Origin of the sequence: Terrisporobacter hibernicus (assembly GCF_020809405.1) — a bacterium.
Lineage (GTDB): Bacteria > Bacillota > Clostridia > Peptostreptococcales > Peptostreptococcaceae > Terrisporobacter > Terrisporobacter petrolearius.
Genome location: NZ_CP081135.1, coordinates 2,249,188 through 2,479,873, shown reverse-complemented (window position 1 = coordinate 2,479,873; position 230,686 = coordinate 2,249,188). Strand labels below are relative to the sequence as shown.

At 28.7% G+C, this 230,686-nt stretch carries 215 protein-coding genes, 3 rRNA genes, 1 pseudogene and 3 riboswitches (2 of these 222 running past the window's edge); of the genes and pseudogenes, 36 read left to right on the top strand and 183 right to left on the bottom strand.

The genetic code is table 11. The features are described from left to right. Both JW646_RS12190 and JW646_RS12185 read left to right on the top strand, forming a co-directional pair. Nucleotides 1-632 carry the 3' portion of an ABC transporter ATP-binding protein gene (locus tag JW646_RS12190; RefSeq protein ID WP_228415305.1) on the top strand. Its footprint begins 88 nt before the window's first position, so 632 of the gene's 720 nt are visible here — the last part of the coding sequence; its start codon lies off the left edge, out of view; its stop codon occupies nt 630-632. Further along, complete coding sequence (locus JW646_RS12185; protein WP_228415304.1) at nt 633-1,376, top strand: TatD family hydrolase; 744 nt, start codon at nt 633-635, stop codon at nt 1,374-1,376. A gap of 42 nt (nt 1,377-1,418) precedes the next feature. Here JW646_RS12185 and JW646_RS12180 read toward each other — a convergent pair whose 3' ends face one another. From JW646_RS12180 to JW646_RS12100, 17 genes are all read right to left on the bottom strand, one after another. After that, nucleotides 1,419-2,372 (bottom strand): ABC transporter ATP-binding protein, encoded by a 954-nt coding sequence (locus JW646_RS12180; RefSeq protein ID WP_228415303.1) that lies wholly within the window; start codon nt 2,370-2,372, stop codon nt 1,419-1,421. A gap of 1 nt (nt 2,373) precedes the next feature. Beyond that, the gene (locus JW646_RS12175) at nt 2,374-3,345 is read right to left on the bottom strand and encodes an ABC transporter ATP-binding protein (RefSeq protein WP_148555974.1); all 972 of its coding nucleotides are present in this window, start codon (nt 3,343-3,345) and stop codon (nt 2,374-2,376) included. A gap of 9 nt (nt 3,346-3,354) precedes the next feature. Beyond that, the gene (locus JW646_RS12170) at nt 3,355-4,188 is read right to left on the bottom strand and encodes an ABC transporter permease (RefSeq protein WP_228415302.1); all 834 of its coding nucleotides are present in this window, start codon (nt 4,186-4,188) and stop codon (nt 3,355-3,357) included. Nucleotides 4,189-4,203: 15 nt separating this feature from the next. After that, the gene (locus JW646_RS12165) at nt 4,204-5,148 is read right to left on the bottom strand and encodes an ABC transporter permease (RefSeq protein WP_228415301.1); all 945 of its coding nucleotides are present in this window, start codon (nt 5,146-5,148) and stop codon (nt 4,204-4,206) included. Between the two features lie 62 nt (nt 5,149-5,210). Next, complete coding sequence (locus JW646_RS12160; protein WP_148555971.1) at nt 5,211-6,776, bottom strand: ABC transporter substrate-binding protein; 1,566 nt, start codon at nt 6,774-6,776, stop codon at nt 5,211-5,213. A 210-nt stretch (nt 6,777-6,986) separates the two neighbouring features. After that, a complete protein-coding gene (locus JW646_RS12155; RefSeq protein WP_228415300.1) occupies nt 6,987-9,071 on the bottom strand; it encodes an FtsX-like permease family protein in 2,085 nt (694 codons plus the stop codon). Then, complete coding sequence (locus tag JW646_RS12150) at nt 9,061-9,828, bottom strand: ABC transporter ATP-binding protein (protein ID WP_187359162.1); 768 nt, start codon at nt 9,826-9,828, stop codon at nt 9,061-9,063. The genes JW646_RS12155 and JW646_RS12150 overlap by 11 nt, the downstream gene beginning before the upstream one ends. Nucleotides 9,829-9,940: 112 nt before the next feature. Beyond that, complete coding sequence (locus JW646_RS12145; protein WP_148555968.1) at nt 9,941-10,969, bottom strand: sensor histidine kinase; 1,029 nt, start codon at nt 10,967-10,969, stop codon at nt 9,941-9,943. Beyond that, entirely contained in the window at nt 10,966-11,634 is a 669-nt protein-coding gene (locus JW646_RS12140) for a response regulator transcription factor (protein WP_148555967.1), read from the bottom strand. Before JW646_RS12140 ends, JW646_RS12145 begins: the two co-directional genes overlap by 4 nt. Nucleotides 11,635-11,770: 136 nt before the next feature. Beyond that, the gene (locus JW646_RS12135; RefSeq protein WP_074914392.1) at nt 11,771-12,535 is read right to left on the bottom strand and encodes an SH3 domain-containing protein; all 765 of its coding nucleotides are present in this window, start codon (nt 12,533-12,535) and stop codon (nt 11,771-11,773) included. Between the two features lie 359 nt (nt 12,536-12,894). Beyond that, nucleotides 12,895-14,139 (bottom strand): NAD(P)-dependent oxidoreductase, encoded by a 1,245-nt coding sequence (locus JW646_RS12130; RefSeq protein ID WP_148555966.1) that lies wholly within the window; start codon nt 14,137-14,139, stop codon nt 12,895-12,897. A gap of 99 nt (nt 14,140-14,238) precedes the next feature. Then, nucleotides 14,239-15,588 carry an ABC transporter permease gene (locus JW646_RS12125; RefSeq protein WP_228415299.1) on the bottom strand — a complete coding sequence of 450 codons (1,350 nt, stop codon included), beginning with the start codon at nt 15,586-15,588 and terminating at the stop codon, nt 14,239-14,241. Beyond that, entirely contained in the window at nt 15,578-16,258 is a 681-nt protein-coding gene (locus tag JW646_RS12120; RefSeq protein WP_074914384.1) for an ABC transporter ATP-binding protein, read from the bottom strand. The genes JW646_RS12125 and JW646_RS12120 overlap by 11 nt, the downstream gene beginning before the upstream one ends. A 183-nt stretch (nt 16,259-16,441) precedes the next feature. Beyond that, nucleotides 16,442-17,641: a methionine gamma-lyase gene (gene megL / locus JW646_RS12115; RefSeq protein ID WP_228415298.1), complete on the bottom strand. Its 1,200-nt coding sequence runs from the start codon at nt 17,639-17,641 to the stop codon at nt 16,442-16,444. A gap of 218 nt (nt 17,642-17,859) precedes the next feature. Continuing rightward, a complete protein-coding gene (locus JW646_RS12110; protein WP_148555962.1) occupies nt 17,860-18,054 on the bottom strand; it encodes a hypothetical protein in 195 nt (64 codons plus the stop codon). 42 nt (nt 18,055-18,096) lie between these two features. Continuing rightward, complete coding sequence (locus JW646_RS12105) at nt 18,097-18,273, bottom strand: hypothetical protein (RefSeq protein ID WP_139216720.1); 177 nt, start codon at nt 18,271-18,273, stop codon at nt 18,097-18,099. 225 nt (nt 18,274-18,498) lie between these two features. Then, entirely contained in the window at nt 18,499-18,729 is a 231-nt protein-coding gene (locus tag JW646_RS12100; RefSeq protein WP_228415297.1) for a hypothetical protein, read from the bottom strand. 235 nt (nt 18,730-18,964) lie between these two features. Here JW646_RS12100 and JW646_RS12095 point away from each other — a divergent pair, with 235 nt between their 5' ends. Next, nucleotides 18,965-19,360, top strand: coding sequence for a rhodanese-like domain-containing protein (locus JW646_RS12095; protein ID WP_074914374.1), 396 nt, complete (start codon nt 18,965-18,967; stop codon nt 19,358-19,360). A gap of 48 nt (nt 19,361-19,408) precedes the next feature. On the opposite strand, the gene JW646_RS12090 is transcribed toward JW646_RS12095, so the two are convergent. The 3 genes from JW646_RS12090 to JW646_RS12080 all read right to left on the bottom strand — a co-directional run bounded on the left by JW646_RS12090 (nt 19,409) and on the right by JW646_RS12080 (nt 21,607). Further along, nucleotides 19,409-19,621, bottom strand: coding sequence for a hypothetical protein (locus JW646_RS12090; protein ID WP_148555961.1), 213 nt, complete (start codon nt 19,619-19,621; stop codon nt 19,409-19,411). A 183-nt stretch (nt 19,622-19,804) separates the two neighbouring features. Next, a complete protein-coding gene (locus tag JW646_RS12085; protein WP_228415296.1) occupies nt 19,805-21,061 on the bottom strand; it encodes a nucleotide sugar dehydrogenase in 1,257 nt (418 codons plus the stop codon). Nucleotides 21,062-21,073: 12 nt separating this feature from the next. Continuing rightward, complete coding sequence (locus JW646_RS12080) at nt 21,074-21,607, bottom strand: hypothetical protein (protein WP_148555959.1); 534 nt, start codon at nt 21,605-21,607, stop codon at nt 21,074-21,076. Between the two features lie 123 nt (nt 21,608-21,730). Here JW646_RS12080 and JW646_RS12075 point away from each other — a divergent pair, with 123 nt between their 5' ends. Further along, nucleotides 21,731-23,731, top strand: coding sequence for a CgeB family protein (locus JW646_RS12075; RefSeq protein WP_228415295.1), 2,001 nt, complete (start codon nt 21,731-21,733; stop codon nt 23,729-23,731). Nucleotides 23,732-23,773: 42 nt separating this feature from the next. On the opposite strand, the gene JW646_RS12070 is transcribed toward JW646_RS12075, so the two are convergent. The 3 genes from JW646_RS12070 to JW646_RS12060 all read right to left on the bottom strand — a co-directional run bounded on the left by JW646_RS12070 (nt 23,774) and on the right by JW646_RS12060 (nt 27,749). Continuing rightward, nucleotides 23,774-24,454: a hypothetical protein gene (locus tag JW646_RS12070; protein ID WP_148555957.1), complete on the bottom strand. Its 681-nt coding sequence runs from the start codon at nt 24,452-24,454 to the stop codon at nt 23,774-23,776. 22 nt (nt 24,455-24,476) lie between these two features. Next, nucleotides 24,477-25,025 carry a hypothetical protein gene (locus tag JW646_RS12065; RefSeq protein WP_148555956.1) on the bottom strand — a complete coding sequence of 183 codons (549 nt, stop codon included), beginning with the start codon at nt 25,023-25,025 and terminating at the stop codon, nt 24,477-24,479. A 129-nt stretch (nt 25,026-25,154) separates the two neighbouring features. Then, nucleotides 25,155-27,749: a glycosyltransferase gene (locus JW646_RS12060; protein WP_228415294.1), complete on the bottom strand. Its 2,595-nt coding sequence runs from the start codon at nt 27,747-27,749 to the stop codon at nt 25,155-25,157. A 174-nt stretch (nt 27,750-27,923) separates the two neighbouring features. On the opposite strand from JW646_RS12060, the gene JW646_RS12055 reads away from it, so the two are divergent. Next, nucleotides 27,924-28,643: a glycosyltransferase family A protein gene (locus tag JW646_RS12055; RefSeq protein WP_148555954.1), complete on the top strand. Its 720-nt coding sequence runs from the start codon at nt 27,924-27,926 to the stop codon at nt 28,641-28,643. A gap of 98 nt (nt 28,644-28,741) precedes the next feature. On the opposite strand, the gene pseI is transcribed toward JW646_RS12055, so the two are convergent. The 19 genes from pseI to JW646_RS11960 all read right to left on the bottom strand — a co-directional run bounded on the left by pseI (nt 28,742) and on the right by JW646_RS11960 (nt 45,531). Continuing rightward, nucleotides 28,742-29,788, bottom strand: coding sequence for a pseudaminic acid synthase (pseI, locus tag JW646_RS12050; protein ID WP_187359160.1), 1,047 nt, complete (start codon nt 29,786-29,788; stop codon nt 28,742-28,744). Between the two features lie 16 nt (nt 29,789-29,804). Continuing rightward, nucleotides 29,805-30,818 carry a UDP-2,4-diacetamido-2,4,6-trideoxy-beta-L-altropyranose hydrolase gene (gene pseG, locus JW646_RS12045; RefSeq protein ID WP_228415293.1) on the bottom strand — a complete coding sequence of 338 codons (1,014 nt, stop codon included), beginning with the start codon at nt 30,816-30,818 and terminating at the stop codon, nt 29,805-29,807. An 8-nt stretch (nt 30,819-30,826) separates the two neighbouring features. Next, complete coding sequence (locus JW646_RS12040) at nt 30,827-31,267, bottom strand: GNAT family N-acetyltransferase (RefSeq protein WP_148555951.1); 441 nt, start codon at nt 31,265-31,267, stop codon at nt 30,827-30,829. A 4-nt stretch (nt 31,268-31,271) separates the two neighbouring features. Beyond that, entirely contained in the window at nt 31,272-32,015 is a 744-nt protein-coding gene (locus JW646_RS12035) for a cytidylyltransferase domain-containing protein (protein WP_148555950.1), read from the bottom strand. 19 nt (nt 32,016-32,034) lie between these two features. Continuing rightward, complete coding sequence (locus JW646_RS12030) at nt 32,035-32,718, bottom strand: PIG-L deacetylase family protein (RefSeq protein ID WP_148555949.1); 684 nt, start codon at nt 32,716-32,718, stop codon at nt 32,035-32,037. Further along, nucleotides 32,719-33,402, bottom strand: a complete 684-nt coding sequence (locus tag JW646_RS12025; RefSeq protein WP_148555948.1) for a methionyl-tRNA formyltransferase — start codon at nt 33,400-33,402, stop codon at nt 32,719-32,721. Between the two features lie 14 nt (nt 33,403-33,416). Next, the gene (gene pseC / locus JW646_RS12020; protein WP_148555947.1) at nt 33,417-34,613 is read right to left on the bottom strand and encodes a UDP-4-amino-4,6-dideoxy-N-acetyl-beta-L-altrosamine transaminase; all 1,197 of its coding nucleotides are present in this window, start codon (nt 34,611-34,613) and stop codon (nt 33,417-33,419) included. Nucleotides 34,614-34,636: 23 nt separating this feature from the next. Further along, on the bottom strand, nt 34,637-35,146 hold the full coding sequence (locus JW646_RS12015; protein ID WP_148555946.1) for an acyltransferase: 510 nt from the start codon (nt 35,144-35,146) through the stop codon (nt 34,637-34,639). A gap of 33 nt (nt 35,147-35,179) precedes the next feature. Then, the gene (gene pseB, locus JW646_RS12010) at nt 35,180-36,193 is read right to left on the bottom strand and encodes a UDP-N-acetylglucosamine 4,6-dehydratase (inverting) (RefSeq protein WP_148555945.1); all 1,014 of its coding nucleotides are present in this window, start codon (nt 36,191-36,193) and stop codon (nt 35,180-35,182) included. A 141-nt stretch (nt 36,194-36,334) separates the two neighbouring features. After that, the gene (locus JW646_RS12005) at nt 36,335-37,441 is read right to left on the bottom strand and encodes a surface carbohydrate biosynthesis protein (protein WP_148555944.1); all 1,107 of its coding nucleotides are present in this window, start codon (nt 37,439-37,441) and stop codon (nt 36,335-36,337) included. Between the two features lie 23 nt (nt 37,442-37,464). Beyond that, nucleotides 37,465-38,559 carry a surface carbohydrate biosynthesis protein gene (locus tag JW646_RS12000; protein ID WP_187359159.1) on the bottom strand — a complete coding sequence of 365 codons (1,095 nt, stop codon included), beginning with the start codon at nt 38,557-38,559 and terminating at the stop codon, nt 37,465-37,467. A 42-nt stretch (nt 38,560-38,601) separates the two neighbouring features. Beyond that, nucleotides 38,602-39,714, bottom strand: coding sequence for a surface carbohydrate biosynthesis protein (locus JW646_RS11995; protein WP_148555942.1), 1,113 nt, complete (start codon nt 39,712-39,714; stop codon nt 38,602-38,604). A 2-nt stretch (nt 39,715-39,716) separates the two neighbouring features. Then, nucleotides 39,717-40,241, bottom strand: coding sequence for a hypothetical protein (locus tag JW646_RS11990; protein ID WP_228415292.1), 525 nt, complete (start codon nt 40,239-40,241; stop codon nt 39,717-39,719). 143 nt (nt 40,242-40,384) lie between these two features. After that, on the bottom strand, nt 40,385-41,548 hold the full coding sequence (locus JW646_RS11985) for a DHHW family protein (RefSeq protein ID WP_074914320.1): 1,164 nt from the start codon (nt 41,546-41,548) through the stop codon (nt 40,385-40,387). Between the two features lie 18 nt (nt 41,549-41,566). Continuing rightward, complete coding sequence (locus tag JW646_RS11980) at nt 41,567-42,823, bottom strand: MBOAT family O-acyltransferase (RefSeq protein WP_331478016.1); 1,257 nt, start codon at nt 42,821-42,823, stop codon at nt 41,567-41,569. A gap of 172 nt (nt 42,824-42,995) precedes the next feature. Further along, entirely contained in the window at nt 42,996-43,469 is a 474-nt protein-coding gene (locus JW646_RS11975; RefSeq protein ID WP_074914315.1) for a DUF4358 domain-containing protein, read from the bottom strand. 14 nt (nt 43,470-43,483) lie between these two features. Next, nucleotides 43,484-44,230, bottom strand: a complete 747-nt coding sequence (locus tag JW646_RS11970; RefSeq protein ID WP_228415291.1) for a GDSL-type esterase/lipase family protein — start codon at nt 44,228-44,230, stop codon at nt 43,484-43,486. A 616-nt stretch (nt 44,231-44,846) separates the two neighbouring features. Beyond that, nucleotides 44,847-45,053 carry a hypothetical protein gene (locus JW646_RS11965; RefSeq protein ID WP_074914310.1) on the bottom strand — a complete coding sequence of 69 codons (207 nt, stop codon included), beginning with the start codon at nt 45,051-45,053 and terminating at the stop codon, nt 44,847-44,849. 34 nt (nt 45,054-45,087) lie between these two features. Then, nucleotides 45,088-45,531, bottom strand: coding sequence for a hypothetical protein (locus JW646_RS11960; RefSeq protein ID WP_228415290.1), 444 nt, complete (start codon nt 45,529-45,531; stop codon nt 45,088-45,090). 142 nt (nt 45,532-45,673) lie between these two features. Between JW646_RS11960 and acpP the strand changes: the two genes are divergently transcribed. Beyond that, a complete protein-coding gene (gene acpP, locus JW646_RS11955) occupies nt 45,674-45,898 on the top strand; it encodes an acyl carrier protein (RefSeq protein ID WP_272491850.1) in 225 nt (74 codons plus the stop codon). Nucleotides 45,899-45,940: 42 nt separating this feature from the next. On the opposite strand, the gene JW646_RS11950 is transcribed toward acpP, so the two are convergent. The 9 genes from JW646_RS11950 to JW646_RS11910 all read right to left on the bottom strand — a co-directional run bounded on the left by JW646_RS11950 (nt 45,941) and on the right by JW646_RS11910 (nt 54,638). Beyond that, nucleotides 45,941-46,696: an ABC transporter ATP-binding protein gene (locus JW646_RS11950; protein WP_228415289.1), complete on the bottom strand. Its 756-nt coding sequence runs from the start codon at nt 46,694-46,696 to the stop codon at nt 45,941-45,943. A gap of 6 nt (nt 46,697-46,702) precedes the next feature. Further along, entirely contained in the window at nt 46,703-47,725 is a 1,023-nt protein-coding gene (locus JW646_RS11945) for a FecCD family ABC transporter permease (RefSeq protein WP_228415288.1), read from the bottom strand. Then, complete coding sequence (locus JW646_RS11940) at nt 47,715-48,623, bottom strand: ABC transporter substrate-binding protein (protein ID WP_148555933.1); 909 nt, start codon at nt 48,621-48,623, stop codon at nt 47,715-47,717. The genes JW646_RS11945 and JW646_RS11940 overlap by 11 nt, the downstream gene beginning before the upstream one ends. Nucleotides 48,624-48,769: 146 nt before the next feature. Continuing rightward, a riboswitch (cobalamin riboswitch) is annotated at nt 48,770-48,950 on the bottom strand. Between the two features lie 77 nt (nt 48,951-49,027). Then, complete coding sequence (locus JW646_RS11935) at nt 49,028-49,783, bottom strand: ABC transporter ATP-binding protein (protein WP_148555932.1); 756 nt, start codon at nt 49,781-49,783, stop codon at nt 49,028-49,030. A gap of 6 nt (nt 49,784-49,789) precedes the next feature. After that, nucleotides 49,790-50,812 (bottom strand): FecCD family ABC transporter permease, encoded by a 1,023-nt coding sequence (locus tag JW646_RS11930; RefSeq protein ID WP_228415287.1) that lies wholly within the window; start codon nt 50,810-50,812, stop codon nt 49,790-49,792. After that, nucleotides 50,796-51,704 (bottom strand): ABC transporter substrate-binding protein, encoded by a 909-nt coding sequence (locus JW646_RS11925; protein WP_148555930.1) that lies wholly within the window; start codon nt 51,702-51,704, stop codon nt 50,796-50,798. Before JW646_RS11925 ends, JW646_RS11930 begins: the two co-directional genes overlap by 17 nt. Before the next feature lie 118 nt (nt 51,705-51,822). Next, a riboswitch (cobalamin riboswitch) is annotated at nt 51,823-52,015 on the bottom strand. 68 nt (nt 52,016-52,083) lie between these two features. Beyond that, entirely contained in the window at nt 52,084-53,097 is a 1,014-nt protein-coding gene (locus JW646_RS11920; RefSeq protein WP_074914288.1) for a nucleoid-associated protein, read from the bottom strand. 22 nt (nt 53,098-53,119) lie between these two features. Beyond that, entirely contained in the window at nt 53,120-54,025 is a 906-nt protein-coding gene (locus tag JW646_RS11915) for an RluA family pseudouridine synthase (RefSeq protein ID WP_148555929.1), read from the bottom strand. Nucleotides 54,026-54,140: 115 nt separating this feature from the next. Continuing rightward, nucleotides 54,141-54,638: a YbaK/EbsC family protein gene (locus JW646_RS11910; RefSeq protein WP_148555928.1), complete on the bottom strand. Its 498-nt coding sequence runs from the start codon at nt 54,636-54,638 to the stop codon at nt 54,141-54,143. Between the two features lie 229 nt (nt 54,639-54,867). Here JW646_RS11910 and JW646_RS11905 point away from each other — a divergent pair, with 229 nt between their 5' ends. Both JW646_RS11905 and yfcE read left to right on the top strand, forming a co-directional pair. Then, the gene (locus JW646_RS11905; protein ID WP_148555927.1) at nt 54,868-55,668 is read left to right on the top strand and encodes an NAD(+)/NADH kinase; all 801 of its coding nucleotides are present in this window, start codon (nt 54,868-54,870) and stop codon (nt 55,666-55,668) included. 18 nt (nt 55,669-55,686) lie between these two features. Then, nucleotides 55,687-56,289, top strand: coding sequence for a phosphodiesterase (gene yfcE, locus JW646_RS11900; RefSeq protein ID WP_148555926.1), 603 nt, complete (start codon nt 55,687-55,689; stop codon nt 56,287-56,289). Between the two features lie 53 nt (nt 56,290-56,342). Here yfcE and ytvI read toward each other — a convergent pair whose 3' ends face one another. The 17 genes from ytvI to JW646_RS11815 all read right to left on the bottom strand — a co-directional run bounded on the left by ytvI (nt 56,343) and on the right by JW646_RS11815 (nt 84,761). Further along, complete coding sequence (gene ytvI, locus JW646_RS11895) at nt 56,343-57,404, bottom strand: sporulation integral membrane protein YtvI (protein WP_228415286.1); 1,062 nt, start codon at nt 57,402-57,404, stop codon at nt 56,343-56,345. A 113-nt stretch (nt 57,405-57,517) separates the two neighbouring features. Next, nucleotides 57,518-58,771: an HlyC/CorC family transporter gene (locus JW646_RS11890; protein ID WP_148555925.1), complete on the bottom strand. Its 1,254-nt coding sequence runs from the start codon at nt 58,769-58,771 to the stop codon at nt 57,518-57,520. A gap of 569 nt (nt 58,772-59,340) precedes the next feature. Next, nucleotides 59,341-62,871, bottom strand: a complete 3,531-nt coding sequence (locus tag JW646_RS11885) for an AAA family ATPase (RefSeq protein ID WP_148555924.1) — start codon at nt 62,869-62,871, stop codon at nt 59,341-59,343. Next, a complete protein-coding gene (locus JW646_RS11880; protein WP_228415285.1) occupies nt 62,858-64,069 on the bottom strand; it encodes an exonuclease SbcCD subunit D in 1,212 nt (403 codons plus the stop codon). Before JW646_RS11880 ends, JW646_RS11885 begins: the two co-directional genes overlap by 14 nt. Before the next feature lie 18 nt (nt 64,070-64,087). Next, nucleotides 64,088-67,873, bottom strand: coding sequence for a helicase-exonuclease AddAB subunit AddA (addA, locus tag JW646_RS11875; protein ID WP_228415284.1), 3,786 nt, complete (start codon nt 67,871-67,873; stop codon nt 64,088-64,090). Further along, nucleotides 67,873-71,334 carry a helicase-exonuclease AddAB subunit AddB gene (gene addB, locus JW646_RS11870; protein ID WP_228415283.1) on the bottom strand — a complete coding sequence of 1,154 codons (3,462 nt, stop codon included), beginning with the start codon at nt 71,332-71,334 and terminating at the stop codon, nt 67,873-67,875. Before addB ends, addA begins: the two co-directional genes overlap by 1 nt. Beyond that, a complete protein-coding gene (locus JW646_RS11865) occupies nt 71,324-72,082 on the bottom strand; it encodes a PD-(D/E)XK nuclease family protein (protein ID WP_148555920.1) in 759 nt (252 codons plus the stop codon). Before JW646_RS11865 ends, addB begins: the two co-directional genes overlap by 11 nt. A 4-nt stretch (nt 72,083-72,086) precedes the next feature. Continuing rightward, the gene (locus JW646_RS11860) at nt 72,087-74,282 is read right to left on the bottom strand and encodes an ATP-dependent helicase (RefSeq protein WP_228415282.1); all 2,196 of its coding nucleotides are present in this window, start codon (nt 74,280-74,282) and stop codon (nt 72,087-72,089) included. Beyond that, complete coding sequence (locus JW646_RS11855) at nt 74,275-76,170, bottom strand: hypothetical protein (protein ID WP_228415281.1); 1,896 nt, start codon at nt 76,168-76,170, stop codon at nt 74,275-74,277. The genes JW646_RS11860 and JW646_RS11855 overlap by 8 nt, the downstream gene beginning before the upstream one ends. Nucleotides 76,171-76,330: 160 nt before the next feature. Next, on the bottom strand, nt 76,331-76,612 hold the full coding sequence (locus JW646_RS11850; protein ID WP_148555917.1) for a hypothetical protein: 282 nt from the start codon (nt 76,610-76,612) through the stop codon (nt 76,331-76,333). Between the two features lie 107 nt (nt 76,613-76,719). Continuing rightward, complete coding sequence (locus tag JW646_RS11845) at nt 76,720-77,868, bottom strand: double-cubane-cluster-containing anaerobic reductase (protein WP_148555916.1); 1,149 nt, start codon at nt 77,866-77,868, stop codon at nt 76,720-76,722. A 12-nt stretch (nt 77,869-77,880) separates the two neighbouring features. Beyond that, the gene (locus JW646_RS11840) at nt 77,881-78,948 is read right to left on the bottom strand and encodes an ABC transporter permease subunit (RefSeq protein WP_148555915.1); all 1,068 of its coding nucleotides are present in this window, start codon (nt 78,946-78,948) and stop codon (nt 77,881-77,883) included. Further along, on the bottom strand, nt 78,948-79,964 hold the full coding sequence (locus JW646_RS11835; RefSeq protein ID WP_074914249.1) for an ABC transporter permease subunit: 1,017 nt from the start codon (nt 79,962-79,964) through the stop codon (nt 78,948-78,950). Before JW646_RS11835 ends, JW646_RS11840 begins: the two co-directional genes overlap by 1 nt. Next, a complete protein-coding gene (locus JW646_RS11830; RefSeq protein WP_148555914.1) occupies nt 79,933-81,534 on the bottom strand; it encodes a sugar ABC transporter ATP-binding protein in 1,602 nt (533 codons plus the stop codon). Before JW646_RS11830 ends, JW646_RS11835 begins: the two co-directional genes overlap by 32 nt. Nucleotides 81,535-81,687: 153 nt before the next feature. Beyond that, nucleotides 81,688-82,818 (bottom strand): DUF3798 domain-containing protein, encoded by a 1,131-nt coding sequence (locus tag JW646_RS11825; protein ID WP_148555913.1) that lies wholly within the window; start codon nt 82,816-82,818, stop codon nt 81,688-81,690. A 165-nt stretch (nt 82,819-82,983) separates the two neighbouring features. After that, nucleotides 82,984-83,955 (bottom strand): dipeptidase, encoded by a 972-nt coding sequence (locus JW646_RS11820; protein ID WP_228415280.1) that lies wholly within the window; start codon nt 83,953-83,955, stop codon nt 82,984-82,986. Nucleotides 83,956-83,984: 29 nt separating this feature from the next. Beyond that, nucleotides 83,985-84,761: a serine hydrolase gene (locus JW646_RS11815; RefSeq protein ID WP_148555911.1), complete on the bottom strand. Its 777-nt coding sequence runs from the start codon at nt 84,759-84,761 to the stop codon at nt 83,985-83,987. 129 nt (nt 84,762-84,890) lie between these two features. Between JW646_RS11815 and JW646_RS11810 the strand changes: the two genes are divergently transcribed. Continuing rightward, a complete protein-coding gene (locus JW646_RS11810; RefSeq protein WP_148555910.1) occupies nt 84,891-85,364 on the top strand; it encodes a pyridoxamine 5'-phosphate oxidase family protein in 474 nt (157 codons plus the stop codon). 71 nt (nt 85,365-85,435) lie between these two features. On the opposite strand, the gene yedF is transcribed toward JW646_RS11810, so the two are convergent. The 7 genes from yedF to JW646_RS11775 all read right to left on the bottom strand — a co-directional run bounded on the left by yedF (nt 85,436) and on the right by JW646_RS11775 (nt 95,099). Beyond that, nucleotides 85,436-86,047 carry a sulfurtransferase-like selenium metabolism protein YedF gene (gene yedF, locus JW646_RS11805; RefSeq protein ID WP_187359158.1) on the bottom strand — a complete coding sequence of 204 codons (612 nt, stop codon included), beginning with the start codon at nt 86,045-86,047 and terminating at the stop codon, nt 85,436-85,438. Between the two features lie 35 nt (nt 86,048-86,082). Then, nucleotides 86,083-86,871, bottom strand: a complete 789-nt coding sequence (locus JW646_RS11800; RefSeq protein ID WP_331478014.1) for an acyl-CoA dehydratase activase — start codon at nt 86,869-86,871, stop codon at nt 86,083-86,085. Between the two features lie 57 nt (nt 86,872-86,928). Next, the gene (locus JW646_RS11795; protein ID WP_148555909.1) at nt 86,929-88,104 is read right to left on the bottom strand and encodes a double-cubane-cluster-containing anaerobic reductase; all 1,176 of its coding nucleotides are present in this window, start codon (nt 88,102-88,104) and stop codon (nt 86,929-86,931) included. 229 nt (nt 88,105-88,333) lie between these two features. Further along, nucleotides 88,334-88,450: ribosomal RNA gene (gene rrf / locus JW646_RS11790) — 5S ribosomal RNA — on the bottom strand. Between the two features lie 136 nt (nt 88,451-88,586). Then, nucleotides 88,587-91,486: ribosomal RNA gene (locus tag JW646_RS11785) — 23S ribosomal RNA — on the bottom strand. A 327-nt stretch (nt 91,487-91,813) separates the two neighbouring features. Further along, nucleotides 91,814-93,317 (bottom strand): 16S ribosomal RNA (locus tag JW646_RS11780). The 16S, 23S and 5S rRNA genes sit together here, the layout of an rRNA operon. Nucleotides 93,318-93,722: 405 nt before the next feature. Beyond that, nucleotides 93,723-95,099, bottom strand: a complete 1,377-nt coding sequence (locus JW646_RS11775; RefSeq protein ID WP_074919775.1) for a hypothetical protein — start codon at nt 95,097-95,099, stop codon at nt 93,723-93,725. A gap of 301 nt (nt 95,100-95,400) precedes the next feature. Here JW646_RS11775 and JW646_RS11770 point away from each other — a divergent pair, with 301 nt between their 5' ends. Beyond that, the gene (locus JW646_RS11770) at nt 95,401-96,183 is read left to right on the top strand and encodes a threonine/serine exporter family protein (protein ID WP_074919776.1); all 783 of its coding nucleotides are present in this window, start codon (nt 95,401-95,403) and stop codon (nt 96,181-96,183) included. Nucleotides 96,184-96,187: 4 nt separating this feature from the next. Continuing rightward, nucleotides 96,188-96,670 (top strand): threonine/serine exporter family protein, encoded by a 483-nt coding sequence (locus tag JW646_RS11765; RefSeq protein WP_074919777.1) that lies wholly within the window; start codon nt 96,188-96,190, stop codon nt 96,668-96,670. A 98-nt stretch (nt 96,671-96,768) separates the two neighbouring features. Here JW646_RS11765 and JW646_RS11760 read toward each other — a convergent pair whose 3' ends face one another. The 6 genes from JW646_RS11760 to JW646_RS11735 form a co-directional block, all read right to left on the bottom strand. Then, nucleotides 96,769-97,206, bottom strand: a complete 438-nt coding sequence (locus tag JW646_RS11760) for a SoxR reducing system RseC family protein (protein ID WP_228415279.1) — start codon at nt 97,204-97,206, stop codon at nt 96,769-96,771. A 141-nt stretch (nt 97,207-97,347) separates the two neighbouring features. Continuing rightward, a riboswitch (cobalamin riboswitch) is annotated at nt 97,348-97,537 on the bottom strand. A gap of 57 nt (nt 97,538-97,594) precedes the next feature. Next, nucleotides 97,595-98,500 carry a cation diffusion facilitator family transporter gene (locus tag JW646_RS11755; protein ID WP_074919779.1) on the bottom strand — a complete coding sequence of 302 codons (906 nt, stop codon included), beginning with the start codon at nt 98,498-98,500 and terminating at the stop codon, nt 97,595-97,597. A 101-nt stretch (nt 98,501-98,601) separates the two neighbouring features. Beyond that, on the bottom strand, nt 98,602-99,699 hold the full coding sequence (dinB, locus tag JW646_RS11750) for a DNA polymerase IV (RefSeq protein ID WP_228415278.1): 1,098 nt from the start codon (nt 99,697-99,699) through the stop codon (nt 98,602-98,604). A gap of 85 nt (nt 99,700-99,784) precedes the next feature. Then, nucleotides 99,785-101,290, bottom strand: coding sequence for a DUF1846 domain-containing protein (locus JW646_RS11745; RefSeq protein ID WP_206925608.1), 1,506 nt, complete (start codon nt 101,288-101,290; stop codon nt 99,785-99,787). A 350-nt stretch (nt 101,291-101,640) separates the two neighbouring features. Next, nucleotides 101,641-101,847, bottom strand: a complete 207-nt coding sequence (locus JW646_RS11740; RefSeq protein WP_074919782.1) for a hypothetical protein — start codon at nt 101,845-101,847, stop codon at nt 101,641-101,643. Nucleotides 101,848-102,092: 245 nt separating this feature from the next. Continuing rightward, nucleotides 102,093-103,757 (bottom strand): ribonuclease J, encoded by a 1,665-nt coding sequence (locus tag JW646_RS11735; protein WP_074919783.1) that lies wholly within the window; start codon nt 103,755-103,757, stop codon nt 102,093-102,095. Nucleotides 103,758-103,896: 139 nt separating this feature from the next. On the opposite strand from JW646_RS11735, the gene JW646_RS11730 reads away from it, so the two are divergent. Next, nucleotides 103,897-104,412 carry a spore coat protein gene (locus JW646_RS11730; protein ID WP_148558286.1) on the top strand — a complete coding sequence of 172 codons (516 nt, stop codon included), beginning with the start codon at nt 103,897-103,899 and terminating at the stop codon, nt 104,410-104,412. A 56-nt stretch (nt 104,413-104,468) separates the two neighbouring features. Here JW646_RS11730 and JW646_RS11725 read toward each other — a convergent pair whose 3' ends face one another. Further along, nucleotides 104,469-105,653 carry a M20 metallopeptidase family protein gene (locus JW646_RS11725; protein WP_228415277.1) on the bottom strand — a complete coding sequence of 395 codons (1,185 nt, stop codon included), beginning with the start codon at nt 105,651-105,653 and terminating at the stop codon, nt 104,469-104,471. Nucleotides 105,654-105,766: 113 nt separating this feature from the next. On the opposite strand from JW646_RS11725, the gene JW646_RS11720 reads away from it, so the two are divergent. Then, a complete protein-coding gene (locus JW646_RS11720; RefSeq protein ID WP_228415276.1) occupies nt 105,767-106,408 on the top strand; it encodes a cyclase family protein in 642 nt (213 codons plus the stop codon). A 127-nt stretch (nt 106,409-106,535) separates the two neighbouring features. On the opposite strand, the gene JW646_RS11715 is transcribed toward JW646_RS11720, so the two are convergent. The 3 genes from JW646_RS11715 to JW646_RS11705 form a co-directional block, all read right to left on the bottom strand. Further along, on the bottom strand, nt 106,536-107,897 hold the full coding sequence (locus JW646_RS11715; protein WP_228415275.1) for an MATE family efflux transporter: 1,362 nt from the start codon (nt 107,895-107,897) through the stop codon (nt 106,536-106,538). Nucleotides 107,898-107,977: 80 nt separating this feature from the next. Next, a complete protein-coding gene (locus JW646_RS11710) occupies nt 107,978-108,631 on the bottom strand; it encodes a DMP19 family protein (protein ID WP_228415274.1) in 654 nt (217 codons plus the stop codon). A 21-nt stretch (nt 108,632-108,652) separates the two neighbouring features. Beyond that, entirely contained in the window at nt 108,653-108,871 is a 219-nt protein-coding gene (locus JW646_RS11705; protein ID WP_228415273.1) for a hypothetical protein, read from the bottom strand. Between the two features lie 174 nt (nt 108,872-109,045). Between JW646_RS11705 and dpaL the strand changes: the two genes are divergently transcribed. Further along, nucleotides 109,046-110,284 (top strand): diaminopropionate ammonia-lyase, encoded by a 1,239-nt coding sequence (gene dpaL, locus JW646_RS11700; protein ID WP_228415272.1) that lies wholly within the window; start codon nt 109,046-109,048, stop codon nt 110,282-110,284. A 5-nt stretch (nt 110,285-110,289) separates the two neighbouring features. Then, nucleotides 110,290-111,225, top strand: a complete 936-nt coding sequence (locus JW646_RS11695; RefSeq protein ID WP_228415271.1) for a D-aminoacyl-tRNA deacylase — start codon at nt 110,290-110,292, stop codon at nt 111,223-111,225. Nucleotides 111,226-111,271: 46 nt separating this feature from the next. Here the strand turns inward: JW646_RS11695 and JW646_RS11690 are convergent, their stop codons facing one another. From JW646_RS11690 to JW646_RS11665, 6 genes are all read right to left on the bottom strand, one after another. Continuing rightward, a complete protein-coding gene (locus tag JW646_RS11690; protein ID WP_255701299.1) occupies nt 111,272-111,424 on the bottom strand; it encodes a YitT family protein in 153 nt (50 codons plus the stop codon). After that, the gene (locus tag JW646_RS20295) at nt 111,393-111,566 is read right to left on the bottom strand and encodes a YitT family protein (RefSeq protein ID WP_228415270.1); all 174 of its coding nucleotides are present in this window, start codon (nt 111,564-111,566) and stop codon (nt 111,393-111,395) included. The genes JW646_RS11690 and JW646_RS20295 overlap by 32 nt, the downstream gene beginning before the upstream one ends. Before the next feature lie 21 nt (nt 111,567-111,587). After that, on the bottom strand, nt 111,588-112,829 hold the full coding sequence (pepT, locus tag JW646_RS11680) for a peptidase T (protein ID WP_074919793.1): 1,242 nt from the start codon (nt 112,827-112,829) through the stop codon (nt 111,588-111,590). Nucleotides 112,830-112,972: 143 nt separating this feature from the next. After that, nucleotides 112,973-113,413: a hypothetical protein gene (locus JW646_RS11675; protein WP_228415269.1), complete on the bottom strand. Its 441-nt coding sequence runs from the start codon at nt 113,411-113,413 to the stop codon at nt 112,973-112,975. A 22-nt stretch (nt 113,414-113,435) separates the two neighbouring features. After that, nucleotides 113,436-113,585: a hypothetical protein gene (locus tag JW646_RS11670; protein WP_175487706.1), complete on the bottom strand. Its 150-nt coding sequence runs from the start codon at nt 113,583-113,585 to the stop codon at nt 113,436-113,438. 336 nt (nt 113,586-113,921) lie between these two features. Continuing rightward, the gene (locus tag JW646_RS11665) at nt 113,922-114,707 is read right to left on the bottom strand and encodes a PIG-L family deacetylase (RefSeq protein WP_083399430.1); all 786 of its coding nucleotides are present in this window, start codon (nt 114,705-114,707) and stop codon (nt 113,922-113,924) included. A 256-nt stretch (nt 114,708-114,963) separates the two neighbouring features. On the opposite strand from JW646_RS11665, the gene JW646_RS11660 reads away from it, so the two are divergent. Both JW646_RS11660 and JW646_RS11655 read left to right on the top strand, forming a co-directional pair. Further along, nucleotides 114,964-115,686 carry a response regulator transcription factor gene (locus JW646_RS11660; protein WP_148558277.1) on the top strand — a complete coding sequence of 241 codons (723 nt, stop codon included), beginning with the start codon at nt 114,964-114,966 and terminating at the stop codon, nt 115,684-115,686. Next, the gene (locus JW646_RS11655; protein WP_228415268.1) at nt 115,658-117,271 is read left to right on the top strand and encodes a HAMP domain-containing sensor histidine kinase; all 1,614 of its coding nucleotides are present in this window, start codon (nt 115,658-115,660) and stop codon (nt 117,269-117,271) included. The genes JW646_RS11660 and JW646_RS11655 overlap by 29 nt, the downstream gene beginning before the upstream one ends. 131 nt (nt 117,272-117,402) lie before the next feature. Here JW646_RS11655 and JW646_RS11650 read toward each other — a convergent pair whose 3' ends face one another. After that, nucleotides 117,403-118,185, bottom strand: a complete 783-nt coding sequence (locus tag JW646_RS11650; protein WP_148558275.1) for a PIG-L family deacetylase — start codon at nt 118,183-118,185, stop codon at nt 117,403-117,405. A gap of 204 nt (nt 118,186-118,389) precedes the next feature. Here JW646_RS11650 and JW646_RS11645 point away from each other — a divergent pair, with 204 nt between their 5' ends. Both JW646_RS11645 and JW646_RS11640 read left to right on the top strand, forming a co-directional pair. After that, on the top strand, nt 118,390-119,112 hold the full coding sequence (locus JW646_RS11645) for a response regulator transcription factor (RefSeq protein WP_148558274.1): 723 nt from the start codon (nt 118,390-118,392) through the stop codon (nt 119,110-119,112). Next, nucleotides 119,084-120,703, top strand: coding sequence for a HAMP domain-containing sensor histidine kinase (locus JW646_RS11640; protein ID WP_228415267.1), 1,620 nt, complete (start codon nt 119,084-119,086; stop codon nt 120,701-120,703). Before JW646_RS11645 ends, JW646_RS11640 begins: the two co-directional genes overlap by 29 nt. 146 nt (nt 120,704-120,849) lie before the next feature. Here JW646_RS11640 and murI read toward each other — a convergent pair whose 3' ends face one another. The 9 genes from murI to JW646_RS11595 form a co-directional block, all read right to left on the bottom strand. Next, nucleotides 120,850-121,626 (bottom strand): glutamate racemase, encoded by a 777-nt coding sequence (gene murI, locus JW646_RS11635; protein ID WP_228415266.1) that lies wholly within the window; start codon nt 121,624-121,626, stop codon nt 120,850-120,852. Nucleotides 121,627-122,052: 426 nt separating this feature from the next. After that, on the bottom strand, nt 122,053-123,267 hold the full coding sequence (locus JW646_RS11630) for an MFS transporter (protein WP_228415265.1): 1,215 nt from the start codon (nt 123,265-123,267) through the stop codon (nt 122,053-122,055). Nucleotides 123,268-123,342: 75 nt separating this feature from the next. Continuing rightward, nucleotides 123,343-124,254: a bifunctional enoyl-CoA hydratase/phosphate acetyltransferase gene (locus JW646_RS11625; protein WP_228415264.1), complete on the bottom strand. Its 912-nt coding sequence runs from the start codon at nt 124,252-124,254 to the stop codon at nt 123,343-123,345. A 16-nt stretch (nt 124,255-124,270) separates the two neighbouring features. Further along, complete coding sequence (locus tag JW646_RS11620; RefSeq protein WP_228415263.1) at nt 124,271-125,092, bottom strand: MerR family transcriptional regulator; 822 nt, start codon at nt 125,090-125,092, stop codon at nt 124,271-124,273. 96 nt (nt 125,093-125,188) lie between these two features. Beyond that, a complete protein-coding gene (gene buk / locus JW646_RS11615) occupies nt 125,189-126,274 on the bottom strand; it encodes a butyrate kinase (protein ID WP_074919803.1) in 1,086 nt (361 codons plus the stop codon). Between the two features lie 113 nt (nt 126,275-126,387). After that, complete coding sequence (locus tag JW646_RS11610; protein WP_228415262.1) at nt 126,388-126,984, bottom strand: indolepyruvate oxidoreductase subunit beta; 597 nt, start codon at nt 126,982-126,984, stop codon at nt 126,388-126,390. Nucleotide 126,985: 1 nt separating this feature from the next. Continuing rightward, on the bottom strand, nt 126,986-128,770 hold the full coding sequence (gene iorA, locus JW646_RS11605) for an indolepyruvate ferredoxin oxidoreductase subunit alpha (RefSeq protein WP_228415261.1): 1,785 nt from the start codon (nt 128,768-128,770) through the stop codon (nt 126,986-126,988). Nucleotides 128,771-128,799: 29 nt separating this feature from the next. After that, entirely contained in the window at nt 128,800-130,065 is a 1,266-nt protein-coding gene (locus JW646_RS11600; protein WP_228415260.1) for an aminotransferase class I/II-fold pyridoxal phosphate-dependent enzyme, read from the bottom strand. 184 nt (nt 130,066-130,249) lie between these two features. Further along, nucleotides 130,250-131,107, bottom strand: coding sequence for an Mrp/NBP35 family ATP-binding protein (locus JW646_RS11595; protein ID WP_074919807.1), 858 nt, complete (start codon nt 131,105-131,107; stop codon nt 130,250-130,252). A 125-nt stretch (nt 131,108-131,232) separates the two neighbouring features. On the opposite strand from JW646_RS11595, the gene JW646_RS11590 reads away from it, so the two are divergent. Then, a complete protein-coding gene (locus JW646_RS11590) occupies nt 131,233-131,685 on the top strand; it encodes a GtrA family protein (RefSeq protein ID WP_228415259.1) in 453 nt (150 codons plus the stop codon). A gap of 37 nt (nt 131,686-131,722) precedes the next feature. Here the strand turns inward: JW646_RS11590 and JW646_RS11585 are convergent, their stop codons facing one another. Next, on the bottom strand, nt 131,723-133,600 hold the full coding sequence (locus tag JW646_RS11585; protein WP_074919808.1) for a sensor histidine kinase: 1,878 nt from the start codon (nt 133,598-133,600) through the stop codon (nt 131,723-131,725). Between the two features lie 193 nt (nt 133,601-133,793). On the opposite strand from JW646_RS11585, the gene JW646_RS11580 reads away from it, so the two are divergent. Continuing rightward, on the top strand, nt 133,794-134,207 hold the full coding sequence (locus JW646_RS11580) for a single-stranded DNA-binding protein (RefSeq protein WP_148558264.1): 414 nt from the start codon (nt 133,794-133,796) through the stop codon (nt 134,205-134,207). An 81-nt stretch (nt 134,208-134,288) separates the two neighbouring features. Here JW646_RS11580 and JW646_RS11575 read toward each other — a convergent pair whose 3' ends face one another. The 13 genes and pseudogenes from JW646_RS11575 to JW646_RS11515 form a co-directional block, all read right to left on the bottom strand. Beyond that, the gene (locus tag JW646_RS11575) at nt 134,289-136,181 is read right to left on the bottom strand and encodes a glycoside hydrolase family 13 protein (protein ID WP_228415258.1); all 1,893 of its coding nucleotides are present in this window, start codon (nt 136,179-136,181) and stop codon (nt 134,289-134,291) included. Continuing rightward, on the bottom strand, nt 136,159-138,615 hold the full coding sequence (locus JW646_RS11570) for a glycogen/starch/alpha-glucan phosphorylase (protein ID WP_228415257.1): 2,457 nt from the start codon (nt 138,613-138,615) through the stop codon (nt 136,159-136,161). Before JW646_RS11570 ends, JW646_RS11575 begins: the two co-directional genes overlap by 23 nt. A 12-nt stretch (nt 138,616-138,627) precedes the next feature. Continuing rightward, nucleotides 138,628-140,067, bottom strand: a complete 1,440-nt coding sequence (glgA, locus tag JW646_RS11565; RefSeq protein WP_206925581.1) for a glycogen synthase GlgA — start codon at nt 140,065-140,067, stop codon at nt 138,628-138,630. Nucleotides 140,068-140,087: 20 nt separating this feature from the next. Beyond that, the gene (gene glgD / locus JW646_RS11560; protein WP_074919813.1) at nt 140,088-141,218 is read right to left on the bottom strand and encodes a glucose-1-phosphate adenylyltransferase subunit GlgD; all 1,131 of its coding nucleotides are present in this window, start codon (nt 141,216-141,218) and stop codon (nt 140,088-140,090) included. 15 nt (nt 141,219-141,233) lie between these two features. Continuing rightward, nucleotides 141,234-142,382: a glucose-1-phosphate adenylyltransferase gene (locus JW646_RS11555; protein WP_074919814.1), complete on the bottom strand. Its 1,149-nt coding sequence runs from the start codon at nt 142,380-142,382 to the stop codon at nt 141,234-141,236. Nucleotides 142,383-142,415: 33 nt separating this feature from the next. Next, nucleotides 142,416-144,290 (bottom strand): 1,4-alpha-glucan branching protein GlgB, encoded by a 1,875-nt coding sequence (gene glgB / locus JW646_RS11550; protein ID WP_278280875.1) that lies wholly within the window; start codon nt 144,288-144,290, stop codon nt 142,416-142,418. 433 nt (nt 144,291-144,723) lie between these two features. After that, the gene (locus JW646_RS11545) at nt 144,724-145,689 is read right to left on the bottom strand and encodes an SPFH domain-containing protein (RefSeq protein WP_228415256.1); all 966 of its coding nucleotides are present in this window, start codon (nt 145,687-145,689) and stop codon (nt 144,724-144,726) included. 91 nt (nt 145,690-145,780) lie between these two features. Then, nucleotides 145,781-146,017: pseudogene (locus JW646_RS11540) on the bottom strand (SPFH domain-containing protein); the annotation flags it as partial. 42 nt (nt 146,018-146,059) lie between these two features. Continuing rightward, a complete protein-coding gene (locus tag JW646_RS11535) occupies nt 146,060-146,500 on the bottom strand; it encodes an NfeD family protein (protein WP_228415254.1) in 441 nt (146 codons plus the stop codon). Nucleotides 146,501-146,567: 67 nt separating this feature from the next. Then, complete coding sequence (locus JW646_RS11530) at nt 146,568-148,091, bottom strand: NAD(P)H-hydrate dehydratase (protein ID WP_228415253.1); 1,524 nt, start codon at nt 148,089-148,091, stop codon at nt 146,568-146,570. 121 nt (nt 148,092-148,212) lie between these two features. After that, complete coding sequence (locus JW646_RS11525; protein WP_228415252.1) at nt 148,213-150,360, bottom strand: YhgE/Pip domain-containing protein; 2,148 nt, start codon at nt 150,358-150,360, stop codon at nt 148,213-148,215. A 321-nt stretch (nt 150,361-150,681) separates the two neighbouring features. Beyond that, entirely contained in the window at nt 150,682-150,903 is a 222-nt protein-coding gene (locus JW646_RS11520; RefSeq protein ID WP_018592197.1) for a NifU family protein, read from the bottom strand. Nucleotides 150,904-151,023: 120 nt separating this feature from the next. Beyond that, nucleotides 151,024-152,376: a purple acid phosphatase family protein gene (locus JW646_RS11515; protein WP_228415251.1), complete on the bottom strand. Its 1,353-nt coding sequence runs from the start codon at nt 152,374-152,376 to the stop codon at nt 151,024-151,026. Between the two features lie 170 nt (nt 152,377-152,546). Here JW646_RS11515 and JW646_RS11510 point away from each other — a divergent pair, with 170 nt between their 5' ends. Next, nucleotides 152,547-153,200: an HAD family hydrolase gene (locus tag JW646_RS11510; protein ID WP_228415250.1), complete on the top strand. Its 654-nt coding sequence runs from the start codon at nt 152,547-152,549 to the stop codon at nt 153,198-153,200. Nucleotides 153,201-153,237: 37 nt separating this feature from the next. Here JW646_RS11510 and aroF read toward each other — a convergent pair whose 3' ends face one another. From aroF to JW646_RS11490, 4 genes are all read right to left on the bottom strand, one after another. Continuing rightward, nucleotides 153,238-154,242, bottom strand: coding sequence for a 3-deoxy-7-phosphoheptulonate synthase (aroF, locus tag JW646_RS11505; RefSeq protein WP_228415249.1), 1,005 nt, complete (start codon nt 154,240-154,242; stop codon nt 153,238-153,240). Nucleotides 154,243-154,259: 17 nt separating this feature from the next. Then, nucleotides 154,260-154,532 carry a chorismate mutase gene (locus tag JW646_RS11500; RefSeq protein WP_018592193.1) on the bottom strand — a complete coding sequence of 91 codons (273 nt, stop codon included), beginning with the start codon at nt 154,530-154,532 and terminating at the stop codon, nt 154,260-154,262. 203 nt (nt 154,533-154,735) lie between these two features. Further along, entirely contained in the window at nt 154,736-155,431 is a 696-nt protein-coding gene (locus tag JW646_RS11495; protein WP_148558255.1) for a CPBP family intramembrane glutamic endopeptidase, read from the bottom strand. Nucleotides 155,432-155,525: 94 nt separating this feature from the next. Further along, complete coding sequence (locus JW646_RS11490; RefSeq protein WP_074919823.1) at nt 155,526-155,837, bottom strand: helix-turn-helix domain-containing protein; 312 nt, start codon at nt 155,835-155,837, stop codon at nt 155,526-155,528. Nucleotides 155,838-156,231: 394 nt separating this feature from the next. On the opposite strand from JW646_RS11490, the gene JW646_RS11485 reads away from it, so the two are divergent. Further along, the gene (locus tag JW646_RS11485; RefSeq protein ID WP_228415248.1) at nt 156,232-157,338 is read left to right on the top strand and encodes a DEAD/DEAH box helicase; all 1,107 of its coding nucleotides are present in this window, start codon (nt 156,232-156,234) and stop codon (nt 157,336-157,338) included. 40 nt (nt 157,339-157,378) lie between these two features. Here JW646_RS11485 and JW646_RS11480 read toward each other — a convergent pair whose 3' ends face one another. The 8 genes from JW646_RS11480 to JW646_RS11445 form a co-directional block, all read right to left on the bottom strand. After that, nucleotides 157,379-157,645 (bottom strand): hypothetical protein, encoded by a 267-nt coding sequence (locus JW646_RS11480; protein WP_074919825.1) that lies wholly within the window; start codon nt 157,643-157,645, stop codon nt 157,379-157,381. Nucleotides 157,646-157,757: 112 nt separating this feature from the next. Further along, a complete protein-coding gene (locus JW646_RS11475; protein ID WP_074919826.1) occupies nt 157,758-158,204 on the bottom strand; it encodes a YaiI/YqxD family protein in 447 nt (148 codons plus the stop codon). Between the two features lie 15 nt (nt 158,205-158,219). Beyond that, on the bottom strand, nt 158,220-159,080 hold the full coding sequence (locus tag JW646_RS11470; protein WP_228415247.1) for an anti-sigma-I factor RsgI family protein: 861 nt from the start codon (nt 159,078-159,080) through the stop codon (nt 158,220-158,222). A gap of 8 nt (nt 159,081-159,088) precedes the next feature. Further along, a complete protein-coding gene (locus JW646_RS11465; protein WP_228415246.1) occupies nt 159,089-159,739 on the bottom strand; it encodes an RNA polymerase subunit sigma in 651 nt (216 codons plus the stop codon). Nucleotides 159,740-159,930: 191 nt separating this feature from the next. Continuing rightward, nucleotides 159,931-160,761, bottom strand: coding sequence for an aldo/keto reductase (locus tag JW646_RS11460; protein ID WP_228415245.1), 831 nt, complete (start codon nt 160,759-160,761; stop codon nt 159,931-159,933). Between the two features lie 149 nt (nt 160,762-160,910). Continuing rightward, nucleotides 160,911-162,767 (bottom strand): ABC transporter ATP-binding protein, encoded by a 1,857-nt coding sequence (locus JW646_RS11455; RefSeq protein ID WP_074919830.1) that lies wholly within the window; start codon nt 162,765-162,767, stop codon nt 160,911-160,913. Continuing rightward, the gene (locus JW646_RS11450; RefSeq protein WP_074919831.1) at nt 162,760-165,063 is read right to left on the bottom strand and encodes an ABC transporter ATP-binding protein; all 2,304 of its coding nucleotides are present in this window, start codon (nt 165,061-165,063) and stop codon (nt 162,760-162,762) included. The genes JW646_RS11455 and JW646_RS11450 overlap by 8 nt, the downstream gene beginning before the upstream one ends. A gap of 28 nt (nt 165,064-165,091) precedes the next feature. Then, entirely contained in the window at nt 165,092-165,559 is a 468-nt protein-coding gene (locus tag JW646_RS11445; RefSeq protein WP_074919832.1) for a MarR family transcriptional regulator, read from the bottom strand. Nucleotides 165,560-165,897: 338 nt separating this feature from the next. Here JW646_RS11445 and JW646_RS11440 point away from each other — a divergent pair, with 338 nt between their 5' ends. From JW646_RS11440 to JW646_RS11430, 3 genes are all read left to right on the top strand, one after another. After that, nucleotides 165,898-166,623, top strand: a complete 726-nt coding sequence (locus tag JW646_RS11440) for a hypothetical protein (protein WP_074919833.1) — start codon at nt 165,898-165,900, stop codon at nt 166,621-166,623. Between the two features lie 394 nt (nt 166,624-167,017). Next, the gene (locus JW646_RS11435) at nt 167,018-168,349 is read left to right on the top strand and encodes a CoA-disulfide reductase (RefSeq protein WP_148558247.1); all 1,332 of its coding nucleotides are present in this window, start codon (nt 167,018-167,020) and stop codon (nt 168,347-168,349) included. Nucleotides 168,350-168,364: 15 nt separating this feature from the next. Further along, nucleotides 168,365-168,868, top strand: coding sequence for a thioredoxin family protein (locus JW646_RS11430; RefSeq protein ID WP_228415244.1), 504 nt, complete (start codon nt 168,365-168,367; stop codon nt 168,866-168,868). A 64-nt stretch (nt 168,869-168,932) separates the two neighbouring features. On the opposite strand, the gene ilvA is transcribed toward JW646_RS11430, so the two are convergent. Both ilvA and JW646_RS11420 read right to left on the bottom strand, forming a co-directional pair. After that, nucleotides 168,933-170,150, bottom strand: coding sequence for a threonine ammonia-lyase (gene ilvA / locus JW646_RS11425; protein WP_074919836.1), 1,218 nt, complete (start codon nt 170,148-170,150; stop codon nt 168,933-168,935). Between the two features lie 427 nt (nt 170,151-170,577). Next, on the bottom strand, nt 170,578-170,748 hold the full coding sequence (locus JW646_RS11420; RefSeq protein ID WP_074919837.1) for a (2Fe-2S)-binding protein: 171 nt from the start codon (nt 170,746-170,748) through the stop codon (nt 170,578-170,580). A gap of 152 nt (nt 170,749-170,900) precedes the next feature. Between JW646_RS11420 and JW646_RS11415 the strand changes: the two genes are divergently transcribed. After that, nucleotides 170,901-171,326, top strand: a complete 426-nt coding sequence (locus JW646_RS11415) for a putative ABC transporter permease (RefSeq protein WP_074919838.1) — start codon at nt 170,901-170,903, stop codon at nt 171,324-171,326. Nucleotides 171,327-171,653: 327 nt separating this feature from the next. On the opposite strand, the gene JW646_RS11410 is transcribed toward JW646_RS11415, so the two are convergent. From JW646_RS11410 to JW646_RS11355, 12 genes are all read right to left on the bottom strand, one after another. Further along, nucleotides 171,654-172,622 carry a replication-relaxation family protein gene (locus tag JW646_RS11410; protein ID WP_206925559.1) on the bottom strand — a complete coding sequence of 323 codons (969 nt, stop codon included), beginning with the start codon at nt 172,620-172,622 and terminating at the stop codon, nt 171,654-171,656. Nucleotides 172,623-172,869: 247 nt separating this feature from the next. Then, nucleotides 172,870-173,835, bottom strand: coding sequence for an SPFH domain-containing protein (locus JW646_RS11405; protein WP_228415243.1), 966 nt, complete (start codon nt 173,833-173,835; stop codon nt 172,870-172,872). A gap of 27 nt (nt 173,836-173,862) precedes the next feature. Then, nucleotides 173,863-174,954, bottom strand: a complete 1,092-nt coding sequence (locus tag JW646_RS11400; protein ID WP_228415242.1) for a hypothetical protein — start codon at nt 174,952-174,954, stop codon at nt 173,863-173,865. Between the two features lie 75 nt (nt 174,955-175,029). Next, nucleotides 175,030-175,719: a PspA/IM30 family protein gene (locus JW646_RS11395; RefSeq protein ID WP_228415241.1), complete on the bottom strand. Its 690-nt coding sequence runs from the start codon at nt 175,717-175,719 to the stop codon at nt 175,030-175,032. A gap of 217 nt (nt 175,720-175,936) precedes the next feature. Further along, nucleotides 175,937-177,613 (bottom strand): formate--tetrahydrofolate ligase, encoded by a 1,677-nt coding sequence (locus JW646_RS11390; RefSeq protein ID WP_228415240.1) that lies wholly within the window; start codon nt 177,611-177,613, stop codon nt 175,937-175,939. 291 nt (nt 177,614-177,904) lie between these two features. Continuing rightward, nucleotides 177,905-180,022, bottom strand: a complete 2,118-nt coding sequence (locus tag JW646_RS11385; protein WP_228415239.1) for a PTS transporter subunit IIABC — start codon at nt 180,020-180,022, stop codon at nt 177,905-177,907. A gap of 258 nt (nt 180,023-180,280) precedes the next feature. After that, nucleotides 180,281-181,036, bottom strand: a complete 756-nt coding sequence (locus tag JW646_RS11380; protein WP_228415238.1) for a hypothetical protein — start codon at nt 181,034-181,036, stop codon at nt 180,281-180,283. Nucleotides 181,037-181,156: 120 nt separating this feature from the next. Further along, nucleotides 181,157-182,896 carry a bifunctional diguanylate cyclase/phosphohydrolase gene (locus tag JW646_RS11375; protein ID WP_228415237.1) on the bottom strand — a complete coding sequence of 580 codons (1,740 nt, stop codon included), beginning with the start codon at nt 182,894-182,896 and terminating at the stop codon, nt 181,157-181,159. An 83-nt stretch (nt 182,897-182,979) separates the two neighbouring features. Then, nucleotides 182,980-183,087: a cyclic lactone autoinducer peptide gene (locus JW646_RS11370; RefSeq protein ID WP_228415236.1), complete on the bottom strand. Its 108-nt coding sequence runs from the start codon at nt 183,085-183,087 to the stop codon at nt 182,980-182,982. Nucleotides 183,088-183,145: 58 nt separating this feature from the next. Beyond that, a complete protein-coding gene (locus JW646_RS11365) occupies nt 183,146-183,805 on the bottom strand; it encodes an accessory gene regulator ArgB-like protein (protein WP_228415235.1) in 660 nt (219 codons plus the stop codon). Further along, nucleotides 183,789-184,271 (bottom strand): hypothetical protein, encoded by a 483-nt coding sequence (locus tag JW646_RS11360; protein ID WP_228415234.1) that lies wholly within the window; start codon nt 184,269-184,271, stop codon nt 183,789-183,791. The genes JW646_RS11365 and JW646_RS11360 overlap by 17 nt, the downstream gene beginning before the upstream one ends. A 221-nt stretch (nt 184,272-184,492) precedes the next feature. Beyond that, on the bottom strand, nt 184,493-184,708 hold the full coding sequence (locus JW646_RS11355; protein WP_228415233.1) for a small, acid-soluble spore protein, alpha/beta type: 216 nt from the start codon (nt 184,706-184,708) through the stop codon (nt 184,493-184,495). A 154-nt stretch (nt 184,709-184,862) separates the two neighbouring features. On the opposite strand from JW646_RS11355, the gene JW646_RS11350 reads away from it, so the two are divergent. Further along, nucleotides 184,863-185,234 carry a hypothetical protein gene (locus JW646_RS11350; protein WP_206925549.1) on the top strand — a complete coding sequence of 124 codons (372 nt, stop codon included), beginning with the start codon at nt 184,863-184,865 and terminating at the stop codon, nt 185,232-185,234. Between the two features lie 81 nt (nt 185,235-185,315). Here the strand turns inward: JW646_RS11350 and cls are convergent, their stop codons facing one another. Both cls and JW646_RS11340 read right to left on the bottom strand, forming a co-directional pair. Next, on the bottom strand, nt 185,316-186,845 hold the full coding sequence (cls, locus tag JW646_RS11345; protein WP_228415232.1) for a cardiolipin synthase: 1,530 nt from the start codon (nt 186,843-186,845) through the stop codon (nt 185,316-185,318). Between the two features lie 128 nt (nt 186,846-186,973). Further along, nucleotides 186,974-188,137, bottom strand: a complete 1,164-nt coding sequence (locus JW646_RS11340) for a class I SAM-dependent methyltransferase (protein ID WP_228415231.1) — start codon at nt 188,135-188,137, stop codon at nt 186,974-186,976. Nucleotides 188,138-188,319: 182 nt separating this feature from the next. Between JW646_RS11340 and JW646_RS11335 the strand changes: the two genes are divergently transcribed. Further along, nucleotides 188,320-189,294: a tocopherol cyclase family protein gene (locus tag JW646_RS11335; RefSeq protein ID WP_228415230.1), complete on the top strand. Its 975-nt coding sequence runs from the start codon at nt 188,320-188,322 to the stop codon at nt 189,292-189,294. A gap of 41 nt (nt 189,295-189,335) precedes the next feature. Here the strand turns inward: JW646_RS11335 and JW646_RS11330 are convergent, their stop codons facing one another. From JW646_RS11330 to JW646_RS11305, 6 genes are all read right to left on the bottom strand, one after another. Next, the gene (locus JW646_RS11330) at nt 189,336-190,541 is read right to left on the bottom strand and encodes a patatin-like phospholipase family protein (RefSeq protein WP_074919855.1); all 1,206 of its coding nucleotides are present in this window, start codon (nt 190,539-190,541) and stop codon (nt 189,336-189,338) included. A 116-nt stretch (nt 190,542-190,657) separates the two neighbouring features. Then, complete coding sequence (gene nrdG / locus JW646_RS11325) at nt 190,658-191,167, bottom strand: anaerobic ribonucleoside-triphosphate reductase activating protein (RefSeq protein WP_074919856.1); 510 nt, start codon at nt 191,165-191,167, stop codon at nt 190,658-190,660. A gap of 50 nt (nt 191,168-191,217) precedes the next feature. Beyond that, entirely contained in the window at nt 191,218-192,081 is an 864-nt protein-coding gene (gene thyX, locus JW646_RS11320) for an FAD-dependent thymidylate synthase (protein ID WP_074919857.1), read from the bottom strand. Next, on the bottom strand, nt 192,081-192,932 hold the full coding sequence (locus tag JW646_RS11315; protein ID WP_228415229.1) for a bifunctional 5,10-methylenetetrahydrofolate dehydrogenase/5,10-methenyltetrahydrofolate cyclohydrolase: 852 nt from the start codon (nt 192,930-192,932) through the stop codon (nt 192,081-192,083). The genes thyX and JW646_RS11315 overlap by 1 nt, the downstream gene beginning before the upstream one ends. A gap of 62 nt (nt 192,933-192,994) precedes the next feature. Then, nucleotides 192,995-195,124: an anaerobic ribonucleoside-triphosphate reductase gene (nrdD, locus tag JW646_RS11310; protein WP_206925544.1), complete on the bottom strand. Its 2,130-nt coding sequence runs from the start codon at nt 195,122-195,124 to the stop codon at nt 192,995-192,997. A 411-nt stretch (nt 195,125-195,535) separates the two neighbouring features. Further along, nucleotides 195,536-196,018 (bottom strand): deoxycytidylate deaminase, encoded by a 483-nt coding sequence (locus tag JW646_RS11305; RefSeq protein ID WP_074919860.1) that lies wholly within the window; start codon nt 196,016-196,018, stop codon nt 195,536-195,538. A gap of 263 nt (nt 196,019-196,281) precedes the next feature. On the opposite strand from JW646_RS11305, the gene JW646_RS11300 reads away from it, so the two are divergent. Beyond that, nucleotides 196,282-196,671, top strand: a complete 390-nt coding sequence (locus JW646_RS11300) for a 4Fe-4S binding protein (protein WP_074919861.1) — start codon at nt 196,282-196,284, stop codon at nt 196,669-196,671. A gap of 69 nt (nt 196,672-196,740) precedes the next feature. Here JW646_RS11300 and JW646_RS11295 read toward each other — a convergent pair whose 3' ends face one another. Next, a complete protein-coding gene (locus tag JW646_RS11295; protein ID WP_074919862.1) occupies nt 196,741-197,214 on the bottom strand; it encodes a ferritin-like domain-containing protein in 474 nt (157 codons plus the stop codon). A 200-nt stretch (nt 197,215-197,414) separates the two neighbouring features. Here JW646_RS11295 and JW646_RS11290 point away from each other — a divergent pair, with 200 nt between their 5' ends. Beyond that, a complete protein-coding gene (locus tag JW646_RS11290) occupies nt 197,415-197,672 on the top strand; it encodes a hypothetical protein (RefSeq protein ID WP_074919863.1) in 258 nt (85 codons plus the stop codon). 139 nt (nt 197,673-197,811) lie between these two features. Beyond that, nucleotides 197,812-198,519: a DNA alkylation repair protein gene (locus tag JW646_RS11285; RefSeq protein ID WP_228415228.1), complete on the top strand. Its 708-nt coding sequence runs from the start codon at nt 197,812-197,814 to the stop codon at nt 198,517-198,519. 44 nt (nt 198,520-198,563) lie between these two features. Here JW646_RS11285 and JW646_RS11280 read toward each other — a convergent pair whose 3' ends face one another. The 22 genes from JW646_RS11280 to JW646_RS11175 form a co-directional block, all read right to left on the bottom strand. Continuing rightward, nucleotides 198,564-199,397: a deoxyribonuclease IV gene (locus tag JW646_RS11280; RefSeq protein ID WP_148558229.1), complete on the bottom strand. Its 834-nt coding sequence runs from the start codon at nt 199,395-199,397 to the stop codon at nt 198,564-198,566. A gap of 11 nt (nt 199,398-199,408) precedes the next feature. Further along, the gene (locus tag JW646_RS11275; RefSeq protein ID WP_074919866.1) at nt 199,409-199,873 is read right to left on the bottom strand and encodes a methylated-DNA--[protein]-cysteine S-methyltransferase; all 465 of its coding nucleotides are present in this window, start codon (nt 199,871-199,873) and stop codon (nt 199,409-199,411) included. A gap of 260 nt (nt 199,874-200,133) precedes the next feature. Beyond that, complete coding sequence (gene aspS / locus JW646_RS11270) at nt 200,134-201,918, bottom strand: aspartate--tRNA ligase (protein WP_074919867.1); 1,785 nt, start codon at nt 201,916-201,918, stop codon at nt 200,134-200,136. A 79-nt stretch (nt 201,919-201,997) separates the two neighbouring features. Then, nucleotides 201,998-203,260, bottom strand: coding sequence for a histidine--tRNA ligase (gene hisS / locus JW646_RS11265; protein ID WP_228415227.1), 1,263 nt, complete (start codon nt 203,258-203,260; stop codon nt 201,998-202,000). Further along, on the bottom strand, nt 203,250-204,722 hold the full coding sequence (gene hemZ, locus JW646_RS11260) for a coproporphyrinogen dehydrogenase HemZ (protein WP_228415226.1): 1,473 nt from the start codon (nt 204,720-204,722) through the stop codon (nt 203,250-203,252). Before hemZ ends, hisS begins: the two co-directional genes overlap by 11 nt. A gap of 35 nt (nt 204,723-204,757) precedes the next feature. Further along, nucleotides 204,758-205,375 (bottom strand): MBL fold metallo-hydrolase, encoded by a 618-nt coding sequence (locus tag JW646_RS11255; protein ID WP_206925536.1) that lies wholly within the window; start codon nt 205,373-205,375, stop codon nt 204,758-204,760. 14 nt (nt 205,376-205,389) lie between these two features. Further along, nucleotides 205,390-205,839 (bottom strand): D-aminoacyl-tRNA deacylase, encoded by a 450-nt coding sequence (gene dtd, locus JW646_RS11250; RefSeq protein ID WP_074919871.1) that lies wholly within the window; start codon nt 205,837-205,839, stop codon nt 205,390-205,392. Nucleotides 205,840-205,848: 9 nt separating this feature from the next. Continuing rightward, nucleotides 205,849-208,056, bottom strand: a complete 2,208-nt coding sequence (locus JW646_RS11245; protein ID WP_074919872.1) for a RelA/SpoT family protein — start codon at nt 208,054-208,056, stop codon at nt 205,849-205,851. Nucleotides 208,057-208,132: 76 nt separating this feature from the next. Further along, entirely contained in the window at nt 208,133-208,645 is a 513-nt protein-coding gene (locus JW646_RS11240) for an adenine phosphoribosyltransferase (RefSeq protein WP_074919873.1), read from the bottom strand. A gap of 12 nt (nt 208,646-208,657) precedes the next feature. Further along, a complete protein-coding gene (gene recJ / locus JW646_RS11235) occupies nt 208,658-211,117 on the bottom strand; it encodes a single-stranded-DNA-specific exonuclease RecJ (RefSeq protein WP_228415225.1) in 2,460 nt (819 codons plus the stop codon). A gap of 162 nt (nt 211,118-211,279) precedes the next feature. After that, entirely contained in the window at nt 211,280-211,777 is a 498-nt protein-coding gene (locus JW646_RS11230; RefSeq protein ID WP_074919875.1) for a gamma carbonic anhydrase family protein, read from the bottom strand. Nucleotides 211,778-211,779: 2 nt separating this feature from the next. Further along, nucleotides 211,780-213,153, bottom strand: a complete 1,374-nt coding sequence (gene scfB, locus JW646_RS11225) for a thioether cross-link-forming SCIFF peptide maturase (RefSeq protein ID WP_228415224.1) — start codon at nt 213,151-213,153, stop codon at nt 211,780-211,782. Nucleotides 213,154-213,293: 140 nt separating this feature from the next. Continuing rightward, on the bottom strand, nt 213,294-213,437 hold the full coding sequence (gene scfA, locus JW646_RS11220) for a six-cysteine ranthipeptide SCIFF (protein WP_018592136.1): 144 nt from the start codon (nt 213,435-213,437) through the stop codon (nt 213,294-213,296). 65 nt (nt 213,438-213,502) lie between these two features. After that, nucleotides 213,503-213,865, bottom strand: a complete 363-nt coding sequence (locus JW646_RS11215) for a TIGR04086 family membrane protein (protein WP_074919877.1) — start codon at nt 213,863-213,865, stop codon at nt 213,503-213,505. Between the two features lie 56 nt (nt 213,866-213,921). Next, nucleotides 213,922-214,203 carry a preprotein translocase subunit YajC gene (gene yajC, locus JW646_RS11210; protein ID WP_074919878.1) on the bottom strand — a complete coding sequence of 94 codons (282 nt, stop codon included), beginning with the start codon at nt 214,201-214,203 and terminating at the stop codon, nt 213,922-213,924. A gap of 72 nt (nt 214,204-214,275) precedes the next feature. Then, entirely contained in the window at nt 214,276-215,397 is a 1,122-nt protein-coding gene (gene tgt, locus JW646_RS11205) for a tRNA guanosine(34) transglycosylase Tgt (protein ID WP_074919879.1), read from the bottom strand. Between the two features lie 44 nt (nt 215,398-215,441). After that, the gene (locus JW646_RS11200) at nt 215,442-215,927 is read right to left on the bottom strand and encodes a phosphate-starvation-inducible PsiE family protein (protein ID WP_148558221.1); all 486 of its coding nucleotides are present in this window, start codon (nt 215,925-215,927) and stop codon (nt 215,442-215,444) included. A gap of 29 nt (nt 215,928-215,956) precedes the next feature. Beyond that, nucleotides 215,957-216,982: a tRNA preQ1(34) S-adenosylmethionine ribosyltransferase-isomerase QueA gene (queA, locus tag JW646_RS11195; protein ID WP_228415223.1), complete on the bottom strand. Its 1,026-nt coding sequence runs from the start codon at nt 216,980-216,982 to the stop codon at nt 215,957-215,959. A gap of 117 nt (nt 216,983-217,099) precedes the next feature. Then, nucleotides 217,100-218,116 (bottom strand): Holliday junction branch migration DNA helicase RuvB, encoded by a 1,017-nt coding sequence (ruvB, locus tag JW646_RS11190; RefSeq protein ID WP_139216806.1) that lies wholly within the window; start codon nt 218,114-218,116, stop codon nt 217,100-217,102. 21 nt (nt 218,117-218,137) lie between these two features. Continuing rightward, the gene (ruvA, locus tag JW646_RS11185; RefSeq protein ID WP_228415222.1) at nt 218,138-218,740 is read right to left on the bottom strand and encodes a Holliday junction branch migration protein RuvA; all 603 of its coding nucleotides are present in this window, start codon (nt 218,738-218,740) and stop codon (nt 218,138-218,140) included. A gap of 10 nt (nt 218,741-218,750) precedes the next feature. Continuing rightward, a complete protein-coding gene (ruvC, locus tag JW646_RS11180; protein WP_148558217.1) occupies nt 218,751-219,254 on the bottom strand; it encodes a crossover junction endodeoxyribonuclease RuvC in 504 nt (167 codons plus the stop codon). A 216-nt stretch (nt 219,255-219,470) separates the two neighbouring features. Beyond that, nucleotides 219,471-220,052 (bottom strand): hypothetical protein, encoded by a 582-nt coding sequence (locus tag JW646_RS11175; RefSeq protein WP_074919884.1) that lies wholly within the window; start codon nt 220,050-220,052, stop codon nt 219,471-219,473. Nucleotides 220,053-220,208: 156 nt separating this feature from the next. Here JW646_RS11175 and JW646_RS11170 point away from each other — a divergent pair, with 156 nt between their 5' ends. Both JW646_RS11170 and JW646_RS11165 read left to right on the top strand, forming a co-directional pair. Continuing rightward, entirely contained in the window at nt 220,209-220,520 is a 312-nt protein-coding gene (locus JW646_RS11170; RefSeq protein ID WP_074919885.1) for a hypothetical protein, read from the top strand. A gap of 171 nt (nt 220,521-220,691) precedes the next feature. Then, nucleotides 220,692-221,015 carry a DUF1540 domain-containing protein gene (locus JW646_RS11165; protein ID WP_074919886.1) on the top strand — a complete coding sequence of 108 codons (324 nt, stop codon included), beginning with the start codon at nt 220,692-220,694 and terminating at the stop codon, nt 221,013-221,015. A gap of 49 nt (nt 221,016-221,064) precedes the next feature. Here the strand turns inward: JW646_RS11165 and JW646_RS11160 are convergent, their stop codons facing one another. From JW646_RS11160 to nadE, 6 genes are all read right to left on the bottom strand, one after another. After that, complete coding sequence (locus JW646_RS11160) at nt 221,065-221,535, bottom strand: hypothetical protein (protein WP_148558215.1); 471 nt, start codon at nt 221,533-221,535, stop codon at nt 221,065-221,067. An 84-nt stretch (nt 221,536-221,619) separates the two neighbouring features. Continuing rightward, entirely contained in the window at nt 221,620-222,030 is a 411-nt protein-coding gene (locus JW646_RS11155) for a hypothetical protein (RefSeq protein ID WP_228415221.1), read from the bottom strand. A gap of 315 nt (nt 222,031-222,345) precedes the next feature. Further along, nucleotides 222,346-222,534 (bottom strand): RING finger protein, encoded by a 189-nt coding sequence (locus JW646_RS11150; protein WP_074919889.1) that lies wholly within the window; start codon nt 222,532-222,534, stop codon nt 222,346-222,348. A gap of 149 nt (nt 222,535-222,683) precedes the next feature. Next, nucleotides 222,684-223,958 carry a MerR family transcriptional regulator gene (locus JW646_RS11145; RefSeq protein ID WP_228415220.1) on the bottom strand — a complete coding sequence of 425 codons (1,275 nt, stop codon included), beginning with the start codon at nt 223,956-223,958 and terminating at the stop codon, nt 222,684-222,686. 187 nt (nt 223,959-224,145) lie between these two features. Then, nucleotides 224,146-224,862, bottom strand: coding sequence for a YebC/PmpR family DNA-binding transcriptional regulator (locus JW646_RS11140; protein WP_228415219.1), 717 nt, complete (start codon nt 224,860-224,862; stop codon nt 224,146-224,148). Nucleotides 224,863-224,988: 126 nt separating this feature from the next. After that, nucleotides 224,989-225,747 (bottom strand): NAD(+) synthase, encoded by a 759-nt coding sequence (gene nadE / locus JW646_RS11135; RefSeq protein ID WP_408647792.1) that lies wholly within the window; start codon nt 225,745-225,747, stop codon nt 224,989-224,991. A gap of 156 nt (nt 225,748-225,903) precedes the next feature. On the opposite strand from nadE, the gene JW646_RS11130 reads away from it, so the two are divergent. Beyond that, nucleotides 225,904-226,272, top strand: coding sequence for a sulfite exporter TauE/SafE family protein (locus tag JW646_RS11130; protein ID WP_074919902.1), 369 nt, complete (start codon nt 225,904-225,906; stop codon nt 226,270-226,272). Then, on the top strand, nt 226,272-226,637 hold the full coding sequence (locus JW646_RS11125) for a sulfite exporter TauE/SafE family protein (protein WP_074919903.1): 366 nt from the start codon (nt 226,272-226,274) through the stop codon (nt 226,635-226,637). Before JW646_RS11130 ends, JW646_RS11125 begins: the two co-directional genes overlap by 1 nt. Nucleotides 226,638-226,678: 41 nt before the next feature. On the opposite strand, the gene JW646_RS11120 is transcribed toward JW646_RS11125, so the two are convergent. The 5 genes from JW646_RS11120 to hflX all read right to left on the bottom strand — a co-directional run. After that, nucleotides 226,679-228,172, bottom strand: coding sequence for a tetratricopeptide repeat protein (locus tag JW646_RS11120; RefSeq protein WP_074919904.1), 1,494 nt, complete (start codon nt 228,170-228,172; stop codon nt 226,679-226,681). Between the two features lie 63 nt (nt 228,173-228,235). Next, the gene (locus JW646_RS11115; RefSeq protein ID WP_074919905.1) at nt 228,236-228,880 is read right to left on the bottom strand and encodes a YigZ family protein; all 645 of its coding nucleotides are present in this window, start codon (nt 228,878-228,880) and stop codon (nt 228,236-228,238) included. Nucleotides 228,881-228,953: 73 nt separating this feature from the next. Then, nucleotides 228,954-229,385, bottom strand: a complete 432-nt coding sequence (locus JW646_RS11110) for an NUDIX domain-containing protein (protein WP_074919906.1) — start codon at nt 229,383-229,385, stop codon at nt 228,954-228,956. A gap of 110 nt (nt 229,386-229,495) precedes the next feature. Beyond that, nucleotides 229,496-230,167 (bottom strand): HEAT repeat domain-containing protein, encoded by a 672-nt coding sequence (locus JW646_RS11105; RefSeq protein WP_074919907.1) that lies wholly within the window; start codon nt 230,165-230,167, stop codon nt 229,496-229,498. Between the two features lie 14 nt (nt 230,168-230,181). Further along, nucleotides 230,182-230,686, bottom strand: partial view of a GTPase HflX gene (gene hflX, locus JW646_RS11100; RefSeq protein ID WP_074919908.1) — the final stretch only. The gene runs 773 nt beyond the window's last position; the window shows 505 of its 1,278 coding nt (coding positions 774-1,278); the start codon falls outside the window, past its right edge; it ends in the stop codon at nt 230,182-230,184.

Here is a 230,686-nt window from a genome sequence, read left to right as displayed (position 1 = left end):
TACACGTTTATGACGAAGAGATTGTATCCATCATAGGTCCTAGTGGTTGTGGTAAAAGTACCATATTCAACATTCTTTCCAACTTAACCACTAGTGATTCTGGTGAAGTAGATATTAATGGTCGTTTCAGCTATATGTACCAAAAAGACCTTCTACTTCCTTACAAAAACATAATGGACAATGTTTCTCTTCCCTTAATCTTAAAAGGTGAAAAAAAGAAAAAAAGTTATGAAACAGTTAAACCTTACTTCTCCACTTTTGGTTTGGAAGGTTACGAAAACAAATTTCCTCATGAACTTTCTGGTGGAATGAGACAAAGGGTCAACTTTATGAGAACCTTCGTTAACTCCAGCGATATTATGCTTTTAGATGAGCCTTTTGGAGCATTAGACTCCATTACAAGAGCTTCCATGCAAAATTGGCTACTGGACATAAAGAAGGAAATTAAGTCTACCATATTGCTTATTACCCACGATATTGACGAGGCAATAATTTTATCAGACAGAATTTATATTTTATCAAATAAACCTGCTGTAATTAATAAAGAAGTTATTGTAGACAAACGCATATACAATAAAGATAACTTGGAAAACATAGCTAAACTGAAGAAAGAAATCTTAGGTTATTTATAAATGTATGTAGATTTTCACAGTCATATAGATTTCTACAAAGATGATGAGTTACAAAAGGTTTATAATGATATAAATAAAAACAATATAAAAGTAATCTCCTGTGCTATGGATGAAGAAAGTTACAAGAAAAATCTTGGTTTTTCTAAAGTACGTTCTAACATTATACCTACTTTTGGTATACACCCTTGGAAAGTTACTAATGTAGTTACCAACCTAGACATCTATGATAACTACATAAAAGATAGCAAAATCATAGGTGAAGTTGGTCTAGATTTTCACTGGGTGGAAGATAAGTCAACTTATAAGCCTCAAGTTGAAGTTTTTAAACATTTTGTAAAAAAAGCTAAAGCTTATGATAAGTTCTTAAACATCCATACTAAAGGTGCAGAGGAGTTAGTTTATAATATTTTACATGAAGAAAATATGTTGGAAAAATCCATAATACACTGGTATAGCGGAGATTTATCTACCTTAAATAAATTTATAGATGCTAAATCTTATTTCACTTTAAGTGTAGATATAAATACCTCACAGAAAACCCAAGATATTGCCAGGCTACTTCCCCTAAATCGTATTTTAGCAGAAACTGATGGACCAACTGCTTTGGAGTGGGTTACTGGAGTTTATGGTATGCCTAGTGAGATTATCCATGTATATGAAGGTATCTGCAATACAAAAGATATTTCTATGGATGAATTAAAACATAATATAAATAAAACTTATAACAGCATATCTAATAAGTAAAGTCATGGGTAGATTTTTATTCTACCCATGCCTTTATAAATTTTAGACCATATGGCAATAGACTATCTGATTTTCTCCAAATACTTTTGCCTTTGGTTCTTCTTTTTCACATATTTCTTTGCAGAATTTGCATCTAGTTCTAAATCTACATCCTGAAGGTGGATTTAATGGATTTGGCATATCACCTTCTAGTATCTCTTCTTCTTTATTGTCATAAATAGAAGGGATACTACTAAGTAATGCTTTTGTATATGGATGTTTAGGATTTTCATAGATATCCTCAGTGTTGCCAATTTCCACAACTTTTCCCGAATACATAACACATACTCTATCTGATATATGTCTAACCATAGATAAGTCATGAGCTATAAATAAATAGGTAACACCAAACTCCTTTTGTAAATCTTCTAGTAAATTTATAACTTGTGCTTGTATAGAAACGTCTAGTGCTGATATTGGTTCATCACAAAAAACAAAATCAGGTTTAACTGATAAAGCCCTTGCTATACCAATTCTTTGCCTTTGTCCTCCACTAAACTCATGAGGATATTTTGTAGCACAATCTCTTGATAATCCTACTTTTTCAAGCATTTCATAAACTACTTCTTCTTTTTCTTTGTTTGATAAATCTGTGTGTATATCAAGTGGTTCTTTAATAATATCTTTTACCATCATATTTGGATTTAGTGAGGCATAGGGATCTTGGAAAATTGTTTGAATCCTTTTTCTAAAAGATTTTAATTCCTTTTCACTTTTACTTCCTATATCTTCTCCATCAAATAAAATTTTTCCCTCTGTCACATTATAAAGTCTTATTAAAGTTCTACCTAAAGTAGATTTTCCACAACCACTTTCTCCAACTAGACCTAAGGTTTCACCCTTTTTTATATAAAAACTCACATCATCTACAGCCTTAACTTCTTTAATATTCTTTTTAATTATTCCATTATTTTGTGTGAAATATTTTTTTAGATTCTTAACTTCAATTAAGTTCATTTTACTTATCCTCACCCACCTTTACACATTTCACCTTATGTGTTTTGCTTAATACCCTTGTGGCTACAGCTTTTTTGCAAGCCTCTTTTTTCTCATCACATCTGTCATAAAAAGGACATCCACTTGGCATATTAAATAAATTAGGTGGCGTACCTTGTATTGGTACCAATCTTTCTTTCTCAGAAGTTTTTCCCTTTGGTATGGACTTTAAAAGGCCTTTTGTATATGGATGTTTTGCATTTTTAAATATTTCATTTACTGTGCCTGTTTCCATGATTTGTCCACCATACATTACAATTACTTTATCACAAGTGTTATAAACTACTCCCAGATCATGAGTTATTAGTATTGTTGAATTTTCATTTTCTTTATTTAAATTTTTAATTAGTCTTAAAATTTGTGCTTGTATAGTAACATCTAAGGCTGTAGTTGGCTCATCTGCAATTAATAATCTTGGTGATGAACTCATTGCCATAGCTATACAAACCCTTTGTCTCATACCTCCACTAAATTCATGTGGATAATTATCAATCCTTACCTCTGGTGATGGTATTCCTACCATTGCAAGTAAGTCTATGGCTTTTTCTCTAGCTTCTTTTTTCCTAAGTTTTTCATGTCTCATCAAAACTTCACTTATTTGTTTTCCTACTTTTATAAGAGGATTCAAAGCTGTCATTGGATCTTGAAAAATCATTGATATTTCATTTCCTCTTATCTTTCTCATTTCCTTTTCATCCACCTTGGCTAAATCTTTTCCATCAAATAATATTTCTCCACCTACTACTTTTCCTGGATGACTTATTAAACCCATTATGGATTTAGAAGTTATACTTTTACCACTTCCACTTTCTCCAACTAACCCAACTATTTCTTTTGTACCTATATTAAAACTAACATCTCTTAAAGCTTCTACTTCTCCTTTTGGAGTAAAGAAGGATGTTTTTAAATTTTTCACTTCCAATATATTATCCACTTCTGTCACCTACCTATCATTTGCTTTAGCTTCAAATGTTGATCTTAGTGTATCTCCAATCAAATTAAAACTTAATACTGTTAATAATATAAACATCCCTGGGAAAATTGCCATATAAGGAGCTTGTCCTAAGTAAGCTTGCGCATCCTTTAACATACTCCCCCAAGATGCATTTGGTTGTTGAACACCAAGACCTAAGAAACTAAGAGATGATTCCATAAGTATGGCACTGGCTATATTAATACTAGATGTAACAATTATAGTAGGCAGTATACTCGGTATTATATGCTTGAAAATTATATTAAAATGACTTTGTCCAACAGACTTAGCATATAATATATACTCTCTCTCTTTTACTGATAAGGTCTCTGCTCTAACTATCCTGGCTATGCTCATCCAGCCTAAAAGTCCAATTACCAAAATTATATTTTGAATTCCCGACCCTAAATATGAATTTATTACTATAATTAAGAAAAATGTTGGTATACACATTAATATATCTATAAATCTAGTTATAAAACTATCTATTTTTCCACCAAAATATCCACTTATAGTTCCTACAATTGTTCCAAAAGCTGTGGAAATTAACATAGATAAAAATCCAACAGTCAATGAAATTCTGCCTCCATATAAAGTTCTTGTAAAATAGTCTCTTCCCATATTGTCTGTTCCAAATAAATTACTATTTCCTGGTGATTTAAGTCCACCTACTGGGTTTATCTTATTTGGATCAAAAGGACTTAAAAAAGCAAAAATGCATGCTACACATAATACACCTATTACAGTAAGTGCAAATAAAGCTAATTTATTATCTTTAAAATTATTTTTTAATCTTTGTACCATTTGCTTCTCCTCCCATTATCCTTTAATTCTTGGATCTATTAATTCGTATAATAGATCTGCCATTAGATTCCCTATTATTAATATAAAAGAGGAGAACATAGTAATCCCCATAACTACAGGATAATCATAACCAAAGATTGAGTTTATGCCCAGCTGCCCCATTCCAGGCCAACCAAAAATTGTCTCTGTTATAAAGGCTCCTGTTACAAGTTGTGGAAGAGACATAGCAAATATTGTTATGACAGGTAATAAGGTGTTTTTTAGTACATGTTTAAATAATATATCTTTAGTAGTTGCACCATAGGCCCTTTGTGTAAGCACATAGTCCTCCCTAAGTTGACTTATAGTACTTGACCTTATATATCTGGTAAACACACATATATTATAATAACTAAGAATAATTACAGGCATTACCATATGTTTTAGTAAGTCCACAGTATTTTCTACTCCTGCTGTTGTCATTCCAATACTAGGAAGTAAACCTAATTTTAAAGATAATGTATATATAAGTATCATTGCAAACCAAAAGCTTGGTATTGATATTCCTATATATGAAACAATGTTTAATAATTTATCTATTGTAGAATCTTTTTTATATCCTGTCACAAGTCCAACAGGTATTGCCACCAATATTGATAATACTAAGGCTGTAACTGTAATTAAAAGTGTATTTGGAAGTCTTTCCATAATCACTTGTATAACTGGTCTATGACTAATTAAGGAATATCCTAAGTTTCCTTGCAATGCATTTATTAGCCACCTAAAATACTGAATAAATATGGGTTTATCTAGCCCCATGCTAACTCTTATTCTTTCTATATCATCTGGGTTCATTTGAGGTGTTATATAGACTTGCAATGGATCCCCTGGAGCCATTTGCATTAACAGAAATGACACCAATGATATAAAGAATAGCATGGGGATTAATCCATATAATCTTTTTATAACTTTAATTTTCATATTGCTCTCCTATTTTTATTGTAAAAAATAGCCCAAAATATAGGGCTATTTTTCATATCATATTAGTTTTTAACTTTTATACCATTTAAATCTCTAAACATAAATACAGGTGCTAAGTTTGCTTTTGTTGTATCATATTTCTTATCCACTGCTATTATTGATTTAGGGTAGCTTATTGGGTAAAGCGCTGCATCTTTCGCTAAAATTTGTTGTATTTCTTTGTATAAAGCATCTCTTTTATCATTATCTGTTTCTTTTAAAGCTTCTTTGAATTTCTTATCTATTTCTTTATTAGCATATCCAGACATATTATCACTTCCATCGCTTATGAATAGTGAAGCATATTCTGCTGGCTCACTTCCCATTACATAACCATTTAAAGCTAAATCAAAACTTGCATTTTTACCATCATGTAATTCACCATAGAAAGCACTTTTCTCCATTGGTTTTAATTCTACTTCCACTCCAACATCTTTCAAGTTACTTTGTATAACTAAAGCTGTTTTCTCTTGTTGAGTTTTATGAGTAGAATAAGCTAATTTTAATTTTAGATTACTTACTCCAGCTTCTTTTAATAACTTTTTAGATTTATCTTTGTCCTGCTCATATTTTTCAACATGGTCAGTGTAAGACATTGCGTTTGATGCAAATAATGAATAAGCTTTATTTGCATATTCTTCTGATTTATATGCTGCTGTAATTATTTCGTCTTTATTTATAGCATAAGATAAAGCCTGTCTTACCTTACTATCTTTTAAAGTGTCATTTACATTTTGCATAAATATAATGTTATCAACCATACCTTCATCAAATTCTATTAATTCAATATTATCTTTTCCTTCAATGTCTGATATTTCATCTGGTTGAACATATTTAGCATTGATTTCTCCATTTTGAAGAGCCATATTAGCAGAGTTTGAATCAGCTATAACTCTATATGTAATAGTTTGTAAATTTCCTTTTTCACCATAATAATCATCAAATCTTTCTAAAGTTATTAATTCTCCAGTTTTGTATTCCTTAAATTTGTATGCACCATTACCTACTGGAGAATTATTCTTATCGCTTTTAGCTAAATCTTTTTCGTCTTCATATATATGCTTTGGTATTATTCTTATATTTCCTAGCATAGTTTCAAATGAAGTAGATACTACGGGTAATTTAAATTCTACTGTAGTGTCATCTATTTTTTTCACTTGTACTGGTGTATCTTCTATAACAAATTTCCCTCTATTTATTGATGCTTGCTTTTTATCTAATATACTTTCCATAGTAAATATTAAATCGTCTGCTGTTAAAGCTTCTTTGTCATGCCATTTCAAACCGGACTTCAATTTAACTGTATATGTTAAAAAATCATCTGATACTTTAACATCCTCTGCTAGATAGAATGTTTTCTCACCCTTCTTATCTACAACATATAATGGATTGTATAAAGCATTCATAACTGTTAGTGAAACTCTATCATTTGCATAAAGTGGATTTAGATTAACTGCGTCTCCACCTGCTGCTATATTCATTGTTGTTATGCTAGAACTACTAGACGATTCCTGTGATGCAGAACATCCAACACCAAAAACCATAGTCCCCACTAGTCCTAGTGCTAATAATTTTCTTTTTAATTTCATCTTCTTCCTCCCACCATTTTTTATTATCATTTTGATAATTGAATTGTAACATTTTATATTTTTAATTTCAATAGTTTTATTATCATTTTGATAATTAAATTGATATAACTTAATTCGAGAACTTATCAACAGCCTAAATAGAACTATATTCTCATAACATGTAAAAAAGCCAGGTAGATTAATTTTATCTACCTGACTTTTTTATATATTTTAATATTCTTTAGATTTTATATTTCTTTTGAATGTGTAATAAGTGCCTGCATAATAGCACACATATATAAATATCATTAAAATCATGGCTATTACAATGTTAATTACAAAGGCTTTATCACCTATATAAGAATTAATTATTTCAGAATTTAAAATATAATAATTAGATATAAATATTACAAAGCCAATTAAAGCTATAAATATGGGAATTACAAAATATATGGATATTTGTTTTAAAATTATTTTATTAATATCATCCTCTTTCACTCCCAACTTTTTAAGTACATTGAACCTACTGCTGTGTTCTATGGAATCAGAAAGTTGCTGAAGGGCAAGAACTGTTAAACTAATCATAAGTAAAACTGTTCCTAAATATATTCCTAAAATCCTCATGGCTAAAGTTGCATTTAATATATTATTAGTTTCAAAAGATTTCACTCTAGTGTCAATTAAATATTCACTTATATCTTTATTTTTATATTTTTTTGTTAAATTCTCATTATTATTTTTAAACCAATCATATATATATTTACCTTTAAATTCTATGATTTTCTCAAAATCTACTTCCTTATTTGTATTAACTAATAAATTAGTACTTGCAAGGGATAGATTTTCACATAGCTTGTCTGGCAATACTATAATATGATCTGATTGAATATTGTAAATTCCCTCTCCAAAGGACTCTGTGTAATAGCCGGTATTACTAATGTTTAATTTTTCCCCATCTACATTTATAACTGAATTTTTCTTTACTGATTTTTTTATATCATCTTCCTTTATGATTTTTTGCCACTGAGTAGTAAATTCATTATCTTTTAGGGAAATCTCCTTATAACCTAACATACTTCTTAGCTTATTGAAATCACTTAGTTTCACTGCAACTATAGGTACATTGTCCACATCTCTTATATAAAAATCATCTTTATCCAAAAAGTATTTTTCTACCTGACAATACTCTTCAACACCATAATTATTATCATTTAAGTATTTTATAACTTCATCATAATTTATTTTAGGTATGTCCTTAATATCCTCTAAACTTGTATTTTCATCAAGTCTATAACTATATTCATTTCTCACATCTATATCAAAAGGTACTCTATAGTCAAGATATCCTATGCTCCATTGACTCATTACAAGAGTTAGCATAAAACTAATAGCTGCACCTAAAAATGTTATACAAATAGTACCCATTAGGATTGGGGCTGTTTTTATTTTTGATACTATACCTCCTATTAAAAAAAGATTTGTATTTTCGTATTTAAAATTAATACATCTCTCTTTTATAAAAATCATTATATATGCTATAGAATAAAAAAGTAGGTATGTAGCTACTATAAAACTTACTAGGGATATTACTTGGAATATCAATCCGTTTTTATAATCCAACGCTGAGTATCCCTTATTGTTAATAAGTTTATAAGTACAGTATCCTCCCACACTATATAAAATCACTGACAATCCAAACACTATTGCATAAAACTTACCACTTCTTTTAAATTGAAACTCTGTTTTCTTCTCCATGTTCATCATATTAATCAGCTTTAATTTTCTCAAAACTCTAATATTGTAAACTCCAATTATACAAAACATGGATATGAAAAATATAAAAGTTATAGCAACAGTATCCATATACAGCCTAAAGTTAAATACTACTTCTTGTTTGGCTGTAACTAAAACTATTGCCGTTACTACTTGCGAAAACAAAGTTCCTATGCATATTCCACATATTATAGCCATTATCCCAACTATTAACGTTTCAATAAAAAACATTAAAGCCACACTTTTTTGTTCACTTCCAAGTAATATATATGTAGCAAATTCTCTTTGTCTTCTTTTCATCATATATTTATTTACATAACCGACTAGAATTATCAAAACTCCTGTTATTACATAAGTTGAATATTTTAATATTGCTTTTAACACCTCAAATTTATAGGATTTTTCTGTTATAAGTTCATAACTTGAACTTGATAAAGACATAAAAGCATAAAATAAACTTACACATAAAGTTATAGTTATAAAATATATTAAGTAGTCTTTAATTGATTTTTTTGCATTTCCCAGTGCTAGTTTAACGTACATCCCTAACGTCACCACCTAACAATGCAACCACATCTAATATTTGATTGAAGAATTGCTTACGAGTATTTTTACCTTTTATTAGTTCAGTAAAAATCTTTCCATCTTTAATAAATAAAATCCTATCACAATAGCTTGCTGTAAATGAATCATGAGTTACCATTAATATTGTAGCTCCTAAGTCTTTATTCATGTTTGAAATCATCTCTATAAGCATTTGTGCTGACCTAGAATCTAGAGCCCCTGTTGGCTCATCAGCTAAAATAATTTTTGGATTTGTTATTAACGCTCTTGCACAAGCAGTTCTTTGTTTTTGCCCACCAGATACTTCGTAAGGATATTTTGAAAGTAAATCTTCAATACCCAACTCTTTTGCCACATTTAAAACTTTTTCATCTATTTCTGTTTTTTTAGTCCTATTAATTGTAAGGGCCAGCGCAATATTTTCATGTATAGTTAAAGTATCTAATAAATTAAAATCTTGAAAAATAAATCCTAAATTTTCTCTTCTAAACTTTGCTATCTTCTTTGGAGTTATTTCTGTTAAATCTTGCTTATCTAAATAAATATGACCAGAACTAACTTCATCTATAGTGGAAATGGTATTTAACAATGTTGTTTTTCCTGATCCTGATGGACCCATAACCCCTATAAATTCTCCCTTTTCCACGTTAAAACTTATATCATCTATTGCCTTAACTATATTTCCTTTGTTACCATAATATTTTTCTATGTTTTCTATTTTTAGTATTTCACTCATCAATATCACCTCCCCTTTATCTTACCTTATTTTCTTATTAGCTGATTCGATGTAATGTTACTTTAAAGTTACGATGTTGTCACCTAGTGGTCTATTACATAAAAAAAGGAACTTAAGTAAGATCCTTTTTTTCAAATTTACAAAAGCTTCCCTTTGGAAAAGTAATAATAACTTTTGTATATTTATTTTCTTTAGAACTTATGCATATTAATAGCCCCAGTTTATCACATAACTTCTTGCACAAATACAGTCCTATTCCTGTTGATTTAGTGTTTGTGCGTCCTTTATTTCCTGTAAATCCTTTTTCAAATACACGATTTATTTCATTTTCTGGTATTCCTATACCATTATCTTCTATAATTAGTTGAGTTCCATTTTTAATATCCTTAGCGTATATTTTTATAGTTGGTGATTCATTTTTTCTGTATTTTGCAGAGTTAACCAAGATTTGATTTATTATAAACTCTAACCACTTGCTATCACAATAAATGCTTTTATTTATATTTTCAGTTTCGATATCTATACTATTTAATATTAATAGTTGCTTGTTTTTTATAATAACCCTATTTACACATTCTTCTAAAGATATTTCTTTAATAAGATAATCTTTTTCCACATCTTCACTTCTTGCATAAAATAAAGCTTGCTCAACATAAGCATCTATATTTTCTAACTGTTGTAGTACTGCTCTAGAAGTAGTTGTTTTATTGTTTTCTTCTATTAATTTAATAGATGATATGGGTGTTTTTACCTCGTGTATCCACTGTTCTATATATTCTTTATAATCTTTACGTTGTTTTTGTATTTTATTAATTTCTTCTCTCATGGACTTGCTAGATTTTTTTAATAAGTAATAATATGGAACTGCCTCCACATAGGGAGGTTCATCTATAATTTCACTAATTAAATATTTCTTATCTAGGTTATCTGTACATTTTGAGATTTCGTTAAAATAATCATTTCTTTTTTTATATTCAAAAGTAAAAAACAATGTAAGTACTATAATCCAAGAAATCACAATAACCTTTACACTTTCAAAAGTATTTCCAATGCTAAACAAGAAAACTACAAGTGTTATTAATGAGATAATATTTATGAATATTACACTAATTTTACTTTTTAAGTATTCTTTTAAACTCATATTATGTATCCCTGGCCTCTTTTAGTTTTTATAAAATCACTTAGGCCAATTTCTTCTATCTTATTTCTTATTCTTGTTATATTAACAGTCAAAGTATTATCATTTACAAATAAAGAACTATCCCATAAATATTCCATAATATCCACTCTAGACACGATCTTTCCTTTGTTATTAAGTAAATAGTGCAAAATCTTCAACTCATTTTTAGTAAGCTCAACAATCTTTCCATCATGCTCTAAAGTACTTGATAATATGTTAAGCTTTAACCCCTTGTATTTTATAATATCCATGGATTTATCATTGGGATAAGCTCTTTTTAGCAAGGAAGATATCCTCGCTAAAAGTATTTGGGTGTTATATGGCTTTGTTATAAAGTCATCTCCACCTAAAGTAATTCCCATAAGTTCGTCCACATTTGTATCTCTACTTGTAATAAATATAATTGGCACCTTTGAAAAACTTCTTATCTCTGTACAAATTTTAAATCCATCTTCATTTGGCAAGTTTATATCTAACAATATTAGATCTGGATTATTATTTTCCACTTGGGAAGATATATTATTAAATTCTTTTATTTTTGTTACTAAATAACCATTATTAAATAACATGTTCCCCAGTTCATTTTGTAGTTGTTCATTGTCGTCTATTATCATTATGTTAAACATATTTAATATCCCCTCTTTAAATTTTTATACTAATATATTACTTCTTCTTTTGTTAAAAATAAAGTCCTACTCTTAAGGTCTATCTTTTTTTCTAACACGTAAAAAAGAGTAAGGCATATGCCTTACTCCTGTGATTTTATTTTAATATTTGTAGTGTTATTGTTTTAACTCCCCAGTTTCTGCAAGCAGACTGCGAATTCATATATATATCTACTTTATTTCCTTTTATTCCACCACCACAATCTTCAGCAGTGAAAACTTTATCTAATTCTTTTATATAAACTTTAGTTCCATAAGGAATTACCTTTGGATCTACAGCTAATGTTCCATATTTTGCTTTTGTTCCTGTTGCTGTGTATCCTCCACCTGTATATGCATAAGCTTTAACAGTAAGTTTTCTTGCAACATTCATTGATGATCCCGAATTTGATGAACTTGATGAACTTGTTTTATTTATATAGTCCTCGTGAGACCATCCAACTTCATTACCATCAAATTGTACTTTGTGCCAATCACCTGAAGAAGATAATACTTTTACCTTTTCTCCCTTACTAAGTTTATCTACAACCTTGTACTTTTTTGATGCTCCACTTCTAACGTTTACAGTAGATTTTACTGAAGCATTTGTAGTAGTTAAGTATTTTTTACTAGACCATCCAGTTTTATTGCTAGATAGTTGTACTTTGTACCATCCACTTTTTGAAGATAATACTTTTACTGCTTTACCTTTTTTAAGTTTATCTATTGATTTATATTTAGTTGATGCTCCACTTCTAACATTTACATTTCCTGTTGCCATTACATAAGTAGTCGCTGCATCAACATTTATAGGCTTAGCTATACCTACCATTATCGCCAATGACGATAAAAGTGCTGTCGCTTTTAAAGTTTTTTTGAACATACGTCTTCCCCCTATATTAATTTTCAGGACTCTATTTTACATAAAAAATTATTTCTGTCTCTGTTTTCATTTAACTTTATATATGTATTATATTACATTTCTGTAACTTTTTAAAGGGGTTAACAGTAAAAAATTTACAAATAAGTAACATAATTGAATAAATGCTCTTATTTCCCAAAGCTACACACCAGTATTTTCAACACATTCACTTGGTAACAGTTTTTTTCAAAAAAATTTCTCTTTTTACCACTTTGTAACCTTTTAATCAGTATATATTTTGCATTTTTTGTATCAAAATTATAAATAGCTAGACCGAAATATTTCACATTTCAATCTAGCTATTTTATCTATATATTTAATTATTTTTGTCTACAATATTCATCAATAGAATCAGCAACTTTTTTACCATGAGCCACAGCTTCTACTACTGTTCTTGCTCCTGTAACCACATCACCAGATGCAAAAACACCTTGTTTTGTTGTGTGTCCAATATCATCTATAATAATTAAACCATGTCTATTTGTTTCTATATTTTCTGTATTTGAAACAATGTTGTTTTTTGGACTTTGACTAACAGCAATTATTACAGAGTCAGCTTCCATTAGCTTTTGTGAATTTTCCACATTGACCATTTTCGTTTTTCCATCTTCTTCAACAAACTTTGTATCAATAAATACAACACCTTCGTCTACTATTTCCACAGGAGACTTAAATAATTCAAATTTAACCCCTTCTTCTTTTGCATCTTCTATTTCTGCATTAGTAGCTGTCATATGTTCAAAATCTTTTCTATAGACAACAGTAACTTCTTTTGCACCGTAGTACTTTGCAGTTCTTGCTGCATCCATTGCCACATTTCCAGCTCCTATAATTATAACTTTGTCACCTAATCTAAATGACTTTGGTGATTTTAGGTAGTTAATAGCATAGTGAACATCACCTAAACTTTCACCTTTTATTCTAAGAGGTTTTGGATTCCATACTCCAGTACCTATAAATATTGCCTTGTATCCATCTTCTAACAATTTATCTATTGTTAAAACTGGTCCAATTAATGCATTATATCTAATTTTCACATTTAAATCTAAAAGTCTTTTTTCTATATTATCTAATACTTCTCTTGATAATCTAAAATCAGGTATTCCATATCTAAGTACTCCACCTATGGCTTCGTTTTTTTCAAATATAGTGATTTTATATCCTCTTTTAGCTAAGTTAAATGCTAAAGTAATTCCTGCAGGTCCTGAACCTACAATTGCTATTCTATCTTCTAGTTTTTTGTGTTGTGTAAATTTTGCATTTTTTAAATATTCACTAGATATATGAGTTTCTAGCTCATGAAACTTCACTGGTTTATCCTTTATTCCTTTAATACAATTTCCTAAACATTGATCTTCATGAGGGCATATAACTCCACACACTGCTGATAAGGGATTATTCTCAAATAAGATTCGTCCAGCTTCCTCTATATTCCCAGCTTTATAAAGGTCTATTATTTCTGGAATCGGCGTTTCCACAGGACAATTTGCCTTACATCTTGGCTTTTTACAACTAAGACATCTATTTGCCTCTTCGATTAATTCATCTATATTTATTTGTTTCATGACTAACCTCCTGATGAGTTTTTAATATATATATCTTTTTATTTATTTTACAACAAAAACTACCTATATACTATACCTAGGTAGTTTTTGTTGTAAATATTATTCGTATTTTAAAGATTGTATTGGATCTAATTTTGCAGCTTTAGAAGATGGATATAATCCTGCTAAAATAGTTATTATAACTGCAGATAAAATAGTTACTAAACTTATTGTAAGTGGAGATATAAATATTGTATCTAACATGGACAAATCTTCAACTCCTTTAGATGACATAAATGCTGATGCAATAAGTTTTATAATTTGTAAATTAATAACTGAGAAAATTGCTCCCATTAATCCACCTATAAATCCTATTACTCCTGACTCTACTAAAAATATATTCTTTATATCTTTCTTTGATGCTCCAACAGCTTTCATAACACCAATTGATCTAGTTCTTTCATGTATAGACATTACCATAGTATTTATAACACCTAGGGATGCAACAAATAATACTATAATTCCACCCATTGCAAGTACAGATTTAATTACTATAAATACTGATTTTACTGATTGTGATATATCTTCCATTGACATAGTCATGTATCCCATTTTTTTGTTAATATATGTATTTACTGTTTTTACATTATCTGCACTATTCACATTTACGCTGACATTAGAAGCTCCTACTTTTTCATATGTATAATTATTATCCCTATAGAAGAAAGTATTTATTTTATTAGCTACAGCTACAGTAGTTTTGGCAGTATCCCCCGAATCTATATCTTTATTTACAACACCAACTATTTTAGCCTTTAGTGTTAACGGTTCTTCTTTCAATGTACTTATTGATCTATCTGATATTATTTCCAAATCTTTTCCTATTATGTCTTTTGCTTTTTTATAGCCAAGTTTTTTCATTAATGATTCTGTTACAACTATTTCATTACTTTTATTATCTTTTGGAAATCTTCCATCTAATAATACTTTTATATCTTTTTTATTCAACTTTGCCTTCGCTGAATCTTCAGTTAACTTGGAATAGAATTTATAATTTGTATCTATTGCACTTATGTCAAACATACTTACTTTTTTATCATTTAGTTTAATTGAAGTTGCATTTGTCTCAAAACTTACAACAATATCTTCTATATCTTTTCTTTTAGTTAACGCCTCTAATGTTGATTTTGTTATTTTCTTAGCATTAGGTTCAACACTTAAATCCTCTTCATCGTTTATTTTAACTTCAGCAGATAAATCTTCATATTTATTTGGTAATAAAGATATTGTATTTATACTATTGAATTCACTAGTTAGATCTATTATTAAATTTTCTACACCCTTTCCTAAACTTACCATAGTTATAATTAGCATTACTCCTATTGCTACTGCAAAGGATGTTAAAAAAGTTCTAAATTTTCTCTTATTTAAATTAGAAAAGCCCATCTTTATGTATTCATTAATCTTCATTTTTTACTATCCCCTCTACCTTCCCGTCTTTTATTTTTATAACAGTTTTTGCAAGTTTTGCTTGTTCATTATTATGAGTTACCATTATTATTGTATAGCCTTTATTATTCAATTCTTGCAAAAGATTCATTATTTGGTTTCCTGATTTAGAATCTAAATTTCCAGTTGGCTCATCTGCAAATATTATTTCTGGATTGTTTACAAGTGCTCTTGCTATTGCAACTCTTTGTCTTTGACCACCAGAAAGTTGAGTTGGTGTATTTAATACTTTATCTTTAAGACCTACCATTTCTAATGATTTCATTGCTTTTTCTTTTCTTTGTTTTTTGGCAACTCCTGAGAATATAAGAGGCATCATTACATTTTCTAAAGCTGTTTGTTTGTTTTCTAAGTTAAAGCTTTGAAATATAAAACCTGTTTTTGAACTTCTATATTTAGACATTTGTTTATCGTTAAACTCACTTATATTTTCATTTTCTACTAAAACTTGTCCTAATGAAGGCTTGTCTATACCCCCTATTATATGCATTAAAGTTGATTTACCTGAACCTGACTGACCTACAATTGCTACAAAATCACCTTTTTCAATATCTAAAGTCACATCATCTAATGCTTTGAATTTTTCATTTCCCATTCTATACGTTTTTGTTATATTTTTTATTTGAATCATGATTTACCTCCATTGATAATCCTTTGTACTTAAAACTATATAATTAATTAAAGTATATATTAATTATTAGGATATTAACTTTAAGTTTTTGTAAGGTTATATACTATAATAAACTAACAAAATCTAAAGGGGTGGTGATATTGTACATACAATATCACCACCCCTTTACTATTTTATAGCAAGTTATATCAATTGATCTAGACCTTGTTTTAAATCACCTATAATGTCTTTTACATCTTCCAAACCAACAGAAATTCTAACTAAACCGTCACTTATTCCTGCTGCTTCTCTTTCTTCCTTAGAATATGGCGAATGTGTCATAGAGGCTGCATGTTCTACTAGAGTTTCTGCATCTCCCAAACTTACTGCCAATATGCAAAGATGAAGACTATTCATTAATTTCTTACCAGCTTCTACTCCACCTTTTACTTCAAATGCCATTATTCCTCCAAACTGACTCATTTGCTTTTTAGCTAATTCATGACCTTCAAAACTTTCAAGTCCTGGGTAGTAAACTTTCTCTACTGCAGGGTGTGATTCTAAGAATTTTGCAACTTCCATAGCATTGGAACAATGTCTATCCATTCTTATTTGAAGTGTTTTCATTCCTCTTATCATTAAAAAGGCATCATTAGGACTTAATACACTTCCTGTCATATCTTTTATACCAAACATTTTCACTTGAGTTATATAGTCTTCACTTCCTACAACTATACCTGCTATAACATCGCCATGTCCATTTATATATTTTGTTGCAGAGTGAACCACTATGTCCGCTCCAAGCTCAAGTGGTCTTTGTAAATAAGGTGAGCAGAAAGTGTTGTCCACCATAACCTGGCATCCCTCTACTTCATGAGCAATCTTACTTACTGCTTGTATATCTGTAATTAACATAGTTGGATTTGCTGGAGTTTCAAGATAAACTACCTTTGTATTTTTCTTCATTGCTTTTCTAATATTTTCCATATCTGCAACATCAACAAAATCAACTTCCACACCATATCTCGTTAATCCATGATTAAGTAGTGCAAAAGTGCATCCATATAAAGTGTTTGATGCTACCACATGATCTCCTGCTTTCAAAAGCGTCCATAAAGCTGAAGATATGGCTCCCATTCCTGAAGACATGGCAGCAGCTGCCTGCCCACCTTCTAGCATAGCTATTTTGTCTTCTAAAACCTTTGTTGTTGGATTTCCAAGTCGTGAATAAATATATCCCCCTTCTTCTCCTGCAAATCTTTTACCACCTTGCTCGGCAGAGTCAAAATAAAATGTTGATGTTTGATAGATTGGAGTTGCTAATGTTCCTGGTGTGTTTTCTGTAGTTCCTGCATGAATTGCCTTAGTTGCAAAGCCCATTTCTTTTAACGAATCATTGTTCATAATGAAGTACCCCCTAATTTTTTCAATAAAAGTTTTATGTTAAAATTAATTATTATGTACTTATCTTAATTATATTTCTTTATACATTTTCATACAACTGAATCTTAACAATTTTGCTATTTTATTCACAAAAAATTAGCGCCAACTTATAAAATATAAGTTAACGCTAATCCTTATTTATCTATTTATTTTTTCTATTAACTGTAAATTTGATTGAATTAGCAATCGTCTTCTAAAAATCCACCACAACTTACTGTTATTAATAATAATATTAAGAATGGTATCCAAGCACAAATATCTATTTCTGCCCAGCAATCTTGGAATGCTAAGAATAAGAAGAATAGCACTATTATCCACCATCCTCCAAATATTCCATCATCACATCCACAGCCACCAAATAGTCTATCTAACATTATTTTATCCCCCTACTTATTATGATTTATTTCTCGATTAGTCTAGAAGCAGTCACCACAGCTACAAAGTATTAATAGTATGATTAAGAATGGTATCCAAGCCATTATGTCTATATCGCACCAGCTTTCACCAAATGCTAAGAATAAGAAAAATAATACTATTATCCACCAAGCTCCTCCGCCAAAACATCCTTCATCTCCGAATAATCTGTCTAACATTGTTGTATACCTCCTGTTGATATATATTTTTATTATATTTCTCGAGCTCTCGCTCTTAACATATAATATGCAAATTTAATTATTTGTGATAATCTTTTTTATCTTTCACTTAATAAATATTTTTATATTTTTATTAACGTTTTTAATTTACGATGAACTACTGCAAAAGATCTTTATATATATGCAGTAGTTCACCTTAAACTAGGTATTACTTTTACTCTTTAGTTAGCAATTGCAATTATAGTCCACATTGTTTTCCATACAGCCACAACCACAATCATTATCACCAACACCACAAGAGCAAACAATTAGTAGTAAAATCAAAAACGGGATCCAGTCTGTTATACAGATCTCAGCCCAGCATTCTTGAAAAGCTAAAAATAAAAAGAATAGGACTATTATCCACCAGCCTGTTCCTCCCAAACCTTCAAACATTCTAGTCAAACTACTATTCATTGTAATTACCTCCCTTTACCATAAAAGAGATTGCCTGGATTATGTAAGCACACTAGATGACAATTGGCAAAACTCTTCTATTATATAATATGTTTAAAAAATAAAAGTGTTACCTATAATCTTAAAAAGTTAAAATTCTCTTTAAATTTACATAGGAAATAGGTTCTATATATGATAAAATACTTAAAACAAACTTTAGCTTGGAGGGATTAAGATACTAACATTAGATAAATTCATGAGAATATTTTTAAAAAAATATTTAATTAAATACAATGATATTACTGATGAAATTACAATAGATGCAAGAACTGAAGACCAATATAATTTTGATAAAAAATTGCAATACAACGTTCCCATTATTAATAGAATTCAATATGATTTTCTTCACAAATATTTAATTATTGCGGAGATAGTAATAATCTATGGTTTGTTAAAAAATATGAAAAAGATAAAACTAGAATTATTAAAAATATCTAATAACAAAAAATCAAAAATTGTTATTGCATGTTCAAAAGGAAGACTTAGAAGTCCTACTCTATGGGCATACGCAAAGTATCTTGGTATAGATGCAAAAGTTTTAGATGGTGGAATAGCCTCTATTAAATCAAATGAATGTTTTTGTAAAAAATAAAGCTATGAATTGGAAATATAAATTTCCCCTTCATAGCTTTTTGCTTAATTAGCAACAGCAGTCATCTTCTTGTAGGAAGAATAGTAACATTACGATTATTATAATCCATATTATTGCTGAGTCTTCACAGCATATAAATTCTAATAAATCGTCTCCCACCATACAGATTAAAAATATAACTACTATTGGTAGTAACCATCCTCCAAAACATCCACAGTCAAAACCGCCAAATAATCTAGAAAGACTTGTATTTTCTGACATAATATCTTCTCCTTTTTTGATATTTAATAAGCTTCTTGCTTATTTACTTTAAAATATGATTATATTGGCTATTTTGTTACAGTTTTTCGCCAAAATATTAATTTTGAAAAATTAATACATTTTAGTTTTTCATAATTTATAAGACAAAAAAAGGCTACTCCATTAAGAAGTAGTCCTATTATTTTATTTACATCCTAAAAGCTTATATACAAAGCCTTTACCCTCTATTTCTTTTTTATTTAAATAATGTCTAGTATCAAGTATTATATTTCCTCTCATTACTTTTTTTATTTCATGGAAAGGAATGTCCTTAAAACAATCATGGTTTACTCCTAAAACTAATAAATCACTATCTTGGCAAGCTGAAATAATATTGTTTTTGTTTAAGTAAAAATCTTTAACAAAAGGATCAAATACTTTTACTGTGTAGTTATTTTCAAGCAATAAATCTATTAATTTTATAATAGGACTTTCCCTTACATCATCTATATTGGCCTTGTATGTTATTCCTAAAATAGTCACATTTTTATATTTTTTGTTATTTAAAAGTTTTTCAACTGACTCATATACATAGGTAGGCATAAAATCATTAATTTGCCTTGAAGATTTTATTATTTTAGAAACACTGGGTTCTTTCTCCACAATAAACCAGGGATCCACAGCTAAACAATGTCCTCCCACCCCAGGTCCTGGCATGTGTAAATTTACCCTAGGATGTTTATTGCTATATTCTATTACTTCCCAGGCATTTATACCTAATTTATCACAAATTAACATTAATTCATTTGCTAAAGCTATATTTACATCTCTATAGGTATTTTCCATTAACTTGCAAATTTCAGCAGTTTTACAGTCAGTTAAATATATATTACCGTCCACAATAGTTTTATAAACTTTTTCTATTTCTTTTGCAGACTCTTCATTTATTCCACCTATAACTCTGTCGTTGTTTTTTAATTCGTAAACTATATTTCCTGGTATTACACGCTCTGGCGAATATCCAAGAAATATTTCCCTTCCTACCTTAAATCCACTTTCTTCTATTATAGGCTTCATAATTTCCTCTGTAGTACCCACAGGAGATGTTGATTCTAACACAACTATATTGCCTTTTCTCAAATATTTTAAAATTGATCTAGTTGCACAAATAACATACTCCATATCTGCACTTTTATCTTCTTTTATTGGTGTAGGAACTGCTATTACAAATACATCTGCTTCTTTAGGTGTGTTGCTTCCAATAAATTTTCCTTGGTTTACTGCATAGTTTACCAATTTTTCTAAATTAGATTCTTGTATTATTATTTTGCCATCATTAAGTTTATCTATTACATCTTTGTTTGTATCTACACCTACCACATTATGACCATATAAAGAAAACATGGTTGCTGTAGGAAGTCCAATATATCCCAACCCTATAACACATATATTTTTAACCATATTTACTTACCTTTATGGTATTAAGGCAAAAGAAAACTCTCCTGTTAATTCCAGTACTTTTTCATTTCCTATTGTATGTTCAATTACATCATAGTTCTCAAGAACTACTGAAATATCCTCTCTTGTTGGTATTGGTTGTGGATTTTGTGGATTTACATAGCCAAGTACTATATAGTCCTTTAGCACACCTCCATCTACTACTTTGATTTGTACAAAACCATCTCCTGAAGACCACCCATCATCATTTACTGTACTTTGACTTCCTAACATAAAATTATAACTACTTACTAGTGCATTTAAAGCCATTCTAAAAGCTAAGCTTCCTGACATTCTTATCTCTTCAAGATACACTGTTACATCAGGAATAGACGCTCCTGTACATGGATTTTTTATATCACTTGTAATAAAAGTTTCTTCTGCTACATATATATTTAAATCATCAGTTGATACTGCTACAGAAAGTTGATTTTCATCATTATAGTAAAATCCTTCTGGAACATTTATAGTTACGTTAAATGGTAATGTTACACTATCTATACAATTCATTATTAATCCTCCTTATTATATAAATTAGAGAGTATACCAATCTCTATTAGTATAATATGAATTTTTTTGTATTTAGTTACTGTGTTTTGTCAGTTTTTAGTAGTATTGTGAAAGAGGTGTATTATGAAATTCAAATCTGCAAATAAACTATTTTTTTCTTATAAATATAACAAAAAAAATTTAGTTACTCATCATCTTATAAAAGATGTAAAATTATTTAATCAGTACCAAATTATATTTGACAGCAATACAAATGATAACCTTTCAACAATTAATATAAAACTTCATACCAATAATAATGAAATAAAAAATATATTACTATATTTAAATGAATCATATAAATTTGATAATAAAGATGTAATAAAAATTGAAATAGATATTAACCTAAAAGAAGATATTAACTTTAATTTAAAAATACTAGAGTTGCCTATTGTATTTGAGGAGAACGCCTACGAAAATTCCCCTGTTATAAAAGATTTTGTAACTATAATTGATAATATGCCTGATATAAAAACTTCTTCTTCTACAATATTTCATATAAAAATGGCATGTATTTTAGATGAATTTACTTATGATTGTTTTTATCCTGAATGTAACTTACTTCAACTTAAGTCTATGATATGGAAGAAACAAATAGAAGAGTTTAAGCCAGATCTTTTATTTGTAGAATCTGCTTGGTATGGAGTTTGTAAAACTTGGATTGGAAAAATTGCCTGTGAAGAAAAGTTAGATAATACTCTTTTAGATTTAATTACTTATTGTAAGAATAAAAAAATTCCAACAGTTTTTTTTAATAAAGAAGGCCTTGTAAATCTTTCTTATTTTGAAAAGTCCAGTTCTATTTTTGATTATGTTTTTGTATCTGACGAAAATATAATCAAAAGACAAGTAGAGCTGTGTAATCACCATAATGTATATCCTCTTTCTTTTGCAGCACAACCTAAAATTCATAATTCAATTAATAAAAATAAATATAAACTAGGTAACGTTGCTTTTGCTGGAGGTTGGTATAGTGATAAACACGACAATAGATTAAAGGACTTTGAGTATATTTTAAAACCTGCTCTAGACTATAATGTTCATATTTATGATAGAAATTTTCATCAAAGATCTATGTTTGAGTTTTTGGATAAATACTGGCCGAAAGAGTATTTATCCAATATTGTCGGAAAATTAGATTACAAATATATGGTTGAGGCTTATAAAAACTACACTGTTTTTTTAAATGTGAATTCCATTCATGATAGTTCTTATATGGTCTCTAGGCGTGTTTATGAAATCCTAGCTTGTAAAACTTTGCTTTTATCATCTTATTCAAAGGGCATATTTGATAATTTTAAAGATTATGTTTTTATATCAAATAATAAAGAAGATACAAAAGGTTTATTGGAAGATATATTAAAAAATAGATTTCTTTATGAAAAAAGAGCAAAAGAGAGCCAAAGATATGTTTTAGAAAATCACACTTATACTAATAGATTGATGGAGGTATTTAATACTATAAATTTAGATTATAATAAAACATCATCTATTAGTGTGGCAGTAATTTGTATTCTTGAAGATAGTTCTCATATACAGGAAATATATAATTGCTTGATAAATCAATATTTTACTCCTTCATATACTTACTTAATAATTAATAAAGATATTAGTTTTGAAGATTGTAAAGTTTTCTTAAATATAAAAAATCTTTATTGTAATTTTTATAAAAATGAAAAAGATATTAATCATATTTTTGAATATATTTATAATTTAAAGCACAACATTACAAATTATGCTTTATTCTACTCTAATAACTATTACGGTGCCAATTATATTCGTGATTATGTAAATATACTTTCTTATTCTAATATTCATATAATTGGTAAAAGCCAAATATATGAAGTTAATAAAGATGAACTAGAGTTAAAAGTTTGTGATAATAAAGACTCTTATGTAAATAAAGTTTACAAAGACACTCTTTTCTTCCCAAAAACTTTTCTTTCATTTTTAGCTTATAATAATGATTTATCTAGTGACTATGTATATAGAAACAACTTTGTTTTTTACTGTGATGATGAATATAACTTCCTAAGAAATGCAAATCCTAATATACAAAATCATATTAAATTTGTAACCATATAACAAAAGAGCTATGGCTCTTTTTGGCCATAGCTCCTTAACTATTTATGGTATTTGTACTACGTCAACTGTTCCCTCAACTTTATATAAATAATAATCTACACCTGCTATGTCTGGTAATCTAGTTAAAGTTGTATCAAATACTAATTCAAAATCATCTTCATTTACTATTACTTCTTCATCAAATGGTACTATTTTATATAAACTAAATGCAGTTAATGATTCTACTTCACCATCGTATATCTTCATGCTTGTTATAGTATCAAATAATAAAACTGAGTAATGAACGTCTAATACTAATACGATTTCTTTTAGTAAAGTTTCACCTGTTATTGTTCCTGGTCCACCACATGGGTCATTTACTTCCACTTGGTAGTTAAAAGCTTCTTCCATTACTTTAAATAGGTCATGGTGTGCTAAATTTATAAATTCTGCTACTTGATCTGGATCTGTAACAAGGTCTTTTCTTATTTTTAGTATGGTTTGTGGTATTACATTTTCATGTTCACATGGGAATGGTAATGATTGTGCCATAATTCCAGCATCCTCCTTTAAAATATATTTAGATTTTTTTAAATCTTTTATTTCAAAATCTTGTTCAAAAGAGTCTTCTCCTTGGGAGATTACCTCTTTATTTTCTAGATTATTTTCTTCTTGTTTATTTTCAAAATTCACTTCTTCTAGGCTCTTATTTTTTCTAAAGTATTTTTTTAAAAATTCAAACATCAGCTAGTCCTTTCTTACTTAACTAAATTAGGTCGTAGCCTAATTCAAACTGTCCTTCTAAAGTAATAACTCTATTATTTGAACGTTCTTCAATATATGTTGAGCCTAGTACAAGGGATTTTAGAGTTACTGTTAATAAACTTGGATCTATATCTTCCTCTGGTAAAACAAATGCAACTGTCATATAGTTATTTCCTCCATCTACCACATCTACAAATCCATCAGCACTTGACCATATATTATCGTCAACATTTACTTTATCTTGCAATTCAACTGGTATTATTAATGGATCTGTTTGAATTCCATTTGCTGCTACTCTATAAACAATTGAACCAGAAACTTTTACTTGCCCTAATTTAAGAACTACATTATCAATAGTTCCTCCACATGGACCTATTACTGGTTCTGTTGGTGGAACAGGGTAGTCTACTATATCTTTATATACTATAAGTGAGTCTGTTGATACTGCTATAGAAAACTGTGATGCTTCAACTAATCCAAAAGAAGCTGGTACTACATAAGTTGCCGAAAAATCCAACGTCAAGTTATCAGTACATTTTATTTGTGCCATTTTCTTTCCTCCAATACTCTTATAATGAGACAAATCTTTTTATAAGATTCCTATCTCTTGTATATATTATGAAGTAATTCCATTATTTGACACATTTTTTTAACAAATAACTAATTCTTTATTATTTATCTAAAAATATATTTTCTTTATTTCATCGTATTTCTTACTCTTAGCACATTCTATGAAATCTTTTATTTCATTATCTTGAATATGAGTATGATTATATACATTGAAAACTTCTAACATTATTTTTGTGATTTCCATTACCATACTTTTGTCTGCATTTTTCAATTTTGACATATACCAATTTTTATAAAAGAATTCTAGTTTTCCATATATATACTCTTCTTTTACACCATATCTCTCCAACTTAATAGCCATTTCTTTTTCCAATAAAAGAGACTTTTCAAAAAAACTTATACTATTATTATTTGTTATTGATGTTTTTACAGCAGCATAATAAATATGAATTATATCTTCTATAATTTTTATCTTCTTTGCATTTAACATTAGTTCTATAAAAAATAAAGTGTCTTGACCTATTGCACCATTTACCATTTTTAAATTTTTTTCCAAAATCAAATTTTTTTTAATCATAATTGCTTGAATACTATTAACAGGAAAATTATTATTAACTTCATATTGTCTCGAGTTGTCTATTACTTTACTTCTTCTATTTTTCATTACACTTTCTTTATTTCCAGCTTTCAGCATATTACCTAAAACCATATCGTAGTCTGAATTCACAATTTCCTTATATAGTTTTGCATATCCATCATTTACAGCCTCATTATCTGGGTCCAAAAATGTAATATAATCTGTAGTAGAAATCTCTATTCCTTTATTTCTAGGTCTTGAAGCACTTCCGCTTGATATATCATTAAATCTATAAAGTTTAATATTTTCATTTTCTCTATTCAAACTCTTCATTATCCCTATTGTATCCTTGTCACTTGAAGCATCATCTACTAAAATTATTTCCATATCATTAAACATGCTACTTCTTTTTAAACTATTAAAACATTTGTTTAGTAAATATCTTCCATTGTTATATATGGGAACTATTACAGAGAATTTATATTCTTTTTTATTTTCTTTCAACAGTTTATTATCTTCTTCATTATTACTTGTACTTTTATCATTAACCAAAAATTCATTTCTTAGTTTGTCATATATTTTTTGTAAAAGAGAGCTATTTTCATTATTACTTATAATATTTTTTACATTTAATCCAAAGGGGTCTATGGAGTAACCATTGTTTAAGAATATGGAATTATTTAATGAAAGTAAAAAGTCCAAATTAAAGGTTTTTATATCAAATAGGGTTTTGTATTTATCCTTCATTTTATTTACATAATTGTGCTCTATACCAGATATAAGCTGATTATTGTAATAATAACTATCCTTAGTTATATAATCACTATCTGTATATTTAAATCCATTTATCATATCTTGTAGATAATACTCTTTATAAAAATAATCTTCTTTGAAAAAAGCTATAAAGTCATATTCATTGTATATTTTCTTTGCTTTATCCTCTTCAACTAAATACTTATATTGGTAGATCTGTCTGTTAAAACTCTCTTTTATAGTTGGAGTAATCTTTTTAGTTACTACTAACACTTTTTTATTTAAATTTATATAAAAATCAGGATAAACTTTCTTCATCATATCTTCAATTCTATTAAATACACACTTGTCACTCATTACATTTCTTATTCCATAAACTTGATGTTTATAAATTTCCTCATTATTAAAGCTATTTAAAATAGAATTTACTTCTTTACTGTCATGAACTATAAATATGTTTGGATTATTATTGTTTACAGCTATACTATAATTTGATATTATTGCATTTCCCAGGGCTTGAGCCTCATAACATCTCATGGCACACATTGTTGGGCTGTATTTTATGCTATTTACATTTATTATCCAATCATAAAGTTTGTGTATCTTTTGCAAATCTTCGTGGTTAATAGAGGGACTGGTATATGGAATATATTCTTTTGGATAGAAATAAGCATTTTCATTAAAATTTCTGTCTATTATATTTAACTCTCTATTAGAAGATAAAACACCGTCAAATATTTTTTTCATATCCTTACATCTATGAGGATATTTTCTCATCCAACTTCCTGCAAAAAGTACTTCTTTTAATTTTTTATTATTTTTTATACCAATTGGATTATGAAATAAAGGATTTACTCCAAACATTGATAAATAAACATTCTCATTATTACAATGGTTTTTATAATCTTCTATTTTATTTTCATCTGTAGTAAAAATATAGTCAAAGCCTTTAGCTATATTAATAAAAACATTATAGTTACTGGGATCTTCTATACTTTGAAATAAGGTGGGAATATTTTTAGACCTACATAACCGAATAATTTTTGATAAGATGTTTTCTTGTTTTCTTTTACCTCTCCAATCATTATCTTCCATCCCTCTCCAACAAGTTACAAACAAAAACATATCTATCTTATTATTTTCTATAATTTCTTTATATTTGAGAGAACTTATATATATAAGATTGACGCAATCCTTGTAGTAGTTATACATAAATTCATCTGTTACAATACCAATATTTTTATCTATTTTTTCAAAATATCTACTTCCGTTACTATCAGGTATATTTGAGGCTAGTTTTAGCAATTTATTATTTAAAGATTTATTATAATTTTCATTTCTATAATTTATTAATTCCAAACTATTATTTTCCACTATAAGTCTCCTTTCTTTTAATTTTCCTATTATTTGATACTAAATAATATGTTCCTAAGAATTAAGATGTTACATAAATCTACTTCTATCAAGTAATTCACATAAAAAATCCCCCATCATAATATATAAGGTAAATGTATATTAAGTTATTTTTAATAAAGCAGGTGTAAATTTATGAGTAAAAAAATTATAATTAATATACCTTTTAATTCCTTTGATTTTGATGATTTTTTTAAGAAAAAAGATATGATACCACCCAGGTTAACGAAAGAATGGATTGATTATAGAATGGATATTTTTATGAATTACACTTATAAAAGTTTAATTTCTCAAACTAATCAAGATTTCACAGCATTAATTTCTTATGATCCTTTAAGTTATGATTTAGTTATGAAAGCTTTGTCCAAATATAATAAATTGCCAGAAAATATTATATTTCTTCCTAAAAATAATGATTTATTGTATAAACTTATACAAGGATATGATTATTTATATTTAGTTAGATTAGATAGTGATGATATGTATCTTCCATCTTTTATTGATCAGCTTCATAAATTAAATATTGATAATTCCATAGAATGTATATTAAATCAAGATGGTTATGTCTACCATATTCATGAAGATGAGTTAGGTTTATGGAAATATCCTTCTCCACCTTTTTATGCTTTAATCTACAAGGTGTCAGACTTTTTAAATGGTTTTAGATATGTTATGCCTAGGGGGCATAGCTCAGCAATAAATCTAAAATGTAAGATTTTACATGAAAAAAATTATATGGTTATAGTTCATAATAAAAATACCTCAACTGAGTTTCATACTAAATTTAATGTGGGAATGATAAAATCTAATACTGAAAAAAATAAAATATTAAAGGAATTTAAAATTAAAAACTAAAGAATAAGTAAATATAAAGACACTCTAAATAGCCTCTACATAGAAATGTAAAATTATCCTTCTATGCAGGGGCTCTTTAGTAAAATTAATTTTTTTATTTACTCTATTAATTCAAAAGTTAATGGAGTACCTCTTTTTATATCTTTTTTTATTCTCTTACCAATAACATCTTTGTAATACTTAGGATGCATTCCAAATCCTGGTCTAATAGACTTTACATTTTCTTGCGTTATAATTTCTCCTGCTTTCATATCTTTTACTATAAATAAAGATCTAGAGAATTCTCTGTTTTTCTTTTTCTTTTCAGTCAGATCATAATCTACTGTACCCAGAGCTTTTTCAACTTTTCTAATAGAATCCACCATTTTTTTAAACTCTTCTGGCTCCATGGAAAATCCTGCATCTGGACCACCCATATTTCTATCTAGTATAAAATGTTTTTCTATTACTTTTCCTCCCAATGCTACTGCTGTTATTGGTACTTCCATTTCCATACTATGATCAGACAGCCCTGAAATAACATTAAATCGCTCTTTTAAATCTAATATTGTTAATAAATTAGAATCTTCCAATTTTGCAGGATATGATGAGGTACATTTTAATAAAATTATTTCTTCATTTCCTGCTTTTTTACATGTTTCAACAGCCAATTCTATATCTTCCAATGTAGCTATTCCTGTAGATATTATCATTGGTTTTTTCTTTGATGCTATATATTCAATAAGAGGTATATCTGTTATTTCAAAAGAGGCCACTTTATACACATCAACATCTAGTTCTTCTAAAAAATCTGTAGCACTTTTATCAAAAGGTGTAGAAAAAAATATTAACCCTAAACTTTGGGCATAATCCTTCAATTCTTTGTGCCATTGCCAAGGTGTATATGCCTTTTCATATAATTTATATAAAGTTGTTCCATCCCACACAGTTCCTTGTTTTATTTGAAAAAACTCATTATCACAATCTATAGTCATTGTATCTGGGGTATAAGTTTGCAGTTTTATTGCATCTGCTCCACTTTCTTTAGCTGCTTTTATAGTTTGTTTTGCAATATCTATATTTTGATTATGATTTGCTGATAATTCGGCTATTATAAAACATGGTGAATTTTCATTTATTATTCTTGTTCCAATTTTAATATCCATATTTTCCTCCATATATTCATAGCTTATAATTTAAAATTTCATCTACTATGTTAATTACACCCTTTCTTCCCACGTTTTGAATACATTTTTTACTCATATCTTCTCTTTTTGATTTGTTATTAATTAAATACAATAAGTTATCATATATTTGTTGCTCTTCCACTTGATTATAATTCCCTAGACTAATCATCATTTCAAGTTCTTTTGTTTTTCTTCCTATATTTTCTTGATTATCCGCCTGACATATTAGTATGGTAGGTATACCAAGTACACCCAACTCATAAGTAGTGGTGCCTGCTGCAGAAATTGCCACATCATTTTTTTTCATAATTTCTTTTACACTCTTTGGATTATTTATTAGATTTATATTGGGATTGATTAAGGATAAATTTTTTATAGTCTGCATATTTTTAAATTGTGGTCCTACTATAACATTTATTTGTGTATCTACTTTTGATATGCTTTTTAATACTGTTGGAGTGTAGTTGTTTATATCACAACCACCCATTGTTACTAGAACATTTTCAACCCTATCTTTAATTATAATTGGTGGTTCTTTTATAAATTCTTCTCTTAATATGGCATAGTCACAGCCTAACAACAATTTGGTCTTTGGATTTATTAATTTGTATTTTAAATCTTTTGCATATATGTTTGCATTTAAAATAATATGGCTAGGGTAATGGTATAAATTATTATCATCTATGGATACTAATAAATTTGTATTATAATAAATTTCTTCTAGGTATTCATTACTTATCCAGTATGAATCTATTAATAAACAATCTAGTTTTAAACTTTTTATAAAATGGCATACTTCTTTAGATTCATATTTTAGATTTTGACTTTTTATTATTTCATACTTTACTTTGTTTTTATTTAATATTTCAATTAACTTTTCATCATATTTTACTAAATATATAACTTCTATATCTCTTCTCATAAATTCTTTGGCTATAACCAAACATCTCATAATATGCCCCATGCCTGTTTGACTGTTTCCATCAGCTCTTATTCCTATTCTTTTCATAACTAACCTCAATTAAAATTTGATTTATATATATATTCTATAAAATCACCATATTCAATTTTTTCATATCCGGCTTTTTCAAAGGCCTTCATAGATGCTATATTTTCTTTTTTCACATATCCTATTAAATTCACCTTGGTAATTTCCAATTTAATCAGTTTTAGTATCTGCGTACCTATACCTTGACCTCTATAATTTTTATCTATACTGTAATCAATAAATCCTTTATTATCACTTATATCTACCCTTATTTGACCAACTTCAACGTTATCTTTTAGTACTATAAATATGCGAGTGTTTTCATCATTCATTTTATTTTCATACCATTTAATATGACTTTCCAAATCTATGTTGTTGGGAGAAAATGCGTTTTTTCTAACCTGACTGTCATTTGCCCACTTAAATAACAAAGTGCAATCTTCATAATTTGCAGATCTTAGACTTATCATTTTCTTACTCCTTTATATGTTTTTGCTTTATGCTATTATTTATAAAGTACAAATCAGGATTGTTTTCCATAACTTCAATCACTTCTTTTAGGTAAAAATTATTTTCTCCAAAGTATAAATTTTTGTATATTTCTTTTATTAATTTTAAATCTTCTTTTGTATCTAATGTAAATCTATACTTTGAATAGTCTATATTGTTTTTATAATAAAATATTTTACTAGTATTTTCGTAAATATAAGGAGTTACATGTTCTAGTTGGTATGACTCTTTTGCATTTTCTTTTGCTTCTTTTAAAACTTTATAGGAGAATATTTCTGTGTCTAATCCCCTTGGATAAGTTCTTTTGCTACTATCAGCACATGCATTTGTAACCATTTCATAGTTATTATTAATATAAAAATCTATCATTTCGTCAACAACTTTAGGGTCTATTAGTGGACAGTCGGAAGTTATTCTAATTATAATATCTGATTTATTAAGTGTTGCCGCTTCATAATATCTATCTAGCACATTGTCTTCACTACCCCTAAAATATTTACATTCCATTTTTTCCACTTCTTTTACTATTAAATCATCTTTTTCTAAGGTTGTTGTAGCTATTATTATATCGTCAATATTTTTACATTGTCTAACTCTATCTATAACATGATGTAAAACAGTTTTACCATTAATATTCATTAATACTTTTCCTGGTAAACGAGTGGAACCCATTCTAGCTTGTATTATAACGGTTATTTTTTTGTTCATATTTTATACACCCCAAATATTATTTCTTTATCATTCTTACAACTTCAAAAACTTCTGCATATTCACAGTTTATAATGCTACCCCATTTTTTAGCTGTATATAATAAATTGTCTAAGGATCTTGGGTGAGGGCTTTCTCTTAATTCACCTGTATATTGTTTCATTGCTTCTAATTTGTATTCCATAAATCCAGTTACATCTACAAAATAATTAGGATTAAATTTATACTTATCTATAAAACTCCACTCTGTAGATGACACTGTTTCAAAACAATAAATTTCTCTTACAATTTCATCTGATATAGGTCTTGTTCCTGTTATAACTGCTTCAAATGTTACTTTATGATCCACATTTAAGTCTCCATGATGATGAGTATATATAATATCAGGCTTTATTTTATCAACATATTTTTCAATTATTTTTACAATATGAAGTAAATCATAACTGTCAAATCTATTATCTCTTAAATTTGCTGTATATACATTTTTATAACCTATTATTTTTCCTGCTTTAATTGTATCTTCTTGTAATTGATTCAATTTGTCTACATCATAATTTTCCCTATTATCATATCTGGAAGTTACCCCTTCTCCTAGTATTAATGCTTCACACTCATCTCCATTTTCCACATGTTTTCTTATTGTAGCTGCCACACCTAGTATTTCATCATCTGGATGTGCTGCTATCACAAGTACTTTACTCAATTATTCTTCCTCCTTTTCAATTTCCACTGTTGCCACAATTTTATTATGCTTTAAGCTAGCTCTAGAAAATTTTATTTTATAATCTCCAAATTTTATAAAAGCATTTGGATATCCTTCTCCATCTACCATTCTTATATAATTGTATATTTTATTTAGGTCAAACTCTGGCTTTAACTCATTATCTTTTTGTGAAAGTCTTTGGAATGTTTCTATTGTCCCTTCTTGAGGTATAGGAGTTGGTCTATTATTTACTATATGTGGAATCATTTTATCAAATATAGTACGAGATGCTCTTACAAATATTTCTTCTGCACTTCCATATAAATCTAAAGGTTCTTTTAAATAAATATTTCCTGTATCTATGCCACCATCTACTCTAAGGGCTGAAATTTTTGTATGTTTAATATTCCTAGAAATAAGATTTTGAAGTGGACTTCCTCCTCTTCCATAAGGTAGGTCTGTCATATGAAATACAATACATTCATAAGCTTCATAAATATCCTTTGGTATTAACCATGACCAGTGAGGGAAAAAAATTATATCTGGATTAAAATTTTTAATATTTTCTAAAGTAAAATCATTATTTTTTGTTATAATTTCTATATTGTATTGTGGATTTTGTGATTTATATATAATTGCATTTGATTTATTCCATTCTTTAGTCGTTACAATTAATATATTCATAGAAATTACCACCTTTATTTTTTATAGTAGTTTAGAACCTTATTAACTGCTAATACTACGTCTTGTAGATCTTTATCACTCATATTTGCATGTAGTGGTAAAGTAATCATTTTATTATATAAATCTTCTGCATTAGGACATAAGCCTTCTTCATATCCCAGTTTTTTGTAATAAGGTTGTAAATATATTGGCAAGTAATGAACATTAACTCCTATATTTTCACCTTGCAAGGCTTCAAATATTTCTTTTCTTCCTGCCTTAAATTTTTCTAAATCTATTTTTATAATATATAAATGTCTAGCAGTATCAGAAAAATCTTCTTCTTTTTGAATAGTAATTCCATCTATTTTTGATAATTCTTTATTATACATTTTTACTAATTCTTTTCTTCTTTCTATAAATTTATCTAACTTCTTTAACTGGCTTATACCAAGGGCACATTGTATATCTGTTATTCTATAGTTATAGCCTAAATCAATTTGTTCATAGTACCAAGGACCCTCTTCTTTATTAATCAAAAACTCTTTTTCTCTAGTAATTCCATGGGTTCTAAATAATACTAACTTATCATAAAGTTCTTTTGAGTTAGTTGTAATCACTCCACCTTCTCCAGTAGTTATGGTTTTTACTGGATGAAAACTAAATTCTGTCATATCTGAAATGTTTCCAACTTTTTCACCCTTATATTTTGTTCCTATTGCATGAGCTGCATCTTCAATTATTATTAAATTATGCTTATCTGCTATTTTTTTAATTTCATCTAAATCCACTGCTTGACCTGTAAAATCTACAGGTATTATTGCCTTAGTTTTGCTAGTTATTTTCTTTTCTATTTCTTTGGGATCTATATTATAAGTAAATGGATTAATATCAGCAAATACAGGCTTACCACCACAATATAAAACACAATTAGCTGAAGCTGCAAATGTCATAGGAGTTGTTATAACCTCGTCTCCTTCTTTAATTCCTGCTGCAAAGCAAGCTGCATGCAATGCAGCTGTACCATTTGATACAGCTACAGCATATTTGCAACCTACATAACTAGCCACCATTTCTTCAAATTCTTTTACATTTGGACCTGTAGTTAAATAATTGCCCTTCAAAACATTAACTACTAAATTAATATCCTCATCATCTATAACCTGACGCCCATAAGACAAGTATTCCTTTCTTACTGGAGTTCCACCATTTATAGCTAGTTCATCTTTCATCTTGTATTCTCCTTTCTTTATTTTTAGTCCATTTTTTTAATAATTTTTGCAGGTACTCCTCCAACAATACAGTAGTCTGGAACATCTTTAGTAACTACTGCCCCAGCACCTACTATACTGTTTTTTCCAATGGTTACACCCTTTAATATTGTAGCCCCTCTTCCAATCCAAGAGCCTTCTTTTATTACTACATCTTCCTCAGAGTCCCCTTGCTGGAGAATTGGCTTATTTATATCTTTATAATTATGATTATTAACTGTTATAAATACATCTGGTGCAATTAATACATTATTTTCTATAATAATTTTAGACTTTTTACCTGCATGTAACTGCGTTCCTGATCTTAATACAAGATTATTTCCCAAATGAATGTTATTTCCATTTACAATTGTTACATAAGGTCTTACCTGTACGTTTTCTCCCAACTGTCCAATATTTCTCTTTACTAGCATCTTGTTTAAAGGTTTTATGCGAAGCATCCAGTGTTTTAGTAATATATCTGGACCAAATCTATATTTATTTAATATACTCATATCTATTACATCCTTCTTATATATAAAATATAGTTATATTTTATATATTCCTAATCTATTCATTTCAGATCTTAACTGTTCTACACTTAACCACTGAGTGTTTGATCCTGAACTATACTCAAATCCAACAGGTATAAGTTTTCCTCCTTCAGCAAAATAATTTTCCTTATTCCACCAATCAAGTTGAGGGTATATTATATAATGGTTTTCATATTCATAAGTGGTTCTAGAATCATCTTTTGTTATCATTACTTCATGCAATTTTTCCCCTTCTCTAATACCTATATTTTTAAGTTCACATCCTGGTAACATAGCCTCTGCTAAATCTACTATTTTAAATGATGGTATTTTAGATATATATGTTTCTCCACCCTTTGATTCTTCTAATGCTTTTAAAACTAAATTAATTCCATCTTCTAAGCTAATCCAAAATCTAGTCATATTAAAATCTGTTATGGGCAATTCTTTTATGTTTTGTTCTATAAGATTCTTAAAGAAAGGAATAACAGAACCTCTACTTCCACATACATTTCCGTATCTTACTATAGAAAATACTGTTCCATTTTCCCCTGAATAACCATTGGCTGAAATAAATAATTTATCTGATACTAATTTTGTCCCTCCGTAGAGATTTATAGGGTTAACAGCTTTATCCGTTGATAAGGCTATTACTTTTTTTACTTTTTTATCAAGAGCTGCTTCTATTATATTTTCAGCTCCATTTATATTTGTTTTTATTGCTTCAAAAGGATTATATTCACAGGCTGGTACTTGTTTCATAGCTGCTGCATGTATCACATAGTCTACATTGTCAAATGCTCTATATAGTCTATCTTTGTCTCTTACATCTCCTATAAAAAATTTAACTAGATGTAATTTTTCTGGCATTGATAGAGCTAATTCTTTTCTAAATAAATCTTGCTTATATTCATCTCTAGAGAATATTATGATTTTCTTAGGGTTATATTTATTTAAAATCAATTTAGTAAAGTTTTTCCCAAATGATCCTGTACCGCCTGTAATTAATATTACTTTACTATTCAACATTATATTTGCTCCTTTAACACTATACTTATAAAAATGTTCTACTTCTTAAATTACTGTATCTATAAAACATTTCTCTTTATAATATGCATTCAATGTAAATAAAGGTACTATTTTGTCAACCTTATTTTAAAAGAACTATATTTATTTATATAAGTTCATAACTATATTCTTTTTTACAATTTTTTCTAATAGATCACATATTTTTTCATAAGCATATTTGTTTTCATCTAAAAAGTAATACTTTTTCATAATATTTTCATTTGATGAAAGACATGCTGTATCATTTAATTTATTGTAATTGTAAAAATCTTCGTAATTAGATATTTTATTAAAACTTTGCATAATTTCTAAGTCTAAGTATGGTGGAATATTAATAGGTCTTAAAATAGAACAATTCTTATTCATAAAATAGGCATCGCTAACAGATGTGCTTATCCATGTATTTATCTTGTCACATACATTTATCCATGTTCTTACAGAGTCTTCACTAATTAAATGAAAGTTATCATATTTTTTTTCAAGTATATCTAAAATATTAAAATTATTATATCTTCGTTTTTCATAGGGATGAGGTCTATATATAAACTCACAATCATTGTTTTTTATATATTCTTCTATCCATTTTAGTATTATTTTTTTAGATTTAGTACTTACTTCACAAAACTGTAAGGTATTTTTTTCACCTAATAGTGAGAAGAAAACTTTCTTTCTTTTGTGCTTAAGCTCTGACATACTAAAGCTTGATATAAATAGTATCCATTGTTTATTATTTTGTAGATTATACTCATGGCTTATTTCTTCTCTCGATTTATATATAGATTTAAATTTTATCCTATCCATATCAACACTAAGTGATCCAACAACAATAGCATTTTTTTTATTAATTCCTTTTGATATTAATCTGTTTTTCATATGCTCTCCCCAACACAAATGTATAGCATTTTTTTCTAATTCTTTTGGTATATGATAGTCTTCCCATACTTCTGATAGTACTTGCTCATATTGGAGATTAACTACTCTTGTTATTTTATTACTAAATAATTCTGTCATATAGTTTGCACTTCTTGGATCGTGAAAGGAGTGAGTTATAATAATATCTGGTACAAATGCTAATACTTGCTTTGTTTGTTTTATATAATCATAATGATATATATACACTTCATGTCCTCTTCTAACTAATTCAGCTTTTAAAAGATATGCATTTTGTAATTCTCTTTGTATTTCGTGATAAAAAATTATTATTTTCATAAAAAAACCTTCATTCTCACTTTTTATTTTTTACTTAATCCTATATTTTTGAAATCTAATGTTTCCAACACATAACATATTCTTTCATAAGCAAATTTATTTTTATTAATATGGTAAAATTTTAGTATTTGTTTTTCATCTACAGGAAATTTTTTTTCAAGATTAAGATTTGTATTATAAATACGAAATTCTTCATAAGTCTTTGATTTTATAGAATTGAGATAAATATCACTTTCAAATCCATCTAAGTTATCTAATGGTCTTAGTATTATGCAATCCTTATTCATAAAATATATATCAGATATACATGTGCTATTCCATATATTAATTTTGTCACTTACATTTATCCAACTTCTTACACAGTCTTCCTTTATTATATGGAAATTTTCATACTTATTTTTTAAGTCTATCAACTTTTTATCTGGTATTTCTGATGGATGTGGTCTATATATAAACTCACAATCATTTTCATTTATAAATTTTTCAACCCATTCTAAAATTATTTTTTTTGTTTTTTTACATGTGTTAATATATTTTGATGCACTTTCTTCTCCAAATCTAATTTTAAAAAGCCTCTCTCGCTTCTTATTATTAAAAGTAAAATTAGAAATAAATAATATCCAGTTTTTATTAATATCTAAATTGTATTTACAGCTTATTTCCTCTTTGCTTTTGTAAATATTTCTAAATTTATTGTGGTCCATATCTAAGTTAATACTTCCAACAATTATTGCATTTTCTTTGTTTACTCCATTATCAACTATTCTACGTTGACTTTCTTCTCCCCAGCACAAATGTATGGCATTTCGAGCTAATCCTCTAGGATTGTGAAATCCAATTCTTTTCCACTCCTTAGACAAAATTTGCTCATATTGCAAATTTACAATATGAGCAATTTTATGAGAAAAAACTGATGTGAAATACTCGTAATTAACATTGTAATATAAAGATGGTACTATTATTACGTCTGGTATCCAATTTAAAACTTGTTTTGTTTTATGAAGATAATCTATATTAAATATATAAACTTCATGTCCCCTTCTAACTAATTCTGATTTCAATAAATATGCATTTTGTAATTCTCTTTCAGCATGTTCAAAAAAAATTATATATTTCATAACTATCCACCTTTTTATAACCCTTAATTCATCCATATCTACTTACTGATATAATTTCATAATTAAATTATCTTTATAAATTTTTTCTAATAAATCACAAATTCTTTCATAGGCATATTTATTTTTATCTACAGAGTAGTAACCATCTATAATTTTTTTATCTAAAGTAAATTCCATATTGCAATCAAATTTATTATAATTGTAAAACTCATCATATTTAGTTATTTTATTAGAATTCATCATTAATTCATGATCTAAGTATTCAGGAATATTAACTGGTCTAAGAATTGCACAATTTTTATTCATAAAATAAGCATCAATTATAGATGTGCTTATCCACGTATTAATTTTGTCACATACATTTATCCAGCTTCTTACTGAGTCTTCTTTTATTACATGAAATCTCTCGCTCTTTGTTTCTAACTGGTCTAGTGCATCAAAATTATTAAGCTTTCTTTTTTCATAAGGGTGGGGTCTATATATAAATTCACAGTCATTGTTGCCTATATACTCTTCGATCCACTCCAATATTATTCTCCTAGATTCTGTACTTATCTCACAAAATTCTGTGGCTTTTGCTTCCCCAACTCTTATACCCATACCTTTTTGTTGAGACTTCTTTACTTGTGCCAAGGTAAAACTTGATAAAAATAATATCCATTCTTTAGATTTATCTAAATTATAATCACTTGCCATTTGTTCCTTATTTTTATAAATACGTCTAAATTTTTCACTACACATATCCACATTTAAGCATCCTACTACTTTTACGTTTTCTTCACTAATACCATTTGAGATAAATCTGTTCTTGCCCATTTCTCCCCAACACAAATGTATGGCGTTTTTTTCTATCCCTTGTGGAATTTGATATGTTGCTTTATCCCACATATTTGACATAACTTGTTCATATTGAAGATTAACTATTCTAGTAATTTTACTATTAAATGTTCTTGTAACATACTCTACGGCCTTGGGATCGTGTAAACAATGTGTAATAACTATATCTGGTGTAAAATACAAAACTCGCTTTGACTTTATTATATAGTCATAGTGATATACATACACTTCATGTCCTCTTCTTTGTAACTCTGCTTTTAGTAAATATGCATTTTGCAATTCTCTTTGTATTTCATGATAAAAAATTATTACTTTCATATTTACATCCTCTCCTTTGCAATCTCTCTTACTATTTCATCAAGCTTTTCTTCTATATAGTTATAATTTAAAATATGTTCATTATTTTCAAGTTCAATGTCATATATAAGTTTATCTATTTCTTTTTGTAGGCAATCCATATTTTCTTCTATATTGTCTAAGTCACTCATTATATATCTTATGTTTTTATAGCTTTCAAATTTTTCATAATATGCTTTTGCATTAATAAATCTATTTAAGTAATTTAAAATTTCTTTAATGTTTTCTTCTTGCTGAGATAATCGCTCATCTTCTTTGTCTAGATTTCTATAGCTTTCAACTTTTTTATAATTCACTTTATTTTCAATAAATTCCTTAAAACAATGAAATACATTATTTACTTTTTTTTTACTTTTTTCATTTTCTTCAATTAAAGCCTTTTTTACTTCTCTTAAAAAAAAAGCATTGTTATACTGATTTTGAATTTGATCTTCATCCTCTTTATCATATGACTTATACAAATTAACAAATTCAACTAAATTTCTCATGTTTGCATAAACACCCTTTCGCAAAATACAATTTGTTATAAATAATTTCTTATTATTACAATATGTTTTAATATAATAAAATGTTCAACATATTTATCACATGTAAAAAATCCCTTGAGAGTTATTATCTCAAGGGATTTTTATTATTCGTTATTTAACACAGGTGATAGTGATGTGTCATTGAAAAATGTATTAGCATTGTACAAATAGAGTACTTCATTTACATTTTCTTGTTGCATCAAGCTGTCTATATCTTCGTAGTAATATCTTGGATCAACTACTATTATTTTGCTAAAGTCTTTAACTAAAAACGGTATAAAACTATTAGCATAAGAGTCTTTAAATAATAGTAAGGTTTTATTATTATTAGCGTCTGTTTTTATTTTTACTAAAGGATGATTTCCTTTAAGGAAAACTTCGTAGTTATCTTTTTGCTTTAGTGCTTGGCTGCTATAAAGTGTAGCCGTTCTTTCTTGTTCCTCTACATAATTTACTACCACATTCTGAGAATCACCTTTTGCAGGTAAATAAACATTCACCTTATCTCCTTCTTTAACATCGTATCCACTTTTTGATGATAATGCTCCCAAGAAGTCATTGGAAACCATTTGTTGCGTGTAATAATCCTCTGGACTTTCTTCAAGTCCCATAGACTTTTCTAACTCTTTGTATGAATAAAATGCTCCTAAAGATGTCCAGTGATGATCTGTTTTATAGTAAATATATTCATTTCTATGATCATACATAGTTTTATAGTTATCTACAAAGGATACACTTTGTGGTAATTTATCTTTATAAGATTGTAAATAAGCTTCTTGGTCCATAACTGGTGCATCTATAGGAAGCTTATCCTTTAAAATACTCACTGCTGTTGGTGAAATTAACATATATTGTTTTATGTTTTTGTATCTGGCAGAAAAATTATTTATAGCTTGTATATTTTCTTTAACAGCTTTCTCATTAGGCTTATTAAAGTTTTCTACTAAGTATCCATCTTCTCCTAAGAAAACTCCATTGGACTCTTTTTTTCCTAATAACTTATCCATGTTTATCTTCACATTTGTAAAGAAGTCTCTTCCTATAAATTGGTCCACCACATAATCTTCAAACTTAGAAGTAAACCTTCCTTCTAATAATTTATCAACTGAAAACTTTGGCTTTCCTGCCAACATTCTATTTTCTCTTTCCGAAAAAGTCTTATCCTTAGTTATTATATTAGCTCCAACAAATAATACTAAAAAAAGTATAAATAATAGTGCTGAAGTTTTATAATGTTGTCTTTGTTTAATTTTATTTTTTCTGTTCATATTAAATCACGTCCTTTCCTAGAATCTAAAATATAGGAAGGGATTATAAGTTTCATTTACTAAATAAGCCGTAGCTAAAAATAGAATCACCATATATGTTATTAGAGACCCATTAACATATCCTAACTTTGATTTTACAACTATTCTATCTAAAATGTTTTTTACAATAGGTGTAGAACATACTCCTAAAATCACAAACATAATTGCATTTGTGTATAAATAGTAAATTCCTGCACTATCCATAAGCACATGATTTCCAAATCCAAACATTGATTTTAAGTATTCCATAGCAAAAGATAAGTTTGGACTGGCAAAGAATACCCAGCCTATCATAATTAGTAACATGGTATAAATATGCTTTATAAATGTTGGTACTCTTTCTAATATATTAGCAAATACCATTTTTTCTAATAAAAGGATTACACCATAATATAATCCCCAAACTATAAAGTTCCAACTTGCTCCATGCCAAAGCCCTGTTAAAAACCATACAGCAAATATATTCCTTATTTGTTTTCCTAGACTAACTCTGTTTCCCCCTAAAGGTATATAAATATACTCTCTAAACCAAGAACCTAAAGATATATGCCATCTTCTCCAAAATTCAGTTATACTTGTTGAAATATAAGGAAAATTAAAGTTTTCTATAAAGTCAAATCCGAACATCTTTCCTAAACCCATGGCCATATCTGAGTAACCACTAAAGTCAAAATATATTTGGAAAGTATAGGCTATTATTCCTATCCAAGCTGTTAATACTGACATGCTACCAAGATCCATGGCACTTATTGTTGTCCATATGATTCCTATACTATTGGCAAGTAGTACTTTTTTGCCTAAACCCTGGATAAAACGTTCCACACCCTGTCCAAACTTTTCAAGAGATTCTTCTCTATAATTTAATTGTTCTTCTATAGTTTCATATTGAACTATAGGTCCTGCCACTAATTGGGGAAACATGGTAACATAAGCCCCAAAAGAAATAAAGCTTCTTTGCACTTTAACTTTGCCTAAGTACACATCTACAATATAAGATAGTACTTGGAATGTATAAAATGATATCCCTACGGGTAAAGCCAGTTCATTAAAAGGAATGTTAATTGAAAATATACCATTAATATTTCCTATTATAAATCCTACATATTTAAAGAACACTAAAATTCCCACATTTACTAAAAGTGTAAATATAAAAAATTGCTTTGCTTTCTTTCTATCCCTTTTATACTTATTTATTTTCAGTGCCATAATATAATCAAATATAATTGTTCCTATCATGAGGAATATATACACTGGTTCCCCCCATGCATAAAACACTAAACTTGTTAGTAATAATATGGCGTTTCTAAATTTTTTTGGTGAAATATAATAAATTAAAAGTGAAATTGGTAAAAACGTAAATAAAAAAACTATACTACTGAATACTATTTTAATCGCCTCCTCTGAAATGCTATTTCTTAATACTATCTAAAAATGCTTCTTTTATTTGCTGTGCATTTTCAGAGATAGCAAAAAACACAAAGTTTCCCTTTGATTTTAATTCATAATTATCAACTAAATCACATTGCTTTGGACCATATCCCGAAAAACTTTCTAGTTGATAGTTAACTCTTGAATCAATGCTATCTTCTAAGGATTGAATTTGAGATTCATCTTTTACCTTCACTATTAATACTTCATTTACATCCATTGTTGACTGCGGTGTATATAAAATTACTCCATCGTAATCATTTGCATTTAATTTATAAAAACGTTTAAGAGATTTACTATCTCCTTTTTTCATTTTGTCAAACTTTACTTCCTGTTTCATCTCAGTTTCTATTTTGTCCACACTTTGATCATTATTAACACCACAGCCAACTGTAATTACAGTTGTTATTAGAAATGTAGCCATTAGTAACTTCTTTTTTAAGTTTATCTTCATATCTGTCTCCTTCCTTACAAGTTAGCCTTTTGAACTAACATCTCAACCCATCTTTTATTAAATCCAGGTTTAAAATGTATTCCATCATCTTCATATGAACTTTCATCAACTATTGATGAGCCATCTATATAGGTAACGCCTAGTTTATTGCACATATTTATGATAGCTGTATTAAACTGAGGTACATTTTTTAAGGATGGAGATTCACTTATCGCTTTGTCTTTAACTTTAAAAATTGAGTTTACGTAAATTTTTGTATTTGGTAATTTACTTTGAATATCTTTTATTACCTTTTCATATTCTTTTATAAAATCTGAAGGATCACCATATAACTCCACATCATTTAATCCATAAGTTAAGAAAAGATTTGCCGGAGCCAAACTAATAGCTTTATTTATATCTCCTTCTTTTTGTGCACTTATAAGGTTCCTTCCTTTATAAGCTACTACTGGTGAACTATCTAAAATCTCATAGGATACTATTGACTCAGCTCTCGAATCTCCCAATATAACAGAACTTGAAAACTTATCTATAAGATTAATTTTTTCATTATTATTTTCTTGATTGTTATTTTCTTGATCGTTACTTTCTTGATTTATGTTAACTCCTTGCAAATTAGATTGCACAAGGTTAATTTTTTCTTCTGATTGTGATACATCTTTTTTCTCTAACTCTTTTACTATTTCAATTCCTTTGGCAACTTGTGCCTCTTCTATCTTTTTTTGGTTATCAAGAGCGTTAATACTGTCACTAAAATTCATGAATCTTGTTACAGCTACTAGTGATATTGTTGTAATCGCCCATACTCTCTTTTTTATGATAATTCCCCCTTGCTGTTAACTTAGTTTTCTTACAAATATTATTATAACATCATAACAATACATAAAAAACAATTATCGACAGGTAAATTTTACAAAACAAGACATTTTTCTACAATAATGAATGTTCAGTTAAAATCAAACTATTTTTATTAAAATCTAGTTATAATTCATTAATAGAGAAATTATAAACTAATTTTATCATTAGATTTATTTCTAAAAATATACTACCTATTCAACGTACTTTTTATTACGTATTCGATATTTTTATTACAGTTTTGAAACCCAAAATTTTTACATTCTTACTTCAAAACAACTAAACTCATATTCTACAATAAATATACAAAAGTTTTATTATTTCACATAATTTACGCTCCCCTTCTGATTTACTAATTTATTATTAAAAGATTATCACATAAATCTTAACTTAGAATTTATGTAAAGTTAAGAAATCTTCATAATCAAAGTTTCAACCACAATTATCTATTGACATAAAAAATAACCCACTTCAGATATTAAATAAGTTCATATCTAAAATGGGTTATTAACTTTCTTTTAACTAGCAACAGCAATTATCATCAAAATTGAATAATAGTAATATAATTAAAATCACCCAAATCCATATACTGTCATCGTCAAATATATCATCAAATATGTTCGTAGCTAAAAGTAAAAATACAATAGCTATTACTATTAACAGTCCTCCATTAAATCCACAATCATCTCCACCGAAAAATCTTGATAAAGTATCCTCTAACTTCGCCATGTCACTCCCCCCTCAAAGTCAAACGGTTATCTTACTATATACTAATATATGTCTTCAAGCACAAATAAGTTACTTCAATAAAGTTTTTATTCATAAGCGTATTTAGCTCATCTTGGCTTTGATTATTTGCTTTAAATACTAGTTTTAAGCATTCTTCTTTATCTTCTTCATTATCCTCACTTATCACATCTATTAGTAATTCTATAGCTGAAGTTTTGATTACTTTATATTTGTCAAATAAAAAAGAAGTATGTGAATTTTCCATTCCCTTTTTTATCTTCATTAATCTAGATATATATTCTCCTTTTTTATCATCAACTTTACCTTGATTTTCCATAACCTCTTGTAAGATAACATTGCTCTCAGTAACATAATCTTTTATTCTATTCATATCTATAAGCAATGAGTTATAAAATAGACAACCAAGAATTATAAAAAAAGCTGTAATTGACGATAATAATAATCCTATGTTTTTCATTACTCTTCCTCCTAAAGTTATTATCTATATTAAATTTATATTCATTATTTTAAAACTTTAGGACTTTTTTTGATTATATATTGAAAAATTGACCATATTATATTAAACTACAATTAAATTTTAAATTATGTTGGAGGTTATAATGTTTGAAAAAATTAGAGATATAATAGTTGAACAACTGGGTTTAGATGGTAAAGATGGATTATCTATGGAAACATCTCTTAAAGAAGACCTAGATGCTGATTCTTTAGACGCTGTTGAAGTTATAATGGGTCTAGAAGAAGAGTTTGATATAGAAATACCAGACGAAGATGCTGAAAACTTCAAAACTATAGGCGATATAGTAGAATATATAGAAAATCGCTAATAAATAAAAGGGATGTTCATTGAACATCCCTTTTTCATATATCTAAGCCCATTTTTGTAGAATATTTTTCATAAAATCTTTTATATCTATTCCATAAACCTTATTTAATGTAGATCCACTAAGTACCTCTTCAGGAAGTCCATATTCAACTTCTTTTCCATCTTTAAGTATAAGAACATTATCGGCAAAATACTGAACTAAATTCAGATCATGTAATACACCAACAACTATTTTATTATTATTTTTTGACCAATCATTTAAATTTTCCAATAATTCTATTTGATGCTTAAAATCTAAGTGATTAGTTGGCTCATCAAGTAAAATTACATCTGGATTTTGAGCAAATACTCTTGCTAAAAAAACTCTTTGAAGTTGTCCTCCTGATAATTCAGTGATCATCTTATCTTTTAATTCATATATGCCAACTTTTTTCATACTATCAATTATTATTTCAGTATCCTTAGAAGATAATCTGGCAAATGCTCCTTTAGAATATGCATATCTTCCTAATGATACAGTATCATAAACAGTATAAGGAAAATATAGTTGAGTTATTTGACTCATTAAACCTATTTTTTTAGCCAGTTCCAATCTGCTAATCTTACTTACTTCCTTCCCATCTATCTTTACATTGCCTTTGTATTCAAGAATATTGGCAATGGATTTTAAAAGTGTACTTTTACCACATCCATTTGGCCCTACAATACAAAGATTTTCACCTCTTTTTACCTTAAAATTAATATTTTTAATTATTTCTTTTTTATCATATCCTGTATATAAATTTTCTACTTCTAACATTTAATATCACCTAGCTTTTTTAAAATATATATGAGCAAAGAATGGTGCTCCTATTAAAGCTGTTACTGCCCCAACAGGTAGTTCCATTGGTGAAAATACAGTTCTAGCTATTAAATCCGTTACAACCATTAAACATCCACCAAATAAAAATGACATAGGGACCACATATTTATGATTTGAGCCAAATATTTTTCTTACAATATGAGGTGCAATTAAATCTACAAATCCTATAATTCCGCTTAAGGCTACTGAGCCTCCTGTCAAAACAGCACAATACACAAATAACTTTGTTTTCACTTTTTGTGTATCAACTCCAACTAATTTAGCTTGTTCTTCCCCAAAAGTAAGTATATCCATTTCCTTTGTAAATCTAAAAACTCCTAACATTCCTATAATAAAGAAGGGTGTAATAAGAATTACATATGACCATCCCTTCATGGCAAAACTGCCCATCTGCCATAGCGTAATACTTTCTAAATCCTCAGTAAAAAATGCTATTAATGTGGTTAACAAAGCATTTACAAATAAAGAAAATACCATTCCTACTAAAATAATTGTATTGTTTGACATTGTTTTATCTATTTTAGATGCGAAAGTTATAACTGTAAATACAGTGGCTAAGCCTGAAATAAACCCTATTAAAGGTAGGGTAAGTCCCTGTAAAAATGGTATTGATACACCTGAAACTATTACTAATCCTGCACCAAGAGATGCTCCAGAAGATACTCCTAGTGTATATGGTGATGCCAGCTCATTTTTTAATACAGATTGAATTACAGCACCACTTACAGCTAGACATCCACCAACTATAAATGCTAATAATACCCTTGGTAATCTTATTTTCCAAACTATAGATATTTGTGGAGATGTTATGGTTTCATTAAGTGGTAAGTTGAAAATTTTATTTAATATAATTGATATAGTATCTAAAATGCTAATATGGGAACTTCCATTGGAAGCTCCCATACTTATAATAAAAAATGCAATTAACACACTTAATAATATTTTCTTTCTATTTTTATTTTCCATATACATCTGGATATATAGACTTAGCCATTTCATCTAAAGCTTTTATTATATTTTGGTTTCCACGTGCAGATGAGTTTGAATCTATATAGTAAACATCCCCATTTTTAATTGCTTTTATATTTTCCCATCCATTACGCGATGATATTTCTTTTGTTGGATTTTTTACATAATTAACGTTTGTAAATATTGCATCTGGGTTAGCATCTAATATTGCTTCTTCTGTTGGAGCAAACCAGCTTTTCTCATTTTTAAATACATTTTCTGCTCCTATTACTTCAATCATCTCATTTAAAAATGTACTGTGACCAAAAGTAAATAAATTCGGTGCTGGACCTATTTCAAAGTATACTTTCTTTTTATCTTTAATAGTTTTACCTAACTCTTCATACTTAGATATTTTTGCTTTCATATTAGTGATTATTTCTTCACCTTTTTTTTCTTCATTTACTAAAGAAGCTATAAACTCTATATCTTTGTATATTCCTTTTATACTATCACTACTTGGTATATAAACTACTGGTATGCCAGCTTCTACTATTGCTTTGTATGGATCTTCTGCAGAACCTATTTTATTGTGTCCTGATGCTATTATTATATCTGGCTCTAATGCTATTATTGCTTCTGCATCTGGGTTATTCATATCCATTTTAGGAATATCTTTGTTTAATCCTTCTATTCCTTCTGAATACTTATCTACTCCAACTAATTTGTCTGCTACACCAAGTTCTACTAAAACTTCTGTATTAGATGGTACTGCAGAAATTATCCTTTCTAATTTAGTTGGTACTTTTACTTCATTTCCTTCTCTGTCAGTAACAGTTGTCTCTTTGTTGCTGCTGCATCCTACAGCAAACATTAGTACAAAACATGTTATAATTGCTAATAATCTTTTCTTCATGTCTTTTCCTCCTATAAATTGTCATAAAAAAAGCCTAACCAAAAGGTTAGGCAAATATATACATAGATTTTAAACATAAATGCTTTGTTATTTCAAAGGTCAAAACATAATGTTTCATAATGTAATATTTTCTTCACCCCGAAGAAACTACTTTATGATTTTAGGCAGGTCTCCTGACTTAGCTTCATTCTACTCCTCACCTTCCCATGGTAATACCACAGTGGCTTAATGAGTTTCGTCCACATTACAGTAACGGGGGCTGTAGAGGAATCACACCTCTTTCCCTTTTAATCTATTGTACATAGAACCTTAAAATCTCATGTATTCAATTTTTATTTTTTTATTATAACATATTTTGTAACTTATTCAATTTTTTTATTTTGTATATTTTTACTTTTTTAATATTAAGCCCATTTTTGTAAAATATTCACCATAAAATTTTTTATATCTATTCCATAAATATCATTTAGCAATTTGTCTTTTAATACATTTTCTGGTGTTCCATAAGAAACTTCTTCTCCATCCTTAATCATAAGGACCTTATCTGCAAAATATTGCACTAGGTTTAAATCATGCAGTACACCTATTACAATTTTATTGTTATTTTTTACCCATTCATTAAGATTTTCCAAAAGATCTATTTGATTTTTAAAATCAAGGTGATTTGTTGGCTCATCTAGTAAAATTATATCTGGATCTTGTGCAAATATTCTAGCTAAAAATACTCTTTGTAATTGGCCTCCTGATAATTCTGTAATCATCTTATCTTTAAGGTCATATACACCTACTTTATTCATACTATCTACAATTACTTGTTTATCTTTATAAGAAAGCTTTGAAAAAGGTCCCTTTGAATAAGCATACCTTCCTAGAGATACAGTATCATAAACAGTGTATGGGAAATATAACTGAGATATTTGGCTCATAAGCCCAACCTTTTTTGCTAATTCTACTCTACTAAGCATAAATGATTCTTTATTATCTATTTTTATACTTCCTTTATAATCAATAATATTAACTATAGATTTTAATAATGTACTTTTACCACAGCCATTAGGGCCAACTATACATAGGTTTTCTCCATTTTTTACATTAAAACTAATATTCTTAATTATATCTTTTCCATCATAACCACAATAAAGATTTTTAACTTCTAACATTTAATATCAACTTCCTTTTTTAAAATATACATAGGCAAAAAATGGTGCGCCTATTAACGCTGTAACTGCTCCCACTGGCAGTTCTATTGGTGCAAACACTGTTCTAGAGATTAAGTCTGATATTACCATTAGTCCTCCTCCAAATAAAAAAGACATAGGTATAACATATTTATGATTTGAACCAAAAGCCTTTCTTACTACATGAGGGGCTATTAAATCTACAAATCCAATAGTCCCGCTAAGAGCTACAGATCCTCCTGTTAATATTGCACAGTAAACAAATAATTTTTTCTTCACTTTGTATGTGTCCACACCTACAGCCTTGGCTTGTTCTTCTCCAAATGTAAGAATATCCATCTCTTTTGTATACCTAAATACACCTAACATTCCAACTAAGAAAAATGGTAATATTAATCCTACGTAAGTCCATCCTCTCATGGCAAAACTACCCATTTGCCAAAGGGTTATACTTTTCAGATCATTGCTAAAAAATGCTGTTAAAGTAGTTAGTAATGCATTTACAAATAAAGATAGAACCATACCTACAAGAACCACTGTATTATTTGACATAGTCTTATCTATTTTTGTTGAAAAAACAATTACTGAAAACATGGTAATTAATCCAAATATAAACCCTATAAATGGTAACGTAAATCCACCTATTAATGGTATTGATATTCCTGTAACTATTATAAGCCCTGCTCCCAAAGAAGCTCCCGAAGATACCCCTAAGGTAAAGGGTGATGCCAATTCGTTTTTTAGTATGGATTGAACTACTGCTCCACTAGTTGCTAAACATCCCCCAACTAAAAATGCTAATAATACTCTTGGTAACCTAAGCTTCCATATTATAGAAATATGTTTTTGTGTAACATTTTCTGGTAAATGTAAATTTAAGGTTTTATTACCTATTATGGACAATGTATCAAATATACTTATATCCGAGCTTCCTATAGATGTTCCTAACCAAATAATTGCAAATAATACAATTATACTTATAACTATCTTTTTTCTATTTGTTATAATCATCTGGATATACGGCTTTAGCCATTTCCTTTAAAGCTTTTATTATATTTTGAGTTGGGCGAGAAGATGAATTTGCATCTATATAATAAACTTCATTATTTTTTACAGCCTTAATATTGTCCCATCCGTCACGAGATTTTATTTCTTTTTCTGGATTTTTCACATAGTTAACTGTAGTTAGTATTACATCTGGATTGGCATCTATTACAGATTCTTCACTAGGTGATATCCATGATTTTTGATCTTTAAATATATTTTCTCCTCCTATAAGTTCAACCATTTCATTTAAAAATGTTGAGTTACCAATACTATATAAAGTAGGTGCTGGCCCTATTTCAACATATATTTTCTTTTTATCTTTTATAGTTTTTCCAACTTTAGCTACTTTTTCTATTTCACTTTTCATATTAGAAACTATTTCTTCGCCTTTATCTTTCTTATTAACTATAGAAGCAATAAACTCTATATCTTTATAAATTCCATCTATACTATCACTGCTAGGTATGTATACTACAGGTATTCCTACATCACTAAGGGATTTAAATGGATCTTCAGATGAACCTACTTTATTGTGCCCTGAAGCTATTACTATATCCGGCTCCAATTCAATTATTGCCTCTGCATCTGGTGAAGTAAAATCCATTTTCTTTACATCTTTATTTACCCCTTCTATACCTTCTGAAAATGTATCCATACACACAATTTTATCTCCCACACCTAAACCTGCTAATATTTCTGTATTAGATGGTGCTGTAGATACTATTTTTTCAATATTTGTTGGTATATTGACTTCATTTCCTTCTCTATCTGTTATAGTTTGCTCTTTTTTGTTACTACAAGCTGCTGTAAAAAGCATAATTAAGCATAATAACAATGGTAATAATTTTTTCTTCATAAGTTTTCCCCCCATACATTTAAGTTTAGAATAAAAAAAACCTAACCATAAGGCTAGGCTTCTATATCTGTATTTTGACATTATATGTCTTTTAAGATACTTCCTTCACCCCGAAGAAATTCACTTTTTAATTTAGGCAGGTCTCCTGACTTAGTATCAACCTACTCCTCTCCTTCCCATAAAAAACTCGCTTCGCTCATTTTTACAGTGGTATATTGAGTTTCGTCCACATTACAGTAACGGGGGCTGTAGAGGAATTTCACCTCTTTCCCTATTAATCTTTAATAAGAACCTAAATCTATATAAAATTGTTTCTTAATATATTGTAGCATATTCAAAGTTAGTTTTTATAAATTTAAAACTAATATTAGTATTTTTATTATTTTTCTTCATAGAAACTTACATTTTTTATTATTATATCAACTGTGCCATCTTCATTTTGTCTAACACTATATTTCATAGGGTCTTCAAAATCCACAAGATTTCCTTTTATATCAAATCCGTTATCTGTTTTTATACTTCTTTTCTTAAGTTTTTTCTCAACCCATTTTTTGTCTATATTAAAATTAGTTTCAATTCCTCTATCTACCATTAGTTCTTTGAAACTTTCCTTTAAGTTATCATCATCTATTGATTTTTCCACAAATTGTTCTATGTCTACTTCTTCTTTTTCTTTTAGAGTATAATTTAATAAACTTCTAACATCTTCTGCTTTTTTAATATTGTTACCCATAGCATTTGTTATCCAGTTATCTGCCGTAGTTTTGAAAGTTTTTGTATTAAACTTGTCATCTGTAACTTTTTCAGCATTTAAAAACTCAGTTATAAATCTTGATTTCTTTTCTGGATCTTCTTCTTTTTCTGAATCTTTATCTAATAATCTCAAATGGAATTCGTCATTTATTCCATTAATTCCAACTAATGCACACTGCTTTTGTCTTCCTGTATCTGGGATTCCTATTTCATTACTTATTATTTGTATGTTGAATTTTTCATCTAATAATTCTATAGAATGAGTGTATAGCTTCTTATAATCTAATTTTACTATTCCCACATATTTTTCATCTTTAACACTATATAAACACATAGCCAAGTCACATGAATCTATATCTTCATATTTTTTCATTATATCAAATAAATATGAAGCTATTTCTTTTGAATTATGAACGAAAGTATCATCATCGTAGATTATTTGCTCACAACAATTTTTTATTATATTATCATTATAATCTTTAAATACTGCCTTTCTTAAATCGTCGTCTTTTATTGCTCTATTAATTATCTTTTGGAAAAACTTATCTACCTCTATATTGTTTTTTCCTTCAAAATCGTTTAGTATTGGACCTTCACTATTTCTATCAAGAACATGAATAATATACTTATGTATAACCATATCTAATAACCTCCCTAAATTTTTATTTTAATTTTTCTATTAATTCTTCCATATCTTTTGGAAGTGGCGCCTTAAACTCTAAATCCTCTCTAGTTCTTGGTTGTTTAAACTTTAAACTGAAAGCATGTAAAGCTTGTCTATTAATTAACTTTTCATCCACATACCCATATAACTCGTCACCTATTATTCCATGACCTATATGATTTAGATGAACTCGTATTTGATGTGTTCTTCCCGTTTCTAGTTTTAGTTTTAAAACTGTAGCATCTTTTAATCTTTCTACTACTTCAAAATGTGTTACTGATGGTTGTCCTTCTTCATGAACTATTCTTTTTATACTATCATCAGTAGGTCTGTATATTGGCTCATTTATAGTTCCAAAATCTTCTTTAACTACACCTTTTACTACAGCTATGTACATTTTCTCTACTTTATCTTCTTTCATATCTGATGATAATACAAATTGAGCATAAGGATTTTTCGCCACAATAACTAAGCCTGATGTGTTCATATCAAGTCTATTTACAAATCTTATTTTTACATTTTCACTTTTTTTCACAACATAATGTGTAACACCATTGGCAATAGTGTTTTCAAAATGGCTCTTTGTTGGATGAACTACCATAAATGGTGGTTTATTTACCATTATTATATCAAAATCATCATATAAAATAGGTAACTTTAAATCTTGAGGCTTAAAATCTGCCATCTCTTCCTCAATTTTAACTTCAATTAAATCACCTTTATTTATTTTATCTCCTGGTCTAATATATTTATTATTTACTTTTACAGTTTTGTATCTTTTCATTTTTGATAAAGATCTTACTGAAAAATTTAGCTTATCTAATAATACTTCTTTTAACGTTAAATTTTCATCTTCATTTATATATGAAATAATATTATACTTTTGATCTTCTTTTCTAAACATGTGCTCACCTACTTTTACTTAATATTATTTATCTTACCATAATTTCATATATTTATATAAGTAAAAGAAAAAAAATCACACCATAATTTGTGTGATTTTGAATATTTAATAAAATTTATTTAACTTCTTCCATTTCTTCATATCCTTTGCAAACATCTATCCACTTTTGTGAATGAGAAAATCTTTCTAGCTCATCACAAGTTAGTTCTATAGATGAATTGCTACTTCCTGCTGCTGGGAAAATTGTATCAAATCTCTTCATGGAAACATCTAAATATACTTTTACTTGATCATTTTTAATGGCAAAGGGACATACTCCTCCTATACCATGACCTATATATTCTAATACTTCCTCTGGTGTCAACATTTTAGCTTTATGTCCAAATTCGCTTTTAAATTTCTTATTATCAATTTTAGCATCACCAGCTGTAACAATTAATATGGCATTGTCACCTTCTTTGTTTTTGAAGGAAAGTGTCTTTGCAATTCTAGCTGGAATAACTCCCACTGCCTGGGCTGCTAATTCAACTGTTGCTGAAGATAACTCATGTTCCATAATATCATTATCTTTATTGTACTCTTTAAAAAATTCTTTAACCTTTTCTACCGACATAATCTTACACCTCCATTTACAACATTTTCCTATAATTATTCCCAAAATAAGTATATCATATAAAATTATTTAAAGAATATAATTCCAATTTTTTTAAATTATTAAAATAAATAGAGGTTTTTATCTCTTTTTGTATAAATATTTACATTATAACATGTTTTTATAATGAAGAATATTTCCTTAATTTACATATATTTGATATAATACAACTAATAAATGAGGTGAAAAAATGGGGAGAATTATAACAATAAATTCTAATAAAGTACAAAAATCTCTTGAGACTAGAGATATTTTACATAAAAAATTAATTGAAGTTGGATTTGATGTTGACTATGAATATAACCCTAAAGCAGAATTAATAATATCTATAGGTGGAGATGGTTGCTTTTTGCAAACTATTCGAGATTATAATATTCCAAGTATACCTTTAGCAGGAATTAATACTGGCCATTTAGGTTTTTTTCCAGATATAACTCCAAAGGATATAGATGCTTTTATTCAATCTTATTTGGAAGAGGATTACGTAACTCAGGAGTTACCTCTTCTTGAAACTAAAGTTGCCACTAACCATGGCTGTTTTAACATTTTTGGAATAAATGAAGCTGTTGTTAAGGGTGATAAATCCAGAACCATCCATCTAAAATTAGATATAAACAACAAACGTGTACAAAACTTTAGCGGGGATGGTTTAATAATATCAACATCTGCCGGTTCTACTGCTTATAATTATGCCGTAGGTGGTAGTATTGTTGACACAAGTTTAAACGTTATTCAAGTTGCCCCCATATCACCAATAAACACAAATGCTTATAGATGTTTCACATCAAGCATTATATGTTCACATGACTCTGTTGTTAATGTATCTCCAGAGTGTGAATTTGAAAATTCTACCCTAGTCGTGGTAGATGGTTTAGAGTATAATTTTAATGAAATAGATAATATAAGTCTTTCCATATCAGATAGAAAAATCAAACTCCTTAGAACATCAAATTATGAGTTTTGGAGCAGGGTGTGTGAGAAATTCTTATAAATTATAGGAGGAAAGAATATGAAAATCGGAGTTCTTAGTGACACTCATGGAAGTTTACCTTATTTAGAAAAAGCATTGGATACTTTGTCAGACTGTGATATATTACTTCATCTTGGTGATGTATTATACCATGGACCTAGAAATGATCTTCCTGAAGGATATAACCCAAAAGCTGTAATAGAAATAGTAAATAAACTAGATAATATTACAATAGCTAGAGGTAACTGTGATGCTGATGTAGATCAAATGGTTATAAATCATCCAATTGAATCTCCTTTTGTACATAAAAAAATAGATAACATTAGTGTACTTATGGATCACGGGTATCAATCATCAAGAGAAGATATAATAAATAAAGCCAGAGAATTAGGTGTAGATATACTTATTCAAGGTCATACTCATGTAAAAGAATTATCTGTAGATAGAGATATTATAATTCTAAATCCTGGCAGTACTGCTATCCCAAAAGATGGTACTCATTCTGTAGCAACAATAGAAATATTAAATGATGACAATACGGAAGATGAATTTGAATTAGAGATTAATCTAATAGATATAAATACAAAAGAAATAATTGAAATTGATAATTGTGATTGCCAAGACGGATGTGACTGTAAATAAAAACTATATTTTCCTAACATGTAAAAAAGGCTAACTTTAAAGTTAGCCTTTTTTTATAATATATCTACTTTTTCTAATATGTCATGCATAACTAATAATCCTAAAAAGAATATTATGCCTAGTATTCCTCCTACCTGTATACCTACAAATATAGCTACTATTGTAAGCAATGGACTTATTCCCACATTTGCTGATACTAACTTTGGCTCTAATATTTGTCTAAGTATTGATAATCCTATAAATACTATTGCTATTCCTATGGATACAACGTAATTTTCTATAACAAAGTAATAAATTATAACTGGAACAAATATTACAATTATACCTAAGAAAGGTATTAAGTCTAGTAAAGCTCCTATTATAGCTAAAGGTAATCCATAAGGAACCTTAAATACTGAGAAACTTATCCATATAACTAAAAATGTAATACTCATTAGAATTGTATATGCTTTTATGTAACCTTTTATTGAATACATTATTTCATTTTTCACTCTACGAACTTTTATTTTTGTGTCATCTGTAAAAATACTTAAAAAAGCATTCTCTATTTTATCAAAATCCTTAGCTATGAAATATGTAGACATAAATAATGTTATTATTATAAGCACTACTGTTGGCAAAGATGTTGCCAAATCTATTATTTTTGCTAACATTGTCTTAGCTATATCAGCAAGATTCTTTCCGTAGTTTGCTACTAAGCTTTGGATATCTATACTATTGTTAGATATTCCCTGAAAATAGTTAACATATTTATCTAGGTTACTTACCCAATCGTTTATCATTATTCCCAAATATGAATAACTATTACTGTCTATGTTATTTAAAAAAGAAACTAAATGTTGACTTCCTTTTACTAGTAAAGATGACGCTAAAAATATAACTAAACCAACACCTAATAAACTTAAAAATAAGGTTGATATTCCTTTATTCACTTTAAACTTTCTTTTTAGTTTTTCAGATATAGGGTTTATAATAACAGCTAACAAACCTGCTATAAAGAATGGAGCTATATACCCAAAAGTTTTTACAACTAATAAAAACAGTATTAAATATATAACAAAAAATATTACATTGTTTTTTAACTTATGTAAAAAGGATTTATTCAATACAGACACACACATCATTCCTTTCTATATCTTTGATTATATACTCAATATAATCTTTATATACAAAATCCACCTTATTTAAAAATACAAATAAAACACTGTTTAAAACAGTGCTTTATTTGCTATAACATTATTCTGATTTTCTTTATTCTGTTTTTGTCTACTGACTCTATATTAAATTTAACCCTATCTACTTCTATAACTTCATTTTCCTCTGGTATGTGTTTGATATATCCTATAATATATCCTCCTATAGAGTCAAATTCTTCAGATTCTAAATTAATATTTAAAACTTCATTTACGTCGCTAATTTTAGTACTTCCTTCAACAAGGAACTCATTAGAACTAATTACTTCTATTTCATCTTCATCCTCATCAAATTCATCTTCTATGTCACCGACTATAACTTCTACTAAATCTTCTATTGTTATTAAACCTGCTGTACCACCATATTCATCTACTACAATAGCCATTTGGCTTTTGTCTTTTTTCATTTCTTCAAGAAGTTGAGTAATTTTCTTAAACTCATAAGTAAAGAAAGGATCTCTAATATATTGTTTTATATCAAAATTATCTATTTCTTCATCATTTAAGAATATTACATCTTTTATATTTAATATGCCTATAATATCGTCAATTGTCTCTTCATATACAGGCATTCTACTTAACTTTTCTGTTTTAAATAATTCAATTATTTCTTCATAACTATCTTCTGCATCAATAGCTACAATATCTAGTCTTTGAACCATAGCTTCTTTTGCTTGCATATCACCAAATTCAAAAACATTATTGATTATTTCTCTTTCTTCCATTTCTAATAAACCTTCTTCATGACTTACATTTACCATGGTTTTTAACTCTTCTTCTGTAATAAATGGTCTTACACCATGATCATCTACACCAAGAAGTTTAAATATTATTTTAGTAATAACATTAAATATTGCCACTACTGGCTTTAATATTATCATAAAAAATTTAATTGGTTTAGCCACCGTTAATGCTACTTTTTCAGGAGTACTAGCTGATATAGTTTTTGGTGTTATTTCTCCAAAAACTAATACTAATACAGTCATCAAAGCTGTGGCTGCTGCTACACCTTGTGATCCCCATATAGTTATAAATAATGAAGTAGATATAGATGTTGCTGCTATATTAACTATGTTATTTCCTATTAATATGGACGTAAGCAATCTATTAGAATTCTCAATTAAAGAACCTACTAATTTTGCCCCTCTAACTCCATCTTCTTCCATATGTCTTATTTTTATTCTGCTAAGTGACATTAATGCTGTCTCAGATGCAGAGAAAAATCCTGACGCTATTAATAAAATTACTAATAAAACTATTTGAACCAAACTACCGGTCGAACTATCCAACCTTTACCACTCTCCTACGTATATATATTTTATATTATTAAGTATTATAGCATAAGTTAACCTCATTTTAAATTAATTAATTTTATTAAAGGGCCATTGTAAATATTATATCCATTATGTCCCTTATTAATTTAAACTTATCATAAATAAATAAATCAATAACAAAAACACTTAAAAAATTATCTTGAAAAAAAAAGTTTTTTTTATCATTTTGTGTCATTTTATGAATATTTACATATATTAAAATTAAGAAAGGCTAATACAGAGTCTTTCTTACAACAATAATATTTTGTTGTTACTCCTTTGTTGATATTTATTTCTGAGCTTCGTAAAAAAATGTATAAAATTCTAAATAACGGAAAGAATTATATATGAGAGCGGAAATTATATATCTCTCCCCCTAATAAGTATATATTTTTAAGGCATCTACTATTCCCCCAGTAGGTGCCTCCTTTTTTATTCCTTATTTAATCTATTGACAACCCTTTAGTTTAGGCGTTTTCACAGTTTTAAAATCAATCATAATTTCCTAGCATGTAAAAAACCGACCTTTTAGGGCCGGTTTTAATCTAACTATATTCTATTTTCACTCTAGACCCTTTGCCTACATCACATGGACTAACCAAAAGTTTTACTGGTACTCTATTTTTTAGTTCCTCCACATGTGAAATTATACCTATGCTTAGTTGATCATTATGAAGATTTTCTAAAGACTCCATAACTACATCTAGCAACTCTACATCTAAGGATCCAAAACCTTCATCTAAGAAGAAGAATTCTAAAGGACTACTTCCTTTTAATTGTATTTGAGATGATAATGCAAGTGCCAAAGACAATGATGTTAAGAATGTCTCTCCTCCTGATAATGAATCAACGCTTCTTCTTTGTCCACCATTCATATTATCTCTCATTATGAAGTTTAGATTTTCGTCTATTTCTAGTGCATACCTACCTCTAGTTATAGAACCTAATCTTTTTGATGCTTCTAATGCAATATATTTAAGTTGATTGGTTGCCACATATTCTACAAACTTATTTCCCATTATCAATTTATTTATTTCATCTAATAATGATGATTCATGTTCAACTTTTTTAACTTCTTTTGTTATTTCTTTTATTGATAATAAAGATTTTTCAATATTTTTAAGCTCATTTTCCTTTGAACCAATATTTTTTCTTAAATTTGCTATCTCATTTTTTAATGAATCAATTGATATATAAAGATTTTCAAAGTCTTCAGGTTTTATACTTCTTCCATTTAATTTTTTATTTAAATCAGATATTTTTACTATTAAGTATTTAGTCTCTTCATCAAAATATTCTATTTCGCCTTTGTATTTCTCTTTTTCTTCTTTTGGTAAAATAGATTTTTCCACAGAATTAACGCAGTCAAATTTATTTTCTACTAATAAATTTGTTAACGTTTGATTTTTACTTTCTAATTGTTTTTTTGCTTGAGATAAAACACCATCCTTACTACTTTTTAATTTTGTGTTTTCATCAAAATCATGCTTCTTATTAGTTAGCTCTTCGTGTAGTTCCTTTTCATTATTTGTTACTTTATCAATATTTTCTATAGTAGATTGTAGTAGTTTTGCCGGTGAAACACCCTTAGCTATTTTGTTTAATTCTTCTTCCTTGTTTTTTAATTCTTTATATTTAGTATCTCTAAGTTGAATCAAGTTAGAAAGTTTCTTGTCAATTTCATTAAATAAGATATCTTTTTCTTTAAGTTCCTTATCTAAAGTTTCTTTTTCTTTATTTAAAATTGACATTTCCTTGTTTAACAGTTCAATTTTCTTTTCATTTTCTCCAATTTCTTTTACCTTAGAACCTAAGTCATTACATTTAACTTTAGATTTTAATCCTAAGTATTCTAAGTTAAGATTATCGTACTTTTTATTTAAATTATTTATTTTTTCTTTTAATTCAATACTTAATTTTCTGTCTAAATTTAAATTTTCCTTTATTTTAACTTCTTCTTTTTCCACATCATATTTTAAATCTTTTAATTTGTATGTTTCTTCAATTGTCTTGTTTTTATCTTCTTCCCAAGATAATACTTTTTCTTCTAGTATTTTTAGTTCCTTTTGTTTTATGTCTATTTCTTTTTCCAATGAAGAAGAATTGTAATCTCCTAATTTCCCTGATAACTCGCTTAAAGTTTTTCTTTTTATACTTTCAAATGAATTAATTTCAGTATTCTTCAAAGATAGTTCATCATAATTTCGTTTTTCTTTATTATACTCATCTTCTAATTTTTTAATTTTCTCTTCAATTAGTTTAGCTTCTTCTAAATTAGCACTAACATAAATTTTTTCATGATGAGTAGATCCACAAACAGGACAAGGTTCGTTTTCTTTTAATTCTTCCCTTAAATAAGCCGCCATATTTTTATATATTAGACTTTCTTGTTCCTCTTTTAAGTCTTCTATAGTTTTATTTATTCTTTGCAACTTTTCACTACATTCATTTAAATATCTCTGATTTTCAAATTTACTCTTTTCATTTTTATTTAAATCATCTTTAATAGAATTAATTTGTTTTTCATAATCCTTTGTATTTTCCAATCTTGATTTCAAATTATGTAGGTATTCTTTTTCACTTGATACTATCTTGTTATCTCCAGGACAATTTCTATTTAAAGTTTCCTGATGATCTAAAAGTTTTTTTAGTTTTTCATTTACTGATGATTTATTCTTTTCCACATCAATATTTTTAAACTTCAAATCTTCAATTCTTTTGCTTACTTCTTTTAATAATTTATTATTTTCTTCTTTTTCCACACTTAATTTTTTTAACTCTTCTTCTTTATTATAAGCTTCAAATATATTTTCTTTTAAATCTGTACTTATGCTTAAAGATTCAACATTTTTATTATTGTCTTGAATTTTTTTATATTTACTATCAACTTGATTTTGTAAATCTACTATTAATTTTTCTAAATCTACTTTTTCCTTATTATCTATATCAATTTGTTTTTTTAGCTCTTTAATCCCATTATTTAAAACTTCTATTTTTTCTTCTAAATCTATTCCTCTTTGAAGTTTACTTTTTTCTTCAATTAATAAAGGTATCTTTTCATTTTTAGCTTTCTTTGCTTCTTCATATCGAATGGATAATAGATCTATTTCTTTTTTAATATTAATTATAATTCCTTCTAATTTTTCCACTTCATTAGAGTTTTCGTATATATCTTTTTCTAATATTTTTATGTCATTTATATGAGGAATAATAGTTTCTCCTCTTTCACATCTTTCAATTGCTTCTCTTTTTATGTTAATTTCTTTTTCTTTTAAGTCTATTTGTGATTTTCTATCTATATGTTTTTGTAAAGATTTTTGATCTTCAAATATTATTTTATTTTCTTCAAATTCTTTTTCAGCTTTTGATAAATCTTCATTTTTAGTTTTTTCTAGATTTTTAGCTTGTAAAAGTTCTTCTCTAATTTCCTCGTATAATTCTTCTGTAATTCCTTCATGTTGGCTAAGTTTACCATTTAAACTGGTTAAATCTTCTTTTGCCCTATTTCTTCTTAACTTAACCTTAGTTGAAAGTTTTTCACCGTATTTTTCAAGATTAAATATTCTCTCAAGCATTTTCCTTCTATCTCTATCTTGTAGTTTTAAAAACTCACTAAACTTACCCTGAGGTAAAACTACAGATCTTGTAAAGTCGTCAGAAGTTAATCCTATAATATCTTGAATTTTAATTTTTACTTCTCCAACCTTGTCAGCAAGTACATTTATATCTCCGTTATCTTTTATTTCTCCTAAAAGTACCCTGGAAGTTTTAGTACCTCCTGCTGGTGTATTTTTTATAGTCCTTTCAACAAAATATCTTTTTCTATTGTTTTTACTTCCTATTTCAAATTCATAATTTACAATTGCTTTGTCACAGCTAGAATTTATATAATCAGTAGTATCTCTAGAAATATCTCCATATAAGGCTATAGTTATGGCATCTAATATGGTAGATTTACCACTTCCCGTATTACCAAAAATACCAAACAATCCTCTTGATGTTAACTTTTGAAAATCTATGGTTTGCTTATCAGTATAACTATTTAACCCCGTTAGCTCTAATTTAATTGGTCTCATCGTCTTCACCCTCTTCGCTTACTATGTTTAAAAATAAGTCCATAAGCTCTCCCCTTGGCTCACATTTTTCTTTAAATTTATAAAAATCACTAAATAATTGAGCCATGGATTTTTCCTTTAAGTCGATTTCTTCAGCCTCATATTCAGAGGTAATAATTGGCTTTATCTCAATAATATCCCTTAAATAGGATTTCATTTTCTTTATATTTTCTTGACTTATAACTTCATCTGTTTTTATTTCAAAGTAAGACCATATATCTCTGTCTTTATTTTCTTCACATACTTTTAAAGCTTCTTCTATTCCATCACATTTGAAAACCTCAATAGGTTTATAGTTATTAAAGTATATAGTTTCTATTGAAGGCTCTTCATTTGCATGTATTTCTACTATATTTGCTCCTTTAGCATAAATTCTCTCTTTTACGCTATATTGTAGCGGTGATCCTGAATAATATACATTTAATCTTTCAGATGCTTTTTGTGGCTTATGTAAATGTCCTAAAGCTGTATATTGAGCTTTTTGTGGTAAATCACGCTTATCAACTACAAGACTTCCTCCCAGTTGTATTTGTCTTTCTGAGTCAGATGGGTCGCCTCCACATACAAATAAATGAGATACGGCTATGTTTATGCTATCTTCATCAAAGTTTTTTTCTAAATTTCTGAATATATCACCTATTTTATTAGAGTATGTTCTTTGTAGTTCTTCTTCACTCTCCACATCTTTAATTGCATCGTTTAGTCTTTTCTCACTTGGATAAGGTAATGTGATTATAGTTACTTTCTCTTCCTTAATGTTTAATTTTAAACATCCCTCACTGGCTTTCACTATTTCATAACCTTTATATTTTTGTTCAGTTGTACTGCTTAATGGATACCCTAAAATTATAATTCCCTGCTCTTTTGCAAGAGGTGAAACAGCAGATAATCTTTCTGGATTATCATGATTACCTGCTATAATTAACACACATCTATTTCCATCATCAGCTAATCTACTAACTGTTTTATAAAATAAGGTTTCTGCCCCAGCTGGAGGATTTGAAGTATCATACACATCTCCAGCAATAATAACCATATCTATGTTGTTTTCTTCAACAATTTTTATAAAATCGTTGCAAAACTTTTCTTGTTCCTCTAATTTTGAATGGCCTTCTAGATTTTTACCTATATGCCAATCTGATGTATGAATAAATTTCATGGCTCCTCCTTTTATTTTTTATAATTTAACTTCTTCATCTATATTAAATAGATATAAATACTTTTCTTTAATATTTTTACCTGTAAGCTTATTTAAAGCCTCTGCATATAAGTCTAACTGCTTTTCATATCTATTTATTACTTCTTGTTTATTATCTTCATCTATATAGTCTGTTTTGTAGTCTACTATTACTATTTCTTCATCTTCTTCAAAATATAAGTCGATGATACCTCTAAGCATTAGACTCTCCTCTTCATAGGTTGCCCTATTATTTTGAATATCTTCATTATTTAGATAAATATCGTTCATTTTTATCTGAGAATAAATACTTTGTTCTCTTTTTATTAAATGGGATGATAATGCTCTTTTTCCTATATTAGATTTGAAGAATTTATATATTTTAAAAGGATTAATAACTAATGATTGTTTTTCACTTATTATTTCTCTTTTTATTAAATCTTTAATTTGAGCTTTTATTTCATCTATTGTATTTATTTTATTTAAATCAAGAACTTCCATAACTAGATGGACTATTGTACCCCTTTCCTGAGGGCTTATTTTATTCTTTGCTTCACTTTCTTGAATAAATAATGGTCTTTTTAAAGTTGTTTTTTCTTCATATAAATGCTCTGAGTAATCTTCTTCATGAATACTTTGCATTTTTTTAATTTCTGATACAGATATACTTCCAGAAACTTTTACACTTTCTTTGTAAGGATATAAATAATTTAACTTTTCACTTATTTCTTCCTTATAATCAGCTTCTGTAATTTTTTCTTCCATTTCTTTTAGTAAAGTTTCTATATTAGTTTCTTCTTCTTTTTCTTCAACTACTACGTCTTCTTTTTCCCAAGTGTCTAAAGACCACCTAGAGTCATGATTAGATTGGGATAAAGTTTCTATATCGTAGGCTTTTCTTATTTCCTCAAAGTCTTTATGTTTTAATACTGAAGGCATAATCCAATCTAGATAATTTCTAGCTTTTAGCACATCATACTGAGAAACCGGATTATTACCGTCTAAGTTTTTACCCCACTTATGTAGTGTTCCTGGAATATCTTTTACAGCACCTGTTAATATAAGTTTTTCTTTTGCTCTTGTTAAAGCAACGTATAAAATTCTCATTTCTTCTGAAAGATTTTCCAAGTTCATCTTATATTTTAAAGCCTCTTTTGCAATACTTGGATAAGAAATACGTCTATTAATATCTACAAGCTGTGGCCCGAAACCTAACTCATAGTGATATAACATATCCCTTTTAAAATCCATTGTGTTGAAATTTTTACTCATAGCACAACAAAACACTATTGGAAACTCTAGCCCTTTACTTTTATGTATAGACATTATTCTTACAACATTGGCATTTTCTCCAAGGGTTTTGGCACTTCCCATATCTGAGTTGGATTTTTTTATTTTGTCTATAAAGTTTATAAAATTGAATATTCCCTTAAAGCTTGTTTCTTCAAACTGCTTTGCTCTTTCAAATAAAATCTTTAAGTTAGCTTGTCTTTGGCTTCCACTTGGAAGTGCTCCCACATAAGCAAAATATCCACTTTTCATGTATAAATGCCATAAAAACTCATCTGTACTCATATACAAAGATTTTTCTTTATATTCTTTTAATTCTCTTAAAAAACTTCTACATTTTTCTCTTATTTCCTTCTTTCCATCCTCTTCACTTTCACTAATTAGTCTTATACATTCATAAAGATTTGTATTGTTGTCTTCCAATCTAATATCTATAAAATCTTCTGGTGTAAATGAAGTACAAGGAAGTATTGGTGATTTTAAAACAGATAATAAAGGAATATCTTGCATTGGATTATCTATTATTCTTAAAAATGCCATTATTGTTTTAATTTCTATAGTATCAAAGTACCCCATGCCCGTATCTGCATAAGTAGGTATTCCCATATTTATCAATTCATCAGCAAATACAGGAGCCCATGCAGATGTGGCTCTAAGTAAAATCACTATGTCTTTAAAATCTACCACTCTATAATCATCTAACTTTTTATCATATACTTTATGTATATTTCCTTCTTCATCTGGTAACATTAGGTTTTTGATTATTTTCCCAACCATACGAGCTTCCAATTGTATATTGTCTAACTCTTCTTCTGGTTGTTCTTCATCATTTTGATTATCTTCCGTAGTTTTTTGAGCTTTTTCCATTAGATGAATTTCTGTAGCTCCTCCCACAATTACTTTTTCTTCTAAGTTTTCTTTAAAAGAAGCTCCTAAGTTTAATGCCTCATCTTGTGTATATTCAATCTCACCTATATTTTTACTCATTATATTTTCAAATACATAGTTACAACTGTCTATAACTTCTTTTCTACTTCTAAAGTTTTTATAAAGCATTATTTTTCTATTTTTTTCACCTTTTTGTGTGCCATAAGTAGCATACTTATCTAAGAAAATTTCTGGCTTAGCTTGTCTAAATCTATAAATACTTTGCTTAACATCTCCAACCATAAACCTATTTGGAGTTTTAGTTTTTGCTATAGTTGAAAGTAAAACTTCTTGTACAAAGTTCGAATCTTGGTATTCATCTATGAATATTTCGTAAAATTTTTCTCTGTACTCTAAAGCTATATCACTTCCTACAGCTTTACCATTTTCATCTTCTAAAAAATCTCCTTTTTCATCTTTTTTTATTAATATATCTAGAGCAAAATGTTCAATATCATTAAAGTCGATTATACCTTTTTCTCTTTTTCTTTCACTATAGAGCTCAATAAATCTTTTAAGAATTTTACTTAAAGAATTTACTATAGGGTATAACATTTCTACTTCCTTATTTAAAGCAGAAATGTTTTTGTTAAACGTGGAACTTTGTATGGATTCTAAAGATTTTTTTGCGTCATCTCTAATTTTTTTAGCTTTATCTTTAGCATCTTTTATATACTCCTCTGCTCCCTTAGGAATTCTTTTTACACCTTTTGCATAGTTTTCAAATTCCAAAGAAATAGCTGCTCTGTATGTCTCTTCCCAATTTTCGTCACAACTATCCAGTAATCTTTTTATCATTTTATACTCTATTTTTAATTTATCGGCAAAAGTTTCTAATTCTTCAATACCTTCCACCATTTTTAATGCTTTATCAAAATTTTTTACTATACCATTAATTTGAATTTTTATAGTATCTAAAATAATTTTTGCCCATTTTGATGTGGAAAAATCAAATTTATCATCTATATTAAAGTCATTTACACTGTCTTCTAACCATTTCATTGGATAAGGTGAAGACATTACAAAAGAATAAATACTAAGTACCATTTGTTGTAAATTAGTATCTCCTCTTTTTTCGCTGTAACTTTCCACTAATTTATAAAAATCATCTTCCTTTTCTTCATAAAACTCTTCAAAAATTTCTTCTATTGTTTCTAACTTTAAAATGCTACATTCTGTTTCGTCGCCTATTCTAAAATTAGGGTCTAGATCGATTTTATGGAAGTTTGATTTAATAACCTCTAAACAGAAGGAGTGTATTGTAGTTATACTAGCTTTATTTAAAAGAACTAGCTGATTTTGTAAATGACTATCTTCTGGATTCTTCTCCAAGGCCTTACCTATCGCATCGCCAATTCTTTCTCTCATTTCTGCTGCTGCTGCATTGGTGAAGGTAACTACTAGTAAGCTATCTATGTCTACAGGTTTTTCTTTATTTGTTATTATTTGTATTATTCTTTCAACTAATACTGCTGTTTTTCCCGAGCCAGCAGCAGCTGCTACTAGTAGATTGCAATCTCTACTATCTATTACTGCTTGTTGTTCATCAGTCCATTTTGGTGAGCTCACTATTTCTTAACCTCCTTCTCCATTAGTTTTATAACTTCTTCATCACTTTTATCATTAAGGATTGTATACATATTTCCTTTTATTGAAGGATCAAATTGGCATATGGATGAATAAGTACAAAAATCACAGGATGTTCCATTTTTATTTTTACATGGAACTATACTTATATCTCCTCCAACCATTCTTTCACAAAGGTCTTTTACTTCATATTTTACATATTCTCTTAATATATCAAATTCCGGTTCTGTAACACCTTTTGTGTATCTACCTATATTTCCATTTTTATCTAAGTTAGCCGGTATAACTAAAGATGTTTTTCTCTCTCCTTCTTTTAGGGACATATCCATTTCTCCGATAATGTCTACATCTTTTAACACAAGTCCATTCATTCTAAGTTTTTTTAATATTTCTTCATTTATTACATCATCTTTTTGGTCTTCGTTACTTCTTACAATAGGATTATCTATTCTGTTATAAAGAATAGCTGCTGGTTTTAAGTTTGATTTTTTATGTCTATCGCTATCTATAATTGCATCTAAATAAACTAGTAATTGTAACTGTAATCCATAATAAACTTCTGTTAAGTTGATGGATTTATCTCCTGATTTATAGTCTATAATACGTATATACTTGCTATCATCTTTTTCCAATTCATCTATTCTGTCTATTTGACCAACTAAGGTTACTTCTTGACCATCATTTAATACTAGTTTAATAGGTGGGTATTTTCCATTTTTTTTAAAACTAACTTCGTAGTCAACAGGTTCAAAGTTTCCTTGTTTTATTTGCATAGAAATAATACTAATTGCTGAAACTAGCATTTTTTTCAATCTATATGCCAAATACTTGTATCTTTCAGAAGAATTTAAGATAAATCCAGGTATTTTGCTTACCATTTCATCTACAATAAGAGATACTCTACTTCTAATATAGTCTTCATCTATTTCATGCCAATTTAGCTTATCTTTGTTTAAGGATTTAGAGAAAATATCAAGTATATTATGTATAAAAGAACCTAAGTCTGGTGCTGTAAAAGCATACTCTTTTCTTTCCTGTGCTTTTAACCCATATTGAATAAAATATGAGAACGGACACTGAGCATATCTTTCTAACTTGGAAATACTTAAGTTTTTATTTTCATATAATTGTTTAATTTTTTCTCTTTCTACTTTTTCCACTTGGTTAGTATAGCTTAATCCGCTTACTACTTTCTCCAACTTATTCTTATATTCTTCATCACCTAGGAAATATCTATATAAATCTAAATAAACTTCGTTAATATCCCCTCTAATTTCAAATTCTTTAATAGCATTAATTAACTCGTTAAAAGTAGGTGCTTTTACTGTTATATTATCTAAAGCTGTATCAGTAGAATTATCCAAATCTTTTAGTACATAACTTTTTATATTAATATTAGAAAATATCTTTTTTAGTCTAGATACAATTATAGAAGGTCTTAAGGTCTTTCCTTCATGATCTGATATGGGATAACTTATTGTTAAGTTTTCACTTGTATAAGTTAATGCCTTATAAACTAAAAACTGTTCTTCATAAGTTTTTGTCTTACTATCTATATCAACTTCTATTCCTTTTTCACCTAATGAGTTTCTGTCTTTATCGCTTAAAAGGCCACTTTCCTTTGAAATTAGTGGAAATATACCATCGGTAGTTCCTATTAAATAAAGGTGTTTTGTGTTAGAGTTTTTCATTCTATCTACAGAACTTACTAAAACTTGATCCATACTTGGAGGCACAAGTCCTAACTCATACTCGTCAAATCCTAAACTTATTACCTTCATAAATTTATCCAAAGATATTTTTTCATCACCCATTAACTCTACCATTTGATCAAGTATATCTACTACTATTTGCCAAACTTGCGAGTATTCTTTAGCAATTTCCAAATCCCCTTTTTCATTGAAGTTATTAATTAATTTTTGTAAAGTTTCTTCTATATTAATATCCAATAAAAACTCATAAACATAAGTACAAATTTCTCTTACAGTTTTATTTTTCTTATTCAGCTTATTTTGCAGCTTTATAATTGGTTCTAATATTTGATTTCTAGTTTCATTGATTCTTTCTTTTTGCTCCAAATCAAATTCGCTTTCTTCTGCCAAATAATTTTGATTAACTTTGTACTCCCATTTTTCTTCGAACCACTTCTTCCCTGTAATTCCGTTTTGAAGCACATAGTTTTCAAGCAAACTTATATCTTCATCACTTACACCTATAAGTCCACTTTTCAAATATCTAAACATTGTCTCATAAGAATATCTTCTGTTTCTCATTTCCAAAGCAGAAAGAATTAAGACTATAATAGGATTACTTTTTGCCTCTCTTTTTGAATCTATAAAGTTTGGAATTTCATATTCCTTAAAAATTGAACGTACTAAAAAGTCATATCTATTTAAATCCCTTGTTGCCACAGTTATATCTTTATATCTAACTTTTTTCACTCTAACTAAATGAACTATATCCTTTGCCACTTGCTCCACTTCATCATATAAATTGTTAAATTCCTTAATTTTTATATGCTCAGTTTCCTTTTCATATTTTCTGTAAGGGTATGCATGATAAAAAGCTTCTAAATGTTGTAATTCTTCATTTCCATTAAACCTTTTTACATTTTCACAATTTAGATTTATGTTAGTATGAATTTTAACACCTTCTTCTGCTGCAATTTTATATAGCTTTTCATAAGTATATTTTGTTCTAGAAAAAGCGTCATTTTTGGAATATGTAAATTGAGTTAAAGAATCTATAGTTAGGGAGATATAAACCTCTTTAGCTTGTTTTAATAGTTCTTTTAAAATACTGTACTGATTTGGTGTAAAACCAGTAAATTCATCTATATAAATGTAAGCATTTTTAAAATAATCACATTGTTGTAATTTATCTGATAGAGATGTTAACAAATCTTGAGAGTCCACGTAATTTTCATGTAGATTTTTTTCAAACTCTCCATAAATCTTGGCAATATCCATCAACTTATATCTTAAAGTTTCATTTTCTATTTCTCCTGCTATACTTTCTAACACATCCGGCGATACATTGTATTGCTTTAATTCAGATATCATATCTGTTATAGATCCTACAAAACCAGATTGTGTAGAAGATCTTCCATAGACCTTAAGTTCATTACTAATTTTATCTATGGATTTATATATAATCATAGCCTTTCCACTAGAGTTAATATTTACATCAGTAAGTCCTCCCACCTTTGAAAATACTATACTACTCATGGTTTTGAAACTTAGTACTCTACTTCTCAAATATTTGTCCTTTTCATCTCCTTGGAAAAGTTTAGACATATTTTTTTCCATTTCAAATGAATATTGCTCTGGAACTAAAAGAATTACAGGACTAGTTTCGTTATCTTGTACTCTTTTTTTTATTTCATTTAGCATAAAGGTTGTTTTTCCTATTCCACCTCTACCTAATACAAATCTAAGACCCATAAATGTCTTCCTCCAAAATTTCATAATTTACAGCTTCACTGTTACAAAGCTTATTAAACTCACAGTACTTACAGTGGTTTATATTTTTATTTATATTGTATTCATTATTAAAATCTTCATTTTCTATATTATCAATAATATTTAAAATCTTCATTTTGTTTTCTTCATAAAGTTTTTCATTATAATTTATAGTCACTGGTTTATTTTCTAGAGCTGGTTGATAATAATTCATAATTATATTTTCAATTTTATAATTTGGATAAAATTTTTTTCTTATTATTTCTTCAGCTAAAAACATATACACCACACTTTGCATTCTATTTAATGCATTTTTATATGTAATTTCCTGGTTCTCAGTTTTCCAATCCCAAAGACTTATTTTATCCTTATCTATTATAACTAAGTCAATTTTTGCCACAATTTTTCGTCCATTTAAATTCAGATTCATTTCATATTCTGGTAAATATATATTTTCTTCCTTAATTGGCAACAAATCTTTTATTTTATTTATCCATTTATTAAAACTTTTATCTTCACATTTTCCTATGGGAATATGTGAGAAATATCTTTCACATAATAAGTGAAAATCTCGTCCATATTTTAAGCTGTCATAATACTCTCTACTGCCTAAATCATCATGCTTCCAATTTATATTATCTATATATTTATATTTAAACTTAAAAGGACATGATTTATAAGTATTTAGAGAGTTTTGACTATATATAAAATATTTTAATTTCTTATTCATTTAATCATTCTCCTTTCTTATCTATAATACTTTTTAGTATGTTCAAATACATAGATGGATTTTGTTTTTTCTTATCTGTAGCAAAATTTTTTGCACTGGCAGACAAAATTAGCATCTCTTTTGCTCTTGTAATTCCCACATATAAAAGTCTTATTTTTTCTTTTATCAGACTTTCTTTAATTTCTTTTGAGTAATTTTTATTTACCTCACCCTTTAAGATAAAGTCTATTTCTGCTTTTATATTTGCTTCTGGGTTTTTGTATTTTTCTTTTAGATACCATTTGTCACATTGAAATTTTTGATAAATATTGTCTGGGAAATTAAACTCTGTCATTCCCAATAAAAATACACAATCCCACTCTAACCCCTTTGATTTGTGATAATTGCACACAGTTATACTTCCAGGTAAAGGCTCGTATCCATTGATTTCACTAACAACTTCTATTATATAACTAAAAACCCTGTTTTTCCTGTCTATTAGCAAGTTATATATTTGTTGTAGATTTATATTGTTGTTTTCTGCTACTAAATACTTAACATAAAAGGCTAAATAGTCTACTATTGCTATTTCCTCTTTTTCAATTGTCATACTGTCTCCAATGAAAAGAATCAGCTTGTCTATTCTAGTTAAAGGATATTCTATAATATTTTCCAATTTTTTTATTCCAAATAAAAAACTTTGGTATAAATCGCTATCTGTGTCTATTATTATATCTTTTGAGCATTCATCATCATATAATAGATTTTCCACAGTTAAATGGTCTTCCCTAAGTAATTGTATAAAATCTTTTTTTCCTTCTTTATTATCAGTCTTCATATAAACTTTATCTAACACTTCTATTAATTTTTCTTTGTCGTCACAATTGAGTATAAAATCTATTATTAATGCAACATTATCTATTACTCTTCTTTTTCTAAGAGAATTAGGTCCTAACTCTTCAAATTCCAAATCTTCTTTTATAAGTTCTTTTGCAACTAAATTGACATGATCATTGTATGGCACTAATATTCCAATACTTTTGTCTGGGTATTTTTTATTAATATTTCTCACAAACTTTACAGTATTCTCTATTTCTTTATCAAAAGTTTCATAATACTTATAGCTAATTTGATATTTATCCGGCTGAGGATTTTCTTTGTATCCTCTATTTTTAGGAACTGTTTTAATATCCATGTCTTCCAAAGCATCCTTACATTCTGGCTGTAAGTTTTGGGTTACATATCTTACTAATTCATTGGCCAGATTTATTACATCTTTTGAGCTTCTATTAGACATATCCATTCTATAACAACGATCACTACTTTCTATAAAATTTTTAAAGAACTTGGGATCTGATGAAGAAAAAGTTCCTGTTATACTTTGATTTATATCTCCAACTCTTACAAGATTATTATGTTCTTCACAAATAATCCCTATTATCTTTCCTTGAATTTCATTTGAATCCTGACACTCATCTTCAAACACATATTGATATTTATTTTGATATTTTCTTTTTAAATCTTCATCAATACTCAAGGCTTTATGTGCTAAAATCAACATATCATCATAATCTAACAATCCATTGGCTTTTAATTTTTTTTCATACTCAGTATATATGGGAAGAATTATTTTTAAAATACCTCTGCGATTTTCTTTCATGTATTTATTTAATTTTTGTGGCGTTATATCTTTGTATTTAAGTTCACTTATGGTATTTTGAACTAAATCATAAAACCCCTTATCCCACGCCTCTAATTGTCTATCTGCCCATATATGATCTTTTTGCTCTTTTACAAAAAATCTAAATGCTTTTTCTCCCCCATTTAACTTAAAATTATTAATACAGTCACCAAGAATCATAGTTTTTTGTAAATCATCAGCTATATTAAAGTCTTCATTTAACATAACTATTTCTGGCTTTTCTTTTATAATTTTTACAGCCAAAGAATGTATTGTCATTACTTCATAAGAGTTTTTGTCATCTATATTTTTTTCTTCCAGAATTTTCCTTATCCTAACTTTAAAATTATTTACCGCACTATTCATATAAGTTAAGATAAGTATTTTTCCCTTGCCTTGTCTTTTTTCTTCCAAAAGTTTTGCTACTAAATTTGTAACTATAAAAGTTTTACCAGCCCCTGGCACTGCAGGAACTGCCATTTTTCCTCCTTCATATTGAATTATAGGAAGCTGGTCCTCTCTGTAATTTATCTTACTCATTAGTTGTTTCTCCTTTATCCAAAATCTTTAACAAAAGACCGTATAGCATACTTTCCTGCATAAATCCATTTACACTATACTCACTTTTAAAAGCATATATTTTCTCACTATTCAATAATAAGTTGTAAATTAAATTATATAGATAGTACTTTTTATTTCTATCTTCCATTTCATCACTGTAAATCTCTTTTTCATGAAAAGATTTTCTAAGAACTAAAGGATTTGCAATATCTTTTTCTATTTTCATATTCCAAGCATTACTTCCCACATCTATCCATAATTGTATTTTTCTATTTATGTTTGAACTTATATATGTATAAGGCGTTGTAATAATTACTTTATCACTATTTTTCATATCTTCAATATCTGCAGAAACATAGTAATCATTTATATTATCTTTTAGGCACTTTACAAATACTTCATATTTTTCTTTTTCTTCTATATTTAATTCTTCTAGTATTTCACTAAAGATATCACCTTGTTTTATAATATCTTTACAAAAGTCCACATTTTTTTTGCCATCTTTAAGGTTAAGCATTTTTTCTATATAAAATTGTAATAAAAACTCACTTATCCTCAAATTATCTTTTTCTTTATTTTTAATATATTCAATTAAGCTTTTATACTCATCATTTTCGTGTCTTTTATTAAACATTCTTATAGCTTTTATCTTATTTATATCAAATAAGACTTCTATAAAATTTATGTATTCTTCTTCTTTTATTAAATATTGTAAATTGTAGAAAATACACGTAGCAACAACTAAGGCATTGGCATAAGGATGATCAATAATTTTATTATCTAGTTTGGTGTTGGCTACTTTTATATTCTTAGATTTTAATTTATTACATATTTTATAATCCAAAATAGAGTTATTTACAGGTGAGATTATGACCACATCTCTTAGATTTTTACCTTCTTTCTTTAGTTGTAAAATTTTTTCTGTCACACCTTCTATCATTTCATCATATAAATGATATGAATCTTGTAGTTTTATACTTTGATTTTCTTTATACAATGATTTAATACCTATTGTTTCTAAATAATAGGATTCTGTTGGAAAATACTCTTTTAGTATGTTGTCTTCTATATAGGCTATATCAACATTTTTAAAGGAAGAGTAGTCTTTGCTTTTGTCATAAAAAATATATCCACCCTGTACCTCATTTAAAAGTTGACTAATCAAATTACATTCACTAACACTGGCATTTTCCAAGCTGTCTACAATTAAGTATCTATATTCTCTTTTCAATCTTTTTGTGTAATCTTCAGTATTTAATAAATAATTATTGTATAAATATACAGCTATAGAGTTATCAATTATACCCTTGGATAATAAAGTCTCCATATAAAAATCTATAACTTCCTGCATTTGACTATAAGAATATCTATTTAAATCATTTCTATTTTTCTTAGAATTATATATTTTTTCTCCTATATTTTTAATATCTATATTATTAAAACAACTTTTATTTAGATTATCTAATATATTTCTACATATACTTTTATTTGTACCCACTATATCTTGAAAATAATTTTCTTCTTCTCTTGTCTTATGTATATATTTCATAATCATATACTCACTTAAACTTTGAGAAATAAAAGAAGGGCTTGTTTTATTTGATTTTATTTTGTCACAATTACTCTCTATTATTGACCAATATTTTATTATCTCACTTTGAGCAAAGTGACTGTATGTGGTAATTCTTAATTCTTCACTAAAGGGAAGATTTATTGATCTCATATAACTTAATTTAGTAATTCCATTAGGTACTAAAAAAAGTATATCTTTTGATCTATAATTATTTTCTTTGATTATATTTTCATATATGTTAACTATTTTTTCTTTTTTCTTATTTAAATCAATTTCTTGGAATAAATATTTCATCTAATCACCTTTTTCTAAAGATTTAATTTTTATCTATCTATAATTATATAATATTTTGTATTTTTTTACTCAACTTAGGTAAGTAAATTTACAGACTATGCATATTAAATATTAAAAAAGTCTATGTTCTAATATATTATTAAAACATAGACTTTTTTTGTTACACACTTTTTTTAATTTTATTATTTTTTTTATCTAATTGTGATAATTTTCCCCTTACAACTAACCATAATACTACTGATGCTATTACATATACAGTAGCAATTTTAACTGTGATTGCACCTGCTATAATACCAGCAAGCATACAACCTAACCAACTTAGTGGACTATATCTAAACTCTCTATATTTCATATTGTGTGTTTTATCATATGAATATACACTTAGTCCAAATAAAACAAAAAATACTCCCACTACAATTCTTACAATTTCAATTGTACCCATAACGTAGCCCCCTATTTTTTATTATCATTGCTTACATATATAATAGCAGAATTTTTTAAAATAAATATAAATTACAAATAAATTAATTAGATTGTAACTATTATTTTTTAACCTATCATTTCAATAAAAGCTTCCAGCCTTGTATCAATTTGCCCACTATCAGTTTCAGAGTAATCAGTAGTTATGCATATATAAGGTAAATTTTTTTCATTCATAACATAATCCTTTACCATATCAGCCTCTATAGCAAAAGTATGACAAGCATGAAGGACTACTTCTATTACACCATCCACATCATAGTTATGAATAAAATCGTCTAGTGCTTCAAATCGTTCATCATTGGGACTCATTACAGAACAGCTGACTCTTAAATATTTTTCTGCTAAAGCCCAAAGTGGATCTTTCGTCTCATCCACTAAGTCTTTCTTTTCTCTTGGCCCAGAACAACTTTCAAGTCCCACAACATCTGCTCCCATTTCTTCTACTCTTGCTACTATTTTATCTCTTACTCCTCCTATAGGACATCCAGTTATTAAAATTCTTGGCTTCTTAGGTTTGCTTTCATAAATAGTTTCATATTCTTCTTTTGCTTTTATAGTTCTTTGTTGTAAAGTTTTTATATTTTCTTCTATGTCAAAGCAGTACTCTGTAGCATCTACCATAGTACTCATCTCATATCCTGAAAGAGGAGTTGGATTTAACATTCCAAGTTTATAAAAATCAAGAACTGCTTTTCTTTCTCTATTTTTTAATTTTATTGCAGCTTTTAAATTTTCTTCTGTAATTGTTGTACCTAAAGTTTCTTCAATTACTTCCTTTGCTCTAACCATTTCGTTATACCAAAATTGCAAAGACATATTACTATCTCTGCCTGGAGGAAGTTGCATTATATGAACAGGCTTTAGTTTTCCCAACATTTCATACATTTTTTTCTTGCCATCACATGTGGTTTCAGCAAGTACCATATCAGAAAAATAGAAATATGGACAGTTATCTGATGCTGCTGCTCCAAAACTTGATTTAACCATTGGACATAAATTCGATGGTAATTTTGTTTCTGCAAAAGTTATAGTATCACTTCCACCTCCACATAAGCTTACTGGTATAGCACCTGCTGCATATATTAATTCCCAAGGAGTATATGAGCAGTATATTCCTACAACTTTTTTACCTTGTTTTTTATATTCATATACTTCTAAAAAACCTTCTTTTCTTTCTTCATCAAAATGTTGAAAATTATCTGGTAATCTAAGCACTTTCTCTTCCCCCTATTTTGCTCTATTATTATCTAGTTTAATATTTATCACTAGTGCAAATGCAATTACTCCGTACATTATAAATGTTCTAAAATATTCTCCTAAGGCCACGTTATCAAAGAAGTTTTGACCTGCTAAAGGAGATAATACAAATAATATATGTAAAATTACAGTTCCATAAAGAGCATTTTTTACAGATGCCCTTTTTATTGAAGCTCCCCCTGCAAGTAAAGCTGCACAACTCATAACATCTGTGTTCAAATGTTCTGTATAAACATTTAATGATCCTATATTTTGTAAATATATAAATTGGCCTATAGCTGCTAGTACTGTGGAAATTATTATAACTATTATTCTAGTTTTGTCTACTGATATTCCTAAGTTTGCTGCCTTTTCTTCACTAATTCCTATTGCTTTTATTCTTTGTCCAAGAGAAGTATTTAAAATATAGTAAACTATAAATCCTGTGAAAATTACTACTATTATTAAAAATATAGATACACTTATTCCACCTATTTTTATACTACCAAAACTCTCAAAAAAACCTTTATAGCTTTTTAGGTCAACCATATTTTTTACACCTATACTTGTGCTAAGTGCTATATTTTCATTATTAATAGGAATTAAAGTTCCAAAGCCAGCCATAAAAATTAACTGATAAATATAATTAGCCAAAGCAGCAATAACAATTGAAGTTATCATTTCCTTGCCTTTTACCTTATTCATCAATATTCCTAATATATATCCTATAATCAAAGCCAAAATTACGCTGATAACAAAAGTCACCAGTACTCCTATTCCGCCCTGCAAATTTAAATTTAAACTAACTAAGTATGCTCCTTGAGCTGCCATCGCTCCAATAGTTATACCAAAATTTAGTCCCATTCCTGCAGCTATTGGAATTACTAAGGATAAAACTAAGATTCCATTTCTAATAAATCTAACAGCCACCTGCTCACCTACTAATGTTAAGCTCACATTAGCTAGATAAAAACATATTACTATTAAAAACATAAACAACAAAGGAATTCTACTACTTTGTCTCTTTAAAAAATTCAAAGATAAGTTGTTATTTTTCATTAGACTTTTCTCCTTTCTTGTTTTAAAAATGCATAAAGAATTATTCCATTAGTAATAATCATACGAATGATTTCTGCCATTTCTGGCACCAATAATTGATTTGCTATTGGAGTTGATAATAAATATATACTTTGATATAAGAATGTTCCTAAAATTGCATGAAATAATGTTGCCTTTTTACCTATGCATCCACCTATCAAAATTGAAGATATTGCTGGAAAAGTAAAAGATGAGGGTGAGTTGTAAAGCTCTACAAATCCATAACTTTGAGCATAAACAATTATTCCAATACCTGCAATTATTGTAGAAATTACCACAGCTTTAATTCTTGTTTTATCTATATCAACACCTGATAAAGTACAAAAGATTTCATTTTCACCAACAGATTCCATAAGTTTTCCTTTTCTTGAGTTAAAATATAAATATATTAACGTTGCAATAGCAGCATAAAATATAATCAAACCTATTGGTATTTCAACATTATTTACTTTCACTACCCACAAATCATTTAATACTCTACCAAAGTAATTATCTAAGCTGATTTTGGGTCTAAGTCCTTTTCCTCCTATGGGATATAGCATTTCTCTATTTGAAAAAGGAGCCACAGTCCAGAAGAAATTCATTATTGGAATAAACGCAAACCCTATAAACATAGCTGCAATATCTTCTTTTCCTTTAACATAATTTAAAATTTTTCCATATATTATTCCAAAAACTATTGCTACTAATATAGCTACTAATATGGCCATAAAAAATCCCACAAATCCATTTAATCTAAATTGTATTGAAACACACATTCCAATAAGTCCTGCAATAATACCTATAGGTAAACCAAAGTTCATACCTACCCCTGCATTTATCATAGGTATCATGGCAAGTACCAATACTCCGTTCATTACAAATTTTACAAATGAACGACTAAGAAGTTCACTCATATCCATATTTAATTTGTAAGCTATTATAATTAATAAAAGTAAAAAACCACTAATTATTATTTGAGGCTTCTTGATTTTCATAATATTCTCCCTCCCCTGTATAAGCTAGAGTAAACTCTTCATCACTACTGTTTGGAGGTAGTATATTAGATAACCTTCCTTCACATAACACTGCCACTCTATCACTGATTCTTTTCAATTCTTCTAATTCGCTGGAAATTACTACTACTGTCATATTATTTTTTTCATTCATTTCAAGTATCATGTCCAAAATTTTTTCTTTTGCACCTATGTCAACTCCACGAGTAGGTTCCAAAAGGAATAAAACTTTAGGATTCATACATAAAGCTCTAGCTATGCAAATTTTTTGTTGATTTCCACCACTTAGCTGCATAACTTCTTGATTTTTATCTACGCATTTTATTTCTAATCTTTCTATATAGCTTTCAACTGTATCATTTATCTTTTCTTTGTCTTTTATCTTAAATAGTTTCATTGATTTCTTTAAAAACTTATTTTTTCCATATAATCCTGAGAAAACTATATTGTCTTCTACTGAGTGTTCCATAAGTAATCCCATTTTTTTTCTGTCATCTGGAATTAAAAATATACCTTTGTTAATATTACCCCTTATATTACTAACATCAATAATTTCATCTTCCATAATTATAGTACCTTCACATGGAAATAGTCCCATAATTCCATATCCTAATGCCAACTTTCCATGTCCAGATAAAGATGTAATGCCTAATATTTCACCTTCTTTTATATCTAAATCAATTCCCCTAAGCTCTTCTCCTGGCATATTTACAAAGAAATTCTTCATTGTAAGTATATTTTCATTTTTATTTATTTTGCTATCTCGTTTAGTTTTAATAACTTCATAGCCCATCATAGCGTGTGTTAACTTTTTTATGGTCATTTCTTCTTTTTTATATTGTGTTACTATATGACCATCCCTAAATACAGTAACCCTGTCACATATCTCCTTTATCTCATGTAACCTATGAGATACAAATATTATTGTCATTCCATTGTTAGCTAAGTTTTTTATAACCTGCATAAGTTTTCTTGAATCTTCTTCATTTAATACTGCTGTTGGTTCATCCAAGAATAATATTTTCAATTTATCATTATCTATTTCCCTAGCAATTTCTACAAATTGCATAGCATTTACTGATAAATTTTTTATCAATAATTCTGCGTCAATATTAAGTCCTAGTTTTTGCAGAATTTCTTTAGCTTCTTTACTATTTTTATTTTTATCTATATATGCTAGGTCCTTACCTAAAATCTTTTCCGTACTTTTAATTTTGTTTTCCCTTGTAAGTTTGATATTTTCCCATACACTCATTTCTGGTAACAAAGTGAATTCTTGATGAATCATACCCATACCACATTTTATTGATTTTTCTGGACTATCCATATTTACAAGATTTCCGTCAACTATTATCTCCCCTTCATAGCCCCCACTATGTTTTATAACTGAATTTCCAAATAAAATATTCATAAAAGTACTTTTTCCCGATCCATTAGGTCCTATAATTCCATGTATTTCTCCCTTTTTTATTTGTAAATTAATATCATGTAGTACCTGTACATTTCCAAAATATTTATTTAAATTTTTAATTTCCAGTGCAAATTTTTCCACTCTTATTCTACCTCTCTGCTTAATTAAAAATAGGTTAATACAAAATATATTTATAATAAATATTATATTTTGATTAACCTATTTTCTTTTATATTTTAATTTTTAGGAAAACTTACTTATTATAAATTTGCATGATTTTATTTTTATTTAACCTTAATAGAAAATTGACTCCATCAACATAACAAAGTAGTTATCAAAAGTTTTTCCCTTATCCTCTAATTTAGTATAATCAACTTCAACTCCGAATTTTTCTTTTGTTAATTCATTTAATTTTGTTGCATCTTTATAGTCAAAGTCATTTTCAATAACTTCTTTAGCAACTTCTACAGCAAATTGTGGCATATAAACAGTTACAGGTATTGGCCATCCTGAAAGTCTGCCTTTCATACCAGCTGCATCAACTTTTTCACTTATCATATCATTTATTTTATCAAAATTAGATTGATCTTCTTCACTTATTTCAAGTCCAAGAACTGTTGGATAGGCTTGAGTAGGTGTTGGGCAACATTGTTCAGCTACCATATATTTTAAGTTTAACGCTTCTTTTATTATTACGTCATACATTGGACAATTTGAACCAAATATATTAGTATCTTTTCCGTATTTCTCTATTTGTCTTGGTATATCTTCTTGTAAAAATTGTTGCATCGCTTCTACACTATCCCCTGTTTGTGGGTCTGGTGTTACAACCTCAACAAATTTCATACCTAATTTTTCACAAGTTTCTTTCATCTTATCTTTTCTAGCAGATATTAATGGCTTAGATAAATGAGTTGGGAACGAGTAGTGGACAAAAGTTTTAGCTCCCATTTTGTTTGCTTTTTCAACTATAGTTTTTCCTCTTTCTAACCAGTTAGTATCTAAGTTTAAGTCTATATATTTACTCATCATTTCTGGCTCATCAAATATTGGAGCACTTATCGTAAGTATATCTGGATTTTTTTCTTTAATTTGTTGGAATGCAGGTATTAATCCTGATTGCCCAGATGAAACAATAACAGCTTTCATAAGTGGATCATCTGCTGATGATACTATTGTACTTATGCATGTCTCTATTTCCTCTTCAAAATTTTCTGGTAAAGTTAAATGTTTTACTATTTCTGGATACTTTTTAGCCATTTCTTCACCAGCACGGTACTCATCTTCACTTGTTGATAAAGTTGGAGTTACAATTGCTATATGGTATTCATCTTTACTAGCCTTTTCTCCCCCGCTTTGTGTACAACCAGTTAAAAACGTTACCATCATTACTGCTGATAATAATATTGATAATAATTTCTTCATACTTCTCCTCCACATAATATATTTCTATCTCATTATATGAAGCATTCCATATAAAGTAAATATTATTATAAAAACTATAAATATATATAAAATTATATGCATACAGTCTATAAATAGGGGGTCTATATAGATTTTTTCTATATAAACCCCCTATTTATTTATATTTTATAATAATTCTTTAAACAATCTTATAGCATTTTTATAAAATACCTTCTCTATATCTTCTTCTCTAAAACCTAATTTCTTCATTTCTCCATAAATTAATTGCATCTTGGATGAATTTTCAAATTCTAAAGAGCAGTCTATACCATCAAAATCACTACCAATTCCCACACAGTCTATGCCACCAGTATTAGATATATATTTAATATGATTAATAATATCCTCAATCTTACTAGTATCACTAGATTTATAATTATTATTTAAAAATGAAGAATAGAAGTTTACACCTATTAGTCCACCTCTTTGACCTATTTTTTTTATCATATCATCAGTCAAATTTCTTTGGTGAGAACATACTTCTCTTGCATTAGAATGGCTAGCAATAAAAGGCTTACTCGTATTATTATAAACATCATAAATTCCATCATCTGATAAATGAGAAACATCTATAATTATTCCTAATCTCTCCATCTCATTTATAAATTCAAATCCTTTTTCTTTTAGACCTTTTTTTTCATTTTTTTCTTCATTATAAAAATAACCATTTGGGTAAGCCAATTCATTTTCATAATTCCACGTTAATGTCATCATTCTTACACCTAGCTTATAAAAATTTCTAAGCAATGATAAATTTCCCTTACAAACTCCACCTTCTTCTATGGATAATAATGCTGACATTTTATTTTTTTTAATATTAGTTAATATATCTTCATAAGTATAAACTATTCCAATATGTTCTTTATTCTTTTCAACTTCATCATAAAGTAAATCTATATAACTAAGACAAGATTCTAAAGGCTTATTATTACTTCCCAAGTCTACATATGAAGCAAAAACTTGAAGCATATAATCACCTTGCTCCATCTTTTCTATATCTAAATGTAACCTATTTTGTTTTAAATTTATACTTTCCCCACTTTCTCTAATATCATATAATTGCGATATTGTATCACAATGAAAATCAACTATTTTCATTTATTTCCTCCTAAAGCATCTATTTATATTTATTGTTTTTCATTTATTTTATTATATAGATCATAAGTAATATCCTGTATAAGTCTTTCATACTCAGGCACATTTACATTATTTCCGCAAAAACATACTATGAATGGTTCTTTAGCAAATACTATTCCCACATCATGAGTAATATTAGTGTCTTCTCCTGTTTTATGCGCAATCTCAATTTTAGGTTTCAGATTCTGTAAAAAGAAAGGCATTTTCCCATTTAGCCTTTGATTTTTTAAAATACTTATCATTTCTTCACTGGATTTTTTATCAATTAAATCTTTATTGTACATTTTCTCCAATAAATATCCCACATCACTTGCACTTATATAATTTTCTAGTCCTAATGTTGCTTTTTTACTATCAAACATTTTACGATTAAGAACTGTATTCTTTAACCCTATTTCTTTTATAGTATTATTAATATTATCCATGCCTAATTTATCAATCAACATATTTGTAGCATAATTATCACTAAGAATTATCATTAGTATGTACAAATCTTCCAACGTTACATTCAAACCTTCTCTCATATAATTTAAAGCTCCGCAAGAAGGTACCTTATCATCTTCGCAAGTTATAAATAATTCTTCTTTTTTTATCTTACCTTCTTTTATTTGCTTAAAAGCTTCTACTAAAACCGTAATTTTTATAACACTAGCTGCCAACATAATTTTCTCTTCATTATATGCAACAGTTTTATTTGTTATTAAGTTTTTATAATAAAAAGATACATCTCCTTCTATGCTTTTTAATTTATTAATTATATTCTCCATTATAACTCCCCCTATTTAAATTATACCATTAATATTATTCTAATCTATATAAGGCTGTAAGTGCACTTTCATTAAATTAATTATGATATAATTTAATTACCATATTTTAAAAATACTTAAGGAGGATTTATGTTTAAAGATATTAAAAAGAAAAAAAGAGAATTAAGTAAGGAAAATACGCTAGAAATATTAAAAAACGGAAGAGAAGGAATATTATCTACTATAAGTGAAAATGGATATCCTTATGGAATAGCTGTAAATTACGTTTATCATAACAACTCTATATATTTCCACTGTTCTAATAGTGGTCATAAATTAGAAAATATAGCTAATAATAATAAGGTTTCTTTCTTTGTAAATTCTGATATCACAATTCTTCCAAAGGATTTTACTACTTATTACAAAAGTTCAGTAATATTTGGACATGCCTCTATAGTTAATAATGAAGAAAAAAGAGATGCAATTATTGCAATAGGAGAAAAGTATTCTCATCCTCATATGGAAGAAGGCATCAAATACATAGATAAAGCTCTCAACGCATTTACTGTAGTAAAAATAGAAATTGATCATATAACTGGTAAATATAGTGATGGAACTAATTAAATAAAAAATAGACTAAAATTCCTAATATCCATGGAATTTTAGTCTATTTCCTTTTTTATTCATTAAGTTTATTATGGTCTAATTATATTAGTGGCTCCTGCCAATTCTTCTACTATAGAATACATATTAGTTACTTTACCAACTTGTAATTTATCTTGTAAATTATAGAAGTTTAAGCAAGTCCCACAATTTAATATTTCAACACCATGCTCTTCTAGTATTTTTAAGTCTGCTATAGAATCTGAACCTTCAGCTGATAATTTTACACCACTATTATATAATAAAACAGCTTTTGGATATTTATCTAATTGAGTTATAGCATATACAAATCCTTTAATAAGAACTTTTCCTAACTCTTCATCTCCTTCACCCATTTTATCGCTACTTAATACTACTACCATTTTTTCTTCTTTTTCAACAGTGCATACAACTTCTTCAGTTATTTTATTCTCAACAACTTCACCACATTGCACTTTTATAACAAAGTGATTTTCGCTTGCTTTTTCATAAGTAGATTCTAAGTTTTTTTGGCTAACCATTTTTGTTACATTTTGTACAGCTATTTCATTATCTACACTTATTTCTACAACAGCTGACTCAGTTAATGCATCTATTGCTTTTTTGGCTTTAACAACTGGTATAGGACAATTTTCACCTATTGCATTTACTTTTACTATATTCATCTTGCGCCTCCTAAATATTGCTTATCTATATCTTTTTACTTAAATCCAATAATAGCAGCTCCTAAAGCTCCTATAATTTGAGCATCTTCTGCTATAAATATTTCCTTATTTAAATTGTTTTCTAACATTTTAACTAGCTCTTTACTTTGTGCCAAACCTCCAGTAAAAGCTATTGTGTCTTCTAATCTAGCCTTGTTTAGTATAGATACTCCTTTATTTGCAATAGATTTTAATATACCTGCTGCTATATTTTCCTTAGGAATATCTTGTGCCAAAAGACTTACTATCTCTGATTCTGCAAACACAGTACACATACTAGAAATATTTTCAGGAGTTGCATCTTTGGCTAAATCATCTATATTTTCTATGTCACTTCCTAGCTTATTAGAAGTAACTTCTAAAAACTTACCTGTACCTGCTGCACATTTATCATTCATTATAAAATTAACAACATTTCCTTTGTCATCAATATTTATAACCTTACTATCTTGTCCACCTATATCTAGTATAGTTCTAATATTTTTATTTAAAAAGAAAATTCCCTTTGTATGACAAGTTATTTCTGTAACTGTTTTATCAACAAAGTCCATACTAACTCTTCCATAACCAGTTCCTATTACTCTTTTTATTTTACTACTGTTAATTCCATCTATCAAGACCTCATAAGCTTCCTTTGATGTTTTCTTAGGACTCCATCCAGTTGGTACAACAACCTTTTTTACTATTTTTTCTCCATCAAATAATACAGCTTTTGTTGCGACAGACCCTGAATCTATGCCAATACTATATGTTTCCACTAAACTAACAACCTTCCTATTCTCCAATTATTTGTATAAATAACTTTTACTCGTTTTATTTACATAAACAAAGATTTTTTATATCTAACACATAATTAGTTTCTTTTCTTCAATCATCTCTATAAATGCTTCAAATCTTGTTCTTAATTGTTCTGTGTCAGACTGAGAATAATCAGTTTCAATAGCCATATAATGAATATTTTTGTCATTTACTACAAACTCTTTTATTCTATTTGATTCCACATTAAATGGATGGCATGATTGAAGAGCCACATCTATTACACCATCAATCTTAAACTCTTCTATTAAATCCGCTAACAATTCTATTCTCTTGTCATTATTCATCATGCAAGCACATCCTATATTTAAATACTTTTTAGCTATAGCATCATAAACATCTGGATTACTTTCATCTACTAGTTCTCTATTGTTTCTTATAGATGAACATAACTCATAAGCAACTATTGATCCCCCAGATTCTTCTATTGTATTAATAATTTTATTTGTACATCCTCCAATTGGAGATCCTGTGATTAATATTCTAGGTGCATCTTTTTTTACAGGACATTCTCCTCTTTCATATCTTGCTTTAGTATCATCAATTACTTTTCTTAATTCTTCTTTTAATGCATCTCTGTCAAACTTAAATTGAGCTTGATAAGATACTTGGTATAATTCCATTCCTGTTAAAGCTGAAGGCTCTAATTTTCCTAAATCATAGTACTCATTTAGCAATCTTCTTTCTTCGTTTTTATCCTTAATAGCTTCTCTTATATCATCTTCACTTATAGTAGTGTCTAATTCTTTTTCTAATACTTCTTTTAATACAACTATTTCATCTTTCCAAAGATTAAACTCATGCTTTCCAGTTGCTCTATTAGGCATTTGCATTATATGCGTTGGTTTTACTTTACCTAACTCTTCATACATTTTTTTCTTTCCATCACAAGTTGTTTCCCCAATAAGCAAATCAGAGAAATAAAAATATGGACATGTATCAGTTATTGCATGGCCATAACTTGACTTTATTAAAGGACATAGATTCCTTGGTAGTATTTTTTCCGCTTCTGGAATCGCTTCCTCACTTACTCCACATACTCCAACTGGAACAGCCTTTGCAGCAATAGGTAATTCAGATGGTGTAAAGCAACAAAATGTTCCTACCATTTTTCTTCCACTATCTTTTACTTCTTTAGCTGCTAAAAATCCATCTTTTCTAGCTTGCGCAAAACTTTCAAATTGACTTGGTAAATTACTCATTTATATCCCCCTAAAACAATAAATTATTATATTCTTCAGTTTAAATCATCTTCATAGTATCAAATCTAAATATAAAAAACTATATTTATTAAAATTATTTATATAACCTACTTATTTATCATTTTTTTCTATAATCAAATCAATTTTAAAGCTCTATTCCTATTTTCTTAAAAATAAAAAAAGATAAACTTTTATAAAATAAAAGCCTATCTTTTTACATAAAAAAATTACGTGGCTACGTGCTACTCTCCCAGGGGGTCGCCCCCCAAGTACCATCGCCGCTCAAGAGCTTAACTTCTGTGTTCGGAATGGGAACAGGTGTATCCTCTTTGCTATAATAACCACATAAAATTCATTACACTCATATCGCCAACGATATTTCTTTGCTTTCGCTTCAGAAAAATCCGTTGCTCAAAGTGTTTTAAGTATTAACTTTTGTTAGTACTTTCAAAACTGCTAACATTTAATGTTTCCATTATTTTTTGGTCAAGTCCTCGACCTATTAGTATCAGTAAGCTACATATGTTACCACACTTCCACCTCTGACCTATCAACCATGTAGTCTTCATGGGGTCTTAACCTTACGGTGGGAAATATTATCTCGAAGTAGGCTTCGCGCTTAGATGCTTTCAGCGCTTATCCTTTCCGTACTTAGCTACCCAGCTATGCCCTTGGCAGAACAACTGGTACACCAGCGGTACGTCCATCCCGGTCCTCTCGTACTAAGGACAGGTCTCCTCAAATTTCCTACGCCTGCGACGGATAGGGACCGAACTGTCTCACGACGTTCTGAACCCAGCTCGCGTACCACTTTAATGGGCGAACAGCCCAACCCTTGGGACCTACTACAGCCCCAGGATGTGATGAGCCGACATCGAGGTGCCAAACCTCCCCGTCGATGTGGACTCTTGGGGGAGATCAGCCTGTTATCCCCAGGGTAGCTTTTATCCGTTGAGCGATGGCCCTTCCATGCGGTACCACCGGATCACTAAGTCCGACTTTCGTCCTTGCTCGACCTGTATGTCTTGCAATCAAGCTCTCTTCTGCCTTTACACTCTACGTACGATTTCCGACCGTACTGAGAGAACCTTTGAGCGCCTCCGTTACTCTTTAGGAGGCGACCGCCCCAGTCAAACTGTCCACCTGACAGTGTCCCACTACCTGATTCAAGGCAGCTGGTTAGAATCCCAGTACTACAAGGGTGGTATCCCAAGGATGGCTCCACACAGACTGACGTCCATGCTTCATAGCCTCCCACCTATCCTGTACATGTAGCACCGAGACTCAATGTCAAGCTACAGTAAAGCTCCATGGGGTCTTTCCGTCCTGTCGCAGGTAACCGGCATCTTCACCGGTATTACAATTTCACCCAGTCTGTTGTTGAGACAGTGCCCAAATCGTTACGCCTTTCGTGCGGGTCGGAACTTACCCGACAAGGAATTTCGCTACCTTAGGACCGTTATAGTTACGGCCGCCGTTTACTGGGGCTTAAGTTCACTGCTTCGGTTACCCTAACAGATCCCCTTAACCTTCCAGCACCGGGCAGGCGTCAGCTCCTATACATCGTCTTGCGACTTAGCAGAAACCTATGTTTTTGGTAAACAGTCGCTTGGGCCTATTCTCTGCGGCCATGTTTCCATGGCACCCCTTCTCCCTAAGTTACGGGGTCATTTTGCCGAGTTCCTTAACAACAGTTCTCTGGCTGGCCTTAGGATACTCTCCTCACCCACCTGTGTCGGTTTGCGGTACAGGCACCTTTAACCTCGATAGAGACTTTTCTCGACAGTGTGAAATCAGCTACTTCGCTACTAAATTTCGCTCCGCATCGTACCCCAGCATTATTCAGGCGGATTTGCCTACCTGAACTGCCTCAATACTTGCCCGCACATAACCAACAGTGCGGTTAGCTTATCCTACTGTGTCATCCCATTTCTCAAACGGTTATTGGTGGTACAGGAATATCAACCTGTTGTCCATCACCTACGCCTTTCGGCCTCGGCTTAGGTCCTGACTAACCCAGGGCGGACGAACCTTCCCCTGGAAACCTTGGGTTTACGGCCTGTGGGATTCTCACCCACATCTCGCTACTCATGCCAACATTCTCACTTCTATACAGTCCACATCTCCTTACGGTAATGCTTCAATCCGTATAGAAAGCTCTCCTACCCATCATAAATGATGCCGTAGCTTCGGTAGTACGTTTTAGCCCCGGAAATTTTCGGCGCAGGATCACTCGACCAGTGAGCTATTACGCACTCTTTAAATGAGTGGCTGCTTCTAAGCCAACATCCTGGTTGTCTGTGCAATCCCACATCCTTTACCACTTAACGTACATTTAGGGACCTTAGCTGACGATCTGGGCTGTTGCCCTTTGACTATGAATCTTATCACCCACAGTCTGACTCCCAAGCATAAGAATACGGTATTCGGAGTTTGATAGTCTTCGGTAAGTGCAATACCCCCTAGGACATTCAGTGCTCTACCCCCGTTTCTCTAAATCTTGAGGCTAGCCCTAAAGCTATTTCGGAGAGAACCAGCTATCTCCGGGCTCGATTGGAATTTCACCGCTATCCACAGGTCATCCCCGAGCTTTTCAACGCTCGTGGGTTCGGTCCTCCACGAAATTTTACTTTCGCTTCAACCTGCCCATGGATAGGTCGCCCGGTTTCGGGTCTACGTCAACTAACTATACGCCCAGTTAAGACTCGCTTTCGCTGCGGCTCCACACCTTAAGTGCTTAACCTTGCTAGGTAACGTAACTCGTTGGCCCGTTCTACAAAAAGTACGCAGTCACACAAATAATGTGCTCCTACAGCTTGTAAGTGTAGGGTTTCAGGTTCTATTTCACTCCCCTCCCGGGGTTCTTTTCACCTTTCCCTCACGGTACTATACGCTATCGGTCACTAGGTAGTATTTAGGCTTGGAGGATGGTCCCTCCTGCTTCCCACAGGGTTTCACGTGTCCCGTGGTACTCTGGATCATATCTAGAGTCTTATTCTTTAAACTACGTGGCTTTTACACTTTATAGCGGAGCTTTCCAACTCTCTTCGTCTTGAATAAGTGATTCTGTTATGATATGTCCGCAACCCCAGTGAAGAAAACTTCACTGGTTTGGCCTGTTCCGCGTTCGCTCGCCGCTACTTACGGAATCGAATTTCTTTCTCTTCCTCCGGGTACTTAGATGTTTCAGTTCCCCGGGTTCCCCTCGCATAGCTATGTATTCACTATACGATACTTAGACATTACTCTAAGTGAGTTTCCTCATTCGGAAATCTTGGGATCACAGTTTACGTGCAACTCCCCCAAGCTTATCGCAGCTTATCGCGTCCTTCATCGGCTCCTAGTGCCAAGGCATTCGCCCTACACCCTTAATAACTTGACCAGTTATTAATTCTTGATATTTTTAAAAGTTATCTTCTTTATATGATATATTTTTTAAGAAGTTTATCTTCTTCTTTATATAATGTCATATCACTAAATGTTATGCAGTTTTCAAAGTACTAGGTACTTAACAAGTAAGTACAAATGGTGGAGATAAACGGGATCGAACCGTTGACCCCTGCGTGCAAGGCAGGTGCTCTCCCAGCTGAGCTATACCCCATATGTTTTTTCAACAAAATATATTATAATCACTTTGTCGAATTTCGTCAATATTTTTTGTAAGAGTTAAAGAACCCTCAAAATTAAACAGTAGGTTAATTCTCCCTAGAAAGGAGGTGATCCAGCCGCACCTTCCGATACGGCTACCTTGTTACGACTTCACCCCAGTTATTGATTTCACCTTCGACACTCGCTTCCCAAAAGGGTTAGCTAAGTGGCTTCGGGCGCCCCCAACTTCCGTGGTGTGACGGGCGGTGTGTACAAGACCCGGGAACGCATTCACCGCAGCATTCTGATCTGCGATTACTAGTAACTCCAGCTTCATGTAGGCGAGTTTCAGCCTACAATCCGAACTGAGAATGGCTTTAAGGGATTAGCTCGGCCTCACGACTTGGCTGCCCTCTGTACCATCCATTGTAGCACGTGTGTAGCCCTAAGCATAAGGGGCATGATGATTTGACGTCATCCCCACCTTCCTCCAGGTTATCCCTGGCAGTCCCTCTAGAGTGCCCAACTTAATGCTGGCAACTAAAGGCAAGGGTTGCGCTCGTTGCGGGACTTAACCCAACATCTCACGACACGAGCTGACGACAACCATGCACCACCTGTCACTTCTGTCCCCGAAGGGAAAAATGCGATTAGGCATCGGTCAAAAGGATGTCAAGCTTAGGTAAGGTTCTTCGCGTTGCTTCGAATTAAACCACATGCTCCGCTACTTGTGCGGGTCCCCGTCAATTCCTTTGAGTTTCACTCTTGCGAGCGTACTCCCAGGCGGAGTACTTAATGCGTTAGCTGCGGCACCGAGGGGGGTAACCCCCGACACCTAGTACTCATCGTTTACGGCGTGGACTACCAGGGTATCTAATCCTGTTTGCTCCCCACGCTTTCGTGCCTCAGTGTCAGTTACAGTCCAGAAAGCCGCCTTCGCTACTGGTGTTCCTCCTAATATCTACGCATTTCACCGCTACACTAGGAATTCCACTTTCCTCTCCTGCACTCAAGTTTTCCAGTTTCAAGAGCTTACTACGGTTGAGCCGTAGCCTTTCACTCCTGACTTAAAAAACCACCTACGCACCCTTTACGCCCAGTAAATCCGGATAACGCTAGCCCCCTACGTATTACCGCGGCTGCTGGCACGTAGTTAGCCGGGGCTTCCTCCTCAAGTACCGTCATTATCTTCCTTGAGGACAGAGTTTTACGACCCGAAGGCCTTCATCACTCACGCGGCGTTGCTGCATCAGGCTTTCGCCCATTGTGCAATATTCCCCACTGCTGCCTCCCGTAGGAGTTTGGACCGTGTCTCAGTTCCAATGTGGCCGATCACCCTCTCAGGTCGGCTACTGATCGTCGCCTTGGTAAGCCATTACCTTACCAACTAGCTAATCAGACGCGGGTCCATCTCATACCGCCGGAGCTTTGATAAAAAATCCATGTGAATCTCTTATATTATCCTGTATTAGCATACCTTTCGGTATGTTATCCATGTGTATGAGGCAGGTTACCCACGCGTTACTCACCCGTCCGCCGCTCTTTACCGAAGTAAATCGCTCGACTTGCATGTGTTAGGCACGCCGCCAGCGTTCATCCTGAGCCAGGATCAAACTCTCATAAAAAAGTTGTCCATTGCTCAGACTAATCATTATCTGAATATCTGGCTTGGTTTGTTTGTTGTTTCAGTTTAATTCTTAAAGAATTAATTTATTGTTAACCTACTGTTTAATTTTCAAAGTTCTTTGTTTGTTTCAACTTCTTTATCTTACCAAAGTTGTTTTTATTTGTCAACACTTTATTTAATTTGTTGATTATTAAATAATTAAGTGTTTTGTCTTTTTTCGAAGACAAGTATAAGTTTATCATTATTAAAATATATTGTCAACATATTTTAATATTTTTATTATTTGTTTTTTTCATATAATTATTCCTCATAAATACTTCTTTTTATAAATAATAATTATATGTACATAAAAAGACTGCAAGATAAATCAAGCAGTCTTTCATATTTTATAATATAACCTTAGTTATAACAAGAATATAGCAACTATAGTTGTTACTACAAATCCTATCATAATAGGTATAAAATTTCTTTTACCTAATTCTATTGGACTAACTCCACAAATAGCTGCTGCTGCAACAAGTGACCACGGAACTAAACATCCGCCCCCTACCCATATAGCTGCTATTTGACCCAGCGCTGTAAGAACCGCTACATTCGCATGAATTGCATTACCAAATACTAAAGCTAAGGAACCTGCCAATGACATTCCTGAGAATCCAGACCCATCAAGTCCTGTGATACCACCAACTATTGTTTCAATTCCTGCCGCTGCCACTTTATTAAATGGCACCGCATTTGATAAAGCCATACCAATATCCGATAATAAGCCTTGAGATCCTTTTGCTAAAACATCTCCAAATACTGTTGTTACTGATGCGTCTCCCAAATAGAAAAATGCTGCTATTGGTATTATTATTGCAAAAATACTTATAGCAAAACCAAATCCATGAATTATATGCTGACCTACTTTATCTAAACATTCTTTAGGACTACTTAATGCGTTTACAAAAACTAATAGCGCTACAGATGTTCCTCCAAGTAAGGCCGTTGCATCTCCTCCTTTTAAGTTAAACTTATACATTCCAACTATATCTAATATGAAAGCTGCTGCTACAACAAACACAGAAAGTTTTGCTTTTGGTCCAACTTCTTTAATTTCTACTTCCGACTCTCTAGCCACTGCTAACTCTTGATCAAACATACCTCTTTTCATATCTCTTCTTAACATATAAAATGCTACTGCTATGGTTACTATTGCCATGGTCCAATACAGTGGCATACCTTCTATAATTACTGACTGTACCGGTATACCCGCTGCACCTGCAGTTATACTTGGAGCTCCCTGAATTACGAAGTCCGTAGACAAGGCCAATCCATGACCAAATAAGTTAATAGCTACAGCTAATCCCATAGCTGGTAATCCTGATCGAATTGCTATTGGTAGGAATATTGCACCTATTAATGCACATGCTGGAGATGGCCAGAAAAACCACGACATTAATAGCATTGCTACACCTGAAACAAAAAATGCTGTTGTAGGGTTTTTTATTACTTTTGCAAATGGCTTTACCATAAAATCTATGGCGTGATTTTCTTCTAGTGCTTTAGATAGGGCCACCATAATACCTATAATTAGTATTATTCCTCCCAGTTCATTAAGCGCTACAACAAATGAATTAAAAACTCCATTTAGTGCTCCTACAAAGTTTTTCGTAAAGAATAATCCTAGGAAAAATATGCCCAGTACACAAGGTACTACGCTTTCTTTTTTCAAAATCATAGTAATCAAGATTATTACCATGAAAATGATGTAGATGTAATGCGCGCCTGTCAAAACCATAATAAATTTCCCCTTTTCCACGATAAGATAATAATATTATATGTTTTATCAAAATAAAGTGTTCTTAGCATATTCATTCACTTATTTATATAAGTCTTTAATTTTCGTCATATTGTATAAATAAATTTGTTGTTTATTATTTAAAAATATACAATTTAACACTGAAAAGAAGGAATATTTCATATATCTCAGAATATAATTTATGGTTGACGTAAAATTTTAAAATAAAAATACAAATGATATGACTATTTTAAATTATTTTTGTTATAATCTTTTTATCATTATTTAATAGGGGGACTTTATGAAAAGGGAATTTCAAGTTAGCTATAAAAAAGAAATCCTTCGATTCGCCTTACTATTGGGAGAGCAAATGCTTATTAACGGTGCAGAAACTGCTAGAGTTGAAGATAGTGTCCTAAGAGTTTGTAAATCAAGGGGATTTAAACATGTCAATGTTTTTACTACACCAACTTGTGTAATAATATCAGACGAAAAATTTGATGGTCTTACATTTATGAAGACTATCTCCAAAAGAACTATTAACCTTACCAAAATAGATAGATTAAATGATATATCTAGAGATTTTGTTCAAAATGAAGATCTGGATCCACTAGAAGCTATTGGTAGGTTAAGAGAAGTTGATGCAGTAAGAGATTATAACCAATTTGTTTATTTCATTGGTACTGCAATGGCTTCCGCATCATTTGCATACTTAATAGGTGGTACTAGTGTTTTAGATTTTGTACTTACATTACTGATAGCTACCATAGGAGTTATTATTTATAACAAAACACTAAAACTAAACCAAATACCTTTTTTTGCAACACTAATAAGTTCCTTTTCCATAGCTGTTTTTGGTAATTTATTAGTTCAATACGGTATAATTGTAAATTCTACCTCACTAGTGGTTGGTTCTATCATGCCACTTTTACCTGGTGTGTCTTTTATTAAAGGGCTAAGGGATTTAATTTCTGGCAATTTAATTGCTGGTATATCAAGAATAGTTGAGTCATGTTTAATTGCTGCAGCCATAGCTGTTGGTGTTGGTGTTGTCCTTGACTTAGCTGTTAGGTTTGGAGGTTAGTTAAATGAGTTTACTTAATTTATTAGAGAATTTCTTTTTCTCATTTTTAGCTACTGTAGGATTTTCAATATTCTTCAATTCTCCTATAAAATCTTTAGTTCCAGCAGGAACTATTGGGGGTATAGGATGGACAGTTTATATTATATTATTTAATTTTTCTGGAAATGCTATTTTGGCAAATTTTCTTGCTGCTGCATTAATTTCTCTTCTTAGTGAAATATTAGCTAGAAAAATGAAGTATCCTGCTATTATATTTGTTATACCAGGTATCTTACCTTTAATACCAGGATTAGGACTTTATAATACCATGTTATCTTTAGTTGAAGGAAGATATACAGATGCCATATCAATTGGTACTAATGCTTTATTTGTAAGTGCTTCAATTGCAATGGGTGTACTATTAATTACATCTATGGTTAAAACTTATTATATAATACTTTTTAAAATCAACAATAAAAAACTACAGTTAAAAAAGCTTATAAAATAGTTTTTAGTATATAAAATTAAAGTACAATAAACTTTATAGTAAAAGTAATAAAAAAGAAGCATTTGTTATCAAATGCTTCTTTTTTATTATAAATAACTTTATTTTTCTTCTATTATTTTAGTTATTCTAGGTATATACTCTCTACTTCGCTTAAATTTGTCATCGTTTTTTCTTAGTAATAAATAAGATATACCAGTACAAATTAAACCAACTACTCCACTTATAACTTCAATGGACCCTGAAAATTTAATTAAATCTAATATATAATATGTTAATATTGTTCCCACAAGTAAAAATATTAAAGGAACTAAGTAAGCAAGCATTGTAGCTTTAAGCACCTGTACACTTTCCATACTAACTTCTACACGATCTCCTTTTTTGGCTCCTATTGAGTTATCTACTTCTACTACTAAGTCTTGACATTCTGACGATAATTTACTGCACTTGCCACAAGATGCACAAGCCGAATGACGTTGCATTATCATTTTTGCAGTTCTATTATCTACAATGTCTATAATAAATCCCTGTTGATTCATGATTTCATCCCCTTTATATAGAACCTGAACTAGAGAATAAGTTATTACTCTTCATAAAAAAACTTAATTTTTTATCTATAATATGTTCCGTTAATACCTATTTATTAATAACCCATATTACAGTATTTCTCTCACACCCGAAAGATCATGTACTTTTAGGCAGGTCTCCTGACTTAAAATCATCCTACTAACTTCTCCTTCCCATTTTACCAGTGGAGTTAAAGCTCTCCAAAGCTCTAAGTTTTCGTCATTATCACAGTAGCGGGGGCTGCTGTGGATTTTCACCACATTCCCTTTAAAGCCATTTGGCACCTTGAATAATATACTCATTCTCTAGTTAAATGCATATTTTACTATGCTCTTTAATTATAAAATATAATGTTTTTTTCTACAATAGGTTTTCCTTTTTATAATAAGGTTCCACATGAATTATAACCTGGCAATTTGGATTAATTTTATTTTTAATCTCTTTTTCTATATTGTGAGAAAGACTATGAGCTTCTTCAGTAGTTGTATTTGCATCAATCATAATATGCATATCAACATAAATATCATTTGCACTGCCTCTACTTCTTATTTTATGAATATTTTTTATTTCATCAAAAGAATTTAATATTTCAGTAATTTTTTCTTCACCTACAGCGGCTTTGTCCAATAGTATCCCAATGGATTCTTTAAAAATTTCATAAGATGCTTTTAGTATAAATAAAGATATAACTATAGATATAATAGGATCTATAATTTGAGGTAAACCTAATTTAATTCCTATTAATGATAGTAAAACACCTACAGATATAAAAATATCACTTTTAGTATGAATAGAATCAGATATCAATATAAAACTTTTGTATTCTTCACCTTTTTTTCTTTCATATATGGTAACAAAAATATTTATACACACAGTTAATATTAATGAAATTAAACTTATTAGTGTTATATTTAGCTCGCTTGGATTTATAAATCGGCTAAATCCAGCAAATAAAGTTTTCAAACCTAAAAATAAAAGCATACCTCCAATAAACAAACTAGCAATTATTTCACACTTCTTATGTCCATAGGGATGCTCTTTGTCAACTGGCATACTAGCTATAGTAATTCCAATCAAGCCAACCACATTAGATAATCCATCAGATAAAGAATGAACTCCATCTGTACTTAAACTAGCACTATTTATTAAATAACCCACTACTATTTTTATTATAGCTACACCTAAGTTAGCAAACAAAATTATCCATAAAACAAATTTAACCTTTTTGTAATTTGCATTATTACCATAATCAATTTGATTTTCCATAAATACCCCTCCAACTTTGAATTACATTAACAGTTAATAATATTTATCATCATCCTATATACTCAAAAATCCATGGACTATGCCCATGGATTAATAAAATATTATTCAGTTTTTCTATTATCAATATATTCAAATAAGGTAATATTTGTTCCTTCTTCTCCGTTAACTAAATTTAATAATGTTACTCCTATAAGTCTTATCTCTTTATGATTATGTTCTATATTTTTAAATAAGTTAAAGATGTTCGTTCTAATATCCTCATGAGAACATATGGGATTGGTTAAGCTAGCACTTCTAGTTATCTGCCTAAAATCTCCATACTTTATTTTTAAAGTTACAGTCCTTCCCATCTTTTTTATACTCTTTGCTCTTTGAGATACTTCCTCACATAGCTCATCTAAAATATTAATTAACTTTTCATCTTCTATATCTAAATTCTCGCTTAAAGTAGTCTCTGCACCTATGGACTTTCTTTCTCTATTAGGCTCAACAGGTCTACTGTCTATACCCCTTGATAGCTGATAAAATAAATATCCTCTATTTTTAAAAATTAATTCCAATTCATTTATGTCCAATTGTCTTAAGTCATATCCTGTATTAATTCCTAAATTATGAAGAACCTTTTGAGTTACCTTTCCCACTCCAAAAAATTTACTTATGGGAAGATTATCAAGAAAACTTTGTGTATTATCTTCTCTTATGATAGTAAGTCCATTTGGTTTGTTATAATCCGAGGCTAATTTAGCTAAAAACTTATTGTAAGATACTCCTGCAGATGCAGTTAATTCAGTTTTTTCATAAATTTCTTTTTTAATCAGTTGAGCAACTTCTGTGGCATATTTTATATTAAATTTATTTTCTGTAACATCTAAATAAGCTTCATCAAAAGATAAGGGTTCTACTAAATCTGTATATTTATGAAAAATCCTTCTTATTTCATACGATACTTGCTTATACACTTCAAACCTAGGTCTTACAAATATGGCATATGGACATCTTTTGTATGCAGTTTTACATGGCATTGCAGAATGAATTCCATACTTTCTTGCCTCATAGGAACAGGTTGCAACTACACCTCTACCTTGAGGGTTTCCTCCTACAACTACAGGTTTTCCTTTTAAATTTGGATTATCCCTTTGTTCAATAGAAGCATAAAATGCATCCATATCTATATGAATTATTTTCCTTTGATTTTTCATACTTATCACCCTTTATTTCTTTAAATTAATCTCACCAAATTGCAAAATAGGCCACATTGATTATCAATATGGCCTTAAGTACTTATTAATTATAGTATAAATTTTGAGATGGATAATCTGGATCGCAAGTTACATGCATTCCTAGCTTTCTAAATGTTTGTTCATCATCTTTGCTTATTATTGTAGTTGAATGAGCCTGTATATTTTTTAACTCATCTAATTTTTCCATAGCAAGTTCTGCTGTTGGATTAGTTACTGCACATATAGCAAGTGCTGATAAAACCTCTTCTAAGCCAAGTGACACATTTTTTCCACCTAGTGTTTCCGTTTTTAATTTTATAATTGGATTTAATATTACTGGTGATATTAAATACATATCATCTGGGATATTAGCCATGTATTTTATTGCATTTAATACTGCAGCTGCAGACGCACACATTAAATCAGAGCTTTTACCTGTTATTATCGTTCCATCTTCAACTTGTATAGCCACCACAGGGCATACATCTTGATTATTACTTTGTGATTTTAGTTTTTCTGAGTATTCTCTAGCTGGATTAACTACAACTCTGTCTTCTGGTTTAACATTAACTTTTTCAAGTATTAAAGATATTGTATCATAAGCATCTTTGTTAACTTCGCCTTTTTTGTATTGGCAAGCAGTGTTAAAGTATCTTCTTATTATTTCATCTGTAGATGCTTCACGAACTACTTCGTCATCAACTATACCAAATCCAACTCTGTTAACACCCATATCTGTTGGTGATTTAAACATAGATTCTTTTCCAGTTATTTTTTCTATTATTTTCTTTAATACTGGGAATAATTCTAAATCTCTGTTGTAGTTAACTGATTTTTCTCCATAGGCATCTAAGTGGAATGAATCTATCATGTTAACATCTTTTAAATCAACAGTAGCAGCTTCATAAGCTATATTTACTGGATGATTTAATGGTAAGTTCCAAACTGGGAATGTTTCAAACTTTGAATACCCAACTGAATTCCCTCTTTTATTTTCATGATATAACTGACTTAGACAAGTCCCAAGCTTACCACTGTTTGGTCCCGGAGCAGTTACTACTACTATTGGTTTTGTTGTTTCTATATATGGATTAGCTCCGTACCCCTCATCACTTACTATAGTGTTTACATCTGACGGATATCCTTTAGTAGGAGCATGTTTATAAACTTTTATTCCACGTCTTTCTAATTTATTTATAAATACTGTTGTTGCAGGTTGTCCTTCAAATCTAGTAATAACCACACTATTTACATCTAAGTTATAACCTCTTAGGTCATCTATAAGTCTTAGCACTTCCATATCGTAAGTTATTCCGTAATCTCCTCTTACTTTGTTACGTTCTATATCACCTGCATAAACACATATTACAACTTCTACTTGATCTTTTATGTTTTGTAAAACTTTGATTTTAGCGTTCTCATCAAACCCTGGAAGTATTCTTTTTGCATGTAAATCTCCCATTAGTTTTCCACCAAACTCTAAGTATAGTTTATCAAATTTTTCTACTCTTTCTAGAATATATTTAGACTGTTCTTTTAGATATTTTTCATGATCAAATCCGATTTTCATTATGCACCTCTCAAAAATTATTTTTTCACTTATTATTTTTCACTAAGGCATTATTATATACCATATTAGCATTTTTTTTCAAGAAGTTTTTAATAATTTTTCGGATTTTTTAAATAGAAATAAAAGATAGTGGTATTTTTCCTATCTTTAAGGCTTGAATTTATTGATTTTTATTTGGTTTGTTTTTATTAGTTTTTTAGTGAAAAATAGGTGCATAAATTCACCACTTTTTTAATGGTGGAGTTCTATTATATGATAATATTTTTTCTTAGTCAATACTTTTTATAAAAAAAAACAACCTATTTGGAAAATCCAAATAGGTTATTATAAATTAAACTATAATATTGTTATTAGCAGCATCCGCAGTCGTCTTCTCCTTCAAATCCACATGCACAAACTATTAATAATAGTATTAGGAATGGTATCCAAGCACAAATGTCTATTTCTGACCAGCAATCTTGGAATGCTAAGAATAAGAAGAATAATATTATTATCCACCAACCAGCTCCGAAAAATCCACCTTCACATCCACATCCACCAAAGAATCTATCTAACATTACGTTACCCCCTTGTTGATATATTAAATAAATTTGTTATCTAAGATATACTATGAAGGTAGGTGTGTTTTTGACATTACTTTTTATAAAAAAAAATATTTTTTTAATCTATAAATTTTAGAGACTCTCCATTTTAATATTTTTAAACTTGTAACACAGGGCTACATTTACAAATAAACTTATAATTATAGTTAGTATGACTACTATAAAGTAACTACTGCCACTAGTGAAACTATTTATTTCTTCTATATTTCCATGATTATAGGAAATACACTAGGCTTTCTCTTTGTTTTATCATAAAGCAATTGCTCCACAGATTTCTTTACACTTGACTTTAGTACTTGCCATTCAATAATTTCATTTGATAAACATTCTTCAATTTTTTCTCTAGATAAATTTTTCATTTCCCTGATTAAATCTTCTGACTCTCTCACATATATAAATCCTCTAGTAATTATATCTGGCCCTGAAGCTATTTCATAATTTGTTTTATCTATGGCAACTACCACAATAACCATTCCATCTCTAGCAAGATTTCTTCTATCTCTTAAAACAATATTGCCCACATCTCCAACACCAAGACCATCCACATATAATATTCCTGTGTGAACTCTTTGATTTGCAGAGGCTTCTCTAGATGTAATTTCCAGCACTTGACCTGTTTCTAATGTGAAAATATTTTTAGAATCCATGCCAAGTTTTTTTGCTAAATCAGCATGATGCTTTAAATGTCTATATTCACCGTGTACAGGCATAAAATACTTTGGTTTTACTAGAGTATGAATTAATTTTAATTCTTCTTGATAAGCATGCCCAGATACATGAATATCTTCTAAATCTTCATAAATAACTTCTACACCTTTTCTAAAAAGTTGGTTTATTACCCTAGAAATTATCTTATCATTACCTGGAATTGGAGAAGCTGAAATTATAAATAAATCATCTTGATGAATTTCTATTTTTCTATGACTACCAAAAGCAATTCTTGAAAGTCCTGCTCCTGCTTCTCCTTGGCTACCAGTAGTTATTATAGTTATATTTTCATCTGGATATCTATTCATATCATCTATATCAATCAATGATTCTGGTGGTATATTCAAATACCCAAGTTCAATTGCTACTCTTGATACATTTTCCATGCTTCTTCCACTAAAAACAATTTTTCTATTTTCTTTTATAGAGGCATTGGCAATTTGTTGCATTCTGTGAATATTAGATGCAAATGTGGCCACAATAACTCTTCCTTTTGCTCCTGAAAATATTCTATTTAAAGTTTCTCCTATGGTTTTTTCAGATAATGAATGACCTGTTCTTTCTATATTTGTACTATCAGCTAATAGTAATAAAACTCCTTTTTTCCCAAGAGTTGAAAATCTATTTAAATCCATAAGTCTTCCATCAATTGGCGTATAGTCAATTTTAAAATCTCCCGTATGAACAATTACTCCTAAAGGAGTTGTTATAGCTAAAGAGCAGGCATCTGCTATGGAATGAGTAGCCTGAATAAATTCTACTTTAATTTTATCAAGATCCACTATATCCCCGCTTTCCACAGGATGGACTGTTACCATATCTTCCATCTTGTGTTCTTCCAATTTATTTTTAACTAATCCTAAAGTAAGTCTAGTTCCATAAATAGGCATATTAATTTGTTTTAGTATATAAGGAATTGCCCCAATATGATCCTCATGTCCATGAGTTAAAAATAAACCTTTAACTTTTTCTTTGTTGTCTACTAAATATGTTACATCTGGAATTACTAAATCTACTCCGTACATATCTTCGTCTGGGAATGATATCCCACAATCTATAACGATTATTTCATCTTCATATTCTATGGCTGTTATGTTTTTGCCTATTTCTCCTAATCCTCCAATTGGAATTACTTTGACACATCTTCTTTTTCTCATGTCTATTCTCCTTTTCATAGTCTAAATCAATTTATTTTAAGTAAAAAATTCTCCTTGTAATATTGTATGTTCTTCTTATTATTTGCAATATATGAATAATATATATTTTTAAAGTAAAAATATATATGGAGGTGATTTAGTGGCAAATTTAACTAGCAAAGAAAGATTTTTACTAGAAGGTGAAAAATATCAACAACAATTAGTAATAGATAAATATAAGGACTATGCTCTACAGTCTCAAGACAACACTCTAAAATACCTATTTTCCGATTTAGTAAAAATCGAAGAGAAACATCTAAATATAATTAATGAAATGTTACAAGGAAAAGTTCCCCAAATTAATAAAGAAAATATTCATCCATACTATGAAAATAATTCTATTAATTCTAATGATTATATAAATATAGGTAATATTACCTTAACATCTTTAGATGAAAACCATAATTATGAAGAGGGCGATAAAATTATATGTTTTGATGCCTTAACAACAGAAGAACTTCTTCATTCAACATGTAGCGCATCTAGCTTAGAATTTGAAAAAACTGAATTGGAAAATATTTTTAAATACATAATTGAAGAAAAATCAGAAAGTCTAAAATATATAAATAATTATATGATTAAAAAAGGGATGTACAATAATCTTATTTATTTTTAATATCCACTTAAAATTAAAAGCCATATTAAACAAGTTTAATATGGCTATACTTATAATTATTTATTAAAATAAAGTACATTTAATACATGCATAGCACTACCTATAACTAAGCAACCTTCATCAATATCAAATGTATCTGTATGAATTAAACTATTTATGCCTTTTTCTTCACTTCCACAACCTAAATGAAAAAATACTCCTTTACAATTTTCCGTGTAAAAGGAAAAATCTTCAGCTCCCATTGCAGGATACCTTTTTTCCTTATAGGATTCTTTTCCCAGTAGTATTTCTGTATTAAGTTTAATAATATCCACCAATTCTTTATCATTTATAACTGGTGGATAACCCTGGTTTTCCATATATAAATCACCTTTGCATCCATATGCCTTTGCTGTATTTTCTATTATGTTTTTTGCTCTATCTACTATAAACTTTTTACTTTTCTCGTTTAAAGCTCTGATGGTTCCACTAATCTCCACATCTTCACATATAACATTTTGAGCTTCTCCTCCAGATATTTTACCTAAGGTTAATACCGCCATAGAAGAAGGAGAAATATTTCTGCTTATTATACTTTGCAAAGATGTTATAACCTGAGCGGCACAAACTAAGGCATCTGTTCCATTTTCAGGATATGCCCCGTGAGCCCTTTTACCTTTTATCCTTATCTTTAAACTGCTGGAGCTAGCATTTAAAGTTCCTTTCCTACATTCAATAAATCCCCTCTCCACATTTGCCTGCACATGTAATCCAAACATATAATCTACCTTAGGGTTTTCTAAACAATCATCTTTTATTAAATATTTGGCTCCACCAAATCGTTCTTCTGCTCCTTGGAAAAAAAATTTAACATTTACTTTTAACTCTGATCTCATTTCATATAAAACTTTACACGCTCCTATGAGCATAGCTGTATGAGCATCATGTCCACATGCATGCATAATTCCCTCATGTTTTGATTTATATAGTTTATCATTTTTTTCATTTATTGGTAGTGCATCTATATCAGCTCTTATAGCAATAGTTTTATAAGTTGGATTTTTTATTATATATGCTATTATTCCTCTATGACTTTCAAACTCTTTATATTCAATTCCTATTTCATCTAAGTATTTTTTTATTTTTTCTTTAGTTATATATTCTTCCATGGCAAGTTCGGGTGTTTCATGTATGTCTCTTCTAATTTTAACTATCCAATCATTCAGATTATTTACTTTATTAATCACCTCTTGAAAATCCATATTATCACCCCCGTCATTTATGAAAATTTCATATATAATATAATTATAGTATAGGACATTGATTAGAATTGTTACATTTTATATATTAGTTTTATATTTTTAAGGAGGTAAAAATGAAAATAATTGATTTAACTCATTCTATTGCAAATAATATGACTGTATATCCTGGCGGACCACAGCCACAAAACAAAATAATAAGTACTGTAACTGAAAACGGATACAAAGAAACTGAAATACATATTCATTCACACAATGGTACTCATATGGATTCTCCTAATCATGTTTTTGAAGATGGAGTTTCTCTTGATAAAATTGATGTGCTAAATTTTGTTGGTACTGCCGCTCTTGTTGATTGTTCATCTTTAGGAGAAGGGGATATTATTACTTATGATTTTATTGAAAAAAATAAAGAATCTATAGATAATAGTGAATTTATTATATTTAGAACAGACTGGAGTAAATATTGGAATACTCAAAAATATTTAGGTAATTATCCTGTTATAAGTGATGAGGTTGTTGATTTTATAGTGACTTCTAATAAAAAAGGAATTGCCTTTGACACAATTTCTGTAGACCCTATCGATGCTTCCATTTTAGCTAAACACCATAAAATACTAAAAAATAATATTTTAATATTTGAAAATTTAACTAACTTAGACTTAATAAATAGTAATACTTTTGTATTTTGCGCTTTACCACTTAAATTTAAAAATTCTGATGGTGCTCCAATAAGAGCAATCGCCACGTTAGACTAAACTGGTTCTCTACTCAATAAAAAAAATCAAATTTATATTATATACTTATATAATATAAATTTGATTTTAACTAATTATTTGTATCATATTTTAATCTTTTATTTTATGATGTTAATTCTTCACAGAACTACTCTTTTATCATATACAACTTATGAGCTTTTCTAAGATATACTAAAATACTAATCAGTAAAGTCCCTTTTACAAAACTAGTTAAAGTAATGCTCCACCAAACTCCACTTAGTCCAAGTATGTCAGGTCTGCAAAGCAAAATAGCTAATGGTATCCTGCATCCTGTTAGCACTGTTATTATTATGGAAGGTATATAGGTTCTACCCAAGCCTTTAAAAATTCCTGCAACTGTTATCTCTAAACACATAAATAATTGTGAATATCCTAGGATTTTCAAGTAGTCTGTTCCTTTTAAAATAGCTTCTGGCTCATTTATAAAAGCCTTAAATATGTACTGTCCTAAAAATACTAAGATGGCTGTTGTTAAAGTTCCCCATATAATTACGCCTATTAAAGCATATTTTGTACTTTTATTTATTCTATCAATTTTCTTTGCTCCATAATTTTGTCCTACAAAGCTAGATAGGGCCGATGCAAATCCATCACAACTATTCCAAGATATGGATTCAATCTGTGAACCTACCTTTTGTACTGCTATGGCAACTGGCCCAAAAGATGCCACTATAACTCCCATTATCATGGAAAAAATAGTGAATAATCCATTCTGAAGTGCCACTGGCGTTCCCAGGACAAATAAAGTTTTATAATAAGTAAAATCTACTTCTCTAAATAATTTAATCTTAAAATGTTCTTCTTTATTCTTAGAAATTAAATAGATAAAACATAAAGCCACAATTATATGGGATGTAATTGTGGCTATGGCAGCACCTGCTACTCCCATTTTTGGAAATGGACCTATGCCAAATATTAATACTGGATCTAAAATAATATTAGTTATTAAACCTATGGTATTTATCTTAAATGGAGATTTACTATTTCCTAAACCTACAAATATTGATGTAAATACAGGGTTTATAAAATAAAACATCATGCCAAGTCCTACAATAACTAAATATTGTTCAGACATATTAATAACTTCCATGTCTCCCAGTTTAAAAAGTCCAATAAGAGGGCTTTTAAATAAAATCAAAACTAAGCTATATAAAAAAGATAAAATCATATTAATTTCAATTGCTGATTTAATAAAATTTTTAGTATCTTTTTCATTTTTTTCTCCCACACTTTGAGCAACCTTAATTTCTCCCCCTACTTTTGAAATCATAATAAATGCCATGGCAAGCCAAGGATAAAACCCGGCTGTTCCAACCGCTGCCACAGATTTACTGCCTATTTTCCCAACCCAAATCATATCTATAAGACTATAGGCTATTTGTATAAACGCAGTTCCCATTATTGGTAATGATAGCTTCACCAATTTCTCAACAATATTACCATTAGTTAAATCAATTTGTTTACTCATAACTTCTCCTTGATTAGATATTCATTTATTAACTTTATACCATACAAATGCCACCCAAATCAGGTGGCATTTGTATGTAATTAATTATTTTCCATTAGTTTTTGTTCTTCTTCCATTTCTTTTAAAATTCTTAATTCTTCTTCACTTAAATCAGAAAAATCAATTATATTATCTCTAATATAATTTGCTATTAATAGTCTTAAATCTGTTTGTTCATATAAATCATTAAATTTTGAAAAGTCAAATTTACTCATAAATAGTGAGTATTCTTCTACACTTCTCTTATTTATATAATTTATGCTTTCTTCAATATTATTTTTATTAATAAATATTTTATAACTTTCTAATAATTCTAAGGCTTTTACATCTTCAAAAGCTTTTTCTAAATAATTCATAGTTACATTGCTAATACTAAAAAAATATTCCCCTAATCCTCCATTTTCCATCTCTGTATCAAACCAAAGTAAAGTATATACATTTTTATGAGTTATTTTCATATTTTGAAATACTTCTAAATCATTACATCCATAACCATATTTTAATTCTAAATCATTTTCAACCATGCAAATTAAATCTTCATCATCATAACTTAATACCCTAATGTCACCTTTTTTACGTGTTTCTTTTTCTTCAATTTTTTTGGTTTTTGATTTGCCCTTTATTATTAAAAGTATGATTATATTAACTGCCCCTAAAATAACAAAAATTAAAAGTATTTTATTCATAAATGACATAATATATCCCCCTTATATATTTTAGATAAAATTATTAGAGTATAGCAATGTTAAACTAACCATTAATATACCAATTAATATCCCTATTACAGCTACTATTTTTGCTTCTTTGTATAATTTTTTCTTGTGTTTTATTTCATATGAAAAACAATAAATTAAAAAAATTAGTCCACATAATATAAGCATACCACCTATAGTACCTATAAAGAAGGTTGTCATAATAGAATTTTTATTTTGCATTTTTTCACATCCTCATATTTTTTCTATTAAAATAATTATATTATACTTTTTCTTTATTTTGAAATATAAACTTATAAACCTACAAATATTTTATCATCCATAACAATAAATATATATTTTGCTATAATTATTTTATACTAGTTTTTATAAATTATATCTTTGGAGGAATATAAAATGATAAGCTTTGAAGAACAATTAGGAATTAATGTAATTTCAACCTCTGTGAACAATCATAATTTACCTCTATTTTTAAATGAGGAAGTATCTGACAAAGTAAGAAATTTCCACTCATCAATTGTCAACTATGAAGCAACACCTCTTGTATCTTTAAATAATTGGGCAAGAAAACTAAATGTTAAAGGAATTTATGTTAAAGATGAATCTTATAGATTTAATTTAAATGCTTTTAAAGGTTTAGGAGGCTTATATGCTATTTTTAAAATAGTCTGTAAAAAACTAAGTCTAGATGATAACAAAACAACTTTTGAAGATTTGCAAAACCCTGAAATAAAAAAATATTTAAAAGACATGGTTTTTATAACTGCTACTGACGGAAATCACGGCAAAGGTGTGGCATTTGCTGCATCAAAATTAGGATGCAAATCTATAGTTCTTATGCCAAAAGGAACTGTAGAAGTTAGAGCTGAGGCAATCCGCCAAGTAGGCGCTTATGAAGTAACTATTACAGATCTTAATTATGATGATGCTGTAAGAAAAGCTGCTACGTTAGCTGAGGAAAATAATTGGTACCTAGTTCAGGATACAGCTTGGGATGGATATGAAGATGTGCCTAATTTTATCACCCAAGGATATACAACAATGGCAAATGAAGCTTATGATCAATTACAAGAATACGGTGTCGAAAAGCCAACGCACTTATTTTTACAAGCTGGTGTAGGGTCCATGGCTGGAGGAGTTTTAGGATACTTTGCAAATAAGTATAAAGGTAATCCTCCTATTACAACAATTGTAGAACCGAAAACTGTAGCTTGTATTTATAAATCTGCTTTATTAGATGATGGAAATCCTCATGCAGTTACTGGAGATTTACAAACTATAATGGCAGGTTTAAATTGTGGTGAACCAAATACTGCTACTTGGCCTATTCTTAGAGATTTTGCATCTTTTTATGCTGCTTGTCCCGATTATGTAACTGCTAGAGGTATGAGAATTTTAGCCTCTCCTATTGACGATGATAAAAAAATTATTTCTGGAGAATCTGGAGCAGTTGGTATTGGACTATTATCTTTATTAATGGAAAAAAGTGAATTAAAAGAAATAAAAAAAGCTATGAATTTAAATTCTGATTCAGTAGTTTTAATATTTAATACAGAAGGCAATACTGACCCTATAGGATATGACGAAATAATTTATGATGGTAGAAATCCAAGTTCATTTGTAGAAGGAAGGTAATTGGAATGAATTATAATAAAAAAGCTGTATATTTTTTTTGTACAGATTATGAAAGAGATGAGGTTGCCCCTAGGGTTCTTGACTATTTAAAAAATAATTATTCTCTAAAATTAAGCAATACAAAATTTGATAATAGAAATATTTATAACTATATTGATGAAAACAATAATTTATTTACTTATGTGGAAACTGACAAAGTGCTAAGTTATGACTACGATAAATATATACCTATATTAAATGAGTTATTTTCAGATTATGATGTTGCTGGTGTTGTAAACTGGCATGGTGGCGAAAAAGCTCCAGATAAAATTCTTACAGTTCATTCAACGGGTGATGTTGTAGGAGGTATTTATGCCCCTTCTCATCCTCTTTACTTAAGAAATCTATTAGTTTCCATGGAAAAACATAAAGCAGAAAATAATCTTGATGATTTCAAAGTAATGACTGAAGGAACTCATTGGACAGGTACCATAAGAGGTGGAGATATTAATTTAATTGATAAATATGAAGTTCCTTTATTTGACATAGAAATAGGAAGTACCTTAGACAGTTGGAGTAACGAATTAGCAGTTAAAATATTAGCTACCTCCTTGCAAGATGTGTTTTCAGATGAAGATCCTATAAAAGTTCTTCTTTGTACTGGTGGTATGCATTTTGAAGATACATTTTCCAATATAATCATAGATAAAGATTGTAAAATATCTGTAGGTCATGTTCTTCCTAATCAATGGTTAGTCCAAGGTGAATACGATAAGGATGAGAAATATGATTTATTAAAAAAATGTACTAACTCTATTGTTGGCAATATTGATGGTATAGTTATTCACGATAACTTAAAGTCCGGTTATAAAAATCAGATAAAAAAACTTGCTGAAGAATTGAATGTACCTACTTTTAAACATAAAAAATTAAGAAATCCAAAAGATTTACCTATTTGGTAACACATTAAAAAGCATATAATAAGTAAATTATTAATTAATAATAATTTCACTTATTATATGCTGTAATAATCAAAGCTGCCTTTGCTTGATCCAAACCTTCTGATACTATATCTATTATTTTGTAAGTTATAAAATATGTCATTATGGAATAAAGAGCTCTATCCCATTCAAACAATATTCCAGCTACCATATAAATCATTAAATTGATTAATAGTATTACTTGCCCTACAGAAAAAATGTTTTTTTGTTAAGAAGCTTAGTATTATAGAAATTCCCGTAATTCCACCATCAATAATTCGATTGGGAATGAGAAATACTTCTAAGGCTAATGCTGCTAACAAAATACCTATATTTTTTAGAAGTTATTTAATCTCTTCATGACTTATAGCATCATTTTTTATAATATTAATTATGGTTTCTTTTGCCTTTACCATATCCTCTCCTGAGATATATTCGTAAATCCCATGAAAATTTACCCCTCCAGTGAATATGTTAGGTGTTGGTAGTCCCATATATGACAGTTTTGCACCATCTGTTCCTCCTCTTATAGGAACTATTTTAGGTGTTATCCCTGCTTCTATCATAGATTTCTTAGCTAACTCTACAACATACATAACTGGCTCTATTACTTTTTTCATATTGTAATATTCATCTTTAACTTCTACTTTTATAACTTCTTTTTTATATTTTTCATTAATTCTATCACCAATATTTTTTAATAAATCTTTTCTTTTTTGCAAATTACCTAAATCAAAATCTCTAATTATATATTTTAATGTGGCCTTTTCTATTCCACCCTTAAAATCTGTAATCATATAAAAGCCATCATATCCATCAGTTTTTTCAGGAACTTCATCCTCAGGTATCAATGAGTGAAATTCCATGGCTACAGTAGTTGCATTTACTAGAATATCCTTAGCTGAACCAGGATGTACACTTTTACCTGTAATACTAACTATGGCACCAGCAGCATTAAAATTTTCATATTCTAGCTCACCTAAATGACCTCCATCTATTGTATATGCAAAATGAGCATTAAATTTTTTCACATCAAACAAATCTGCCCCTCTACCGACTTCTTCATCAGGAGTAAAACCTATAGCAATTGGTCCGTGTTCAATTTCTTTATGGTCAATTATGTATTTTATTGATTCTATAATTTCTGCTATTCCTGCTTTATCGTCAGCACCAAGCAAAGTAGTTCCATCTGAAGTAATTAAAGTTTTTCCTATCTGATCCTTTAAATATGGAAACTCTTTCATTGATAAAACAATATTTTTTTCCTTATTTAATATAATGTCTTCTCCATTGTAGTTTGGATGAATTTGTGGTTTCACATTTTCTCCACAAGCTGCTGGTGCAGTATCCATATGAGAAATAAATCCTATGGTATTACACATTTTATCTGTATTTGATGGTATAAATCCATATACATAACCATTATCATCCATATAGGCATTTCCCACGCCTATTTCTTTTAGATCTTCTACTAAAATTTCACCAAGATTTTTTTGTCTTTCTGTACTCGGCGTAGTAATTGAGTCTTCTTCGCTTGTTGTATATATTTTTGCATATTTTATAAAGCGGTTAATTAAATTCTCCATTATAAACCTCCTATTAATTATAAACTCTTCATATTTATTATTTGTTTTGGAAGTATATTTTAACCAAAAAATAAAAGACTGCAGATAAGTTTATGTTTATCAAAACCTACCTACAGCCTTATATTATCTATAATTTATATATACTATTTATTTATTTCATCAAAAATTTTCTGTTGTTCTTCTAAAGAATCCAACTTCATATTGCTAGTAAAACCTGTAGCATATTCACCAACTGCTGAATTTTCTTCTAAGTTATTAGCAAGGGTTATTTCTCCTAACTTTTTATATTCTATAAATCCTAACTTATTATCAGAATTTAAGCAAACTTTAAGTTCTTCATCATCAATTTTAAAAATATATGCGTTATAATCTTCTTTATTTTTTGCTTTTTTATATTCACTTACCTTAGTTCCTATAATTGATTCTAAATTATTTTTATCTAGACTATTATTTTTTTCTGAACTACTTGATATTTTGAAATATGCATTTTGGAAACTTGTATATTCTTGCTTTTTACTGCATCCTATAATTAAGAATGTTGAGATTATCAAAGATGTAAATAATAAATATATTTTTTTATTCATAATATCACCTCTATGTTTATTCTTACAAACTTATTTTTATTTTACTACTTGGGTATATTTTGACATAAATAATTCTTTCATTATTTACCCATTCTCCGTCATAATTTTGAGTTCTATATTGTACTAAAACTGTGCCTATTGCTGGGTTTCCTTTATTCCCTACGCCTGACACTTTATATGCACCTTTACCTCTGTTTACAAATTTATAGTTTTTATATTTGATAAAAACTATTTTAGCTTTAGTTGAACTTAATCGTTCCCCCTTATTAATTTTATAATAACTATATATTTTTGTTTCAGATAAAGTATTATGCCCTCATATTAATAATATTAAATTATTAGATTATCATTTACAACTTAATTTTTCGTAATGAAAACTAACTTATCTCGATCAATTTATGCAAATTATATTAGGATCATACCTACTAAACAAAAGTGTGTAAACTGACAACTTTGCCAACTTACACACTTTACTTTGTATCTATATAAATTTATAGCAACTTCTTTTTTACACACTAGGTGTATGTAATATAGAGTCATAATTTCTCATAAGTCTTTCAAAAGATTTATGATCTGACTTATATCCTATCCCTTCTCTTTTTTCATTCTCATCTACTAACTTGTATTGTTCACAAGCTTTTCTTATTTTTTCTTTATCTTCTTTTTTCACTGCTTTATAAAATATTCTTTCACTTTCTGGAATATCATTTTTATACTGTGGCTTTACAAAATATTTTACATCTTTTATATTTCCTGCATTGTATAAAGATTGAATAACTGATCCATTTTTAAGATGTTGCAAATGCCAGTCTAATTTATAAGTATGTGCTACATGTGTTACACTTTTCAATTCCTTTTCAAATTTCAAAGCAATTTGTTCCATTTGTTCAAAACTTGTAGTTCCAGTTTTATTTGTTCTTGGTAATAAAACCACATTCTCTCTTTTAACTCCTAATGCATTAACTGCCGCAAGAAATTCCCTTTCTCTATATTCATACTTTTCCATTTGACTCATTTTGTCAAATATCTTTTCTTTGCCAAATACTTTTATTCCTGTTCCATAAGATACTTGTACCACGTAAACATGATCCGCTCCTACTTCATTTATAGCCTCTATAATTGCTGCTGATGCCCAAAGTGTTTCATCATCTTGATGTTGAGCATAAAAAACTACATTATCTTTAAATTTTGTATCTCCATAACTTTCTTCATTTTCAAATCCTGTTATAAATAATGGCAACATTAGCAATACTATTATTCCTATTGCTAACTTCATCTTATTTTTAATCCTCATATTTATCTCCTTCTCCCTTAAGTACTACTTTTATTATACCTATAACAAATTACTAATTGATTACATGACAATAACAATTTTATTACAATTGTGTAATATTATGTAGGAATCGTTATAAATTTGTAACATTTAATACTTTCTTTTGGTATAATTGGTTTGGCTATTCCAATTTTTAGCAATGTATTTATCTAAATCTTTGTAAAGCATAAAGGTTGGCAATATGACCACTGGAAATTTATATAAGGGAGTGTAATTTATGAATGAAAATATTTTAGTAGTCGACGATGAAAAAGAAATAGTCGACGCTATTGAATTTTACTTAAAACCTGAGGGGTATAATGTTATAAAATCATACGATGGCTTACAAGCACTTGAAATGATTATAGAAAATGACATTAAGCTTATCATTATGGATGTAATGATGCCAAACATGGATGGTCTTAAAACTACTATGAAAATAAGAGAGGATAAAAATATACCAATTATTTTATTATCTGCAAAATCCGAAGATGTGGATAAAATTTTAGGACTAAATATGGGCGCTGATGATTATATAACTAAGCCCTTTAATCCATTAGAGCTAACTGCAAGGGTTCGTTCTCATCTCAGAAGATATATAAATTTGGGGAATATGTCTGATGCAAGCTTATCCTCTAATGTAGAAGATAAAATGACAATTTTAAAAAGTGGCGGATTAGAATTAAATCCAGAAACAAAAGCTGTAACTTTAGATGGAGATAGTGTAAAGATTACACCTATTGAGTATAAAATTTTAGAGCTACTTCTTTCTAATCAAGGGAGAGTTTTCTCATCTCATGAGTTATATGAAAGAGTTTGGGAAGAGGAGGCTTATAATTGCGAAAAAACTGTAGCAGTTCATATTAGAAGAATTCGCAAAAAAATTGAAATAGATTCAAAAAATCCAAAATATTTAAAGGTGGTGTGGGGAATTGGCTATAAAATTGAAAAACTACGCTAAAAATCTAGGCTCTGATAATACCTCTGTAAAAATATTTTCTTTATTCTTTATGTTTTTGTCTGCATCTATTTTTGTAGAAACAGTAGGATTTATTTCTAGAGATCCAAGTTTTCCAGACTATTTTGCAAGTGCAATTCACCATGACAGTTGGTTCCCTTATACTTTTGTAAGGCAATTTATTTTATTTGGATCAGCTGACTACTACTATGATAGTATATATATGTTTTGGGCATATACATCTGTGTGCATTGTTTCTTTTATTTTAACTTTTATATCATTTCGTTTTTATAAAAAAAATATCAAAACTACAACTTTTATTGATGGCTTTATAAAATACCTAAATAATAAACTTCCCTTAGAGCTAGTTTTACTATTAGTTTTTATATCTATTCAAGTTGCTAGATACGGAATGCACAGGGAATTATATATGTACGATAAATTCCTATTCTACGATGTTGCAGCCTTATACCTAATATATTTTGCAATAAATTATGTTATTTATAATAAAGAAAATTTATTTAATAAATTATATACATCATCTTTTATAAAAACCCTAATAAATAAACATAATAGAAAATCACTAAACAAAAAACTTGCCTATGCTTTATGCTTTGAATTAATACTTCAAATCATATTATTATTTGTTTTGCTTGCAACCTTTAACAATAATTTTATGATTATTTTTATATTTTATATTTTTGTAACTTTGATATCTTATATTTTTATATTTAAATTAATCTATAAAAAATTTGATTATATAGAATACATTTCAAAGGAAGTTGAGTCTATAAAAAACGGCGATATTGATTGTAAACTACAAATTAAGGGAAATGATCAAATTGCTCTTCTAGCAGAAAATATTAATAATATGAATGAAGGTCTTACTAAGGCTGTAGATAACGCAATAAAAAGTGAAAAAATGAAGACAGAATTAATCACAAATGTATCTCACGATTTAAAAACACCGTTAACATCTATCATAAATTATGTGGATATGCTAAAAAGTGATACTCTAGAAGATGATACAAGGAAATCTTATTTATCTATTTTAGATAAAAAATCTAAGAGACTTAAAATTTTAGTTGAAGAAATTTTTGAAGCTGCAAAACTTAGCAGCGGTGAAATGGAATTTAACATAGAAAAAACCGATATTAAAGAACTTCTAATACAAAGTATTGTTGAATTAGAAGATAAAATCAAAAAAAGTAGATTGGATTTTATTGTAGACACACCAGATAAACCTGTATTTACTATGATAGACGGTAAAAGAACTTTTAGAGCTTTTGATAATGTAATTTCAAATATAACAAAATACTCTACTCCTAATACTAGAGTCTATATAGATTTATTTGTTGAAAATAATACTATATCTATAGTTTTCAAAAACATTTCTAATTATAGATTAAATTTAAGTCCAGATGAATTTTTAGAAAGATTCAGACGTGGCGATTCTTCTAGAAATACTGAAGGTTCCGGTCTTGGTCTGTCTATTACTCAAAGTATTTTAAATACACAAAACGGTACTATGGATTTAGACATAGATGGAGATTTATTTAAGGTAATTCTACAATTTGAAACATGCTAATAAAGTTTTATATTACTCAATATATAAAGTAAACTGTGTAAATATAACAGAATAGGTCAACAAAATTAGGGGATGAACTTACATAAAATTCATCCCTTTTTATACCTTAAATATATAAAATCTAAATGTTCTTAAACACTAGGTGTGTGTAATATAGAATCATAATTATCCATAAGCCTTTCGAATGATTTATTATCTGACTTATATCCTATACCTTCTCTTTTTTTATCCTTATCTACCATCTTATATTGTTCACAAGCTTTTCTTATTTTTTCTTTGTCTTCTTTTTTTATAGCCTTATAGAATATCCTTTCGCTTTTAGGAATTTCGTCTTTATACTCTGGCTTAACAAAATATTTTACATCTTTTATATTTCCTGCATTGTATAAAGATTGAATAACTGCACCATTTTTTAAATGTTGTAAATGCCAGTCTAATTTATAAGTATGAGCAACATGAGTTACACTTTTTAATTCACGTTCAAATTTTAAAGCAGTTTGTTCCATTAACTCAAAACTTGTAGATCCTGTATTATTTAATCTAGGTAATAAAACTACGTTTTCTCTTTTAACTCCCAATTCCTTAACAGCTGCAAGAAACTCTCTTTCCCTATATTTATATCTTTCCATTTGATTCATATTATGAAAAATATTTTCTTTATCAAATATTTTTATTCCTGTTCCATAAGATACTTGTACAACATAAACATGATCCGCTCCTACTTCATTTATTGCTTCTATGATGGCAGCTGACGCCCAAAGCGTTTCATCATCTTGATGTTGAGAATAAAACACCACATTATCCTTAAATTTTGCATTTTCATGACTTTCTTCATTTTCAAATCCTGTTATAAATAATGTTACTATCAATAATACTACTATACTTATTGCAAATTTAATTGTATTCTTTGCCATAATATTCACTCCTTCTCCCTCATCTGTTAATCTCATTTTACATGTCATAAATTACCAAACAATTACACAGAAATAACAATTATATTACAATTACATGATGATATGCATAAATCTTTATAAATTTGTAATAATTAAGAACTGTTTTTGATATCTTCTTTTGATATAATTGATTTTGCTAGGAACGCTATATAAAGGAGGGTATTTATGAATAAAAATATTTTAGTAGTTGATGACGAAAAGGAAATAGTTGATGCTATTGAGTTTTACCTAAAACCTGAGGGATATAATATTTTAAAAGCATATGATGGGTTACAAGCTCTTGAAATGATTATAGAAAATGATGTTAAACTTATTATTATGGATGTAATGATGCCAAATATGGATGGTCTTAAGACTACTATGAAAATAAGAGAAGATAAAAATATACCAATTATTTTATTATCTGCAAAATCCGAAGATATAGATAAAGTTTTAGGACTAAATATGGGGGCTGATGATTATATAACCAAGCCTTTTAATCCACTAGAACTAACTGCAAGAGTTCGTTCTCATCTTAGAAGATATATAAATCTAGGCCATATACCTAATATAAATTTATCTCCTAATATAGAAAATAAAATGATAATTTTAAGAAGTGGTGGATTAGAATTGAATCAAGAAACAAAATCTGTAACTCTAGATGGTGATGAAGTAAAGATCACACCTATTGAATATAAAATTTTGGAACTACTTCTTTCTAATCAAGGAAGAGTATTTTCTTCCCATGAGTTATATGAAAGAGTTTGGGAAGAAGATGCTTACAATTGCGAAAAAACTGTAGCAGTTCATATTAGAAGAATCCGTCAAAAAATCGAAATAGATTCAAAAAATCCAAAATATTTAAAGGTGGTGTGGGGAATTGGCTATAAAATTGAAAAAATTAAATAAGGACTTTAGCTCTGTAAACTCTTATATAAAGATTTCTTCTATTTTATTAATGGCTTTATTTGCTTCTTTATTTTTTAACACTGTATTATTTATATTTAGAGATAATTTCTATCTTTTTGAAAGTATTATTAATAATTATGGTTGGTACGATTCCACAGGTGTTAGAACATTTATTTTATTTGGGCCAGATATTTATTATATGGACAATAGAATAGTAGCTTTAGCAGTATTAGCTATTTGTATAATTTCATTAATTGCAACTTTTATAAGTTTTAAGTTTTATAAAAAAAACCTTAAAACGAAAACTTCTTTTAGCAAATATATTACATTCTTGTATGAAAAACTTACTATAGAAGTACCTTTCTTATTTGTTATTGTATCTGTCTTCTTAAGTGCAAATAGTATGGATAGAGTAATATATGTCTATGATTGGTTTGTAATTTATGATGCTATTTGCTTGTTATTTCTATTATTTTTAATCAATTATATTATTTATAACAAAAATAATTTGCTTAACAAAGCATACTTATCTCCATTTATAAAAGCTTTATTTAACAAAAACTATAAAAAAACAGTAAATAGGAAATTAGCTTATTCTCTATGTTTTGGCATATTAGTACAAACTATTATCTGGATGTTTATTTTTAATTATATTTACGGTGAGCTAATATACGCATTGAAATTCATTCTATTTCTAGATCTTGTCACTTTTGTACTTTGCATCTATTTATTCAGAATAACTTGTGAAAAGTTTGATTATGTAGATTATATATCAAAAGAAGTAGAATCTATTAAAGAAGGATCTCTAGATTATAAGCTAAATATTAAAGGCAATGATCAAATCGCTACCCTTGCTAATAATATAAACAATATGAGTGAAGGTTTGGGAAAAGCTGTAGATAATGCCATAAAAAGTGAAAAAATGAAAACAGAATTAATCGCAAATGTTTCTCATGACTTAAAAACACCTTTAACATCCATAATAAATTATGTGGATATGTTAAAAAGTGAAGATATAGATGATGATACGAAAAAGGCTTATTTATCTATTTTAGATAAAAAATCTAAGAGACTTAAAACTTTAGTTGAAGAAATTTTTGAAGCTGCAAAACTTAGTAGCGGTGAAATGGAATTTAATATTGAAAAAACTGATATTAAAGAACTTTTAATACAAAGTATAGTAGAACTGGATGATAAAATTCAAGAAAGTAGACTAGATTTTATTGTTGAAACTCCAGAAAAACCTATATTCGCTATGATTGATGGCAAACGAACTTTCAGAGCTTTTGAAAATCTAATCGCAAATATAACAAAATACTCTGCTCCTAATAGTAGAGTTTATATAGATTTATTTGTTGAAAATAATACTATATCAATTATATTTAAAAATATGTCAAATTATAGATTAAATTTAAGCCCAGATGAGTTTTTAGAAAGATTTAGACGAGGCGATTCTTCTAGAAATACTGAAGGTTCAGGACTTGGTCTATCCATTACTCAAAGTATTGTTAATACACAAAATGGAACTATGGATTTAAATATAGATGGTGATTTATTTAAGGTGATTTTACAGTTTGAAACATGTAAATAAAAAATTTACTTCGCTTAAGCCACTATGTGAGCGCTATACTTCATGTGTCCAACAAGATGCCTTCGTTACCACTTCATACAACGGCCTTGCTCAGGTCAAATGGTTGGAAAATAGAAAAAAACAAAGTATTAAATACTTTGTTTTTTTTATCTATTTAATAGTTTTTCTGATAATTTTATAAATTTTTCATCATCTGAAGAGTTATAAATTATAACACTTCCTTCTTTATTATCATCTCTTAATTCCTCTTTTTCTTTTAAAACTTCTTTTAAGTGATTTGTAGTTCCTAAGTTTCCATCAACTATATTTATATTGTTATTTAATATTTTTTCCATGTAATCTTTATAAAATACAAAGTGTGTGCATCCTAAAACAACGCTGTTAATCTTCCTCATATCTAAGTCTTTATAATAAGTTTTCAGTTGATTTTCAACAACTTCTTCATTATCTAATAAATCATTTTCTACTATATTTACAAGTTCTGGACATGGCATTTTTATTACAGTATTTTCATCACTATATTTTGCCATTAAGTCATTAAATTTAGTTTCTTTCAACGTAAGGGGCGTTGCCATTACTACTATAGTATTGTTAACTTTTCCGTCAGCAGCAACTTTTAGTGCTGGCTCCATTCCTATTATTGGTAAGTTAGAATATTTTTCTCTAAGTATATTGGCTGCTGCAGAAGTTGCTGTATTACAAGCTATAACAATAGCCTTTACACCTTTACTTAAAAAAAACTCTATAATATCCATACATCTTTCAGTTATCTCTTCTTTTGTTTTTATTCCATAGGGAGCATTTGCTGAATCACCATAATATAAAAATTTCTCATTTGGCATAGCTTTAACTAATTCTTTTAATACACTCACTCCGCCTAAGCCTGAATCAAAAACACCTATTGCTTTATCTTTATTATCCATTACTTTAACCTCCAATACTAACTCTTTATATATAAACATTTCAACTTATTTCTTATTCTAAATTTTAAATAAAACCTTTGTAATCATATTGTTTGCTCTTTTTATTATAAAATATCTTATTTATTAATACAAAGAAAAATTTCTAACCCTTTAATTCAGGTTGCATCTATATGTATGTGTTTATTCTTAGGAAGTATATATTTACCAGGTGCTCCAGCTGATTTGTCTTGGCTTTATGAAGGTGCTGTAATTCTTCATTTGCTCGCTTTAGGGTTAATATTTTATATCTGGGTTGCTCTTAATGTCATCGAAGCCAGAGAGCCTAGATATAATTAATATAAAAAAATTACTGAAATCTACACTCCAGTAATTTTTTGTTTATGTTATAAATAATTAGTTATTTTTAAGTTTTATTTAATAATCTTATTATGGTCTTTTTATGCCTAAAAAACATATAAATCCTATTACTACTGCACTTATCATTAATATAAAAGTAGTTAAATACGAACCACTTGAATCATATAGATATCCTGCTATAGTTCCTCCAAAAGAAGCAACAATCAAACTTAAATTAACTATTGGAAAGTTAATTGGATAGTATGTTGGTCCATAAAATGCATTTACAAAAGCAGAGCTTGTTGTAGGTATACCTCCATAAGAAAAACCACAACACATAAATCCAAGTACTATTAATAAAAAACTTTTGTTCATAAGAGCAAGTATTAAAATTCCCACAGATATAAAGAATACTATATTAATTATGAACATAGTTTTCTTTCTTCCTATTTTATCAAACATACCTCCATAAACTACACGACCAATACCATTAAATATAGAAATTAGCCCAACAACAGTTGCTATAGTTGATGGATCTACTTGTGGTCCTACTTCCATAGCCACACCTTTAGCTTGAGAAATTAATGCTAGCCCTGCTCCACTTAATAATACGGCCCAAGTAAAAAATAGCCAAAAAGCAGGTCTTTTTATCATTATAGAAGCATGAACATCTATACCGTCCTCAAAATTTTTATTTTTGTTAGTCTCCGACTTATTTTTTGGAGGTACAAAATCATCACCTGGTTTAATAAAGAAAAAACCACCTATACCAATTACTATAAATAATAATACACCAAATATCATAAATGAAGTTCTCCAACCACCTATTTCTGTTGGAGTGTATGCTTGATATACTTTACCTGTGATAAAACTTCCTATACCAAATCCCATTAATAAAATTCCCGATATTAGTCCTTGTTTGTCTGGAAACCATTTTGACATAGTACTCATTACCGCATTATATGCAAGACCAGATGCAAATCCTGCTAAAATACCAAATCCAACATATAACCCTATTAAAGTAGTTGTTTTTGATGATATATAAAATGCAATTAAAAACAATATTGCTGATGCCCAAACATTATACTTTACATTAACTTTATTTGATAATAATCCTCCAACTAATCCCCCTAAACAAAACATCGTCATGCCTATGGTAAAAGTTAATGATAATTGTGCTGTTGACCAGTTTGTAAATTCTTGACCTATAGGTGAAGCTAATACACTCCACGCATATATAAGGCCTGCAAATAACAAAACAATGGTACCCACAACAGCATATATCCAACGATTAAGTTTTTTCATACTAATCTCCCCTATTAATTATATTAAAAACCAAAAAATTCTTTTTTAGCACAAACTAAAAAAGAATTTTTTACCTTATTTATTATGTCCTGCAATTAAGGCACCGTAAGCTATTGAGTATAATTTCGACTCATGACTATCAGCTCTAGAAACTAAAACAATAGGAGCTTTTGCACCCATTATTATTCCAGCAGATTTTCCCCCTGCAAAATATGTTAAAGTTTTTCCTATACCGTTGCCTACTTCTATAGTTGGCATTAACATTATATCTGTTTTCCCTGCTACTCTGCTTTCAAAACCTTTTATCTTTGCTGCTTCTTTCGATACAGCCAAGTCAAATGCTAAAGGCCCTTCTACTATTACACCTTCACCAAACTCTCCTCTTTCTCCAGCTTCTTGTAAAGCTTTCGCATCAACTGTAGCTGGCATTTTAGGATTTACTTTTTCTTTTGCAGCTAAACATGCAACTTTTATTTCTTCTAAACCTAAAGGTTTAGTTGCTTCTATGGCATTTTTTAATATTTTTACTTTTTGATCATAGCCCGGAGCTATGTTCATACCTCCATCTGTAGTTACTAATAATTTATCATAAGCAGGTATTTCATAAACCATAACGTGACTAAGTAAACTATCTGTTCTAAGTCCACACTCTTTATTTAAAACTGCTTTTAAAATAACTGAAGTATCTAATAATCCCTTCATTACAAAGTCTGCTTCTTTTGAAGAAACTAATTTTACAGCAGCTTCAGCACATTCTTCTATAGTATCTTTTTGTATTATTTTTATTCCATTTAAATCAAATTTTATTTCTTTACTAATCTCTCTTATTTTATTTTCTTCACCAATTAAAATAGGAACTATTATGTCCTTTTCTACAGCGCTTTGAATAGCTAATAAAACCTCTTCATCATGAGCTGCTGCCACTGACAATACAACTTTTTTGTCTCCTTTTAATTGATCTAATATGTCCTCTAATTTATTTATCATGGTTATTCCCCTTTATTTAAGATTTCTTTACTAAAATTTGTAGTTCCATAATTACTTCTTCATTTGTTAAAGATAAACTTGGATCTGTTAACTCCATCTCCAATGAGTCATCTAATATTTTGTAACCTTTTTTATTAACATAAGACATTAATTTTTCATAATATGGTGGTGCATCTTTGTGAACACCTTTAAACCTAATACAAACATAAGTTCCTTTTGGAAATATTTTTATTAAGCTTTTATCATATTTTTCTTCTTCTATCATTACAAAAATAGATTTATATTCTCCATATTCTTGCTGAATTAAATCTTCTCTAGCTATGGATACTCCAACGGCTCCATATGTTAAAAAAATCTTATTTTCAGACATCTTTGTCAACTTCCTCAGAGAAAGTTCAATATCATAATCAGTTTTAATACTGTGTCTTAATCTAATTGCTTGCCTTTCATCAAAATCTATTTCCCTAATATTTCCTAGTAAGTCTTCTCTTGTTGAATCTTTAATTTGCATTATTTTATTATTAATCTTATGTTTTATAAGTTCTAATTCACTTATTTTCTGATTAATAAAACTGTTTTGTTCCTCCAGAGAATGTATTACTTCTTCTGTATTTACATTGTTTAGATTATACTTTATTTTATCCAATGAAAGTCCAAGTTCTTTCAAATACTTGATTGTCTCTAAATATTGAAATTGATCTAATGTATAATACCTATACCTATTCTCCTTATTAACAAAACTGGGTTTAAACAAATCTATCTCATCGTAATATCTTAATGTTTTTTTATTTATGTCAAATAGCTTAGATATTTCTCCTATGGTAAAAAAATCCTTCATATGACAACTCCCCTAATTTTAATTATATTTATATTATATAAAATTAGAGGAGTATATCCAATTATGTTAATTTAATCACGTATAAAATTTTCTTAACTAAGCTTTTATAAAATCTGCTTCACTGTATACTGTGGCTTCTTCTTCACCTTCTAATACTCTAAGTGCACCAAAAGCTAACGCCTCTAACTCATTTTCTCCAGGTAATATTTCTACTGGTGCTATAAACTTAATTCTCTTACTTATTGATTCACTCATATATTTAGAATAAGCTATTCCTCCAGTTATAATTATTGCATCCACATCACCATTAACAACTGTAGCAAGTTCACCTATAGATTTTGCTACTTGTAAAGCTAGGGCATCATATATTAATTTTGCATATTCATCACCATTAGCTATTCTTTCTTCCACTTCTCTAGCATCAACAGTATTTAAATATGAAACTATTCCACCTTTACCCCTAACATTTTTAACCATTTCTTTGTGAGTATATTTACCAGAATAACATAAATCAACTAACATTTTTCCTGGTAATCTTCCTGCCCTTTCTGGTGAAAATGGCCCTTCTTCATCAGAAACAAAGTCTACCATTTTTCCTTTTTCATGAACATTTAAACTTATACCTCCACCTAAATGGGCTACTATTAAATTTAAATCGTTATAGTTTTTGTTATTCAATTTTGCATATTTTATGGCCATAGCTCTAGTGTTTAATGCATGAGTTAAACAAACTCTATCCAGTCCTTTAAGTCCAGACACTTTTGCTATATCTCCACTTTCATCTACACAAACTGGATCATATATATATGAATTTACCCCAATTTCATTGGCAATAGAATAGGAAATTGTAGCTCCTAAGTTTGATGCATGATCTAATGTAGGTCTATTATTTAATCTATCTATCATTTCCTCATTTATTAAATATGCACCTGATTTTACTGGTGGTAATCCCCCACATCTTCCTACTACCGCATTTATACTCTTTAGCTCTATTTTATTTTCTTTTAAAGCTTCTTCTATCTCGTTTTTTCTCATTTCAAATTGATCCATTATAGATTTGAACTTTGATAATTCTTCTACTGAATGATTTAATGTTTTTGCAAAAACTTGATTTTCTCCATCATATACTGCAAATTTTGTTGATGTTGAGCCAGGATTTACGGCTAAAACTCTATAAGTCATACTTTTGTCCCCTTTTATAATTTTTTTATATTATAATCTTTCACTATGATATATGTCAAAAGCTATTATAAGTTTTCTTATAATAGCTTTTGAGTTTATATGGCTAAATAAATTTAAACAGTTGCCTTAATTGCTTCTTCTACTAAGTCCATACCCACGCGGAAAGCTTTTATATTTAAATCAATAAACTTTTCTTTTACATTTTTTCTTATAATATCTTCCCAGTGGATTTTTTCTAGACCCATTGATTTTACTAGAGAACCTAATAATATAACATTCATTACTTTTGCATTTCCTAGTTCTTCAGCTTCCTTTGCCGCATCTATAATTTTTGCATTTAATCTTTTTAATTCTGAATCTATTTCTTCTTCTTTGTATTCAAGTTTTCCTACTAATGTAGACACTGAATTTAATCTATAATTATTTACAACTACTTTTCCTTCTGGTTTCAAGTATTTTAAATATCTTAAAGCTTCCATTTTTTCAAAAGAAACTATCATATCTGCTCCACCAATTTCAATAACAGGAGAATAAACATTATCTTCACTATATCTTACTTGAGAAGAAACTGACCCACCTCTTTGGCTCATACCATGTATTTCACTCATCTTTACATCGTATCCAGCTTCCATTAATCCTATAGTTAATAACTTACTCGCAAGTATAGTACCTTGACCACCTACACCTACTAACATAATACTTTTAGTCATATTATTTTACCTCCTTAACTATTGCCTCTTTAGGACATACTTGTGAACATATATCACATCCTAAACACTGATTTCTATCTATTTTTGCCTTTTTAGTTTCTTTGTTATATGAAATTGCAGGACATCCAGTCTTAGTACATTTTTTACATCCTATACATAAATCTTCTACAACTTCGCATTTTGTTGTAAATGGCTTATTAAACTCTTCTATATCTTCTTTAGAGAATTTTTTAAGAGCACATGGCCATCTTGTAATGATTACAGAAGCCTCTTCATTTTCAAATGCCCAATCAAGAGTATCATTTACTTCTTTTAAATCATTTGGATTTATTACTCTTAAATTTTTTACACCACAAGCTTTAACTACTGCTTCTATACTTATTTCATTAGTTGGTTCACCTTGTAATTTGAAGCCTGAACCTGGATTTTCTTGATGTCCTGTCATACCTGTAATTCTATTATCTAATATTATTGAAATTGCATTACCATTGTTATAAATAATATCTAAGAGACCATTTATTCCTGTATGGAAGAATGTTGAATCTCCAAGCACACCTACAACTCTTTTCTTATTTCCTTCTACCATGTTGAAAACTTGTTGTGCTCCATGTCCTGAACCTAAAGATGCACCCATACAAACTACACAGTCCATTGCATTATATGGTGGTGCAAATCCTAGAGTATAACATCCTATATCTCCAGTTATAACTACATCTTTTCTTTTTCCTAGCTCATAGAATAATCCTCTATGTGGACATCCTGCACAGAATGTTGGTGGTCTTGGAACTAATAATTCTTCATTTGTTTCTAAATGATCAAATGTTTTTCCATATATAGCTTTTCTTATAACATCAGGTGTCATTTCTCCATATGGTGGAAATACATCTTTGCCATTACAATTTATTCCTAAAGCTTTAACATGTTCTTCTATAAATTCATCATTTTCTTCTATAACATATATTTTTTCTACCTTAGATGCAAACTCTCTTATTTTTTCATCTGGCATTGGGAAGGTAAATCCTAGTTTTAAATAAGATGCATCTTTTCCAAATACTTCTTTTGCAAAATTTATACACATACCAGACGCAATAATTCCTACTTTAGTATCGTTTAATTCAATAGAGTTAAGGTCTGTCTCATTAGAGAATTTTTCTAAATTATGAAGTCTCTCCTCCACCTTACCTCTTAATACTCTTGAGTTTGCAGGAACTGTAACATATTTAGGTGCATCTTTTACATACTCTTTTATTCCAACTTCTGTTCTATTTTTACACTCAACTATACCCTTTGAATGACACAGTCTTGTTGTTAATCTATATAAAACTGGCGTATCAAATTTTTCACTTATTTCAAATGCTTCCTTGAACATATCCTTAGCTTCTTGGCTAGTTGATGGTTCAAACATTGGAATTTTGGCTGCTCTAGCATAGTTTCTATTATCTTGCTCATTTTGTGATGAATGTTGTCCTGGTTCATCTGCTGTAATTATTACAAATCCCCCAGTTACACCTGTATAAGCTACAGTAAACAATGGATCTGCCGCCACATTCAAACCTACATGTTTCATAGATGCAACAGTTCTTGCCCCTGCTATTGAAGCTCCTGCTGCTGCCTCAACTGCTACTTTTTCATTTGGAGCCCATTCCGCAAGAATATCATCCTTATATAAAGCTATATTTTCTAATATTTCCGTACTTGGAGTTCCCGGATAAGCTGAAGCATATTTCACACCAGCTTCATATGCGCCACGAGCTATGGCCTCATTACCTGTCATTAATTTCTTCATGTTAATAGTCCCCCTTATTTTTATGTTTTTTATACTAAATTTTTTTCCAATGATTCAACTTTTTCAAAAACTTCTTTTATAATCTTTGGAGCTTTTTTACATTTTTCTTCTGACACTGCACATACAGCAAATCTTAGTCCCATTTTTAAAGGAACTAAATAAAGATTTTCTTTAGTAAGTGCTTCACAAACTTCTCTTGAATTATTACATGGTATACTTACAAAAAATCCATCCCTATATGGAAGTATCTCAAGATTTACTTCTTTTGCACCTTGTACAAAAGCTTCTGCTCTTTTAACAAGCATATCTTTATATTGATTTTTCTCAATTTTATATTCTGCATACTTTTTGTCATCTGCAATTAAGTGAGAAAGAATAGACATAGCCCCTCGATTGCAATTAGACCAGTTAGCTCTGCAAGAGTGCATTAATGAGTAATAGAATTCCTCAGCCATATCTTCACTAGAAGATATCCCTATGGCTGCTCCCATTCTCATTCCATAAGCAGTAAATCCTTTTGACATACTAAAGCCTACTATTGATAATATATTTTCTGGTAAGTTTCCAAACTTTTTAAAGAATTTTCTACTTGTTACATCATCTTTAACAAAATCTATATATGCAACATCTATAAATAAAACTATTTTTTTACTTTCATCCTTTGCAATTTCTTTAACAAAATCTAATATTTCATCCCACTCATCATCCGATACAGTATATCCTGTTGGGTTGTGACCAGGGGTGTTAATTATTGTAAAAATATTTCCTTGCTTATCTATAATTTCTTTAAATTTAGATTTAAAAGATTCTATATTGAACTTTCCTTCATCATTAAATAACTTATAATTTGCAACTCCTCTTCCTGCTTCCTCTCCTATAATTCCATAAGGACTCCAGTACCAATCAGAAGTTAAAATTACATCTTTTGGATTAGTATAGTTCCACATTGCTAATTTAATAGCACCACTTCCTCCTGGAGAAGCTACAACTCTTACATAACCATCTGGATCATTACCTTGAAAGCAAACTTTTTTTACAGCCTCTTTATAGTCATCTTGTCCTGCAATAGAAGCATAAGCAGATATTTCATTATTAGGTAATGATTTTAATTGATCAAAAACGCTACTCATTGTTATTAGTTTTCCTTCATCATCCATTAATGCACCAATCGTAGCATTGATAACGTTTTCTTTACCTATATTTTGTTCTGCCTTTTGAGCTCTTTCAGATAAGTTAAATATAATGTCATTTTCTCTGGGCCATCTTGCGTGGTCTGCAACCATACTTAATTTCATTTTATTCCCCCCATTTTATTTCATATCTTTATATTCATAATATTCTCTAATATTATAATAAACCTTCCATTAACTGGAATGTCAATAGGTTTTATCTAATCTAAAAAAAATACACAGTTCAATATATTGAACTGTGTATTTTTTAATCTTGTCTTTTTTGAGCAGACAACTTCATCATTTTTAACTAAAATGCCCCTGACACTTCTTTTTCCTTGTCTTTTAATGACTTAATCATATTTATTACTATAGGATTAAATAATCCTTCAACTTCTTCATCACCATCTTTATAAACACCAATAGACACATTCCCTATTCCAGAATTCATTGGTAATTGACCTAAAAGATCTAAATTCATATCATCAAGGAATTTTCTATTATTTTCTCCGTTAAATATTTGAATCTTTTTACCACAGTCTGGACATGTTATGTAGCTCATATTTTCAACTACACCTATAACATCTATATCTAACTTTTGTACCATATGAACAGCCTTTGTAACTATCATTGATACCATATCTTGAGGTATTGTAACCATTACTATACCATTTATAGGAATTGATTGCATAACTGTTAAAGCTACATCCCCAGTTCCTGGAGGCATATCTATTACAAGATAGTCTAATTCTTCCCATAAAACATCTGTATAAAATTGTTTTACTGCATTAGATACCATTGCACCTCTCCAAATAACAGGTTCTTCTTCATTTTCTATTAATAAATTTAGAGACATTACTTTTATTCCATCTGCTGTTACTGCTGGATATATAAATTCCTCTGTTGCTCTCGCTCTTTGCTTATCTACACCTAAAAGCCTTGGTATACTAGGACCTGTTATATCGGCATCTAATACACCTACTTTATATCCTTGTTTAGCTAAATTTTTTGCTATAAGTGCTGATACTGTAGATTTTCCTACTCCACCTTTTCCACTCATAACACCTATAATTTTATTAATTTTATTTAGTGGATTATTAACCACTGAACAACTTGATTGCTCTTTATTACAAGATCCATTTGATGGACATGAATTACAATTTGACATTTCTACTTTCCCCCCTAATAATGGATATATCTACAAAATAAATATAGTTCTTTATATTTATTTTGTCAATGAACATAATAATGATATAGAATGAAATAGAATATAAATAACTATTTTTTAAAGACGTGAAGGATGTGAAAGATGTGTTTGCCATAAAGAATACAATTGTAGAAAAGTTTAGACTATATAAAGATAAAATTATAGAATATATAAAATTTAATATTATTGGTACTGCAAATTTTGCAGTTGCTCAGCTATTTTACCTAACCCTATACCTAGTTTTTAAAATTAATTATTTAATTGCATATACGATTACTAGCGTTATAAGCATTACTGCTTCTTATTATTTAAATTCTAGATACACATTCAAAGAAAAAAAATACTCTTTAAAAAAATACTTACTAAGTTTCTTAGTATATATATTTGAATATGCTTTAAACCTAGGTGTTATATTATCATTAGTTAACACATTTGGTCTAAGTAAAGCTATAGCGCCTATAATAGCACCTATTTTCTCAACTATTCCAGTATTTTTTCTAATGAGATTAGTTATAAAACACACAGATGAAAAAAAATAAACACATTATTAATTTTTAATTAATAATGTGTTTATACTTATATATCCGAAAACTCTATATTTGCTCTGCTATATCTTACTTCTTCTTTTTTTTGTATGATAAGTTCTTCACCATTATTTAATAATTCTCTAGGTATAACGACTATAAATTCACTTCCTTGATTAACCTCACTATTAACATTAATAGTTCCTCCATGCAAACTTACTAAAGATTTTACCAAGTATAGGCCTATACCACTTCCCTGTTTTTCCATTCTATTTCTACTTTCAACTTGTTCAAATCTTTCAAATATGCAATTAGCTTTTTCCTTTGGTATTCCAATTCCTTCATCTTTTACACTAATCTTAATTTTATCTGCTTTAATATATAAATTTACATATATATTTCCATTTTTTTTATTAAATTTAACTGCATTTGATAATAAATTAAGCATGGTTCTTTCTATAATATCTTGGTCAAATAGTACTACTTCTTCTTCAACATTTGTATCAAAAATTAAGTGCATACTATTAAATTCTGTAAATTCCACAATAGATTCACATATGTCTTCTATAAATGCTACTATATCTGCGTTAATAGGATTAAAACTAATATATCCTGCCTCAACTCGTGTTGAATCTAATAAATTATTTATAAGCCTCACAAGCCTTAGGCTATTCATCTCCATTATATCCATATATTTATAAAATTTATTAGCGTCTTGTGGTGATAATTTTGTTAAATTTAATTTGATCAATTGAATTGTGCTCGATATAAGATTGATTGGTGTCCTCAATTCATGAGATAAATTTGCAAAAAAATCTAATTTAAGTTGATTTTTTTCTTCTTCTATCTTCTTTTTTTCTGTTACATCAGTTAAAATACCTACTCTTTTTGATATATTTCCTTTTGAGTCCTTTATTGGCAAAAATTTATACCAAATCCATTTTTCTTTTCCATTATCTAATTTAACTTTACCAGTACCTTCGTTACATTCATCAAATTCATAATCTATATTTTGATCATTCCATTCTACTCTTTTAAAATATTCATATAACTTGTCAAAATCTTTATATAAGTCTTCTGGGCTATCTTCAAATACATTTCTAAAGGCAGGACTAACATAAGTTGCCCTCTCCTTATCTCTAATAATAAACACTGAATCAGAATACTTAGTTATCTCTCTAAAATTTTCTTCATTTTCTTCTAAGCTTTTTTCAAAAACTAACTTATCATTAATTTCTACACTAAAGCCTCTTGTTCCTATTATATTATCATTATCATCTATTATAGGCCATATGGTTGATTCTAAATAGATTTTAGTGCCGTCCTTTTTTCTTAATGTTTGGTAGAAAGTTTTTACATTTCTATTTGATATTACGTTGTTTTCTTGTTGTCTAAATTTCCTAACATCAGACGTTTCCCATAAGTCTAAATCTCTTTTTCCAGTGGTTGTTTTTTTATCCTTTAATTTTGAATCATCACAATTTGGGCATACATCTATATATACTCCATTTAAGTCTTTTGCCCAATTGTATATTATGAAATCTTCTTCATCATACCTCATATTGTAACTCATAGAAAATACTACTATGAAATACTCTTCTAAATAATATATATCCATCATTACAGTTTTATTATTTATCTCAACTGTATACTCTATATTCTTATGACCATTTTTAATTATATCATTTACAAATTGGTCAAATTCTTCTCCTTTAAATTTATTTTTTATCCAATTATTTACTATTAATTCTGTTACTTCTTTTTCAAATACATTATTTTCTGTTAACAGCTTAAAAATTTTTTCAAATTCTTTGTTTTGCTCCAATACCTCTATGCCAATGTATTTATTATGATTATTCTTTTTACTATTTATTATTAAGTAAGCTATTTTACTATTTCTTATTATATTTCTATAAATATCCTTTTTCATAATAAAAACCCCTCATTTTCAATTCTCTATTAAATTAACATAGATTTTAACTCTCATCATTATTTTAATTATATCACTTTTTTACATTTTTTTCCTTATTCAAAAAAATAAAATTTTCTTTTTAATATATGTATATTCGAACTTATGTTTGTCTATAATTTTAATAAATTACATAAAAATATGGAGGTTTTAAATGAATAAAGTCATACTAGTAGGAAGATTGTGTCAAGATCCAGATTTAAAATATATAGGTGAAAATAATATACCTATTACAAAATTCACATTGGCAGTTAATAGAGATTATAAAAATGCTCAAGGAGAACACGATACTGACTTTATTAATTGCGAAATATGGAATAGACAAGCAGAAGTTTTTAGCGAGTATATGACTAAGGGTAGATTAGTTTATATGGAGGGAAAAATTAAAGTAGATAAATATTTATCTCCAAACGGAGAAAATAAAAAGTCTATCACAGTAAACTGTGACTTGTTTAGATTTATAGATTTTAAACAAAATAATAATACTGAAAATACCTTTAATAATGAAGAAATCTTTACAGATGAAGTTTTTGATGGTGATATATCCGAAAGTGAGATTCCTTTTTAATAAAACATTACTTTTCTCATTCAACCATCTTATCAGGTTAAAATGTGTAGATTATCAATAATCTACACATTTTTTCTATAATTACTCAAATAATTCATTTTGAATATTTTTCATTTTAAATATAATAAAAGATTTTGGTCTAATGTCTACTACGAATTTACCATTTTCTTTTTCCAAAGTAGCGCCATAATCACCAGGAGTATATTTTATTCCTATTTCATCTAATAAATCACACCCAAAATCAAAATCTATACATTTGTAATCTTCACTTCTATTTATAATTATTAAACAATTATCTTCATCTTTTTCATTAAGTGATCTTTCATAAGCAAAAACATCATTATCCCTAGTATAAATAAAATTAGTTTCACCATTTAATAATGATTTCACTCTATATCTAGTTTGAATAGAATTTCTATAAAAATCCATCATCTCATTATCTTCATTTTTCCATGGATAAGTTCTTCTGTTATCTGGATCTTTGTCTCCTTCAAGACCTGCTTCATCGCCATAATAAATATACGGTACCCCTTCAAAAGTCATTTGTGCTAATACTGCAAGTTTAATCATATCTTTATCATTATTAAGTTCTGTTTTAACTCTTTTAACATCATGAGTCCCTAATAAATTCAAATTTGATTTAAATGCCTCTGGTGGATAGTTTTCTTTCATTTCCATATACAAATCAGTAAGTTCATATGAAGCTATTTCTCCCTTTAAGAAAGATAGTATTCCTTTTCTAAATGGATAACCCATGGCTGAATCAAGCTGTTTTCCTAAAAGATAGTTTCTACGTTGTCCATAACTAACTTTATTAGAAGCATCTTCCCAAACTTCTCCAATTAAAACTGAATCTGTTTTAGATTTTTTTAACTCTTTTTTAAATTCAGTTACAAATTCATCTGGTAATTCATCTACTACATCTAATCTCCATCCTTTAACTCCAATTTTAGTCCATTTATTTAAAACACTCTCTTCATCTTTAATTATATAATCCATATATGAAGGTTCTAATTCATCTACATTTGGTAAATCTTTAATTCCCCACCAGCATTTGTACCCAACCTTTGAATCATCAAAAGTATACCAACTTCTGTAAGGAGAGTCCTCATCATTATAAGCTCCTTTGCTAGAGTAGTTGTTAAACTTATTGAAATAAATACTATCAGCACCTGTATGACTAAATACACCATCAAGTATTATAGACATTCCCTTTTCATTAGCTTTTTTAATTAACTCTTTAAATATTTCTTCGTCACCAAACATAGGGTCAATCTTTTTGTAATCTCCTGTATTGTATTTATGGTTGCTAGATGATTCAAAAACTGGACTTAAATATATAATACTAACTCCAAGCTTTTTAAGATATCCTAACTTGTTAATAATCCCTTTAAGATTACCTCCATAAAAATCCCATCTTATGATATCTCCATTTTCATCTTTTATATACATTGGATCGTCTTCCCAATTTGCATATATAAAACTATTTTTCTTTGGATTGTTTGGTTTTCCAGTTCTATTACCATTATTAAATCTATCTACAAATATATGATATAAAATACCTTCTTTAAACCAAGTTGGAGCCTTACTTTCTTCATATACTGTTAATTGATATTTATTTAGGTTGTCAAAATCATATTCACATACTTCACCATTTTGATTCATTTTCCCATAAAAAATTTTTTTATTATGTCCATCCTGTTCAGCTTCAACTTCAAAATAATAATAGTATACTGCCGGAATTAGTAATGGATCTATTTTACATTGGTATATGTGTTCTTCTTTTTTATTCAATAAAATTCGTCTTATTTCTTTACTATTTAAATTTTCATCTTCTTTTGTTATTACTAAACAAATACTGTATACCTCTTTGCTAGCACTAACTTTAATATCAGCTCCCTGGTTAACATCTAAGGCTCCAAAAGGAGCCTTAAAGTGTTCATCCCAGGAGTTAAATGATATTATTTTGCACATCCTCATCACACCCTTTAAACCAAATATCTTCTATATATTCATTTATAGTTCTATCACTAGAGAAAATCCCAGAATTAGCAATATTTATAAGAGACATTTTGTTCCACTTCATTTTATCTTTATAAAGATTGCTTATTTTTTGTTGTGATTCAGCATATTCATCAATATCTCTGAGAACAAAGTATTCATCATTATAAGTTATTAAAGCATCATAAATTTCCCTACCCTCTTTTCCTAGTCCAGGTATAAAACCATTAACTAAATCATCTACAACTCGTCTTAGTAACTTGTTAGAGTGATATAAATCCTTCGATGAATATCCACCATATTTGTTATAATCTAATACCTGCTTAGCACTAAGTCCAAATAAAAACATATTCTCTTTTCCTACTTGTTGATATATTTCCACATTAGCTCCATCTAACGTTGCCAGTGTTAATGCTCCGTTCATCATAAACTTCATATTACTAGTTCCTGATGCTTCCTTTGTAGTGGTTGAAATTTGTTCACTTACATTTGCTGCTGGTATAATCTTTTCTGCTAGTGATACACCATAATTTTCTATAAATACAACTTTGATTTTGTCTTTTACCCTAGGGTCATTATTTACTAAATTAGCAACACAATTTATTAATTTTATTATACATTTTGCTAAATAATATCCTGGTGCTGCCTTAGCCCCAAATATAAAAGTTCGGGGTTGAATATCTAATTCAATATCCCCATTATCCAGTATTTCATGATACAAACAAAGTACATGTAAAATATTCATAAGTTGCCTTTTATAAGCGTGAAGCCTTTTCACTTGTACATCAAATATAGAGTTAGGGTCTATTGTTATGTTGTTATTTTCTTTTATATAATTAGCAAGTCTTACCTTATTATTAAATTTTATTTTTTCTAATCTATTCAATACTTTTTCATCATCCACAAATTTTTCTAATTCCTTCAAATGAGATGTATCTTTTATCCACTTATCCCCAATCAATTCTATTATTAAGTTGGCTAGTTCAGGATTTGAACTTATAAGCCATCTTCTGTGGGCTATTCCATTTGTTTTATTATTAAATTTATATGGTTCTTCTTCATAAAAATCATTTAGCACTTCTTCTTTTAGCAATTTAGTATGAAGTTGTGCTACACCATTTATACTATAGCTTGATACTATACATAAATTAGCCATCCTAATTTCACCATCATACATAATAGCCATTCTTTTAACTTTCTCTTCACTATAGCCTTTTTTTCTTAAATTATTAACATATATCCTATTAATCTCTTCAATTATCATATACATTCTTGGTAGAAGTTTTTTCATAATATCTTCTGACCATCTTTCCATTGCCTCACATAATATTGTGTGATTTGTATAAGACATTACTTTAATAGTTATGTTCCATGATTCATCCCAGGACAATCCTTCTTCATCTAATAATATTCTCATCATCTCTGGTATACACAATGCTGGATGAGTATCATTTATATGAATAGCAATTTTATTGGGTAAATCTTGTGGTGTAATTTTATATCTTCTGCATTTTCTAAATATATCTTGAATTCCTGCACTTACAAAGAAATACTCTTGCTTTAATCTTAACAGTTGTCCTGCATAGTTTGAATCATTTGGATATAAAGTTTGAGAAATTTCCTCTGCATAATATTTATATTTTAGTGCATCTTCATAACTAGCAGCTTGATTTTTAGCATGTAAAGATGATTTTCCAAAATCTCTTGTTGGTATTTCACTTTTCCATATTCTAAGTGTGTTTATACATTCATTTTCATAACCAATTATAGGTATATCATAAGGCATTGCCATTACTGGAATATAATCTTTATGAATAACTTTAAGATTGCCTTCATCATCTTCTTCAAAATTAATTTTTCCTTCATATTTTACTAATAATGCTCTATTGGGTCTAACTGTTTCCCAAGAATAAGAACTATTTATTAGCCAGTTATCTGGAACTTCAACTTGAGAATTGTTTACAAACTTTTGCTCAAACAATCCGTACTTATACCTTATTCCATATCCATGACCACTGATGCCTACACAAGCCATGGAATCAAGAAAGCAAGCTGCCAATCTTCCCAACCCTCCATTACCTAATGCAGGATCTGGCTCTGACTCAACTATCTCATCTAAGTTTATTCCCAATTCACTTAAACCTTGCCTTACAGTATTTTCAAATCCAAGATTTAATAAATTTGATTTTAATTGTCTTCCTAATAAAAATTCTATGGAAAAATAAAATACTGCCTTTTCTTGATATATTCTACTACCTTCCCAGTCTTTTGAAATCATATCTTTTATAACATAACAAAGTACATTAAAAAGTTCTTCATTACTTGCTTCTTCAAGGGTTTGAGCATATAAGTTATTCATTTTTCTTCTGAAATGTTCTTTAAATCGTTTTTTATTTATTGTAATCATTAAATCGCCCCTTTAGCTTATTAAGCCATTAAATATTCTCATATAGTCTTGAGCTGATTTCTTCCAACTATTATCTGTATTCATTGCATTTATAATTAAATTATTCCAAATACTTTTATCTTGATACAATGTAATTGCTTTTTGAAGGGTAAAGAACATTTCGTGAGCATTGTAATTAGTAAAACTAAATCCATTTCCTTCTCCTGTATATTGATTATAAGGAGTTACAGTGTCTTTAAGTCCACCAGTTTCTCTTACTATTGGAATTGACCCATATCTCATGGCAAGCATTTGACCTATACCACAAGGTTCATATAAAGATGGCATTAAAAATATATCGCATGCTGCATAAATTTGTTGTGCAAAGGCACTATCAAAAGTAATTCTTGCTGATAATTTATTACTAAAATTTGAATTATAATAATTAAACATAGACTGATATTGATGTTCACCTGTTCCAAGTACAACCATTTGTAAATTTTCTCTCATAATTTCAGGCATCATATAATTAATTAAATCTAAACCTTTCTGTGAAGTTAATCTAGATACAATACCTACTAAAGGAATGTTCGGATTAACTTCTAGCCCTAGGATTTCTTGCAACTTTATCTTATTTTGGAGTTTTTTGTGTATACAACTAACATCAAATTTTTCAAATATAGCCTTATCTGTAGCTGGGTTGTTTAAGTCATAATCTATACCGTTTAAAATACCTTCCAATTTATATGATTTTGATTTTAACAGTCCATCTAGTCCTTCTCCGTAAAAAGGTGTCTGTATTTCTTCTACATAAGTTTTACTTACCGTTGTAACCTTATGGGCAAATACAATGCCAGCCTTCATAAAATTAACTTTTCCGTAAAACTCTATATCACCATTATTAAAATAATCATAAGATATATCAAAAACATTTCTTATCATGTCTTTATTAAATATTCCTTGATACTGTAAATTGTGTATAGTATAAACAGTTTTTATATTTTTATATTTTTTTAGATGCCCATAATCTTCTTTAAGTAATAATGGAATCATTCCTGTATGCCAATCATTCAAATTCATTACATCTGGATAAAAGTTCAGTTTTTCCATAGATGATAATACTGCGTTACTAAAGAAAGCAAATCTTTCTGGATCATCACCATGCCCATATATACTTGGTTCATCAGATCTCTTAAAATAAAATTCATTGTCTATGAAGTAAAATGTAACTCCGTCCAACTCCATAGTTTCTATGCCACAATATTGATTTCTCCATCCTACTTTTACACTAAATTCTGCAATTGGTTTAAATTTATCTTTTAAATATGTTGGTATAGTAGAATACTTTGGCATTATAACCCTTATATCAGCACCTTCCTTTTTTAGAGCCTTAGGAAGTGCATAGGACACATCTCCTAATCCTCCAGTTTTTACAAATGGCCAACATTCTGCCGTCACATAAAGTATCTTCATTAATTTTCCCCCTTTTACTACTAAAGCTTCTGATTTTTTTCTATGACCATAGGGTAGTCCTTATCTCCTTTTAGCTCTTTTCCTTTTGAAATACTAATATTTTTATCAAATATAACATTTTCTAAAACTACTCCTGGTTCTATTTTGCAATTTTGCATTATTACACAATTTTTTAGTATTGCGCCTCTTCCTACTTCAACTTTTCTAAATAATGTACAATTTTCAACAGTCCCATCAATTTTACACCCTGTAGCCACGAAGGAATTTTTTACATCAGCATTTTTCATGTATATGGTTGGTGCTTGACTTTTATCCTTAGTAAATATCTTCCTTTCCAAGTTAAATAATTCTGATGATACATCCTTTTTTAATATTTCTTTGCTTGCCTCAGCATAACTTTGAATTGAGTTTATACACTTCAAATAATTTTTGTATTCAAATCCTCCAACTTGTATATTAGAAATTTCTCTTTTAATATAGTCTTCAAAGTATGAATGGGTTCCTAAGCTTGCTATTTTATATATACATTTAATAAAATCCGTTCTTTTCATAATATAAATTTCCATAGATATGTTGGCACTAGGAAACGCTCCTATATTGCCTCCTATATTCAAAACTCTATCATTGCTATCCAGATTTAACGTCATGCAACCTAAAAAATCTTCATCTGCATTGGTCACATGTTTATATATAACAGTAATATCATTTTTTGATTGTTTATGATATTTAAGGGCTTCTTTATAATCCATGCTACACAACATATATCCTGGTGCAATAAGTATATATTCTTCTTTACTTTTTTCTATGTAATCTATATTTGCTAATATAGAGTACACATCTCCTGTTCTAAATCCGTAATTATTATTATGTTTTGTATTTTCTGGACTAAAAATATAAAGTCCACCCTTTTTCCTGCTTAAATCCCAGTCCTTGCCACTCCCCAAATGATCTGTTAAGGATCTGTATTTTTCTTTAGCATAAATTCCAACATTAGTAATATCCGAATTTACCATGTTAGATAAAACAAAATCTATAATTCTATATCTACCTGCAATTGGAGTAGATGCTAATGGTCTTGCATAATTTAATATATTTATATTTGGATTTCCTTTTTTATCAAGATTAATTAATCCCATACATTTATTTTTCATAATATACTCCCCCCTTTAAGCTTCAACCTTTTCATCAGCACGAACTACTTCATACTCTGATACAATACTTATTTCATTTGTATCACTTTTTATCACTGCATTGTCATTAATTACTGCACCTTCTGCTACCATAGCCTTTTCAATTATTACATTTTTTCCTATAGTAACATTAGGCATTATTACAGAATTTCTAATTATGCTTCCTTCTCCAACCTCAACTTTATGTGATAAAATTGTATTTTCGATTGTTCCTAATACGGAACAACCATCTGCTATTAAAGCTTCTTTTATACTGGCATTTTGGCCAATATATTGTGGTGGAAGATCCATAGTATTTGTATATATTGTCCAATTTGAGTTGCTTAACTCTATAGCATCTGGAGTATTTATTAAATCCATATTCGCTTCCCATAAACTTTGTATAGTACCTACATCTCTCCAATATCCTTTAAAAGGATATGCATACATTTCTTGACTATCTTTTAGCATAGCTGGAATCACATCTTTTCCAAAATCATCAAAACATTCTTTAGTATTTCTAGCTCGTAAAAAATATTCTTTTAGCTTTTTCCAATTAAAAATATATACCCCCATAGATGCTAAATTACTTTTCGGATTTTTAGGCTTTTCCTCAAATTCATATATTTTTTTATCATCATCTGCATTCATTATTCCAAATCTACTGGCCTCATCCCACGGAACTTCTATAACTGCTATTGTAGCTTCTGATTTTTTTTCTTTATGAAACTCCAACATTTTACTATAATCCATTTTGTAAATATGATCCCCAGATAAAATTAATACATATTCTGGATCATAATCATCTATAAAATTCATATTTTTATATATTGCATTAGCCGTTCCATTGAACCAATGACCTTCTTTTTCACTCATATATGGTTGAAGTATATAAACTCCTCCATTTATCCTATCCAAATCCCAATGACTTCCCATTCCTATATGAGAGTTCAATATTCTTGGTCTGTATTGTGTAAGCACTCCAACTGTATCTATCCCCGAATTAGAGCAATTACTTAAAACAAAATCTATAATCCTATACTTTCCCCCAAAGGATACTGCTGGTTTAGCTATTCTTTTTGTAAAAACACCCAGTCTTGATCCTTGCCCCCCAGCTAAAATCATTGCTAGCATCTCTTGTTTCATTCAAATTCCCCCTTTTCAAGTTCAATTAATTTCTTAATTTATTTTAAGTTTTATAAATGTAGCTCCTAATGGTGGTACTTTTATCTTTATATGGTAAGGCTTATTATGCCACTTCTCGTCTAGTGCAACTAAATCAGCATTTTTCATAGTTTGATTCGATCCCCAGTATTTCTCATCATCACTATTTAAAACTTCTTCATATGTATCTAAGTAAGGAACCCCTACTTTGTAATCATAATAAACAACAGGTGTAAAATTTAAAACAGCTATAATAAAGTCTTTTTCATCCTTACCTTTTCTCATTAATGTAACTATACTTTTTTCTTCGTTATGCGGATCAATAAAGTCAAATCCTTCATAGGAATTATCTACCTCATATAAAGATTTTTCAGCTATATAAAAATGATTTAAGTCCTTTACAAAGGTTTTTGTTTTAGCGTGTTGCTCTCTGTCTAACAATTGCCACTCTAAGCCATAAGCATATCTCCATTCAAGCCCCTGACCAAATTCTCCACCCATAAACAGTAGTTTTTTCCCTGGGTGTATCATGTGATAGGAATATAACAATCTTAAACTAGCAAATTTTTGCCATTCATCTCCCGACATTTTATCCAGTAATGATTTTTTCCCATGAACAACTTCATCATGAGATAGTGGTAAAATAAAGTTTTCTGAGAATGCATACATAAATGAAAAAGTTATTAAATTATGATGATGCTTTCTATATACAGGATCCATCTCCATATATTTCAAAGTATCATTCATCCATCCCATATTCCACTTATGACTAAATCCTAATCCACCTAAGTAGGTAGGTGAAGTAACCATTGGCCATGATGTTGATTCCTCAGCTATAATTAATGGATTTTTTATATTTTCATAAACAACTTCATTTAATCGTCTTAGAAAATCTATTCCTTCTATATTTTCTCTTCCTCCATATTGATTTGGTCTCCAATCACCTATATCATAGTCCAAGTATAAAATAGAGCTAACAGCATCTACTCTAATTCCATCCACATGAAACTCTCTAAACCAATACATTATATTTGATAATAAAAAACTATTAACTTCAGGTTTTCCTAAATCAAAATGAACTGTTCCCCATCCTAGATTTTCTGCCTTTAGTGGATCTGCATATTCAAATTGTGGTGAACCATCAAATCTATATAAACCGTGAACATCCTTGCAGAAGTGACTATACGCAAAGTCCAGTATAATTCCTAAATTATTTTCATGACACTTATCTATAAAGGCTTTAAATTGGTCTGGTTTGCCATGTCTACTTGTAGATGCATAATATCCTATTGTCTGATATCCCCAACTCATATCTAAGGGGTGCTCTGTTATAGGCATTAATTCTATATGTGTATAGCCCATATCTTTTACATAATCAATCATTTCGTATAATTCTTCAAAGGAAAAAAATCCTCCATCCCATTTTCTTTTCCAAGAACCTAGGTTGACCTCATATATGTTCATAGGCTCATTATTAAGTCTCTTTTTATTCTTCTCTTGTAAATATTTTTCATCTTTCCAATCATAATCTGTTCTTCCATATACTATTGATGCTGTTTTAGGTCTTAATTCAGAAAAAGTACCATATGGATCTGATTTTAATCTACTTACATTATCACACCCTATGACATTGTATTTATAAACATCGCCTTCCTCTAAATCAGTAGTAAATATTGACCAAATACCACTATCATACATATTTTCTAAAGGATGAGATGTTTCATTCCACTCATTAAAATCACCTACTAAATAGACCCCTTGTGCATTAGGTGCCCATACAGAAAAAGAATTCCCAACTTCCCCTTTATACTCTGCTTTATGATTCCCAAGAAATTTATAACTATCTAAAGAATTTCCCAAAATAAAATTGTCTATTTTTTCTTTTGTAATTATGTCTAAGTATTTAATTTTAATCCCCCCTAAAGGCTAATATTTTATGTATCTTATTATACTTATACTTCTATTAAAATATGAATCTCCCTTTTTTTATTACTAATTTAACAAATTCTTTACTTTACTTAATACGACTTATAATTCGCATTAACACTAACAATTAGTTTTTTTTAAGATTAATTGTATATTAAGCAGGTGAAAATTCCCATATATATTTTTTTAAATGTACATATTCACAATAAAAAAATCAGCTTAGCAGGCCCTATGAAATTTCAGACAACAACCTTCTAAAAAATGCATTTTTACATTCTCTAAATAAGTTAATATAACTTAATTTCAGGGCTTATAAACAGCGCAAATGGAATTAGAATTTCCCAACATAAAAAAATACTCTAAAGATATATATCTTTAGAGTATTTTAATTAATTAATTATTTATTATTTTTATGGCTACTTAATACTTCTTTAATTCCTTTAAACGAACCTAAGAAATTAACTGTCTCTGATGGAAGAACAAGTTTAGTAGAATCACTTTCTGCAAGTTTTTCTAAAGCTTCCATAGACTTAAGTGCTAACATGTTATCATCAATATCAGATTCTTTCATTGCTTGGAATACATTTTTAATTATAGTGGCTTCACCCTCTGCTTTAGCCTGTGCTATTTGTCTTATAGATTCTGCTTCACCTTGTGCCATTAGAATGCGAGATTCTTTTTCTCCTTCGGCTTCTCTGACCATGGCTTCTTTTTTAGCCTCTGCGTTAAGTATTGCTGATTGTTTATTTCCTTCTGCTCTTAAGATAGAAGATGCCTTATCTCCTTCTGCTTGTAAGATTGATTCCCTACGCTCTCTCTCAGCCCTCATTTGCTTTTCCATACTGATTTGTATGTCTTTAGGTGGCACTATATCTTTCAATTCCACTCTATTTACCTTGATACCCCATTTGTCTGTAGCTTCATCTAATATAACTCTCATTTTAGAATTTATTAAATCTCTTGATGTTAATGTTTCATCTAAATCTAAATCTCCAATTATATTCCTAAGAGTTGTTGCTGTTAAATTTTCTATAGCTGATATTGGATTTGCTATTTCAAATACATATCTAACTGGGTCTGTGATTTGATAAAACACAATTGTATTAATTTGAATTGTGACATTATCTTTTGTTATTACTGGCTGTGGAGGGAAGTCCTCAGCTCTCTCTCTTAGGTCAATTCGGCGACTTAAAGTATCAATAAACGGTACTAAAAAGTGAATACCTGTATCTGCTTTTTTGTGGAATCTCCCTAATCTCATTACGATACCAACTGTGGATTGTTGTATGACTTTTACACAACTTATACTCATCACAACAATGATTAGAATTAGCACTACTGTTATTATTAAATTTATATTCATTATTACTCACCCTTCCTTTCATTTTAATAAAAGAGAAAAAATTTGATAAAATTTAGTGAACTTAACACTTTTAAAATACTATATTAATCGCTGTAACATTATCTTTTGTTATAACCGCTTGTGGCGGAAAATCTACTACATTTTTTCTTAAATCAATTACATCCGCCATTGGATCTAAAAATGGTATTAAGAAATGAACACCTGTATCAGCTTTTTTATGGAACTTTCCAAGTCTCATTACTATACCCACCTTTGATTGTTTAATAACTTTTACACAACTTAAGCTTAATACTACTACTATTAGTATTATGGCTACTAATTTTATCATACCCTCTTCTGCTTTTTATTAATTTATGGTTAATTTTATTATTTACTTTTCTTCTTGATTATCAATAGGTTTTACAACTAGTTTAACACCCTCGATTCTTATTACCTTAACAAGCTGTTCAACTTCAATTTTTTCATTGCTGTCTGATATTGCAGTCCAATCTTCTCCCGTCAATGTTACAATACCTGTGGCGTAGGGAAGTATTTCTACTTTAACTACACCTGTTTTTTGCTCTATTCCTTGTAAATTTGTATTATATTTAAAAGTTTTATCTTTATCTACAAAATACTTTGTAAATGTAACTAATAAAGTAATTGAAATAGCCGCAAATAATGCAATTTGAATTATTACGCTTTCTATAAAAGTGCTTAGAACCATTAAAACTAAAGCGCCTATACTAAACCATACTAGTGTTAAACTTGTCGTCATTAATTCAGCTATTCCAAATGCTACCGCAACAATTAACCAAACCGTATTCATCATACCCCTCTTCTCTATTTAGAAATTGACTTACTTTATACTAGTATAACAATATAAATATTGGTAATAGTTACAAATTAATTTCAATATTAAATTCTTTCATAATAACAGGAATTTTTTCTATGATGTTAGTTGCATTCACTGTATACATTTTTTTAGATAGAATGTCACCTATATAGCCATGTATGTAAGAGGCACATATTACTGCTTCAAATAATTCTATTCCTTGGCCTACAAAGGAAGTTATCATTCCAAGTAAGCAATCACCCATACCTCCGTTAGCCATGGCACTATTACCTGTTGGATTTATATATGCATCTTTCCCGTCTGTAATAATAGTTTCGTACCCTTTAAGTAAAACTATTATATTATTTTTCTTTGCAAATTCTTTTGCCACATCTATTCTATTTTCTTTTATATATGAAATTGACTTGCCTGTTAGCCTAGACATTTCACCCAAATGAGGTGTTATTATAATTTTATTTTTATATTTTTTTAATATGCTTATATTATTTTTTATCACATTTATTCCATCTGCATCAATTATTAATGGACAGTCACTATTATTTAAAACATATTGCAATCTTTCTAGCGTTGTCTTATTATTTCCCATTCCACAACCAAATCCTATGGCATTAGAAGTTTTAATTAGTTCATTTATTCGGTCTTCTTCTTTATAATTTGCAGTCATACCTTCACTTAGTTTTGAACTTATTATATCTTGAATATGTTCATCACAAACTAAAGTAACTAGTCCACTACCACTTTTTATAGCAGCCTCACTGGCTATAAATGCCGCTCCAGAAAATCCTTTTGAACCTGCAAAAATTGTAACCTTGCCAAAGTTACTTTTAAAACTAAATTTGTTTTTATCTCTTATATTATCTTTGACAAAATTCATAGAAGTGATATATTCATTGTCATCATGTTTTTTTAATATGTATTCTGGTATACCTATATGTTCTACCACTACATTTCCAATGTATTTTTTTGTTTCATATTTAAGAAATCCTCTTTTATAAAACTCAAAGCATATGGTTTTATCGGCTTTTATGCATACTCCTAAAACTTCACCAGTAGTTGCATTTATTCCCGATGGCACATCTATAGAATAAACTAAATTCTTATTTTTATTTATAATTTCTATAACATATCTAAATATGCCCTTAATTTCTCGTTCTAATCCAGTACCAAAGATACAATCAACTAATACATTGCTATTTTTAATAGCAGCCTCTAACTGTTCTAGATGATTAATATTTTCTTCTTTTGTGTCTATTACGATATAAGGTATATTCATAGCTTTGAGGATTTCTAAATTAGTTTTTGAACATGGTGTGATTTTTTCCATATTTCCAACTATAAACACCTTTACTTCTTTCTCTCTAGCTTTTAATTGTCTTGCTATTCCAAGGCCATCTCCACCATTATTCCCTACACCACTAACAATTACATACTTATTATATAAGTTTGTATCTAAATGTTTGATTGCTGAAATCACCGCATTTTCCATCATAAGTATTAAAGGAATTTTGTACTCATTAACACAAGCCTCATCTAATTTTTTAGTTGATACAGAAGTTCCTATTCTCATTTCAATCACCTCTTTAACTAATTTATTATTAACCTTTCATATTAAAAATAGTAATTCTTTTCATATAAAAAATAAAGGATAAATTGATTATGTCAATTTATCCTTATATTCATAAAATATTTTAATGTTCTGTAAGTCTACTTTCTTCCATTCTCTTTGTAAACCTATGTAACATTTTGTTGATAGGTCCTTTTAACAGAACATTTAGTACTATAGCTAATGCTAAGAAAGTTAAAAGTACAACTATATCTCCAGTTAAGTTAGGTTCGTATATTCCTGCCACTGCCTCTCTTAACGCTGATATTCCATAAGTAAATGGCAAGAATGGATTAACATTTTGGAAAAACTTTGGTGTTACTTGTATAGGGAATGTTCCCCCCGATCCTGCAACCTGAATTACTAATAAAATAACCGACATAGCTTTTCCTATATTTCCAAACACAGATACCAGGGAGTAGACTATAAAATTAAACACCAAGCTGATAAATAATGATAGTAATATAAATATAGCCGGATTCTTAACTGTGACTCCTAATAAATATATATCTCCCACACTTACAATTAATGCTTGTAATAAACCTATTGATAAAAATGTAAGTCCTCTTCCAAAATAAACTTGATAAGGTTTGTATTCTCCTTTTACTTCTGTTGTTAAAAGTGAAGTTAAAAGTAAAACCCCAACCCAAAGACAAAGAACTGTATAAAATGGTGTCATTGCTGCACCATAGTTTGCCATTGGATATAGTGAATTTGTTACTAATTCTACTGGCTCTTTTAAAAAGTTGGACTGCTTAATTATATCATTTTTTAAGAATTTAATTAAATCGCCCATTTCATCACTATCGTTTACTATAGATAAATCAGATACTAATTTATTTAATGCAGATTCTGCCTCTGGTACTTTTTTCTTTATATAGTCAATTGCATCATCTGCATCTCCCGATAAATTAATCGCTGTTCCTAATATATTATTTATTTTAGGAAGTTTATCTTCTGCTTTTTCTAATAGTGATATAACATCGTTAGATACAGTTATTCCCTTATTAAATATTTCATTAAGAGGAGCTACTATTTTAGTATCATAATTGTTGAATAAGTTATTAGTAATTTTATTCACATCATTTAACACAGTTACAATTCCATTTAAGTTATTTAATGAAGGTTTTTCTCCATTATTTATTTGTTCTTTAACTTTTCCTAAAGATGTCTTCGCTAAATTAAGCTTACTATTTATTTCATTAATAGAATCTATAGTTCCTTGAAGAGATGTTCCTGGCGCTATTTTATCTAATTTAGTCAAAAAGTCTGATAACTTAGTTGATATGGATAATAAGTTATCAACTTTGTTATAAAGACCATCTACTAACTCTGGTGCATTTTCATATCCTTTTTCTATAGCTGTTATCAAATCTCCTACGCCACTAGCTACTGATGATGATATGTCATTTATTATTTTTATATCATTTTTTATAGTCGGAGCAATATCATTCATACTAGATTTTGTTGCCTGTAAAAATTCTTTTACATCTTTAGATAGATTAATAGAACTTTTTAATGTTGATTCTATTTGAGGCATATCATTTTGAAGCAATTTAGATATTTCACTAATTTGGCTAGATGCATCACTAGCTGTATTTAAAATACTATCTATTTTACCAAACTTTCCTTGAACCTCGATTAAAGAATTTTCTATTTTTGTAAGCATAGGAAGATTTTCTTCCAAAGATATTCCCAGATCATTCAATGTTGTAAATACTGCTTCACTTGCTGTTTTTACAACAGTTTGATCAACTTGTAGTTGTATTGTAGATGCTCCTTTGTCCGTTATTTTTGGAGCAATTGCATTTATTTTTTCATTTACTGTATATTTGATTTCTGCTTTATGTATATCCTTGCTTAATACTGATATAATATTTTTAGAAAAGTTTGGTGTAATTTCTATTGAAGCATAATATTTACCTGTCTCAACACCTTTCTTTGCTTCTTCTTCATTAACAAACTTCCATCCCAAGGAGTTGTTACTTTTTAGTTCATCTATTAACTTATCTCCTACGTTTAAATCTTTCTCAAATAAAGTTGCTCCTTTATCATTGTTTACTACTGCCACTGATATATTAGATGTATTACCATATGGATCCCAAGAAGCCTCTATATTAAACCAAGCATATAAGGATGGTAGTACTGCAAGTGCTATTAATACAATTATTAGCGCCATATTTGTAGATATATCTTTTAAATCATCTCGAAATATTTTAAATATATTTTTCATAGGTATTCCTCCACTAAGTTGTAAGTTAAAAATGTCTAATTTGTGTTTTAACTTATTTTTCGATTTATTTTTAATATTTATACAGAAATCCATCATATGTATTAAATACAATTAATAAACAATCGTTACTATTCATAAATTTTGTTAGATTTTTAAGCATTATATATTATATTACATATATTTGAAAATATATATACAACTTCATATTTTAACACTAATTACTTATTTTTTGCAAATTTTGTAAAATACAGGCGAAATTATCATTTTTCCACAATAAAAGACACTCAATAATGAGTGCCTTTCATCTATAATAAATAAAATTTATACTCCTACTACTTTTGTAACTCCTGGAACTTCCTTAACTAATAGGTTTTCTATAACTGCTTTTAAAGTCATAGTAGCACCTGGACATCCAGAACACGCTCCTTTAAGTCTAACTAAAACAACTCCATCATCACTAACTTCTACTAATTCTACGTCTCCCCCATCCCTTTGTAAAACAGGTCTAACTTTTTCTAGCACTTCTGCAACTCTTTCTTTCATTATATGAACCCCCTTAAATATATTTAATATAATATATTTATAATTATATACCATGTCCAAATAACTCACCACAATAGAGCTTAATTATTTCATTTTATATAATAAAAAAATTTGTATAAATTATTTTTGTATAATTATTTTATTATCTACAGGTTTATCCTCATTCACTTCATAAGTAACTATATTTATTAAGTCCTGTTTAATTTCAATTACAGTGTATGTTGGTATTTCTTCACAATAAATTTTTTTTATATACTTGTTTTTATTTTTGTCTTGTTTATAAAACTTACTTCCTGTAGAAGAACTTCCTGTTATATAAGTTATTCCTTCATTATTATTTTTTATTATATCTACTTTTTCTTTTGAGTTCTCCACTCTCTCAACTGTAAAATTCATTATTTTTTTATTATTTTTAAGTGGATAAGTTCTAGAATATATATGATCATGACCGCACAAAACTAAATCAATTTTATTATCTTCCAATATGGGTGGGATTTCACTTCTTAATATTTTCATATCCTTATCATCTTCGTGTCGTCCACCACCATAAATATCATGATGAAATACAGCAATTTTCCACTTTATATCTTTATTTTTTTCTATAGTGTCATCGATAAATTTTTTATGTTGTAATATATTTAAATTATTTGTATTTATAAATAAATATAAAGTGTTGCCATAAGTAAAGTAATAATCTCCTCCTGCTACAGTCTCACCTAAATTAGTTAAGTTTGGCACATTAAAGTGATTATAAAAATTTTCATTATCTTTGTCGTGGTTTCCAACGGCATTTGCTATTGGTATATATCTTAAATAATCAGGCGATAAAAAACCAGCATATTCTAAATTACTTGTATATGTTTTAGATAAATCATCGCCATCTTCTGTTGCATTAGTTACATCTCCACCACATACTATAAAGCTAGGATTATTACTTTTGTCTACTGATTTTTTTATAACTTTATTCCAATTATAAGCATCCTTTTCTACTCCATCTATATTAGATTTCGTTTTTTTTGATGAAGCTCCAATTTGCGGGTCAGCCATAAATACAAATGCATAATTTTGAAAGTCTTGAGTTTTATACTCCAATGGTTGACTCCACAACCCATCACTCTCATATGAATAAATATAAGTTGTATTGGCTTTTAGGTTTGTAACTGTAACTTTATTACTTATAAATCCATTTCCTATATCAATACTCTCACCTTCAAATATCCTTTCTTTTTCGTCTTCTTCCCGAATTTTTATTTTGCTTGAACCCTGAGAGGATCTACTATACCAAGAAAAATTAAGCATACTTTCATCTTCTCCTGGTGTTAAGCATATTTCTGAGAAATATTCTAATGATATACGTTCTTTTCCATATCCTAAAAAACAATTTTTGTTTTCTTTTGAAATAGACAATACAGGAAAAAATACTATAATAATAATAGACAATAAAATACTAATTATTTTTCTTTTATTTTTCATTTTTCACTCCTAAAATAATACTTGTTTTTAATATTATTTAATATTAGTGATAAATTATTTATTTTAATTCTTAAAATATAAAATTTTATTAGAAATAAATTAGTAAAAATACCACATTAAAATTTATTCGTGGTGTATATAATAACTTAATAAAGACAAGGGGATTTATGATGAATTACAACACTTTGATTTTTGATTTAGATGGCACTCTTTTAAATTCTTTAGATGATTTAGCTGATAGTGTTAATTATGCTTTAGAAAAGTTAAATTTTCCAATTAGAAGCAAGGATGAGATTTGTTCTTTTATTGGAAATGGCATTGAAAAATTAATTGAGCTTTCACTGCCAGATAAAACTTCTTACGATAAATTTGCAGAATGTTTATTTATTTTTAAAAGATATTATTCCAAAAATCTAAGAAATAAAACTAAACCTTATGATGGAATTATTGAATTACTAGATTATTTGAGAGAAAATAAATATAAGATGGCAATTGTATCTAATAAATTTCAAGATGGCGTTACGGAATTAAATGAACATTATTTTTCACAATATATTCAAGTAGCAATAGGGAAGTCTCCTGAAAGAAGAAAAAAACCATATCCAGATACAGTCTTAGCAGCTATAAATAACTTAGATTCGTCTAAAGATAAGTGCTTATATATTGGTGATAGTGAAGTTGATTTTGAAACATCAAGAAATGCAAATATCGACTTTGTAGGCGTTGCTTGGGGATTTAGGGATAAAAATATATTAGATGATTTAGGTGCAGATTATATAATTAATACTCCAAATGATTTAATACCTATATTAAATTGTAAATAGTTTCAATAAAAAAGGAGCATACGCTCCTTTTTTATTTTTAATCTTCTATATTAGAAAGTATTTTTATTTTTTTCATAAGTTTATCAAATTGTTCTGGTGTTATTGATTGTTGCCCATCAGATAAAGCCTTTTGAGGATTATTGTGGACTTCTATCATAAGACCATCACATCCTGCAACTACAGCAGCTTTTGACATAGATTCTACGTATTCGCTACTTCCGGTTCCATGACTTGGATCTACTATTATAGGTAGGTGTGAATGTTTTTTTACTACAGGAATAGCACTTAAATCTAAAGTATTTCTAGTGTATGTTTCAAAAGTCCTTATTCCCCTTTCACATAAAATTATATTTTCATTACCACCTGCCATAATATGCTCTGCACTAAGAAGCCACTCTTCTATTGTTGAAGAAAGCCCTCTTTTCAATATTATCGGCTTATTCGTTTTTCCTACTTGTTTTAACAAATCATAGTTTTGCATATTTCTTGCACCTATTTGTATTACGTCAACAATATCCATAAATTCATCTAAATAACTAATTGACATAAGCTCTGATATAATAGGAAGGCCTGTTTCCTTCTTTGCAATTTCCATTAACTTAAGTCCATCTAGCTCTAGTCCTTGGAAACTGTATGGAGAAGTTCTCGGCTTAAAAGCCCCTCCTCTTAAAAAGTTAGCTCCACTTTTTTTTACTTTTCTTCCAATGTCAACAATTTGCTCTTCACTTTCTACTGCACAAGGGCCAGCTATTATTCCAAGATGTTTATTTCCAATTTTATTATCATTTATATTTATAATGGTATCTTCTGGATGAAATAATCTATTTGCTTTTTTATATGGTTCTTCAACCTTTAATATTTTCGATACACATTTTAAGTTTTTAACTCTTTCTAAATCACATTCTGATGTATTTCCTAATATACCTATAACACAGTTGTGTTTTCCTTTTGACACATTAACTCCTAAATTTTTATTTGTTATATAATTTACCACTTGATTTATATCGTCACTAGTGTAGTTTTTCTCCATTACTACAATCATAGTTTGCCTCCCTCTATTTAGCGGTGATTTTCTTCATTTTGTATCAGTTTGCTTAAATTCATTAAATTTCTAAAAAATCCTTCTAATACAAATCTGTAGTCCTTGTTTTTTAAATAAGATAAATTCTTTTGAATAACTTCTTCTTCTCTCTTAGCATTTAAAATCCCTATTTCTTGTTCTTTTTTGCATCTTGATATTTCTCTAGATATATCCATACGTCTTTCAAACAATTCAGTTATTTGCTTATCTATTTCATCTATTTCATCTCTGTACTTCTTTAAGTTGTCCATAATTTTATTCCTTTCTTATTTAATTTAAAAAAGAGAGCTTATGAGCTCTCTAATAATATCTAATTTATGTAGATATTTCAATAGTTTCTTACTTATTTTATTATTATAAGAAATCTATAAGTATAAGTGAACTCAAAATAATGATCTTCCTTTTACTTATTATTTTATCAAGTCATTTTAGTTATTCTATATTTATTAAAAACTTATCGTACAAAAAAAACATTCATCAAACTATGCATAAATATACATAAATAAGTGTCTTTATATTTTATTTTAACTATTCCAAGTATAAATGCTATTATTAAACCAAAGAATACTTTTGAAATAATTATATCGATTGTAAAAAATGAACTACCAACCACACTTAAGTTCTGACTTACTATGTCCCAATAACCTATTTTAAATAGAGCTGATAACAAACTTACAATTACTAAAACTTTTTTTTCGTCTTTTTGAAAACTTCTAATATAGTTCCATATATAATCTCTAAAAATCACTTCTTCAAATATAGGCTGAACTATTAAAGCTAATGTAAGTATTATCAAATTAGATGATACATATCCTCCATAAAAATATGGTGATACAAATATGGCACATAAAGCTATACCACCTAATATTAATCTAATATTTTTATTATCATATCTGTTATTTAACTTAACCAACCTTTGTCCAGGCGGATTGAATAAATCATTTCCCCTCAAAATAAGAGAAAAACTTATACCAACTAACATAATAGATATAATGTTAGCAATATTAACATTTTCCAATGTGAAGTTTAACTGACTTAAAAATATATATTTTATAATTACCCTAGCAATCTGTACTATAACCATCAAAATAATAGCATCTAGAACATATTCTTTATTTTTAGAAATATATCTATCTTCTTTTATATTCACACATATCACCCACAATTTATTTTGTATAGTATTCATTATAGCACAGTATTAGTAATATATAGAAATATAAAATCATAATAATTTAAGTCTTTAATTAGTCGTATAATCCATTTAAAACTCTACAAACTGTTGCCTTGCTCCATGAAGTTTCCTTTGATATTTCTCGATAGCTAAGCCCATCATTTCTTAGCTCTTTTATTTGCTCAATATCCGAGTCCTTAATTTGCTTTTCTTTTGGTTTCAAATTGTTTCTTAATAATCTTAAATGCTCTATCTCCTCTTTTAAGCTCTCTATTTCCATTTGCTTTGCTCTTAATTTTTCTTCGTAAGCATCTCTCATTTCATTAAACTCTTTAATATAATTAACTTTCCAATCATCTTGTGATTTTGTTTTAAATAATCCCATTTTATTACACCTCTATTCATATTTATTTCCTTCAATATATGATAGTTTCTTTGTTTACAAGGAAATCCCTTGTAATTTACACGTAAATCTATTCTAAAAATTAGGCTAAAATTCAACCTTTTTTATTAATTTTCAAAATATTATTTTATTTTTCTATGAATTAAGAGTATCTTCTTGGTTAAATATTAAAATAATAATATTTAATTTGCATTGGCGTAGGATTTATTCTTCTAATGTGATATTATAAATTAGATAAAAAATATATAAAATTAACTTCTCTTTACATACTATATATCTTTCCTATGGCTTTAAACTAATATATAGGAACTTTTACTTAGATATATTTGTTACTTAAAATTTAGAGAAGTAAAATTTATAAAGAGAGGTCGTAAATATGAATTTTAAAGAATTAGGCATAGGTAATGACTTAGTAAATGAGTTAAGTCAAATAGGAATAAAAGCTCCTACACCTATACAAGAAGAAGCTATTCCTTTAATTTTAAATAAAAAAGATATAATTGCTCAATCTCAAACTGGTACAGGTAAAACCTTCGCCTTCTTATTACCAATGTTTGAGAATATTAATCCAAAAGATAATAATATTCAGGGATTGATTATTACCCCAACTAGAGAACTTGCTATTCAAATAAGTGAAGCTGCTCAAAAACTAAATATAGCTAAAGAAATAAATATATTAGCTGCTTACGGTGGAAAAGATATAAAATCTCAATTAAATAAATTAAAAAGAAGTATTCATTTAGTAATTGCTACTCCAGGTAGACTACTAGATCATATAGATAGAGATTCTATAAACCTTAGTAAGTTAAAAACACTTGTTATAGATGAAGCTGACCAAATGCTTTTAATGGGCTTTAAGAACGAAATGGAAGCCATTATAAAAGAAACTAATAAAAAAAGACAAACTTTGTGTTTTTCAGCAACTATGGATTCTGATGTAAAGAAACTAGCTTATAGACATACAAAAGAGCCTGCTGAAATAACTATCAAAAGCAAAGAAATTACTATTGATACTATAAAACAAGAAGTTGTTGAAACTACAGATAGACATAAAAAAGATGCTTTATGTAAAGTTTTGAATGAAGATAATCCATTTATGGCAATTATTTTTTGTAGAACAAAAAGAAGAGTTGATGCTTTAGAAGAGTCTCTTGCTATTGATGGCTATAATTGTGAAAAATTACATAGTGATATTTCTCAAGCTAAGCGTGAGAGAATAATGAAATCTTTTAGAAAGGCTGATATTCAGTATCTAATCGCTACAGACGTAGCATCTAGAGGTCTTGATATTACTGGTATAACTCATATTTATAACTATGATATCCCAGAAACTAGTGAAGATTATATTCATCGTATAGGCAGAACTGGTAGAGCTGGAGAAGATGGTTATACTTGTATGTTTGTTGATCCTAAAAATACTAGAACATTAGAAGAAATTGAAAGTGATATTAAATATAAAATACCTAGGAGAGTTTTAAAATAAGTTTAATATAAAAAACCTATCTAATTTTAGATAGGTTTTTTTAATTGTGATCAATCATAAATTTAAATTTAATACATAAATCATGCTTACATAGATCTATCAACTTGTAAGCTACATGGTTTTTGGGTTCATTATCATTCTCATCTTCATCAATACCAACAGATACTATTTTTTGATTTTCATAATCAAATTTAATATTAATATTAGGTGTATAAAAGTCTTTTATATCCACAGAAAAGTCATATAATTTATCTTCTTGCTTTCTTTCAATACCCTTAATTACTAAATGTTTATTTTCAAATAACAAATTATCACCATCCTTATATAATCTATATTTTCCACACTTAGAAAATTTATAAATAAAAAACAGTATTAATTTATTAATACTGTTTTTTATATTTTTTCATTATAAAATTCTTTTAAATACTAATAAAAGATCTTTTACAAACTTTAACTAAAGTCTTTTCAAAATTAATATTATCTTCTCTAGATCTTTTCTTAGGTCCTTTAACCCTACCTCCACTTTTTCTAATTTTCTTAGAAATATGTCTGTTATAAAGTAACCTATCAATATTATCGTTTGTATAGATTAAACCATTTTGATTTATAACATAGGACGCTTTATTAATTGCCATTGCGGCTAAGCCGTAATCTTGTGTTATAACTATATCTTCTTTTTGAAGAAGGTTTATAAGGGCAAAATCAACGGAATCTGCTCCTTTTGAAAACACCATTGTTTTTGCTCCTTCTTTATTAAAAACATGGGAAGTATCACACATTATAATCACATCTATATTAAATTGTTTTGACACCTTTATTGTCAAATCTATTACAGGACATCCATCCCCATCAATTAATATTTTCATATTATCTCCTATTTTTTAATCATCGTCTTTATCATCATCGTCGTCATCGTCATCGTCATCGCCATCATCGTCGTCTTCATCATCAGATTCATTTTCAGTTCTATCTTCTAACTCATCTTGCAACTCATCCATGACTTCTTCATTTAGATAAACATTATCTTTACCTTTTGTACCTAGAAGAGCCATAATCTCATCAACAGACATATTTTCTATGGTATCTTCTAAAGTATCTTCATCTAGATCACATAACGCTTCATATCTGCCTATACTTACACCTTTTTCCTTTGCAAGTGCTATATCTTCTTCATTTCCCTTTAGATAAACAAACTTTGTATTATTTAATCCTTTACTAACTGTATCTTTTACTTCACTTTCATATTTATCATTACTTATTTTATTAGTAAAAGTAAATCCTACTATACCTTCTTTACTCTCACCATGATTTTTACTTAAATATTTCTCTAAGATATTTATACCTTCCTCTAATGTTTTGCCCTTTAATTCTTCTAAATTAATTGTCTTTCCATCATCATTAACTCCGTAAACATTAACTATATTTTTATTTTTATCCAATTCGAACTCAATACTTGGATTAATATCTATGGACATTAAAGCATACGCTCCACCTGTAGTATTATTTTTTACTATAGGTACTACTAATAATACTAGCATTGCAGCAATAGTTAAAATAGGTATTATTCTATTTTTCATAGTATTTCTACTTTTAATTAATTCATATAAATCCTCTTCTAAGAAAAATATTGTATCTCCAACTTGCATGTTTTCCTTATTTCTTATCCTAACAACAGTAGAGTCGTCTTTTAGAACTAAGGAATACTTTTCTTTTACTTCAAGTATAATTCCTTTATTATACATAATTCAACCTACCTTTTTATCCATAATTTTAAATTTCTATAATTCTTGTCAAATATTATAATTACTGTAATAATAAACTTTTTACTACCTTTAATTATTTTTTCTGTCACATTAAATTGTAGTGAAATTCTTTTTATTGGTAATCTCTTTTTTTCATACATAAAATCTACTAAAGGTTTTTCTTTGCTGACTTTTTCAGATAAGTTTATAGCATTTTCTCTTGTTTTTTTATGTTTAGGGGCATCATCCACTAGATCCTCAAAATCAAAACCAAATTCCTTCATATGCACTTTTAAATTTTCTATTTCATCTTTTAAATAATTTTGATTGTCTATAGGATTAATAATTTCTTCACTAAATTCTATTCCTTCTTCTTTTAAACTTTCTAAGGATGGATCTAAACGATGTTTGTTTTCTTTTACTAAATAATTTTTTATTCTACTACTTATTACTAAACTTGCGAAAGGTAGAAATGGTCCTTTATCTTCACTATATTTTTTCATAGCTTCATGAAATGCCAGTACACCTATACTAAACTCTTCATCATTTTCAATTGAAACATACCTCTTAGTTACTTTACTTATTGATTTAATGATAAAAGAAAAATGTTCTTCAATAAATTTATTTTCCTCTATGAAATTGCTTCTTTTTAAATTCATTTATCTTCCTTTCTTTGTAATTTATATTAACTCCTTTATGATAATTAAAATTGTAATCCTACTTTTATAGCAAAAGAATCCAACTTCAATTCCTTTTATATTATATAATACAATTATTATTTATTATTTAGGTACTTTTTCCCTTATTAACATAATTTTTTAACAAAAAAAGAGATTTTAAAAAATCTCTTTTATACTACTTTATATAAATTTTCATACTTTTGTGGTTTCATTCTTTCATTTTTATTAATAGAATCTATTTTATCCATATCTTCTTTTTCTATATGAAAATCAAATATATCAATATTTTCTTTAATTCTATTAAGTTTGCTTGTTTTTGGTATGGCAATTACGTTATTTTGTAAATGCCATCTTAATATTATTTGTGCCTCACTTTTATTATATTTTTGAGATAACTGTTTAATTATATTATTTGATGACAACTGTCCTCTCATTATGGGACTCCATGCTTGAACTACAATATTATGTCTTTTGCAAACTTTTAATAATTCTTTTTCTGAGCGTTTAGGATGTATCTCTACTTGATTTACCATAGGGTTAATTTCTGAAAAACCTATAATTTCTTCTAGTTGTTTCACTGTAAAATTGCAAACTCCTATTGCTCTAACCTTTTTTTCTTTGTATAAATACTCCATCGCTCTCCAAGTTTCTTTAATATTTTCTGTTGGCCAATGTACTAAATATAAGTCTATGTATTCCAATCCCAACTTATCTAAAGATTTATTAAAGGCATTTATTGTATTTTCATATCCATCATCATCTATCCATACCTTTGTAGTTACAAATAGTTCTTCTCTAGGTATGCCTGCCTCTCTTATACCCTTTCCTACACCCTCTTCATTGTTATAAAAAGATGCTGTATCTATGCTTGTGTATCCTGAATTAATTGCTTCTTTTATAATATTACAGGCTTCATCATTTTCATTTTGTAATTTATACGTTCCAAATCCTATAATAGGAATTTCTACCCCATTAGATAATTGTCTAATCCTTCTTTCCATTTTTTTAACCTCCGCTAAAGTGTCCTTCATCAACCCACAATTTTAATAATATATTATTTATTGTGAACCATCAACTATATTAATATAACCAAAAACACCTTAAATATATAATATATTTAAGGTGTTTTACTATTTATATATGATTATATTTACATAGCTTCTTTGTTTTCAAATTGTGAATTATATAGATTTGCATAGAAACCATCTTTTGCTAATAATTCTTCGTGATTTCCTTGTTCAACAATATCCCCATCATTAATAACTAATATTAAATCTGCATTTCTTATAGTTGATAATCTGTGAGCAATTACAAAACTTGTTCTTCCTTCCATTAAATTATCCATAGCTTTTTGTATTAAAAGTTCAGTTCTTGTATCAACAGAACTTGTTGCTTCATCTAAGATTAGTATTTTAGGGTCTGCCAATATGGCACGAGCTATAGTTAATAATTGTTTTTGACCTTGAGATATATTACTTGATTCTTCATTCAATAACATATTATATCCATCTGGTAAAGTTTTTATAAAATGATGAACATGAGCTGCTTTAGCGGCATTTATTACTTCATCATCACTAGCATTTAATCTACCATATCTAATATTTTCTTTTATTGAACCACTAAATAACCAAGTATCTTGAAGAACCATTCCAAACAATTCTCTAAGTTCTCCTCTATTGAAGTCTTTAACGTTATGACCATCTACAAGAATTGCTCCAGAGTTCACATCGTAGAATCTCATTAACAATTTTATCATAGTTGATTTACCTGCTCCTGTAGGTCCAACTAGTGCAACTTTTTGTCCTGGTTTTACATGAGCTGTAAAGTCTTTAATTATAGTTCTGTTTTTATCGTATCCAAACTTAACATTTTCAAAATCAATTCTACCTTCTAATCCTTCTATACTTACAGGATTTTCTACTGTTACATCTTCTTCTTCTTCATTTAGGAATTCAAATACTCTCTCAGCTGCAGCTGCAGTAGATTGTAATTGATTTGATATTTGAGCCATTTGTGCTATTGGTTGATTAAAACTTCTTACGTATTGAATAAATGACTGTATATCTCCTACTTCAATTCTATTTTTTATAACTAAATATCCACCAAGTATTGAAACTACAACATAACTTAGATTTCCTACAAACATCATTATAGGTTGCATTATACTTGATAAAAATTGAGCTCTCCATGCTGAATCATATAGTTTGTTATTAATTTTATTGAATTCTTTTATAGATTCTTCTTCTCCGTTGAATGCTTGAACTACTGTGTGGCCACCATATAATTCTTCCACCTGTCCATTTACATTACCTAAGTACTCTTGTTGGCTCTTAAAGTACTTTTGAGATTTTTTAATAACAAAAGAAATTATAAACAATGATATTGGTATAACCACTAATGCACTAACTGTCATAAGTACACTTATAGTTAGCATCATTATTAATACTCCTACTAAAGTAGTAACAGAGGTTATTATTTGTGTTAAACTTTGATTTAAACTCATTGCTAAAGTGTCTATATCATTTGTAAACCTTGATAATACTTCCCCATGAGTTCTTGTGTCAAAATATTTCATAGGCAATCTATTTATTTTTTTCACTAATTCATCTCTAAGGTTATATGCTACCTTTTGAGAAATACCACTCATTACATAACCTTGGACAAATGAGAATATAGCACTAACTATATATAGTATAACTAAAACTATTAATATTCTTTTTATAGCTTCAAAATCTATTCCACTACCTTCTCCAGATACTTTGCCAACCAAACCATTAAATATCTCGGTTGTAGCTTTACCTAATATTTTAGGTCCTATTACTGAAAATGTTACACTTCCTATAGCAAATATAAATACTATTATTATTGATAATTTATATTTAGCCAAGTAAGACATTAGTGTTCTCATTGTACCCTTGAAGTCTTTAGCTTTTTCTACTGGTCCATTCATTGCAGGACCACCCATAGGTCCTCTCGGTCTTCTTTGTCTATTGTCTTCTCTACTCATTTTCTAACTCCTCCTTTGAAAGTTGTGATAATGCTATTTCTTTATAGATTTCACAATTTTTTAGAAGTTCTTTATGTGTTCCTATTCCAACTACTCTTCCTTCATCTAATACTACAATTTGATCTGCATCTAAAATTGTACTTATTCTTTGAGCTACTATTAAAACTGTACTCTCTTTAGTTTCTGTTTTTAATGCTTTACGAAGTTTTGCATCTGTTTTGAAATCTAGGGCAGAGAAACTATCATCAAATATAAATATTTCTGGATCTTTTGCTATTGCTCTAGCAATAGATAATCTTTGTTTCTGACCACCTGATACGTTTGATCCACCTTGGGATATTTCAGAATCAAATTTATCTTCTTTATCATTTATAAAATCTATTGATTGAGCTATCCTTGCTGCTTTTATTATTTCTTCTTCTGTAGCATCTTTTTTGCCGTATCTTAAGTTTGAATCAATTGTTCCAGAGAATAATATTCCTTTTTGCGGAACATATCCAATCTTTTGTCTTAAGTCATGAATTGATACATTTTTTATATCTGTTCCATTAACTTTAATTTCACCTTCTGTGACATCGTGGAATCTCGGTATTAAATTAATTAGTGTAGACTTTCCACTTCCAGTACTTCCAATAAATGCTGTTGTTTCACCTGGCTTTGCAGTAAAGTTAATATCATGTAATATTTTTTCATCTGCATCAGGGTACTTAAACGAAACATTTTTAAATTCAACTAAACCTTTTTTATTATTATCAAAAGTTTTAGGATTTTTATCTTCTTTAATTACTATATCTTTGTCTAACACTTCATTTATACGTTTAGCTGACACTGCTGCTCTTGGTAACATAACAGAGACCATTGATATCATTAAGAATGACATTACTATTTGCATTGTATATTGAATAAATGCCATCATATCTCCAACTTGCATTGCTCCTGTATCTATGTTTTTTGCACCTACCCATACTATTAATACTGATATAACGTTCATAACAAGCATCATAGCTGGCATCATACAAGACATCATTCTATTAACAAACATATTTACTTTAGTTAAATCTTTATTAACTCCATCAAATCTCTTTTCTTCAAATCTTTCTGTACTAAATGCACGTATAACAGGAAGTCCTGTTAGTATTTCTCTTGTTACTAAATTTAATTTATCTACTAGGTTTTGTAATAATTTAAATCTAGGCATTACTGTTGAGAATAATATACCTACTATTATAACAACACCTAAAACTGCCACACCTATAATCCATGTCATAGAGGTATTAGTATTAAGTGCTTTGTATATACCTCCCAGCGCCATAAATGGTGCATAAAATACCATTCTTAACATCATAACTGTCATTTGTTGTATTTGTTGTATATCATTTGTACTACGTGTTATTAATGATGCTGTAGAAAATTCAGACATTTCTTTACTAGAAAATCTCATTACTTTTTCAAATGTTTTAGATCTTAAAGTACGTCCTAAAGATGCTCCTACCTTTGATGCTAAAAATCCTACTGCAATAGCTGCTATCACACTTAATACAGTTATTCCAATCATTATTGCTCCTGTAGTAAGTATGTATTTTGTTTGAAGACTTCCAGTATCTATACCAATTTCATTGTATTCACTCTTAACAAAAGACACAGCCCCCTGGCTAATCATGGCTTCTGGTAAATCAACCAGTTGTTTATCAATTTCTTTAATTATGTCATTTCTTTGATCTTTTGTCATTGATTCCAACATAGCAAATATATCTATATTTTCTAAATTAGTATTCTTTGCAGAATTTGTCATGTTCCCTTGTGGCATGTTTTGTGATGACATATTAGATGTCATGTTCTTTTTCATCTGTTCTTGAATTATTTTACTTGATTCATCATCACTTTCTAATCCATATAGAATTAATTCTGGCTTACCAAGTATATTCTCTAATTTTGATAAAGTGTCTTCTTTATCTGTATTTAATAAATATAAATCTTCTTTATCTAAAGCTGGATATAATTCTTTGTACTTATTAAATTCATCACTACTTAAAGAATCCTTACTTAATAATTTATAATTGTCCAGTATAGTATTTTTATTTTTATCACTCATAAAAATAAAAAGTTTATCCATTTGGCTTTTTCTTATTGCATCTGGAACAGAATTTTCTATTCCTCCTTGTTGTATACCTATATTAATAATATTTGAAGTATAAGTAGGTAAAGATAGTTCACAGCTTGCTTGGCCTGCTAAAAGTAATATAATAATTAAAATTATAAAACTTGAATTTTTTAAATGCTTAAATATTTTTAACATCTTTTCTTCCTTTCTTCATTTTATGATTTTATTTTTCTGACTGCAATTCTTCTATAACATCATAAAGTTTTCCAAACAGACGAATTAAATTATCAGTATCTTCTTCACCCATTTTTTCAACTACTTGACAAGTAAAATTTTCAAATTTTCTATTTTGGTCTTTTAAAAACTCCTCTCCTTCTTGAGTCAACTTCACATATACTACTCTTCTGTCACTTTTGTTAGAAGTTCTTTGAATATATCCTTTTTCTTCCATAACATTTAACATTTTTGATGTTGCCGGCTTCGTAATACACAAATCTTTCGTTAACTCAGATGTCTTCATCCCATAATAATTTTCATCTTCTTTATTGCTCAAACAATTATTATAAATAACCTTCATTGTCATAAGCATACCTGGTTGAAATTCTTGAGATTTTTTATGTTTATGAGCTAGCTTTTTTATTTTTGCTATAGAATCTAAAAACTCTTTAGATTTTTTTTGTAGCATACTCATTTTTTTCATCCCCTTCTGTTTATTTTAGTTAACCATAATAATAGTTAACTAAAGCAACTATTATTATAAGAAACTTTTTTTATTAAGTCAAGTTAAATTTTATATTGTTAATACAATAACATTTTTAAGTATATAACATACTATTATTTCATTATTATTTGCACTTATATCTTTGTAATAATCTATTTTTATGTTGTAAATATTTGTATTTTATTTTGATTGATGACTTTTTAGAATGATTGGTAAATTTTTCACATTTATCGAATATAACTGATATAATTATATTAGATAGATTTTTATATATTATATATTTTTTTATAAGGGTGGGTTGATGAGTTATGAGGTTTGATTGTTTTTATTATCCTATTTTAAGTGAAGATGAATGCGTGGTTAGAAGTAATGAAGGAATTAAAGATTTCGATTTTGGAGATAAAGTTCCTACAAAAACTTTATATTACAACTACAATCCTAGCTTTGTTATTTTCCAAAATAGTAAGCTATTTATTGTTGAAGATGGTATCCTAAAGGAAGAAGCTAATGTAGATGATCTTAAGTTTCCATTAAAAATTATATTTAATCATGGAACTCAATTGACAATTGATAAAAAATCAGATTTATCATCTATTAGATTACTAGTGCCTGGATTTTTTGAAGATGAAAAAGATTTAGGTGAATTATTTTTCTTATCAGAAGTTTATACAAGAAGGATAAGAGATGCACAATATCGTGTAATGAATGAACTTACTAATTCAGTAATAGATGTTAAATATCTTAATGATGAAATTCACAATGCAACAAAAGGCCTATTAAGCCAATTAAAGGTTATACAAGAAAAATTCGTAAAATTAATTGATAGCAATCCTTGCTTAATTGATGATTATCTAAATTATATGAATTTCCATAACGAAGAAGATATGTTACAAATTGGAATTAATAAATATTTCGAGGAAGGCACAGAACAATATAATGAGTACAGAAAAAATTCTTTAATATACAATAGAAAGCCTATCTATCCTAAATTCAAACTAGAGCATCTAGTGAGCTCAATTAGCAAGTATAAATAATATTTAAAATTTTATAAGATATAAAAAAGCTATATCAAAACAAATTTATTGTTATGATATAGCTTTTTAAATTAATATCTCCCCAAATTGGATTTTACTAAGGTTCATTTATGTCAATCTGAGCAATTCACAAAGTATAATCGTCTAGTCCTATGCCTGAATATAAGTTATTCTGAGAAAAATTTGTATAAGTATATACAGCTACATCTATTCCTCTGTATTTAGATATATGTTTCCTCCAATATAATAATTTCTATATTTAAAAATAAATTAAATACCTTAATTTATTTTATTTTTCTTAGATAAATCTTGTGATTAGATTATTTATGCTCTTTTCAGGGTATTATCATAATGATAAAATAAATATTAATAATTTATACCTAAGGAGATAAAAATGAAAGTTATTATAATAGGAGCTGTAGCTGCAGGTATGTCTGCTGCTGCAAAATTAAAAAGAATAAAGCCTGATTATGAGGTTATAGTATATGAAAAAACTGACATAGTATCTTTTGGAGCGTGTGGCCTTCCTTATTATGTAGGCGGATTTTTCCAAGATTCTAATATGATGATTGCAAGAGAAAAGTCAAAATTTATAGAATCAGGAATAGATTTAAGAACTCTTAAAGAAGTTATAGATGTTAATGCAGATAGTAAAACTCTTACTATAAAAGATTCTTTAACTGAGGAAATCTTCACAGATAAATATGATAAATTAATGATTGCTACTGGGGCAAGTAGTATTATGCCTTCTTTAGACAAATCATATGAAAATTTAACTACCCTAAAAGATATGAATGATGGCTTAAAACTTAGAGAATTAATGAATAAGGAAGAAAATAATAATATAGTCATCCTAGGAGCTGGGTTTATAGGAATAGAAACTATTGAAGCTGCAAAAAAATTAAATAAAAATATTCATTTAGTAGGTAGAAGTAATAGAGTTTTAAATAAGGTATTTGATAAAGAAATTACTGATTTATTAGAAGAAGAATTAAAGAAGAATAATATATATTTGCATCTTGGCGAAACTGTTAAAGAATATGTTGGAAATAATAAAATCACAAAAGTCATAACCAATAATAGTGAAATAGATACTGATTTAGTAGTTATTGCCATAGGTGTAAAGCCTAATACTTCATTCTTAAAAAACACAAATATAGATATGCTTCCTAATGGAGCTATAATAGTTGACGAGGGCGGTAAAACCTCTATTAAAGATGTTTATTCTGCAGGAGATTGTGCAACTATAAAAAATCTAGTTACTAACGAAGATATGTATGTTCCTTTAGCTACTGGTGCAAATAAACTAGGTAGAATTGTAGGGGAAAATTTAGGTGGAATGAATTCTTCTTTTCCTGGTTCTTTAGCTTCTAGTTGTATAAAAGTTTTAGATATGGAGGCTGCTGTTACTGGCCTTACGGAAGGAAAAGCTAAGTCACTTAATATTGATTATAAAACTAAATGCATAACTAATTATAACCAAACACACTACTATCCAGGTCGTGAAAAATTATTAGTTAAATTAGTTTACCATGCAAAAACTAAAGTTATTCTTGGCGGTCAAATAGCTGGATACAAAGATGCTGTTCAAAGAGCTAATGTAATAGCTACAGCCATTACAGCAGGTATGACTACAGATCAACTTGGCATGCTAGACTTATGCTATGCCCCCCCATTTGCTACAACTTGGGATGTTTTAAATGTTGCAGGAAATGTAAGTAAATAACTTAGGAGGAAATCTATGAATCAAATGACATTGAAAGAATTATATCAAGTTGGCTATTCTTTTGAAACCTCAGTTGGTGAAGGTTCAAAAAGTGAAAGAGCAAGGATAGCAAAAAATTCATCTAGAATAGTTTTAGACGATGAGTTAACAAATAATATTATGAGTTTTGACAAAGAAATAAAGTTCTTAGTTGCTGGAGAAATATGGTGTCCTGATTATCAGTTAAATGGATCTGTAATAAAAAAATTTATAGATTTAAATACTAATTTTGATATGTCTATAATTACTATGTCTAGAGGCAAAAAATTTTTAGAGCCCATCTTAGGCATAGAAAATGCTAAGTATCCATTAATAGTTGTTCTAGACAGGAACTTTAATATTCTTGGATCTTTTGAAGAAAGGCCTGAAATCGTAAAAAACTCAAAAAACTTCGATGAAATAAAGCTTAATTACTATAAAGGCAAGTATTTAACAAATTCTGCAAATGATATTTGGAGTATAATAAAAAACCATAAATAACAAAAAAGACTATCATATTGATAGTCTTTTAATCTATATTTTATTCCCTATTAAATATATCTTTTTATAATTCAGTTACTTTAAATCCAGCTGCTTCTATTTCACTTTTTATTTTAGCTATATGATCATGATCAAAAGTTTCAAGTATGAACTCTGCTGATTGTTTTCCTATAGCTCCACCTGAAGATAATCTAGTTTGATTAGCATTTAATATATTTGCATTATTTTCGCTTATTATTTTTATTAATTGTAAAAATCCTCCTGGTTTATCAGTCATTATAGTAGAGAATGAATATCTTCTTCCTTCTTTAGCTAAACCTGCACCTATAACTCTGTATAATGTGTTAACGTCTACATTTCCACCAGAAACTATACAAACAACTTTTTCCCCTGAAGCTGGTTGATATTTTTTAGATAATAAAGCTGCTGTTGAAACTGCTCCAGCACCTTCAGAAACTATTTTTTGATGTTCTAATAAGAATAACATTCCTTGAGCTATTTCTTCTTCAGTTACTGTTATTACTTGGTCAACTAATTCTTTTATTATTTCAAAAGTATCATCTCCTGGAGTTTTAACAGCTATACCATCAGCTATTGTAGCAGCATGGAAAGCAGTTGTAACCTTTCCATTCTTTACTGATTCTTGCATTGAAGGTATGTTTGCAGTTTGAACACCTACAATTTTAACATTTGGGTTTAAAGCTTTTGCGGCTACTGCAACACCAGCTATTATTCCCCCACCACCAATTGGGCAAAGTATAGTGTCTACTTCATTATTTAATTGTTCAAATATTTCTAAAGAAATTGTTCCTTGTCCAGCCATTACATATTCGTTGTTGAATGGATGTATGAAAGTAGCACCAGTTTCTTTTTGTATTTCTACAGCTTTTGCATAAGCATCATCATAAACTTCCCCATTTAATACAACTTCTGCTCCATATCCCCTAGTCGCAGAAACCTTTGCAAGAGGTGCAGTAGCAGGCATTACTATTGTAGCTTTTATTCCAGTCATCTGTGCCCCTAATGCAACACCTTGAGCATGATTTCCAGCACTTGAAGCTATGACACCGTTTGCTTTTTGTTCCTCAGTTAAATTTGCTATAGTGTTAACAGCTCCTCTTACCTTGAAAGATCCTGTCTTTTGTAAGTTTTCACACTTATAGAAAACGTTAGCCCCTGTCATTTCACTTAAAGTTTTGCTTTCTAAAACAGGAGTTTCTTTAACTACACCTTTAATAGTTTCTTGAGCTTTTTTTACATCATTTAAAGTAACTTTTAACATATTAATCTTCCCTCTCTTTTTATATATAATAAAATGTTTTGTATTAGTAAATCATTTTCCCACCTTGTAAAACATTTTCCTAATCTATTCCTTAAGTACGAATTTATTATACAATAATCATATAAAAATATCAAATAACTTTATTTTATATCGCTAATAAAAATTATCCATATTATTTTCTTATTATATTTAGAATATTTAGCATATTTTTTAAAGTTGGCTTTAACACTTAATTGGAGGAAATAACCATATTATGAATTAGAATCATTTTACCAAATGTTTACATAAAAATATCCTTAAATTACCAGTATAATTTATAAATTTTAGGGTATATTTTGTACAAATTTCTAATATTATATCAAAAAAAATTTTACATATGCACAAAAATAAGAGGACTTTTAGTCCTCTTATTACAGTGTATTAATTATTATAATACTTCTTTAAGTGCTTCTTCAATTTCACAGTCACATCCACCACAGATTGTTCCTGCTTCAGTCATTTCCTTTATATCTTCTACTGTTTTAGCTCCATTAGCTACAGCTTTTTTTATATCCTCTAATGAAGTTCCCATGCAATCGCATATTATTCTATCTGACATTATAATTACCTCCTAATTGTCTTTTGTAATATACATTTACCCCTTATTTGTTTTGCCTAAACAAAATTTGTTACTTTTTTTCCCATGTATGTTAATCCATTGGTTAGAAAAAATAATTACTAATACTAAGAAATTTATAAGGAGTAGAATCTATGAAAATTTTAAATACTATACTAAAATACTTAACATTATTTCTCATAGGAGGTATAACCTATTATTTCATTGAAATTGTTTATAGAGGATATTCTCATTACTCAATGATAATAGTAGGCGGTCTTTGCTTTATACTTATAGGATCTATAAACGAATTTTCAAATAAAGAAATTCCTTTATTACTTCAAATGTTAATTTCTGTTCTTATAGTTAATATTGTAGAATTAGTTTCAGGAATTATAATAAATAGAATATTATTGCTAAACGTATGGGATTATTCACAGCTAAAATATAATTTTTTAGGTCAAATATCATTAAATAGCTCTATTGCTTGGTTCTTCCTATCACTTTTTGCCATATATATGGATGATTTATTAAGATATGTTATTTTTAAGGAAAAGAAGCCAAGATATAAATTTATATAAAAAAATAAAGCCCTGCTACGAGGGTACAGGGCTTAAGGTTTATAATGATAGATAAAAGAGTGTGAGGGAATCTATCATTATACGGGTATTTAAGTAAATTATTAAGCTAGTCTTTCTATGATTTAATAATACCTTATTAATATGAATTTAATGTAAATTTTTTATGAATGAATGTAGAATTTTAGCTATATATACTTTTTAATTTTATATTTCAAAAATAATTCACTATAATTTATAGAACAACAATATATCTTATTTTTATACAATAATTTTAAAATTTAGTAATAAAAAATCACCATGGACAAATTTTATCCATGGTGATTTCTATTAGCATTTAAATAAAAATGAAAATAAGTTCTTTTTACTTTGCTTTTCCTCTAATGCAAAGAATGCTTCTTTTAAGCTATATAGTAATATTCTATCAAAAGTGAATATTATATCTATATTAACTTCATCTTGTCTGCTCTTAATCATACTCATGATTTCTAGCATATGATCGTAAGACTCACCTTGTACTATTAAGTTTGGCTTTTCACTAAATTTAATATTTAAGTTATCATAATGTTCAATTACATTCTCATATCTACGTAACTTGTTTAGAAATTCTTCTTTCCAATTATCCGTTTTTCTAACAACTTCTATTAGATAAGTTTTTCCACCATTTGTTAATATAGACTGAGGTCTCACTATGCAATTTCTTATGTTTTCATTTAGTATTATTTTAGAAACTTTAAATTCTGTATCTTTTACCATAACTTGTGTTAATAGTTGATTTGATGCTAGTAAACACTTAATCTTTGCAGTTTTAATTTCGCTTACATATCCTTGTGAATATGTTTTCCTGTCCAATGCTCTTAATAATCCTATCCCATGATACCCTAAATAATAAGCTTTATATGAACTTGTACTATTATCTGATACAAACTCAATTTGCTTTATAAAGCTTTTCTCCTTCAATCTTGTCAGTTTTCTAGCTACTGATTTTGATTCTACATCTGCCCCACTTTTATTTAGATATGTAGTAATCTGTAGAGAAGTTGCAAAAACTAAATTATTAATAGCGAATAATATCATTTTTTCCACTTCACCAATGTGTCCCTTTTCCAATAAAAAATCCACTTCTGATTTTGATGTAGTTCTCTTTGGCCTATTGATTTTATGATTGTCCCCTTTATAAGATGCAAATGGTGATAATTTAGTTTCAATATACTCTTCATTTGGATTTTTTAAATCTACTGCTGTACAGTACTTTCCTATAGGTGAAACCAACTCTGTACTTTTTCTTTTGTTCCTCATAATACTCCCCCCCTGATGTGTCTAGGAAACATAATTAATGCTTCCATTAAATAGCATATTTATATTATAATATTTTTTAATATATTTTACATTTATAATTATTTAAAATTAAATAAAATTTTTATTTTTCGTTTATTTTAGTAAGATATATTATTATTTTTTTCATATTTGAATAACTCAATTATATTTTAGTATAGATACCAATAAAAAAGATATAAGTTTTATATAACTTATACCATCTTTATTGTTAAACTAACTTTGTTCCACAATTAGGACAGAAATTAGACCCTTCATTTTTTGTTCCACAGTTTGGACAAAAGTTAGGTTTTGTTCCTTCTGATGAACTTTTTTGGGTTTCATTGTTTTGTGGCTTTTTATTTATATTTTCCACCATTTGTTGACCCATCATCATTCCAACTTGCATTCCTGCCATATCAGATGCCATAGATCCTCCAGAACCACCTTTTGATAAAGAGTCTGCCATGGCAACTTGAGTATATTTATTAATATCACCAACCATGCTATGAGATGCAGCTTTTGTAGCCATTTCTTGTATCTCTTTTGGATATGATACACTGGATATAGTGAAGTTTGTAATAGCTATTCCTATCTTCTCCATCTCCATATCTAAATCTTCTTGTATTCCCTTAGATATTTCGAATGCATTAGCTTGAAGATTAAAAATATCTTTACCTTCTTTTACTATCCATTTCATAATAACTTGATCTAACATGGACATAATACGTGATTTTACATCTTCCATGGTAAATTGTTTTTTAATCCCCGCAATTTTATCAATTAGTACTTCATAATCTGATATCTTACAGCAGAATGTGCCAAAGGATTTTATTGGCATTCCCCCTTGAAGTCCTGGTGCTGGTATATTAATAGCATTTTTCGTACCCCATTTTACTGTTAATTCTTTTGTATTAACAAATAAAACTTCAGCTCTAATTCCACTATTAAACCCAAATCTAAATCCTTTTAATGTTGATAAAAAAGGAATTATTTCTGATTCCATATCGAAGCTTCCTTCATCCTTAAAAATTCCTTCTATTTTACCATTATACATAAAGATAGCATCTTGCCCCATTCTAACAACTAGTTTACTACCTTTTTTTATTTCTTTATTGTCCCATTTCCAAAATAGCATATCATCTCTAAATTCTTCCCATTCAACTACATTGGAAAATTGGTTACTAAATAGTCCCATATTATTAACCTCCTAAAACATTCTTTCTTACAAAAAAGAAACAGTTTCATCTTTAACTAATTCACTATGCTGAATTTTTTCATTATTATTATAACTCACATCTTCTTGTGATGATGCTAAATAAATTCCAAATAGTATACCTAATATTACTATAACTATAGCTGCAATTTTAATAGGACTCTTTGGGTATTCGCCTTTAATTTTCCCAGTTTCTCCATTTATTAAAACATTATATTGTTTATCTTTGTATGTATAGGCAGTCGAATAAACAGGTATAAAAATATGCTTATATGTCTCATCTGAATAATAAGTATGAAGTCTTACTGAACAGACTCTATCATAGCGTCTTAACACATCTCTTTCAGCCATATAATGAATATCATTTCTCATTTTATTCATGGCATCACTATGCGCATCCTTTAAATCTATCGTATATATTTCTGAACAATAACCTGACATATAATCTGGTGAATATGATGCCACATCCTTTGTATTATATGACTCAATCCATCCCAAAAGATTTTTGCTTAATTTGTTTGATGCTCCCACTAAAACATCATCAAAAAAATGACTTATATGCCCACTGGTAGGATACCAATTTGTTTCTACCCTTGTATGTTTTTCACCTTCACTATCTTCATATTCTACTTCATAATTAATTCCACCCATTGCAGTATAGTTAGTACTTGTATCTGCATCAAATGTCCAATAAGGCATATAGATTCCTTGAACCTTATCCTTTTGATATAAAGTTTTTAAAACATTTGGAGCAAGCCATCTTTTTTTAATCCATTGACTAAATATAGATTCTACATGGTACTTATCTATTTTAAAAGGAATTACACCATCAGGAATTATGGACTCAGCTTGCTTTTGAGCTAACACATAGTGAGACCCACAATAGGGACAAGTAGTTGCTGTACTAGTTGCATCAACTTCTACCCTAGCTCCACACCCTTCACATTCCATACTTGTAGATGTTTTTTCCTCTACTTTTATTGTTTTAATTGCATGAATATCAAGATTATGTTCTATAACATCCTCTGGATTATTTTGTATTTCAACTTCAGTGCCACAGTTAGGACATTTTAAGGCTTGAGCTGTGGCATTAAATTCCATAACTCCTCCACATCCTTCACAATAATAAGACTTACTTATAAAATCACCCCCATAAAACATAATCTTTAAAAAATTTTATAATCCTAATTTATTTTTTAAAGCTTGCAATTCATCATCTACTTCAGAATTACTTTCTTTGTTATCATCATATTTACTCATTAAATCTTCTATACTTTCTTCTTCTTTTGAAGAATTTAATTCAGCCATTGCATTTGCTTCGTCTAACTGTTTATTTATTTTATCTTCCATTTTATCAAAGGCAGATAAATTTCCTTTTGCACCAGTTACACTTGAACCAATTTTATTTAATCTTTCTTGTGCTTTGGCAACTGCTAACTTAGCTTTTAGTTGATCTCTTCTTGCATTTAAATCACCTATATCTTTAACAAGTTTATCATGCATGCTTCTCATTTTTGTAGCATTATCTGCAGCTATATCATAAGATTGTTGTAAACTTTGTTGATTCTTAGATAATTGAGTTTTCTTTTCTAAGAATAGTTTTGCATCAGATTCATTTTGGGCTATTAAAGCCTTCTCAGCATAGTTTTGCATCTTATTTATCTGTTCATTGCATTCATCTAACTCTCTTTTAGCTCTTTTTTCCTCAGCCATTACAGATGCAGTTTCAGCTTTAACCTTTCCCAAATCACTTTCTAAATTTCTTAAGTATTGATCAACCATCTTTGATGGATCTTCTGCCTTATCCAATAATGCATTAATATTTGAAGACATTATATCTTTGAACCTTGTTATTATACCTGCCATTTAAAACCCTCCTATTTACAACTCTTTAATATGTAATAATTATTAAAAATTTTAGAGTAATATACCTACTTTTTTAAATAGTAGTAATATAAAAAGTATACCATATTACTTATAATTCTTTATAAGTTTAAACAAAAAAGTTGAACTCTATAAGAGTTCAACCTTAAATATTCCATTAAAATTACTTTATAGCATTTTTGAAATAAATTTGTGTAATTTAGAATAATCCAACTATAACACCATTTTCATCAATATCTATTCTTTCAGCTGCTGGCATTTTAGGTAATCCTGGCATTTTCATAATATCCCCTGTTAAAGCTATTATAAATCCAGCCCCAGCACTTATATTAATTTTTCTAACTGTTATTCTAAATTTTTCTGGCCTTCCTAATTTTGAAGGGTCATCTGTTAATGAGTATTGAGTTTTTGCCATGCATATAGGAAGATTAGCAAATCCTAATTTTTCTAAATTAGCAATTTCCTTTTCTGCTTCTTTAGTAAAATCTACACCTTCAGCTCCATATATTTTAGTAGCTATTTCATTTATTTTTTCTTTTATACTTCTTTCTAGTGAATATGCATATTCAAAATTATTTTCCTCTTGGCAAAGTCTTACTACTTCTTCAGCAAGGTCTATTCCACCTTCTCCACCTTTTGCCCATACCTGTGATAAAACCACATTTACACCTAAATCATTGCATCTTTCTTTTACTAAATCTATCTCCTCTTGGCTATCTGTTGGGAATTCATTAATTGCAACAACTGCTGGTAATTTAAACACTTTTGTAATATTTTCTACATGTTTTAATAAATTGGGCAGTCCAGCTTCTAAAGCTCCTAGATTTGTATCATTTAAGCAAGATTTATCCACACCTCCATTATATTTTAAAGCTCTTACAGTAACTACAATTACTACTGCATCTGGCTTTATATCTGCCATTCTGCATTTTATATCTAAGAATTTTTCTGCTCCTAAATCTGCTCCAAAACCACCTTCTGTTACAACGTAGTCTGCAAAATTCATAGCCATCTTTGTAGCTATTATAGAGTTGCATCCATGAGCAATATTGGCAAATGGTCCTCCGTGAACAAGTACTGGTGTACCTTCTAAAGTTTGAACTAGATTAGGCTTTAAAGCATCTTTTAATAAAGCTGCCATTGCTCCGTTAGCATTTAGTTCTTTAGCTGTTACAGGTAAATTTCCATAAGTATATCCAATAATTATATTACCTAACTTTTCTTTTAATTCGCTAATATTATTAGCTAAGCAGAAAGCTGCCATAACTTCTGATGCTACAGTTATATCGAACCCGTCCTCTCTAACTATGCCATCAACCTTTCTGCCCATACCGCAAACTATATTTCTTAATTGTCTATCATTCATATCTACACATCTTCTCCAAGTTATAGTTCTTGGATCAATATTTAATTTATTACCTTGATGTATATGATTGTCTATCATTGCTGCTAGTAAATTATTTGCTGCTCCTATTGCATGAAAATCTCCTGTGAAGTGTAAGTTTATATCTTCCATTGGTATAACTTGAGCATAACCTCCACCAGCGGCTCCACCTTTTATACCAAACACAGGTCCTAAAGAAGGTTCTCGTAGTGCAACAATTGAGTTTTTGCCAATCTTTTGTAATCCGTCTGCTAAACCTATTGTGGTTGTGGTCTTTCCTTCTCCTGCTGGAGTTGGATTTATTGCTGTAGTTAAAATTAACTTGGCATTTTTATCTTTTTTATGTGTTTTTAATAAATTATAGTCAATTTTAGCCTTATATTTCCCATAAAATTCTAGTTCATCTTCATTTAGACCTAATTTTTTACCGATTTCTCTAATATGTAGAGGTTTTGATTCCTGTGCTATTTCTATATCTGATTTAAAAGTCATTACATTTATCCTCCAATATATTACAATTATTTAACTATATTATAAAATAATTTGTAAAAATAGTATATATAAAAAACATATTTTATGAACATTTTTCATATTTCTTAAATTAAAATACGTTATTTTGCAAACATTATTCATTTTATAATTTTATTTAATATGATTAATACCCCTATTTGTACTTTTTTACACTAAATAATTAAATATGTTTATATCTTTGCTAATAAATTTTATACTTTTCTATTTTACATATAAAAAAGATGTAGGTATTTAAACCTACATCTTTATAAACTATTTAACTGATATTAATTTATCTTTTTCTTTTACTGAACCTTTAGTTATAGATTCTACACCTTTATAACTATCCGTGTTAGTTACTATTACAGGTGTAACTGTTGGATATCCAGCTTCTTTTATTTTTTCTATATCAAATTCCACTAAAAGATCTCCTGCTTTAACTTGGTCTCCTGCCTTAACATGAGTAGTAAAATGCTTACCATTTAATTTAACAGTATCTAACCCTATGTGTATTAGTACTTCTACACCATTGTCAGAAGTTAATCCTACTGCATGCTTTGTATCAAATATTGTTGAAACCACTCCATCCACTGGTGATACTGCTCTGCCAACAGCTGGCTCTATGGCAACACCTTTTCCTAACATACCTTCAGAAAATACTCCGTCTCCTACTTCCTCTAAAGATATTGCATTACCTTCTATAGGTGCCACTATTATAGAATTATTTTCAACCTTATTTTCTTTTTTTTCTTCCTTAGCATCTACTGGATCTAAATCAGCTGCAACCTCAAGATTAACACCACTTGCTATAAAATCTTCTAAGTTTGATTTTATAACTGTAACTCTTGGTCCATATATAACTTGTATTCCATTACCTTTTATTATAACACCTGCTGCTCCACTTGATTTTAGTAAAGACTCACTCACTTTTGAAGAATCTTTTACAGTAACACGAAGTCTTGTAGCACAACAGTCTAAATCACTTAAATTATCTCGCCCACCTAAACCTTTTAATATCATAGCTGATATCTTATCGTCTTGATTTGATGAGTTTCCTGAACTTCCTTCTTTTTTAGCATTTACATCTGCTCTTGTATATAATTTTACTTCTTCTTCATCATCTCTACCAGGAGTTTTGAAGTTAAACTTCTTAATTAAGAAAGTAAATAAGAAATAGTAAACTGCAAAGTATATTAAACCAACCCATATTATATTAAGCCAATGTGTTTTAGCATTTCCTTGTAACACACCAAATAATGTTAAGTCTATTAAACCTCCAGAGAAAGTCATACCAACTCCAACATTTAGTATATGCATTATCATATATGCAGCTCCTGCAAACACTGAGTGTATTACATATAATATTGGAGCAACAAATAAGAATGTAAATTCAATCGGCTCAGTTATACCTGTTAACATTGCTGTTAATGCAGCTGATAATAATAAACCTCCGACAACTTTACGTTTTTCTGGCTTAGCACATTTATACATTGCAAGTGCTGCACCTGGTAAACCAAATATCATAAGTGGGAATTTACCAGACATAAATCTAGTAGCTTCTACACTAAACTGTACAGTAGACGGGTCTGCTAGTTGTGCAAAGAATATATTTTGAGCACCTTCTATTAGTTGTCCTCCTACCATTGCAGTACCACCAACAGCAGTTTGCCAGAATGGTAAGTAGAATACATGATGAAGTCCAAATGGTATTAAAGCTCTTTCCATAAATCCATATACCCAAGTTCCTGCATAACCTGAACTTTGTACTATATTACCAACTGAATAAATAGCATTTTGAACATTTGGCCATATATAGAACATTAATATACCAACAAATAAATAAGTTATTGCAGATATGATTGGAATAAATCTAGTTCCACCAAAGAATGATAATACTTGAGGTAACTCAATTTTGTAGAAACGATTATGTAGGGCTGCTACACCAAGTCCTACTATCATACCACCAAATACACCCATTTGAAGTGAATTTATACCCAATACACTTGCCGTAGAACCAGCTAACATAGCTTCTGTTCCACCATTAATGTTTATCATTGCGCCTATAGAAGCATGCATAATTAAGAATGCTATAGCTCCAGATAAAGCAGCTACTTCTTTTTCTTTTTTAGCCATACCTATTGCAACACCCATAGCAAATAATAATGGTAAGTTTGCAAATACAATATCTCCTGCATTACTTAATACTGTTAAGAATGCATTTATAGGTGTACCTGGTCCCATAACACCCATTAGTCCATAAGCCTTTAGCATTGTTTCATTAGTGAATGAACCACCAATTCCCAAAAATAAACCTGCTACCGGTAAAATAGCTATTGGTAGCATAAACGATCTACCTACACGTTGTAAAACACCAAATAGTTTGTCTTTCATTAATTTCTGACTCTCCCTTATTTAATATTTAATATTATATAATCGCTTTAACAATCATATATAGTTTACCTTAATTTCTATAATGATACTATCATAGCTTTAATAACCATGTCAATATTTTAATGCAACCGTTTGCACTATTATTTTTTATATTTATATTTATTTTTTTTTACAACTTAATCTTATATAATTTACCCATTTTATTTAATTTCAAACAAAATAAGTGCCCAAAATGAGCACTTATTTATAATATTATTTTTATTTCGATAATAAATCTAACATATCTTCCAGTTCATCATAGGGCATTTTATTTAAAGACATGCAATTATATAGCAATGTTCCCACTCCTTGAACTTTTATCTTAGAAGGATTTATTTGAACAAGATCCAAAACTAACTTTCCGCTTCCATTTAATATTGACTTTTGTATCATATCCAAAGTATCCTGTAAAATTCCTAATAGTTTATAGTCTCTTATGCCTAGCTTTGTATAGTCTTCTCGTTGCAATATTGGAATTTGAATAGTTTGAGATATTACATACATATTAATTAATTTAATTTGACAATAAGTTAATTGTCTAGATAATTTTATTAACCTATTGCACTCATCTATATCTAAATCATTTTTAAACATTATATTTCCAAGTAAATATCCATAATATTTTAACTTACTTTCCTCATGTTCGCTTTTAGAAGATGTAAGAATTCCGTCCATTATTTCTTCAGCCAAACTTTGATTATTTAAATTTTCTTCGAAAAAGTCTTTCTCTCTAATAAAATTATTATTGTCTATATTTTCTTTTATCATTTCTAATGAATAATATATTGTAATTAATATTTTTTTCATTTCTTTAGATGTATATGTATTTTCATATATGTCATTTATAAAATTTTCATATAGTTTATATATATCAACATTATAATCTTTATGTGACAATGTCTTTAGTATATTTTTAATATTATTTATCAATTGTTCATTTGACTCGAATATGTATTTAACTCCTAAATCTCCCATTTTTCTATCCCCTTTAAATATAATTTTATAACCTAAACTTAATTTAATTGTAGCAAAAACGTATTAATAAACAATATAAAAAGCTTTCTAAAAATAATTTAATTTTTAGAAAGCTTTTTATTATGCACTTCTATTAACATCGTTCATTAACGGTAAAATATTCCTTAGACAATCTGGTTCCTTTTTTTTTATCATATCACTTTGAAGCATATCTATAAATTTAGATACTAATTCCACATCAAAATGAGTTCCCGCGCATTTTTTTAACTCTATAATTGCTTGATTATAGTCTTTTCTTACATTATAAGGTCTTTTCGATGTCATAGCATCAAAACTATCTATTATAGTTAATACTCTAGCTAAATACGGAATCTCATTTCCTTTTATATTATTTGGATAACCGCTTCCATCATATTTTTCATGATGATACTTAATTACAGGAACCACAGCATTAAAGGCTTCTATATTACTGACTAAGTCAGCACCTAGCGTTGGATGTTGTCTTAAAATATTAAATTCACTTTGAGATAGCTTCTCTCTTTTATTTAATAGCTCTTTTGATATTTCTAACTTTCCTATATCATGTAAGTAAGCTGCTAGAAGTAAATCTTTTTTAGACTTTTCGTCCATATCCAAATACGTGGCAAATTTTTTAGCATAAATAACTACTCTTTCTGAATGACCATAAGTATATTTATCCTTTTTATTTATTTTGTTTAATATATTTGCAATGGATTCCAAAGCTTTTTTATCTATACTACTATCAATTTCATCTAGTATATTATAGTATCTTTCAACACGATTTTTATCAAAAGATTTTGCTCTATATAAAGCATTATCTGCAAGTTCAATTAATTGCTTTTTATTTTTAGCAACTTTTGGATAAGTGGATACACCAATTGATACAGTTATATTTTTATTAGGTTGAAGTTCCTGACCTGTAAAATATGTTTGTTGTATATTTTGACGTATTAGTTCACCTAAATTCAATGCCGCTTCTTCTGTTTGATCATACAAAATTATAGCGAATTCTTCTCCTCCATAACGTGCAACAACACCTAAATCATCAACTGTATTTCTTAATATTTCACCTAGTCTTGTAAGAAGCCAGTCTCCTTTTTGATGACCATTTATATCATTATAATTTTTAAAATTATCTATATCCATAAATAATAAAGAAACTTCTTTATCTTCTTTTTGAGAATCAGTTATATATGTATCTAATACATCTTGAAAACTTCTATGATTTAATAATCCTGTAAGTCCATCTTTTACTGCCAATTCTTTTAATTTTAAATTATATTCATTTTCAATATTAATATACAAAGAAAGAATAAAAGATGTTATTAATAAGGAACTTACTAGTATTATATCACCTTCAAAATGTCTTGCTGTATCCATATAACTAATTAACTGTGTATAATCTACATTTATTCGGTTAAATGCTAATATTATTAATGATACCGCTATAGTTATAGTAAAACTTATTTCTTTTTTATATTGTATAGAACATATTAATATTATAATTGTACTTATATATTTAAATGAACTATTTGAGCCGCCTGTTTTTGACATTAAAATAATAAATAATCCTAATAATATCAATATTTCTATTAAGTTATAAATAGTAGGCATATTAAGAAAATTTTTTTCCGTATCTCCATACATCATTTTTGAGCAAAATACCATAAATGGTCCTATACAACATACAAAAATAAGTACGATAAGTATACTTTCTGTATCTAATGACACATTATAATAACTTATAATATTTAAAGTAGCTAATATAATATATAAAAATTTTAATCCTACTAATATCTCTAGTATTTTTAATTTTCTTTCATAATCGAATTTATTCATATATATTCACCTATACGTATAATAATTTTGGAAATAATACAGCAAAAGAACCATAAGAAAATTCCCTATGGTTCTTTTTTCCATTATTCTTCTCTTAAAGATTTTGGAACTTCTGGTTCAAAGAATAGTACGAAACAATAAGAACTTGTATTCTTTGCAATTTTAGTGAAGAAATTAGCTAATATTCCCATATTTACATCTCCTTTGCAATGAGTTATATATTAACAAATAAACTGCTAATATTCATATTTAAATTTTAAGCTTTAACAAAGCTTTATCTAAAAATAAGATAAATTCACTTCCTATATTAGTCAACGACAAAGCTTGCACATATAAACCTAATATCATATATAGTACTATAGAATTTAAATTATAAATAAAGTAAATTGAGTTTAATAGTATATTAGATATAAATAATATTATGCATATAGAATATATAGAAAAAGCATTTTTTCTTAATCTTTTTCTTGTTTCTTCTTTTTTTAATGGTTTATTTTCACAGGGCACTGGACATTTTTTATATAAAATAATAAAAGAGTGAATCAATGCAATTGCGCATATAATATAAATATACTCATGCTTCATATCTATCACACTTTTACCTATTAATGTAAATATATAGGCTACTATTATTCCTGCTAATAAACATCTATTTGGACTTGAACAGTGTACCCCTCCAGAATTTCTTTTCATTAATGCACCAATCAAAGATATTACAATCATTTCAAACAATGTGTTAGTTAATATACCAAACACAATAGTAATTATAGTCGCTATGCTTATATGTAAAAATGTAAAAATTCCATATTTTAAAATTGCAAATTCTTCACTTGACTTATCTTTAGACTGACATAAGTAAAAAGCAAATTTACTAGAAAGATTTTCTGTTAAACTACTTATTTGGTTCAATACTACTCACTCCTTGAAATTTTCTTAAAATAAATTTCACTAAAATAGATAAAACAACAAATATAATAAGAGATGGCAAGCTATATATAGCTCCCATTATGGTATAATTATTTATTAATGAGGACTTTGGAACAGATAAAAAATCTACCAATATTTTTACATAAATACTTTCACTAAGTATCAAACATATAAATATTTTACATAATGCCATTATACAATTAATAAAAGTGTCTTTTGACATATCTACTAACATAAATAAAACAAGAGCCATACCTATAATAGTATGTATTCCAAAGCTAATTGGGAGCATTCTAATACCTGATTGAATTATTCCTAATATTAATGTCTTTTTTAGTAAAGTTTTTATTGATATTCGTAAATTTAAAAAATAACAACCCACCAATAAAACTATAGCACATTCTGGAAATGTTCTAACTAAAATATATTCTAACGGTGTACGTAACATAATTTTCTCCTTTATTTTTAACTATCACAACAAAATTGTAACACAAATATGGAAAATTTCTACATATTTTTCCTTTTTTTATTATATTTTTTTTACGTATAATTTTCTATTTATTTTACATCCATATGTTACTTAGAGCTTCAATTTACTCTATAAACATCTATATAACTATATCTTAGCATACAACCAATAAAAAAGACTGCATCTGCAGTCTTTTTTGTCTATTTATTATAATATTGTCTAATCAACTCCTCTTTTCCCATATTTACTAAAGATTTGCTCATTAACCCTCCTAAATCTCCACCTTTCTTTCCATTAGCATAAGAAGTTTTATCTCCTCCTGATGTATCAAGTTCCATATCTAATTCCTTTGCAATTTCCATTTTCATTTGATTTAAAGCTTCTCTTGCATTTGGATTTACAATTTTATTAGTCATAAAAACCTCCTATTATGCTTTTAATATTATTTTTAACAATTACTAACTCTATTATTTTGTAAATTTTGGTTAGATAATATTGCCATGATTTACATGTATGTAAATATTAATTTATAGTAAATCCTATAATTAATAATACAATGGAGGTGCTAATATGAATAATTTACATCTAAGTGATGATGAGTTAGTTGAAAATTTCCAAAGTGCCAGTCCTTGGTTTGTTGGTTTATATATGGAAACATTTCTAAATAATTTAAGTTTTCTATCTAACAGACAAACTAAAAATGAATTTACAGCTGATATACATAGATATGATCCCATATTAATTGATGAAAACATATTAGATATTTATATTAGGGTTGAATCATTATTAAATATAATTAAAGGGAATAGAGTTCTTGATGCATTAAAAATGGTCCTTGATTATGATACTGATACAATCTATGACATTTATGCCAGAGAAGAAGCAATTTACTTATTAGCGTTAATAAAAAATGGTAAAATTACTTTACCAGGTTATAATTAGATCAAAAATTAACGCTGTTAATAATAAATTTTATATTTATTATTAACAGCGTTTTATCAGTTGTGTTCTAGTTTAAATATTCTACATAAGTGGTGCAAACACTCTAAGTATTGCTTGCCATAAGGCATACCTTCTTCCCGCCCTTATATCTTCTTCAGTAAATTCTCTACTTTTGGAAATTGTATCTAAAGCGTCTTCTTTAATATCATTTAAGCATTTACATTTGTATAAATACACACCACATTCAAAATGTAAATATAAACTTCTATAGTCCATATTTATTGTACCTACTGTTGCAATTTCGTCATCACAAACAAATACTTTGGCATGAATAAATCCTGGTGTATATTCATAAATCTTTACCCCAGCCCTTATTAATTGAGGGTAATAAGATCTAGTAAGTTTAAATACCGTCTTCTTGTCTGGTATTCCTGGTGTTACTATTTTTACGTCTACTCCCTTTTTAGCTGCTAAACAAAGAGCTGTCATCATTTCATTATCAATAATTAAATATGGTGTAAAAATATATACATAGTTTTTTGCACTATTTATAATATTTAGGTATACATTTTCTCCTACAACCTCTTCATCTAAAGGTGAATCTCCATAAGGTTGTACAAATCCATCACTTATTGTAGTTTCAAGTTGGTGTACTTCTGGTTTATAAATAGAGAAGTCTTCGTCTGTTTGTCTAGTAGAATTCCACATTTCTAAAAACATCATAGTTAAGTTCCATACACCTTGTCCTTTTAACATAACCCCTGTATCTTTCCAATGACCAAATCTAACTTTTTCATTAATATACTCATCAGCTAAATTTATACCACCTGTAAATCCTGTATGTCCATCTATTACTGTGATTTTACGATGGTCCCTGTTGTTCATAACAAGGGATAATAAAGGTTTAAAAGGATTAAAAGCAATACACTTTATTCCCTTTTTCTCTAAAATTTTATCATATCCATAAGGAAGAAGAGATATACAACCCATATCGTCATACATAAGTCTTACGTCTAACCCTTCTTTAGCTTTTTGTTCTAGTATTTCCAAAATACCATCCCACATCTTACCTTCTTCTATTATGAAGTATTCCATAAATATATATCTTTTTGCTTTTTTTAGTTCTTTAATTAAATCCTCATAGTTATCCTCTCCAACACTATAGTATTTAACCTCTGTGTTTTTGTTCATAGGATAACCAGCTGAGTTATTTATATAATTCATATGACCATATACTGTTTTATTATCTTTTTTTACTTCTTCTGCTATGTCTTTATTTTGTTTTAAGTATTTACTTGTCTTTTCCTGAACTTTCTCTAAACGATGTCTCATTTCTTTAGAAGGCTTTTTATTACCTAATATAAGATATAATATACCTCCTGCTATATTAAAAATTAATATTGGTATAATCCAAGCTAATTTATAGGCTGGATTATCACTTTTATTTATAATCCATAGTACTACTAAAGCACTTATAGCAGTACACATAATAGGTGTTATTGCTGAAAAATGACTGAATTTTACTAATAAAGATAAAAATATGCCAAGTTGAATAGCAATCATCAACCCAATGACTACCATTCTGCTAAATAATAACCTCAATATCTTCATGAATTTTCTCCCTTCAAAATTATATATAATAAAACATAATTTTTTAAATTATAACATAAGTGAATTTTTAATAAAACTGTTTATTACATTTATAAAACTCAAGAACAATAGTCCTTGAGTTTTTATATCTAAATTAATTTATCTTCTTTTAGTAAATTGTACAAAGTTGGATTAAAATTAAATTCTTTCATTAATGCTTGTACTTGTTGTAAAGATTTTTCTTTTTTATCTTTTGATAAATTACATTTTGATGCTCTTACTAAAATATTTTTAGGAGAATGTGATATGTCAATGAATTCTAATAATTGAGCTTTATATCCTACACATTCTAATAAATTACCTCTCACTGAATCTGTCATAAGAGCTGCCACTCTTTCTTGTATAATACCATACTTATTTAAAATATCTAAGTTTTCTGCCTTCATTTGATGATTAAATTCATGTTGACAACAAGGTACAGAAAATATCATTTTTGCATTCCACTTAATTGCATTGTATAATGCGTAGTCGGTTGCTGTATCACAAGCATGAAGAGTAATAACCATGTCTACCTTATTATTATATTTAAAGCCATTTATATCTCCAAGTTCAAAATGTAAATTATCAAACTTGTATTTTTTTGCTATTTCATTACATTTTTTTATTACATCTTCTTTTAAATCCAATCCTATCATTTTTACATTTATCTTTTTAATTTCTACGAAATAATAATAAAGGACAAAAGTTAAATATGATTTTCCACAACCAAAGTCTAATATTGTTAACTCTTCATAATTGTTTTTCTTAATTTCATCATCTATTATTTCAATAAATCTATTTATTTGCTTATACTTATCATATTTTGAATTTACAACTTTACCCTCTTTAGTGAAAACTCCTAAGTCAATAAGCGGTTGAATAATCATACCTTCTTTAAGGATATAGTTTTTTTCTTTGTTATGCCCTTTGTTAACTACATTTTCATTATTATTTTTCTTTTTACCTAAAAATACTTTACCTTTTTTAGATATTTTTACATCATAAGCTGTATTATTCGACCAAGCATTTAATTGTTTGAAGTCTTCCTTCATATATTCTAGCATTTTATTACTTAAGTCTTTTATCTCTATATTTTCATGAAATACTTGCTTGTCTGTAAATTTTTCTATTTGGTAATATTCTTTGTTATTTTTTTCTTTTAACTGAAAAGCTATTTTATTATATTTTATCTCTTTATTCTTTTTATTACTTATAACGACTTTTATTATATTATCTTTACACATTTCGTTTATTATCTTAATTGTATCTTCCATTCATATCACCTATTTTTTCATTTTCTTTATTGTACTACTTATTATACCATTAAGTATTATTGTATAATTAAATTTTTTATATACTTATAAGACTTTTTATGTAAATATTAAAGATATTTGTTGTTTTTGTTATATTTTTTCTTATTTTTCATATTAATAATGATATAAGCAGGAGGTATATTATGAAAGAAACTTTTAAGCCCCATTTATATCATGGAAAACACAAAAACAAAAACTTCTTCGAGGGATGGTATTTTAAAATAGTCGACAAAAAAAATGATTATAAACTTGCCATAATTCCTGGTATTTCTTACGGTAATAACGAAGATGAACATCACTCTTTTATACAAATTTTAAATGGAAAAGAATCTACTTTTAATTATTTATCTTATGATGTAAATGATTTTAGATATAATAATAAGAGATTTAGGATATGTATTAATTCTAATATTTTTTCTTTAGAAAACATAAGTCTCTCTATAAATTCTAATGATCTAAATATTCATGGTAATCTAATATTAAAAAATTTAGTAAAATGGCCTGGTAGCATTGTTAATCCTGGTAGTATGGGATTTTATAATTATTTAAAATTTATGGAATGCTACTCTCATGTATGCGCTTTGAATGGATCTATTGTTGGAGAGTTAAATATTAATGGTATAGATGTGAATTTTACATCAGGAAAAGTATATATTGAAAAAAATTGGGGTAAAAGCTTTCCAAAATCTTGGTTATGGATTCAAAGTAACTCTTTTAAAAGCAGAAAGGCTTCTATAACTTGCTCAGTAGGAACTATACCTTTTCCCATAAAGGATTTCACCGGATTTCTTATAGGTCTCACTTTAGAAAATGAGTTCTATAGTTTCACTACAATTAACCATAGTAAAATTAATATACAAAATCTTGGCGATGATATTGCTTTAACAGTAACTAAAAAGAACCTTAAATTAACTATTAAAACTTATACAAAGCCAAAAGATTTTTTAGTATTAAAGGCGCCTAATCAAGGTTCCATGACATCTACTGTAAAGGAAACTATAAATGGTCAAGTATATATACTTCTAGAAGACACTAAAACAAATAAAAAAATATTTGAAGATATAGGTCTTAGTACCGGGGTAGAATATGGTGGAAATTTTTCTTCACTTTTCAAATAAAAAAAGTAGATAAGTTTGCAAAATACAAACTTATCTACTTTTTATTTCTCATCTTCTAACATACATAATAATTTTTCATTTATTATGTTCATATCTACTTGGGTAATATTTTCAATAGCTTTTCTTTTTAATCCTCTTAGACTAATTTGCACCTTTTTATGAAAGCTACTTTCTTTTTCATTATCTTTTATTATATTAAAAAAATCTGATAAGGAATATATTTTAAATTTTTCTACTTCCCTTTCCTTTGCCATATTTTCTAATAGTGCGATAATAATATCTTGATAATTATCTTCTTTCTTTAAATTTAAATACTTCGATAAATTGGGCAATATAAATTCAAATAGCATTCTTTTGGGCGGAATATCTTCTAGACCCATACTTATTCCTATATCTATAATCAATTCATCAGGTAATTCTAAAAGTTTGCTAAAAATTAAATCATCATCTATTGGTTCTATATAATATTCTCTTCCTTTTAACTTTCTTATAGCCTTAATTGCATCATAGTAACCCAGTTTAATATTTCTATGGGCTAAATCTTTTGTAAAAATAAAAGTTCCACCTAAATCCATAGACGGCTGAATTTCAACTACATTTGCACTTTCATCAATATGTTTTAATTTTCTACTAGAATTTAATCTTATGGCTATTATTTTGTCATAATTTTTTTTTGATAAAAGATTTACAGGGCAATTATCATAAAGCCCTCCATCTAAGTATGCTTTCCCATCTAAAGGTTCCATTTTTAGACCTGGATATCTGGCACTTGCCATTATGAAATCTTTTATTTTTCCATTTGGAATATCTTCTTTAAAGACCTCTATTGGGCTTAAAGGTCCCAATTCCACTGTAACAAGACCAAAGTCCATATTGCTATTTCTTAATTTTTCCTCATCAATTAATTCATCTACAACTTTTCTTAAGTTGTCTGTATCAATGCCCCTATTAGTGATTATTCTTTTTGCTTCACTAGAAAAATAGGTTATGGTTTTTATATTAAGATTTCGATTTATTACATTGGCCATATGCCTATCCTCTATATCAAACAGTTGTTGTGGCGTAACATTGCTCCACATTTCAAAACATTTTTCAAAATCTCCTTGAGCAACCATGGCTGCATTAAAAGCTCCAATAGAAGTTCCTACTATTCCATCTATCTCATACCCCTCTTCTAATAACGCTTTAATAGCTCCAACATGAAATGCACCCCTTGCACCTCCACCTTCTAATGCTACTCCTAACATAAACTCTCATCTCCCCTATTAAGAGTACTTTTCTTCTTTATTTATATTATATCAACTTGTTAGATTTATAAGTAATTTAAAATAAAAAAAGAAGCTATTTAATAGCTCCTTTTTTATTATTTATTTTCTAAATCAAATAATATTAATTTATTTTCTTTTAATGTTTCTTTAACATTTATAACTCTTTGGTTTGATGATCCTCTTAGTGTAAGAGATATATTTTTTCTCTCTTCTTCAAACTTGCCATCTACTAAAACATCTGCATATTTTAAAATTTCTTTTTGAAATTCATTAAAGTTTTCAACAGTATAGCCCGTCCATAAATATATTTTCTTTTCTGGGTATTTATTTTTAAATTTCTTACATACATAAATAACCCCCTCAATATTCTCAGGACAAAGAGGCTCCCCTCCTAATATGGATAAATCTCTCTTTATATTATGTTTATCAATGTTATCCATAATATAACTTAGTTTTTCCTCAGTAAATTCTTCACCATCTGTAAAACTCCAAGTTTCACTATTAAAACAGCCTTTGCACTTGTGAGGGCATCCTTGGGTCCAAAGAGACATAGTAATTCCAAATCCATTTGCTATATCATTATCTTTAATTCTATTTATTCTCATATTATTATGCTCCTTTTAGTATCTGCATTTTATAAATTTAAAAGTTAACCTTATTTATTCTTTTTTTCATAAGGCATCATACAGCACATAGACCCTTCTGGACATGGCCCAAATTGGCAACTTGCACCAAGAGTTTTTCCAAGTAAAGGACTTACTTTTTCTACTTCTGCTACCATAGTCCATGCTAATTCATTTATTTCTTCTTGTGCTCTTCTGCAACATCTATGATGACAGAAGTTTATTAAGCTTCTTAAGTTCATTGTGCAGATTATTTTTGTTTCACAAGCATTTGGGAATATATATCTAGCGTTTTCAATTGCTTTCTTCTCTAAAGTTGAACATAGTTTCTTATATGATGTTCTTAATGTGTCTACAAACTTTTTACAAGATTTATTTTCGTTTTTCCATGATTCAAATTCATCTTTATCTATATTACATTTTTTTAATTGAATATCTACTAGTTTACCATATTGATCTTTATTATAAATATAATCATATATTAATTTATCAACTATATCATCATATAGTCTTTGGCTATCTTCCATATGATTTTTATAACTTTGCTCAAGTATAGGGTTGTTTTTTATATCTTGAGGGATTACATATTCAAACTGAGTTTCTTTAACATACCTTTGAGACTGTTGACTATAAGATGCGATTCTATGTCTAACTAATTGATGTGTTAAACTTCTTGAAACTCCTTCTATTGCAAAAGTAAAGCTAGTATGTTCTAACACACTGCCATGACCAATAGAAGTAATCATATTTACAAATCTTTCAACACTTTCTGGTGTTTGCTTTTCCATTAAATCATCAATATTTGATGGCGAATAACAAAGTTTCCCTGCTGTAGCTACAACAAGCTCAGGATTCATTGTATGAGATATAAGTTTTACTTTTAATTTTGTTTCCATTATTTATTCTCCCCTTTTTCAGCAATCTCTATTGTTTGTTCAATTAATTCTATAACAGTCATTTGACCTACTCCATTTGGTACAGGAGTCAAATGACACTGTTTTTCATTTACTATAATATCATAATCTTCTTTAGACACGTCTCCACACATTTTTCCTGATTCATTAAAGTTAATTGATACATCTATTATTGTCGTATTATTAGAAAAATCTTGTGCACTTAAGAAGTTAGCTCTTCCTACTGCTGTAACAACTATATCTGATGATGAAATTTTTTCCTTCAAGTTTTTAGTTTTACTATGAGCTATAGTCACTGTGGCATTTTCTTGTAAAAACAATTGTGCTAATGGCTTTCCAACTATGTTAGAACGATTTATTATAAGAACATCCTTACCTTCCATATCGATTTTAAATTCTTTTAATAAAGTCATTATACCTCTAGGAGTACATGCCACATTCCCCTCCAAATTAAGAGATAATTTACCCATATTTCCTATTGTAAATCCATCTACATCTTTTTCATCTTCTATAAGATTTGTAAGATAATCTTCATTTAAGTGTTTTGGTATAGGTAATTGTAATAAAATCCCTGTAACATCTTTATCTTTATTTAAATCTATAATAATTTTTTCTACTTCATCTTGGCTAATATTTTCATCCAAATGAATTATTTTTGAACTTATTCCAATTTCTTCACATTTTTTAACTTTATTTGACACATACTTTCCACTGGCAAAGTCTTCTCCTACTCTAATAATTACTAGAGAAGGTTTTTTACTTAATTTATTTACTCTCTCTTTTAATTGTCCTACCTTTTTTGTTACTAATTGTCTTGCATCTAGTAATGTCATTTTATTTCCATCCTTTTACTATTTTTATGTATAATAGAAAAGGTGCATATGCACCTTTTTGTTTATAAATGTAAGACTCTTTCTCCGATTTCTTGCGTACGGCCTTTACCCCACATATTTGAACCTATATAACCACAAGTTCTTCTCATAACTTGCATCTCATCTTTATTTCTATTTCCACAGTTTGGACAATACCACTCTAAATTTTCATCTAACTTTATTTCTCCAGTATAATCACATGCGAAGCAAACATCTGGCTTAGTATTTATTTCAGCGTATTGTATATTATGATATATATAGTTGATTATTTGTTCTACAGCTGGTAAGTTTTTACTCATATCTGGAACTTCTACATAACTTATGCATCCACCTGAACTTATATCATGGAATTGACTTTCAAATTTTAATTTAGAAAATGCATCTATTTCTTCAGAAACATGAACATGATATGAGTTTGTGTAATACATTCTATCAGTTACGTTTTTTATTTCTCCAAATTTTTGTTTGTCTATTCTACAGAATCTTGAAGTTAAACTTTCTCCTGGCGTTCCATAAAGACCAAATCCAAGGCCTGTTTCTTTTTTCCACTCACTACATTTATGGTTTAAATAATTCATTACTTCAAGGGCAAATCTTTCGCCTTCTTCAGTTGTGTGAGATATGCCAAGCATGGCTTGCGTCATTTCATATATACCAACATATCCTAAGGAAAGTGTTGAATATCCTCCTTCTAATAAAGAATCTATTTTTTCGCCTTTTTCTAGTCTAGATATTCCACCATGCTGCCAGTGTATTGGTGATATATCAGATGTTGTACCCTTTAATAAATTATGTCTAATCATTAGTGCTTCCCTACAAAGATCTAATCTTTCGTCTAATATACTCCAAAACTTTTCCATATTTTTTTCTGCCGTTAATGCAACTTGTACTAAGTTTAAAGATATAACCCCTTGGTTGAATCTTCCGTACCATTTATAATTTCCGTTTTCATCTCTCCAGTTACTTAGGTGTGATCTACAACCCATTGGAGGGAATGTTTCTCCATCATAATTTTTTCTCATCATTTTTGCACTTTGATAATCAGGTACTAATCTTTTTGTATTACATTTTGCAGCAAGTTTTGTTATATAGTCATATTTACCACCTTCTAAACAGTTATGTTCGTCCAGTAAATAAACTAATTTTGGGAACTCTTCACCTATTACTTGACCTTTATAATTTTTCATTCCTTCTAATCTTTGTACTATCATTTCTTCGCAAATTAACGCCATTTCTCTTTCATACTCATGACCTTCTTCTATTTCTAAGTATATTGTACAAAATGGTGATTGACCATTACTTGTATGAAGAGTTGATAACTGATATCTAATAGTTTGAATACCAGATTTTAATTCTTCCATCATTCTCTCTTCAGCTAATTCCTTAGCCATATCAGGAGAGTATTTTTGTTTGTATTTATTTAAATATTTATTGTATGATACCCTTAAAAATGGTGCTATATGTTTTATAGTTATTGTATTTCCTCCATATTGAGCACTTGCTATTTGAGCTATAATTTGAGTAACTATAGTACATGCCGTTCCAAAAGATTTTGGAGATTCTACTAATTTGTTGTTAATCACAGTTCCATTTGTTAACATATCTTCCAAGTTGATTAACATACAGTTGTGTATTGGTTGCATAGCATAATCCATATCATGATAGTGAAGAACACCTTCATCATGGGCATGAACTATATGAGCAGGTATTAGTTTTCTTCTAGACATATCTTTTGATACTTCTCCTGCTACTAAATCTCTTTGAGTAGATGCTAATATACCATTTTTATTTGAATTTTCATTTAAAACATCTTCATTACTTCTATCTAATAAACCTAGGATGCTATCGTCTGTTGTATTTATTGTTCTTTTAAATGATTGTACCGCTCTATATCCTTCATATGCCTTAGCTGTTAGTTTTTGTTTATAATCAATTAACTTTGTATATACCATTTCTTCTATTTTGTACACTGTAGCATTGGCATCACGTTCCATACAAATAGATTCTATTTCTTCAGCTATTTCTTTTGCAATCTCTGGTATATAAACTCCACTACCATTTTTCATCGCTTTTAATATAGCATTTTCAATCTTATCTTTATCAAATTTGACAACTTTTCCGTCTCTTTTGATTATATTTAACTCTTTTTTCATAAGCATCTCCTTTTGTACATAGTGATATCTATTTTTATCTACATAGATTAATATTTTAATTTTTTTATGTAAACCTATTGACTTTTATAGAAGTTTTATACCCAGTGTTCCTGAGGTAAAACACTATATATAGTAACCACCTTGTATATTCTATACCACATGTGGTGCTTAATCAAGTGATTTATTTTTAATTTTTCAACTTTATTTTTGTCAATACTATATAATTTTTTTATTTATATTCTCAAATGTAGCCATTTAAGCACATTGGTTTTTTTTTATAATTTTTTCCATAAATTTACAAAATTTCATTATTTTATATTGATTTAAAATCAAACAATACTAATAATATTTTTTCACAAAAAAAGAAATATAAAATGAATTTTTCCCATTTTATATTTCTTTTAATTAACTTTATTTAAATAATATTTCTATTTTTTCTATACTTGCTTCTAATTTTATGCATTGTACTTTTGCTTTTTCAAACATATATTTAGAAGCTTTTGTGGAGTCTGTTTCAGCATATTTATCATCTAAATAATATACTTTCTTTATGCCAGACTGAATAATATTTCTAGCACAGTCATGACAAGGAAATAGATTAACATAAATGCTACATCCTTCTAAAGATTTTCCCCTGGCATTTAGTATTGCATTTTGCTCTGCATGAACTACATATGGATATTTTGTTTCAAGAAAGTCTCCTTCTCTTTGCCATGGAAAATCTTCATCACTACAACCATTAACAAATCCATTATAACCAATTGATACTATTCTATTGTTTTTGTCTACTATACAAGCACCCACTTGTGTTGATGGATCTTTACTTCTCATTCCTGATAATAAGGATATTCCCATAAAATATTCATCCCATGATATATAGTCTGTTCTCTTCATTATTTCCTCCTTTATATAAAATCCGATTAATTTTGTATTATTTATTTTTATAATATAACACTTAACCTCTATTATTCAAATATTTTTTCTTATTTTATCATAAAGTACAAAAATATTATTAATGATTTTTTGGCTTTCCAAAAAGTAATCAGTTGATTTTCTTACTTCGTTGATTTTACAATAACAATCATATACACTAAAAATAGGATGCTTTATTTTCAAACAAATAAATTATCTACATACTTAGGGGAGGGAAAATAAAATTGAAAAAATTAGTTGTTAAGGACAAATCTCTATGTCAAGCTTGTTTAAGTTGTGAACTAGCTTGTTCTGAAGCCTTTTATAAAAAAGAAGGTTTCTCTTGTATATCTATAGGGGTTAATAAAAAAGATGTATTAGATGTAAAGGCTTGTAACCAATGTGGTGTTTGTGCTAAAAAATGTCCAGAAGATGCAATATCTAAAAATGCTAAAGGTATTTATACAATAAACAAGAAAAAATGTACAGGTTGTTTAACTTGTGTAGAAGTCTGTCCAAAAGGAATTATTGTTAAATCAGAAGAAAAGCCAGCTCCATCTAAATGTATGGCTTGTGGAATATGTGTTAAAGCATGTCCTCAAGAAATACTTGAAATTGTTGAGGTTGCTGATTAATTTAACTTTTATTGTAAATATTAAAGATGTAACTGATTCTAGTTACATCTTTTTATTTTACATATATATTTAGATAACAGAAACTACTGTATAAATATAATTGTATAAACTTCCGTGTCTTAATTCATCGTTTAATATCTGAAAAACTTGATCTCTATAATATAAACTTGGAAGCCCTTCAATTATTTGGCCATAAATTTTAACTTCGTTTAATTCTCTTATCATTGCATCTGATATTCCATCTTTAAAACCTGCTGGTGGAATAAACGTTTCTTCTTCTGGCTGTATTTTCATTCCTGTAATTTGAAAGTACATATTTTTAAACATTAGATTATGACGTAATTCGTCATCTCTAATCGATTCTATTATTCCTTGTATCTTTTTTGTTTCCTTCGGTGATAATTGACTTACTGGAATATTGTCGATTAACCATTGAAAAAATACAGAATCTTTCTTTTCTGATACTATTGACTTTTCAATTAACTTTATAGAGTTTTGTAATTGATTTGGATCTGGATGTATCCATTCATAAGCATAACTCATAGCTATTTCCCCCTTAAAGTATTTTAATATAATATATACTTAAAAGTAGAAATTTGTTACTTTATCCACATTAATCCATTTTTAATAATTTTAAATTTTTCATTAATGGCAAATAATTGGATTTATTGTTTTTTCTTCTTACCATATTATTTTGTTTTTTTAGCATACTATTAGTGAGAAGTATCTTAAGGAGGTATTTTATGACTACTAAAAATGTATACAGAAATAAACCTCAATTTGAAACTAATCCAACATTAAACAAGAATTTAACTCCTAATGTTCCTGAGTTTAATTCTAATGCAATGGATAATCAAGGTTTGGTCCCATTATCCAATTCCTCTGATGGATGTTGTTGTGGTCATGAAAAAGCACACAAAGAAAATTCTGATCACGAATGTTGTCATGGAAAACATGCTGAAGGTCACAAGGATAAAAAATGTAACTGTGATCATAAATAGCTAAATATTACTTCCCTTCAATACTTTGCTTCAAAAGTTAAATGTAAGAAGTCTATCTTTATAATAATAAATTTAGACTTCTTTCTTCTCGTTTACTAATTTATTATATGTGATATACTCATTTATATGAGGTGATTGTATGATTAATAATAAAAAAGAAGAAATTAGGCAAGAATTAATTAAATTAGCTGACGATAAATATAGAAGTTTTCATAGCAATTTATGTCCTGGTGTTGAAAATATTTTAGGTGTGAGACTTCCACTACTGAGAAAATTAGCTAAAAGTTTATCTAAGGAAGAGGATTATTATAATTATTTAAATAATGGTGATACAAAATATTATGAAGAAATAATGATTGAAGGGTTAATAATTGGATATTTAAAAACTGATAATGAAAATAGATTTAATTATATAAAAAATTTCATACCTAAAATAGATAACTGGGCAATTTGTGATAGCTTTTGTAATAACTTAAAATTTACAAAGGAAAATATAAATGAAGTATGGAATTTTATTTTACCTTATACTTCATCAGAAAATGAGTTTGATATTAGATTTGCCATTGTTATGATGCTTAATTTTTATATAATCGAAGATTATATTGATGATGTATTGAATACTTTAAATAATATTAACCATGATGGATATTATGTTAAAATGGCAGTAGCTTGGGCTGTATCATATGCATATATTGATTTCCCACAAAAAACTTTAGCATTTTTAAAAAATAATAACTTAGATAATTTTACATACAACAAATCTTTACAAAAAATCATTGAATCCACACGTGTAAGTAAGGAAGATAAAGATTTAATGAGAAGCCTTAAAAAAATAATGTATAAGTAGAAATAAAAATGCTTGAAATAAATTTTATCTCAAGCATTTTGTAATTAATCATTATATACACTTTTTAGTAATTCAATTTCTTTTGCATATCCATCTATTTCATTTGGTGTTTCAAGTAAAAATGGTAAATTTTTAAGTTTTGGGTGATTTATTATTCTAGTTATGGCTTCCAAACCTATATTTCCTTCACCTATTTTAGCATGTCTATCTTTATGACTTCCACAAACATTCAAACTATCATTTAAGTGAATTGCTTTTAGTCTATCTAAACCTAAAACCCTATCAAATTCTTCTAATACACCATCTAAATCATTTACTATATCGTAACCAGCATCGAATACATGGCAAGTATCCATACATATACCTATTTTGTCGCCTAATTCAACCTTATCTATTATTGCTCTTAATTCTTCAAAGTTTCTTCCTATTTCTGTACCTTTTCCAGCCATAGTTTCAAGTAATACTGTAGTAGAATGATTAGGTGTTAAAGTTTGATTTATCATATCTGCAATATATTGAACGCCAATTTCTACACCTTGTTTCACATGACTTCCTGGATGGAAGTTATATAAATTCCCTGGCACCATTTCTAACCTTCTTAAATCATCTGCAAAAGTTTGTATCGCAAATTCTCTTTTACTTTCATCTGCTGCACAAGCATTTAAAGTGTATGGTGCATGAGCTAATAATCGGGCAAATTTATTTTCTTTAGCTAATTCTAAAAAAGCTTGTATATCTTTCTCATCTAAATCTTTTGCTTTTCCACCTCTCGGATTACGAGTAAAAAATTGAAAAGTATTAGCATTTATACTTAGAGCTTCATCTCCCATATTTTTAAATCCTTTTGATACTGATAAATGACATCCTATATTTAACATTTGCTTCTCCTTTATTTTACGTCTAAATTTTCTATATTAAGTAATTTTTCTTTTACATTAAGTCCACCAGCATACCCAACTAATTTTCCATTAGAACCAATTACTCTATGGCATGGAATGATTATTGGTATATGATTTTTATTATTTGCCATTCCTATTGCCCTACATGCTTTTTCATTTCCAATAGCAATAGCAATGTCTTTATAACTTTTAGTTTCTCCATAAGGTATTTTTAAAAGTTCATCCCATACTTTCTTTTGAAATTCGGTTCCTCTAGTCTCTAGTGGCAAATCAAACGCTCTTCTATTTCCTTCAAAATACTCTTTTAATTGCTTAAAACATTCTTTTATTAAATCTGTTTCCTCTATATTATCATTAGTATCTACTTTTGAAAAAAATATATCTGTTATTGATTTATTATTTTCTCTAATCCCTATAATACCTATCTCTGTTTCATAAAAAAATATATTATTCATTATCTTTTAATATAAGACTTTTAATAATCTTATATCTCCTCTCTATAAAACTTTGTACTACTTATATTATAGATATTATTTTTACTTTATTATCATTTAATATTAAATTTTTTCTATTCTTTTTATTAGTACCCTTTTAATAAAATTTAAAACTTAATATAAAACGTTAAAAATTAAAATACTACCCATAAAAATAGCTTCTTCTTAATTAAAACAGGCAGTTCATAACTAAGTTATAACCTGCCTGTTTATTTTAAATGTTATTCTTCTATGTTAACCTTTATAGATAATTCATCTAACTGAATATCATCTGCAATACCTGGCGCATTTGTCATTGGGCATATCGCATTTTGATTTTTAGGGAATGCTATTACTTCTCTGATATTGTCAGCTCCAGTAAGTAACATTATTAATCTATCAAATCCAAATGCTAAACCAGCATGTGGTGGTACACCGTACTTAAATGCTTCTAATAAGTATCCAAATTTATCATTAGCTTCTTCATCACTAATTCCTATAGCATCAAACATTTTCTTTTGGATGTCACTGTTAGATATTCTAACACTTCCTCCGCCTATTTCATATCCATTTAACACTATATCATAGGCTTTAGCTCTTAAACTAGTTTTGTTATCACCAGTTAAACCTTCAACATCTTCATCTAATGGAGATGTAAATGGATGATGCATTGCTATCATTCTTCCAGTTTCTTCGTCTTTTTCGAATAATGGGAATTCTGTTACCCATAATAAATTGTATTTATTTTTATCCATTAGATCAAGTTTTCTACCAACTTCTAATCTTACTTGTCCTAATGCATCATAAACTACAGCATTTTTGTCAGCTACAAATAGTAATAAGTCTCCAGTTTCTGCTCCCATTCTTTCTAATATAGCTTTCATTTCTTCTTCAGAGAAGAATTTAGCTATTGGAGATTCTATTCCAGCTTCAGTTAATTTTATCCAAGCAAGTCCTTTAGCTTTGTAAGTTTTAGCATGCTCTTCTAATTTTTTCATTCCTTTTTTAGAGAACGCTTCTGCGCCTCCTTTTACATTTATACCTCTAACGCTACCTTTTTCATCAGAAGCAGCACCTGCAAATACTCCAAATCCACAGTCTTTAACTATATCAGATATATTTACAAATTCTAATCCAAATCTAGTATCAGGTTTGTCAGATCCAAACCTATCCATAGCTTCTTTATAAGTTATTCTTGGAAGTGGTAACTCTACATCAACATTTAAAGTATCTTTAAATATTTCTTGAAGCATTTTTTCCATTATTCCCATTACATCTTCTTCATCAACAAATGACATTTCACAGTCTATTTGAGTGAATTCTGGCTGTCTATCAGCTCTTAAGTCTTCATCTCTGAAACATTTTACTATTTGGAAGTATCTATCCATACCACTTACCATTAATAATTGTTTAAATAATTGTGGTGATTGTGGTAAAGCATAGAATTTACCTGGGTTAACTCTACTTGGTACTAAATAGTCTCTAGCTCCTTCTGGAGATGGCTTTATTAAGAAAGGAGTTTCTATTTCTATAAAGTTATTGTCTGTTAAATAATTTCTTACTATTCTAGCAACTTTACTTCTAAGTATTAAGTTTTGTTGCATAGAAGACTTTCTTAAATCTAAGAATCTATATTTTAATCTTAAATCTTCAGAAACATTATCATTATCTTTAATATATATTGGTGGAGTTTCTGATTTGCTTAAAACTCTAAGTTCAGTTGCTTCTATTTCTATATCTCCTGTTGGCATGTTAGGATTTTTAGATTGTCTTTCTCTAACTATACCCTTAACTGCAACAACATATTCTGAACCTAATTTTTCAGCTTTGTTGAATGCTTCTTCACTTACATTTGTATCAAATATTATTTGACTTATTCCTCTAACATCTCTTAAATCAACGAATACTAATCCACCTAAGTTTCTTTTCTTTTGTACCCATCCATTTAAAACTACTTCTTCACCCACATTAGCAATTCTTAAATCACCACAATAATGAGTTCTTTTTAATCCTTTTAAGTTCTCCATATTTCCTCCTTCGTCATTTACGCACTAAAAGGTGAAAGAATAAAAAAATTCTACCACCTTATGTTTATGTCAATTATAATTATAATCTATTTTTTAACTCATTTACTAATTCACTAAGCTTTACAGTAGTTTGCTCTGATGTTCCCATATTCTTAAGAGTAGCTGCATCATTAGCTAACTCGTCATCACCTATAACTATTGTATATTTAGCATTTATTTTGTCTGAGTATTTAAATTGAGCTTTTAAACTTTTCCCTAGGTGATCTATATCAGCACTTACGTGATTATCTCTTAGTGCCTTTATTAAACTAAAACTCTTAGTCTTAGCTGCATCACCGATTGTAGCTATGTATATATCTGTAGCTTTTGGATTTTTTATTTCTATGTTATTATTCTCTAAAGTTAATAATAGTCTTTCTGCTCCAAGTCCAAATCCTATACCACTTATGCCTTTTGGCCCTCCAAGCTGTTCAACAAGACCATCGTATCTTCCTCCACCACAAACTGTACTTTGTGATCCTATATCATTTGATATTATTTCAAAAGCAGTTTTTTTGTAGTAGTCAAGTCCTCTAACTATGGTTTTATCAACTACAAATTTTATATCCATTTCTCTTAAATATTCTTGTAATTTCGCAAAATGATCCTTACAATCATCACATATGTGATCTACCATAAAAGGTATATCTTTTATGTTTTCTTTACATGTAGGATTTTTACAGTCTATAACTCTCATTGGGTTTTTGTCTTTTCGCTCTAAACAAGTTTCACATAATACGTCAGATTTAGCATCTAAATATGATTTTAAATTTTTATTATATTCTTCTCTACAAACAGGGCATCCTACTGAGTTTATATTTACTGATAAATCTTTAAGTCCTAATTCATTAAAGAACTGCACTGCTAAAGATATTACTTCTGCATCTATTGATGGTTCATCACTTCCTAGTGATTCTATTCCAAATTGGTGGAATTGTCTTTGTCTACCTGCTTGTGGCCTTTCGTATCTAAAGCATGGAGTTATGTAAAATAATTTTGTTGGTTGTGTATCAGCATATAATTTATTTTCAATAAATGATCTTATTGTACCAGCAGTTCCTTCAGGTTTTAAACTTATTTGTCTATCCCCCTTATCTGTAAAAGTATACATTTCTTTTTGAACTATATCTGTTGTATCTCCAACGCTTCTCGTGAAAACTTCTGTATGTTCAAATATAGGAGTTCTCATTTCTTCGTATCCGTATAATGCACAAATTTCTCTAAATTTTTGCTCTACGTAATGCCATTTATAAACTTCCTTTGGTAATATATCTTTTGTTCCTCTTGGCGCTTTACTTAGCATTTTTCTCTACCTCCTCATACTTTCTTTTTATCATCTCGTCAACTCTGTCTATATATTGTTCAACATTTTTGACGTTTTCTACCCTTTCAATCCTATCTTCATCTGGATATACAAATTTAGTTATAGAACCAGCCCCTAGTGCATAATTACTTTGTTTTTCCTCCATAATTTGCATATTATAAATACATTCATAACCTTCTTTAGAATAACCTATGTTTTCTAAGTTACCTAGCATGTGTTTTTGTCTGTACATATAATAAGGGTTTAATCCCATATCTCTTGCATATTCCATCGCTAAATTAATCATTTTTACCATTTCCTCGTACTGAGCAAGTTCATAGTCCTCAAGATTTTCCTTTAGCTTTGATGTTCTTTTTACTGCTAAGGTATGAACAGTTAGACTTTCTGGAGATAGTTCTTTTATTTTATCTAAAGTATTTCTAACCATATCTAGATTTTCATCTACTAGACCTAGTATTATATCCATATTTATATTATCAAATCCTATTTCCCTAGCTAAGTGGAAACAGTCGATAATCTCTTGTACACTATGATTTCTACCTATTTTTTTTAAGGTTTCATCATTCATGCTTTGTGGATTTATACTAATTCTATCAACATTATTCTTCTTTAAAACTTCTAACATTTCTCTATTTATTGTATCAGGTCTTCCTGCCTCTACTGTAAACTCTTTAATCCCACTTAAATCAAATTTTTCAAATAAACCTTTGATTAAAGTATCCATCTCATTAGGAGTTAAAGTAGTTGGAGTTCCTCCACCAATATATAGTGTTTCAATTGTTTTATTTTGCTCTTTTAATAACCTAGCTACCCCTTGGACTTCTTCAAGTAATTTAGCTACATAAATAGGCTTTAAGCTACCGAATTGCTTAAGAGAATTAGCTGGGAATGAACAATAATAACATCTTGTAGGGCAAAACGGAATACTCACATATAAAGATACTTTATTTTCATCAATTGGGTAAATAAATTTCCTTTCTCTTTTGGCAATATCAAGAGCTAAGTTAATTTTTTCATTACTTATAAAATAGTCAAACATTAATTTTTCTCTTATTTGATGATCACTATAATTATCATCAAGTAATGAATGAACTATTTTAACAGGTCTTATACCTGTAAGTATTCCCCATGGTGGAGTAATGTTAAACTTCTTTTCTAAAATCTTAAACATACTCCTTTTTATAGTTTCCTTTATAATCTTCTTATTTTCCCTTTCACATAGCCCCTCTAAGTTTCTATGCTCTACATGTTCTAGAATAACTTGATAATTTTCACAATACACTGTTTTTGAAAAAACATTGTTATTATGGAAAAATACAGTATTCTCCACAACCATCATGCAATCTTTGCTGTCAATAAATCTAAAATCAGAAGTAAATAATTTAATTAATTCACTTACTTCATATTTAAAGTCATGACCTTTTAATACAACACCTATCATTTTCTAGCTCCTTCTGAAATCCTTGAAGTGTTAATTTATCTCATAAAAGGATTTGTCATTTTTTCTATTTTTAAATTAGAGTTTGGTCCATGACCTGGATAAATAGTAATATCACCATCATGTTTTTCTAATTTTTTAAGTGACTTTTCCATTTTTTTATAGTCTCCACCATAAAAATCTGTTCTTCCTATACTGCCTGCAAATAAAGTATCTCCTGTAAGCATGTGTTTGTCAATTTTTATACACATACTTCCTGGAGTATGGCCAGGTGTATGAATAAACTTTAATTTCATATCACCAACTTTTAATGTGTCATTATCTTTAACATATATGTCAGCATCTAATTCTACTGTATTTGATGGAAGAGAAGCACTTAAATTTTTCTTCTTATCTTTTAGTATTTCTTTTTCTTCCTCGTGGGCTACTATTTTAGCATTTGTTGCGTCTTTTAATGTTAAAACATTTGTTATATGATCTCCATGACCATGAGTTAAAACAATATATTCTATAATTAAGTTCATTTTTTTAACATAATTCATTATGTCAATAAAGTTTGCTCCTGGATCTACAACAATACATTTTTTACTGTTTTCATCTCCAACTACATAAGTATTTTCACCCATGCGGCTTTCAATAATCTTTTCTAATATCATAGTTTACCCCCTACCTAGAATTCTTTTCTTGATTCTAATAATATAGTTACAGGTCCATCATTAGTTAAATCAACCATCATATGTGCTCCGAATTTTCCTGTTCCTACATTAATTCCTTGATTTTTCACCTTCTGAACAAATTCTTCATACAGTGGATTTGCCACTTCTGGTCTTGCTGCATCTGAAAAACTCGGTCTTCTTCCTCTTCTAGCATCCCCATAAAGTGTAAATTGAGAAACAGCTAAAACTTCACCATTAACATCTTTTAAAGATAAGTTCATTTTTCCTTGTGCATCTTCAAATATTCTTAAATTTGTTATTTTATCTACCATATAATCTACATCTTTTGATGTGTCATCATGAGTAACCCCAAGTAAAACCATTAATCCTTGATTTATTTGTCCAACAACTTCTTCATCTACTGTTACTTTAGAAGATGAAACTTTTTGTACAACTGCTCTCATATTTTCCTCCTAATTCCTTACCCTGAAAACATCCTCCACACCAGGTATAGCCTTCAGTTTTTTCATTAAATTTGTTAGTTCAGAAATATCATTTACTTCAATTAATAAATTAATATGAGTTATTCCCTCTTTTGTTTTTCTTGCATTAATTCCATTTATATTTAACTTTTGTATAGCAATCATATGAGTAACATCACTTAGCATACTTTTTCTATCTGTTGCAACTATTTTAACTTCGCCCTCAAATTTAGATTTTTTAGGATTATTCCATTCCACATCTACTAGTCTTTTTTGGAAAAGTTCATCATCTAGTTTACAATTTGGGCAATCAGCTCGATGTATAGCTACACCTCTTCCCTTAGTTACATATCCCACGATCTCATCTCCAGGAAGTGGGTTACAGCATTTTGCAAATCTAACTAAAATATTGTCTAATCCTCTTACTATAACTCCAGAGCTACTTTTTTTCCTTTTCTCTTTATATTCTTTGTCAGTTATATTATATTTTGATAAATCTTCATTTTCTTTTTGTCTATTCTCTTTTTCTTTTTTCTTTTCTTCTTTAAGATAGAAATCTCTTACTTTTGGAACAACTTGGCTAGCCATAATTCCACCATATCCTATAGTAGCAATTAAATCCTCTAAGCTTGGTTGGTTGAATTTTTTCGATATTTGTTCCATAAACTTCTCTACAGAAGAATCTTTTAAAGGAATTCCATATCTTTTAAACTCCTTTTCTAAGATTTCATATCCTCTTTCAATATTTTCTTCTCTTCTTTCCTTCTTAAAAAATTGCCTAATTCTATTTCTTGCATTTGGAGTCTTAACAATTTTTAGCCAGTCTCTACTTGGACCATTTGAATTTGTTGATGTTATAACCTCAACAATCTCTCCATTTTGCAACGTATAGTCAATAGGAACTAATCTTCCATTTATCTTAGCACCTACACATTTGTTTCCAACTTTTGAATGAACCCTGTATGCAAAATCTATTGGTGTAGATTCTGCTGGTAGCTCTATTACATCACCCTTTGGTGTAAATACATAAACTTGACTATTGAATACATCCTCTTTTAGTGAATCTAGGAATTCTTGTGGGTCTTTTACATCTTTTTCCCACTCCATCATTTGTCTTAACCATTTTAGCTTTTCTTCCATCTTTTCATCATTACTCATTGTACCTTCTTTATACTTCCAGTGAGCCGCTATACCATATTCTGCAATATTATGCATTTCATGAGTCCTAATTTGAATTTCTACTGGCTCACCTTCTGGACCAATAACTGTAGTATGAAGAGATTGATACATGTTTGCTTTTGGCATTGCTATATAGTCCTTAAATCTTCCTGGCATTGGTACCCACAAAGTATGAACCATACCAAGAACAGCATAACAATCTTTTATTGTATCTACAACTATTCTTACAGCAGTTAAATCAAAGATTTCTTCAAAAGTCTTATGCTTATTTTTCATCTTTCTATAAATGCTATAAAAATGTTTTGGTCTTCCATAAACTTCACAATCTATATTAACTTCACCAAACTTTTCTTGTAATAAGTTCACTATTCTGCTTATATACTCTTCTCTTTGGCTTCTCTTCATGGAGACTTTGTCTACCAAATCATAATATCCATCTGGATCTATATATCTTAATGCCAAATCTTCCAATTCCCATTTGATTTTAGATATACCTAATCTATGAGCTATTCCACCATAGATCTCTAAGGTTTCTTTTGCTTTATATTTAGCTTTTTCTTCTGGCATATATTTTAGTGTTCTCATATTATGCAGTCTATCAGCTAACTTTATAAGAATTACTCTAATATCTTTTGCCATAGCTAAAAACATTTTTCTTAAATTTTCAGCTTGAGTTTCTTCCTTTGACTGATATTTTATTTGACCAAGCTTTGTAACCCCATCAACTAAGTCTGCAACTTCCTTGCTAAACATTTCTTTTATATCATCATAAGTATAGTCCGTATCTTCAATTACATCATGTAAAAGTCCTGCTGATATAGTTTCTATATCAAGTTGCATTTCTACAAGAATATTTGCAACAGCTATTGGATGAATTATGTAAGGTTCACCTGATTTTCTTAGCACGCCATCATGAGCAGATTTTGCCAAATAGTAAGCTTTTTCTACAAGAGTAGTATCCGTATTAGGAGCATATTCTTTTATTTTATCTAATATCTCCTGTAATTCCTTATCATGCATATAACCACCTATTCTCTAAAGTATAAATTTTATTATATATGAAAATAGTTGGTAAAAAACCAACTATTATTATTGTCTAGTATTTTATAAGAGAATTAACATTATATTTTGCTAATTTTGCTCTTCCATCTAAGTCTTCTAATTCTATTAAAAATTGCATTGAAACTACTTCTCCGCCTAACTTTTCTATAAGTTTAGCTGCTGCTTCCATAGTTCCACCTGTAGCCAGTAAGTCGTCTACTATTGCTACTTTTTGTCCTGGCTTAATAGCATCCTTATGTATTTCTAATTTATTAGAACCATATTCTAAATCATACTCATAACTTTCAATTTCCCATGGTAACTTTCCTGGTTTTCTAACTGGTATAAAGCCAACTCCCATACCATAAGCTACTGGTGTTCCCATTAAAAATCCTCTTGCCTCTGGTCCTACAATTAAGTCTACATCCTTGTCTTTTAAGTCTGCTATTATTTCATTAATTGCAAATTTTAGTGCCTTACCATCCTGTAATAATGTTGTTATGTCTTTAAAGCTTATTCCTTCCTTTGGAAAATCTTCAATTACTCTTACTGTTTGTTTTAAATCCATTTAAAACTCCTCCTAATAGCTTTTTACATACTCTTGTTTTAATTCTTTTAGATTATTAAGTATTACACTTTCATCCAAATTAAGCTTTTTATCAGGTTTTTCTAATAAATATATGGCTATAGTATCCTCTTCATAATTAATTTCAAAATTTAATAAGTTTAATTCTCTAAAAACTTTAAGTATTATAAATGTTTTTAAAGGTAGAAGTTTAAATACTCTTTTTAATTCAGTTAATTTTAGTTGTAATTCTTTGCTTACAAGCATTTGCTTATAAATATTGATAAATTCTTCTCTATTTGGAACTATGTTATCCATAATATTTTTTAAATATATTTTATCTTCACTACTATAATACTTAATAACAACTTCACTATTTAAAATGTTCTTATTTAGATACGAATATTCTCCTTTATTATACAAAAAATCATAAAGAATAATACTATTATATCTTTTTAAGTCTATTTTATCAATATTAGGTGAAAATATAAGTTGCACTTTCTTATTTTTTTCATAAATATAATTGTAATTTATATCATAGTCTAAATCTGTCAATGAAACATCTGATAAAGCTCTATAAAATCCATTTAAAGTATTTGCTATAATCAAAGTCTCTTCTTTTATATGCTCAAATATATTTATATTTTTATCTCCATCCGTATTAATAGCTGTATCATCTTCATCATTATAAATATGATACAAACTACCACTATCTGTGGGACTTATCTTTTCAAATAATTTAAGAGATAAGTTATTTGAAATTGCTAATTTAGGATGAGACAATCTTATATCTTTTAATAAAAATTGTACTTTTCTATCATTGTTAAAATTATTTTCGTCTACTTGAAATAGTACATCTATCTTATCTCCTTCTTGGAAATTCTCAGCTAAATAAGCCATATTAAATCCTACACATTCATAGGATTTTTCATTTTCACATATTAGCTTTAAATGTTGTTTGTTTTTACCCATTTTATAAATGTTAGTTAATAATAAGTCTCTCATAATAAATCTTGGAGACGGATTACTTAACCCAAAAGGTTCTAACTTATGCAAGTTGTCTACTAAGTCTAATGTTGCACTTTCTTCTTCAAGCTCATATTCAACTTTTATATTTTCAATTAAATCATCTTTGTTCAGATTGTAATCTGCTATTTTATTTACTCTTTTTCTTAATTCTTCTATATTTTCTGCATTTAATGCCAATCCTGCTGCCTGCTCATGGCCACCAAATTTATTCATTAGATCTTTGCAACTTACTAAGGCATCAAATATGCTAAACCCTTTAATAGATCTAGCTGAGCCTGTTGCTTCACCATCTTCTATAGTTAGCAATATTGTAGGCTTATAATATTTTTCTGTTAGCTTAGAAGCAACTATTCCTATTATTCCATGTTGCCACCCTTCTTTTGCTACTACAAGCACTTTATCATCTTTATAGTTTTCACTGCTTGATATAACATCTTCTGCTTCTTTATACATCTTACTTTCTATCATTTGTCTCTCAATATTTTTTGCTTCCAAAATATTAGCTATTTCTTTTGCTTCATCTTCCAAATCAGTAGTAAATAACTGAACCCCTAAGTATGAGTGACCTAATCTTCCCGATGCGTTAATTCTAGGTCCTACTGAATAACCTATATGTGATGATCCTATTTTGCTAGTTTCAATACCACATACTTTAATTAGTTCTCTTAAACCTAAATTTTTGCCCTCTTTCATTAGTTTTAAACCATTTTTTACAATTATTCTATTTTCGTCTATTAAAGGTACAATATCACATATTGTTGCTAAGGTTACTACCTCTAAATAATCAAACATTGACGTTTTAAATTCTTCTTCATCTGTCAATGCTTGAATCATTTTAAATGCTACCCCACATCCACAAAGCATATCAAAGGGATAGTTACAATCATCTTGCTTTGGATTTACAATTGCATAAGCATCAGGTACATCACTTTGGCATTCGTGGTGGTCTGTTATTATAACATCTATACCAAGTTCATTAGCTAATCCAACTTCATTAACTGATGTTATACCACAGTCCACAGTTATTATAAGATCACATCCATCATTGCTTATCTTCCTTATTGCATCCTCGTTGATTCCATATCCTTCTTCTAATCTATTTGGAATATAATATTTAACTGGGTAATCTATAGATTTGAAATAAATATACAAAATTGATGTGGATGATACTCCATCTACATCGTAATCACCATAGATATAAATTTTCTCTTTATTTTCAATAGCTTTCTTTATTCTTTCAGTTGCTTTTTTCATATCTTTCATTAAGAAAGGATCTCTTAAATATTCTAAAGATGGGTTCATAAAAATTTCTGCATCTTTTTCGTCATTTATACCTCTATTATTTAATATTTGGCCAATTTCCGGGGAAATATTTATTTTCTTGCTTAACTCTGTTTCTTTAACTTTTCCTTTATGTTTTAATGTCCATTTTTTATTATATATCAAAAGTTCTCACCTCATATTTTCTTTATCCTACATTTAAATATTATAATATTATTAACTTATATGCTATAATCTAGTACTAAAAAAATTTTTATTGCATTAAAAAGGAGCAATTTGTAAAATTGCTCCTTTTTAAATTTGTATGATTTTTATTTAAATTACAAATTACTTGTGTTTTTTTCCCATTTCTACATAATGTAGGGCAGATTGTTTTAAACTTTCTTTTTCTTCATCAGTTAATTCTCTTGCAACCTTTGCTGGCGAACCTAATAATAAAACTCCTGATGGGAATTTTTTGCCGGTTACTAAGCTACCGGCTCCTACCATGGTAAGTTCTCCTATTTCTGCATTATCTAAAACTATTGACCCCATTCCAATTAGGCTATAATCACCTATCTTGCATCCATGAATAACAGCAGCATGTCCAATAGTTACATTTTTTCCTATTATAGTTGGCTCATCATACCCACAATGTACTATAGTTCCATCTTGTACGTTAGAATTTTCTCCCACTATAATTTTGCTATCATCTCCTCTTAAAACTGCTTTGTACCAAATACTTGCGTTTTTTTCAACAATAACATCACCGATTATATCTGCAGTTTCTGCCACAAAAACAGAATCATCAATAGTAGGTTTTATCCCTTCAAACCCTTTTATCATTTTTATTCTCCTTCCAGCATTAGTTTTGCTTGAATCATTATAGAACATTCGGTTCTTTTCTTTTGCATTTCGCAACCAAGCTCATATGGTTTTCTTATATCATTATTAAAGTTAATTGCGTTGGCATGACATCCACCTGAACAGTAGAATTTATTCCAACATTTTTTACAATCTTCTTTAGAGTAAACATGAGCATCTCTAAACATATTGCTTATTTCTTTAGGTATAACTATCTCTTCATCCATTATATTGGCTAATTTAAAATCATCATTTCCAACAAACTGGTGACATGGGTATATATCTCCGTTTGGTGTTACTGATAAATACTCATTTCCAGCACCACATCCAGTAATTCTTTTTATTACACATGGTCCTTGATTTAAATCTATTACAAAATGGAAGAAAGTAAAATCATCTCCATTTAATTTTCTTCTTGCATACTCTTTTGCCAGCTTTTCATATTCATCGAATACTTTTTTCAGGTCTTCTTCTCTTAGTGCATAAGGATTGCTTTCATCTCCAACAACTGGTTCAATTGATGTTAATTCAAATCCCTCATCAGCGAAATGAAGTACGTCTTCAGAGAAATCTAAGTTATCTCTAGTGAATGTTCCTCTTATATAATAGTATTTGTCCTTAGATCTTTTTTCCACTAACTTTTTAAATTTAGGCATGATAACATCGTAACTTCCTTTATCATTAAGTGTTGGTCTCATGTTATCATTTATTTCTTTTCTTCCATCTAAACTTAATACTGCATTGTGCATATGTTCATTTATATAGTCAATTTTATCATCATCTAGTAATATTCCGTTAGTAGTTATAGTAAATCTTATGTTTTTATTATTTTCTTTTTCAACTTTTCTACCATAAGTTACTAGTTGCTTAACTACTTCAAAGTTCATTAGCGGCTCTCCACCAAAGAAATCTATTTCTAAATTTTTTCTATTTCCTGAGTTAGCTATAAGATAATCTATTGCTTTTTTACCTATTTCAAAGCTCATCATTTCTTTTTCTCCACCAAAATCACCTTGTGAAGCAAAACAGTATTTACATTTTAAGTTACAGTCATGTGAAACATGTAGGCATAATGCTTTAACTACTTTTTTTCTATTTACAAAGCTTGGGTGAGTTTCATATGTATCTTCAGTGAATAAAAGCCCCTCTTCTTTTAAAGACTTTATTTCCTCATAAGCTTCTTCTATTTGATCTTTAGTATAATCTTTATTTAAAGATTCTACTATTTCTTCCATAGATTTTTCTTCAAATAAATCTACAAGATTATATGCAACATCATCTAGTACATGAACACTACCTCCATTCACATCTAAAACAATATTGTATCCATCCATGGAAAATTTATGTATCATACTCATAATATGTCCTCCTAATTTTTAATACTCTTATTATATACCTTAAACAAAATATGTGTAAATTTTTTGTAAAAACAATTTATATGCAAACAAAGTGAGGGTATTATTTGTAATACCCTCACTTTTAAAATAATTTTGTTTAATTATCTTTCACACTCTTGGTTTGCAACTGTACAAGAAGTTTTACAAGCAGATTGACAAGATGTTTGACATTCTCCACATCCACCTTTAGCTGCACTTTCTTTTAATGTAGCATTTGATAAAGTTTTTATATGTTTTTTAGCCATTTTTACTACCTCCTGTTTCTAATTAACTGCTACTAATTATATCATAATTCTGTATAATTTGGAACTTATTTGAAGTTTACTCCTAATACTCCGCCTATTCCTCCAGCTATTGAAACAAGTATTGCTTTATAAAGAACTGTAATATCAAATATGTAATTTTCTTTAGCTAAATAAAACATTGTTATAAGTAATATTATATAAACTACACCAACTATAAAACCATATATAAGTCCCTTTTCTTGTATGTGTTTACAAGCATAAAATCCACCAAAAGCTGCAGAAACTGTGGTAATAAATGATGTTACTATTGAAACTGAGTCCGCCGAAACATTAGTATAAGTTAACAACAGATTGTAAACTAATAATACTATTAACGTAATTATGTAAGCATATCCTAAACCTTTTAATATATGTATAGTTTTTGCCATAAAAAAAACCTCCCCTCAAAATATATATATTCCTTAGGGAGATTTAAAATTACTATTTATTTATCTTCTTCTTTTTTCTCAATAGAAGCTATAGCCCATTTTTTAAATGGCATTTTAGTTCTGTTTGGTCCTACTTCTAAAACAACAAATTCATCTTCAACTTTAGCTATTGTTGCTAACATTCCACCTATTGTAGTAACCATTTGCCCTACTTCTAAGCTTGATCTTAATTGATCCAATTGTTTTTCTTTTTTTCTTTGAGGTCTTATAAATAGGAAATAGAAAATTACAAATAACGCAACCATGTAAAAAATAGATATCATCATTTGAGTATTCATATGCTTCACTCCTTCATATGTTTATTACTTCATAAAAAACAAAAGTATAATAAACATTATAACTCAACTTTCTTATAATTTATACCCATATTTGGAGAAAAATTCATCTTTAAAATCTAATAATCTATCTTCCATTATTGCTTGTCTTATATCTTCCATTAATTTAAGTAAAAATCTTAAGTTATGTGTAGATATAAGTCTAGCCGCAAGTATTTCATTTGCTTTTACTAAATGTCTTATATACGCTTTTGTGTAATTCTTACAGCAATAGCAGTCACACTCTGGGTCAAGTGGAGTAAAATCTCTTGCATATTTAGCATTTCTTACTACAACTTTACCTTGACTAGTCATTGCAGTACCATTTCTAGCTATACGAGTAGGAAGTACACAGTCAAACATATCTATTCCTCTTATTACACCTTCTAATAAATCATCTGGTGAGCCAACACCCATTAGGTATCTTGGTTTATCTTCTGGCATTAGAGGTACTGTATAGTCAAGTACTTCATACATCAGTGGCTTTGGCTCTCCAACACTAAGTCCACCTACTGCATATCCCGGTAAATCTAGTTCTAATATTTCCTTAGCTGATTGTTCTCTTAAATCTTTGTACATACCACCTTGAATTATTCCAAATAGTGCTTGATTTTCTGTATTTTTATGAGCTTCTTTGCATCTTCTTAACCATCTAGTCGTTCTTTCTAATGAGTTTTTAACATATTCTCTATCTGCAGGATATGGAGCACATTCATCAAATGCCATCATTATATCTGAACCTAAAGCATTTTGTATTTCCATGGCTTTTTCTGGAGATATAAAATGTTTAGACCCATCTATATGAGATCTAAAGTGAACTCCTTCTTCGGTTATTTTTCTAAGTGGTCCTAAAGAGAACACTTGGAATCCACCACTATCTGTTAATATTGGTTTATCCCAGTTCATAAACTTATGAAGCCCACCTGCTTCTTTTACTAAATCGTGACCCGGTCTCATATATAAGTGATATGTATTACTTAATATTATTTGAGATCCTATTTCTTTTAATTCTTCTGGTGTCATTGCCTTTACTGTTGCCTGCGTTCCAACAGGCATAAATATTGGTGTTTCTATAACTCCATGAGGAGTGTGTAATCTACCAAGTCTTGCACCACTTTGTTTACAAGTTTTTATAAGTTCATATCTTATTGCACTCATATTTATTCTCCTTACTCTGTCTGAATATAGTCTAAAATATTAAACTACTGATTATTATTTATTTCTTCTGTGTCTAAAATTTCTTTTTCTTTACTATTATTATTTTTTAAATTATATAACCTACTAAGGTTCATTGCTCTTTCTTCTGAGGACATTAAATATTTTCTAATAGCAAATATTGCACCTATAGAAAGTATTCCTAATAACAAATCTCCCATTCCTGAACTTTTAGGAAGTAAAATCAGTTTTCTAGCTATTGCATATAATAACACTTCCAAAAGCACTCCTGGTGTATGTAAAGATAGCATTACTACCAATTCAACACCTATGACTAACAATAATGCTTCCGCTAAAAAGCTATTTAACTGGCTATATTCAACTGGAGTTGAAAAGTCTACTATATAAGCTTGATATACACTTCTTACTAAATCCATCATGCCCAATAATACAAGAATTAATATCACTATTGCTAAGGCTGTTTCAAAATTTTTCGAAATATTCAACAACCTTTTGTCATGCTTTTTTATCATACACTCTCCCCTTTTTACATACACTCTATTTATTTTATAAACATTGCATCTCCAAAACTAAAGAATCTGTAATGATTTTCTACTGCACTGTTATATGCATTTAATACATTCTCTTTTCCAGCAAGCGCACTTACTAACATTATTAGTGTAGACTCTGGTAAATGGAAGTTTGTAATTAATTTATCTACAACTTTGAATTTATATCCTGGATAAATAAATATTTTTGTCCATCCTGATGCTGCTTTCATTTTTCCATTTTCATCAGCTACAGACTCTATAGTTCTAGTACTAGTTGTACCCACTGTTATTACTTTTTTACCATTTTCTTTTGCTCTATTAATTTTATCCGCTGCTTCCTGTGTAACCATATAGTACTCAGAATGCATGTCATGTTCTAAAACATCATCTACTTTTACTGGTCTAAAAGTTCCAAGACCCACATGTAAAGTTACAAAAGCTAAATCTATACCTTTATCTTTCATTTTTTGTAGTAATTCATCCGTAAAGTGTAAACCTGCTGTAGGTGCTGCTGCTGAGCCATTATGTTTAGAATAAACAGTTTGATATCTTTCTCTTTCTTCTAATCTTTCTGTTATATATGGTGGTAGTGGCATATTTCCAAGTTCATCTAAAACCTCTTCAAAAATACCTTCATACTCAAATTTTACTATTCTAGCTCCATCATCGCCCATCCCAACAACTTCCGCTATAAGTTTTCCTTCTCCAAATGAAAATCTAGTGCCTATTTTAGCTCTTTTACCTGGTTTTACTAAAGTCTCCCAAGTATCGTCCTCATTTCTCTTTAAAAGTAAAAACTCTATTTTTCCACCAGTTCCTTCTTTGGAGCCAATTAATCTTGCAGGAATAACTCTTGTATCATTTAATACAAGACAATCTCCTGGATTTAAATAATCTATTATGTCTTTAAAAATTTTATGACTTACTTCACCAGTTTCTTTATCTAACACCATTAATTTAGAACTCGATCTATCTAAAATAGGTACTTGAGCAATTAATTCTTCTGGTAAATCAAAATAAAAATCGCTTGTTTTCAATGTTAAACCTTCTTTCAATAATATATTACCTTAAACATACAACTACCATAATAACAAAAAATTTAATTTTTTTCTACTATGAGAATTTATACTTTTATTTGTAATAATATTATTATTCTACTTTTGTGGATAATTTATATTCAAATGTTTATAAGAATTTGGCATAGCTATTCTTCCTCTTGGACTTCTATTAATAAATCCTAGTTGAAGTAAATATGGTTCATAGACATCTTCTATTGTGTTTCTGTCTTCTCCAATGGAAGCCGCTAAAGTGTCTAAACCTACAGGCCCACCTTTAAATTTATTTATTATTGTTAATAATAATTTTTCATCCACATAATCTAATCCTAAGCTATCTACACCAATCATTTCTAGAGCTTGGTCTGCAACTTCTGATGTTATATTTCCATCAGCTCTAACCTGAGCATAATCTCTGACTCTTTTTAGCAGTCTATTTGCTATTCTTGGTGTTCCTCTTGATCGTCTAGCAATCTCCACTGCTCCTCTATGCTCAATTTCTGCACCTAGTATCTTCGCTGACCTAATTACTATTTGAGTTAATTCATCAACAGTGTAATAATCAAGCTTACATATTACACCAAATCTATCTCTAAGTGGGTTTGTAAGCATGCCTGCTCTCGTTGTTGCTCCAATAAGGGTAAATTTAGGCAAATCAAGTCGTATACTTCTAGCTGATGGTCCCTTACCTATTATTATATCTATACAATAATCTTCCATTGCAGGATACAATACCTCTTCCACACTTCTATTTATTCTGTGTATTTCATCTATAAACAGTACATCATTTTCATTTAAATTTGTTAATATAGCCGCCAAATCCCCAGCTCTTTCTATGGCTGGACCCGATGTTATTCTTAGGTTAACTCCCATTTCGCTAGCAATTATACTAGCCAAAGTAGTTTTTCCAAGACCAGGTGGTCCATATAAAAGTACATGGTCTAGTGGTTCATTTCTGTTTTTTGCCGCTTCAATAAATATGGATAATTGCTCTTTGGCTTTTTCTTGTCCTAAATAATCAGCCAATAACTTAGGTCTTAAGTTATTTTCTATATCCACATCGTCATTTTGCATACTAGATGTAATTATTCTGTCTTCATCTTCAAATCCGTACAATTAACTTCCCCCCTCTCTTTATTATCTTAAAGATTTACTCATTAAGTAACTTAATGATTTTTTAATAATATCCTCTGTATTTAGTCCGTCTTTTTTGCATTTTTGCACTGCATCTTTTGACTCTTGTAAAGAATATCCAAGGGCTACCAAGGCATCTACTGCTTCATCTTGAGAAATTGCTACTGGTTGATTAGTTAATAGAGTTGCTTCAAACTCCACGTTATTTTTGTCTATTTTATCCTTAAGCTCTAGGACTATTCTTTCTGCTGTTTTTTTACCCACCCCTGGAGCTTTTGATAGTTTACCTATATCCTCGCTTAATATGTACGCTCCAATTTGTTTTGGCGAAGCAAAAGATAATATGCCAAGACCAACTTTAGGACCTATTTTAGAAATAGATGTTAGCAATTCAAACATCCTCAATTCATCCTTATCATAAAATCCGCAAAGACTCATATTATCTTCTTTTACTATAAGCTTTGTGTAAATTTTACATTCTTGTCCTAATTGTACCTTCATTATAGTATTGGCCGAAGCGTTGATTTTATATCCTATACCATTATTCTCAATTACAACATGATCTAAACTAATTTCTTCTATTATTCCTTTTATATAGCTATACATAATTTTCTCCTTATTTCATACCTATATTTTTTAATGTCTTTTCAAGCTTATTGGCATGAGCATGACATATTGCTACAGCTAAAGCATCTGCAACATCATCAGGTTTTGGTATTTCTTTTAAATTTAGCATGGATGTAACCATTTGTTGAACCTGTGACTTTTCTGCCCTTCCATATCCAACCACACCTTGCTTAACTTGCAAAGGTGTGTATTCATAAATTGGTTTATCATTATGAGAGCACCCTAACAAGATTACTCCTCTGGCTTGTGCTACTGTAATTGCTGTTTTTACGTTTTTGTTGAAGAATAATTCCTCTACCCCAACTTCATCTATATTATAGTTTTTTATAAGAAGGTCTATACCTTTATATATTTTTTCTAACCTTTTCGTTGTCTCCATAGTTGATGGAGTTGTTATCGCACCATAATCAATAACTCTAAATTTATTATTTTTATATTCAATTATTCCATAACCTACTATGGCTATTCCTGGATCTATTCCTAATATTATCATGAAACTAAAGACCTCCTATTAAGCTTTATACAAAACTTATGTTCTTTAATATTATACCATAGGATTACAAAATTAGAGTAATGTGATGCATTATAAAGATCCACATTCTCCTTAAACCTATACCAAAATACATTATAAAAATTTCAAAAAACAAAATACCCTTATATAAAATTTTATATAAGGGTATTTGATATTATTATGAAAATGTATTAAGTGTTAACTTTCAAAATTTTCCAATCTTGTGTATGCCTCATCTTCACTATTTACTAATATTCCTGATGACAATTCATCTTGTACAGATTTTGGAAGAGAGTCTACTGATATGTTTGTTTTTTCTAAATCAGTTTTTGCTCCATCTTTATCATATTTATATACATGTACAAATCCATCTTTTTCTTCAATAGCATATTTATTTGCTTTTGAAGGCTCTTTTGCCTGTGAGTTAGATAAAATAATTTCATACTGATTCATACTTGCTATTTCTTTATTTGGATATTTATCTTTGAAATAAGACACTATTTCATCTTTACTTTTATTTAATAAGTCCTTAGGTATAGTTCCAATCATTTTTGGACTCTCATAAGTTCCACTACTTGTTATTTGACCTTGTACCCAAATTTCACAATCTGAATTAAGACTAAAAACCTCTTTAGATTCTGTTTTTGACTGAAGAACTTGTCTAGTTTGATGAGTATCCTTAACTTGTACACCTATACCTATTCCACATGATAAAACAATTACTCCTAATAATACTAACATTGGCACTTTCCAAGAAAATTCTTTTTTCTTTTCGAACATAAAATAACCTCCTTACTTACGTTATTTTCTATGATATATTTCCTTCATATTTTAGAAAAAAATAGTAACTTTTATTAAGGTATTTTTGTCTCATTTGCCTAGTTTTATACATATTATAAAGTAATATTTTATTTTCAATACATGGAGGTGATTTTATTGAGTGAAAATATTAAAAATTTAGTTGATAGATTAGACTTTATAGAGTTTAAACAAAATATAATTTTTTTAAAACCTCCCCAACATAGTACACAACTTTTCTATGAGCTTACATTGGAAGACTTTTTAAAAATTAGAGATTTTACTAGAGAATATTCATTAAAAATAGAAAATGAAGAACTTGTTTCTTTAATCGATTTTGAAAAGAAATTAATTGATATTTGGCCACCGGCAAAGTCTTATCCTTTATCAGCTTCTTTAATTTCTCGAATATTAATGGGGAAAAATTTATATGCTAGATTAACATCTTAATTATTTTTCTTAATTTTATTAAAGCCATCTCTTAACATAAGTCTTGGCTTTTATTTTTACAAATTAAAAAAGTATACAATGTAAATTATTCAAATTTAATTTTTTATCATCATATTTTTCGTGAATTTAGTCCATACTAATTATTGATTAATTAAAAAGGAGGTTTTTATTATGGCATTAGTAGGTTGTAATGTTAATAATTGCGCATACAATACCAACGGTACTTGTTACGCAAATAAAATATCCGTAAATGGCAAAAAAGCAAGAACTAGTAATAACACTTGCTGTAGTTCTTTTGTAAACCAATCTGGTTATAGTGATTTTAGTAATAGCGCCTTAGACAATACTCAATGTAGTTCTGTAAATTGTACTGTAAAAACATGTGTAAATAATGCAGGTGTGATTTGCGCATTAAGAGATGTTGCAATAACATCTAATACTGATAGCGCAAATGCTTTATCACAAACATATTGTGGAAGCTTCAGATGCAAGTAATTGCAATAATCTTTACATAAAAAAGATTGGAACCTAGGTTCCAATCTTTTTAATCTTCTAGCAAATCTTTGTACAAATCTTTATCTTCTCTATTTAAATACACATACCTAGTAACTATTTTCTCTTCATCCTCATATTTGTCTAATACTTTTATGGCATGATCATCTGTTGCTACAGTAACAATTTCACTATCATGCTCATCAAACATATTATTAATAACCTGTCTAAGTTGCCTCATACTTCCATCAAATAATTCTACAGAGTCTATACTTATATATTGTTCTTTTATACCACCTTCAAATGTAGTCATTAAAAAATATACTTTTTTACAGTGGTTACAAGATGCTATTATTTTTTCTTCTCTTAGTATGTATGCTCCTGTCATACCTTTTTCTGGCTTAATTCTAAGCTCAGATTCATTAACTTCTTTAAATAAAATCTTTAATTTTTCTTCTTCATTACAACCGCATATCTTTCTTTTCAAATCTACTTGTGTTAAATACTTTGTAACAGTAACCATATTTATTATCTCCTATACTTTTTTTCAGAAAAATAAAGGCATTAAGCCTTTATTAATAACTTTATCTACATATACAAGGCATTACTACTTTTCCATAAATACATACTCTGATGTTTTTAAATCTCCTTCTCTGTCATCTTTAATTAGCTTTGTTAAAAAATTTTCTGATTTTATGATTGATACAACGTCATAAGAATTATAGTTTTTTGTTATATTTTCTTTTACTTGGGGATATTTTTCTTCTATAAAATTTACTTTTCCTACTTCGTAGTTATCTCCATTTATATCTGATAAATGCTTTAAATTAAATCTATATATACTTCCACATTTAGAGCAAACAGCTATAATGTCACTGTTAATTTCTTTAGTAGACTCCTTTTTATTTTCAACCATGTTGGAATGGCAATATAATATTCTATATTTTTTACATTCTGAACATTTACATATCTTTTTATCTAAATCATTATTATAAATATATTTTGGTGTGTATAACATACGTTTTACCCCTTTCTATTTCTATCATTTTATTTTTATTTTAAACTATGTATATGTAGCTCTTTATCGATGTAAAAAATCCACTTCTCCTGAGCGACATGTCAGCAAAACACTTTATATTGCCAACGACATATCTTCACTACTACTTCAGATAAATCTGTTACTCAAAATTTAATTTTTATGTCATTTCCTCTTTATACTATTGTATCATCATCTTTTATAGTTTTAGGAATATTTTGTAATTTTTTTATTGTTTTTATTCACAAAAAAAGCTAGATATTTTTCATATCTAACTTTTACATTATAAATTTGTCACTATTTACTTTTATCATTATCAACTTCCTCTTTTTTGATTTTATTATGACAATAAATACATTCTTCCTTTACTTCTTGCCAACATATCTTGTGATAAATATTGTCACAGTTTTCACATACAGTTAAATCTTCTTCACTCATTATTTTTCCACCACAAACACAGCATCGATTATTTAGAACTTCTTTCATATAATCCCACCCTTCCTAATTAAATTATAATATTATTATTAAATATATATTAATATTTCTTTTATTTTAAACATAAAAATATACCTTAGATTAAAAATTATAATCTAAGGTATATTAGCTAATAGTAATACTATAAAAATCTATCTATTTTAATTTTCGATTATCCTTAAAAATCTATCTACAAATCTTTTATCTAAATCACATAACTTATAATTTTGTTTAGATGCTACTTTTGTTGCTTTGCTTTTATCTAAAACTACCTTATCAAATCTTTCTAACTCTAAATATGTATCATCAAAGTCACTTGTGGCATCTTTAAGGTCTATTGTTTTCTTATTTTTTAAGGTTATTTTATAATAAAAGTCACCCTTATTACCAGATAACAATTTTCTTTTCCCTAGAAAACCAGTATTAATATTAGTAATATCATCATATGTATACTCCACACCCCTAGGATTATAAAAATTATAATCTATGACTTTATCTTTAGTTATAACAGTTATGCCTGTAATACACATATATAATAAAACTAAATTTAATGCTACAACCTTAATAATATTTCTTTTTATAAAACTTATTAAGTTACACGCCCATTCTTTTTCATATGAATCTACTTTTCTTATTTTATACAAAATAGCAATTATCATAATAAGTACTTCTATTTCAAATAAAAATATTGTGTAGCTATATGGCGGTTTAAATATATACATTAAGTAATCATTTGGAACAAATATTTTAAACTGCAACCAATCAATACCTACAAATATTAATATAGTTAAAATTATTGCCAAAATAATACCTAATATATGTCCAAATGTTCCACTTATTTTTTTATCTTTTTGCTGTAAATAAGATTTCCAATTTAACGTAAGTATTACGGTCACCATTATTGATAAACTACCTTTAAGTCCAATTGAACTATAGTTTTTTTCTGCAATATCTAGATAAAACCACATTATTGGCGCCATTAAACTTATTGTAGTTAATATTTGAAAACTTAAACTATGTTGCCCAATTTCATCTAAATCAGATATAATCTCTGCATATTCTCCATTTTCTATACATTCAATGTCCTCTAAGTATTCATTTATATTTATGTCTTTCTTTTTATTTATATTTTTCAATATATCATTAATAATATCTTCCTTGCCTTCTATATTAATTTTATCATTTTCCAACTCTTTCATTTTTTCTTCTAATATACATTTTAAAGATATATTTTTGTTCTTAAGTTTCTTTATTTTAGAAATAGGAATATCTAATTTTAATAATAGTTTTATATATTTTAACTGTTCAATATTTTCTTCATCATATTCCCTATCTGAATCAAAATTTCTTTTTACAATAATCAATCCTTCACTTTCATAAAAATGAATCGTATCTTCTGATAAGCCTGTGGCCAACTCCACATCTTTAATCTTCATATTCTCTCCCCTTAAATATTTCATTGAATATATTTGTATAAATACATTATCTTTATTAAAATATCAGTTATTTTTACAAATTTCAATTATATAAATAAAAATACCTCCAATTAATCAATATAGATTTCTCTATACATCATAATTAGAGGTATTTATATTAACACCCTAAATGTATTTCATCAATATATTATGCTTGTTCCCAGTTATGGAATACATTTTGTACATCATCGTCATCTTCAAGTAAGTCTATTAATTTTTCCATAGATTTAACTTGACCTTCTTCTGATAATACAGTTGTAGTTTGAGGCACTAATTTTACATCAGCAGATACGAATTCATATCCTTTTTCTACTAGTACATCTTTAACCATATTGAAGTCTTCTGGAGTTGTTACAACTTCGAATCCATCTTCTTCTGTTATTATATCATCTGCTCCAGCTTCTAATGCATCATCCATAAGTTGATCTTCAGACACACCTTCAGCAGCTATTAATATTTGTCCTTTTCTATCGAACATAAATCCAACGCAACCAGTAGTACCTAAGTTACCACCGTTTTTGTCAAAGTAGTATCTCATATTACCAGCAGTTCTGTTTTTATTATCTGTTAATGTTTCAACTATAACAGCTACTCCACCTGGTCCATATCCTTCGTAAGTGTTTTTGAAGTAGTCTTCACCTGCACCAGCTCCAGCACCTTTTGCTATAGCTCTACTTATATTATCATTTGGCATATTATCAGCTTTAGCCTTGTCTATAGCTGTTTTTAAAGCTGCATTGTATTCTGGATCTCCTCCACCTTCTTTAGCTGCAACTGCTATAGCTCTTGCATGCTTAGTGAATATTGCTCCTCTTTTTGCATCTTGTTTACCTTTTCTATTGATAATGTTACCTATACGACCCATAGTTCCACTCCTTATTTCTTATGTGTTTATCACATTAAAATTAAATCTTATTAACACCGTAAATTTTAACATAAAAAATCAAATTAGTAAATGTATGTACTTATTATTAAGATTTTTATATTAAATTTAGTCAAATATTGGTGGTTTAGGAGCAACTTGTCTCTTATGCTCGCTGATTCTATGAAGTCTATCTATTATTTCTAAGTCCTTTTGAGGAACTTCATCTCTTTTTCCTTCAACTACTTTGTCTATCATATTATAAGTTGTCCCCATTTCATTTTCATCAGTTTGACCTTCCCACAAGCCTGCTGATGGAGCTTTGTTTATTACATCATCATGTACTCCAAGCTCTTTTGCCCATTCATAAACTTCAGCTTTTGTTAAGTTTGCAAGAGGTACTAAATCTACTCCACCATCTCCGTATTTAGTAAAGTAACCAGTATGAACCTCTGCTGCATTATCTGTTCCCACAACTAAATACCCTAAATCATTTGCAACAGTGTATAGTGCGCACATTCTAACTCTAGCTCTTAAGTTGGAATCTGCTGTTCTTTCTCCATCTGGATTAAATAAGTTTTTTTCTTTCAATGCATTTAACGCTATATTTCTAATTTGCATTTGTGGTTGCGTTAAATCAAGATCTATATAATCAATTTTACATCCGTCAATTACTTTAAGTGCATCTTCTCTATCTTTTGGATTGCTATTTATGCTCATTATAACACCTATAGAATTATCCGGACATGCTCTTTTTATAAGGTTTGCAACTACTGCTGAATCTATTCCTCCTGAAACTCCAACTACTAATCCTTTGCAGTTAGCTTCCTTTACCTTTTCTCTTAGCCATTCAACAGTTTTTTTAATTTTTTCACTTCTGTTCATAATTTTGCCCCTTTCACTAAACATTTTTAAGTCTATTATAGCATATATCCTTATTATGTTTTGTATACATTATATTAAATAATCTTTTAACAGAATTTCATTATTTATTAAATAAAATTCCTGTTTTGGTCAAAACTAATTCAAGGTAGGTGAATTTTTATGAAAAAACAATCCACTCCTTTTAATATTAAAAATTCTGTAATAGGTTTATTTACTGGATTTATCAATGGTGTTTTTGGTTCTGGTGGTGGAACCTTATTAGTTCCAATACTAAACAATGTTTTAAAAGTAGAAGAGCATAAATCCCACTCTACTGCTCTTGCAGTAATTATATTCTTGTCTACAACTAGTTCAGTTATTTACATATCAAAAGGTACCTTCGATATAAATTTAACTGTACAAGCAGCTATAGGCAGTATTATTGGTGGTATTATTGGTGCAAAACTTTTAAACAAGGTAAATGGCAAATTTTTAAGAATTGGATTTGGAGTAGTAATGATAATTGCAGCATGTAGGATGGTGTTTTAATGCTTGTTGGTATAATCGGATTTTTTGCTGGAATTATTGGTGGAATGGGAATGGGCGGTGGTACCATACTAATTCCCGCCTTGGTCTTATTAGCAAATATAGACCCTAAGTTAGCACAAAGCATAAACTTAATTTCTTCCATACCAATGACTATTGCAGCATTAATTATCCACATAAGAAATAAAAATGTAGAATATGAGCTAGTGCTTCCCATAGCCATATTCGGTATGGCAGCTGCCATGGGTGGCTCTTTATTAGCTGAATATCTAAACTCAGAAATACTACGAAAATCCTTTGGAGTATTTTTATTTTTCATAGGACTATATGAAATAAAAAAAGGTATTTATGATAACAATAATAAATAAAAAGGGTACTATATCTTTCATAAGATCTAGTACCTAGAATTTTATTTTAAGTTTTCTTCCAACTGAGATACCATAGAAAAATCTTTTATTGCCTCATCATAATTTCCCATATTACAATAAGCATCCCCTCTATTTTGATATGCTTTTAAATCATCTGGATCTATTTCTATGGATTTTGTAAAGTCAGATATGGCATTATCATATTTTTTCAGTTCACAATACGCTAAACCTCTGTAGTAATAGGATATAGAACTTTGAAGCAAATTTAATGAAGAAGTAAAGTCATCTATAGCTTCTTCATATTCCTCAAGCTCTAAATTTATCATACCTCTTACATCATATATCCTAAACTCTTCAGCATTGTAACTTAAAGCAGTAGTTAAATCTTTTTTTGCCCCTTCCAAATCTCTTATCAGTGATTTAGAGGTACCTCTATTATAATAAATATTTTCATCTTTATAATCTAACTCAATAGCTTTTGTAAAATCTTTTATTGCTTCTTCATATCTTTCTAAATTATCTAAAGCAATAGCTCTTTTATAATAGGCCTTTGCATTGTCATGATTCAAATATAACACTTCATTAAGATCTTTTATTGCTTCTTTATAATTATCTATTTTTAAATTAACCAAAGCTCTGCCATAGTAGGCTTGCTCATATTCACTATTCATTTCCAATGCTGTATTAAAATACTCTATAGCCTCATAATACTCCTCTAACAAATAGTAAGAAAAACCTGCATAATAATATACATCTGCAAAGTCTTGATTAATATCAATAGCATTTTTATAGTCTTTTAGTGCTTCTTCATGTCTTTCTAAAAGTGAATAAGCAATTCCTCTATTATAATATAGTCTATCATCAAATTTTTCTAACTCTATGGCTTTTGTGAAATCTGATATGGCATCTTCATATCTGGTTATTCTACTATAGTTTCTTCCTCGATTATAATATGCACTAATATCATTTTGATCCAAGTTTAAAGCCTTTGTGTAACAGTCTATAGCCTTTATATATTTTTTTAGTTTAGAATAACAAACGCCCATATTATAATGAACTACTTCATAATTTTCATCAATCTCTATAGCTTTTTTATAATTTTGTAAAGCGTCATAATAATAGCCTTGCCTAGATAAACAAACACCTTTACATCTATATGCCTCTTTGTATTTATTATCAAGTTGAATAGTTTTATCAAAATCTTTTATTGCATCTTCATATCTTTCAAACTCTATATATAAATTTCCCCTAAAATAGTACCCTATAGGTTCACCTTTGTATGCTTCAATGATTTTATTGGCATAGTAAATTTTCTCATTAATTTCGCTTTCTATATTTATGTGATTTAAAATATCTTGAATAAATAATTTCTTTTCTAAGTAACTTACTTTTGCATTTAATTCTTTTATCTTATTCTCTTTACTTTTCTCAGTAGAATACCTATTATATCTTTTTCTATTAATTCTTGTGACTATCATTATGATAAAATACATTAATAAATTACATAAAATAATTAATACTATATTTTTTAACATAGCTACCCCCAGTAATGTATTTTTTCATCCTAAATTAGTTTGCTTTCTTTTTTACAAACTAATTTATAATATTAATTCACCATCCTTTTCTGATAAATAATATTCATCTCCTAAACTTACGTCTGCTGTTCCGCTTGTTATATCAATCATTCTTTCCGTTAATGATTGTACATCTTTAACTCTTGAGTATACTATTATTTCCACATCTTCTGAATATACAGTATCTTTAACTGTAAAACCAAGATTCATTATTTCATTTTGTATTTTACCAAGTTGTGTGTATTCAATTTTAATCCTTACTTCAGTATATTTAACTTTTTCAATTACAATTCCTGCTTCTATTCCTATTTTTGCACCTTTAGTATAAGCACGAACTAACCCTCCCGCGCCTAATTTTATTCCTCCAAAATATCTGGTTACAACAACTACCACATCTCTTAAATCTTCCTTTTTTATAACTTCTAAAGTAGGGATACCTGCTGTACCTTGAGGTTCGCCGTCATCACTATACCTTTGTATGTTCATATTTTCCCCAACAGTATAAGCCCACACATTATGAGTGGCATCCTTGTGTTTTTTCTTTATTTCATTAACAAAATCTATAGCTTCTTGTTCTGTATTTATAGATTTTGCATATCCTATAAACGTTGATTTTTCAACTATATACTCATCTGATCCAAACTTATGTAATGTTTTATAACTACTCATGAATTCCTCCTATATTATAAAAAAGAAAGGGATTTACCCTTTCTTGAATTTGCTTATTTAATTATATTATATTTTATTTTGCAATTTCTGTATTACTTTTCTTTTCTTCTTTATATTTTTTATATGAAACATCAACTAAGGCTTTTTCCTTATTATGAGATAACATATCCATGGCATCTTTTATTTTGAAGAAGCCACCATCTAAAAAATCTTCTCTTATTATGTATTCTGAGTTTTCAGCTTCCATTACGTACCAAACTATAGCATTACAAACTTGTTGTTTTCTACTTCTTGAGTAAAATTCATACATAGTATCTCCTGCTACTACCATCGGACAAGCATCTACTCCTGTCTCATTCTTTACTCTACTTACAGCACTATCTGATGCCAATTGACCTTCAATGACTTTTCCTTTTGGTAATGTCCATTCATTTCTATCATTTTTTAATAAAAGTACTTTATTTGCGTAAAAAACAACTCCACCTGCACAACGTCTTACTATCATTTTAAAACCCCTCCTATTAACCTTTGAATTATTTTTCATTACATTTTGTTAAATTGCGGAGATAAATCTCTGATAACAATTAATTATTAAGTTGTCTGTTGCTGATACTACTAAAAACGTTCTTCCTCAAGAGCTATAATTGCTTCTTCATAAGCTCTTAATACATATTCTTTTTCGTGATTACTTTTTAATAATAGTTTTTTTAAAATTTGTAAACTATTATTATTTCCAACTACAGATAAAGCTTTTGCACAATATTGTCTAGTCTGTGGATTAGAATCGTATAGTCCTTTTTCTAAGCATGATCTACTTTTAGGTGACTGGATTTTTCTAATAGCTGAATATGTAATTCTTCTAACATCTGAATGTCGATGCATTGTTAGAGAGTGCAATAAATCTAAATATTTTTCCTCTTTTAATTCCCCAGTAGTCCATATTAAAATTATTAGATCTTCAGCATTTTTTTCTAGCCTGATTCTTTTATAAAGCTCTCTTTTGAACTTTAACATTCTGTCTTCATCTAACCCCAACTCTTCAATAAAATCAAGCCTTTCAGATTTATCTAGCTCCAAATACTTATCTAATATATCTTTAGAGCTTTCAATTTTATTCTTAGACATTGACTTTATCTCTAGTTTTGCCTTAATTAGTTGATCCTTTACTTCAATTTCAGATATGTTTCTAATTTTGCTTATTTGTGGTACTGTTTTGGACTCTTTATAAAGAAGATAGGTAATGAAGTGATCTTCAAGTTGATCCATATTACTCCAATTTATATCCATTTTATTACCCAAAATTATTTTATATAGTCCTTATATATATTATAATCTTCTTCATCTAAATTTACATCAACAGAAATACCATTTTCTTCATAATTAAAATCATTAACATTATATTTATTTTTTAATTTACTGAATATATCTCCTCTTTCATAAGGAAGTAAAAGACTTACTTCATAAGTATCCTCCATCAAAGCTTCTTCAATTAGTTTTAATAACTTATCCATATTTATTCCTTTTTTTGCAGAAATATATACTTTATCTTTTTGATTTTTTGGATAAATATCAAGTTCTAGCTTATCAACTTTGTTATATACTATAATTGTTTTCTTATCGCCAACTTCTAAATCTTTTAAAACAGATTCTGTTGTTTGTTTTTGAAGTTCATAACTATTATTAGTTGCATCAATAACATGAAGTATTAAATCTGCATATTGTACTTCTTCTAGTGTAGCTTTGAATGCATTTACTAAGTCATGTGGCAGTTTACTTACAAATCCAACTGTATCTACAACTAGGAAG

Coding starts and splice junctions, on each gene's coding strand:
- JW646_RS11455 (WP_074919830.1), bottom strand. CDS start 162,767: ATGAGTAGAGAAGACAATAGACAAAGAAGACCGAGAGGACCTATGGGT.
- scfB (WP_228415224.1), bottom strand. CDS start 213,153: ATGAGTATGATACATAAATTTTCCATGGATGGATACAATATTGTTTTA.
- JW646_RS11350 (WP_206925549.1), top strand. CDS start 184,863: ATGAATAATTTACATCTAAGTGATGATGAGTTAGTTGAAAATTTCCAA.
- JW646_RS11745 (WP_206925608.1), bottom strand. CDS start 101,290: ATGAAAATCGGATTTGATCATGAAAAATATCTAAAAGAACAGTCTAAA.
- JW646_RS11510 (WP_228415250.1), top strand. CDS start 152,547: ATGAATTACAACACTTTGATTTTTGATTTAGATGGCACTCTTTTAAAT.
- pseG (WP_228415293.1), bottom strand. CDS start 30,818: ATGAAAAGAATAGGAATAAGAGCTGATGGAAACAGTCAAACAGGCATG.
- JW646_RS12170 (WP_228415302.1), bottom strand. CDS start 4,188: ATGGTACAAAGATTAAAAAATAATTTTAAAGATAATAAATTAGCTTTA.
- JW646_RS11925 (WP_148555930.1), bottom strand. CDS start 51,704: ATGAAGAAAAAATTATTACCATTGTTATTATGCTTAATTATGCTTTTT.
- JW646_RS11600 (WP_228415260.1), bottom strand. CDS start 130,065: ATGAAATTAAGTATGGTTGCAGACCACGCAAGATGGCCCAGAGAAAAT.
- JW646_RS11240 (WP_074919873.1), bottom strand. CDS start 208,645: ATGGATTTAAAACAAACAGTAAGAGTAATTGAAGATTTTCCAAAGGAA.
- JW646_RS12090 (WP_148555961.1), bottom strand. CDS start 19,621: ATGTCAGAAAATACAAGTCTTTCTAGATTATTTGGCGGTTTTGACTGT.
- JW646_RS11395 (WP_228415241.1), bottom strand. CDS start 175,719: ATGGCAGGTATAATAACAAGGTTCAAAGATATAATGTCTTCAAATATT.
- JW646_RS11720 (WP_228415276.1), top strand. CDS start 105,767: ATGAAAATAATTGATTTAACTCATTCTATTGCAAATAATATGACTGTA.
- JW646_RS11110 (WP_074919906.1), bottom strand. CDS start 229,385: ATGATAGTAAGACGTTGTGCAGGTGGAGTTGTTTTTTACGCAAATAAA.
- JW646_RS11465 (WP_228415246.1), bottom strand. CDS start 159,739: ATGAATTTAAAAAGAAGCAATTTCATAGAGGAAAATAAATTTATTGAA.
- JW646_RS11125 (WP_074919903.1), top strand. CDS start 226,272: ATGCTTGTTGGTATAATCGGATTTTTTGCTGGAATTATTGGTGGAATG.
- JW646_RS11905 (WP_148555927.1), top strand. CDS start 54,868: ATGGGGAGAATTATAACAATAAATTCTAATAAAGTACAAAAATCTCTT.
- iorA (WP_228415261.1), bottom strand. CDS start 128,770: ATGAAGAAATTAATGACAGGTAATGAGGCCATAGCTCGTGGCGCATAT.
- JW646_RS11340 (WP_228415231.1), bottom strand. CDS start 188,137: ATGGAAGATACAATTAAGATAATAAACGAAATGTGTAAAGATAATATA.
- JW646_RS11405 (WP_228415243.1), bottom strand. CDS start 173,835: ATGGGACTATTTAGTAACCAATTTTCCAATGTAGTTGAATGGGAAGAA.
- JW646_RS11245 (WP_074919872.1), bottom strand. CDS start 208,056: ATGCATGATAAGGAATTACAGGAGATATTAGATAAAATAAAAGAATAT.
- JW646_RS12040 (WP_148555951.1), bottom strand. CDS start 31,267: ATGATAAGTCTAAGATCTGCAAATTATGAAGATTGCACTTTGTTATTT.
- thyX (WP_074919857.1), bottom strand. CDS start 192,081: ATGGAAACAAAATTAAAAGTAAAACTTATATCTCATACAATGAATCCT.
- JW646_RS11285 (WP_228415228.1), top strand. CDS start 197,812: ATGATTAATAATAAAAAAGAAGAAATTAGGCAAGAATTAATTAAATTA.
- ilvA (WP_074919836.1), bottom strand. CDS start 170,150: ATGTTAAAAGTTACTTTAAATGATGTAAAAAAAGCTCAAGAAACTATT.
- JW646_RS11935 (WP_148555932.1), bottom strand. CDS start 49,783: ATGTTAGAAGTTAAAAATCTTTATTGTGGTTATGATGGAAAAGATATA.
- JW646_RS11355 (WP_228415233.1), bottom strand. CDS start 184,708: ATGACTAATAAAATTGTAAATCCAAATGCAAGAGAAGCTTTAAATCAA.
- JW646_RS11975 (WP_074914315.1), bottom strand. CDS start 43,469: ATGAAGATAAACTTAAAAAAGAAGTTACTAATGGCTACATTTCTAATA.
- JW646_RS11200 (WP_148558221.1), bottom strand. CDS start 215,927: ATGATAAAAAAGCATGACAAAAGGTTGTTGAATATTTCGAAAAATTTT.
- JW646_RS12005 (WP_148555944.1), bottom strand. CDS start 37,441: ATGAAAATAATAATTTTTTATCACGAAATACAAAGAGAATTACAAAAT.
- nrdG (WP_074919856.1), bottom strand. CDS start 191,167: ATGAGAATAAATAGAATTAAAGATAATGATATAGCAAATGGATTTGGA.
- JW646_RS11420 (WP_074919837.1), bottom strand. CDS start 170,748: ATGTCAGATAGAATAATATGCGATTGCATGGGAACTTCATTAGAGGAT.
- JW646_RS11370 (WP_228415236.1), bottom strand. CDS start 183,087: ATGGGAATATTAGCTAATTTCTTCACTAAAATTGCAAAGAATACAAGT.
- JW646_RS11410 (WP_206925559.1), bottom strand. CDS start 172,622: ATGAGGAACAAAAGAAAAAGTACAGAGTTGGTTTCACCTATAGGAAAG.
- JW646_RS11330 (WP_074919855.1), bottom strand. CDS start 190,541: ATGTTAGGAGTAGCATTAGAAGGTGGAGGTGCAAGGGGTGCATTTCAT.
- JW646_RS11775 (WP_074919775.1), bottom strand. CDS start 95,099: ATGGTTTTGACAGGCGCGCATTACATCTACATCATTTTCATGGTAATA.
- JW646_RS11575 (WP_228415258.1), bottom strand. CDS start 136,181: ATGTGCAAAATAATATCATTTAACTCCTGGGATGAACACTTTAAGGCT.
- JW646_RS11710 (WP_228415274.1), bottom strand. CDS start 108,631: ATGTCATTTATGAATAAAATACTTTTAATTTTTGTTATTTTAGGGGCA.
- JW646_RS11570 (WP_228415257.1), bottom strand. CDS start 138,615: ATGATTACAATAAATAAAAAACGATTTAAAGAACATTTCAGAAGAAAA.
- pepT (WP_074919793.1), bottom strand. CDS start 112,829: ATGGAGAATTTAATTAACCGCTTTATAAAATATGCAAAAATATATACA.
- JW646_RS11515 (WP_228415251.1), bottom strand. CDS start 152,376: ATGAAAAATAAAAGAAAAATAATTAGTATTTTATTGTCTATTATTATT.
- JW646_RS11835 (WP_074914249.1), bottom strand. CDS start 79,964: ATGAAAATCAAGAAGCCTCAAATAATAATTAGTGGTTTTTTACTTTTA.
- glgD (WP_074919813.1), bottom strand. CDS start 141,218: ATGAAAAATAAATGTATGGGATTAATTAATCTTGATAAAAAAGGAAAT.
- JW646_RS11985 (WP_074914320.1), bottom strand. CDS start 41,548: ATGAACAGAAAAAATAAAATTAAACAAAGACAACATTATAAAACTTCA.
- JW646_RS11645 (WP_148558274.1), top strand. CDS start 118,390: ATGAATAAAAATATTTTAGTAGTTGATGACGAAAAGGAAATAGTTGAT.
- JW646_RS11140 (WP_228415219.1), bottom strand. CDS start 224,862: ATGGGTCGTATAGGTAACATTATCAATAGAAAAGGTAAACAAGATGCA.
- JW646_RS11165 (WP_074919886.1), top strand. CDS start 220,692: ATGGCATTAGTAGGTTGTAATGTTAATAATTGCGCATACAATACCAAC.
- JW646_RS11885 (WP_148555924.1), bottom strand. CDS start 62,871: ATGAGACCAATTAAATTAGAGCTAACGGGGTTAAATAGTTATACTGAT.
- JW646_RS12180 (WP_228415303.1), bottom strand. CDS start 2,372: ATGAACTTAATTGAAGTTAAGAATCTAAAAAAATATTTCACACAAAAT.
- hemZ (WP_228415226.1), bottom strand. CDS start 204,722: ATGATAGGTGTTGTATTAAAAGGTCATGACTTTAAATATGAAGTAAGT.
- JW646_RS11545 (WP_228415256.1), bottom strand. CDS start 145,689: ATGAATATAAATTTAATAATAACAGTAGTGCTAATTCTAATCATTGTT.
- JW646_RS11105 (WP_074919907.1), bottom strand. CDS start 230,167: ATGGATATAAATTGGAGTAATATGGATCAACTTGAAGATCACTTCATT.
- JW646_RS11585 (WP_074919808.1), bottom strand. CDS start 133,600: ATGAAAAAGGATATTTATAGAAATATAATAAGAAATAGTAAAATAGCT.
- buk (WP_074919803.1), bottom strand. CDS start 126,274: ATGACTTATAGAGTTTTAGCCGTAAATCCTGGCTCAACATCAACAAAA.
- JW646_RS12185 (WP_228415304.1), top strand. CDS start 633: ATGTATGTAGATTTTCACAGTCATATAGATTTCTACAAAGATGATGAG.
- JW646_RS11960 (WP_228415290.1), bottom strand. CDS start 45,531: ATGAAAAACATAGGATTATTATTATCGTCAATTACAGCTTTTTTTATA.
- JW646_RS11380 (WP_228415238.1), bottom strand. CDS start 181,036: ATGGGAGATTTAGGAGTTAAATACATATTCGAGTCAAATGAACAATTG.
- pseC (WP_148555947.1), bottom strand. CDS start 34,613: ATGAAAGATGAACTAGCTATAAATGGTGGAACTCCAGTAAGAAAGGAA.
- yfcE (WP_148555926.1), top strand. CDS start 55,687: ATGAAAATCGGAGTTCTTAGTGACACTCATGGAAGTTTACCTTATTTA.
- JW646_RS12155 (WP_228415300.1), bottom strand. CDS start 9,071: ATGTACGTTAAACTAGCACTGGGAAATGCAAAAAAATCAATTAAAGAC.
- JW646_RS12000 (WP_187359159.1), bottom strand. CDS start 38,559: ATGAAATATATAATTTTTTTTGAACATGCTGAAAGAGAATTACAAAAT.
- cls (WP_228415232.1), bottom strand. CDS start 186,845: ATGAAGATATTGAGGTTATTATTTAGCAGAATGGTAGTCATTGGGTTG.
- JW646_RS11470 (WP_228415247.1), bottom strand. CDS start 159,080: ATGTATAATAAAGGAATTATACTTGAAGTAAAAGAAAAGTATTCCTTA.
- glgA (WP_206925581.1), bottom strand. CDS start 140,067: ATGAAGATACTTTATGTGACGGCAGAATGTTGGCCATTTGTAAAAACT.
- JW646_RS12110 (WP_148555962.1), bottom strand. CDS start 18,054: ATGTTAGATAGACTATTTGGTGGCTGTGGATGTGATGATGGAATATTT.
- JW646_RS11145 (WP_228415220.1), bottom strand. CDS start 223,958: ATGAAGATTAAAGATGTGGAGTTGGCCACAGGCTTATCAGAAGATACG.
- JW646_RS12080 (WP_148555959.1), bottom strand. CDS start 21,607: ATGAATTGTATAGATAGTGTAACATTACCATTTAACGTAACTATAAAT.
- JW646_RS11535 (WP_228415254.1), bottom strand. CDS start 146,500: ATGATGAATACGGTTTGGTTAATTGTTGCGGTAGCATTTGGAATAGCT.
- JW646_RS11450 (WP_074919831.1), bottom strand. CDS start 165,063: ATGTTAAAAATATTTAAGCATTTAAAAAATTCAAGTTTTATAATTTTA.
- JW646_RS11595 (WP_074919807.1), bottom strand. CDS start 131,107: ATGTCAAATTGTAATTCATGTCCATCAAATGGATCTTGTAATAAAGAG.
- JW646_RS11295 (WP_074919862.1), bottom strand. CDS start 197,214: ATGAGTTATGCTTATGAATGGATACATCCAGATCCAAATCAATTACAA.
- JW646_RS12075 (WP_228415295.1), top strand. CDS start 21,731: ATGAAATTCAAATCTGCAAATAAACTATTTTTTTCTTATAAATATAAC.
- JW646_RS11695 (WP_228415271.1), top strand. CDS start 110,290: ATGAATTATAATAAAAAAGCTGTATATTTTTTTTGTACAGATTATGAA.
- JW646_RS11120 (WP_074919904.1), bottom strand. CDS start 228,172: ATGTTAAAAAATATAGTATTAATTATTTTATGTAATTTATTAATGTAT.
- JW646_RS11130 (WP_074919902.1), top strand. CDS start 225,904: ATGAAAAAACAATCCACTCCTTTTAATATTAAAAATTCTGTAATAGGT.
- JW646_RS11945 (WP_228415288.1), bottom strand. CDS start 47,725: ATGGAAAATAAAAATAGAAAGAAAATATTATTAAGTGTGTTAATTGCA.
- JW646_RS11275 (WP_074919866.1), bottom strand. CDS start 199,873: ATGAATAATATATTTTTTTATGAAACAGAGATAGGTATTATAGGGATT.
- JW646_RS12165 (WP_228415301.1), bottom strand. CDS start 5,148: ATGAAAATTAAAGTTATAAAAAGATTATATGGATTAATCCCCATGCTA.
- JW646_RS12070 (WP_148555957.1), bottom strand. CDS start 24,454: ATGTTTGAATTTTTAAAAAAATACTTTAGAAAAAATAAGAGCCTAGAA.
- JW646_RS11385 (WP_228415239.1), bottom strand. CDS start 180,022: ATGAAAGACAAACTATTTGGTGTTTTACAACGTGTAGGTAGATCGTTT.
- JW646_RS11965 (WP_074914310.1), bottom strand. CDS start 45,053: ATGGCGAAGTTAGAGGATACTTTATCAAGATTTTTCGGTGGAGATGAT.
- JW646_RS11675 (WP_228415269.1), bottom strand. CDS start 113,413: ATGAATAAAAAAATATATTTATTATTTACATCTTTGATAATCTCAACA.
- JW646_RS11920 (WP_074914288.1), bottom strand. CDS start 53,097: ATGGTTATACATAAGTATATTATTCATGTTCTTGATAGAAATAGTGAA.
- JW646_RS11620 (WP_228415263.1), bottom strand. CDS start 125,092: ATGAAGGATTTTTTTACCATAGGAGAAATATCTAAGCTATTTGACATA.
- addB (WP_228415283.1), bottom strand. CDS start 71,334: ATGGGTCTTAGATTTGTATTAGGTAGAGGTGGAATAGGAAAAACAACC.
- murI (WP_228415266.1), bottom strand. CDS start 121,626: ATGGATAATAAAGATAAAGCAATAGGTGTTTTTGATTCAGGCTTAGGC.
- pseI (WP_187359160.1), bottom strand. CDS start 29,788: ATGGATATTAAAATTGGAACAAGAATAATAAATGAAAATTCACCATGT.
- JW646_RS11630 (WP_228415265.1), bottom strand. CDS start 123,267: ATGAAAAAACTTAATCGTTGGATATATGCTGTTGTGGGTACCATTGTT.
- JW646_RS11500 (WP_018592193.1), bottom strand. CDS start 154,532: ATGGACAACTTAAAGAAGTACAGAGATGAAATAGATGAAATAGATAAG.
- JW646_RS11555 (WP_074919814.1), bottom strand. CDS start 142,382: ATGAAACAAGAGATGCTAGCAATGATTTTAGCTGGGGGGCAAGGATCA.
- JW646_RS12150 (WP_187359162.1), bottom strand. CDS start 9,828: ATGAGTGAAATACTAAAAATAGAAAACATAGAAAAATATTATGGTAAC.
- JW646_RS11520 (WP_018592197.1), bottom strand. CDS start 150,903: ATGAAAGAAAGAGTTGCAGAAGTGCTAGAAAAAGTTAGACCTGTTTTA.
- aroF (WP_228415249.1), bottom strand. CDS start 154,242: ATGATTGTAGTAATGGAGAAAAACTACACTAGTGACGATATAAATCAA.
- JW646_RS11360 (WP_228415234.1), bottom strand. CDS start 184,271: ATGTTACGTACACCGTTAGAATATATTTTAGTTAGAACATTTCCAGAA.
- JW646_RS11485 (WP_228415248.1), top strand. CDS start 156,232: ATGAATTTTAAAGAATTAGGCATAGGTAATGACTTAGTAAATGAGTTA.
- ruvA (WP_228415222.1), bottom strand. CDS start 218,740: ATGTATAGCTATATAAAAGGAATAATAGAAGAAATTAGTTTAGATCAT.
- JW646_RS11865 (WP_148555920.1), bottom strand. CDS start 72,082: ATGAATAAGAAATTAAAATATTTTATATATAGTCAAAACTCTCTAAAT.
- dtd (WP_074919871.1), bottom strand. CDS start 205,839: ATGAGAGCAGTTGTACAAAAAGTTTCATCTTCTAAAGTAACAGTAGAT.
- JW646_RS11725 (WP_228415277.1), bottom strand. CDS start 105,653: ATGGATTTTCAAGAGGTGATTAATAAAGTAAATAATCTGAATGATTGG.
- JW646_RS11305 (WP_074919860.1), bottom strand. CDS start 196,018: ATGAAGAGAACAGACTATATATCATGGGATGAATATTTTATGGGAATA.
- JW646_RS11915 (WP_148555929.1), bottom strand. CDS start 54,025: ATGTTTAGAAAAGAAGATCAAAAGTATAATATTATTTCATATATAAAT.
- JW646_RS11435 (WP_148558247.1), top strand. CDS start 167,018: ATGAAAGTTATTATAATAGGAGCTGTAGCTGCAGGTATGTCTGCTGCT.
- JW646_RS12125 (WP_228415299.1), bottom strand. CDS start 15,588: ATGAAGATTAATGAATACATAAAGATGGGCTTTTCTAATTTAAATAAG.
- JW646_RS11995 (WP_148555942.1), bottom strand. CDS start 39,714: ATGAAAGTAATAATTTTTTATCATGAAATACAAAGAGAATTGCAAAAT.
- JW646_RS11855 (WP_228415281.1), bottom strand. CDS start 76,170: ATGAAATATTTATTCCAAGAAATTGATTTAAATAAGAAAAAAGAAAAA.
- tgt (WP_074919879.1), bottom strand. CDS start 215,397: ATGAGTGCAATAAGATATGAACTTATAAAAACTTGTAAACAAAGTGGT.
- JW646_RS11705 (WP_228415273.1), bottom strand. CDS start 108,871: ATGCAAAATAAAAATTCTATTATGACAACCTTCTTTATAGGTACTATA.
- JW646_RS12035 (WP_148555950.1), bottom strand. CDS start 32,015: ATGAACAAAAAAATAACCGTTATAATACAAGCTAGAATGGGTTCCACT.
- JW646_RS11290 (WP_074919863.1), top strand. CDS start 197,415: ATGACTACTAAAAATGTATACAGAAATAAACCTCAATTTGAAACTAAT.
- JW646_RS11530 (WP_228415253.1), bottom strand. CDS start 148,091: ATGAGAATAGGAACTTCTGTATCAACTAAAAAATTAGATGAGGCTTGT.
- JW646_RS11795 (WP_148555909.1), bottom strand. CDS start 88,104: ATGAGTAATTTACCAAGTCAATTTGAAAGTTTTGCGCAAGCTAGAAAA.
- JW646_RS11990 (WP_228415292.1), bottom strand. CDS start 40,241: ATGAGAAATTTAGTTGAATTTGTTAATTTGTATAAGTCATATGATAAA.
- ruvC (WP_148558217.1), bottom strand. CDS start 219,254: ATGATAATATTAGGAATAGATCCAGGAATAGCCATAGTAGGTTATGGA.
- JW646_RS11280 (WP_148558229.1), bottom strand. CDS start 199,397: ATGTTAAATATAGGATGTCATTTATCAGTATCAAAAGGATTTAAAAAT.
- acpP (WP_272491850.1), top strand. CDS start 45,674: ATGTTTGAAAAAATTAGAGATATAATAGTTGAACAACTGGGTTTAGAT.
- dinB (WP_228415278.1), bottom strand. CDS start 99,699: ATGAAAAATCAAAGGAAAATAATTCATATAGATATGGATGCATTTTAT.
- JW646_RS12160 (WP_148555971.1), bottom strand. CDS start 6,776: ATGAAATTAAAAAGAAAATTATTAGCACTAGGACTAGTGGGGACTATG.
- JW646_RS11690 (WP_255701299.1), bottom strand. CDS start 111,424: ATGATTTATATGGTAGCTGGAATATTGTTTGAATGGGATAGAGCTCTT.
- JW646_RS11150 (WP_074919889.1), bottom strand. CDS start 222,534: ATGAAAGAAGTTCTAAATAATCGATGCTGTGTTTGTGGTGGAAAAATA.
- yedF (WP_187359158.1), bottom strand. CDS start 86,047: ATGAATATAGTAAAAGTAAATGCAATAGGTGAAAATTGTCCTATACCA.
- JW646_RS11820 (WP_228415280.1), bottom strand. CDS start 83,955: ATGAAAATAGTTGATTTTCATTGTGATACAATATCGCAATTATATGAT.
- nrdD (WP_206925544.1), bottom strand. CDS start 195,124: ATGAAAAAAGAGTTAAATATAATCAAAAGAGACGGAAAAGTTGTCAAA.
- scfA (WP_018592136.1), bottom strand. CDS start 213,437: ATGGCTAAAAAACATATAAAAACTTTATCAAATGCTACATTAAAAGAA.
- dpaL (WP_228415272.1), top strand. CDS start 109,046: ATGATAAGCTTTGAAGAACAATTAGGAATTAATGTAATTTCAACCTCT.
- JW646_RS11715 (WP_228415275.1), bottom strand. CDS start 107,897: ATGAGTAAACAAATTGATTTAACTAATGGTAATATTGTTGAGAAATTG.
- JW646_RS11445 (WP_074919832.1), bottom strand. CDS start 165,559: ATGAGTATGCTACAAAAAAAATCTAAAGAGTTTTTAGATTCTATAGCA.
- JW646_RS11230 (WP_074919875.1), bottom strand. CDS start 211,777: ATGATAAAAGGGTTTGAAGGGATAAAACCTACTATTGATGATTCTGTT.
- JW646_RS11770 (WP_074919776.1), top strand. CDS start 95,401: ATGAAAAGGGAATTTCAAGTTAGCTATAAAAAAGAAATCCTTCGATTC.
- JW646_RS11660 (WP_148558277.1), top strand. CDS start 114,964: ATGAATGAAAATATTTTAGTAGTCGACGATGAAAAAGAAATAGTCGAC.
- JW646_RS12055 (WP_148555954.1), top strand. CDS start 27,924: ATGAGTAAAAAAATTATAATTAATATACCTTTTAATTCCTTTGATTTT.
- JW646_RS11375 (WP_228415237.1), bottom strand. CDS start 182,896: ATGAATAAATTCGATTATGAAAGAAAATTAAAAATACTAGAGATATTA.
- JW646_RS11335 (WP_228415230.1), top strand. CDS start 188,320: ATGAAAGAAACTTTTAAGCCCCATTTATATCATGGAAAACACAAAAAC.
- JW646_RS11950 (WP_228415289.1), bottom strand. CDS start 46,696: ATGTTAGAAGTAGAAAATTTATATACAGGATATGATAAAAAAGAAATA.
- JW646_RS12135 (WP_074914392.1), bottom strand. CDS start 12,535: ATGTTCAAAAAAACTTTAAAAGCGACAGCACTTTTATCGTCATTGGCG.
- JW646_RS11760 (WP_228415279.1), bottom strand. CDS start 97,206: ATGAATCAACAGGGATTTATTATAGACATTGTAGATAATAGAACTGCA.
- yajC (WP_074919878.1), bottom strand. CDS start 214,203: ATGAATACTCAAATGATGATATCTATTTTTTACATGGTTGCGTTATTT.
- hisS (WP_228415227.1), bottom strand. CDS start 203,260: ATGCTAAGTAAAGCGCCAAGAGGAACAAAAGATATATTACCAAAGGAA.
- JW646_RS11490 (WP_074919823.1), bottom strand. CDS start 155,837: ATGGGATTATTTAAAACAAAATCACAAGATGATTGGAAAGTTAATTAT.
- JW646_RS11460 (WP_228415245.1), bottom strand. CDS start 160,761: ATGGAAAGAAGGATTAGACAATTATCTAATGGGGTAGAAATTCCTATT.
- JW646_RS11910 (WP_148555928.1), bottom strand. CDS start 54,638: ATGTCGGTAGAAAAGGTTAAAGAATTTTTTAAAGAGTACAATAAAGAT.
- JW646_RS12025 (WP_148555948.1), bottom strand. CDS start 33,402: ATGAATATATTAATTGTAACGACTAAAGAATGGAATAAATCAAATGCA.
- JW646_RS11825 (WP_148555913.1), bottom strand. CDS start 82,818: ATGAAGAAATTATTATCAATATTATTATCAGCAGTAATGATGGTAACG.
- JW646_RS11740 (WP_074919782.1), bottom strand. CDS start 101,847: ATGTTAGATAGATTCTTTGGTGGATGTGGATGTGAAGGTGGATTTTTC.
- JW646_RS11850 (WP_148555917.1), bottom strand. CDS start 76,612: ATGGGTACAATTGAAATTGTAAGAATTGTAGTGGGAGTATTTTTTGTT.
- JW646_RS11475 (WP_074919826.1), bottom strand. CDS start 158,204: ATGAAAATATTAATTGATGGGGATGGATGTCCTGTAATAGATTTGACA.
- JW646_RS12130 (WP_148555966.1), bottom strand. CDS start 14,139: ATGAAACAAATAAATATAGATGAATTAATCGAAGAGGCAAATAGATGT.
- JW646_RS11115 (WP_074919905.1), bottom strand. CDS start 228,880: ATGAGTAGTTATAAAACATTACATAAGTTTGGATCAGATGAGTATATA.
- JW646_RS12015 (WP_148555946.1), bottom strand. CDS start 35,146: ATGAGTATATTAAATAAATATAGATTTGGTCCAGATATATTACTAAAA.
- JW646_RS11665 (WP_083399430.1), bottom strand. CDS start 114,707: ATGAGGATTAAAAATAAGATGAAGTTAGCAATAGGAATAATAGTATTG.
- JW646_RS11880 (WP_228415285.1), bottom strand. CDS start 64,069: ATGAAATTTATTCATACATCAGATTGGCATATAGGTAAAAATCTAGAA.
- JW646_RS11400 (WP_228415242.1), bottom strand. CDS start 174,954: ATGGAATTTAATGCCACAGCTCAAGCCTTAAAATGTCCTAACTGTGGC.
- JW646_RS12100 (WP_228415297.1), bottom strand. CDS start 18,729: ATGAATAGTAGTTTGACTAGAATGTTTGAAGGTTTGGGAGGAACAGGC.
- JW646_RS11980 (WP_331478016.1), bottom strand. CDS start 42,823: ATGATAGGAACAATTATATTTGATTATATTATGGCACTGAAAATAAAT.
- JW646_RS11315 (WP_228415229.1), bottom strand. CDS start 192,932: ATGACATTACTAGATGCAAGACAATTAGTAACAAAAAAGGTAGGACAA.
- JW646_RS11625 (WP_228415264.1), bottom strand. CDS start 124,254: ATGATAAATAAATTAGAGGACATATTAGATCAATTAAAAGGAGACAAA.
- JW646_RS12095 (WP_074914374.1), top strand. CDS start 18,965: ATGAGAATATTTTTAAAAAAATATTTAATTAAATACAATGATATTACT.
- JW646_RS12140 (WP_148555967.1), bottom strand. CDS start 11,634: ATGTTTAACATAATGATAATAGACGACAATGAACAACTACAAAATGAA.
- JW646_RS11810 (WP_148555910.1), top strand. CDS start 84,891: ATGTTTAAAGATATTAAAAAGAAAAAAAGAGAATTAAGTAAGGAAAAT.
- JW646_RS11765 (WP_074919777.1), top strand. CDS start 96,188: ATGAGTTTACTTAATTTATTAGAGAATTTCTTTTTCTCATTTTTAGCT.
- JW646_RS11160 (WP_148558215.1), bottom strand. CDS start 221,535: ATGGTTACTGTTACAAAGTATTTAACACAAGTAGATTTGAAAAGAAAG.
- JW646_RS11755 (WP_074919779.1), bottom strand. CDS start 98,500: ATGGAAAATCAAATTGATTATGGTAATAATGCAAATTACAAAAAGGTT.
- megL (WP_228415298.1), bottom strand. CDS start 17,641: ATGAACAATGATTCGTTAAAAGAAATGGGCTTTGCAACTAAGGCAATT.
- JW646_RS11155 (WP_228415221.1), bottom strand. CDS start 222,030: ATGTTATACACACCAAAATATATTTATAATAATGATTTAGATAAAAAG.
- JW646_RS12085 (WP_228415296.1), bottom strand. CDS start 21,061: ATGGTTAAAAATATATGTGTTATAGGGTTGGGATATATTGGACTTCCT.
- JW646_RS11930 (WP_228415287.1), bottom strand. CDS start 50,812: ATGATTATAACAAATAGAAAAAAGATAGTTATAAGTATAATTGTATTA.
- JW646_RS11255 (WP_206925536.1), bottom strand. CDS start 205,375: ATGATATTAGAAAAGATTATTGAAAGCCGCATGGGTGAAAATACTTAT.
- JW646_RS11440 (WP_074919833.1), top strand. CDS start 165,898: ATGAGGTTTGATTGTTTTTATTATCCTATTTTAAGTGAAGATGAATGC.
- JW646_RS12065 (WP_148555956.1), bottom strand. CDS start 25,025: ATGGCACAAATAAAATGTACTGATAACTTGACGTTGGATTTTTCGGCA.
- JW646_RS11415 (WP_074919838.1), top strand. CDS start 170,901: ATGAAAATTTTAAATACTATACTAAAATACTTAACATTATTTCTCATA.
- pseB (WP_148555945.1), bottom strand. CDS start 36,193: ATGTTGAATAGTAAAGTAATATTAATTACAGGCGGTACAGGATCATTT.
- JW646_RS11610 (WP_228415262.1), bottom strand. CDS start 126,984: ATGACTAAAAGTATTATGTTAGTAGGTGTAGGTGGTCAAGGTACTATA.
- JW646_RS11940 (WP_148555933.1), bottom strand. CDS start 48,623: ATGAAGAAAAGATTATTAGCAATTATAACATGTTTTGTACTAATGTTT.
- JW646_RS12145 (WP_148555968.1), bottom strand. CDS start 10,969: ATGAGTTTAAAAGAATACTTAAAAAGTAAAATTAGTGTAATATTCATA.
- JW646_RS11175 (WP_074919884.1), bottom strand. CDS start 220,052: ATGTTCGAAAAGAAAAAAGAATTTTCTTGGAAAGTGCCAATGTTAGTA.
- JW646_RS11860 (WP_228415282.1), bottom strand. CDS start 74,282: ATGAGTAAGATAAATTACAGAGAGGACCAGCTTCCTATAATTCAATAT.
- JW646_RS11215 (WP_074919877.1), bottom strand. CDS start 213,865: ATGGCAAAAACTATACATATATTAAAAGGTTTAGGATATGCTTACATA.
- JW646_RS11735 (WP_074919783.1), bottom strand. CDS start 103,757: ATGAGAAAAAGAAGATGTGTCAAAGTAATTCCAATTGGAGGATTAGGA.
- JW646_RS11525 (WP_228415252.1), bottom strand. CDS start 150,360: ATGAAAAATATATTTAAAATATTTCGAGATGATTTAAAAGATATATCT.
- JW646_RS12120 (WP_074914384.1), bottom strand. CDS start 16,258: ATGATTCAAATAAAAAATATAACAAAAACGTATAGAATGGGAAATGAA.
- JW646_RS11970 (WP_228415291.1), bottom strand. CDS start 44,230: ATGAATTTTAGTGACAGTATTAACGCTCTTGATAACCAAAAAAAGATA.
- JW646_RS11650 (WP_148558275.1), bottom strand. CDS start 118,185: ATGGCAAAGAATACAATTAAATTTGCAATAAGTATAGTAGTATTATTG.
- JW646_RS11840 (WP_148555915.1), bottom strand. CDS start 78,948: ATGAAAAATAACAACTTATCTTTGAATTTTTTAAAGAGACAAAGTAGT.
- JW646_RS11815 (WP_148555911.1), bottom strand. CDS start 84,761: ATGGAGAATATAATTAATAAATTAAAAAGCATAGAAGGAGATGTATCT.
- JW646_RS11580 (WP_148558264.1), top strand. CDS start 133,794: ATGAATAAAGTCATACTAGTAGGAAGATTGTGTCAAGATCCAGATTTA.
- JW646_RS11390 (WP_228415240.1), bottom strand. CDS start 177,613: ATGACTTTTAAATCAGATATAGAAATAGCACAGGAATCAAAACCTCTA.
- JW646_RS11430 (WP_228415244.1), top strand. CDS start 168,365: ATGAATCAAATGACATTGAAAGAATTATATCAAGTTGGCTATTCTTTT.
- JW646_RS12105 (WP_139216720.1), bottom strand. CDS start 18,273: ATGTTAGACAGATTATTCGGAGATGAAGGATGTTTTGGCGGAGGAGCT.
- aspS (WP_074919867.1), bottom strand. CDS start 201,918: ATGGAGAACTTAAAAGGATTAAAAAGAACTCATTATTGTGGTGATTTA.